We start from the raw sequence: 230,686 nt of genomic DNA, 5'->3' as shown, positions 1-230,686 counted from the left end.
AGCAGCGCTTCGTGCATGTCGGCGTGGTCTGTCACCGAGTACTCGTAGGCCACGGGCTTGGCGGAGAACCCCATGCCGATCATGTCCGGGGCGATCACAGTGAACCGTTGGGACAGCGTGGGCCAAATGCGTGCCCAGTCAAAGGAATTGAACGGATAACCGTGGATCAGCAACAGCGGAGGTCCGCTGCCCGCCACGCGGTAGAAGATGTCGAATCCGAGGTAGTCGAAGTACTCCCCGGAGTCCAGCCAGCGTTTCAGTTCAGCGTCCATGACAGTCATTGTCCTCGGGCCATCGGGGTTCGCGCGATGCTGGCGCTATCCTCGTCCAGGGTCTGGCGCGGTGATCACGCTGATGGCCATGATCCTTCCTCATCTCGAGCTGCACGGGTGGTTTCGGTACCAATGCGAGGAGCGCCGATGCGCGGGAAACGGCTACTTCAACTGATCGCACTCGCCGGTGCAACGGGCTTGGCGGCGTGTGGCAACACGACGACGAACTCCACCGCCGACGGTGGCAATGCATCGACGCCCGCGGGTCCGCCATCAATCACCAGCGAGCCGTTCGGTCAAGTCGGTGGAACCCCGGTGATCCGCTACACGATCACCAGCGGGCACGGCATGCGCGTCCGAATCCTGACCTACGGCGGCATCATTCAGTCGCTCGAGGTCCCCGATCGCATCGGACATGTCGACAATGTGGTGCTGGGCTTTCCGAGCCTGGTCGGCTACCTGAACAACACGGGGTCCGCCAAGACCTATTTCGGCGCGATCATCGGCCGCTACGGCAACCGGATCGCCAAGGGATCTTTCCCGTTGAACGGCAACGAGTATCACTTGCCGACCAACAATAATGGCAACAGCCTGCATGGCGGCACCGCGGGATTCGACACGAAGGTGTGGCAGGCCACGCAACTCAACGGTGGCGACAGCGTGAGCCTCAAGCTCCAATATGTCAGTCCCGCAGGAGAAATGGGCTATCCCGGAATGCTGACGACTACCGTCACCTACACCCTGGACCACAACAACGAACTGCGCATCGACTACCACGCGACCACCGATGCGCCGACCGTGATCAACCTGACCAATCACAGCTACTTCAACCTGGCAGGTGAGGAGACGCTCGACGTCTACGACCAGAAGGTCGCCATCTATGCCGACAACTACCTGCCGACCGACCCCACACAGATCCCGACCGGGCGGATCGCCCCGGTGAAGGGCACACCGTTTGATTTCACATCACCGACCGCGATCGGCGCGCATATCACCGCCGACGACCCGCAGCTGTTGCTGGCCCGGGGTTACGACCACAACTGGGTGATCAACCGTGGCAACAACACCGGACTGGTGGAGGCGGCCAGGGCCGAGGATCCGAAGTCGGGGCGGACCTTGACTGTGTCCACAACCGAGCCCGGTCTGCAGTTCTACACGTCCAACTTCATCGACGGGACGTTCACCGGCACCAGCGGGCATACCTACCGGCAGGGTGCGGGATTCACGATGGAAACCCAGCACTACCCCGATTCTCCGAATCACCCGAGCTTCCCGAGCACCACGCTCAAACCAGACCAGACCTACGACTCGACAACGGTTTTTGCCTTCAGCGCCCGGTGACCGGTTGGCGAGTACTTGCCATGAGGTCGCCGCCCGGACGCTAGGCGGTGCGGCGATGCGTGTCGGTCGACCAGAGATGTCCGCAATCCGAGCACTGCAGGTGCACCAGCGTTCCCCGGTTGCTCAGCAGGTACTGCCAGTGCGTATCGCAGTTCCGCCGGTCGCGGCATTCACCGCAGTGGGCGCGGTGATCGCAGCGCGGGCAGGGCAGCCAGGCGCGGCGGCTACGGTCGGCGGTCGGGTCAATCGGTAACACGATCAGCCGTCCGTGAGGGCAGGACGCCGGCACGGACCAGCTCGTCGTAGACCCGCTGCTGCTCGGCGTCCAAGTTCGAGTACAGCATGTCGTAGGCCGTCTGTTCCTCCGCGAGGACGGCGACCGGGTCCCAGTCATCCCCCATCGCGTCGAGCACCGCGCTGCGTCGACGCGCCTCGTCGAGGGTCAGGTCATAGGCAAAGTTCAGGTCGGCCATCGCTCTCCCAGCCATTAGATACACGAACGAATGGTTAGGATGCCCTAATTGATGCTGGTCAGGCTATGAGGTGCGTCACTTTCGATGTTTGAGGCTCGTCACAATCTGTCTCGCAGGGGGCGTCGCCCGTGAAGATTTGCTACGCCCGTGTCAAAGCCTTGTTAATGACGGGGCACATCCCGCACTGAGCGAGCACCGTATTACTACGGCGCTCATTACTGCCCGGGCGCTGCGAAAGGAAGCATGTGTTCAAGCCCCTTGCCACCGCAGCGATTCTTGCTCTCTGTGCGGTCGGACTGGCCGCACCGGCACAGGCCCAGGGTGGGTACATCGTGATCGCGGGGTCGGATTCCGCCCACGCCGTCGAAGTCACGGTTGGCGGCAACGCGGCCAGTCTGGGTGACGTTGAGGCCTACGCGATCAGTCACTGCGCCGAGCGGCACGGCGCCACCGATTGCCGCGTTCTTGCCGAGGGTCGGGGTGGCTGTGTGGCCCTGTCGGATAACGGTCACGGCCTCGTCGGCGGCTGGGGCCCCACCCGCAACGCCGCCGGTGCCGCGGCGGCGGCCAAGGTGGGGTCGGGGCCGGCAAACGTGGACGGCACCCGCTGCGTCGTCGACCCGGACCTGGTCTCCTCTGCCAGGAACTTCTCGTTCGTGGCCACGCAGTAGCGATCCCACCGGCGCAGTCGCCTTGCGCCGCAAGGCGATAACCGATCTACGGGCACACCACGGGGATCGCGGGCCGGCGGTAAGCTCCCCAGCGTGAACAGGGGGAAGAAGGTCGTGTTTGCGCTGCTGCTCGCGTTCGCCGTCTCGACGACGTCGGTGAGCTGCATCCCGATCACCATACCCAGCTGCCCAGCGGGCGGCGGCCCGGTCGGCTGCTGATCACCAGCGCTGTCGGGGCGGACGCTTCGGTCACAAGTCGCCGGGCGCCTCGTTCAGCGTGTGTTCGGAGCCGCGATGACGACGTCCATGACAAGTCCGCAACGATGCACGCGGGAGTGATGCTCGATGTTCCAGTCGTGTGCCAGCAGGGCGGTCGTGCTGATGGGGCGACACCCGCCCAACACCTGCGGCGCCATGCGCCAGATGGCGCTCCAGCCTCGCGAGACAGCCCGTTCGAGCGGCCGCTCCCCGTACGTGAGGCTGGCCAGGCAGAGCCGGCCGTTGGGCGCGAGGATCCGCCGCAGATCGTCCAGCACGGCCCGTGCGTAGGTTTCGTCGAGCAGGTCGAACACGAAGGTGGACACCACCCGATCGGCGAATCCGTCATCGGCCGGCAGCGGCAGCGAGCCGTCCACCAGCACCACCTTGGCCCGCTCGGTCCAGGCGGCCAGCCGGCGGGTGGCCAAGTCGATCATCACCGGGCTGATATCGACGCCGAAGTAGTTGACACTGGGAGGCAGCGCCCCCAGCAGCTGAGCAGCTAAACGGCCTGTGCCGCAACCGAATTCGAAAATGGTTTGGTCCCCGGCGAGGGCCGCCTGGGCCACCAGGCGGTTTATCGTCGCGTCCTCGTAGAAGGCCTGCCAGTCCTGGACGCGTCCGATCCGGTCGTAGATCCGGCGCGCCTGGTTCAGCGTGAGCGCCACGGGTCCAGGTTACGACGGTGCGGCCGCGGTGCCCTCGTTGCCCGTCAACTCCTTCCGCGCCTCCGCCAGCTGCGCTTTGGCGGCAGCATCGACTTGGGGATACTGCGGGTTGAGCGCCCGCAACGTCTCCAAGAGCACCGCCGACGTCGACACGTGGCTAAACCATTTGTGGTCGGCGGGGATCACGTGCCAGGGTGCCCAGGCGGTGCTGGTGTGGCTGAGCATGTCTTGAAACGCCCGCTGGTAGTCGTCCCAGAACGCGCGCTCGCGTAGATCCGCGACGGAGAACTTCCAGTTCTTCTCGGGTTCATCGATGCGATCGAGGAACCGGCGCGCCTGTTCGTCTTTGGAGAGGTTGAGGAACAGCTTGACGATGACGGTCCCGTTGTCGGTCAGGTAGCGCTCCCAGTCGTTGATGTCGCGATACCGCCGCTGCCAGATGTCCCCGGCATCGAGCACCGTGGTGCGTGGCCACAACGTCTCGGGGTGCACGCGGGTGATCAGTACGTTCTCGTAGTGGGACCGGTTGAACACCGCGATACGGCCCAGTTCCGGCAGCGACCTTTGGTGGCGCCAGAGGTAGTCATGGGCCTGCTCGGTCGCCGATGGCGCCTTGAAGCTGTACACGTCAACGCCTTCGGGGTTGAGGCCGCTCATGACGTGCTTGATCGTGCCGTCCTTACCGGCCGCGTCGATCGCCTGGAGGATGATCAGCAGCGACCGGTCGGCCCGGGCGAAGAAGCGGTCCTGTAAATCCAGTAGCGCCGTCTTCGCGTCAGCCAGCACCGCGGCGCCGTGGTCTTTTCCAAGCTGTTTGTCGTGGCGGTCGGGATCGAAGTCCCTGGCCAGGTTCACCTTGGACCCCGGTGCTACCCGGGTAGCCTCCGCCAGTCGTTTCCAGAGCGCCGACAATTTCGCCTCCTGGTTGTGCGCAACGATCACCATCAGCCTCGCAGAGGGTCGGCCGGGGTTTTCACCACCGTCGGCGTCGGTTAGCCGCGCAATGCGCGTTGCGCCGGGAGTTGCGCGCGTCGTACGCGTCGATGCGCCGCCTAGGCGTGGACGGGCCTGCCGCTGATTTTTCGGAAGGCCGCCTCGATGCCGAAGGACAACGCGACCATCGCGACCAGGACGCTGACGGCCACGAGGCTGCTCTTGGCGATGAGCGCGGCCAATGCCGCGCCACACGCCATGGCCGCTACGACGGAGATCCACGGGGTTGATCCCCGCCTTCGCGCGGTGCGAGCCTCGGCCAGGTTGACGGCGGCGAAGATGATGAGGAACCCGGCGCTTCCCATGGTGGAGATGCTGGCCAGGTCCAGCACGTTGGCGAGCACGACGGTTGCCGCCGCGGTGATCAGCAGCCCTTCCAGGGGCTGGTTCCAGACCGGTCGGTCGAGTTGGGCAGGCAGCTCCCGCGCCTTGGCGATGGTGTACGTCATCCGCGCGGACCCATAGAGGGTGGCGTTGATCGCCGACGCGGTCGACAGCATCGCCGCCACACCGATCATCGCGAAGCCGAAGCCACCGAGCGCGGGCCGGGCGGCTTCGGCGAGCGAATAGTCACGCGCGTTGATCAGCCCCGACAGCGGCAGCGACCCGACCGAGACGATGGCCACGGCGACGTACAGGGCGATCACGAACAGCACCGAGATGTAGTACGCCCTGGTGAGCACCCGGGCGGGGTCGGCAACGTCCTCGGCCGCGTTGGCGATCAGTTCGAAGCCTTCGTAGGCCAGGAAGATGATCATCCCGCCCGCGATCACCGACACCGGAGAACTCCACTGCGCGGGCGCCAGCCGCTCGCCGGACACCCCCGCCACCCCGACGCCCACGAATAACAGAAGAATGGTGATCTTGACCGCGACGATCACCCGTTCGGCGCGGGCCACGGTGGACGCGCCGGCGATGTTGACCGCGGTGATCACCACGATCGCCGCGGTGAGGAACACATGCTTGCCCAGGGTGTGTGCGGACTGAGGCAAGAAACTTGCGGCGTAGCTGCCGAACGCCTGCGAATACAGCGCGAGCATCACGATGTAGCTCAGCCACAACAACACGTTGATCCCGCCGGAGAACAGCCCGGCGCCGAATGTGCGGTTGAGGAAGGTGACGGTCCCGCCGCGGCTGGGGTAGACCTTTGACAACAGCGCATAGGAGCGCGCCGTCAACAACGCCACCAGCCCGGCCAGCAGAAACGCCAGCGGCGCAGCCCCTTTGGTGATCTGCACCGACAGCCCGAGAACGGCGAAGATGCCGCCGCCGACCATGCCACCGATGCCGATCGCGACGGCACCCCACAACCCGACCGGATGCGCGACCGCTTGCCTGGATGCCGCCATGCTCCGAGCTTACGAACAGTTACCGCCGGGGGGCGCGTTGCTGCGTCGACTGGTTTGGTCGGGCTGACGGGATTTGAACCTGCGACCACTTGACCCCAAGGTAAGTAGCGGTAACGCGTCTTCCCATGTCGCGGGGAGTCCTCGGCTCCCTGGTGACCGCGCATGACGTTCGAATACATGCAGGTCGTTCACCAGCGCGCATAACGTGTGGTCCCAAACTGGTCGGGTCTGCTGCACGGATAGGTGACACCGCTAAACCCGGGGCACATCACTCGGGCTATTGGATTTCGACCAAGGCTTGGTCGTTCCGTCGGCATCGGTATGCAAGCGATGTACGACATCACATCCGGCGTCGTTGCCGCCTACACCACATCGGCAGCGCTGAGCCAAGAAAGTGCATTTACCGGAGGGCGAGGACCGGCTGATCGAACGCTTTGAGGCGATCACCTGGTTGGGTCCACGCGGCTCGTATCCGCACGCCATCAACGACTTTCACCACCACAGTTTCGGCGAAGCGGTCACAGCGATAAGGAGCCGATACGCTTCTACAGGCACCAACGTTCCCCATCACCTTGAGTATCACGTGGTACTCGCCAGCAGCGCCGTCGTTCAAGTCAGCTCGGTTCGCTTGCCTGATCCACCTGAACCAGGCGCTGGGCCTCGTCGAAGAGTCCTCGCTCTGCGAGACGGGCGGCAGTGAGCGCGGACAGCGCGGTGGCGGCCAACAGCATGTACATCACCACGATCTGGTAGCGAATCGCGGTGATCGGATTAACCCCGGCGAGGATTAGTCCGGTCATGGCCCCGGGCAGGCTGATCAGCCCGACTACCTTGGTGGAGTCGATGGTCGGTATCAGCGCGGTGCGCAGCGCGGATTGTTGATGTGGCAGGAACGCTTGCCGGCCGGACTGGCCAAGGCTCAATCGGGCTTCGATCTCCGGCCGCGCTTGCTGGGCTTCCTCGCGTAGCCGCCGCAGCGCTACGCCGGCCGCCAGCATGGCGGACGAGACGATCTGGCCGCCGACCGGGACGATGACACGGGCCTCGGCGGCGATAACCCGTCCGGCCAGCAGGGCACCCAGCGTGACAACGGTGCCCGTGACGACGCCGCCGGTGGCGGCTACCTTGGCGCCGGGCAGGCCCGCGCCGCGGCGGCCAGCGACCTGGCCGGCGATCAACATCATCGCGATCACCCAGCCGGCGCCGCCGGGTAGACCGGCTCGTTGGAACAGTAGGAGAAGGACGGCGCCCACCCCGACCAACTGCAACCCCGCGCGGGCCGCGGCGACGACGAGTTCCCGAGTGAGCCCCAGCCGCTGACGGTAGGCCACCGCTGCGGCCAACGCGACCAGCGCCAGAGAAGTGACTACCCCACCCCAGCCGGGCACCAGCAGCGCGGACGTGGCCATCGCGCCGACCGGTCGGCGGATTCGCCCGGACGACAAACCGCGACCAGACGGCCCTGCTCGAGGACTGAGACCAATCAGCCGCCGCATCCATGGGTTAGCACGGAAAACCAAGACCGTTGTCGAGCCAACTACGAGAAGACCCAACGGCCAACCCAGGCGCGCCCACGGCCATGAACTCCTTAGCCCGTCCTGCGTCGGATGGGCCGCCACCGGCGGCTCGAGGTGACAGCCGAAACGATCCAGCGCCTTGCGCAGCCTCTCGATCTCCGGAGCAACATCTGGCCCGTCGCCGCGCGAACGCAACAGAGATCGCGCCATCCCGCGGATGACTTTCTCCACCACGCCGGCGTTGCCGACGGCAGTCGAGTGGCGGACACGTGCGGGCACCGACGCGGCGGGGACGTGCTCCCCGTCGGCGATCGCCGTCAAGACGGCGTCGGTGTCGCAGTGCTCGGGCGAATACCAGATCACCACGGATCCCGTTCGCGGATAGGCGCGCACCGCACGCACGCCGGTCAGGTTGGCAACCGTCTCCTCGATCGCGAGGGCCCGGCCCGCATCGAAGCGAAACCCGTTGGCCTGCACACGCATCCGTCCCGCTGCAGCCGATACGACGGTGAGTTTGGGGCTCAGTGTGACGCCCACGTCAGCGCTTGGCACCTCTAGCCTTGGGGGCAGCCTTGGGGACCGCTTTGGGGACCGCCTTGGGGACAGCCTTACGGGCCGGGACGTCTGCGGAGTTCGCCGGCGGCGGTTGGACTTCCTCCCCCGCGCGCTCTACCGCCTCGGCGACCACGTCGGCGACCGCCAGTCGGGCCCGCTCGGTACCTTCCTCGGCCCTGCGCTCGGCGTCGCGCGCAACGCGCAGCGCCCAGGCCGTAGCGGAAACGGATGCCTCCCGCAACGGAGCCTTCGCAACCGCTTTGCGAAGCGCCTCATATGCGGCAACCCCCACCACGCCGGTCACTACAGTCGGCGCCGCCTTTACTAAAAGTCCATGCCACATAATCGCGGGCACTCCCTTCGCATCGTTCTTCCCATCATCGTCATGTCACAGCCCGGACGCCACATCTAACGCAGTCATGCCGTGTCGTCCGCGACGAGATGGCCGTGCTCAAGGAGCAAGACTCGCTCGGCGACACTTCCGATCAAACCGTGGTCGTGGCTGACGAGCACCACAGTGCCGCCCGTGCTCACATGCTCGCGGACCAGTGCGCCAATGACGGTGGCCGTGGGGCCGTCGAGCGCTGAGGTCGGCTCATCTAGTAGCAAGATCTCCGGTTCGACGGCCAACGACCGGGCCAGACACAATCGTTGCGCCTCGCCCCCGGATAACTCGGCGGTAGTGCGGGTAGCGAATCGTGGCGCCAGCCCCACCCGCGCAAGCAACTCGGCCGCTCGGTCGTCGGGAAGGTCGGGGCGGCCGACACGGATCTCGTCGAGTACCCGGTCGGCAAGCAATACTGGGGCCTGCGCTACCAGAGCGACGCGCCGTCGCAGTGCCAGCACGTCCAGCTCGGCAATGGGCACACCGTCGAGCAAGACGCGCCCGGCCGTGGGTTCGGTGAGCCGGTTCAGTAGCCGCAGCATCGTCGTTTTTCCGGCGCCGCTCGCACCCATCACCGCGGTGCAGCGGCCAGCCGGAATACACGCATTGATCCGCGCAAGGAGGGTGGCCGGTCCGCGAGTCACAGCGACTTCGTCGAGACGGAAGCCATGCACTCTAGGAACGCTACCGGGGGTCCGCAGCCCCGAATGAGTCCATGCACCGGGCGGCCGCGCCAATCTCGCCGTGTCGGCCGTCGCAGGGCCGGTCCCTATCGGCATTTGCTGCACGTTGTCCCACACCTCGATCGCGCCGGCCCTCACATCGCTCATGTAGCCAGCCTGGCCCTTGACCGCTGTGGGGATGCTGAGAGTGGAGCAGTCGCGGCAGCCAGAAACGATTCGACCGCATGAATCCGGTTGGGTCGTGGTCACCATGATCGAGCCCACGGATGTCGTGGTATCGCGATACTCCACCTACCGGCGTGCTCTTTCGCTCGCTTCGAGGTCGGTGTAAAGCCAATCGCGTGGCCCATTCCGATGTCTTGGGACGCCACACTGTCAACCCTCGGTACCCGGCTACAGCCGCGGTCAGCAGGGCTTCAGCGAAAGCTTCGATATGACCTGGTTTTCCGAGACCAGCGCGTATCACGCGCGCATGCGGTGCTCGTGTCCTCGGCCGGCGTCGAAATCCGCGACATCAACAGTCACAACGGCACATTCATCAACGGCGCACGCATCGGCCGAGCACTTCTGCACAACGGGGACTTCGTCAAAATCGGAACCACCGAATTTGCGGTGGCGTTCAGCGGCAATATCCGCCTCGCGAGGGAGGCTCTCGCGATTCTGCAAGCCGGGCGCATCGAGCACCACCCGTCATGGGCAGTCGGCTGCGCGCTGCGCTCGACGCGCTTAGCGCGGAATCAGACTCCGCTGAAGCAGTCCTGACCGGTCTGCGACGACGATGATGACGACGCCGGGATGGTCGCGTTAGTGGTGGAAAACGTAGCCTCCACACCCGTCTCCGTGACCTTGACGTTGTCGGCGTGAATGCCCAGCGGATAGTTCTGGGTCGCTTTGGACGTCAGATTATCCAGATTCGTCTGCACCTTGTCCGTCGACATCTTGGAGCCCAGCGCGGTCAAGTTGACCACCTGAAGTGACAGCCCGTTGTTGACGATCTGCGGCTTGACGTTGGCGCTGTCAAGGAGGCCCTTCAACTGGATGGTTCCGTCGCTGGGGTTGGTGGTGACTTTGCTCGTCACGAAACTGCCCAGCACCGGGATGGCGTCTTGGATCGATTCCTTGATGCCGTCGGAGGACCAGGTGATGGTGCCGTTGAGCGCGCCGATGGTGCCCTTCGAGTTGTTGGTGTCGCTCAGGCGGAGGTCCTTGATGTCGATGTTGACTTTCATACCCTTGACGCTGCGCACCTGATTGCCGGCAGTCTGCACAGAGATGTCGGGATACTGGCCACTGAAGTACTGCCAGAGCATCGGCGGCATGGGCGCAAACGACACCGTGGCGCTGTCTTGCACCTCGCACGCCACCGCGCTTGCCACCTTGCTGCCGACCACGTGGCGGAGCAACAGCTCGGCACCGACCACGGCGGCCAGGATCACCACCAGCACGACGGCCAGGACAAGAGCCATCGACCGCCGGGTGCCGAACAAGCGGCGTCGGCTTCGGGCCGACTCCTCGCTCCGCGGCGGCTGAGCGGTTAGCCGAGTGGTGGCCTGCTCGGGCTGTCTTGGTGGCGGGCCGGACTGATGCTGCCGCGGGGCCGGCGGATACACCGGCGGAGTCGGTGGGCGGCCGGGCGGCTGTGGTCGATTCGGTGAGGGCGCTGGTCGGTATGGCCGACCGGCCTGAGGAATGTGTCGGGTCGGAGATCCCGATGGGGGTGCGGGCTGGGGCCCTGGCGGTACCGATCCCCTACTGCGGCCAGGCGGCCCGGAGGGGCGATTCCATCCCGGGGAATCGCCGCGCGAGGGCCCCTGCGGAGTCGTCATTAGCGCCATTGTGCCTTGCCAACCTGGACACGTCTGCGACAGACGTGGCATTGATCGAATATTGGCACCGGGTTTGCGCGTCGAAGGCCAGCTGGCGCAACGGTTTGCGAGGCATCTCGTGGAGTCGAGCGTCGTGACCGAGTCCTTATGCCCGTTTTCGTGCGTCGATGGCTATCGGACGATGGTCGGACCCGCAGTCTGCACACCACACTCGCAGCCCGAATTTTTGTCCGTCAGCCGATCCGGACAGCGACGACGGCAACGCGGTATTGCTGGTTGGCAGTGCCCAATATTTACTCTCAATTTGAGATTGTGAATTGCATCCTTTGGCTCAGGCAACGAAACAAGCAGTCGCGCAGGGTCTTTCGCAAGCAAACCAACTCACCCCTTCACCGCATTACGGGCATATTAGTTAGATTGGGGTCGAGTCGTGATCTGGCCCCAGCCGATGTTCGGGTCGGCTCGGCGACGTCCTGTTGCCGGGTCGATCATCGCGCGCGGTGAGGCGACGCGGGCCCCATCGGCTGTTTGCGTTGAGGGTGATCGATGAAAGCAATCCGGACAGCGAAGCGCGCTTTGTGAGCGGCCGCATTGTCGGTGGGGCGGTGCGCCGAGACTGGCATAATCGGGACGTGACGTTGCCCGGTGCGGCGATCCCGCCGGAACGGGCTCGATCGCTAGGACCCAGCGAACTGGCGCAGGCATCGGTGATGGGCGCTCTGTGCGCCGCGATCGCGATTATTGCGGTAGTCCTCCCGCACCTTGGGGCAATGGGACTGCTGGGCGCGATACCGATAGCGCTGCTGGCCTATCGCTACCGGATCCGCGTGGTGATCACCGCGACGTTCGCCGCCGGTGTGATCGGGTTCCTGGTAGTTGGTATCAGCGGCTTAGGGGCGGTCGTGCTCTGTGCCTACGTAGGTGGGCTGGCTGGAATCGTGAAACGCCGTGGCCGCGGCACGCCGAGTGTGGTCGCGGGGTCCTTTGGCGCCGGTATTTTGGTCGGTGCCGCGGTGGTCATCGCGCTGACCGTCCTGACGCGGCTGCGGCTGCTGGTGTTCCAGACGATCACCGCCGCAGTCGACGGAATCGTAACGGTCATGGCGCGGGCGGACAGCCTGCAGGGGGCCGCACAGGGGCTCAAGCGGTTCTTCGCCGATGCACTGGGTTACTGGCAATGGCTCGTCCTCGGGTACGCCGTCGTCGCGATCATGGGTGTCTCGGTGATCGGCTGGTGGGCGCTGTCGCGGGTGCTGACGCGGCTGCGCGGCGTTCCCGATGTGCACAAATTGGACGCGCCGGTGGACATCGGCCCGATCCAGCCCGTCCCCGTGCGGCTGGACAAGGTGCGCCTCCGCTACCCGCATACCGATCACGACGCGCTGCGCGCGGTGAGCCTGGACGTGGGAGCCGGCGAGCATATCGCGGTGACCGGCGCCAACGGCTCGGGGAAAACCACGCTGATGCTGATACTTGCCGGCCGCGAACCGACCTCGGGCACTGTCGAACGCCCCGGCGCGGTGGGCCTCGGTCGGCGTGGCGGCACCGCCGTCATCATGCAGCACCCGGAAAGCCAGGTACTGGGCACGCGCATCGCCGACGACGTGGTCTGGGGACTACCGCCCGACGGAACCACCGATATCGACCGATTGCTCCGCGAGGTCGGGCTGGCGGGCCTCGCCGAACGCGACACCGGCCTCCTGTCAGGCGGTGAACTGCAGCGCCTGGCCGTGGCCGCGGCGCTGGCCCGGGAACCGGCTCTGCTCATCGCGGATGAGGTCACCAGCATGGTCGACCAGCAAGGCCGAGACGCACTACTGGCTGTGCTCTCGGGTTTGACCGAGCGTCATCAAACCGCCCTGGTGCACATCACCCACTACACCAACGAAGCCGATTTCGCCGAGCGCACGATCAACCTCAGCGGGTCGCTGGATAACACGGCGATGATCGAGACGGCGCCCGCGCCCGCGCCGACGGTTGCGGTGGGCCACAAATCCCACCTGCCGGTGCTCGAACTCGCAGGTGTCGGTCACGAATACGGCAGTGGCAGCCCCTGGGCGAAGACCGCGCTGCGCGGCATCAGCTTCGTGGTGCATGAGGGCGACGGGCTGCTGATCCATGGTGGCAACGGCTCCGGCAAGTCGACGCTGGCCTGGATCATGGCCGGATTGACGGTACCGACCAGCGGCACCTGTCTGCTTGATAACGGCCCCGTCTCTGGGCAGGTCGGCGCGGTCGCGCTTCAGTTCCAGGCGGCCCGGCTGCAGTTGCTGCGCAGCCGTGTCGACCTGGAAGTAGCCTCGGCAGCGGGCTTTTCGCCCGACGACCATGCCCGGGTGACCGCGGCGCTGGCCGTCGTGGGGCTGGACGCGGCGCTGGCGAAGCGGCGCATCGACCAACTCAGCGGCGGCCAAATGCGTCGCGTGGTCCTGGCCGGATTGCTGGCGCGGTCACCGCGGGTATTGATCCTCGACGAGCCATTGGCAGGGCTGGACGCCGCCAGCCAGCGCGGTCTTGTGCGACTGCTTGCGGATCGGCGCCGTGACACCGGTCTGACCCTGGTGGTCATCTCGCATGACTTCGCCGGGCTGGAGGAGCTGTGCCCGCGCACCCTGCACCTGCGCGACGGTCAGCTGGAACCGGCGGCCCGGGCGAACGACGTGACCGCGACCTCGCCGGCCAGACACCCGACCCGCCGCCCGCGTCGCCCCGTTGTGCTGCTTCGGCCGGTCCCCGGACGCTCCGCCATCCACCGGCTGTGGGCCGGCACCAAACTGCTTGTCGTTTTTGGCCTTTCGGCATTGTTGACGCTCTTCCCGGAATGGCCGGCGATCGGGCTGGTGGCCGCGCTGGTTCTGGCCGGAGCGGGGATGGCACATATCCCCCGAGGTGTGCTGCCGTCAGCGCCACGCTGGCTTCCGATCCTGCTGGCCATCGTCGGTATCACCGCGACATTGGCCGGCGGTCGTCCGCAAATCCACATCGGTACGGTCTGGCTCGGCCTCGGCGGCCTGTTGGACTTCCTGCGCTTCACCGCGCTGTCGGTCGTGCTGCTCGGTCTGAGTGCGCTGGTTTCGTGGACCACAAATGTCGCCGAAATCGCGCCCGCGGTGGCCCGTCTGGGTCGCCCACTGCGACCGTTGCGGATCCCCGTCGACGACTGCGCGGTCGCGTTGGCGCTCGCGCTGCGCACCTTCCCGATGCTCATCGACGAATTCCGGGTGCTCTACGCCGCCCGCCGGTTGCGGCCCAAGCAGGCAGTGCGGACCCGCGGGGCCCAGCTCAGGCGCATGACCGCACACGTGATCGACCTGATCGTCGCGCTCGTCACCGTGACACTGCGGCGCGCGGACGAGATGGGCGACGCGATCACCGCTCGCGGCGGCGCTGGTCAGATCTCGGCGACCCCATCGCGGCCGAAAGTTGCTGACTGGATTGCACTCTCGATCGTGTCGGCGGTATGCGCGGCCGCCGTCGCGGCAGAGCTGGTGTTGGGCGGCTGATCCGGATCGCTCGCAACCGCACCGATGCCGGCCGCTATGCCACCGGTTTCGGCAGGGTGGTGCTCAGCGGTGCCCTGTCCATCGTCGACGGCGCGTCCGACTGCGTCTAGTTCCAGCCGCGACCACTGGTGCAGGCCACTGTCATCTGGCGGCCCATGCCGTGGGTGATGGCGATTCCTGCGACGACGGACTCAAGAAGTTCCTCGACCTCGGCGGGGTCACCGAGCGCCGTCATCGACAGCAGCAGAACTCGAAAGGTCGGGTTTCAGATGGAGGCCCGGCCCAGCGGCGAGGAGCTGAAAATGTTCGCTTAACTCATCGATCCGTTCGGTGTCCGCATCGAAATCGTCGACCGTGCATTATTTTCCAAATGGGCTGACTTCCGAGAGATGATGAAAGCTCCGACACATTGACGATGGCTTGACTCGGTGGGCGAGGTTGTCCGGGCAAGTTTTAGGATCACAGTTCGAGTCCGTAGTCGGCACCGCGGTGTTGGCGTGGGCGAATGGCCCGCTGCTCCGCTTCTTCCATACCGCGTTCGTATACTTGCCGTTCAGTCTTCCAGGCTTGATGACTCTCGCTGCGATGTTGGAAGGCGTTCGCGCGCAAGGCAAGCAGGTCGCGAACGCGGTCGGGTAGCGCCTCGTCAACGGCATGTCGTGCGTAGTCGTGGGCGGTGATGGCGGGTTCGTCGTTCGCCAGGATGGCCCGGAGCCCCAGCCCGCCATTCGCGCGCGCTGCAGATCAGAGCTTGCACACGAAGCCGTTGCAGCGGCGTCGATGTAGTGGTTGATCGACCGACGCAGACGTCAGGCGACAATCCGTATGACCACGGCAGGCAGCACGTATGCTTAACTGCGAGGATACTGTCATACGTTGACGTGCTAAGAGTTATGGTCATACACTTTGGGTGCAGTTGTCCGTGCCTTTAGCCCGCCGGGGCATCAATGGAATGTGAGATATCGCGATGAACGTACGTAGCGCCGCTCCCAACGTCTTCGAAGCTGGCCTGCCCACGTTCAGCTACGACTTCACCGCCACTCCGCAGGACATCCTCGAAGACGTGCGCACTGCGCAATCGTGTGCGCCCATCGCCATCGGCCCCCTCGGTCCGGAAATACTGTCCTACGGTCTGGCGCGGGATCTGCTGCGCGACAGCAGATTCAGGCTGCCACCCGGCCTCACCCTGGCAGCGCAGGGCGTCACCTCAGGCCCGCTATACGACAAGCTGATGAGCAGCCTTCTGGGTCTCGATGGCCCGCCACATACTCGCTTACGCAAACTGGTGTCCAGGGCGTTCACTCCGCGCGCGACATCACCTTTACAGGACACGATTCATGAGGTGGTGAACGCACTGATCGATCAAGTAGTAGAGCTCGGTCGTTGCGACGTCGTGACCGACATCGCGAGGCCCTATCCCACCCCGATCATGTGTGCGCTGATCGGTGCGCCTCGGGGAGACTGGCATCTTTTCGCACAGTGGACCGACGAAATCTTCAAGGCTTTCAACATTCAGCCCGACGCCAACTTCGATGAAGCCGCGATCATGCGGTCGTGGAGCGAACTGGACGCCTACGTCGATGACATGGTCGCCGCACGCCGGAGCCACCTGACTGATGATCTGCTGTCTGAGCTCATTCGCGCCGAAAGCGAGGGCGACCGGCTCAATCTCGATGAACTGCGCATGCTGGTGGCCGGCTTCCTGATGGCGGGGACGGACACCACCCGACACCAACTGGCCGCCTCGGTGCAGGTGCTGTGCGAGCATCCGGATCAATGGGCGAAGCTGGGCAACCAGCCAGAGCTTGCGATGCAGGCGGTCGAGGAGAGCATGCGGCACTCGCCGGCAGTCTGTGTCGCGGTGCGAGCCGCTACCGAGGATGCCGAATTTGGTGGGTACACGTTCCCGGCGGGCACCTTGGTAGTCGTGAACACCTTTGCGGCCAACCGTGATCCAGCAATTTATGAGAATGCAGATCGGTTCGACATCGCGCGCAAGGACGTGCCCGCGATTCTGACTTTCGGTGGTGGCGCGCACTACTGCCTAGGGGCGAACCTCGCACGCCGGGAATTGGCGGAAGCACTCACAATCCTCACCCGACGTCTCACCGCACCCCACCGCATCGCTCCTGCGCCGTGGAAATCTCTGCTCGGTATGACCGGCCCGACGACACTTGAGATCGAGTTCGACAGCGAAATGCTTGTGGCAGCGGATGCGTAGTCGCGGCTGGGCGGGTGTCACTCCCGCCTCGGACGAGGAGGCAATCGCGCGCATTCTGGATGCGGTAGACGACGTGATCGCTGAACACGGGTCGTCGATACGGCTGGCCGACGTCGCCCGAAGGCTCGGAGTCACTCGTCAGACGGTATATCGGTACTTTCCCAACGCCGACGCGCTGCTCATCGCCAGCGCGATGCGCGCGGTCAACGGTTTCATCGACCAAGTTGTAGACCACGTCAGCGGCCTCAATGACCCGGTCACTGCGATCGTCGAAATAATTTCGTTCGCAGTTGAAAACCTTACCGGCGATCCACAGTTGGAGAGCTTGCTTACCCAGACCCCTGAGGGCGAAGCTGCCGTCTCGCTCACCTCCGACACAGCGATCATTTTCTGCTTGTCGGCCTTCCACCGCCTCGATGTCGATTGGAAGCTTCACGGCTTCGACACCACCGCGCTCAATGAGCTTGCCGAAATGACCTTGCGCACAGTGCATTCTCTCCTGACCGATCCCGGGCAGCGGCAGCGCGACGGAATCGCACTGCGCGGCTTTGTTGCGCGATGGCTGGGTCCGGCGATCCTTTATCCACGGATGACGTCGTTGCCGGTCCACGAACGGCACGCATCATCGGACGAGCACATCGAGCCGGACAGGTGCGCTGAATAGTGAACTTCGGACGAGAGGCCGCCGACGGTGCACTATCTGACGGACAGGCTTGCAATCACCCTGCAAGGGCGAGCGATTATCCTTCGTCAAGGGCATCGAGCCTGTCGGGGAAGGTTGCGTTCGTTACCGGCGGGGCGTCCGGCATTGGCGCCGCGTTGGCGACCAAGTTGGTCGATGGGGGCGCCGAGGTCTGGATCGCCGATCGTCAGATCGGCCCCGCGCAGGACCTGGCGCAACGCCTCAACAGGGGTGGCACAAAGGCACACGCGATTGAGCTGGATGTGCGCAGCTATCCATCGTTTGAGCGTGCCGTCGCCGAGGCGGTAGGGCAATCCGGGCGGATCGACTACCTGTTTAACAACGCAGGCATTTTGGTCGACCGTGAGGTCGACTCGTACACGCTCGATGACTGGAACGACGTGTTCGATGTGAACCTGCGCGGTGTGGTGCACGGCATCCAGGCGGTTTATCCGATCATGATCGGGCAGCACTCCGGCCACATCGTGAACACAGCCTCGATCGCCGGTCTCGCCACCGGCGCAGCGCCGGCCAGCTACACCGCCACCAAGCACGCCGTTGTCGGGATCTCCAAGTCGTTGCGCATCGAGGCCGAGCGCCACGGCGTGCAGGTTTCGGTGCTTTGTCCTGGCATGGTCTCGACTCCGATGGTGCTAACGGAGAGACATCGGGGGATGGCACCAGGACCAATAGAACGCTTTCTAGAAACTTCAAAACCCGAACGGTTCGCCGAGCGCGCCCTTCTTGCCGTGTTGCGGGGAGACGCCATCATTGTGTTGCCGACGTGGTGGAAGGCATTCTGGTACCTGGAGCGGTTCTCGCCCGTGTTGTCGATGCTCGTCGCAAAAGCCATGCTTAAGCAAAAACGTCGGATGCAGTCCACCGCCGCCTGATCTGCTGTCTTATGGCTAGGCACACCGGGTTCTAAAACTCGCGTGGGCCGGTACGGTGGGTAATTTTGCCGCAGGGCATGCAGCCATACGTTTCGGCTAGCCACGTTTCGGGCAAAGTCGAAGGTAATTGTCCGCTACGTTCCGGGTACGCAACCGCGCCAGGTTTGCCGGTGCCGATGACTAGACAGCGGGCCGCGCGGCATCGGGTGGACAGCCGCCGGAGTGCTGGTAAGTGCTGGCTGATGCTGGCGAAGCAGCGCACAGAGATCGCACGACTAAGCGGCTAGACCCACCAGAAATGTGCTTTGAACAGGCAATTCATGTGGTCGGGCTGACAGGATTTGAACCTGCGACCACTTGACCCCCAGTCAAGTGCGCTACCAAACTGCGCCACAGCCCGGATGCCGCCCACATCGGCGGCAGCAGGTCGAAAGCCTACCGCAGACGACCCGCCACCTTCCTAATCGACCTTCCCCAACGCGGCGGCCACCCTGTCGACCCAGTCCAACAGGGCCGCCGCGAGTTCGGATTCACGGCCGTAGAACCGCTGCGCCGGGACGGGAACGCTCACCGCCGCCTCCTGCCCGGTCACGCCCTTGAGCACCGCGCCCACCGCGCAGATGCCCTCGGTCTGCTCCTCGCGGTCGTAGGCGACGCCCTCGGTGCGGACACGGTCGAGCTCCTTGCGCAGCGCCGCCGGGCTGGTGATGGTGTTCGCGGTGAGCCGCGCCAGTCGGGTCGGCAGCCGCTCGGGCGGCAGGCCGGCCAGCAGCGCCTTGCCGTTGGCGCAGCAGTGCAGGGGGAACGACTCGCCCACCGCGCTGATCGCCCGCAGCCGGTGCGGCGAGACCACCTGGTCGACGAACGTCGCGCGGTCCCCGTCCAGGATCGACAGGTCGACCGTCTCCCCCAGCTGCCGCGACAGTTCCTCCATGAACGGGTGCACGTCCATGACGACGCCGAGGCGCACGGTACCGGCCATCCGCGCGATCTCGGGGCCCAGCCGGTACCCGCCGCGGCCCCCGCGCGAGGCGACCAGCCCCTCGTCGTCCAGTGCGTTGAGGATCCGGCTGACCGTGGAGCGCGCCATGCCCAACCGGTCGCCGATCTCGGCCTGGCTGAGCCCGCCCGGGTGCGCCTGCAGCAGCCGCAGCATCTCCGCGGCACGCGCGATGACCTGAATCCCGCTGCCGCGCACGTCTTCTGCGGCGACGCCCATCACGCCGCCCGTCCCGTCTCGATGCGGTAATTTCCGGTGGGGTCGACGATCGCCACCAGCCGCACGATGCAGCCGTCGCCGCCCACCCAGCGCCACGGGAACGCCGCGAAGGTGACCCGCTTGCCGGTGACCTGGTCCAGGTCGCCGCCGACGTTCTCGAAGCCGTAAATGCCCTTCGACAGGATCGCCCGGTGGCAGGGCTCCCATTCGGGAAAGTCGTCGAGCACCCGGCGGCGGGTCTCCTCCTCGTATTCCCTTACCGCCCACGGCAATAGCCCACCGGTATGTTCGGCCGGGCCGTGCGGGCCGATGGAGGTGGCCAGCGGGTGGTCCAGCGCCTGGGTGTCGGTGCCGACGGCCTTCACCCCCTTGGCGGCGAACCACTCGCCGGCCTCCTTATAGAAGCCCGGCGAGTAGGCGTAGTACTCGGCGCTGTCGGCGTACCTGTGGTGCCAGCCGGTGTTGACGACGACGATGTCGCCGGGCCGGATCTCCGGCGTCGCGTTCTCCAGGTCCTCGGCGGTGACCACTCCCCACTTCTCCTTGGGAATCGACACCACGACGCCGGTGCCGAAGAAGGCGCTCAGCGGGATCTCGTGCAGGAAGGGCGTGCCCTCGACGACGTGCGCGGGTGCGTCGATGTGGGTGCCGGAATGCATGACGGTAGTGATCTTTTGGGTGAGCACCCGGCTCCGGGCCATGTTGTGCAGCCGCTCGATCTTGACGTCCTCGAAATACGGCCAGGCCGGCACGCCGTGACCCCACGGATGCGACAGGTCGTAGAACTCCAATTTTGATTCCGCCTCGCCGAGCGGCCAGTTGATGCTCATGTCGGTTCCCTTCAGCACGCCGTGTATCCGCCGTCCAGGTACATCACCTGACCGGTGTAGAAACTCGATGCGTCGCTGAGCAAGTAGATCAGCGCGCCGACGAAGTCCTCCGGCTCGGCGAAGCGCCGCAACGGGATTCGGGCGAACATCGCTTCGCGAGTGGCGCGGCCCTTCTCGTCGTCGGCGTACATCCACGCCGTCAGCTCCGAGCGGAAAACCGTTGGAGCGAGCGCGTTTACCCGAATGCCGGCCGGGCCCCATTCGGCCGCCAGGCTTTTGGCCAGCAGGTCGGTCGCGCCCTTCGACGGGCAGTAGGCGCTGTAGCCGGCGGGATGGCCGAGGGAGCCCCGAACCGACGAGACCAGCACGACGCTGCCGCCACTCCCCTGGTCGAGCAGGACCCGGCCGGCCGCCTGGCAGACCAGCCAGGCGCCGCGCGCGTTGGCGTCCATCACCCGGTCGAAGTCCTCGACGGCCATCTCGGTGATCGGCGCGACGTGGTTCATGCCCGAGGCCACCAGGACGCCGTCGAGCCGGCCATGCCGGACGACCGCCGCCTCCACCATGGCCCGGGCGTCGGCCGGGGTGTCGGGGCGGCGGGCTACCACCGCCGCGTCGTCGATACCGAGGCCGTCCAGGCCCGCGGCGTTGCCGCCGGCCAGCGTGAGCCGCGCTCCCGCGTCGGCCAGCGCCCGGGCGGCGACGCTGCCCAGCGCGCCGGTCGCCCCGGTGACCAAGATCGACTTGCCCTCGACGCTGAAGCGCGCGGCGGCGGGCGCCTCCTGTACGACTCTCATGACACTCTCCATATCCCGCTATACGGGTCCAAATGCCCGGTATATGAGAACAGTACGAAGCATGCGCCGCCAACGTCAACGCCATGATCCTGTGATATAGCTTTCATATCCCGTATCGCGGGATAAAGAGACGAGTGATATCGCCGGCGCTATCAAATTCCGGAGTCGTCGATTGGTCCGGAAAAGCCACCCGGGGAACCAGCGCTCAGCGCCGCTTGGCTCCCCGCTTCTCGCGCACCCGCACGTTGATCCGGATCGGCGAACCCTCGAACCCGAACGTCTCCCGCAGCCGCCGCTCCAGGAATCGCCGGTAGCCGGCCTCCAGGAAACCCGTGGTGAACAGCACGAACGTCGGCGGGCGGGCGGTGGCCTGGGTGGCGAACAGGATGCGCGGCTGCTTGCCGCCGCGCACCGGCGGCGGCGTCGCGGCCACCACCTCTTTCAGCCAGGCGTTCAGCGGGCCCGTCGGGATGCGCATGTCCCAGGACGCCAGCGCCGTCTCCATCGCCGGCACCAGCTTCTGCACGGCCCGGCCCGTCCGGGCGGAGATGTTGACCCGTTGCGCCCACCGCAGTTGCACCAGCTCGCGGTCGATTTCGCGCTCAAGCAGCTCGCGCCGGTCCTCGTCGACCAGGTCCCACTTGTTGAAGGCCAGTACCAGCGCCCGGCCGGCCTCGATGACCATGGACAGCACCCGCTGGTCCTGTTCGGTGAGCGGTTGCGAGGCGTCGATCAGCACCACCACCACCTCGGCCGAGTCGATCGCCGAGTGGGTGCGCACCGAGGCGTAGAACTCGTGCCCGCTGGCCTGGCCGACCTTGCGCCGCAGGCCCGCGGTGTCGACGAATCGCCATACCTTGCCGCCGAGTTCGATGAGCGAGTCCACCGGGTCCACGGTGGTCCCGGCGACGTCGTGCACCACCGAGCGCTCGTCCCCGGCCAGCTTGTTGAGCAGCGAACTCTTGCCCACATTCGGCTTGCCGACCAGCGCCACCCGTCGCGGGCCACCCGGCGCGGGTGCGGCTTCGGACACCTCCGGCAGCGCGGCCAGCACCTCGTCGAGCAGGTCGGCGACCCCGCGACCGTGGATCGCGCTGACGGCGTGCGGCTCGCCGAGCCCGAGCGACCACAACGCCGCCGCGTCCGCTTCGCCCTTTTCGCTGTCAACCTTGTTGGCGGCCAGGAAGATCGGCTTGCCCGACCGCAGCAGGATCCGGGCGGCGGCCTCGTCGGCCGCGGTGGCGCCGACGGTGGCGTCGACCACCAGGATCACCGCGTCGGCGGTCCGCATGGCCACCGACGCCTGCTCGGCCACCAGCTGCTGCAGGCCCTTGGCGTCGGGCTCCCACCCCCCGGTGTCCTGCACCACGAACCGGCGCCCCGTCCACAGCGCGTCGTAGGAGACCCGGTCGCGGGTCACGCCGGGAATGTCCTGCACGACGGCCTCGCGCCGGCCCAGGATCCGGTTGACCAGGGTCGACTTGCCGACGTTGGGCCGTCCGACGATCGCGACGACGGGCGCGGGGCCGGCCTCGGCCTGCTCGTCGAGCTCGGATTCGACCGCTTCCCAGTCGCTTTCGTCGGTCCAGGTGCCATCGGTTGTCACCGCACCGCCCCGCTTCGCTGCTCGACCAGTTCCAGCAGGTGGTCGATCACCTGCTCCTCGGTCATCTCGCTGGTGTCGACCACCACCGCGTCGGCGGCGGCGCGCAGCGGCGACACCGCGCGGGTGGAGTCCAGGTGATCGCGCCGCACCACGTCGGCCAGCACCGCGTCGTAGTCGTCGGCCAGCCCGGTCGCGATGTTCTGGTCGTTGCGGCGCCGCGCGCGGGTTTCGGCCGACGCGGTGAGGAAGATCTTCACGGGGGCGTCGGGCAGGACGACGGTGCCGATGTCGCGGCCCTCCACGACGACGCTGCCGGGCCCGTCGGCCATCTCGCGCTGCAGCCCGACCAGGCGGGCGCGCACGGCGGGCACCGACGACACGGCCGAGACCGCGCGGGTCACCTCGTCGCCGCGGATCTCGGCCGAAACATCCTCTCCGGCAAGGAAATAGCGGTCACCGTCGGCGTCGTAGTCCACCGACAGCTGCGCCGCCGACCCGATGCGCGCGACGGCCTCGTCGTCCGTCGGGTCGATGCCCGCGCGCAGCACCGCCAGCGTCACCATCCGGTACATCGCCCCGGTGTCCAGGTAGCGCGCGCCCAGCGCGCGCGCCAAACCCCGTGACACCGAAGACTTTCCGGTCCCGGCCGGCCCGTCGATGGCCACCACCACACGATTCACAGGCCAACCGCCTGGTAGAGCTGCCCGACCTCGCCGTGGCTCAGCGCCCGGAAGGTGCCCGGCCGCTGCTTGCCCAGCGACACGGGACCGATGTCGGTGCGCACCAGCGACTCCACCGGGAAGCCGGCGGCGCCCAGCAGCCGGCGCACGATGCGGTTGCGCCCCTCGTGCAACACGACCCGCACCAGCGTCTTGCCGGGAATCGCGTCCACCACGGCGAATTCGTCGACGCGGGCCGGGCCGTCGTCCAGTTCGATTCCCGCCTTCAGCCTCTTGCCCACCCCCCGCGGCACGGACCCCGTCACCGTGGCCAGGTACGTCTTGGGCACCTCGTGGGAGGGATGCATCAACCGGTGCGCAAGCTCGCCGTCGTTGGTCAGCAGGATCAGCCCTTCGGTGTCGGCGTCCAGCCGCCCGACGTGAAAGAGGTTCTTGTTGCCGCGCACCTTGCGCTCCACCAGGTCGCCAATGCACGGGCGGCCCCGGTCGTCCGACATGGTGGAGTGCATGCCCCGCGGCTTGTTCAGCGCCAGGTACACCAGCGACTCGTCGAGGACCACCCGGGCGCCGTCCACCCGGATCACCGACGCATCGGGGTCCACCCGGGTGCCCAACTCGGTCACCACCTGCCCGTCGACCTCGACGCGGCCGTCGATGATCAACTTCTCGGCGGCGCGCCGCGACGCAATCCCGGCCTGGGACAACACCTTTTGCAGCCGGATCCCCTCGGTCTCGACCATCAATCGTGGTCCACGTCGAAGCTCAGTGCCTGCTCGGACGGCTGGCCGCCCGAGAGCTTGATGAAACGCGGCTCGCTGTCCAGGGATTCGCTCAAGTCCTCGATGGTGTCGACGTCGGGAAGCAACGGGGCGATGTCGGGCAGGTCGGCCAGCGACGTCAGCCCCAACCGCTCCAGGAACAGGTCGGTGGTCGCGAATGTCACTGCGCCCGTGTCGTCGTCCACCCCGGCCTCGGTGATCAGGCCGCGCGCCAACAGCGTGCGCATGACGGCGTCGACGTTGACACCGCGGACCGCGCTGACCCGCGCGCGGGTCACCGGCTGGCGGTAGGCCACCACGGCCAGGGTCTCCAGCGCGGCGCGGGTCAGCTTGGACCGCGCGCCGTCCAGCAGCAGTTTCTCCACATACGGCGCGAACCGTGCCCGGGTGTACATCCGCCAGCCCTCGCTGGTCTGGCGCAGGTCGATGCCGCTGTCGCGTTCGGTGAGCTCGTCGGCCATCTGCTGCAGCCGGGCGGCGACCCGGTAGACGGGTTGCTGCGTGGCCGCGCCCAGCGCCTCGGCGGTGACCGGGGTGTCGACCACCAGCAGCAGCGCCTCCAGCACGGAGCCGAGTTCCTCGGCGTCCATGGGTGCCGCCTCGGCGATGTCCGGGATGCCGACGTCCAGATCGACGTCGGGCTCCGATTCACTCATCTATTCGTCCCGCACTTCTAGCAAGGCTTCGTTGGCCGGACGTTCCCCGGTCCATGAAATCTGGAGCACGCCGAGCGGCTCCGACTGGTCGAATGCTACCGCCCGGCTCCGATACAGCTCGAGCAGCGCCAGGAAGCGCCCGACGACCTCCAGCGGCGCCTCGCAGTCGGAGACCAGCTCGGAGAACGTGGCCCATTCGCCGCTGCCGCGGGACTCGAGGATCGCCAGCAGCTTCTTGGCCTGTTCGGGCACCGAGACCGCCACCTCGTGCAGGTGCCCGATGGACACCGTCGGCACCGGCCGCGGGCTGAACGCGATCGCGGCGATCTGGGCGAACCGGTCGGCGTCGACGCCCAGCATCACCTCCGGCAGCAGCTCGGTGAACCGGTCCTCCAGCGACACCGCGCGCGGGTAGCTGCGCAGCGCGGTGGCCTCCAGCTCGGCGAACATCTCCGCGACGTGCTTGAACGCGCGGTACTGCAGCAGCCGGGCGAACAGCAGGTCGCGCACCTCGAGCAGCGCCAGGTCCTCCTCGTCGTCGATCTGCCCGGCCGGCAGCAGCCGGGCGGCCTTGAGATCGAGCAGCGTCGCGGCGACCACCAGGAACGCGGTGGTCTCCTCCAGGTCCAGCTGCGAGCCGATCTCGCGGGTGTAGGCGATGAAGTCGTCGGTGACCTGGTGCAGCGCCACCTCGGTGACGTCGAGCCGGTGGGCGAAGATCAGCTGCAGCAGCAGATCGAACGGACCCTCGAAGTTGGTCAGGCGAACTTGAAAACCGCTCTTGGCTGGCGCCTCACCGTTTGCGCTGGGCGTCACGCGCCGAATCGGTCGATGAACTCGCGGGCCAGGGCGCGGTAGGCGATGGCGCCCGTCGACTTCGGGGCCCACGTGGTGATCGGTTCGCCGGCCACGCTGGTCTCCGGGAAGCGGACGGTCCGGGTGATCACGGTGTCGAACACCAGGTCGCCGAACCGCTCGACCACGCGGGCCATCACCTCGCGCGCGTTCACGGTGCGCGGGTCGTAGCGGGTGAGCAGGATGCCGCTGATCTCCAGCTTCGGGTTGAGCCGGTCGCGCACCTTGTCGACGGTGTCGGTCAGCAGCGCGAGGCCACGCAGCGAGAAGAACTCGCATTCGGTGGGGATCACCACGCCGTCGGCGCAGGCCAGCCCGTTGACCGTGAGCAGGCCGAGCGACGGCTGGCAGTCGATCAGCACGTAGTCGTAGCGGTCCAGCACCGGATGCAGCGCCCGGCCCAGGGTCTGTTCGCGGCCCACCTCGTTGACCAGCTGGATCTCGGCGGCGGACAGGTCGATGTTGCTGGGCACCAGGTCCATGTACTTGACCCGGGTCTGCAGCAGCACGTCGTCGATGGACACCCGCGGCTCGACCAGCACGTTGTGGATGGTCTTCTCCAGCTCGTAGTGCGGGACGCCGAGCCCGGCGGACAGCGCGCCCTGCGGGTCCATGTCCACCAGCAGCACCCGCCGGCCGTATTCGGCGAGCGCGGCGCCCAGGTTGATGGTCGACGTGGTCTTCCCGACGCCGCCCTTCTGGTTGCACATCGCGACGACCTTCGCCGGGCCGTGCGACGTGCGCGGCTGCGGTTCCGGGATCGCCCGCGGCGGCCGCCCGGTCAGGCCGAGCTCGACGCCGCTATCCGGCTGCTCGGTCATGGCGGGGGTGTTCGGGAGGTGAACATCGACCGAAAGTCTAACGGGTTCGCGCGCGGAAGCCGGGCGACCCGCAGGCAATTTACCAGCCAATATGGGCGGAAATCGCTTGTCGCAGCAAGTTTTCGCACGCCCCGTCACACCAGCCACATCCGCACCACCGGGGCAGCCCCCGGCCCGGCCTAAAGTGGTTTCCTATGGACCTCAAGCGACGGATTCCCCTGCTGCGATGGTCGGTCTGGCGGATGGCGACCGGGGCGCGCAACATCACCACGACGGGCCAGATCGGCGACGGACGCGAGGCCGCCGCGGTGGACTACGTCCTGCGCAACGCCAAGGCCGGCGACATCGACGACGTGCTGGCCACCATCGACGAATTCGCCTACGAGAAGTCGATGCTGATCAACGTCGGCGACGAGAAGGGCCAGATTCTCGACGCCGCGGTGCGCCGGGCCGATCCCGCCCTGGCACTCGAGCTGGGCACCTACGTCGGATACGGCGCGCTGCGCATCGCGCGGGCCGCCCCGAGCGCCAAGGTGTATTCGGTCGAACTCGCCGAGGCCAACGCCGCCAACGCCCGGCGGATCTGGGCCCACGCGGGCGTCGCCGACCGGGTGACCTGCGTCGTCGGCACCATCGGCGACGGCGGACGCACCCTGGACGCGCTGGCCGGCCGGCACGGGTTTGCCCCCGGTGCCCTCGACTTTCTCTTTCTCGACCACGACAAGGACGCCTACCTGGACGACCTGCGCAGCATCGTGGCGCGCGGCTGGCTGCGCCCGGGCGCGATCGTGGTCGCCGACAACGTCCGGGTGCCGGGCGCGCCGAAGTACCGCGAGTACATCCGACAGCAGCAGGGCAAGCAATGGAACACCGTCGAGCACAAGACGCACCTGGAATACCAGTCGCTGGTGTCCGACCTGGTCCTGGAATCCGAGTACCTGGGTTAGATACCGATCCCCACTACTGCGCGCGGGGATGGGCGCCGGCCCACACCTCACGCAGCGCGTGCACGGTGACCATCGTGTAGATCTGCGTCGTCGTCACCGAGGCGTGCCCCAGCAACTCCTGCACCACCCGCACGTCGGCGCCGCCCTCGAGCAGATGCGTCGCGAACGAGTGCCGCAGCATGTGCGGTGACACCCCCGACGTGATGCCGGCGCGCTCGGCGGCGTCCTGCAGCACTTGCCACGCGCTTTGCCGCGACAACCGCCCGCCGCGCACATTGAGGAAGATGGCCGGCGTCCCGCGGCCGCGGCGGGCCAGCTCCGGGCGGCCGCGCACCAGGTAGGCGTCCAGCGCCTGGACGGCCGGCCGCCCGATGGGCACCAGCCGCTGCTTGCCGCCCTTGCCGCGCAGCAGCACCGACCTGGCCCGGGTGTCGATGTCGTCGACGTCGAGGCCGACGGCCTCGGAGATGCGCGCCCCGGTGGAGTACAGGAGCTCCAGCAGCGCCCGGTTGCGCAGCGTGAGCGGCCCGTCGGACGCGCTGTCGCCACCCGCACCTTCCAGCAGCGCCAGCACCTGGTCGACGGTCAGGCTCTTGGGCAGCCGGCGCCCGGGTGTCGGCGGCCGGACCGCGCGCGCCACGTCCAGCTCGGCGAGCCCCTCGGCGGCGGCGAACCGGTGCAGGCCGCGCACCGCGATCAGCGCCCGCGCCGCCGACACCGCGGACAGCGCCGCGGTCCCCGAGTCGGGGTCGCCGCGGCGCAGCGCGACCAGGAACTCGCTGACGTCGTCCTCGCCGACCTTGGCCAGGTCGTGGATTCCCCGGTCCGCCAGGTGCTTGGTGTAGCGGCGCAGGTCGCGGCGATAGGAGCTCAGGGTGTTCGCCGCGACGCCCCGCTCGATGGTGAGGTGGTCCAGATAACCCTGCAGTTGGGTATCCAGGGCCGCCGTCGTCATTGCGCGGCCTTGCGGGCGGCGAACGCCGTCGGCTTGTCGGGCCACGGGCTGTCCACCGGGCGCGGCTCCGCGACGCCCGCGGTCACCGCGTGGGCGGCCAAAATCCCGGCAATGGCAATGGAATTCACGATCTCGCCGCTGAACACCATCCGGACCGCCTCGGCGACGGGAAACCAGCGCATGGTCATGTCGGCTTCCTCGTGGTGGGCCTCGGGCCGCGCCACCTCGGTCAGCTCGGTGGCCAGGTACACCCGCACCGACTCGTCGCTGAAGCCCGGCGCGGAGTTCAGGTCGACCAGCACCTGCCAGGTTCCGGCCCGCAGGCCGACCTCCTCGTGGAGCTCGCGGACCGCCGTCTCCTGCGCCGGCTCCCCCGCCACATCGAGCAAGCCGGCCGGCAGCTCCCACAGCCGCCGGCCGAACGCATGGCGGTATTGGTAGACCATCGCGATATCGTTGTCCTCGTTCAGCGCCACGATGGCGACGGCCCCGTAGTGCTCGACGACCTCACGAATCGCGGTGGCGCCGCCCGGCATCCGCACCTGGTCACTGCGCAGCGCGAAAATCTTTCCGGTGTACAGCGTTTCGGATGACGCCGTCTCGAAGTTGTGCTCAGCCACGGGTCGCGGGCTCGGGTAGCGACTGGGCGACGCCGTCCCGCTGCTGGTTGCCGTTCGAGGCGTGCTCGGGGATCTCCACCGGGAGCAGCTCGCCCGACTGGTAGTCGATGGCCGCCCCGACGAACGCGACGAACAGCGGGTGCGGCCGCGTGGGGCGGCTCTTGAGTTCCGGGTGGGCCTGGGTCCCGACGATGAACGGGTGCACCTCGGGCGGGTACTCGACGAACTCCACCAGATGCCCGTCGGGCGAGGTCCCGGAGAACCGCAGGCCGCTCTCGGCGATCTTGTCACGGTAGGCGTTGTTGACCTCGTAGCGGTGCCGGTGCCGCTCCGACACCTCGGTGGTGCCGTAGGCCTGGGCCACGACCGAATCCGGCTGCAGCACAGCGGGATACGCGCCCAGCCGCATGGTGCCGCCCAGGTCGGCCTGCCCGGTCACCGCGTCGACCTGGTCGGCCATCGTCGAGATGACGGGATGCGGTGTGTCGGGGTCGAATTCGGCCGAGTTGGCCTCGGTGAGCCCGGCCGAGCGCGCGGCCTCGATCACGATGCACTGCAGGCCGAGGCACAGGCCCAGCACCGGCAGCCCCCGCGACCGCGCATACCGGATGGCGCCGATCTTGCCCTCGATGCCGCGGATGCCGAAGCCGCCCGGGATCAGCACGCCGTGCACGTCGCCCAGCGCCGCCGCCGCGCCCGCCGCGGTCTCGCAGTCGTCGGAGGGCACCCATTGCATCTCCACTTTGGCCTGGTGCTTGAACCCGCCGGCGCGCAGCGCCTCGGTGACCGACAGGTAGGCGTCGGAGAGCTCAACATACTTGCCCACCAACGCGATTCGCACGGTCTCGTGCGGCTCGTGCACCCTGCGCAGCAGGTCGTCCCACTCGGTCCAGTCGACATCGCGGAACGGCAGGCTGAGCCGGCGCACCACGTAGGCGTCGAGTTCCTCACGGTGCAGCCGCTTGGGGATGTCGTAGATGGACGGCGCGTCCGGGGTGGAGATCACCCCGTCGATGTCGACGTCACACATCAGCGCGATCTTGTTCTTCAGCGCCTCGGGGACGTCCCGGTCGCAGCGCAGGACCAGCGCGTCCGGGGTGATACCGATGCTGCGCAGCGCGGCCACCGAGTGCTGGGTCGGCTTGGTCTTGAGTTCGCCCGACGGGGCCAGGTACGGCACCAGCGAGACGTGCAGGAAGAAGACGTTCTCCCGCCCCAGGTCGTGGCGGACCTGGCGCGCGGCCTCCAGGAACGGCTGCGACTCGATATCGCCGACCGTTCCGCCGATTTCGGTGATGACCACGTCGGGGCGGTTGCCGTGGGCGTCCGGCGCGGCCATCGCCGTGATCCGGCGCTTGATCTCGTCGGTGATGTGCGGGATCACCTGGACGGTGTCGCCGAGGTATTCGCCGCGCCGCTCCTTGGCGATGACGGTCGAATACACTTGCCCCGTCGTGACATTCGCCGAGCCGGAAAGGTCGCGATCCAGGAACCGTTCGTAGTGGCCGACGTCGAGGTCGGTCTCGGCGCCGTCCTCGGTGACGAACACCTCGCCGTGCTGGAACGGATTCATGGTGCCCGGGTCCACGTTGAGGTACGGGTCGAGCTTTTGCATGGTGACGTACAACCCGCGGGCAGTCAGCAGCTGACCGAGGCTGCTGGCGGTGAGGCCCTTGCCCAGCGAGGATGCGACGCCCCCGCTGACGAAGAGGTGCTTGGTGGCGGATTGCGGGTGCTTTCGCACAGGCGACCTCCGTGAAGACGGGCAGGGCGTCGAATTTTGCTAGCGAATAACTAGTAGGGCCTGCCGACCCACGGAAACCCACCCTAACATCCACCACCGCGGTGGCGTGGGGAACACGCCCGCTACTGGGGCACCGTGATCGATGTCGCGCCGTGACCGGTGCCGTACTGCCCGGCGTGCCCGCCGTTGATCAGGTCGTGCAGGCCGAGCACGGCGGTGATCCGGCCGGGCGCGGTGTCGACGTCGTCGACGGTGCTCACCGCGGAGTTCATCTCCGCGTCGGCGCGTGTCACGGCGACGGCCGCCCCGCCGGTCGCCGAGCCGTCCCGCCCGGCGAGCAGGGCGCCCGATCCGTGCGGCGCCAGCGCGGCGGCGAACCGGGCGACGCTGACGCCCCGGTTGCCGGCGTCCTGGGGTAGCGCACCGCCGGTGACGACGAGTGCGGCGTTCGCCGCGCCCATGTGCTCGGCGGGCTGATAGGTGATGAAACCCGTGTCGCGCAGCGCCGCCAGCACGGTGCCGCGCTGGGCGTCGTCGACCGGCGGGACCGCGGGATTGGTGTTGATCAGCAAGGCGATGCCCATCAGGTCGCCGGCCTGTGAGCCCTGGTCGACGAGCTTGGTGCTCAGCTGCTGTCCGGCCGGCAGGATCGACGAGTTCACCACGGTCTGCAGCTTCTCCGCGGAATTCGCCTCGACGAACTCACTCGTCAACGACACGGTTCCGGTCACCGCACCGCCGGCCTGGCCGATGAACTTCGACACCGCGGCCACGTCGTCGTCCTTGGCGTCGGGCGTGCGGAACAGCACGACCGACTTGCCGCCGAGCGCGTCGTGCACGATCCGGCCTGCCAGTTGGGTATCGAAATTGTTTGCCGCGCTCAGCTTTTCGTTGAGCACGTTCTTCGGGTCGTTGAGCCCGTCGATCTGGGTGTGCAGATCCCGCTTCTCGTCACGCAGGCTGGACAGCAGGGTGTCGGACAGGAAGCCGGATCCGAGCACGACTCCCACGGCCAGCGCCAGGAAGACGGCCGCCAGCGATAACGCGTGTTGGCGCAGCGAGATCATGAGGACCTAGGTCACCAGGTGCTGAATCCAGAGGGAAAAGTGGTTCCAGTACTCGGTGACCCAGTGCATCACCATGCCGTCGGTGCGGGACACCCACAGTGCGACGATGACGGCGATCAACATGGTCAGCGCCAGCAGCGCGATGGCGCCCGCCGAGATGTGATTGCGGTACAGGGTGGCGACGGCCTTCGCGTCCACCACCTTCTCCCCCACCCGAAGCCGGGTCAGGAAGGTCGACGGGTTGCTGTGCGCGCGCGTCCGGTCGAAGAACGTCTCGATGTTGGCGGTGTGGCCCGCGGTCACCAGCAGCGCGGCGCCGTGATGATCGGCCAGCAGCAGGGCCAGGTCGATCGCCGCACCCGCCGCCGGGAACGTCATCGCCCCCACACCCAGGTCCTGGATGCGCTCCAGCCCGGGCGCGTGGCCGTCGGCGTCGGCGGGCAGGACGACCTGGGCGCCGCACTTGAGGGCGTCGGCGCTGATGTGGTCGGGATCGCCCACGATGACCTGCGGACGATAACCGTGCTTACGCAGTACGTCCGCGCCGCTGCCCACGCCGAAGAGCACCGGCTGGTACTCCTTGATGAACGGCTTGAGCGACTTGAGGTCCTCCTCGGCGCTGGGCTCGTCGCCGACGATGACCACGTGCCGGCGCCGCAGGTCGACGTCGATGTCGGGGATGCCGATGCCGTCGATCAACAACGGGCTCTCGCTCTTGATGAACTCAATTGTGTTGCCGGCGAACGCCTCCAGGTGCGCGGACAGGCCGCTCTTGGCCTCGCGCATCAGGTCGGCGATGTCGTGGTCGGTGCGCTCGGTGCCGCGGACCAGCCTGCGGTCGCCGGAGTAGACCCCGCCCTCGTACAGCCGGATCTTGGCGCCGTCCTTGACCTTCTTGAAGATGTCGGGTCCGGTCTCGTCGATCAGGGTGACCCCGTTGTTGACCAGCACCTCGGGCCCCATGTTGGGATAGCGGCCCGACACCGAGGGCGAGGCGTTGACGACCGCGGCGATGTCGGCCTCCACCAGGGCGTCCGCCGTGATGCGGTCCAAGTCCAGGACGTCGAGCACCACGATGTCGCCGGGGCAGACCCTGCGCAGCAGTCGGTCGATGTTCCGGTCCACCCGTGCGGTGCCGACGAGGCCCGGCCGGGCGGTGTTACGAGTAAGCAGGCCTGACATCTTCATGGGGGCGATTCTGTCGGTGATGCCCGGATGAGGGGTGGAGGCGCGCCGTAACACCAGCCTCAGAAGTTATCTAGTGTCCCATTAGTCACAAGCCGCTAACGGGTCGGTCGCGCCAAGGTGCGCAGTCGCCGAGTGGGGCGGCGGGTCAGATCTCGTCCCGCTGGGCCGCGTCCAGCAGTTCCCGGGCGTGCGCGCGCCCGCTGTCGGACTCGCCCAGCCCCGCCATCATCCGCGCCAGTTCGGCGACCCGCTCGTCGCCGGTGACCCGCCGCACCACGCTGGTCCCCTTGGGCCCCGCGCTGTGCACCACCAGGTGCACGTCGGCGTAGGCCGCGACCTGCGGCAGATGCGTCACCACGATCACCTGGTGCGTGCGCGCCAACCGCGCCAACCGCCGCCCGATCTGCACCGCCGCGCGGCCGCCGACGCCGGCGTCGACCTCGTCGAACACCATGGTGGTGCCCGCCGCCGAGGCCGCCAGCACCACCTCCAGCGCCAGCATCACCCGGGACAGCTCGCCGCCGGACGCGCTCTTGGCCAGTGGCAGCTGGTCCATCCCGCGGTGCGCCGCGAAACCGAACTCGACCTGGTCGACGCCGTCGGTGCCGGCGCGGGCCAGCCCGCCGGACGGGAGCGCGAGCGCGGCCGGATCGTCCTTGTCGGCGACGACGTCGTCGCGCACGTCGATGCTGAATTGCGCGTCGGCCATCGCCAGCCCGGACAGCTCGGCGGTGACCTCTTTGGCCAGCCGCTTGGCCGCCTTGCGCCGGATGCCGCTGAGATCGACTGCGGCCTGGGCCAATTCACGAGCGAGCTCGTCGACCCGGGCCGCCAGCGCCGTCAACCCCTCCTCGGAGACGTCGAGTTGGGCCAGCCGTTGCCGCGACTCCTGCGCCCAGCGCAGCACCCCGTCGACGTCGGCGGCGTACTTGCGGGTCAGCGTCCGCAGTTCGGCCTGCCGGGCCAGCTTGGCTTCCAGCGCGCTGGCGTCGACCGGCAGCTCGTCCAGGTATCCGCTCAGTTCGCCCGCCGCGTCGGCGACCACCGTCAGCGCCTCGCCCACCTGCCCGGCCAGCGCCCGCAGCTTCGCGTCATCCGTCGACTCCAAGGCGGCCTTCGCGCGCCCCAGGCTGTCGGCGGCGCAGTGTCCGGAGGCCTCCATGTCGTCGGGCGCCCCGGAGAGCGCCGCGTGCGCGGTGGTCGCGGCCTCGCGCAGCGTGTCCAGTTCGGAGAGCCGCACGATATCGGCGACCAGCGCGTCGTCCTCGCCCGGCTGCGGGTCGACGGTGTCAATCTCGTTGAGCGCGAAGTTCAGTCGGTCGGACTCCAGCGCGAGTTCGCGCATGCGGTTGCGGCGGTCGGCGAGGTCGTGGCGCGCGGTGAGCCAGGCGTCGCGCAGTTTGCGGTAGCGCTCGAGCGCGGTTCCGGCCTTGGCGAACCGGTCCAGGGCGGCGCGTTGCTCCTCGGGCCGCATCAGCCGCAGCTGGTCGTTCTGCCCGTGCAGGGTGAGCAGCTCGGTGGTGAAGTCGCCCAGCGACTTGGCCGGCACGCTGCGACCGCCCAGATAGGCCCGCGACGGCCCCTCGCGGCTGACCGAGCGCAGCGCGATCACGCTGCCGTCCTCGTCGCGTTCGGCGCCCGACGCGTCCAGCATCTCGTCCAGCTGCGCCACCACGGCGTCCTCGAGATCGGTTGTGGTGAAACGGCCTTCGACGACCGCGCGGTCGGCGCCCGACCGCACCCGGGTGGCGTCGGCGCGGGCGCCGCCGAGCAGGTGCAGCCCGGTCACCACCATGGTCTTGCCGGTGCCGGTCTCGCCGGTCAGCACGGTCAGGCCGCGGTCGAACTCCCCGACCGCCGCGCTGATCGCACCGAGCGACTCGATGCGGATTTCGGTCAGCATTCAGTCAGCTCCGAGCCGCGCCGTTACTTCCCACGCCAGCCGGTGACCGGCAACCGGAACTTGCGCACCAACCGGTCGGTGAACGGGGCGCTGTCCAGGCGTGCCCATTTCACCGGCGTGTCACAGCGTCTCACCTCGATCCGGCTGCCGGCCGGGATCAGTATTTCGCGGCGACCGTCGCAGAACACCAAGGCGTCGTGGCCGTCCGCCTCGACCTCGATGGCGATGGTGGCGTCGGGACTGGTGACCATCGGCCGGCCGAACAGCGCGTGAGCGTTGTTGGGCACCACCAGGATTGCCTCGAGGTCCGGCCACAGCACCGGGCCGCCCGCGGAGAAGGCGTAGGCGGTGGACCCGGTCGGCGTCGACACCAGCACCCCGTCGCATCCGAACGCCGATACGGGCCGCCCGTCGATCTCGACGACCACCCCGAGCACGCCCAGCCGCGGGCCCTTCTCCAGGCTGACCTCGTTGAGCGCCCACCCGTGTTCGATCTCGCGACCGCCGGCGTGCACGATCACGTCGAGGGTCAGGCGGTCCTCCACCCGGTAGTCGCGGGCGACCACGTGGTCCAGCACCTTGTCGATGGCCTCCGCCTCGGCCTCGGCCAGGAAACCGATCCGGCCCAGGTTGACGCCCAGCACCGGAATCCCGGCGTTGCGTGCCAGTTCGGCCGCGCGCAGGAACGTGCCGTCCCCACCGAGCACCAGCACCAATTCGCAGCCGTCGGCGGCATGCGGATCCGCGTCGACCACCTGGATTTCGACGCCCATCGCCCGGATGTCGTCGGGAGCCACCTGCAACGAGCCCCGGTCGACCGCCTCGGCGGACAGCACACGCAGGGCAATGTCGTTGTCGCTCAGCACTTTCTGCACGCGAGCCGCCGTCTCGGTGGCCTCCTCGCGGCCGGTGTGCACCACCATCAGTACGGTGCGGTGCTCGGTCGACGCGGTCATTGCGGCCCCTCGCTCACGGCGTTTCGCACCGCCGCCGCCAACTCCTCATCCGCCAACCCCCGATCGGTCTGGGCGCGCAGCCACAGGAAGTACTCGACGTTGCCCGACGGGCCGGGCAGCGGGCTCGCGGTGACGCCGACGGTGTGCCAGCCCAGCTCGCCGGCGCGGCGCGCCACGCCCAGCACGGCGCCGGCGCGCAGGGCGGGGTCGTGCACGACGCCGCCGGCGCCGACCTGGCCCCGGCCCACCTCGAACTGTGGCTTCACCATGGGAACGATATCCGCAGCGGGGGAAGCACATCCAGCCAGCGCGGGCAACACCGTGGCCAGCGAGATGAACGACAGGTCGGCCACCACCAGGTCGACCGGCCCGCCGATCGCCTCCCGGGACAGGTCACGGGCGTTCGTTCGCTCGACGACGACCACCCGCGGGTCGCAGCGCAGCGACCACGCCAGCTGGCCGTAGCCGACGTCCACGGCGACCACTTCCGTGGCGCCCCGATCCAGCAGCACCTCGGTGAAGCCGCCCGTCGACGCCCCGGCGTCCAGGCAGCGGCGGCCCGCCACGTCGATCCCGAAGGTGTCCAGCGCGCCGACGAGCTTGTGCGCGCCGCGCGACACCCAGTCCCGTTCGCCGTCTTCGGTGACGGTCAGCGCCGCGGTGAGGGCGACGGCGGTGCCCGGCTTGCGGGCCGGCAGCCCGTCGATGCTGACCCGCCCGGCGCCGATCAACTCCGCGGCCTGCTGACGCGATCGCGCGAGGCCGCGCCGGACCAGCTCGGCGTCGACGCGGGCGCGGCGGGACATGCGGGCACTCAGCCCTTCTCCGCCGATTCCAGCGCCGCCAGCAGCACGTCGTGCGCCTCGGAGAGGCGGCGCGCTATCTCCTCGAGTTCGGTGAGGGATGGCCCGTTGTCCGGGCTTTGCGGGGCGCCCGGCTCCGGCAGCCGGGCCAGCAGGGCGTCGATTTCCGCGCGGATTTCTTCAGGATTGATAGTCATTGCGCTCTAACGCTAGCCCAGAGACCAGCGCTGCAGCGCCTCGCGGGCGCGCGCGTCGCCGGCCTCGATGCTGATCGGCCGCCCGTCCTGCCGCGCGTCCCACACCGCGCCGGCGACCGCCCGCACGATCTCCAGCCCGTCGCCGTCGTCGGGCCCGTCAGCGCTGACGGTCACCGCCCGCTCGCAGACGTCGACCCGCCAGCCCGGCTGCGGCCCGACCGCCAGCCGCTCGCCGTCGGAGTGCAACGCCCGCAGGTCGTGACCGATATAGGTGGGCCGGTGCACGGGTTCGGCGTACACGGCGTCGCGCGCGGAGTTGACCCCGGTGAGCACCAACAGGCTGGGCAGCCTGGCCGCGTTGGCGCCCTCGATGTCGGTGTCGAGCCGGTCGCCGACCACCAGGGGCGCGCGGAAATCGCCCCTGGCCGCCGCGTCGGTGAGCAATCCGGGCGCCGGTTTGCCCGCGACCTGCGGTTCGGCGCCGGTGGCCGCGCGCAGCGCGGCGACCATGGATCCGTTCCCCGGCAGCAGGCCCCGCTCGGTGGGCAGCGTGGGGTCGACGTTGGCCGCCACCCACAGCGCGCCGGACCGGATGGCCAGCGCGGCCTCGGCCAGGTCCGGCCAGCCGACGCTCATCGACAGGCCCTGGACGACGGCGACCGGGTCGTCGTCGAACCGGCGCACCGGGCGCAGCCCGACGGCCGCGACCTCGTCGGCCAGCGCGTCGGTGCCCACGATCAGCACCGGCGATCGGGCCGGCAGCTGAGCGGCCAGCAGCCGGGCCGCGCTCTGGGCGCTGGTGGCGACATCGTCGGCGGTGGCGGTGAAGCCGAGTTCTCTCAGGTGCGCGGCGACCTCGGCGGCGCTGCGCGACGCGTTGTTGGTGATGAAGAACGCGCGGCTGCGCACCTCGGCCAGGGCTTCCACCGCGCCCTCGGTGGGCCGGCGGCCGCGAAACAACGTCCCATCCAGGTCGAGCAGCAGGCAATCGTATTGGCGCGCAACGCTTGTCATCGGGGTCCCAGCTCGCTGACCCGATCTTCGGCGTCGGTGACGCCTTCGACATCGGCAGCCGCCGAGCGCAGAAACCATTGCAGCGCTTCGTCATCGCGGCCGAGGGCCAAGAGCGTGTCGGCGTAGGCGTAGAACAACCGCGCCGCCGTCGAGCCCCTGCGAGCCGGGTCGAGTTGCGGCGTGGACAAAACGGTCAGCGCCTGCTCCAGCTGCCCGAGGTCCGCGCGCGCCCCGGCGGCGACGATGCGCAGCTCGTCGGCGTCGTCACCGTCGAGCTGGGCCGCCTCCGGACCGCGCGCGAGTTCGATGGCCCGTTCCGGGCGGCCAAGTCCGCGTTCGCAATCCGCGATCAGGGCGAGCAGGCTGGACTTGCTGCCCATCCGGCGGGCGGCGCGCAATTCGGCCAGCGCCTGCGCCCAGTCGCCACAGTGATAGGCGGCGATCCCGACGGCCTCGCGAACAGCGGCGATCCTGCTGGACCGCGCGCGGGCGGCGCGGGCATGACTCAGCGCGGCCTCCGGGTCTTCGTCGAGCAGCTCACCGGCGGCGACCAGGTGGCGCGCCACCGCGTCGGCCGTGGCCCGGTCCAGGGTGCTCAGTTCGCCGCGGATCTCGGGCGCCAGCTGCCGGGCCTCGACGCCCGGGGGTATCGGCGGCCCGGGATCCGGCGTGCGGCGGGCGTCGGGCTGCTGCGGCTGGACCGGCCGGGCGCGGCCCGGGCCCGACCAATTGCCCGCCGGACGCGGGCGCCGTTCGCCCCGCTGCCGCTGCCTGTCGTCGACCACGCAGCCGAGGATACGGGTGGCTCGATCGCTAGTACGCCGTGAGCCGGTTCTGCAGCAGCGGCGCTATCACCGCCGGGCAGTAGTTGGCCACCGCCACGATGGTGAACAGGCCCGCCGACTCGTAGCCCAGGCCGCTGCGGCTGGCCATTTCGTCGGCGACCGAGTCGAACGACTGGCCCGGCATGACCAGCATCGGGCACACCGACTGGCCCAGCGCCAGGGCGCTCTCCGGGTGCGGATAGGTGATGCCGGCGTTGCTGAGCGCCATCAGGAACGCGTTCCCCCGCATGTCGGCGCGGACGGGCGCCGCCAGTGGCGCGGCCATGCCCGCCACGCACGCGCTCACCCCCAGGACGCGCAGCACGGCCCATTCCACACGCCTGAGTGATGTCATCGTGACCACCCTGGCCAACGCGGGTCACAACCGCAACACCGTCCGGTAAAGATTGGCGCACCACCGCGTTTTGCGGGTGCGGTCCTAGACCTTTTCGATCCCGGCGATCGTGCGCTTGCCGCGGCGCAGCACCAGCCACCGGCCGTGCAGGAAGTCGGTGGGTTGCGGCGCCCACTCCTCGCTGTCGATCCGGACGTTGTTGACCGACACCCCGCCCTCGCCAACGGTGCGGCGCGCGGCCTTCCGGCTCTCGGACAGCCCGCTCGCGACCAGCAGGTCGACGATCCCGTCCGGGCCGCCGGGTTTGAGCTCGGCGACCGACGCCTCGCGCAGCGCCGCCGCCAGTGTCGCCTCGTCCAGGCGGTCCAGTTCGCCCTGCCCGAAGAGCGCCCGGCTGGCGTGCTCGACCGCCTCGGTGGCCGCCTCCCCGTGCACCAGCACGGTGAGCTCGCGGGCCAGCCGTCGCTGGGCGGCACGCTGCTGCGGGCGCTCGGCCGTGGCCCGTTCCAGCTCGGCCAGCTCGTCGGCGGGCAGGAAGGTGAACCAGCGCAGGTAGCGGATCACGTCGGCGTCGGCGGTGTTGAAGAAGTACTGGTACCAGGCGTACGGGGTGGTCATCGCGGGGTCGAGCCACAGGCTGCCGCCGCCGGTGGATTTGCCGAACTTGGTGCCGTCGGCCGCGGTCACCAACGGCACCGTCAGCGCGTGCACCGTCGCGCCCAGCTTCTGGCGGGCCAACCGGACCCCGGCGATGATGTTGCCCCACTGGTCGGAGCCGCCGATCTGGAGCGCGCAGCCGTACCGGCGGTGCAGTTCGACGTAGTCGTTGGCCTGCAAGAGCAGGTAGCTGAACTCCGTGTAGGAGATGCCCTCGCCCTCCAGCCGCCGCCGGATGGTGTCGCGGTCCAGCATCACGTTGACCGAGAAGTGCTTGCCGAGGTCGCGCAGGAATTCGATGGCCGACAACGGGGCCGTCCAGTCCAGGTTGTTGACGACGACGGCCCCGGTCGGGGACGTGTCGAAGTCGACGAAGCGCTCCAGCTGCCCGCGAATGCGCTCGGTCCATTCGGCGACGGTGTCGGCCTCGTTCAGGGCGCGCTCCCCGACGTCGCGGGGGTCCCCGATCATGCCGGTGGCCCCGCCGGCGAGCACGATCGGGCGGTGGCCGGCGCGCTGGAACCGGCGCAGCGCCAGCAGCGGCACCAGGTGCCCCGCGTGCAGGCTGGCCGCGGTGGGGTCGAAACCGGCGTACACCGTCATCGGCCCGCGTTGCGCCTCGGCGGCCAGCGCGTCGAGGTCGGTGGACTGCGCAATCAGCCCGCGCCAGCCCAGCTCGTCAAGGATCCCGGAAGACATCGCCGCCGACTTTAGTCGCTCGCGCGGCCGCGATTCGCCCATGCGCTGCGGGATGAGGCAAGCTGACTGCGCGGCGCATCGTCGCGCCATCGCCCTTCCCCCGCTGAGCGCACCAACGTGGAGCGTTATGGACAACCGATACTGGCCGCTGGTCGTCGTGGTGGTGATGCTGGCCCTCGGGCTGACGCTCACGGTCGCCGATTTCAAGCGGGCCGCCACCATGCGCAAACCACTGGCGGTGGCGCTGGTCTGCCAGTCGCTGCTGCTGCCCACCCTGTGCCTGGTGATCGCCGAGGCCTCCCACCTCGAGCCCCATCTGGCGGTCGGGCTCATGCTGATGGCCGCCACCCCCGGCGGGACGATGTCCAGCATCCTCAGCCACCTCTTCAACGGCGACCTCGCCCTCAACCTCACACTCACCGCGATCAACGCCGTGCTGTCGATCGTCGCGCTGCCCGCGATCCTGGCCGTGTCGATGACCTGGTTCCTCGGCGGAGGCCGGTTCCTGCCGCTTCAGGTCGACAAGTTCTTCACGGTGTTCGGCCTGGTGCTCATCCCGATCGCGATCGGGGTGGCCGTCCGCCACCGCTTCCCGGAGCTGGCCGGGCGGCTGCAGAAGCCGGTCCGCATCGTCGCGTTGGCGTTGCTGGTTGTCGCCGTGCTCGGCGCCGTCGCCGGAGGACGAACGACGTTGTGGCATCACTTCGGCGCGCTCAGCGGAGCCGTCGTGGCGTTCTGCGCCGTGAGCCTGACGGTCGGCTACCTGGCGCCGCGCTTGATGCGCCTGGCACCCCGGCAGGCCGTGGCGGTCAGCCTGGAGGTCGGAATGCACAATGCCGTGGTGGCGATGGGCGTCGCGTTGAGCCCGCAGCTGCTGAACAGCGCCGAAATGGCCATGCCGGCCGCGTTATACAGTGCCGTCGCACCCCTGCTGGCCGTCACCTTCGTTTTCCTCGCGCGCCGGGTCGACCCCGCCTTCCGCGCTGTCGCCGCGCCGGCCCCGGCCTAGGCTAGTCGCTCGCGCCGGGTGCCGGCGCGCGTGGGCTGCGCCGGTACGCCGACACCTCCGGGCGGCCCGGAAGCCAGAATCGCCACGGCCGGTCCGCGGCCTGGCTGACCCCGACGCGCGGACCGGACACGGCGCCCAGCGGCTCGTTGAGTTCCAGGGTCACCGGGCTGGCGGGGTCGAAAACGTCGATGCCGTTGTCGTCCATGGTGATTCCCAGGGCCGAACACAGGTTGCCCGGGCCCCGCGCCAGCGCGGCACCGCGGACCAGCTCGCCGCGCCGGGCGCGCGCGGTATCGGTGCCCTCCTCGAGGGCGGCGGCCCGCAGCAACACGGCCGCGGCGGTCCCGTCGGGGCCGCAGGAGACGTTGGCGCACACGTGGATTCCGTGGCTGCGATAGGTGTAGAGCCGGCCGGGGGGCCCGAACATCACCGCGTTGCGCCCGCTGATGCCGCGGTAGGAATGCGCTGCGGCGTCCGGCCAGGGGCCGTCGGGAACGCCGCCGTACGCCTCGACTTCGACGATCAGGGCGCTGACGCCGCGCCCGGTGAGGGTGGCGCCAAGGAGCCGATGAGCGGCCGCGACGGGGTCGACGAGCAGCTGGCGTGCGGCCACCCACCGAACGTACCGGCAGCGCCGTCATGGCAGTATCCCGGTGTCCCGGGACCTGTGAAGGAGCGCACGTCATGCATCCGATCGACCCCGCCGCGACCGCGTGGCTGCTGGCCAGCACCGCGCTGGTGCTGCTGATGACCCCCGGTCTGGCCATCTTCTACGGCGGCATGGTCCGCACCACCGGGGTGCTCAACATGATCATGATGAGCTTCATCTCCATCCCGCTGGTCACGGTGGCGTGGCTGCTGCTCGGCTACACCATCGCGTTCTCCGAGGACGGCGCCCGCGGGTTCCTCGGCAACCTCAGGCATGTCGGGATGCTGGGCATCACCCCCGACACCGCGCACGGCGCGGTTCCCGAGCTGCTGTACGCGACGTTCCAGGTCACGTTCGCGATCATCACGGCCGCCCTGGTCAGCGGCGCGATCGCCGACCGCGCGAAGTTCGCCGCGTGGATGGTGTTCGTCCCGGTCTGGACGGTCGTGGTGTATTCGGTTGTGGCGCACTGGGTGTGGGGGCCCGGCGGCTGGCTGGCCAAGCTCGGGGTGCTCGACTACGCGGGGGGCCTCGTCGTCGAGATCGTGTCCGGTTCCTCGGCCCTGGCCCTGGCGCTGGTGCTCGGGCCCCGCATCGGCTTCAAGAAGGACGCCATGCGGCCGCACAATCTGCCGCTGGTGTTGCTCGGCGTCGGGCTGCTGTGGTTCGGCTGGTTCGGGTTCAACGCCGGTTCCGCCCTGGCCGCCAACGGGACCGCCGCGGCGATCTTCCTCAACACGCTCGTCGCCGGGTGCCTGGGCATGCTGGGCTGGCTGTCGGTCGAACAGATCCGCGACGGCCGGCCCACCACCTTCGGCGCGGCGTCCGGCGTGGTGGCCGGGCTGGTCGCCATCACGCCGTCGTGCGGAACCGTCAACACGCTGGGCGCGGCGGTCGTCGGGCTCGCGGCCGGGATCGTGTGCTCGTTCGCGGTCAGCGCGAAATTCCGCTTCAACTACGACGATTCGCTCGACGTGGTCGGTGTGCACTTCGTCGGCGGCGTTGTCGGGGTGTCGTTGATCGGGCTGTTCGCGACGGCGGTCATGACGTCGGGCCCGCGGGGCGTGTTCTACGGGGGCGGCTTCGCCCAACTGGGCAAGCAGGCGCTCGCGATCGTCGTCGTCGCGCTCTACGCCTTCACGGTGTCGTTCGTGCTCGCGAAGGTGATCGACCGGGTGATCGGCTTCCGCGTCACCGCCGAAGACGAGACCACCGGCGTCGACCTCACCCAGCACGCCGAGACGGCCTACGCCGAGGGCGTGCACGGGCACCTGCCCCAGAGCCGCCCGGGTTCGTCCACCCGCTGAGACGCCGCCACGGCGCCGTCCCATCCATCAGGGGCGAATTCCCCTACGCCAGGGGCGGCGCCCTTCACCTTGGCGACCCCCGCGCCCTTGACAGCCCCTATCCGGAGGACGATTATTCATCGCATGATGACTTCATCGCGTGATGAATTAATCACCGAGCCCGCCGTCCGCATCGATCACCTGCGGGTGATCCGCGGCAAGCGGCCCGCCCTGCACGACTTCTCGGTGCAGATCGCACGCGGCAGCATCACCGGCCTGCTCGGCCCGTCCGGCTGCGGCAAGACCACCCTGATGCGGTGCATCGTCGGCACTCAGATCGTGAACTCGGGATCCGTCGCCGTGCTCGGCCACCCGGCCGGGTCGGCGCCGCTGCACCGCCGGGTCGGCTACCTGCCGCAGGACCCGACCATCTACAACGACCTGCGCGTCGTCGACAACGTCCGGTACTTCGCCTCGCTCTACGGTTTCGACCGCCAGGCCGCCGAAGCCGCGATCGAACGGGTCGGGCTGGCCGATCACCGAACCGCCTTCTGCGGCAACCTTTCCGGCGGTCAGCGCACCCGGGTGTCGCTGGCGTGCGCGCTGGTCTGCCGGCCCGCGCTGCTCGTGCTCGACGAGCCGACGGTGGGCCTGGACCCCGTCCTGCGCGCGGACCTGTGGGAGCAGTTCACCGATCTCGCCAGCGGCGGAACCACGCTGCTGGTGTCCAGCCACGTCATGGACGAGGCCGACCACTGCGGTGACCTGCTGCTGATGCGCGACGGCCATCTGCTCGCGCACACCACCCCGAGCCGACTACGAGAGGACACCGGATGCACGTCACTGGAGGACGCGTTTCTGTCCATCATCAAGCGCAGCATCATGCGCCAGGCCGGTTAGGCCTCAAGGGATATACCGCCACCACGACGCGCATCCTGCGCCAACTGGCGGCCGACCACCGCAGCGTCGCCATGATCCTGTTCGTGCCGATCTTGGTGATCACGTTGATGTACTACATGCTCCCGAACGAGCCGCACCGGCCGGGCATGCCCTCGCCGTTCAACAACGCCTGCCTGATCCTGCTCGGGCTTTTCCCGCTGTTCGTGATGTTCATCATCACGGCGATCACCATGCAGCGGGAACGGGCCTCCGGCACGCTGGAGCGCATTCTGACCACTCCCCTGCGGCGGTTCGATCTGCTGATGGCCTACGGCACCGCCTTCTCGACGGCCGCCGCGGCACAGGCCACCCTGGCGTGCATCGTGTCGTTCTGGCTGCTCGGTTTCGACACCGCGGGCAGCCCGGCGTGGGTGTTCGTGATCGCGATCGTCAACGCCGTCCTCGGCGTGGGCCTGGGCCTGCTGTGTAGTGCCTTCGCCCGCACCGAGTTCCAGGCCGTGCAGTTCATCCCGCTGGTGATGGTGCCGCAGCTGTTGCTGGCCGGCATCATCGTGCCCCGGGCCCTGATGGCGCACTGGCTGCAGTGGGTCAGCAACGTTATGCCGGCCAGCTACGCACTGGAGGCGCTGCAACAGGTGGGTATGCACCCGCAGCTGACCTACGTCGCGGTGCGCGACATCGTCGTCGTGCTGGGTTTCGCGCTCGCGTCGCTGTGCCTGGCCGCCGCGACGCTGCGGCGACGGACGCCTTAACGTGGCGGATAGTTTGACGTGACGGACACCAGGACCGGGCGCAGGCGGCCCGGGCGGCCCGCCGGAAGCTCCGACACCCGCAACCGCATTCTTGCCAGCGCCCGGGAACTGTTCGCCACCAACGGAATTGGCAATACGTCCATCCGCGCGGTGGCGGCGGCCGCGGGCGTCGATTCGGCGCTGGTGCATCACTACTTCGGCACCAAGGAGAAACTGTTCGCCGCGGCCGTCCACATTCCGATCGATCCGATGGACATCATCGGCCCGCTGCGCGACGTGCCGATCGAGGAGATCGGTTACCGGCTGCCTTCGATGTTGTTGCCGCTGTGGGATTCCGACCTGGGCACGGGCTTCATCGCCACGCTGCGGTCCATCCTGGCCGGCTCGGAGGTCAATCTGTTCCGCACGTTCATCGAGGACGTGATCGCGGTGGAAGTCGGCCCGCGAGTTGACAATCCGCCGGGAAGCGGGGTCATCCGCGTTCAGTTCGTCGCGTCGCAGCTGGTCGGCGTGGTGATGGCGCGCTACATCCTGGCGCTGGAGCCGTTCGCGTCACTGCCGGCCCAGCAGGTCGCGCAGACCATAGCGCCGAACCTGCAGCGCTACCTCACCGGGGATCTGCCGGCCGGGCTCGTGCCATGAGCCGGGCGTGCTCGTCGTCGTCGACGTCGCGGGCCTCGTCGACGAGCAGCACCGGGATGCCGTCCTCGATGCGGTAGGCGCGCCGCAGCCGCGGGTTGTACAGCAGCTCGTCATCCACCAGCAGCAACGGGCCCCGGTCGGCCGGGCAGACCAGGATGGCGAGCAGCGCATCGTCAACCATCGGCGCGCCCGCTCAGCTCGGACCGCACGCTCGGGGTCAGCTTGCGGAAGAAGTTGCCCTCGGTGTCGAAGTACCACACCTGGCGGCCCGGCTTGGGAATTCCCGCCGCGCGCAGGGCACTGACGGTCGGGCGGTAGGTCGCGCTCAGTGTCATCTCCGGGCATACCTGAACGATGTCGGGACCGACGCCGATGGGAATCTTGGCCACGGCATCGGTCAGGTCGGCCGCGGTGACGCTGGCCCCCGGCAGCAGCGTCACCGCCGAGACGGCGACCTGGCGGTCACCGACGGGCACGTTGTAGGTCACCGCGAGGTCGACGCCGTTGACGCAGCCGAGCACGTTGTTGACCGGCTCGTCGAACACGGGACCGCGCGCGGTGTGGACCACCGAGCCGCGCCTGCCCGCCAGCCAGTAGTCGCCGTCGTCGTCGCGGTAGAACAGATACTCGGTCGAGATCCAGGTGTCGCCGGCGGCGAACACTCCGCGTTTGACCGACGCCGTCGGGTCGATCGGGCCGTTGGACACCGCGAGCAGCACCCCGACCTGTTTGGGCTCGGCGATTTGGACGAACCCACGGTCGTTCTCGAGGATCAGGTCCTGCTCGACGTCGTAGGCGGCCAGCTCGATGCGCCCGGCGCCGGGCAGCGGACGGCCCTTGCTGCCGATCTTGGCGCCGGACACGTTGGCCAGCACCGCTTGCCCGTCGGTGGTCGCGAAGAACTCGACGACATGAGCCGGCGCGAACGCGTCGACGACCCGGGCCCACAGGCCCGTCGGCATACCGGAACCGATGAACAGCCGCACCGGGTGGTTGCCGTGCAGCACGAACGCGGGATCGTCGACGATCTCGCGGAGCATGGCCCAGGTGTAGGAGACGACCGTGACGCCGTACTGCCGCACCTCTTGAACGAACCGGTCGCGGTCCAGGCCGCGGGAGAGCGCGATGCGCGTGCCGCCGACCACCGCGCCGCCCAGGCTCACCAACAGCGCCGACTCGTGGTGCAACGGCGTCAGGCAGTACACGGTGTCCCGGCGGTCCAGGGCGGCCGTCGATGCGGTCCCGAAGGCCGATACCGCCCAGCGGTAGTTGGTGATCTGCTTGGCCACCAGCTCGCCGCCGGCCGCGCTGAACGCGACGAACGCCAGGTCCCGGGCCAGCCCCGGGTTGGGCCGATACCAGCCGGGCAGCTCCACGGCGTCCGGGTCGATCCGTTCCATGTCGATGACGTCGCTGTCGTCGGGCAGGTGCAGATCCCGCGCCTCGCCACCACCGAGCACCAGCACCTGGCGCAGCCCCTGTCGGTCCGACGCCAGCACCGCCGCCAGGTTGGCGGGGTCGGTCAGCAGCTCCGTCACTCCGCCGAGCCGGACCGACGCCGCCAGGTCGGAGTCCGGTCGCATCACGACGGCGACGGCGCCGAGCCGCGACAGCGCTGCGATGGCGACCAGCGCGCTGGGCCGCGTCTCCATCAGGACGCCGACCCGGTCGCCTTGCCGCACCCCGACCTCGATCAGGCCACGGACGACGTTGTTGATGCGCCGGTTGACGGCCTCGTAGGTGTGCACGCGCCCGTCGAACAGCAGGAATTCGCCCTGCGGGGCGTCGTGCGCCTGTTCGTCGATGATGCGGCCCAACGAGATGCGGGTGTGGTCGTTGATCTGGCCCAGCCGGACCAGGCGGGGCAGCGTACGTGCCGTCTCGACCGCCAGGGTGCGCATCGACTTGTTGGCCGCGACCACCGTGTTGGCCGCGCCGCGGACCACGCCCAGCGCCGCCTCGGAGACCTCGCCGATGCCGTGCGCGAGCCGGGAACTGAGCGCGACGCCGCTGTCGGTGTGCTTCTCGGGCTGGTCGGCCATCAGGTCGATGCCGTCCGGTTTGTCGCCGCCGGTGGAGAGCCATTTCACCCATTCGGCGACGGTCGGCCAGCTCTGCTGCGCCGCTTTGGATCCCACGACCAAGCCGAAATGCCCTGTGCGGATGAGCTTTTCGTAGACCTCGGCGTCGGGCGCCGCCCGCCGGATGCCGCGCACCGACGCCGGCTGCCCGATATCGTCCACCTCGCCGACGAAGGCCAGCACCGGGCAGGTGATGTCGGTGAGCGTGACCATCTGCCCGTTGACGGCGAAGCCGCCGGTCATCATCCGGTTGTGGGCGATGAACTGCTTGAGCAGTTCGGAGATCGCCGGCCCGGACCAGGCGATCCAGCCTTCGCGTTCGAGGAATCGGCGCTGCTGTTCGCGCGGGAGCAGCGCCTCCCGGTCGTGCAGCTGGCGGACGAAGTCGACGCGCGCCTTGGCGGTCTTGAGGGGGTCGAGCATCTGAAATCCGGTGCGCGCCATCCAGCTGGGGATGGCCAGCCGGCTGAAGACGTGGTCGGCCATGAAGCTGGCGGCGGGCGCGGCGAAGTTTGCCGGGATGCCCATCGGCAAGGCGGCCAGGGTGTCGACGGGCGACCCGAAGGTGACGATGCTGGCCAGGCTCTTCGACCGCCGGTAGGCGGCGACCTGGTAGCACCACATGCCGCCTTGGGAATATCCGACCAGGTGGATGTCGCTGCCCGTGACGTCCTTGACGGTGTCGATGGCCTGGCTGAGCGCGACGATGTGGTCGGCCAGGGTGCGTCGCATGCCGCCTTCGACCTTGTCGGGTTCGCCGAAGTCGATGACCCACGGGTCGAGCCCGCTGGCGTGCAGGATGCCGACCGCACCGTCCTCGCGGGTGACGTCCCACATGTCGGCCGACATCATCATCGGGTGCACCATCAGCACCGGGGGGCCCACCGGCGGCTTGTCCGGTCGGCTGTCGGGCGGGAAATAACGCCGGAGCTTGTACATCGTCACGCTCTCGACGATTTGCGACGGCGATGGGACGCTACCCGTTTCCAGGCCCCCCAGCCGGACGACTTCCAGCCCGTTCTGCGCCGTAGCTATCAGGCGCTCCACCGGTCGCGTGACGATCGACAAGTTGAGATCCACGGCCGCTCCCCTATGTCTTGACAGCTCCGACATCATGGCATACCGGCGGGCCCGATGGTTCTGGCCAGGCGATTTGCTCGCGGGCGGTGGGATGGGAACCGGCCGAGGCCCGTGATGAGGGCGGCGGCGTCAGCCGCTCAGCGAGGCGTGCGTCCCGCCGGTCTCGCTACCGGCACCGCGCGAATCGGTTTTCGCAATACATGCCGACGGCATCCGAGCCCGTCGACGGACCGTCCTCGTCGGCCGGATCGGGGTTCAACGCGGGAGTCGACGTGATGAGTTGGTTGATTAAGCCCGGCCCAGGCGGCAGCGCGGGGTCGGAATCCGCGTGCGCCACGCCCGCGCCGCCCGTGAGGGCCAGGGCGGTCACGGCACCGGCCAGCAGTCCGCGAGCGCGCAGATGGGTCTTCATCGTCAGCCCCTCTGTCGTCGGCCGGATCACTGGCCACCAATGCAGCAATCTTACCGGGCGGCAAACGAAGTGAGTACGGCTTGTTCGGGCCGACACCGACGCGCGCGACCTGTCACCTCAGAATTCCGCACCCTTATCCCGTAACGGTCACGAACGCACAACGACTTCGGCTGGGCGACCAGCAAATTTCGGGACCGGAATCGGGCCGCGCATACGGTATCGCTCGTGTGGCCGGTTGCCGTCGTCGTCCGTCGCGTCGCGATCCTCGCGTTGTGCGTGGTCATGTCGGTGATCTCGGCGCCTCCGGCGGCCGCCGATCCCGACGCTGAAAACGTCGCGGCCACCGCGGGGCCCCCGGACGACGCGCTGGTGCCGTCGTCGGACCCGGTGACCTTCACGACGCCCGAAGGCTGGACATTGACCCTCGCGGCCAAGGACGAGTCGCAAGTCCCCATAGCGCCGTTGACCACCGCGGTCTCGTCCCGTGAATACCTCGCCCGGGGAACGTTCTTCGGTTCGCTGGACGGGCTCGAACAGCCTCGCGGCCTCCTCGAGGTGGGTTACGAGATCGGCTGCGGAATCGACATGAGCACGTCCAACGGCGTCACCATCGCCGGCAGCGCCGGCGTCAGCCCGGGCCTTGGACTCGCGGGCCTGGCGGCCGGTGCGCCCGTACTCGTGCCCTTGGTCACTACGCCGCTGAACGGCGTGGTCACCGTGGGCCTCAAGCCCGGCGTCGTACTCGTCGTACCGGTGGCCAGGAAAGACTTCAAGGGCCCGAATCCGCGGGTCATCGTCACCGGCTTCCACGTCAAAATCGACGGGTGCGTGGGGCAGTCGTTCATCCGGTCCTATGCGACGCTGACGCAAATGACCGACGAATCCGACGTGGTGTTGTCCTACGTCGGCGTCACCAAGTCCGTCTGATCAGAACGGCGGGGGTTCGCCGTCCGGTGGTGCGGGGCCGGTTTGGGCGGGTCGGGTCGCCGAGCGGGCCTGGCGGTTGTGGTGGCGTTCGGTGGCGACGCGTCGCGCCCGGTTCTGCGCGCGGGTGCGGGTACGCCGGGGCATCATCGCGGTGCGCTGGGCGCACCGCTCGGGTGTCGCGGGCGCGGGCAGGTCGCCGGTGGGCGCGCACAGGCTGGGAAACAGCAACGCGCTGCCGGGAGTGGTGACGTAGGTGTGCCCGTCGGGCAGCCACCAGATCAGGGTGCCGTCGGGCAGTTGCCGATCGCGCCAACCCCAGCAGGTCTTCAGCAAATGATGCTGGCGGCACAGGCATTTCAGGTTCGACGCATGCGTCAAGCCGCCCTCGGCGTAGGGGATCGTATGGTCGATGTCGCAGTCGACGGCCGGCCGGTCACACCCGGGCGCCCGACACGTCAAATCCCGGCACCGCACGAAATCCGCCAGCTTGGCCGACGGCGTGTACCGGGGTTCGGCCTCGGTGGGCACGCCGAGCGGAACCAGCCTGGCCGAGCGCGCCAGTTCGGCGATCACCTCGGCCGGCAGGAGTCCCTCGCAACCGGGCAGCACACCGGGCGCCGCGCCGCGCCCGGCGACCGTAGCCTGCTCGGCGACGACATGGATCACCACACTGCTCGGCGTGCGCGCCGCGCCGGCGCACCGCGGGGTTCCGCACTGACAGCTCAACCGATCAGCACCGGCGGCCAGCGCGCCCAGCGCATCCGCGCGGCGCTGCCGCCGGGTACGCGGATCGGCGCCACACACGCTGCGCGCCAACTCATCGAGGCGCCGATCCAGCGCATGCCCGTCGGCGCCGAACAGGCTGCCGGTCAGCCACGCCATCCCCGACTCGTCGGCCTGCACATCCACAAAGCGATCGGCGATCGCCTTCTTGGCCCGGCGCACCGCGTCGGCATCCACCAGCGCCACCACCCGATCCACCGCCGCGCTCAGGCCCGCCCGGGTCAGCGACGGACGCCGCGACAGCAGCGCCGCCAGCCGGGCATCCACCCGCGCCATGACGTCTGGGTCGGTGATCAAGTCGGTGCGGAACACGATCGTCTGAAAGGCCCGATAGTCGAGGTCACCGGCCTGAAACGCCTTGCCGACCTGCGGCAGCCGCCCGCGCATCGCCATCGCATGGTGCAGCTGGCCATGCGCGATCGCCAGGCTGCAGCCCAACGCCGCGCCGACCTGCCCGGCGACCGCCGCCCACGCGTCGGCCGCCCAGTCCGCCCGCTCGCCGCTATCGCGGCAGCGCAACACCAGCAGGTCCCCGACCGCCACAAGGCGTTCCGCGGCCGCCCGCGCCTCCGCGCGGCCCGCTTCCCGCACCCGAGCCAGCAACGCCGCCGACTCCGGCGTCGACCGCGACGCCAGCGCATACTCGAACATGGGTTCGATAGTAGGGCGGCCCACTGACAACTGTTGAGAGGCGCTTGGCCGTCAACCCGACACCGGTCGAACTGTTTACACCGGCAGGAATCGGGTACGCACCGGATGCGCTTCGGTCACGACGGGCCGTCGGGACCACCTCGGTTGAAACACGCAGCTGGGCGCATGCCAGTTCTCTGGGCGGTCATCGCGCTGGCTGCCTGAGCGTGTTTTGTGTCGGGAGTGAGGTGACGCATGGGCAAGGCGGCGTCCGACATTCTCGGCGCACGGCGGCCGGAGCGGCAGGCTATCCCGACAGTTCGTGCCTCGCAATACATCCCGTATCTCCGCGTAGATCAGTACGCGTAATCAATCGGCTGACGCACATGGACCAACGAGCCAGGAAGGGAAACCAATGTTGTTGTTAGGCAACGGTGGAAGGCGCAAGCACGAGGCGATGCAGTTGGGCGAGCGGGCGTTGTACGACGTCGCGCACGGACGCTTCGAACGCTCGCTGTCCGGACTGACGGCCATGGCGGCCCTGGTCACCACGGCCGAAATCTATTTCGAGCACTACAAAGCCAGTTTCGGCAACAAATGGATGTGGAGCCCGATCGTGGTCACCCCGCCCGTGGTCGTCGCCGGAATCGGCGGGGTGTTCTCGCGACGCTGGGCCAAGCTGTGGCTGCCGATCACGGCGGGCGTCTACACGGCCAACGGCCTCATGGGCGAGTACCTGCATGCGCGCGGGGTGGCACGCAAACCGGGCGGATGGAAGAACGCGTCCTACAACGTGCCCATGGGCCCACCGATCGCGGCGCCCGGGCTGATGTGCATGGTCGGCGGGATGGGGCTGCTGGCCTCGCTCCTGCGGCGCGAGCGGTTCCGGGACTGAGCGCGATGGCCGACACCACACGCCCCGACCACCTGCCGAACCTGCGACCCGATCGCAAGCCGCCGCACCCGTCCTGGCTCCCCAAACAACGCCGCGGGGTCACCCCCCAAATGATCGGCCGGTACCCGGATTTCGACGTGCTGGACACGACCGACAGCTGGGACGAGGCGACCAAGAAAGTGGTATTGGCGCGGCTGGAGCCGCCCGGCCCGCTGCGGTTCTTCTCCGCGGAAGAGGAACCGTGTCTGCGCGCGTTCTGCGACACGGTGCTGGCGCAGGACACCGAGCCGCGGGTGCCGGTGGCCGAGTCCGTCGACTCCAAGCTCGCCGACGGCCGGCTCGACGGCTACCAGTACGCCGACATGCCCGACGACCGCGACACCTGGCGGCTGGTGCTGCGCGCGCTCGACGAGACCGCGTCAGGCCGCTACGGCAAGGACTCGTTCGCCGACGCCGAGCCCGACACGCGAGAAGCGATCGTCGACCAGTTCTCCGACGGCCACTTGAAGGGCGGAACCTGGGAGCGCCTGAACGTCAAACGCGCGTGGTCGGTCTGCATGCGAATGGTGTTGTCCGGGTTCTACTCCCACCCGTGGGCGTGGAACGAGATCGGGTTCGGCGGCCCAGCCTACCCGCGCGGGTTCATGCGCCTGGGCGGTGCCACGGGAGACGCGGCGGCGCGCGAACCGTTCGAAACAAGGGGCGCCACGGACGAGGACCCCGTCCGCGTGGTGCAGCGCGGTGAGCTGTGATGGGCGACCGACTCCGCGGCCTGCTCAAGGGAGCGGTCGGGCCCAGGGACAACGAATCGCGGTTCCTGCTCGACGTGCATTCGCGCGACCTGCCCGGCGAAAAGACGATGCGGCGCTACCGCGACGACGACGAGGTGGACCTGGTGATCGTCGGCGCGGGCGCCGGCGGATCGGTGCTCGCCCAACGCCTGGCCCGGGCCGGTTGGCGGGTGGTGATCCTCGAGGCGGGCCCGTTCTGGCACCCGGACGAGGACTGGGTATCCGACGAGGCGGGTTCCCATTCCCTGTACTGGACCCAGAAGCGCATCATCGGCGGCGACGACCCAGTCGAGTTGGGCAAGAACAACTCCGGGCGCGGGGTGGGCGGCTCGATGGTCCACTACGCCGGCTACACGCCGCGATTCCATCCCAGCGACTTCCAGACCTACAGCCTCGACGGGGTCGGGGCGGACTGGCCGATCGACTACGAGGACGTGCGACCGCACTACGAGCGCGTCGAGCTCGAACTGCCGGTGGCCGGGCAGAACTGGCCGTGGGGCTATCCCCACCGTTATCCCTTTTCACCACACCCCATTTCGGGCGCAGCAGCCAAGCTCTGGCGGGGCGCGATGCAGCTCGGCATCGAGATGCGGGTCGGGCCCGTCGGCATCGTCAACGGCACCTTCGGTAACCGCCCGCACTGCATCTACCGCGGCTACTGCCTGCAGGGCTGCAAGGTCAACGCCAAGGCCAGCCCGTACGTCACGCACCTGCCCGACGCGCTGGCCCACGCGGTGGAGATCCGGGCCAACTGCATGGCGGCCCGCGTCGAGCTCGACGAGAGCGGCGCCGCGCGCGGGGTGGTCTACTACGACGAGGCCGGAGGCACCGAGCGGTTGCAGCGAGCCAAGGTCGTCGCGATCGCCGGGTATTCCATCGAAACCCCTCGGCTGCTGCTGAACTCGGCGAGCGAACGCTTCCCGGACGGCTTGGGCAACAACGACGATCAGGTCGGCCGCTACGTGATGGTGCAGGGCGCCACGCAGTCCGCGGGCCGGTGGTCGGACGAGCTCCGGATGTACAAGGCCCCTCCCCCGGAGGTGTCCTCGGAACAGTTCTACGAGACGGACCCGTCGCGGGAGTTCGCCCGTGGCTTCTCCATCCAGACGGTGTCACCCTTGCCCATCGGCTGGGCCGAACACGTGCTCGCCGACGGGCATTGGGGCCGCGCGTTGCGGGAGTACATGCGCGACTACAACCACTGGGCGACCATCGGCGTGCTCAACGAGTTGTTGCCGATGCCGGACAACCGGGTCACCCTCGCCGACGAGACCGACCCGTACGGGCTCCCGGTGGCCCGGTTCGACTACACGCTGTGCGACAACGACAAGGCCAACATGGCGTACTCCACCAAGGTGATCGGCGACATCCTGCGCGCCTCCGGGGCCCAGGACGTACTGACCATCCAGCGGTTCGCCCACCTGATCGGCGGTGCCCGAATGGGCACCCGGCCGGACAACTCGGTCGTCGACTCCGACCACCGGGTGTGGGGGGTGCCGAACCTGTTCCTCGCCGACGGCTCGGTGTGCCCCACCCAGGGCTCGGCGAACCCGGCGCTGACGATCATGGCGCTGGCCTCGCGGCTGGCCGAGCGGATGGCGACCGGCAAGATCCGCAGCGACGTCCCGGCGACCCGGCGATCGGAGGCGGGGGTCCGTGGCTGACCGCACGATCGACTACGAGGCGATGTACTCGCCCCGGGTGTTGCGCGAGTATGCGCTGCTCGCCGACGGCGAGCGGGGCGCCCTGATCGGGCCGCAGGGCGACGTCGCGTGGCTGTGCGCGCCGCGGTGGGACTCCGACGCCGTGTTCTCGAATCTCATTGGGGGCGACGGGGTGTACGCGATCACCCCGACCGACGTCCGGCACGTGTGGGGCGGGTTTTACGAGCCGGGCAGCCTGATCTGGCGCGACCGGTGGGTCACCCGCGACGGCATCATCGAATGCCGCGAGGCGCTGGCGTTCCCCGGCGACCCCGACCGGGTGGTGCTGCTGCGCCGCCTCATGGGTTGCCGCGGTACCGCGCGGGTGCGGGTGCTGCTGCAGCCGAGCGCCGCGTTCGGCCGGCACGGCGCGGGCGACCCGAGGCTCGACGACGGGATATGGAGCGGGAAGTCGGGCCGGTTGCGGTGGCGCTGGCTCGGCGGCTGCGAGGCGCGCGTCGTCAAATCGGCGCACGGCCACGGGAACCTGATCACCTGTGAGGTCACCGTCGATGAGGGCGGTCACCACGACTTCGTGCTGGAACTCTCCGAACGCACGCTCCCTGACCACCCGCCCGACCCCCATATCACCTGGGACGCAACGGAAGCCGCGTGGCACCGCAGCATGCCCGAGCTGAACGGCACCATCGCCCCCCGCGATGCGCGGCACTCCTACGCGGTGCTGCGCGGGCTGACCAGCAGCGGCGGCGGCATGGTCGCCGCCGCCACGATGAGCCTGCCCGAGCGCGCGCACACCAACCAGAACTACGACTACCGCTACGCGTGGATCCGCGACCAGGCGTACGCCGGGATCGCCGCCGCCACCGTCGGCGCGAACGAATTGCTGGACCGCGCGGTCGAATTCGTCGGCGCCCGGCTGCTCGAGCACGGCCCCGACCTCAAGCCCGCCTACACCGTCACCGGCGCCAGCGTGCCCAGCGAAGAAACCCTCGACCTGCCCGGCTACCCCGGGGGCGCCGACAAGGTGGGCAACTGGGTCAACCAGCAATTCCAGCTGGACGTCTTCGGCGAGGCGCTGCAGCTGCTGGCGTGGGCCGGCAACGCCGGCCGGCTGGACGTCGAGGGCTGGCGCGCCGCGCAGGCCGCCATCGGTGCGATCGAAAAGCGTTGGCGCGAGCCGGATGCGGGGATATGGGAGATCGACAACGAACACTGGACGCAGTCCCGCCTGGCGTGTGTGGCCGGGCTGCGGGCCATCGCCAAGGTTGCCGGCGGCGGCTCAGAGATCGCCGCCTGCACGTCGCTGGCCGACACCATCCTGGCCGACACCGCCGCCAGCAGCCTGCACCCGCAGGACGGCTATTGGCAGCGCAGCCCGCGGCTGACCGACGTCGACGCGTCGCTGCTGCTGGCGCCCGTGCGCGGGGCCGTCCCCGCCGACGACCCGCGCACCCGGGCCACGCTGGACGCGGTCCGCAATCAGCTCTGCCACGACGGATTCGTCTATCGCTTCCGGCACGACGAGCGCGACCTCGGCGACGCCGAGGGTGCCTTTTTGCTCTGCGGATTCATGATGGCGCTCGCCGAACATCAACTGGGACACGCCCATTGCGCCATGCGCTGGTTCGAACGCAACCGCGCGGCGTGCGGACCCCCCGGATTGTTCTGCGAGGAATACGACATCAGGCAGCGCCAGCTCCGGGGCAACCTCCCGCAGGCCTTCACGCACGCGCTGATGCTGGAATGCACGGCCACCCTCGCCGACGACGCCCATCACTGCTGAACGAAAGGAGAAAACCGCGATGACACCGACCCCGAAAACAGTGGTGATCACCGGGGCCAGCGCCGGCATCGGCCGGGCCACCGCCCGGTTGTTCGGGCAGCGCGGGGCGAACGTCGCCCTGCTGGCCCGCGGGGCCGCCGGCCTGGACGGCGCGGCCCGCGACGTCGAATCCGGCGGCGGCAAGGCGCTGACCATCCCCACCGACGTGGCCGACCACGAGGCCGTCGTCGCCGCCGCGGACGAGACCGAGTCGACCTTCGGACCGATCGACGTCTGGGTGAACGTCGCGTTCACGTCCGTGTTCGCGCCGTTCAGCGAGATCAGCGCCGAGGAGTTCAAACGCGTGACCGAGGTGTCCTACCTCGGGTACGTGCACGGCACCATGGCGGCGCTGGCCAAGATGCGGCCGCGCGACCGCGGCACCATCGTGCAGGTCGGCTCCGCGCTCAGCCAGCGGTCCATCCCGCTGCAGTCGGCCTACTGCGGTGCCAAGCACGCCATCAACGGGTTCACCGAGTCGGTGCGCTGCGAGCTGCTGCACGAGCACTCGAAGGTCCGCATCACCGTGGCCCAGATGCCCGCCGTCAACACCCCGCAGTTCTCCTGGGTGCTGTCGCGGCTACCGCGCCATCCCCAACCGGTGCCGCCGATCTACCAGCCCGAGGTCGCCGCCCGCGGCGTCCTGTATGCCGCCGATCACCCGGAGCGCAAACAATATTGGGTCGGCGACAGCACCGCGGTGACGCTGCTCGCGCAGAAGTTCGTCGCGCCGCTGCTCGACCGCTACCTGGGCCGCACCGGATACGACTCGCAGCAAACCGACGAGCGGGTCAGCCCTGAGCGGCCCCACAACCTGTGGCAGCCGCTCGACCAGGAACCGGGCAGCGACCACGGCGCGCACGGCGGGTTCGACGACAACTCCCACACGCTGAGCCCGCAACTGTGGGCGTCCCAACATCCCGTCGCCAGCGGCACAGGCGCGCTCGGCGCGGCGGGACTCGGCGCGTGGCTCGCGGCGCGCCGGTGGGCCCGATGAGCGTCGACGCGCCCATCGACGAGGTCACCGCGCAGGTCTTCGAAATCCCCACCGACGCACCCGAGGCCGACGGAACGCTGTCCTGGTCGTCGACCACCCTGGTGCTGGCCGGGGTGACCGCGGGCGGGCGGCGCGGGGTCGGCTACACCTACGCCGGCGGCGCGTGCGGCGAGCTGATCACGGGGCCGCTCGCCGGCACGCTCACCGGGCACAGCGCGCTGGACATCACCGGGCGGTGGCAGGCGATGGTCCGGGCGATGCGCAACAACGGCCGGCCCGGATTGGTGTCGTGCGCGATCTCGGCGGTCGACACCGCGCTGTGGGACCTCAAGGGCAAGCTGCTGGGCCTGCCCGTGTGCCGGCTGCTCGGCATGGCGCACGACGCGGTCCCGATCTACGGCAGCGGCGGGTTCACCACCTACGACGAGCGTCAGACTCGCGCCCAGCTCGAACGCTGGGTGGACGAGTGGAAGATCCCGCGCGTCAAGATCAAGATCGGCGAGTCGTGGGGCTCCGACGAACGCCGCGACCTCGACCGAATCGCCCTGTCCCGCAAGGTGATCGGGCCGGACGTCGAACTATATGTCGACGCCAACGGCGGCTACCGCCGCAAGCAGGCGATCCGGGTGGCCCATGCGATGGCCGACCACGACGTCACGTGGTTCGAGGAACCCGTCTCCTCCGACGACCTGGCCGGGTTGCGGGAGGTCCGCGACCAGGTGAGCCCGGACGTCACCGCCGGCGAGTACGGCTACGACCTGGCCTACTTCCACCGGATGCTCGCCGCCGGGGCGGTCGACTGCCTGCAGATCGACGTCACCCGCTGCGGCGGCATCACCGACTGGCTGCGGGCGGCCGCCGTGGCCGCCGCCCACAACGTCGACGTGTCCGGGCACTGCGCCCCCAACCTGCACGCCCACGTGGCGAGCGCGATCCCCAATCTGCGGCACCTGGAGTACTTCCACGATCACCACCGCATCGAACACATGCTGTTCGACGGCGCCCTCGCGCCCGACGGCGGCGCGCTGCGGCCGGACCGGGACCGGCCCGGTCTGGGCCTCGAGTTCAAGCACGCTGACGCGGAGCCCTACCGGACGTCCTGATGCATGGACCCGCGCAAAAGTGGGCATTGATATGCAGAGGACATAGTTACGGATCTGAAGGGCAACGCGCGATGACCGTGAACTTCGAAGAAGAGGCCGTGCACGGGCGCAACGGGGAGTCTGCAGATGAGCGTTCGGCGGACTCGGCGTGTGAGGCGTTCGTATCCGAGGCCGTCGACGAACAAGGCCTCAGCGCGGTCGACCTGGTCCTGGGCCTCGGCGAGCCGCAGAGCGTCGGGCGCTTCCGGTTCTATCTGGACGGCCACCGCTGGGAGTGGTCGGACGCGGTCGCGCGGATGCACGGGTATGAACCGGGGCAGGTGGAGCCCTCCACGGAAGTGCTGCTCAAGCACAAGCATCCCGATGACCGCGAGCGGGTGGCGGCCGTCGTGGGTCAGGTGCTGCGGGGCAAACCGATCAGCAGCCGGCACCGGATCATCGACACCGCCGGCCGCACCCGCTGCGTCGTCGTCGTCGGTGACCGGATGCTCGACGACAGCGGCGCCGTGATCGGGACGTCGGGTTTCTACATCGACGTCACCGACTCGCTGCAGACCGACATCAACGACGTGCTCTCGGGGGTGGCCGACGCCCGCGCCCGGATCGAGCAGGCGAAGGGCGTGCTGATGGCCGCCTACGGCATCTCCGCGAAGCGGGCGTTCGACATCCTGGTGTGGCGCTCCCAGGAAACCAACCTCAAACTGCGCGACCTCGCCGGACGCTTCCTGGAAGCGGTAGCCACCAAGGCGTCCGCGGAGACCCGGGGCGAAGTCGACCGGGCGCTGCTGACCCTGGAGTAGCCGCAGTAGGGTCGGGCCAGTGGCGCACCTATTGGGAGCCGAGGCCATCCGCCTCGAATATCCGACCCAGCTGGTATTCGATTCGGTCACGCTCGGCGTGAACGACGGCGCGCGCATCGGCATCGTCGGGCGCAACGGGGACGGGAAGTCCAGCCTGCTGCGGCTGCTGACCGGCCGGTTGGCGCCCGACTCAGGCCGGGTGACCCGGCGCGGCGGCCTGCGGGTCGGCGCGTTGAGCCAGGCGGACACCCTGGACCCGGACCGCACCGTCGGCTGGACGCTGGTCGGCGAGGCGGCCGAGCACCAATGGGCCGGTGACGCGCGGGTCCGCGACGTGGTCGCCGGCCTGGTGTCCGACATCGGTTGGGACGCAACGATTGCCACGCTCAGCGGCGGTCAGCGCCGGCGGGTCCAGCTGGCGGAGCTGCTGGTCGGCGAGTGGGACGTCATCGCGCTCGACGAGCCCACCAACCACCTCGACATCGAGGGCATCACCTGGCTGGCCGAGCACCTCAAGCAGCGCTGGGCGCGCAACACCGGCGGCCTGCTGCTCGTGACGCACGACCGCTGGTTCCTCGACGAGGTCGCCACCACGACGTGGGAGGTGCACGACGGGATCGTGGAGCCGTTCGAGGGCGGCTACGCCGCCTACGTGCTACAGCGCGTCGAACGGGACCGGATGGCCGCCGCCACCGAGGCCAAGCGGCAGAACCTGATGCGCAAGGAGCTGGCGTGGCTGCGGCGCGGCGCGCCGGCGCGCACCGCCAAGCCCAAGTTCCGCATCGAGGCGGCCAACCAGCTGATCGCCGACGTGCCGCCGCTGCGCAACACCGTCGAGCTGGCCAAGCTTGCCTCGGCACGGCTCGGCAAGGACGTCGTCGACCTGCTCGACGTGTCGGTGGCTTTTGACGGCCACCCGGTGCTGCGCGACGTCGAGTGGCGGATCGCACCCGGCGAACGCACCGGCATCGTCGGCGCGAATGGCGCCGGTAAGTCGACGCTGCTGGGGCTGATCGCCGGCAGCGTCACGGCCGACAGCGGACGGGTCAAGCGCGGCAAGACCGTTCGGCTGGCCGTGCTGGACCAGCAGGGCGACGCCCTGGCCGGGCTGACCGAGGACCGCATCGCCGATGTGCTGGGCCGGCTGCGCGGCGGGTACGAGGTCGAGGGCCGCGAGGTGACGCCCGCCCAGCTGCTGGAGCGGCTCGGCTTCGGCGGCGGCCAGCTCTCCGCCCGGATCGGCGAGCTCTCCGGCGGGCAGCGGCGGCGGCTGCAACTGATGCTCACCCTGCTGTCCGAACCCAACGTGTTGCTCCTCGACGAGCCGACCAACGACGTCGACACCGACATGCTGACCGCCATGGAGGACCTGCTCGACTCGTGGGCGGGCACGCTGATCGTCGTCTCACACGACCGCTACCTGCTCGAGCGGATCACCGACCAGCAGTACGCGATCCTCGACGGCCGGTTGCGGCATCTGCCCGGCGGCATCGACGAGTACCTGCGCCTGTCCGCCCGCCGGGCCGCCCCGCAGGCCCCCGCGCCCGCCCCCGCCCCGGAGCCGGCGCTCTCGGGAGCCGAGCGCCGGGCGGCGGAAAAGGAGCTGGCCGGCACGGACCGCCAGCTTGCGCGACTGGCCGACCGGATCGCGGCCAAACACCACGAACTGGCCGAGCACGACCAGGCCGACCACGTCGGCATCGCGCGGCTCACCCAGGAGCTGCGCGCGCTGGAAGACGAGGTCGCCTCGACGGAGAGCCGCTGGCTGGAGCTGTCGGAGATCCTCGAATAATGCGACTGTGACGTCCGCTTCCGCCGAAACCGTGGCCTGCGTCGGCTCGAGCACGACCGCGGCCAAGGGAACGTATCGGTGGATCGCCGAACTGGAGGGCCGGCCGCGCAACGGGCGATTCCGGTTCCTGAATTTCGGCGTGGGTGGCGACCTGTCGTTCCACACGATTCGCCGGCTGCGCCGCGTGAGCGCCAGCCGGCCCGACCGGGTGATCGTCCTGATCGGCACCAACGACATTCTGGCGAGCGTCTTTCCCAACTTCCGCAGGGTGGTGCGGGTGTGGAAGGGGCTGCCCGCCGAGCCGTCCGCGCCGCGGTTCGAGGAGACCCTGGCGCTCATCACGCGCAGGTTGCGGCACGAGACCGGCGCCCGGATCGCGCTGAGTTCCCTTGCGCCCGTGGGGGAAGACCCGCATTCCCGGCACGTCGTTCAGGCACGGCTGAACGACGAGTTCGCCGCCTACACCGACGCGATCCGGGCCGTGGCGTCGCGCGAGGGCACGGACTACATCGGGTTCTTCGAAGCGTTCCAGGACCAATTGGTCCGCGCCGACACCGCCAAGCCGTTCACCCGGTTCTCTTTCCCGTCGTTCTACCGCGACTATCTGATCCGGGAGGCGGTGCTGCGGCGCAGCTTCGACGAGATCTCCCGGATGAACGGATGGGAGTTTCACATCGACGGCATCCACCTGAACACCCGCGGCGGCCGAATTCTGACCGAGGCCGTGCAAGGCTTCCTGGACTCCCCCGCCGGGGGGAACTGAGCGCCTCAGCGCCAGCGCAGTAGCACCAGCTCGGAGCTGAACCCCGGACCCATCGCGACCATCAGCCCGGGGCTGCCGCTGGGCGGCGGCTTGGCGATGGCGTCGCGCAGGATGTGCAGCACCGACGCCGACGACAGGTTGGCGATCTCGCCCAGCGACCGCCAGGTCAGCTCCAGGGCATCGGGCGGCAGCTCGAGGCTGTTGGCGATCGCGTTGATGACTTTGGGGCCGCCGGGATGCGCCACCCAGGAGCCGATGTCGTCCTTCGTCAGGCCGTGGGCGCCCAGTAACCGGCTGACGTCGTCGGCCAGGTAGCGGTCGATGAGGTTGGTCAGCTCCGGGGACATCACCAGGTGCAGCCCGGCCGGGCTCACGTTCCAGGCCATGATGTGCAGCGAGTCGGGATAGAGGCGGCTGCGGGAATCGACGACGTCGGGCCCGTTCGGGCTCAGCCGGTCGGCGCGCCGGTCACCGACGGCGACCATGGCGGCGGCGCCGTCACCGAACATGGCGGTCCCCACCAGGCCCGAGACGGTCGGCTTGACCGCCGGGAAGGTGAGCGAGCACAGCTCGACCGACACCAGCGCCGCGACGCCGTCCGGCGCGCCGCGCAGGTAGTCGTGCAGCCGGCCCACCCCCGCCGCCCCGCCCGCGCAGCCCAGCCCGAACAGCGGCACCCGGCGCACGTCCGGGCGCAGGCCGAGCCGCCCGGCGATGCGCGCGTCGAGCGACGGCACCGCGACGCCGGTCACCGTGGTGGTGGCGATCATGTCGATGTCCTGCGGCCGCAGGCCCGCCTCGTCGAGCGCACCCAGCAGCGCTTCGCAGCCGAGGTCGACGGCGTGTTCGATGAAGATCTCGTTGGCCTCACCGAAATCGGTCAGCGACGGGTAGCGCTCGAGCGGCAGGACCAGGTGACGGCTGTTGACCTTGGCGGCGGCGTGCAATCGCCGGACGACACCCTCGTGCTCTTTGAGAGCGGGGAATTCGACCAGCTGGTCGGTGATTTCAGCCTGGGTATAACGATGCGGCGGCAACGCTCCGAACAGACCCGCGATGACGCTCATGCCCCACCCTCTTGCTTGCATCCCAGCTCAAACGGGACTTGAGCCAATCCCTGAAGTGTAGGCCGATCTGAGTGCCCCGGCAAAAACTCGGCGTATTCGACATATGCCCAATTGCGTTGGGATTTCGTCATTCGGCGCCCTCGTCGTCCGTCGCCTGGAGGGCCATCGCGACCAAGGCTTCGGGGCTCAGCGAATCGATCTTGTCGATGACCGGTTCGGCGCCAACGCTTTCCGGCGCGCCGGCGAGTAACAAGAGTTTGTCGAGCAATCCGGTCCTGCGGAGCTCCGCGAGCGGGATACTGCGCAGCGAAGACCACACCTTCTCCTCGTCCGATTCGTCGTCATCGCCGCGAAACAGCTGCTGCCGCAGCAGATCGGCCAGCGCCGCGGGAGTGGGGTGGTCGAAGATCAGGGTGCGCGGCAACGCCAGGCCGGTTGCCGTCGTGAGCCGGTTGCGCAGTTCGACGCCGGTCAGCGAATCGAATCCGAGGTCGGCGAAGGCGCGGTCGCGGTCGATGGCGCGGCCGTCCGGGTGCCCCGCGACGGCGGCGGCGTGCCCGCAGACCAGCTCGACCAGCCGCCGCCGTTGCTCCGCGGGGGGCAGGGCGTGCAACTGCTCGGCCAGGTCCGGGGCGCGGGTCGCCTTGGCAGGCAGCGCATCCCGGCCGTCGCCCAGCCAGAATCGTTGCCGCGCAAAGCCATACGTCGGAAGGTCGATCCGGTGCGCTCCCGAGCCCGTGAACGCCGCCGGCCAGCTCATGTCCACCCCGGCGGTGAACAGCCGGCCGGCCGCCTGCAGCGTCGACTCGATCTCGGGACCGCCCCTGGGCATGGTCACCACCGAGATCGGCCGCTCGGTGGTCAGCGACTGGTCCACCGCCGCGCTCAACCCACCGCCCGGGCCCACCTCGAGAAACGTCGTCGCCCCCAGGGCCTCCGCGGTACGCACGCCGTCGAGGAACCGCACCGGCCGGCGCACATGGTCGACCCAATAGCGCGCGGACCCGTACCCGGGGCCGGCGGGCTCGCCGGACAGGTTGGAAATCAAGCAGATTCGGGGCTGGCGCGGTCCGATGTCGGCAACCCGCCGCGAGAAGTCGTCGAGCATCGGTTCCATCAAGGCCGAATGAAAGGCGTGCGAGACCGCCAACCGGTGCGTCCGCCGGCCGGCGCGCGCCAGGCGATCCGCCGTCGCGCCCACCGCGGCGCCCTCACCGGACAACACCACCGCGTTGGGTCCGTTCACCGCCGCGATGCCGACACCCTCGCTCAGCATCGGGGCCACCTCGGCCTCGGCGGCGCTCACCGCCACCATCACCCCGCCCGCCGGCAACCGGGCCATCAATTCCCCACGCGCCGCCACGACGCGCGCCGCATCCGTTAACGACAACACGCCCGCCACGCACGCCGCGGCGATCTCCCCCACCGAATGACCCAGCACCACGTCGGGTGTCACACCCCACGACCGCCACAGCGCAGCCAGCGCGACCTCGAGCACGAACAAGGCCGGCTGCGCAAACTCGGTGTCCTGCAACGATTCCGCGTCGTCGCCCCACATCACCTCACGCAACGGCGCCCGCAGGTGGGCGTCCAGCGCCGCCGCGGCCTCGTCGAAGGCGTGCGCGAAGGCCGGAAACCGGTGATGGAGCTGGCGGCCCATCCCGGGCCATTGCGAGCCTTGGCCGGGGAACACGAAGGCCGTCTTGCCCGCGGGGCCGGCGCGGCCGACCACCGCACCGGTGGCCGGCTCCCCGGCCGCCACGCCGGCCAGGCCGCGGGCCAGCGCCTCGCGATCGCTACCCACCACCACCGCCCTATGGTCGAACATCGAGCGCGTCGTCACCAACGACCACTCGACGTCAGCCACGGTCACCCCGGGGTCGGCCACCCATGCCGCCAGGCGGCTCGCCTGGTTGGCCAGGGCCTGCTCGGATCGGCCCGACAGCACCCACGCCACCGGCCGGTCGCACGCGTCCGTGGCCGTATCCGGTTGTGCGGGAGCCTGTTCCACGACGACGTGCGCGTTGGTGCCGCCCATGCCGAACGACGACACCCCGGCGCGGCGCGGGCGGTCGGCCACCGGCCACGGCAGCGCGGCGGTGTTGACCCGCAGCCCGAGGCGCTCGAGTTCGGAATCGGCGCCGGCGTGGTTGAGGCTCGGCGGGATCACCGGATGCCGCAGCGCGAGCACGGTTTTGAGCAGGCCCGCGATTCCCGCGGCGGCTCCGGCGTGGCCGATGTTGGTCTTCACCGAACCCACGTTCAGCGGGCGCCCGCGCCCACCGAACACCTCGCCCAGCGCCTTGGCTTCCGCCTCGTCGCCGACCTTGGTGCCGGTGCCATGGGCCTCGATGAAGTCGATGTCGCCGCTGCCCAGGCCGGCGGCGGCGAGCGCCCGCCTGATCACGTCGGCCTCCCCGGAAACCGAGGGCACCGTCTGCCCGGCGGCGCTGTGTCCGGCGTTGCCGACGGCGCTGCCCCGGATCACCGCGTGGATGCGGTCCCCGTCCCGCAGGGCCGCCGGCAGCGGCTTGAGCAGCACCAGTCCCCCGCCCTCGCCCCGCACGTAGCCGTCCGCGTGTCGATCGAACGCGTGGGTGTGACCCGATGTCGACAGCGCGCCGAATTCGCGTTCCAGCATTGCCGTTTCGTCGGCCAGGTTGAGGTGGACCCCGCCGGCGATCGCCAGCGCCGACTCGCCCGAACGCAGGCTCTCGCAGCCGAGGTGCACGGCGGTCAGCGAGGACGATTGTCCGGAATCCACGGTCATGCTGGCGCCGTGCAGCCCGAACGCATACGAGACCCTGTTGGCGATCATCCCCCGGCTGATCCCGGCGAACGAGTGGTGGTCGAGGTTGTCGGCGATGTCGCGCAGCGTCAGCACGGCGTAGTCGTCGGCCATCGCACCGACGTACACCGAAATCGCCTCGCCCCGCACCGTTTCCGGTGGCACGAAGGCGTCTTCGAATGCCTCCCAGGCCAGTTCGAGCGCCAGCCGTTGGCGGGGGTCCATCGCGGACGCCTCGCGCGGCGAGATGTGGAAGAAGTCGGCGTCGAACTCCGCGACGTCGCCGGGCAGCCGCGTCGCCTCGCGGCCGTCGCGCAGGACTTCCCAGAATTCGCGCGGATTTTCCGCGCCGGGGAATCGGCAGGCGAGACCGATGATCGCGACGTCCGTCATGCTAGGGGCCGATCTCCTCGTCGAGGATGGCGAAGAGCTGGCTTTCGGTGGCGGTGGCGATGTCGTCGTCGAACGGGTCGTCGGCGGGCTCCGAATGGGCAGCCTGCCCGGGGCCGGTCAGGCTGTTCAGCAGGCCTTCCAGCCGGGTGACGACCTGCGCTTTGTCGCCGGCGCTCCAGTCGGTTTGGCCGAGCAGCGCCTGCAGTTCGCGCGCCACGTCGTTGAAGCGGGCCAACCGGTCGGGCGGCTCGCCGGTGGTGCCGGTGGCCAGCTGCCCGTCGAGATGCTCGGCCAGCGCCGCGGGCGTGGGGTGATCGAAGATCAGCGTGGGCGACAGGGTCAGTCCCGTCGCGATCTTGAGCCTGTTGCGCAGCTCCACGGCGGTCAGCGAGTCGAAGCCGAGATCGGCGAAGGCGTGCTCGGCGTTGACGTCCGCGGTGCTGTGTCCCAACACCGTGGCGGCGTTGTCGCAGACCAGCTCCACCAGCTCGCGGCGCCGCTGCTCGGGTGCCAGGCCCTCCAGCCGGGCCCGCAGACCCGTCAGCGACACCATGTCGGTGGGGTCGAGCACCCGCCGCGCCGGCCGAGATGCCAACTGGCTCAACAGCGGCGGCAGCGCCGCGCCGGCGTGCGCGAGCGCGGCGGTATCGAGCCGGGTGGCCACCACTACGGGGGGCTCGGCCAGCAGCGCGGCGTCGAGCAGGTCGAGCGCCTGCCGGGTGGACAGCGCGGCGAGCCCGGCGCGGCTCATCCGGGCCCTGTCGCGGTCGCCGAGGTGCTCGGTCATGGCCGACGCCTGCTCCCACATCCCCCAGGCGATGGACAAGCCGGGCAACCGGTGGGCCCGGCGGTACGCCGCGAGCGCGTCGAGGAAGCTGTTGGCGGCCGCGTAGTTGCCCTGCCCCGGGGCGCCGACTATCCCCGCCATCGACGAAAACATCACGAATGCCGCGAGATCGTGCTCCCGGGTCAGCTCGTGCAGGTGCCACGCCCCGTCGACCTTGGACCGCAGCACCGTGTCGATGCGCTCCGGCGTCAGCGACGCGATCACCGCGTCGTCCAGCGCACCCGCGGCGTGGAAGACCGCGCGCAGCGGGAGGTGCGCCGGCACCCGCGCCAGCAGCCCCGCCACGGCGTCCCGGTCGCCGACGTCGCAGGCCACCACCGACACCTGGGCCCCGGCATCGCGCAGTTCGGCGACCAGACCGGCCAGCCCGTCGGCCCGGTCACCGCTGCGGCTGACCAACATGACGTGCGGCACCCGGTAGCGCTCGACCAGGTGACGGGCCACCGCCGACCCCGCCATGCCGGTCCCGCCGGTGATCAGCGCGGTGCCGCCGGCCAGCCCGGCGGGCCCGTCGGGCATCCTCAGCACGACCTTGCCGATGTGGCGGGCCTGGCTGACGAAGCGGTACGCGTCTGCGGCGCGCCGCACGTCGAAGGCCTTGACCGGCAGCGGCGTCAGCACTCCGGCGCCGAACAACCGCAGCAGCTCGGCCAGCATCTCGGCGATGCGGTCCGGTCCGGCCTCCATCAGATCGAACGCGCGGTAGCCGACACCGGATGCGGCGAGGGCCGCCGGGTCGCGCAGGTCCGTCTTGCCCATCTCGATGAATCGCCCGCCGGGAGACAACAACCGCAGCGAGGCGTCGGTGAACTCGCCGGCCAGCGAGTTGAGCACGACGTCCATTCCGGCACCGCCCGCGACGACGGAGAACTCGTCCTCGAAGTCCAGCGTTCGCGAATCCGCGATGTGCTTGTCGTCGAAGCCCATGGCGCGCAGGGTGTCCCACTTGCCGCGGCTGGCGGTCGCGAAAACCTCGGCGCCCCAGTGCCGGGCCAACTGCACGGCCGCCATGCCCACCCCGCCCGCGGCGGCGTGTACCAGCACCCGCTCGCCGGCCCGCAAGCCGCCCAGGACCGACAACCCGTAATACGCCGTCAGAAACACCACCGGCACGCCCGCGGCCTCGGCGAACGACCAGCCCGGGGGAATTCGCGTCACCAGCCGCCGATCGACGGCCGCCACGGACCCGGTCAGGCCCAAGATCCCCATGACCGCGTCACCGACGGCCAGATCCGTTACGCCGGGGCCGATCTCGGTCACCAGCCCGGCGCCCTCGGCGCCCAGCTGCGCGGCGCCCGGGTACATGCCCAGCGCGACCAACACGTCGCGGAAGTTCACCCCGGCGGCCGCCACCGCCACCCGCACCTGGCCGTCCGCCAGTTCCGCGGGCGGGCCGGACTGCACCGCCAGGTCTTCCAGCGTCCCGGCCGCACCGGCCGCCAGCCGCCAGACCGAAGGCGCCTCGGGCAGTCGCAACAGCGGGTGCGCCGTGAGCGGCTTCAACCGGGCGCCGTAGGCGACGCCCTCGCGCACCGCCACTTGCTGCTCACCACAGCCGATCACCGAATCGAGGTCGAGGGATCCGTCGGAGTCGACCAGCACCACCCGACCCGGATGCTCGGCCTGCGCCGAGCGCACCAGCCCCCACACCGCCGCGCCGGCCAGGTCCGACACGTCCTCGCCGGGCAGCGCGACGGCGCCGTGGGTCAGGATCACCAACGGGCCGGCCCCGTCACCGCGGGACTGCAACACGCGCAACGCCTCATGGGTGGCGGCGTAAACCGATCCGACCACGCCGGGCGCATGCAGCGGCGGCCGCCACACCTCGGGGGCCGCGCCGGTACCGTTGTCGGGCAACCGAACCGGCGACCAGACCGCTTCCAGCAACTCGCCGCCCCCGGATCGCGCCGCCGCGGCCGCCGACAGCTGCGCGGCCGAGACCGGGCGCGTCGACAACTCGCGCACCGACAGCACCGGCAGGCCCGAGGGATCGGCGAGTTCGACCGACACGCCGCCCTTCCCGACCGGCGCAAGCCGCACCCGGACCCGCGCCGCCCCGGCCGCATGTAAACACACGCCCTGCCAGGAGAACGGCAGGACGGTCTCGCCCCCCCGGTCGGACACCCCCAGGGCATGCAAGGCCGCGTCCAACAGCACCGGATGAATCCCGAAGCCGCCCACCGTCACGCCGGCCTGCTGCGGGGCCTCCACCTCGGCGAAGATCTCGGCACCGCGCCGCCACACCTTGCGCAGCCCCCGGAAGGCGGGGCCGTACCCGTAGCCGCGCGCGGCCAAATCGTCGTAGGCATCGGTCACGTCGACCCCCGTGGCGCCGACCGGCGGCCACACCGAAAGGTCGGCGGCCGGCGCGGGCGAGCCTTCGCCGAGCACACCCTGGGCATGCAACGTCCATTCCGACCCGGCCTGCGAATACACCGCCGCCGAACGGGTTCCGCTCGCGTCGGCGGCATCCACCACCACCTGCACCCGTACCGCGCCGCCCGCAGGCAGCGGCAACGGGGCCGACAGCATCAGCTCCTCGATCACCGGACAGCCCACCTCGTCGGCGGCCCGCAGCATGAGCTCCACGAACCCCGCGCCGGGGAACAACACCGTCTCCGCCACCGCGTGATCGGCCAGCCAGGGCTGGGCCGCCGCCGAGAGTCGGCCCGTCAGCACCATGCCGCCCGAATCGGGGCGCTCGACGACCGCGCCCAACAGCGCATGCCCGGCCGCCGCCAACCCCAGGCCGGCGGTGTCGCGGGCGCCCACCGACTCGGTCGGCAGCCAAAACCTGCGCCGCTGAAAGGCATACGTCGGCAGGTCGACCCGGCGGGCGGGCAGGCCGGCGTACGCCGCGGACCAGTTCACGTCGGCGCCGGCCACGAACAGCTGCCCCGCCGCCAGCAGCAGCGCCTCGACCTCGGGGCGGTCCTTGGGCATCGACACCGCCGCGACGGCCGGCTCGGCCGCCAGGGACTGTTGCACCGCGGCCGTCAGCGCTGCGCCCGGGCCCACCTCCAAAAACGTTCCGGCGCCCAGTGATTCGGCCCAGCGCACACCGTCGACGAACCGCACCGGGCGGCGCACATGCTCTACCCAATAGTCGGCGGACGCATATCCCGGCCCGGCCAGTTGCCCGGTCACGTTGGACACCAGGTCGATTCGCGGCGGGCCGGGTGACACCCCGGCCACCACCGCGGCGAACTCGTCGATGATGGGTTCCATCAGCGGCGAGTGGAACGCGTGCGAGACGGCCAGCTGCCGCACCCGCCTGCCGCGCTCGGCCAGCCGATCCGCCACACCCGTCACCGCGGCCCGTTCGCCGGACAGCACCACCGCGTCGGGGCCGTTGACCGCCGCAATGCTCACGCCGCCGTTCAGCAGCGGCGCGACCTCGGCCTCGGTGGCGGTCACCGCCACCATCACCCCACCGGCCGGCAGTGCGGCCATCAACCGGCCGCGGGCCGCCACCACCCGCGCCGCGTCGGGCAGCGACAGGACGCCGGCCACGCAGGCCGCGGCGATCTCCCCCACCGAATGGCCGATCACCACGTCGGGTGTCATGCCCCAGGACCGCCACAGCGCCGCCAGCGCGATCTCCAGCACGAACAACGCCGGCTGGGCGAATTCCGTGCTCTGCAACAGCTCCGGGTCGCCGCCCCACATCACGTCGCGCAGCGGCAGCCGCGCGTGGGCGTCCACCGCCGCGACGGCCTCGTCGAATGCTTCGGCGAACACCGGGAAGCGCCCGTGCAGGTCCCGCCCCATCCCGAGCCGCTGCGAGCCCTGGCCGGGAAACACGAACGCGCGCTTGCCGACTGCTCGGGTGCGCCCGACCGCCACGCCCGGGCCGGGCCGCCCGGCCGCCACACCCGCCAGCCCGGCCGCCAAGGTGTCACGGTCGGCGCCCACCAGCACCGCGCGGTGTTCCAGCGCCGCCCGGGTGGTGGCCAGCGACCAGCCCACGTCCACGGCCCGCAGACCCGGCTCGGCGTCCAGCCGGGCCGACAGCCGCGCGGCCTGAGCGGCCAGCGCGTCGGACGACCGGGCCGACACCACCCAGGCCACCACCGAATCCGGCGAATCACCTTGCACCGCAACGCTTTCCGGTTCATCCGGGGGCTGCTCGACGATCACGTGGGCGTTGGTGCCGCTGATCCCGAACGACGACACCCCCGCCAGGCGGCGGCCGTCCCGCGCGGGCCACGCCCGCGGTTCGGTCAACACCGACACGGCGCCCGCCGACCAGTCCACGTGCGGTGACGGCACGTCCACGTGCAGCGTCTTGGGCATCACCCCGTGCCGCATGGCCTGCACCATCTTGATCACCCCGGCCACGCCGGCCGCGGCCGAGGTGTGGCCGATGTTGGACTTGATCGACCCCAGCCACAGCGGCCGGTCCGCCGGCCGGTCCTGCCCGTACGTCGCCAACAGCGCCTGGGCCTCGATCGGGTCACCCAAAACCGTTCCCGTGCCGTGGCCTTCGACCACGTCGACATCCGCGGTGGTCAGACCGGCGTTGACCAGCGCGGCGCGGATCACCCGCTGCTGGGATGGCCCGTTGGGCGCGGTCAGGCCGTTGGAGGCGCCGTCCTGGTTCACCGCGGTGGCCCGCAGGACGGCGAGCACCGGATGCCCCAGCCGCCGCGCGTCCGCCAGCCGCTCCAGCACCAGGACGCCGGCACCTTCGGACCACGAGGTGCCGTCCGCCGCACCCGCGTACACCTTGCACCGGCCGTCCGGGGCCAGCGCCCGCTGCCGGCTGAATTCCACGAACGCGGCGGGGGTGGCCATCACGGTCACGCCGCCGGCCAGCGCCAGGTCGCACTCCCCGGAGCGCAGCGACTGTGCCGCCAGATGCATCGCCACCAACGACGACGAACACGCCGTATCCACCGACACCGCGGGGCCCTCCAGGCCCAGCACGTAGGACACCCGGCCCGAGGCCACGCTGAGGGTCGAACCGGTCAGCCCGTAGCCCTCCAGCTCACCCTTCACCTCGCCGCCGTAACCGGCGTGGATGACACCGGCGAACACGCCGGTCGCCGAGCCGCGCAACGCCAGCGGGTCGATCCCCGCCCGCTCCAACGCTTCCCACGAGATCTCCAGCATCAGCCGCTGCTGGGGGTCCATCGCCAGGGCCTCACTGGGCCCCACCCCGAAGAATCCGGCGTCGAAGTCCGCCGCGTCGCGCAGAAAGCTGCCCTGGCGGGTGTACATCTTGCCCGCCGCGTCGGGATCCGGGTCGTAGAGCCCCTCGACATCCCAGCCGCGGTCCGAGGGGAAGTCGGATACCGCGTCGCGGCCGTCCTTCACCAAGTCCCACAGGGCTTCCGGGGAATCCACCCCGCCCGCGTAGCGGCACGCCATGCCGACCACCGCGATCGGTTCGGACAGCCGGCCTTCTAGCTCCGAGACGCGTCGGCGCGCCCGCCTGAGATCGGCCGTCAGGCGTTTCAGGTAGTCGACGTGCTGCGAGGTATCCGGCATCGCGGTCTCAGCGGCCGAGTTCTTCGTCGAGGATGGCAAAGAGTTGGCTTTCGGTGGCGGCATCGAGGTCGGAGTCCAGGCCTTCGGGGTCGGGGTGATCGTCGGGGCCCAACGTGGCGAGCAGGGTGTGCAGGCGGGCCCGCAGCGCCGACCTGTCGGCGGCGTCCCAGTTGGGCCGGCTGAGCAGTGCCTGCAGTTCGCGGGCGATGTCGGTGAAGCGGGCCATCAGGTCCGGCTGGTCGCCCGCCCCGGTTCCGGCCAGTTGGGTGTCCAGGTGCCCGGCCAGCACCGCGGGGGTCGGATAGTCGAAGATCAGCGTGGGCGAAAGCGTCAGCCCGGTAGCGGTTTTCAGCCGGTTGCGCAGCTCGACGGCGGTGAGCGAATCGAAGCCCAGGTCCTGGAATGCGCGGCCGGCGTTGATGTCGGCGGGATTCGGCAGCCCCAGCACGGTGGCCGCATTGCCGCAGACCAGGTCGACCAGTTCACGCTGTCGCGCCTCGGGTGTCAGGCCGTGCAGCCGCGCCGTGAGCCCGCTCATCAGGGCGGTCGTATCGCCGTCGTCGATGACGCGCCGGGTGGTACGGGCGCCCAGCTCGCTCAACAGCGGGGGCAGCCCGGCGGCGTTGTCGGACAGGGCGACCCGGTCCAGGCGGGCGGCCATCAGCACCGGGGCCTCGGCCAGCATGGCGGCGTCGAACGACTCCAGCGCCTGCTCGGTCGACAGCGGCGCGATCCCGATCCGGCTCATCCGGGCCTTGTCACGCTCGCCGAGGTGGGCCGTCATCGCCGAGGCCTGCTCCCACAGGCCCCAGGCCAGCGAAAGACCCGGCAGCCCGTGCGCACGCCGATACGCGGCCAGCCCGTCGAGGAAACTGTTGGCCGCCGCGTAGTTGGCCTGGCCGGGGGTCCCCACGATGCCGGCCATCGACGAAAACACCACGAACGCGGACAGATCCAGCTCGCGCGTCAGCTCGTGCAGGTGCCATGCCCCGTCGACCTTGGCCCGCAACACCGCGTCCAGCCGCTCCGGCGTCAACGACAAGACCAGCCCGTCATCGAGGATGCCGGCCGCGTGCACCACGCCGCGCAGCGGATACTGCCGCGGTATCTGCGCCAGCATCGCCGCGACCGCGTCGCGGTCGGCGACATCGCAGGCCACCACCGACACACGGGCGCCGGCCTCCTGCAGGCTTTCCACCAACTCGGCGACCCCCGCCGCCCCGCCGCCGGCGCGGCTGGCCAGGACCACGTGGGCCACCCGATAGCGCTCGACGAGGTGGCGGGCCAGCGCCGAACCCGCCATGCCGGTGCCGCCGGTGACCACCACGCTGCCGCCGGCCAGCCCACCGCAGCCACTGAGCACCGCGCCGGGCCCGGTCGGGACGGTCAGGGCGACCTTGCCGATGTGGCGGGCCTGGCTGACGAACCGGTAGGCCGCCGAGGCGCAGCGGACGTCAAACGTCTTGAGCGGCAGCGGCTCCAGGGCCCCGTCCCGCAGCAGTTGCACGATCTGGGCCAGCATCGCCGCGGTGCGATCGGCGCCGGCCTCCATCAGGTCGAACGCGCGATACTGCGCGCCCCCATACCGCTCGGCCACGACGTCCGGATCGCGGACGTCCGTCTTGCCCATCTCGATGAAGCGCCCGCCGGGAGCCAGCAGCCGCAGCGACGCGTCGGTGAAGTCACCAGCCAGCGAATTGAGCACCACGTCGACCCCGGCCCCGCCGGTCGCCGACGTGAACTTCTCCTCGAAGTCCAGCGTCCGCGAATCACCGATGTGGTCGTCGTCGAATCCCATCGCGCGCAGGGTTTCCCACTTGCCGCGGCTCGCCGTGGCGAACACCTCCGCGCCCCAATGGCGCGCCAGCTGCACCGCGGCCATGCCCACCCCGCCGGTGGCGGCGTGCACCAGCACCCGCTCGCCGGGGCGCAACCCCGCCAGCACCGACAACCCGTACAGCGCGGTGAGGAACACCACCGGCACCCCCGCGGCCGTCACCAGCGACCAGCCCTCCGGCACCGGTGTCACCAGGCGCTGATCCACCACCGCTTCGGAACCGACGACGCCGAGCAGCCCCATCACCGCGTCGCCGACCGCCAGCCCTCTCACCCCGGGGCCGACCTCGACGACGACACCGGCGCCCTCGGCCCCCAGTTGGCCGCCGCCGGGATACATGCCCAGGGCGACCAGCACGTCGCGGAAATTCACCCCGACCGCGGCCACGGCCACCCGGACCTGACCGGCCTCCAGTTCGGCCCGCGGGCACGGGCTCACCACCAGGTCCTCCAGCGTGCCCCCGCCGCCGGCATCCAGCCGCCAGCCCCCCGGCGGCAGCCGGAGCACCGAACCCCGTCGTAGCGGCCGCATCCGGGCCGCGTAGGCCACGCCGGCGCGGACGGCCAATTGCGGCTCGCCGCAGCCGATCACGGCCCGCGCGTCGAGCGATCCGTCGGAGTCGATCAACACCACCCGGCCGGGATGCTCGGCCTGGGCCGAGCGCACCAGTCCCCACACCGCCGCGCCGGCCAGGTCGGTGACGTCCTCACCGGCGAGCGCGACCGCGCCCCGGGTCTGCACCACCAACACCGGGGACCCGGCATCGCCCAACCAGGTTTGCAGCACGCCCAGCGCCTCGGTGGTCGCCGCGTGCACCGATCGCGCGACCTCGCCGCCGTGCGCGCCCGGCTCCCACACCGTGGCGTCCGCGGTGAAGCCGTTGCCCGTCACCGCGATTGGCGACCACGCCACCTCGAACAGTCCGTCGATGGGCGCGGCCGCGAGGGCCAAGTGCTCGGCCGAAACGGGGCGCATGGCCAGCGAGCGCACCGACAACACCGGTAGGCCGGAGCCGTCGGCCAATTCCACCGAGACCGCCCCGGCGCCCGAGGGCGCTATCCGGACCCGCGCCCGCGACGCGCCCGCCGCGTGCAACGACACCCCCTGCCAGGAGAACGGCAGCACGGTCTGGCCCTGCTCGGCGGCGACACCGATCGCGTGCAGCGCCGCGTCCAGCAACACCGGGTGGATGCCGAACCCGCCGTCCTGCGCGCCGGCGTCGTCCGGCAGGGCGACGTCGGCGAAGATCTCGTCGCCCCGCCGCCACATCGCCCGCAGGCCGCGGAATGCCCGGCCATACTCGTAGCCCCGCTCCGCCAGCCGCGCGTAGGCGTCGCCCACCTCCACCGGCGTCGCGCCCACCGGCGGCCACACCGACATCTCGGCGGCCGGCGCGACCGCCGCCGCGCCCAACAGGCCCTGGGCGTGCAGCACCCACTCCGACTGCGCGCCAGCCGAATACACCGACACGTCGCGCCGGCCCGACTCGGCGGCGCCGCCGACCACCACCTGCACCTGCACACCGTCCGCGGCCGGCAGCACCAACGGGGCCGACAACGTCAGCTCCTCGAGGACGCCGCAGCCGACCTCGTCACCGGCGCGGACGGCCAGCTCGACAAATCCCGCACCGGGGAACAGCACCGCGCCGCCCACCGCGTGGTCGGCCAGCCACGGCTGGGCGGCCGTGGACAGCCGGCCCGTCAGCACCACCCCACCGGAATCGGGCCGCGCCACCACCGCGCCCAGCAGCGCGTGTCGCGCGCCCGCCAGCCCCAGGGTGGCCACGTCGCCCGACCCGGTGGCCCCACCGGGCAGCCAAAACCGCTGCCGCGCAAAGCCATACGTCGGTAAGTCCACGCGCCGCCCGCCCAGCCCGGCGATGGCGGCGCGCCAGTCCACCGGCAGGCCGGCCACGTGGGCCTGGCCGGCCGAAAGCCAAAACCGTTGCAGGGATCCGTCATCGCGGCCCAGGGACGGGACCACGAACGCGTCGTGACCGCAGTCGGCCAGGGTCTCCTCGACGGCGGCGAGCAGGACGGGGTGCGGGCTGGATTCGACGAACACGCCGTACCCGGCACCGCACGCGTTGCGCACCGCCCGTTCGAACTGCACCGTTTGCCGGATGCTGCGATACCAGTAGTCGGCGTCCAGCCCCGCGGTGTCCAGGAGTTCGCCGGTCACCGTGGAGAACAACGCGACCGAGGACGACCGCGGCTCGATCCCGGCCAGCGCCTCGGCCAGCGCCGGCCGGATGGCGTCGACGTGCCGGGAATGGGAGGCGTAGTCGACGTCGATCCGGCGGGCGCGGACGTCGTCGGCCTCGCAGCGCCGCATCAGCCCGTCGAGCGCCTCCACGTCGCCGGACACCACCACCGCCGAGACGCCGTTGACGGCGGCGATGTTCAACCGATCGCCCCACTCGGCGATCAGTTCTTCGGCCCGGGGCTGGCCGCAGGCCAACGACACCATGCCACCCGCACCCGACAGACCCACCAGCAGCCGGCTCCGCAGCGCCACCACCCTGGCGGCGTCCTCCAGGGAGAGGGCCCCGGCCACGTACGCCGCCGCGATCTCGCCCTGCGAATGACCGATCACCGCGTCGGGGACCACGCCGAGCGAGCGCCACAACTCGGCCAGCGACACCATGACCGCCCACAGGGCCGGCTGCACCACGTCCACCCGGTCCAGCCCCGGCGCCCCGGGCGTCCCGCGGATGACGTCGACCAGCGACCAGTCCACGTGTTCGGCGAGCGCCTTTTCGCAGCGCTGCAGGTGTTCGGCGAAAATCACTGAACCGTCCAGCAATTCGGCTCCCATGCCGACCCATTGCGAGCCCTGGCCGGGGAATACGAACACCGTCTTGCCCACCGGTTGCGCCCGGCCCACCACCGCGCCCGCTCCCGGCGCGCCGTCGGCCACTTCGGCCAGCCCCGCCAGCAGGCGCTCGCGGTCACCGCCCACCAGCACGACCCGGTGCTCGAACAGTGAACGCGTCGACACCAGCGACCAGGCCACGTCGACCGTCCGCAGGCCCGGGTCGTCGGTCACCCGCGCCAGCAGCCGGGACGCCTGATTGGCCAGCGCGTCGGCCGACCGGGCCGACAGCACCCACGGCGCCGGCGCGTCATCGCTTGCGGGCGCGGGGCTTTCGGCCTCCAGCGGGGGCTGCTCGACGATGACGTGCGCATTGGTGCCGCTGATCCCGAACGACGACACCCCGGCGCGACGCGGCCGGTCCTGCGTGGGCCATTCCCGCGCCTCGGTCAGCAGCGACACCGCGCCCGCCGACCAATCCACATGTGGCGTGGGCACGTCCACGTGCAACGTCTTCGGCATCACCCCGTGCCGGATCGCCTGCACCATCTTGATCACCCCGCCGGCGCCGGCCGCCGCCGAGGTGTGGCCCATGTTGGACTTGATCGACCCCAGCCACAGCGGCCGGTCGGCCGGCCGGTCCTGCCCGTAGGTCGCCAGAACCGCTTGCGCCTCAATCGGATCCCCGAGGGTGGTGCCGGTCCCGTGACCCTCCACCAGGTCCACGTCCGCGCTGCTCAGCCGCGCGTCGGCCAGCGCGGCCCGGATCACCCGCTGCTGCGAGGGTCCGTTGGGCGTCGCCAGCCCGTTCGAGGCGCCGTCCTGATTGACCGCCGACCCGCGCAGCAGCGCCAGCACGTGATGGCCCAGCCGACGCGCGTCGGACAGCCGTTCCAGCACCAGCACGCCGACGCCCTCGGAGAAGCCGGTGCCGTCGGCGGCACCCGCGTAGGCCTTGCACCGCCCGTCGGCGGCCAGCGCCCGCTGCCGGCTGAACTCGATGAACATCGCCGGGGTGGCCATCACCGTCACGCCGCCGGCCAGCGCCAGGTCGCACTCGCCGGCGCGCAGCGACCGCGCCGCCAGGTGCAGGGCCACCAACGACGAGGAACACGCCGTATCCACCGAGACGGCCGGGCCCTCAAGGCCCAGCGAATAGGCCACCCTGCCCGACGCCACGCTCAACGTCGACCCGCGCAAGCCGTAGCGCTCCAGGTGCCCCGGCACCCGGCCCTGGCCGCCGTACGAGCCGTGGAAGATTCCGGCGAACACGCCCGTCGCCGAACCGCGCAACTCGGCGGGGTCAATCCCGGCCCGCTCCAACGCCTCCCAGGACACCTCCAACAGCAGGCGTTGCTGCGGGTCCATCGCCAGCGCCTCGCTGGGCGCGATGCCGAAGAACGCGGCGTCGAAGTCGGCCACGTCGGCCAGGAAGCCGCCGCAGCGGGCATAGGACTTCCCCACCGCGTCGGGGTCGGGATCGAACAGGCCCGCCAGGTTCCAGCCCCGGTCCGCCGGGAAGTCCGACACCACGTCGCGGCCATCGGCCACCATCTGCCACAGGGCTTCCGGGGAATCCACACCCCCCGGATAGCGGCAAGCCATCCCGACCACCGCGACGGGTTCGGTTGCCGCGGTGAGGTATTCGCGGGCCTCCCGCTTCAGGCGCTCGTTGTCCTTCAGCGCCGCGCGGAGGGCCTTGACGAGTTCTTCGGAGGTGCCGGTCATGAAGCGCGACCTGGGCGGGGACGCGGGATTGTTCGCCGTTCCATCACTGATTCTCTGGGGGGCACAAGAAGCAACGCCTTGAATGTCAGTGCCAGCGCAGCAGTACGAGTTCGGAACAGAATCCCGGACCCATCGCGATCATCAGGCCGGGGCTTCCGCTGGGCGGCGGCTTGGCCAGGGTGTCCCGCAGCACGTGCAGCACCGAGGCCGACGAGAGGTTGCCGATCTCGCCCAGCGACCGCCAGGTCAGCTCCAGCGCGTCGGGCGCCAGGCTCAGGCTCGCGTTGATCGCGTCGATGATCTTCGGGCCGCCGGGATGGCTGACCCAGGCGCCGATGTCGGTCGTCGTGAGCCCGTGCGCCCCGAGGAACCCGGACACGTCCCGCTCGATGTGCTCCTCGACCACCTGAGCCAGGTCCTTGGCCAGCACCAGCTCGAATCCGGCCGCGCCGACGTCGTAGCCCATGGTGCGCAGCGAGTCGGGATACAGCGTGCTGCGCGAGTCCAGGATCGCGGGCCCGCGGGCGGCCACCCGCTCGGCGCGGCGCTCCCCGACGGCCACCACCGCGCCCGCCCCGTCCGCGAACAGCGCGCTGCCGACCAGGCCGGGCAGCGACGGCTTGTACCCCGGGTAGGTGAGTGAGCAGAGCTCGACCGAGATCAGGGCCGCGGCGGCGTCCGGTGCGCCCCGCAGGTAGTCGTTCAGCCGGGCCACGCCGGCGGCCCCGGCCACGCAGCCCAGGCCGAACAGCGGCACCCGGCGCACGTCGTCGCGCAGCCCCAGCCGCCCCGCGATCCAGGCGTCCAGCGAGGGCACCGCGAGACCGGTGACCGTCGTCGTGATCAGCGCGTCCAGGTCCTGCGGGCGCAGGCCCGCCTCGTCCAGCGCGCCCGACAGCGCCTCGCAGCCCAGGTCGACGGCGTTGTCGATGAAGATCCGGTTCGCCACGCCGAAGTCGGTCAGGGTGGGATAGCGCTCCAGCGGCAGCACCAGGTGCCGGCTGTTGACCTTGGCGCTGGCGTGCAGCTGCCGGACGATGTCCTCGTAGCCGTCGAATTCCGGGATGCTGACGAAGAAGTCGGTGAGCTCCCGCTGCGAGTACCGATACGGCGGCAGCGCACCGAATACGCCCGCGACGACGCTCATTGGTCCCACCCCTTGGTGACGAAAATTTGGCCTGACAGGTTCAGCCGCATCGCTAGCCGGAAGTCTAGTCCGCCGGGAATTGACCGGCGCGTAAACGGCGTCATCTCATTCCCCGCCGCCGAGCCGGGCCTGCAGCTCCTCGGCCTCGGCCAGGACGGCTTCGAGCTGCTCAGCGACCCGGGCCGGCGCGGTCCCGCCCCGCCCGTCGCGCGACGACACCGAGCCCTCGATCGTCAACACCTCACGAACCTCCGGCGTCAGCTCGGGGCTGATCGCGGCCAACTCGTCGTCGGTCAGCTCGTCGAGCCCGACGGAGCGGCCCTCGGCGGCGCGCACGGCGGCCCCGGCGGCCTCGTGCGCGGACCGGAACGGCACCCCCCGGCGCACCAGCCATTCGGCGATGTCGGTGGCCAGCGTGTACCCGGCCGGGGCCAGGGCCGCCATCCTCTCGACGTCGAACGTCAGGCTGGCCACCAGGCCGGCCATCGCCGGCAGCACCAGCTCCAGCTGGGCCACCGAGTCGAACACCGGCTCCTTGTCCTCCTGCAGGTCCCGGTTGTAGGCCAGCGGCTGGGCCTTCAGCGTCGCCAGCAGCCCGGCCAGGTTGCCGATCAGCCGCCCGGATTTGCCGCGGGCCAGCTCGGCGATGTCCGGGTTCTTCTTCTGCGGCATGATCGAGCTGCCCGTGGACCACGAATCGTGCAACTTGACGTAGCCGAACTCCGTCGAACTCCACAGGATGATGTCCTCGGCCAGCCGCGAGGTGTCCACGGCGATCATCGCGAAGATGAACGCGGCCTCGGCGGCGAAATCCCGCGCGGCGGTCGCGTCGATGGAGTTGGCGGCGGCCTCCGCGAAGCCCAGCTTGGCGGCGATCGCGTCCGGGTCCAGCCCCAGCGACGAGCCGGCCAGCGCCCCCGAGCCGTAGGGCGACACCGCCGCGCGGCGGTCGAAGTCGACGATGCGGTCGACGTCGCGCAGCAGCGGGTGCGCGTGGGCGAGCAGGTGGTGGGCCAGCAGGACCGGCTGGGCGGACTGCAGGTGCGTCTTGCCCGGCATGATCGCCGTCGGGTGCTCGGCGGCCTGGGCCGCCAGCGCCGCCACCACCTCCAGCGCCCCGGCCGCGACCCGGCGCACGGCGTCGCGCAGCCACATCCGGAACAGGGTGGCGACCTGGTCGTTGCGCGACCGCCCGGCCCGCAACCGGCCGCCCAGGTCGGGCCCGACCCGGTCGATCAACCCGCGTTCCAGCGCGGCGTGCACGTCCTCATCGGTCACCACCGGCGTGAAGCTGCCGTCGGCGACGTCCTCGGCGAGGCTGTCCAGGCCGGCCAGCAGTCCGTCGCGCTGCTCGGAGGTGAGCAGCCCGGCGTGAAACAGGATCACGGTGTGGGCCCGCGAGGCGACGATGTCGTAGGGGGCGAGCACCCAGTCGAAATGGGTGGACTTGCTCAGGGCGATCAGCGCGTCCGACGGGCCGTCGGCGAACCGCCCGCCCCACAGCGACCCCTCACGCGTGCTCACGCTTCGTCGGCCGCCAGGTCCCGGCGCGACGCGATCTTGGACGACAGCCCGTGCACGTAGACGAAGCCCTTCGCGGCCGACTGGTCGAAGCTGTCGCCCTCGTCGTAGGTGGCCAGGTTGAAGTCGTAGAGCGACTGCGCGCTGCGCCGGCCGTTGACGGCGATGTGGCCGCCGTGCAACACCATTCGGATCTCGCCGGTGACGTGTTCCTGCGTCTTCGCGACGAACGCTTCCAGCGCGGTCTTCAGCGGCGAGTACCAGAGCCCGTCGTAGACCAGCTCGGCCCAGCGCTGGTCGGTGTGCCGCTTGAACCGGCCCAATTCGCGCTCCAGCGTGACGTGTTCGAGCTCGGTGTGGGCGGTGATGAGCACCATCGCCCCGGGCGCCTCGTAGATCTCGCGGCTCTTGATGCCCACCAGCCGGTCCTCGACCACGTCGAGCCGCCCCACGCCCTGGCAACCGGCGCGGCGGTTGAGCTCCTCGATGGCGGCCAGCACCGATACTCCCTTGCCGTCGATGGACACCGGGACCCCGCGCTCGAAGCCGACGATCACCTCGTCGGGGGTGTTCCAGTTGATGGTGGGGTCTTCGGTGTAGGCGTAGATGTCCTTGGTGGGCGCGTTCCAAAGGTGTTCCAGGAAGCCGGTTTCCACCGCGCGGCCCCACACGTTCTGGTCGATGGAGAACGGCGAGCGCTTGGTGACGTTGATCGGGATGGCGTTCTCCTCGGCGAACGCGATGGCCTTCTCCCGCGTCCACGCGTAGTCGCGGACCGGTGCCAGCACCTCCAAATCCGGTGCCAGCGAAGCGAATCCGACCTCGAACCGGACCTGGTCGTTGCCCTTGCCGGTGCAGCCGTGCGCGACGATGCTGCCACCGTGCTCGCGGGCGGCCGCCACCAGGTGCTTGGCGATCAGCGGCCTGCTGATGGCCGACACCAGCGGGTAGCGGTCCATGTAGAGGGCGTTGTTCAAGATGGTGGGCAGGCAGTAGCCCTCGGCGAACTCGTCGCGGGCGTCGACGACGACCGCCTCCACGGCGCCGCAGTCCAGGGCCCGCTGGCGGACGACCTCCATGTCCTCGCCGCCCTGGCCGAGGTCAATCGCGACCGCCACCACCTCGCGGCCGGTCTCCTTGCCGATCCAACTGATCGCGACCGAGGTGTCCAGGCCGCCTGAATACGCCAGGATGACGCGATCCGACATGAACCAATCTCCTTAGGTTGTGGTGAGGCTTTCGAGCGTGCGGGCCAGCTCGGCGCCGGTCATCGGGCCTCGGGCCGCGACGAAGACCGTGTCGTCGCCGGCGATGGTGCCGACGACGTACGGTAGCGCCGCGCGGTCGATCGCGCTGGCCAAATAGTTGGCGCCGCCGGGCGGGGTCCGCAGCACGGCGAGGTTGGCGCTGGCGTCGGCCGACACCAGCAGCTCGCTGAGCAGCCGCGACAGCCGGGCGGTGCCGCCCGATACGCCGCGCACCGGGCTGCCGTCCTCGGGGACGATGTAGACGCCGACGCCGCCGTCGGCGCCGCGCAGCTTCACCGCGCCGAGCTCTTCGAGGTCGCGTGACAGGGTGGCCTGGGTGACCTCGATGCCCTCGTCGGCCAGCCGGGCCGCCAGCTCGCTTTGGCTGCTGATGGACGCCGACGACAGGATCGCCACGATGCGGTCCTGCCGGCCGGCGCGGGTGGTCTCGGCGGCAGCCTTCGAGCGAGTCATCGGGAACGCTCCAGCAGCCACACCAGCAACGCCTTCTGGGCGTGCAGCCGGTTCTCGGCCTCGTCCCAAACGACGCTGGCCGGCCCGTCCATCACCTCGTCGGTGATCTCGTCGTTGCGGTGGGCCGGAAGACAGTGCAGCACAATCGCTTCCGACTCCGCGAGGCCCAGCAGCCGCTGGTTGACCTGGAACGCCCGGAACGGCGTGCGGCGGTCCAGCCCGTCGTCCTCCTGCCCCATCGACGTCCAGGTGTCGGTCACCAGGACGTCGGCGCCGGCCGCGGCGGCGTCGGGATCGGCGGTGAGGATGACCGAACCGCCGGTGGCTTCGGCGCGCTCATGGGCCGCCGCGACGAAGGCGGGAGCGGGGGCGAAGCCGTCCGGCGCGGCGATGGTGACGTGGATGCCGGCGGTCACCCCGCCGAGCAGCAGCGAGTGGGCCATGTTGTTGGCGCCGTCGCCGAAGTAGGACATCCGCAGTCCCGCAAGCGATCCCTTGCGTTCGGCGATGGTCTGCAGGTCGGCGAGCACCTGGCAGGGGTGGAACTCGTCGGACAGCGCGTTGACCACCGGCACCGTCGCCGCCTCGGCCATCGCCTCGAGGCGGTCCTGCGCGAAGGTCCGCCACACGATGGCCTCGACGTAGCGGGACAGCACCCGCGCGGTGTCCCCCAGGGTCTCGTCGCGGCCCAGCTGGGTGCTGCGGGCATCGACGACGACGGCGTGCCCCCCGAGCTGCGCGATGCCCACCTCGAAGGAGAACCGGGTGCGGGTGGAGTTCTTGTCGAAGAGGACCGCGACGCCGCGCGGGCCCTCCAGCGGCCGGCAGCTGAACGGGTCCTTCTTCAGCTCGGCGGCCAGCTGCAGCACCTCGGCCTGCTCGGCGGGCGACAGGTCGTCGTCACGCAGGAAGTGCCTAGGCATATGCGCCACTCCTCCTCATCGCTTCGCTCTGCATCGTCGTTGGCGCGGCGTCATGCCGCGGCCTTGTCGAGGATGCCGGGCAGGGCCGCGACGAAGGTGTCGAGCTGGGCTTCGGTGACGATCAGCGGCGGGGCCAGCCGGATGACGTCGGGCGCGGCGGCGTTGACCAGGAATCCGGCGTCGCGCGCGGCCATTTCGGCGTCCTTGGCACGCGGCGCGGTCAGCGCCATGCCCTGCAGCAGCCCGCGTCCGCGCACGTGGTCGACCAGCGGGTGGTTCAACGTCTCGATGCCGTGGCGCAGCGACTTGCCCAGCACCTCGGCGTGCCGGACGAGGTCCTCGTCGGCGATCACCCGCAGCACCGCCCGCGCCGCCGCGGCGCAGATCGGGTTGCCGCCGAAGGTGCTGCCGTGCAGGCCGGGGGTCATCAGCCCGGCCGCCGGCCCGACGGCCAGGCACGCGCCGACGGGCAGCCCGCCGCCGAGTCCCTTGGCCATGGTCACGACGTCCGGGGTGACACCGTCGTGCTGATGGGCGAAAAAGGCGCCGGTGCGGCCCATTCCGGTCTGCACCTCGTCGAGCACCAGCAGCGCACCGTGCCGCGAGGTGATCTCACGTGCGGCCCTCAGGTAGCCCTCGGGTGGGACGACGACGCCGCCCTCCCCCATGATCGGTTCGAGGAACACCGCGGCGGTGGCGTCGTCGACCGCGGCGGCCAGCGCGTCGGCGTCGCCGTAGGGCACGTGCGTGACGTAACCCGGCAGCGGCTCGAACGGCGCCTGCTTACCGGGCTGACCGGTGAGTGCGAGCGAGCCCATGGTGCGGCCGTGGAAACCGCCCTGCGCCGCAACCAGTTTCGTGCGCCCGGTCAGCCGCGACAGCTTGAACGCCACCTCGTTGGCCTCGGTTCCCGAGTTGCAGAAGAACACCCGCGCCGGCGCGTCCGCCCCGAGCAGCGCCACCAGCTCTTCGGCCAGCGCGATACCCGGTTCGCTGGCATACAGGTTGGAGGTGTGGCCCAGCGTGGTCATCTGATGCGTGACGGCCTCGATGACCGCGGGGTGGCGATGGCCGAGGACGTTGACGGCGATGCCGCCCAGCAGGTCCAGGTACGTGCTGCCGTCCACGTCGGTGACCACGGCGCCGTCACCGGTGGCCAGGGCCAGCGGCGGGGTGCCGTAGTTGTTCATCATCACGGCTTCCCAGCGGTGCTTGAGGTCCTCGGTGTTGCTCATGCGCTCACCACCTTGGTGCCGGTGCCCGCGTCGGTGAAAAGCTCGACCAGCACGCAGTGTTCGACCCTGCCGTCGATGACGTGCGCGCTCGGCACGCCCGCCGTCACGGCCCGCAGGCACGCCTCGACCTTGGGGATCATGCCGGCCTCCAGCGTGGGTAGCAGTTGCGAGAGTGTGGCGGTGTCGATTTCGCTGACCAGCGAATCGCGGTCCGGCCAGCTGGTGTAGAGGCCCTCGACATCGGTGAGCATCAACAGCTTTTCGGCCCGCAACGCCTCGGCGAGCGCCGCCGCGGCGGTGTCGGCGTTGATGTTGTGCACCACGCCCTCGGCGTCCGGGGCGAGCGTGGACACCACCGGGATGCGGCCCGCCGCAATCAGATCCAGCACCGCGGCGGTGTTGACCCGCTCGACGTCGCCGACCAGCCCGATGTCGGTGGCCACGCCGTCCACGGTGACGCTGCGCCGCACCGCGGTGAACAGCTGCGCGTCCTCGCCGGTGATCCCGACGGCGTAGGGCCCGTGCGCGTTGATCAGGTTGACCAGTTCGCGGCCCACCTGCCCGAACAGCACCATCCGCGCCACGTCGAGCACTTCCGGCGTGGTGACCCGGAAGCCGCCCTTGAAGTCGCCCGCGATGCCCAGGCGCCGCAGCATGGCGGTGATCTGCGGGCCGCCGCCGTGCACCACGACGGGGTGGATGCCGCAGTTGCGCAGGAAGGCCATGTCGGCGGCGAAGGCGTGCCGCAGCGTGTCGTCGGTCATGGCGTTGCCGCCGTACTTGATGACGACGACCTTGCCGTAGAGCTGCTTGAGCCAGGGCAGCGCCTCGGCCAGCACCTGCGCCTTGACCGCGGTGGGCAGCGCGTGGGTGTCGATGGTCATCTGCGCCGCCTTCCCCCGCCAGCGGGAGATGCCCCCACCTCATCACTGCGTTCTGCATCGTCGCCGGCGCGTGTCATGAGCTGTACGCCGAATTCTCTTCGACGTAGGCGTGGGACAGGTCGGTGGTGCGCACGGCGGCGCGGCCGTCACCCACGCGCAGGTCGACGGTGATGTCGATGTCGGCGCCGGACAGGTCCACCTCGCGCGCGCCGGGCGCGCCGACGCCGTCGACACACACGGCAAAACCGTTGAACGACACCCGGATTCGGTCGGGGTCGAGGGTAACCGGCGCCATGCCGACCGCCGCGAGCACGCGGCCCCAGTTGGGGTCCGACCCGAACACCGCGGTCTTGACCAGGCTGTCGCGGGCGATCACCCGCGCCGCGATCAGCGCGTCGTCGTCGGAGGCCGCCCCGGTCACGGTCACGGTGACGCGCTTGGTGACGCCCTCGGCGTCGGCCTGCAGCTGCGCGCACAGGTCGTCGCACACCGCCAGGACGGCGTCGTCGAGTTCGGCCTGGGACGCGGTGATCTCGCTGGCGCCCGACGCCAGCAGCAGCACCGTGTCGTTGGTCGAGCAGCTGCCGTCGATGTCGAGGCGGTCGAAGGTGCGGGCGGTCGCGCGGCGCAGCGCCCGGTCGAGGGCGGCCTGCTCGACGGCCGCGTCGGTGGTGAGCACGCAGAGCATGGTGGCCAGCGACGGCGCCAGCATGCCCGCGCCCTTGGCCATCCCGCCGATCGTCCAGTTGCCCGGGTGGTGCAGCGCAACCTGTTTCGGCACGGTGTCGGTGGTCATGATCGCGCGGGCGGCCTCGTCGCCGCCGCTCAGCCCCCCGGCCATGTCCTGCACGATCGCGCGGACGCCTTCGAGCACCTTGTCCATCGGCAACCGGTCGCCGATCAGCCCGGTGGAGCAGACCGCGACCTCGATGGCGCCGGTCTCGGTGCCCCAGTCGGACAGCGCGGCCGCGACCGCCTCGGCGGTGGCGTGGGCGTCCTGGAATCCGCCCGGGCCGGTGCAGGCGTTGGCGCCACCGGAGTTGAGGATCACCGCGCGCAGCGCGCCGGTGGTCAGCACCTGCTGGGTCCAGCGCACGGGCGCGGCCTTGACCTTGTTGCGGGTGAACACGCCGGCGGCCGCGTAGTCGGGTCCCTCGTTGAAGACCAGGGCCAGGTCGCGGTTGCCCGACGCCTTGATGCCCGCGGCGATGCCGGCGGCCCGGAACCCCGCCGGGGCGGTGACGCCCTGTTCGCGCACCAGGCGCGCCTCGGCCGCTACGACAGATGGCGCCGCTCCTCCTACCCCGGCTGCGCCGGCGTCATCGTCGCCGGCGCGGGTCACGGCGCGACCCCGACCACCGAGAGGCCTTCCGTCTCCGGCCAGCCCAGCGCCAGGTTCATCGCCTGCACCGCGGCGCCGCCGGTGCCCTTGACCAGGTTGTCGATGGCGGCGATCGCCACGAACACACTTGCGGCCTCGTCCACCGCGACCGCGAGGTGCGCCGCGTTGCTGCCGATCACCGACCCGGTGCGGGGCAACTGTCCCTCGGGCAGCAGGTGGACGAAAGGTTCCGCGTCGTAAGCCTTTTCGTAGGCCGCCCGCAGCTGCGACAGCGGCGAGCGGGTACGCGCGGTGCAGGTGGCCAGGATGCCGCGCGACGTCGGGATCAACACCGGCGTGAACGACACCGTGACGTCGCGGTCGGTGACGGCCCGCAGGCCCTGGGCGATCTCCGGGGTGTGCCGGTGGGCGCCCGCAATGTTGTAGGCCCGCGCGGACCCGATCACCTCGGAGCCCAGCAGGTCGGTCTTGGCGGCGCGGCCGGCCCCGGAGGTGCCGCTGACGGCGACCACCGTGACCGCCGGCTCGATGAGGTCCTCGGCCACGGCGGGCAGCAACGCCAGCAGCGCGGCGGTCGGGTAGCAGCCCGGCACCGCGACGCGGCGCGCACCGCGCAGCCGCTCCCGCGCGCCCGGCAGTTCCGGCAGCCCGTACGGCCAGCTGCCGGCGTGCGCGGAGCCGTAGAACCGCTCCCAGTCGGCGGCGTCGGTCAGCCGGAAGTCGGCGCCGCAGTCGACGATCAGCGTCTCGGGGCCGAGTTGATCGGCCAGCGCCGCCGAATGCCCGTGCGGCAGGGCCACAAACACCACGTCGTGGTCGGCGAGCACGGCGAGGTCGGTGGGCTCGACCACCCGCTGAGCCAGCGGCGTCAGGTGCGGATGGTGTTCGCCGAGCGCGCTGCCGGCGCTGGTGGCGGCGGTCAGCGACCCGATGGCGAGGCGGCCGTCCGCGTGCGCGGGATGCCCGAGCAGCAGGCGCAGGATTTCCCCGCCCGCATAGCCGCTGGCCCCGGCAACCGCCACCTTCAGTGCATCGGCCATTCCGCCGATTCTGCATGGTTATGCAGTGCTTTGCAAATCCATTCCCGACGGTGTCAGGCGCGCAGTTCCGCCCCGACCGCCCCGGCGGCGCGGCGGACCGCGGCGTCGCGGGCCGCGCTGGCGTCGTCCTCGGTCAGCGTGCGGTCCGGCGCGCGGAAGCGCAGCGCGAACGTCAGCGACTTGCGGCCCTCGCCGACCTGCGGGCCGGTGAAGACGTCGAACAGTTGCAGGTCTTCGAGCAGCTCGCCGGCGCCCTCCCGGACGGCATCGGCCACCGCCTTTGCCGGCACGTGCGCGGGCACCACCAGGCTGAGGTCCTGGAAGACGGCCGGGAACGGCGACACCTTGGGTGCCGGCAACGCCACCGCGATCGGGATCGCGTCGAGGTTGAGTTCGACGGCGCAGGTGTCCTTCGGCAGGCCGGAGCGCTCGATCACGGCCGGGTGCAGCTGCCCGGCGTGGCCGACGACGGTCTCCCCGACGAGCACCTCGGCGCACCGGCCGGGGTGCCAGGGCAGGTGCTGGGCCGCCCGCAGGCTCACCTCGACCCCGCTGGCGCGGGCGATGATGCGCGCCGCTTCGAACGCGTCGGCGGCCTCGGCGCGGCGGCCGGGACCCCACGGGCCGCGGCGTTCGCGCAGGCCCGCCAGGACGGCCGCGACGTGCTGCGGCTGGCGCGGCAACGATGCGTTCAGCTGCGCGATCTCGGTGTCGGTCGGCCGGCGGTGCACGGGGATGGGCTGCACGCCGCGGGTCTCCTCGGTCGGCTGCACCACCTGCGCCAGGGCGTACAGCGCGACGTCCACCAGCCCGCGGGACACGTTGCGCACCAGGGCTTCCAGCAGCGCGGGCAGCAACGTGGTGGCCAAATGCGGGCGGTCGGCCTCCAGCGGATTGAGCACCTGGGCGGTGGTGCGCCGCGGGTCGTCGTCCGGCAACCCCCACAGGTCGAACACGCCCGCGGGCAGGAACGGCGTCGGCAGGATCTCGACGTATCCGGATTGGGCGAGCGATCTGCCGATGGCGCGGCGACGCTTCTGCCCCGCGGTGAGGCCCCGGCCCGCGGGCGCCGCGGGCAGCACCGACGGAATGGCCTCCAGCCCCTCCAGCCGCAGCACCTCCTCGACGAGGTCGGCGGGCTGCAGCAGGTCGGGCCGCCAGCTCGGCGGCGTCACCGTCAATGCCGCGCCGTCCTCGCTCACCACAGCCCCGATCTGCGCCAGGCGCCGCGCGGTGGTCCCCGGGGGATAGGCCACCCCGGCGACGCGGTCGGGCAGGTCGGCGGGGATCCGGATCGGCGGCAGCGACCAGTCGGCGGCCGAGTTGCCGACTGGCGGGTCGCCCCGCCAATCGGTCAGCTTCTCCGACACCGCTCCCCCGGCGATGTCGACGAGCAGCGCGGCGCACCGGTCCAGCGCGGCCACCGAGATCGCCGGGTCCACCCCGCGCTCGTAGCGCCGGGCGGCCTCGCTGGGCAGGTGCAGCCGGCGCTGGGTGCGCGAGACGGCGGCGGGGTCCCAGACGGCGGCCTCCAGCAGCACGTCGGTGGAGTCTGCGCGCACCTCGGTGCTCGCCGCGCCCATCACCCCGCCGATCGCCGCGGTCGCGCGGTCGTCGACGATGAGGACGTCGGCCGGATCGAGCCGGCGCTCGACGTCGTCGAGGGTGACGACGGTCTCGCCGGGGCGGGCGAACCGCACGGCGAGGCCCCCGCAGATGCGGTCGCAGTCGTGTGCGTGCATGGGGTGGCCGAGTTCGAGCATCACGTAGTTGGTGACGTCCACCGCCGGGGAGGTCGCGCGGATGCCGGCCAGCAGCAGCCGGCGTTGCAGCCACCACGGCGACACCGCGGCGGGGTCGATGCCGGTCACGGGGCGCAGGGCGAACCGCCGTACCCCGGTTTCGGGCTGGACGGTCAGGGGCCAGGCCTCGCCGGCGGCGGGCAGCGGCTTGACGTCCGCCGGGTCGACGAAGTCGAGGCCGTAGGCGCAGGCGACCTCCCGGGCCAGTCCGCGCACCGACATGCAGTAGCCGCGGTCGGGGGTGATCGCCAGGTGAAAGACCACGTCGTCGAGTCCCAGCACCGCGGCGCCGGCGGCGCCCGGTTCGGCGGTGCCGGGCGGCAGCACCAGGATCCCGGAATGGTCGGCGCCCAAACCGAGCTCGGCCGCCGAGCAGATCATGCCGTCGGAGTCGCGGCCGTAGGTCTTGCGTGCCGTGATGGCGAATCCGCCGGGCAGCGTGGTGCCGGGCAGCGCCACGATAACCAGCTCACCGACGGCGAAATTGGTTGCGCCGCAGACGATATCGCGGTCCCTGCCGTCGCCGACGTCGACCCGGCAGGCGCGGATCGGCTTCTTGAAGCCGGTGAGCTCCTCGATGGCGGTCACCCGCCCCACCGTCAGCGGGCCGTCGACCGGGCCGAGGGTGACGACCTCCTCCACCTCGTGGCCGATCCGCACCAGCGTCTGCTCGAGATCGCCGGGCGCGACATCCCAGCCCGGCGCGCCGGCGTTCACGACCTCCCGCAGCCAGCTGTAGGGGACCCGCATCAGTCACCCACCCCGAACGGCAGCGAGAACCGGACGTCGCCCTCGACCATGTCGCGCATGTCGGGGATGCCGTTGCGGAACTGCAGGGTGCGTTCCAGGCCCATCCCGAACGCGAAGCCGGAGTACTCCTCGGGGTCGATCCCCGCGGCGCGCAACACGTTGGGGTGGACCATGCCGCAGCCGCCCCACTCCACCCAGCCCGGGCCGCCCTTCTTGCCGACGAACCACACGTCGACCTCGGCGGAGGGTTCGGTGAAGGGGAAGAAGTGTGGCCGGATCCGGGTGCGCGCCTCCGGGCCGAACTCGGCGCGGGCGAACGCGTCGAGGGTGCCCCGCAGGTGCGCCATGGACAGGCCACGGTCCACCGCCAGCCCCTCGACCTGGTGGAAGACCGGGGTGTGGGTGGCGTCGAGCTCGTCGGTGCGGAAGGTGCGGCCGATCGAGACGATGTAGACGGGCAGCTCGTGAGCGAGCAGGGTGCGCACCTGCACCGGCGACGTGTGGGTGCGCAGCAGCTGCCGGGAATCGTCCGGCGCGATGTAGAAGGTGTCCTGCTCGCTGCGCGCCGGGTGGTCGGCGGGGAAGTTGAGGGCGTCGAAGTTGAACTGCTCGGTCTCGACTTCCGGCCCCTCCGCCAGCTCCCAGCCCATCGCGACGAAGGTGTCGGCGACGTGCTCCGCCAGCATGGTGATCGGGTGCCTGGCGCCGGGTGGCTGACGCGTCGACGGCAGCGTGACGTCGACGCTCTCGGCGACCAGCACCGCCGCGTCACGTTCGGCGCGCAGCGCGGCCAGTCGCTCGTCGTAGCTGCGCTGGACCTCGGTCCGCGCGGAGTTGACCCGCTTGCCCGCGTCGGCGCGCTCCTCCTTGGGGACGCCGGCCAGCGCTTGGCGCGCCAGCGCGAGCGGCGAGCGGTCACCGAGGTGCTCGGTCTTCACGCGCGCAAGCGTGTCCAGATCGCCGGCGAGCGCGATCGCCTCCTGGGCGGCGCCGATCGCCTCGGCCAAGGCATTAGGCGACAGGTCGACGGGCTGAGCACCCACGCGGCGACACTCTCCTTGCTGATGAGGGGCTGGGAGGAAGTTGCCCAGCGGCAAGTGCCGATCATAGTGATGCGGTGCGTGCGCCCCGGCGGGCGCTTCGGAGTAAGGGCGGCCCGGTGTCTAGCCCGCCGTGGCCGGCTGCGCACCGGTCAGAGCGGCGTCGCCCAGCGCGGCGCGCCCGGCGACGAATTGCACGGCCTTGTGCGCCGCCAGCGCGCCCAGGATCCCGAACGCGGGCGCCGCGGCCATCGTTCCCCAGTGGTGGGCGAGGACCAGGAAGCCGAAGCCCGACGAGGCCACCAGCATCAGGGAGCGCACCGGGGTCCAATGGATGGGCTGGCGGAATCGGGCGGACACCAGCACACCCAACACCACGGCGACGGTGTGGCCGGCGTCGGTGAAATCGCCGCCGATGATCGCCGACGCCAGGCCCGCCGCCACCCACCAGCCGACCCAGGGGGCCCGCCAGCGCTGGGGAATGACCGCCGTCATCGCGCCGAGCACCGCCAGGGCGCCGTAGCTCATCCCGACGTCGCTGGCGCGGGTGATCGACAGCGGCAGCCAGCCGAACTCGACCGCGGCGGCCAGGGCGGCGGCCACGACCAGCGTCGCGCCGATGTGGCCGACGACGAAGGCCACTACCAGCCGGATGGTGCGCAGGTGCAGCTCGCCGAGCGCGAGCAGGCAGGTGAGAAAGGGCAGCCAGAAGTAGAGCGGGCCGGCGTCGACGACCAGCGCGCTGCCCAGCAGGGTGCCCACGTGGCCATGCGCCAGGTTGTGCAGGTTGGTGCTGGCCCGCTCGACCAGCACGTCATGGGCGTGCGGGCCGAGGACCAGGATGGCGCAGCTGACGGCAAGCAGCACCGCCACGTAACCCAACGTGAACTGGACCCGGGCGAGCCGGGCAAGGATGCCCCCAAACATTGCATCCATTATGTCGGCTAGTTTGTCTCGGCGTCGTGATCGGGCGCTGTCAACTCCCTATGAGTTCGCAAACGATATATCGCCAAGTCGGGCGGCATGCCCGGGGTCTTGCCCGCAAACAGTGGTTTACGTGCGCGTTTGGCGACGACACCCATCGCGTCGAGTTCGCTCTGGGCGATCAGGTCGAGTGTCGAACTCGACACCATCACCCCACCCTTGCTGGCGCGTTCCATCACCCGCGCGGCGATGTTCACGTCGACGCCGAGCCAATCGGACGCCAGCCGCTGGGGCCGCCCGGTGTGGATGCCGGCCCGCATCCGCGGCGTGTGACCGGCCACCTCGACCGACTTCAACGCCTCCTTGGCGGCCAGCACGGCGCGCACCGCGACCGTCGGATCGCCGAAGACGGCCATCAGGCCGTCGCCCATCCGCTTGACGATGTGGCCGCCCGCGTCCAGCAGCGGCGGCTCGACGGCCCGGGCCACGTGTCGCAGCAGGGTCAGGGCCGCCTCGTCGCCGGCCTGCAGCGACCACGACGAGAAACCGACCAGATCGGTGAAGACCAGCGTCACCTCGGGATTCGCCGGCCGACGGGCCACCGACTCGGTCAGCGCCTGCCACAGCTGCAGCACACCCAGGCTGACTTCCCGCGACACCGCGTCGCGGTCCCCGAGCAGCCGGTCGGCGGCTCGCGCGGCGGCGCGTGGACCACCCTCGCCGGCCGTCGAGAGCGGGTCACCGAACTCGGGGTCGCCGGGGAGCAGCCGTCGCGCCCGGCGGATGAAGGCCACCGCGCCGGGGCTGTGGTTCCGGCCGTGCAGCCACTGCGTTGCGCTGTGCACCGAGACGGGAGACCGCGGCGGATCGGATGGCGTAACGGTCGGCTCGTCGGGCCCGCCCGAATCCGATTCTCGACCCGCGAGTTCCACCCGGCCAGGTTATTTCCTCCCGACGGACGCGGGCAATCAACGCCGCGCGGTTTGTGTCACAGCTCGCACGATATCGCCTGATCACAGCGGCGCCACGCGACTATGGAAGCTCGATAACACCCGCGGGCGCGCAGGGCCGAAATCGTAGACAACGCACGTTGTCAAAGTTATCGTGAGCGCAGGAGGCCGAGATGACTGCCATTCCCGCGAAGTCCGACGATCCGCTCGGACCAGATTCCCTGACCTGGAAGTACTTTGGCGATCTGCGCACCGGAATGATGGGCGTGTGGATCGGAGCGATCCAGAACATGTATCCGGAGCTGGGGGCGGGCGTCGAGGAGCATTCGATCCTGCTGCGCGAGCCCCTGCAGCGGGTGGCCCGCTCGGTGTACCCGATCATGGGCGTCGTCTACGACGGCGACCGGGCCGCGGCGACCGGGCGGCAGATCAAGAGCTACCACCACACCATCAAGGGCGTCGACGCGTCCGGGCGCCGCTATCACGCGCTGAATCCGGAAACGTTCTACTGGGCGCACGCCACCTTCTTCATGCTGGTGATCAAGGTGGCCGAGTACTTCTGCGGCGGCCTGACGGAGGCCGAGAAGCGCCAGCTGTTCGACGAGCACGTGCGGTGGTACCGGATGTACGGGATGAGCATGCGACCGGTGCCCGGCTCCTGGGAGGAGTTTCAGGAGTACTGGGACCGGGTGTGCCGCGAGGAGCTGGAAATCAACCGCGCGACGCTGGACATCTTCCAAATCCGGATCCCCAAACCGAAATTCGTGTTGATGCCCACGCCGATCTGGGACCAGATGTTCAAGCCGCTGGTGGCCGGCCAGCGCTGGATCGCCGCGGGCCTGTTCGAGCCCGCGGTCCGCGAGAAGGCCGGCATGCGCTGGACGCCGGGCGACGAGGTGCTGCTGCGGCTGTTCGGCAAGCTCGTCGAACTCGCCTTCCTGGCGGTTCCGGACGAGATCCGGCTGCACCCGCGCGCGCTGGCCGCCTACCGCCGCGCCGAGGGCCGGTTGCCCAGCGATGCGCCGCTGGTGGAGGCGCCGACGTTCATGGCGCCGCCCCGCGACCGCCGCGGGCTGCCGATGCATTATTTCCCTCCCCGTCCCCGCCTCGCTCCCCGTTCGCCGCTCGACCCCGCGAAGGCGCTCATGGAGCGGGCGGGCTCGCTGGTGCACGGGACGCTGTCGCTGGCGGGGCTGCGGCCCGCCCGGGCGCGCGTCAGGGCCGCTTGAACGTGCCCAGCGCCTGGGCGCTCTGGTAGAGGCAGATGGCCGCGGCGGAGGCCACGTTCAGGCTTTCCGCACCGCCGGACATCGGGATGCGCACGCGGTGGTCCGCCGCCCCCGCGATGTCGGTTGGCAGGCCGTGTGATTCGGGCCCGAACAGCCAGGCCGTCGGCCTGGCGAGCAGCGGGCCGGCCTCGTCGAGGCGGGTCTCGCCGTCCACCGTGCCGGCCAGCACCTGCAGCCCGGCGTCGCGCACCGCATCCAGCGCGGCGGCCGTGTCGGTCGCGGCGACCACCGGAATGGAGAAGATGCTGCCGGTCGAGGCGCGCAGGCACTTGCCGTTGTACGGGTCGACGCTGTGGCCCCCGAGGATCACGCCGTGCGCGCCCATCGCGTCGGCGATGCGGATGAGCGTGCCGGCATTGCCCGGCTCGCTGATCTCGACGGCGACCGCGATCAGCCGGGGTGAGCCGGCCAGCACGTCCGCCAGCCGGGTCGCCGGCATTTCGCAGACCGCCACCAGCCCGGTGGGGGTGACGGTGTCGGACAGCGCCTTCGCGGCCCGCTCGTTGACCAGATGCACCGGAACTGCTTGCGCACCAAGCAAAGACGCATACCGCTCGCCGGCGGCTTCGGTGACGAAGACGTCGCGGACGAGGCCGCGCGCGGCGGCCGCCTCGACCAGGTTGGGACCTTCGGCGAGGAATCGCCCCGCCCGGCGTCGACCGACGTGGCGATGCAGTTTGACCGCCGCGGCAACCCGGGCCGATCGTTCGGTCAGCAGGGGCTAGGCGGCCTCTCCGGAATCCGACGGCGCGTTGACGTCCTCGGGCAGCGCGGCCCGCGCGACGTCGACCAGCGCCGTGAACGCCGCGGGGTCGGTGATCGCGATGTCGGCGAGGTTCTTGCGGTCCACCTCGACGCCCGCGGCCTTGAGGCCCTGGATCAGCCGGTTGTAGGTGATGTCGTTGGCGCGCGCGGCCGCGTTGATCCGCGAGATCCACAGTTTCCGGAACTCGCCCTTACGCGCGCGGCGATCGCGGTAGGCGTAGTTGAGCGAATGCAGCTGCTGCTCTTTGGCTTTGCGGTAGAGCCGCGATCGCTGGCCGCGATAGCCCTTCGAGGCCTTGAGAATGCTGCGCCTCTTCTTGTGGGCGTTGACCGCCCGCTTCACGCGTGCCATGGGTGTTCCTACTCTCGTTGAAAAGTCAATGATGGGGCGCCGGCACCGGGTCCGGCGCGATGGTCAGCCGTTCAGCAGCTTGTTGATCCGCTTGGTGTCGTTGGCCGCCACCGTGGTGCGGCCTTCCAGACGCCGGGTCCGGGTCGACGGCTTGTGCTCCAACAGGTGCCGGCGGTTGGCTTTCTGGCGGACGATCTTGCCGGTTCCGGTGCGCCGGAACCGCTTCGAAGCCCCGCTGTGGGTCTTGGCCTTGGGCATGTTTCCTCTACTTCTGCTCTCGAGTTCTTCCGTGTCGTGCCGGGTCAGTTGGGCGAAGGGTTGGTGTCGACGGCCGCATCGGCGTCCGGCGCCGCCCCCTCGCCGGGGCCTTCGGGGTGCCGCGCCCTGGCACGGGTCTTCGCGCCGCGGTGCGGGGCCAGCACCATCGTCATGTTGCGGCCGTCCTGCTTGGCGGACGTTTCCACGAAGCCGTATTCGGCGACGTCCGCGCCCAGCCGCTGTAACAGGCGGTAGCCCAGCTCGGGCCGCGACTGCTCACGTCCGCGGAACATGATGGTGACCTTCACCTTCGAACCCGCCTCCAGAAAGCGGATCACGTGACCCTTCTTGGTCTCGTAATCGTGATCGTCGATCTTCGGTCGCAGCTTTTGCTCTTTGACGACGGTCTGCTGCTGGTTGCGGCGGGATTCGCGCGCCTTTTGCGCCGCCTCGTATTTGAACTTGCCGTAGTCCATGATCTTGCAGACGGGGGGTCTGGCATTGGGGGCGACTTCGACAAGGTCGAGATCGGCGTCCGCAGCGACGCGCAGTGCGTCTTCGATGCGCACTATGCCTACCTGCTCTCCCCCAGGTCCGATCAATCTGACTTCAGGTACGCGGATGCGCTCGTTGACGCGGGTCTCAGTGCTGATGGGGCCTCCCTTGTTGGGCTTGTATGTATCTCGCATCGGCGGCCGGGGCCTGGGTCCGAGTCGGATTCAGCGGCGGAAACACCACACCACCAGCAGAAAAGCCCTGCAATAGCAGGGCCCAATGCCGACCGATCGCGGCTTGCCAGTGGTCAAGCCGCCCGCGTCGCTCGCGGAACAGACATGCGCGATGCCTGTGACCGGACCGCAAAGCCTTGAAGAATCTCGTGGCTCGCGGTGGGAGTGGGGCTCCACTTAACTGTTCCTGGCCTTCGCCGGGATGGTCGCGAACGCTAGTTTAGCAGCCACGGGGCGGCAGTTCGTACTTCGCCTCCGGCCTCGCGCCCGGCGAGCATCGGCACCCGTCCGCAACCGGACGAATCTTGCCGGCCGCTCTTAGCGCTTCGTCAAGCTTTTCACGGACTGAGGGCATATCCTCGCGGTCTGTGACACTCGCTTCATCACGGTCGGGGTCCCGTTCGGGACCCCGCGGCCGGTCGCATTCCCGGTATCGCTGGGTGCCGGCGGCGGCCGGGTGGATCGTGGGCGTCATCGCCACGGTGTCGCTGCTGGCCAGCGTGTCCCCCGCGATCCGGTGGATGATCAAGGTCCCGCGCGAGTTCATCAACGACTACCTGTTCAACTTCCCCGACACGAGCATCGCCTGGTCCTTCGTGCTGGCGTTGCTGGCGGGGGCCCTGAGCGCCCGGAAACGGATTGCCTGGCTGGTGTTACTGGGCCAGATGATCCTCGCCGCGGGGTTGAACGTCGCCGACATGGCCGCGGGCGACAACACAGCGGCCGAAACCTTCGGGGAAAACCTCGGGTTCGCGGTGCACATCGTCGCGATCGTCCTGCTGGTGCTGTCCTACCGGGAGTTCTGGGCGAAGGTCCGCAAGGGCGCCCTGGTCAAGGCGGCCGCGGTGCTGGTCGCCGGGGACGTGGTCGGAATCCTGTTGTCCTGGGGAATGGTGGAGTTGTGGCCCGGAACGCTGGCCCGCCCGGACCGCCTGCCCTACGTGGCCAACCGGGTCGTCGGGTTCGCCCTGGCCGACCCGGACCTGTTCACCGGCAAGCCGCACGTCTTCCTCAACGCGATCTTCGGCCTCTTCGGCGCGCTGGCGCTGATCCTGGCGACCATCGTGCTCTTCCAGTCCCAGCGCGCGGAGAACGCGCTGACCGGTGAGGACGAGTCCGCCATCCGTGGGCTCCTCGAGCTGTACGGCAAGAACGACTCGCTCGGTTACTTCGCGACCCGCCGCGACAAGTCGGTGGTGTTCGCACAGAGCGGTCGCGCCGCCATCACCTACCGCGTCGAAGTCGGGGTCTGCCTGGCCAGCGGCGACCCGATCGGCGACCCGCGGGCCTGGCCCCAGGCCATCGACGCCTGGCTGGGGTTGTGCCAGAGCTACGGCTGGGCGCCGGGCGTCATGGGCGCCAGCACACAGGGGGCGCGGGTATACCGGGAAGCCGGGCTCAACGCGCTCGAGCTTGGCGACGAGGCGATTCTGCGAACCGCCGACTTCCGCCTGTCCGGCCCCGACATGCGCGGGGTGCGCCAGGCCGTGACGCGGGCCCGCCGGGCCGGGCTGACCGTACGCATCCGGCGGCACCGCGACATCTCGGCCGAGGAGATGGCCGAGACCATCACCCGCGCCGACGCCTGGCGCGACACCCAGACCGAGCGCGGCTTCTCGATGGCGCTGGGCCGGCTCGGCGACCCGGCGGACGGCGATTGCCTGCTGGTCGAGGCGTTGGACCGCGACGGCGCGGTCGCGGCGATGCTGTCGCTGGTTCCGTGGGGAACCACCGGCGTTTCCCTGGATTTGATGCGCCGCTCCCCGCAGTCCCCCAACGGCACCATCGAGCTCATGGTCAGCGAGCTCGCCCTGACCGCCGAAACCCTTGGCATCAGCCGCATTTCGCTGAACTTCGCGATGTTCCGCTCGGCGTTCGAACAGGGCGCCCAGCTGGGCGCCGGACCGGTCGCCCGGTTGTGGCGAGGGCTGTTGCTGTTCTTCTCGCGGTGGTGGCAGCTGGAGACGCTGTACCGCTCGAACATGAAGTACCAACCCGAATGGGTTCCGCGCTACGCCTGCTACGAGGATGCGCGCCTGATTCCCCGGGTCGGCGTCGCCTCGGTGATCGCGGAGGGCTTCCTGGTGCTGCCGTTCACCCGGCGCGACCGGGTGCACACCGGTCATCACCCCGCGGTGCCGTCCAGGCTGGTGGAGTCGGGCCTGCTGCACCACGACGGCTCGGCGCCCGACGTCAGCGAGTTGCAGCAGCGACGCGACGACGCGGAGCTGGAAGAGTCCAGAGCCCGCCTGCCCGAGCAGGTGCGGGTGCGCCTGGCCAAGCTGAAGGTACTGCGCCGCAAGGGCATTGACGCCTACCCGGTGGGGTCTCCGCCCAGCCACACCGTCGCCCGCGCGCTGGAAGCCGACGATCAGGAAACCGTCTCCGTGTCGGGCCGGATCCTGCGGATACGCGACTACGGCGGGGTGTTGTTCGCCCAGCTGCGGGACTGGTCGGGCGAATTGCAGGCGCTGCTGGACAATTCGCGCCTGGAGCGTGGGCGCACCGCGGATTTCACCGCGGCGATCGACCTCGGCGACCTCGTCGAAATGACCGGGCACATGGGATTTTCCAAGAACGGCACCCGCTCATTGATCGTGCACGACTGGCGGATGATCGGTAAGTGCCTGCGGCCGATGCCGAACAAGTGGAAGGGCCTCACCGACCCGGAGGCGCGGGTGCGGACCCGTTACGTCGACCTGGCGGTCAACCCCGAGTCGCGCGAGCTGATCACGGCGCGCAGCAGCGTCCTGCGCTCCGTGCGGGAGACCTTGTTCGCCAAGGGTTTCATCGAGGTCGAGACGCCGATCCTGCAGCAGATCCACGGTGGTGCCACCGCCCGGCCGTTCGTCACCCACATCAACACCTACGACATGGACCTGTTCCTGCGCATCGCGCCCGAGCTGTACCTGAAGCGGTTGTGCGTCGGCGGCGTCGAGCGGGTGTTCGAGCTGGGCCGGGCCTTCCGCAACGAGGGTGTCGACTTCAGCCACAACCCGGAGTTCACCCTGCTGGAGGCCTACCAGGCGCACGCCGACTACACGGTCTGGATCGACGGCTGCCGGGAGCTCATCCAAAACGCCGCGCAGGCCGCCCACGGGGAGCAGAGCGTGCTGCGGCCCGCTGACGGCGCCGGCGGCCGCCTGCAACCGGTCGACATCTCCGGCGACTGGCCGGTCAAGACCGTGCACGACGCGGTGTCCGAAGCCCTCGGGGAACACGTCGATCCGGACACCCCGTTGTCCGTCTTGCGCAAACTGGCCGACGCCGCACACATTCCGTATCGGGCGCAGTGGGACGCCGGCGCCGTGGTGCTGGAGCTCTACGAGCACCTGGTCGAGGACCGGACCGACCGGCCGACCTTCTACATCGACTTCCCCACCTCCGTCTCGCCGCTGACCCGGCCGCACCGCAGCAGGCACGGCGTCGCCGAGCGGTGGGACCTGGTGGCGTGGGGAATCGAGCTGGGCACCGCGTACAGCGAGCTGACCGACCCGGTGGAGCAGCGGCGCCGACTGCAGGAGCAGTCCCTGTTGGCCGCCGGCGGGGATCCCGAGGCGATGGAGCTCGACGAGGATTTCCTGCAAGCCATGGAATATGCGATGCCGCCCACCGGCGGGCTCGGCATGGGCATCGATCGGCTCGTCATGCTCATAACCGGCCGCAGCATCCGCGAAACCCTGCCGTTTCCGCTGGCCAAGCCGCACTAGCCGGCCGCGGGACAGGCGGCCGGTCCCATTGCGAACATTCGGTGAATATGTTCCAGGCCGGTTAACAATGGATCACAATGAATGCCGTGATTGCGCCGACGACCACAGCCATGACGCAGTTGCTGGCAAGTAGTCACACGTCGCTGATGCACGGCTGGGTGCCCACCACGATCCAGGTGGTGACCGCGGTGGTCCTGACGCTGGCCGTCGGCTGGCGGTCGCGCCGGTGGCGGACGGTGTGGTTGCCGACGGCCGCGCTGGCCGGTGCCGCCGCCGCCTACCTGACGCACTGGTACATCGTCGACCGCGGCCTGTCCGACGATCCCGCGCCGGCCGCGCTGTGGGTGTGGATCACGCTGACCGGCATGGCGGCCGCGGTCCTGATCCTGGGGTGGCGCGGCGCCCGCGGCTGGCGCCGCGGGGCCGGGCTGCTGGCCGTGCCGCTGTGCGCCCTGTGCGCCGCGCTGGTGCTCAACCTGTGGGTGGGCTACTTCCCCACCGTGCAGGCGGCGTGGAACCAGCTCACCTCCGGTCCCCTGCCGGATCAAACCGACCCGGCCACCGTCACCGCCCTGGCCGCCAAACGGGCGCGACCGGCGCACGGCAGCGTGGTTCCCGTCGTGATCCCTTCCGACGCATCGCACTTCAAACACCGCGGCGAACTGGTTTACCTGCCGCCCGAATGGTTCACCAGCAGCCCGCCGCCGGCGCTGCCCACAGTGATGATGATCGGCGGCCAGTTCAACACCCCCGCCGACTGGACGCGGGCGGGCAACGCCGTCAAGACGATTGACGACTTCGCCGCCACCCACGGCGGCAAGGCGCCGGTGCTGGTGTTCGTCGACTCCGGCGGGGCCTTCAACAACGACACCGAATGCGTCAACGGCGTCCGCGGTAACGCCGCGGACCATCTGACCAAGGACGTGGTGCCTTACATGGTGTCCAAGTTCGGCGTCAGCCCCGATCGGACCCACTGGGGCGTCGCCGGCTGGTCGATGGGGGGAACCTGCGCCGTCGACCTGACCGTCATGCACCCCGACATGTTCAGCGCGTTCGTCGACGTCGCCGGCGACTTCTACCCGAACGCCGGCAACAAGGCCCAAACCATCGCCCGGCTGTTCGGCGGAAACGCCGACGCATGGGCGGCATTCGACCCGACCACGGTGATCGGCCGGCACGGCCCCTACGGCGACGTGGCCGGCTGGTTCGCGATCTCCTCCGACGGCTCGCCGGCGGCACGCCGCGAGGTGGGCGGCACCGACATCGGGGCGATCCACCTCGCCAGCCGGGAGGCGGCCGCCGATCCCGGTAACCAGACGGCGGCCGCCTATTCGCTGTGTGCGGTGGGGCGCGCCAACGGGATCGACTGCGCGGTGCTGGCGCAGCCCGGCAGGCACGATTGGCAGTTCGCGGACCGCGTCTTCGCCACAGCGTTGCCATGGCTGGCGGGCCGGCTGGGCACGCCGGGAATTCCGCGGACTTCGTTGCCCGGCGCCGCACCGCCCGCGCCCCCCACCCCGGTCGTCGTACCGGCCGACCATTCCCCCGCCAGGCGGTAGGCGCGGGTGCCGTCGGTTGCACGGCTTCGGCGTGCGATCTTTGCGCGGCACTGCAATCCGTGGAGCGCCTGGACCCGCTGGGCGAGCACCCCGCTGATCCTGGTGCCCCCCTGGACGCGGCGCTGGAGCCATGCGGCGTGGATTGCGTCGTGGATGGCGGTCAACCCGTTCGTCTTCGGCAAGCCGGCGCACGAGCGGGCCTGGTCGACCCGGGCGATGCTGGGCGAGGAGATGTGGATCAGCCGCCGGCCCCGGGACGGGGCCCTGGTGGTCAGCGCGCTGACGTCGGTGGCCGCGCTGGGGGCCGTCGTCGCCGCCGGGCGGCGTCGTGCGCTGCCCGCCGCGGCCGCCGTCGCGGTGCAGATGGCGCTGACACTGGTGTACTGGGAACAGATGGTCCGGTATCGGGAACGGGAGCGGCGGGACCACGCCGGGGTTCAGTAGCGTAACGACCATGCCCGACGAACCGGAAACGCCCGGCAGCACCCCGCCCGACCCCGGGTATGACAGCGCCGGCGTACCGACCTTCGAGTCCGTGCGCGAGAAGATCGAAAATCGCTACGCGACGTCTCTGGGCGACGCGGAGCTGGACGCCGAGTCCCCCGAGGGCCGTTCCGTCGCCGAGCAATACGACGAGCGCGAGCGCGCCGCCGCCGAGCGGTTGGCCCAGATTCGCGCGTCGATGCGTACGGACGAGGGCTAGGGAAGTCGCGCAGCGCCGGGGGGACGTCGATGAGTGAAACGCAGCCGAATTCGCGGATAGGGAGCCAGTTTGGGCCCTACCGGCTGCGGCGACTGCTGGGCCGCGGCGGAATGGGCGAGGTCTACGAGGCCTACGACACCGTCAAGGATCGCGTGGTGGCGCTCAAGCTGGTGTCCGAACAGGTCAGCTCCGACGACGTCTTCCGCCGGCGCATGCAACGCGAAGCGCGGACCGCGGGCCGACTGCAGGAACCGCACATCGTCCCGATCCACGATTTCGGCGAGCTCGACGGTCAGGTGTTCATCGACATGCGCCTCATCGAGGGGCGCGACGTGGGCACCGTGCTCGGCCGATCCGGGCCGCTGCCACCCCCGCGCGCGGTCGCGATTGTCGAACAGGTTGCTTCCGCCCTGGACGCCGCGCACCGCGCCGGCGTCATTCACCGTGACATCAAGCCCGAGAACATCCTGCTCACCGAGGGCGACTTCGCCTATCTGGTGGACTTCGGCATCGCCGCCGCGGCCACCGACCAGCGGCTGACCAAGACCGGCGCCGCCATCGGCAGCTGGAACTACATGGCCCCGGAGCGATTCGGCGACGACGAGACCACCTACCGCGTCGACATCTACGCTCTGGCCTGCCTTCTTTTCGAATGCCTCACGGGCACAAGACCTTTTCAGACCACCAGCCTGAGCGCGCTGATGGCCGCCCACCTGGTCGAGCCCATCCCGCGCCCCAGCCAACGCAATCCCGCCGTCCCGGCGGCGTTCGACGAGGTCATCGCGCGCGGCATGGCCAAGGATCCCAACGACCGCTACGTCACGGCGGGCGATCTCGCGAAAGCGGCCCTGCGCGCGCTGAGCACGCCCGACCAACGCCAGGCGACCGAATTGATCCAGCACAGCCGGTATTTCGCGCCGCCGGCGCGCGTGGAGCAGTTTCGGCCCGAGCCGGCACCGCCCCATCCGACGTGGTTCGCCGCTCCGCCCGCCGCGCCGTGGGCGCCCCCGGTGGTGCCGCCCAAGCGCAGGCTGGGGCTGGTCATCGGCGCGCTCGCGGTCGTCGTCGCGGTCATCGCGGGCACCGGGGTGTGGTTGGCCGTCGACAAGTCGGGGGCCACGCAGCCCGGGGGCCCCACCACCAGCACGACAATCGCGGCACCCACCTCGAGCGCAGTGACCAGCAGCGCCGCCCCCACAGTGGCTCCCGCACAACTGAATTCGCTGCTGCTTCCGGTCGACCAGGTCAACACGCTGGTCGGCACCACCGGCATCATCGTCGACGGCAGCACGACCGAGATGACGGACCCCGACCCCAACAGCACGCTGTCCGACGACAAATGCGTCGGAGCGTTCATCGGTTTCCAAACCCGCACGTACAAGAGCAGCGGCTACACCGCAATGCTCGCCCAGCTGATGAAGAAGCCGCAGAGCAACCCCGGCTACGTCGTGGTCCAGGGCGCGGTGATCTTCGCGTCCGCCGACCAGGCCCGGGGGTTCGTGAACGGTCAGTGGCCGCAGTGGCGGGACTGCGGCGGGAAAACCGTGACGCAGACCGGCGACAAAGCACCAATCCAATGGACCTTCGGGCAGATCAGCGGCAATCCGCCCGATATCGCCCTGCAGCACACGCTGGCCAACAGCCCGGTGGTGTGCCAGCACGTCCTGTTGGCGGTGTCCAACGTGGTCCTCGACGTCAACGTCTGCGGACCCAGGATCATCAACGAGGCCAGGCTGATCGCAAACCAGATGGCGACCAAGATCCCCGGCTGACGACCGGTCAGGCGGTGACTTTGCGCCGCCGGTTGGACCGCTGCGGCGGGGCGGCGCGGCCGATGACCTCGGCGAGGAATTTCCCGGTGTAGCTCTCCGGCACCGCGGCGATGTCCTCCGGGGTGCCCTCGGCGACAACGGTTCCGCCCTCGGCGCCACCCTCGGGCCCCATGTCGACGATCCAGTCCGACGTCTTGATGACGTCCAGGTTGTGCTCGATCACGATCACCGTATTGCCCTTGTCGACAAGGCCGTTGATGACGCTCAGCAGCTTGCGGATGTCGTCGAAATGCAGTCCGGTGGTGGGCTCGTCGAGGATGTAGATGGTCCGCCCCGTCGACCGCTTCTGCAACTCCGCGGCCAGCTTGACGCGCTGCGCCTCACCCCCGGACAGCGTCGGGGCGGGCTGGCCCAGCCGGACGTAACCCAGGCCGACGTCGACGAGCGTGCGCAGATAGCGGTGAATGCCGGTGATCGGCTCGAAGAACCCCGCCGCCTCCTCGATCGACATGTCCAGCACTTCGGAGATGGTCTTGCCCTTGTAGTGCACCTCGAGGGTTTCGCGGTTGTAGCGCGCGCCGTGGCAGACCTCGCACGGCACGTACACGTCGGGCAGGAAGTTCATCTCGATCTTGATGGTGCCGTCACCCGTGCACGCCTCGCAGCGGCCGCCCTTGACGTTGAACGAGAACCGGCCCGGTTGGTAGCCACGGACTTTCGCCTCCGTGGTGGCCGCGAACAGGGTGCGGATCTTGTCGAACACCCCGGTGTAGGTGGCCGGGTTGGACCGCGGCGTGCGACCGATCGGCGACTGGTCCACCCGCACCAGCTTGTCCAGGTGGTCCAGACCCGTCACCCGGGTGTGCCGCCCCGGGACCAGCCGGGCTCCGTTGAGCCGGTTGGCCAGCACCGTGGCCAGGATGTCGTTGACCAGCGTCGACTTCCCGGAGCCGGACACCCCGGTGACCGAGGTGAGCACACCGAGCGGGAACGAGACGTCGATGCCGCGCAGGTTGTGCTCGCGGGCGCCGACGACGGTGAGCTGGCGCTTGCGGTCTATCGCACGCCGGATCGCGGGCATCGCGATGGATTCCTTGCCCGACAGGAAGGCGCCGGTGATCGAGTCCTTGTTGGCCAGCAGCTCGCTGTAGGTCCCGCTGTGCACGATCTCGCCGCCGTGTTCACCGGCCCGCGGACCGATGTCGACGATCCAGTCGGCATGGGCGATGGTGTCCTCGTCGTGTTCGACGACGATCAGCGTGTTACCCAAATCCCTTAGCCGCGTAAGGGTTTCGATGAGCCGCCGGTTGTCGCGCTGGTGCAGCCCGATCGACGGCTCGTCGAGCACATAGAGCACGCCCACCAGGCCGGACCCGATCTGGGTGGCCAGCCGGATGCGTTGGGCCTCACCGCCGGACAGCGTCGCCGCCGCGCGCGACAACGACAGATAGTCCAGCCCCACGTCGAGCAGAAAGCCCAGCCGCGACTGGATCTCCTTGAGCACCTGCCCGGCGATCGCCTGCTCGCGCGGCCCCAGGGTGAGCGCGTTGAGGAAGTCCGAGCAGTCCGAGATCGACAGCTCGGACACCTCGGCGATCGACTTGGCGCCCCTGCCCCCGGCGGCCAGCGTCACGGCCAGGATCTCCGGCCTGAGCCGGGTCCCCTCGCACTCCGGGCAGGGCACGTCGCGCATGAAGCCCTCGTAGCGTTCCTTCATCTGCTCGGACTCGGTCTGGGCCATCTTGCGCTGCAGGAACGCCAGCACGCCCTCGAAATCGGCGTAGTACGAACGGGTTCGGCCATAGCGGTTGCGGTAGCGCACGTGCACCTGGTGGTCGGATCCCTCGAGGATCGCCTTGCGGGCCTTGGCCGGCAGCTTGCGCCACGGCGTGTCGACGTCGAAGCCCAGCTCGTCGCCGAGCCCGGCCATCATCCGGGTGAAGTACTCCGCGGTGTGGCCCGTCGACCACGGCGCCACCGCGCCCTCGGCCAGCGTGCGCTCGGGATCGGGCACCACCAGGTCGGGGTCGACCTCCTTGCGGATGCCCAGGCCGGTGCACTCGGGGCAGGCGCCGTAGGGCGAGTTGAACGAGAACGAGCGCGGCTCCAGGTCGTCGACCGCCAGCGCGTGCCCGTTGGGGCAGGCCAGCTTCTCGGAGAACCGCTGCTCGCGGTTGTGGGCGTCGTGTTCGTGGTCGACGAATTCCAGCACGACGATGCCGTCGGCCAGGTTCAGCGCGGTCTCGACCGAATCCGTGAGCCGCTGCTTGGCGCTGGCCTTGACGGTGAGGCGGTCCACCACCACCTCGATGTCGTGCTTCTCCTGCTTCTTCAGCTTGGGCGGGTCGGTCAGCGGGTGCACCACGCCGTCGACCCGCACCCGGCTGTAGCCCTGCGCGTTCAGCTTCTCGAACAGGTCCGCGAACTCGCCCTTGCGGGTGCGCACCACCGGGGCGAGCACCAGGAATCGGGTGCCTTCGGGCATGGCCAGCACCTGGTCGACGATTTGCTGCGGCGTCTGGCGGGCGATCCGCTCGCCGCAGACGGGGCAGTGCGGCGTTCCGGCGCGCGCGTAGAGCAGCCGGAGGTAGTCGTACACCTCGGTGATGGTCCCGACGGTCGAGCGCGGGTTGCGGTTGGTCGACTTCTGGTCGATGGACACCGCCGGGGACAGGCCCTCGATGAAGTCGACGTCCGGCTTGTCCATCTGGCCCAGGAACTGGCGGGCGTAGGCCGACAGCGACTCCACGTAACGGCGCTGCCCCTCGGCGAAAATCGTGTCGAACGCCAGCGACGATTTACCCGACCCCGACAGGCCGGTGAAGACGATCAGCGCGTCACGCGGCAGGTCGAGGTCGACGCCCCGCAGGTTGTGTTCGCGGGCGCCCTTGACGATCAGGCGGTCAGCCACGCTGCCCTCTCTCAGTGGATCTTTTGCGTATTGCAGCCGTTGATGCGCACGGCGCATTCCATGCTATGTGCCCATACCGACAAGCAACGTTCGACCAGTAACGTGGCCGCTATGACCGCCTCAGGCCAGTCCGCTGTCGAGCCGAGCGACGACTACACCGGACACGTCGACCCCGGCACCGCGGCCCGCCGGACCCTACCCGGCGCCACGATCCTAAAGGCGTCGGTGGGCCCCATGGACAACAACGCGTATCTGGTGACGTGTTCCGCCACCGGCGAAACGTTGTTGATCGACGCCGCCAACGACGCGGACACCCTCATCGGCCTGATCCGGCGGAACGCGCCCAAGGTGTCGCTGATCGTGACCAGCCATCAGCACTTCGACCACTGGCAGGCGCTCGAGGCCGTGGCCGCGGCCACCGGGGCGCCGACCGCCGCCCACGAGATCGACGCCGAGCCGCTGCCGGTCAAACCGGACCGTTTGCTGGCGCACGGTGACACCGTCCAGATCGGCGAGCTGCAGTTCAAGGTGATCCACCTGCGCGGACACACGCCCGGCTCGGTCGCGCTCGCCCTCGACGGCCCGGCGACGGGCGGGGTCACCCAGCTGTTCACCGGCGACTGCCTGTTCCCGGGCGGCGTCGGGAAGACGTGGCAGAAGGGCGATTTCACCCGGCTACTCGATGACGTCACGACCCGCGTGTTCGACGTGTACGACGACTCCACGGTCGTCTATCCCGGCCACGGCGATGACACGGTTCTCGGCGCCGAACGCCCTCACCTGGCGGAATGGCGCGAGCGGGGCTGGTAGGACCCCTGCCGCCGGCGACGCTACGACGTGGTGTGGACGATCAGCACGTCGACCTTCGCCCGGCGCGACACGTTGGCCGGCACCGATCCCAGCAGGCGGCCGGCGATCGTGCTCAGTCCGACGTTCCCGACGACCAGCAGGTCGGCCTTCTCGTCCTCGGCCAGCTTGACCAGCGCGTCGACCGGAGCGCCTTCGATCGGGCGCTCCTCGACGTTCTTGGCCCCGGCCTTGTGCGCCCGCTCCTTGGCGTCCTGCAGGATCGCGTAAATGGGCGCGGTGCCGGACACCTTGTAGCTCTCGTCCCGCAGCACGTCGGCGGCCCGGGTGTCCTCATGCTGGGGCAGGTACGCCGAGGCGACGATCAGCTTGGCGTCCTGCCCGGCGATCTGCGCCGCCCTGTCTACCGCGCGCATTGACGAGTCCGAGCCGTCGGTTCCCACCACCACAGTCCGATAGGCGCCCATCTACCCTCCCAGTTTCGGTTGGTCAGCCAACCCAAGACAGTATCGCGTTTGCCCGCTGTAGAGGGAACAGATTAGCGACACCGCGTGGCGCGGCGTGTCCACAATTTGCGGGGCCACCCTGCGTCAACGGACAATATCGCCGGTGACTAAACATTCAAATGCCCGGGCCCGAGGCGGAAAGCGTTGCATAACGCCGCTTTTCGCGGAATGCGGACGCCGGGCGGTGAATTGGCCCGGGGCATTTGTGACGCGGCTCGCGGATTCAGCTTTACAGTGACAAGCATCATGTCCATGCCCACCGTCGAGCAGCCCGTCGCGGACCGGATCGAGCAGCCCGCGCCCGCCCGTTCGCCCGGCCGGTTGCTCGATCCGTGGGCGATCGCCGCGTTCGCAGCGGTCCTCAGCGGCGCCTGGGCCTGTCGACCATCCCTGTGGTTCGACGAGGGCGCGACCATATCGGCGGCGGGGAGCCGCACGCTGGCGGAGCTGTGGCGGCTGCTGGGCCACATCGACGCGGTGCACGGGCTGTACTACCTGCTGATGCACGGGTGGTTCGCGCTGTTTCCGCCGACCGAATTCTGGTCACGGGCGCCCAGCGCCCTGGCGGTGGGCGCCGCGGCCGCGGGTGTCACGGTCTTCACCAGGCAGTTCTCGACCCGGCCGGTCGCGGTGTGCGCGGGCGTCATGTTCGCCATCCTGCCGCGCACCACCTGGGCGGGCATCGAGGCGCGCCCGTATGCCTTCGCCGCCGCCGCGGCGGCCTGGCTCACGGTATTGCTCGTCGCCGCCGTCCGGCGCGACAAGCCCCGATTGTGGGTTTGCTACGCGCTGGCATTGATGGTCTCGATCCTGCTGAATCTGAACCTGGTGCTGTTGGTGCCGGTTTACGCCGTAATGGTGCCGCTGTTGGCGCCCCCGAAAGCGCGGAAATCTCCGGTGATTCGGTGGGCGGTCAGTTCTGCCGCCGCGGTCGCCGCCATGACGCCCTTCATGGTGTTCGCCCACGCCCAGGTGTGGCAGGTCAACTGGATTTATCCGGTCAGCTGGCATTACGCGTTCGACATCATCCTGCGCCAGTATTTCGACCACAGCGTCCCGTTCGCCATTGCGTCCGCCGTGCTCATCGTGGCGGCGGTCGCCGCCCGGCTGGCCGGCGTCCGGCCCCCGTCCGGCGACCTGCGCCGGCTGTTGATCGCCTGCGCGGCATGGCTCGTCATCCCCACCGCGCTCGTGGTCATCTACTCGGCCGTCAACGAACCGATCTACTACCCGCGCTATCTGATCTTCACCGCGCCCGCGATGGCGGTCGTGCTGGCCGTCTGCATCGCCACCGTCGCCCGCAAACCGTGGCCCATCGCCGGTGTGGTGCTGGTCTGCGCCGTCGCCGCGGTGCCGAACTACCTGTTCATCCAGCGCTGGCCGTACGCCAAAGAGGGTTGGGACTACAGCCAGGTCGCCGATCTGATCAGCTCGCACGCGGCGCCCGGTGACTGTCTGATGGTGGACAACACCGTGCCGTGGCGGCCCGGTCCGATCCGCGCCCTGCTGGCCACCCGGCCCGCGGCCTTCCGGTCACTGATCGACGTCGAGCGCGGGGCGTACGGACCGAAGGTGGGGGCGCTGTGGGACGGCCACGTCGCCGTGTGGCTGACGACGGCGAAAATCAACAAATGTCCGGCGATCTGGACCATTACCAATAAAGAAACATCGCTGCCCGACCATCAAGTCGGACGGTCATTGCCGCCGGGACCCGCATTCGGGCGCGCCCCGGCATATCGATTCCCGAGTTACCTCGGGTTTCGCATTGTCGAACGTTGGCAGTTCCATTACTCGCAGGTGGTGAAGTCGACGCGCTGATTCGCGTTTTGCCGGCGGCGTGAACCACCATTTGTTGGGCAGTGACTAGCCGACCGGCTGCACCTCGCGGGCGCCGCGGGTCGCGGCGTAGGACACCGCCACACCGGCGGCGCTCAGGACGGTGAACACCGTGAACAACCAGTGCGCCGCCATCCCGTCGCCGCCCTTGGCGGTGTTGACCACCACCCCGGCCAGGCCGGCGGCGATCGCCGCGGAGATCAGCTGGACGGTGTTGATCGCGGCCGAGGCGGCTCCGCCTTCGGCCGGGTCGTCGACCGAGGCCATCGCGCGCGCGGACAGGTGTGGCCAGGCCATCCCGATCCCGGTCCCCGCCACCAGCAGCGCCACCGCCCACAGCGCGGCCGTCCACGACGAGGTGTCCCCTCGGCGGGCGACGGCGGCCAGGGCGAGGCCGGAGGCGGCGACGATCGGGGCCGCTACGATTACCCGCCCGATCGTGCGCGGGTTCTCCAACGACGCGCTGAGGATTTCGCTGACCGTCCAGCCGAGCGCGAGCGCCGCGCCCAGGAAACCGGCCGCGATCGGGGTCAGGTGTGCCAGCCGCTGCCCGAACAACGGCACGTAGGTGTTGACCATGGCGGCGCCCATCAGCACGCCCATCGTCAGATAGATCCACTTCAGGGGCCCGGGGCGGAACACGCTGGGCGGCAGGATCGCCGCGTGCATCCGCCAGTCGACGAGCACGAACAGGCCCACCAGCGCGATGCCCGCGGCGAGCAGGGCGAACGTCGCCAGCGTGTTGCGCGGAATCTGGGCGACGCTGACCGCGAGCGCGGCGGCGCCGATCAGCAGCAGCGACCGCACCGGCACCTTCATCGGCGACGTGCCGGCGCTGGGTGTGGCGCGGGCCAGCGCGACCGGAACCAGCATGGCCATCAAGCCGGTCAGCACCGCCATCGCCACGAAGGCCCACCGCCACAGGCCGAGCTCGGCGAACAGGCCGCCCGTCGTGGGGCCGACCACCGTGGCCACGCCCCACATCGCCGACACCAGCCCCGATCCGCGCGTCCACAGCTCCCGCGGCAGGGCGGAATTGATGACCGCATAGCCGAGGCCGGCCAACAGGCCCCCTGCGACGCCCTGCAGGGCGCGCCCAGCTATCAAGACCTGCATGGTCGGCGCGGCCGCGCAAACCAGGCTGGAGACACCGAACACGGCGAGCCCGGTCAGGTACGACGAGCGCGCCCCGGCGCGCAGCAGCATCGGATTGACCATCGCCGCCGCCACCACCGACCCGACCAGGTACAGGGTCGTCACCCAGGCGTAGAGCCGGCTGCCGCCGATTTCGGCGATGGTGTTGGGCAACAAGCTGGTGGTCAGGAACTCATTGGTGGCGTACAGCGCCACCCCGCCGGCCAACAGGATGGAGGTCCTCAAATACCTCGGCCCCAGCAGCTCGTTCCAGCCGCCGGTGACGGTCACGGTGTCGGTCACCCTTCTACCGTATGGGGCGTCTTCGGGGTGCCAATCCGAGATGCGCTGCCAGCAAACTCATTTCAGGCCGGCCGCGTCCATCCCCCGCAGTTCCTTCTTCAGGTCGGCGATCTCGTCGCGGAAGCGCGCGGCCAGCTCGAACTGCAAGTCACGCGCGGCCGCCATCATCTGCTCGGTCAGGTCCTTGATCAGGTCGGCCAGTTCGGCGCGCGGCATGCTGGTCGTGTCGCGGCCCTCGAAGACGCCGGCGCTGACGGCGCGGCCCGGCTCGCCCTGGGCCCGCCGGCCCCGGGAGGAGTTGCGCCCGGACCCGCCGACTCCCACCGTTTCCGTATCGTCGGCCTCGCGATAGACCTGGTCGAGGATGTCGGCGATCTTCTTGCGCAGCGGCTGGGGGTCGATGCCGTGCGCCTCGTTGTAGGCGATCTGCTTGGCCCGCCGCCGTTCGGTCTCGTCGATCGCCTCCTTCATCGAGTCGGTGATCGAGTCGGCGTACATGTGCACTTCGCCGGACACGTTGCGGGCGGCGCGGCCGATGGTCTGGATCAGGCTGCGCGACGACCGCAGGAAGCCCTCCTTGTCGGCGTCCAGGATCGCCACCAGCGACACCTCGGGAAGGTCGAGCCCCTCGCGCAGCAGGTTGATGCCGACGAGCACGTCGTACTCGCCCAGGCGCAGCTGGCGCAGGAGTTCCACGCGGCGCAGCGTGTCGACCTCCGAGTGCAGGTAGCGCACCCGGATACCCATCTCCAGCAGGTAGTCGGTGAGGTCCTCGGCCATCTTTTTGGTCAACGTCGTGACCAGCACCCGCTCGTCGGCGTCGGTGCGCTTGCGGATCTCGCCGATCAGGTCGTCGATCTGCCCCTTGGTCGGCTTGACCACCACTTTCGGGTCCACCAGGCCGGTCGGCCGGATCACCTGCTCGACGAACTCTCCGCCGGCCTGGCTGAGTTCGTAGGGGCCCGGGGTGGCCGACAGGTACACCGTCTGGCCGATCCGATTGGCGAACTCCTCCCAGGTCAGCGGGCGGTTGTCGCACGCCGACGGCAGCCGGAACCCGTATTCGACCAGGTTGCGCTTGCGGGACATGTCGCCCTCATACATGCCGCCGATCTGGGGCACCGTGACGTGGGACTCGTCGATGACGAGCAGGAAGTCCTCGGGGAAGTAGTCGAGCAGGGTGGCCGGCGGTGAGCCCGGGCCGCGGCCGTCGATGTGGCGCGAATAGTTCTCGATGCCCGAACAGAAGCCGACCTGGCGCATCATCTCGATGTCGTAGTTGGTACGCATCCGCAGCCGCTGCGCCTCCAGCAGCTTGCCCTGGCCCTCCAGCTCGGCCAGCCGCTCCGCCAGCTCCGCCTCGATCGTCGAGATGGCGTGGGCCATCCGCTCCGGACCCGCGACGTAGTGGGTGGCCGGGAAGATGCGCAGCGAGTCGACCTGGCGGATCACGTCGCCGGTCAGCGGGTGCAGGTAGTACAGCGCCTCGATCTCGTCGCCGAAGAACTCGATGCGCACCGCCAGCTCTTCGTAGGACGGGATGATCTCGACCGTGTCCCCGCGTACCCGGAACGAGCCGCGGGTGAAGGACAGGTCGTTGCGGGTGTACTGCACGTCGACCAGCAGGCGCAGCAGCGCATCGCGGGGCACCTCGGTGCCGACGCTGAGTTCCACCGAGCGGTCCAGGTACGACTGCGGCGTGCCCAGGCCGTAGATGCACGACACCGAGGCCACCACGACCACGTCGCGCCGCGAGAGCAGCGACGACGTCGCCGAATGCCGCAGCCGCTCCACGTCGTCGTTGATCGAGCTGTCCTTCTCGATGTAGGTGTCGGTCTGGGCGATGTACGCCTCCGGCTGGTAATAGTCGTAGTACGACACGAAGTACTCGACGGCGTTGTGCGGCAACATTTCTCGCAGTTCGTTGGCGAGCTGGGCGGCCAGCGTCTTGTTCGGCGCCATGACCAGCGTGGGCCGCTGCAGCCGCTCGATGAGCCAGGCGGTGGTCGCCGACTTACCCGTGCCGGTGGCGCCGAGCAGCACCACGTCGCGCTCCCCCGCCCTGATGCGGCGTTCCAGCTCGTCGATGGCGGCCGGCTGGTCGCCGGCGGGCTCGTGCGGGCTGACCACCTCGAAGTGGCCGCCGACGCGCACGACCTCATCGACCGCGCGGTATTCCGAATGTGCGACTACCGGATGTTCCGTGGCGAAAGCCATGCCACCAGGGTAGTTCCGCGCACCGACAAGTGTTGTGGCGCCGCGGCTCGGCCAGCGCACCCACAGCCCCATCCGTCACATCAGTACCGGGTTGGAGGGACCCGACGATCCGCCAATTTGATAGCGCCGGCGATATCAAATTCGGGGGTCGCCCAGTGGCGCCGGAAACCACTATCCCCCGGGCCGCGTCCAGGTCCGGGTGACGGGATCGCACTGCAGCAGATAACCGTCGTTCGAGGTGGTCATGGCGAACACCGAGGTGCCCGGCCGGTCGCAGGAGCTGCCGGAGGCGTGCACGCCCATCGTGATCGGGGCCTTGGCCCAGCTGTTGCCCTCGCAGACGATCTGCTCGCTGTTGGTGGGGTCGTAGGCCAGCTTGCCGACGTCGCCGCAGACCGCGCCGAGGACGGGCGGCGCCGGGGCCGCCGACGTCTTCGACGCGCTGATGGCCTGGGCGGGGTCGCCCAGGTGCACGCCGGCCGGCACGCCGCCGACCCGGGTGGCCACCACCGGCACCCGCACCACCGCGCCCTGCGCGCCGCACTCGTTGCTGAGCACGGTCTCGGTCACGGTGCCGCGCAGGCTGCCGTCGGCCTGGGGCGCCAGCGACCAGGCCAGGGTCTCCTGCTGGGTGGCCGGGGGCTGCCCGTGGGGCGAGGCACAGCCCAGCCGGTCCTGCTGCGGGGCGCCCTGCCAGTAGCCGCCGACGAAGCGCAAGGTGTCCGTCTGTCCGGCGGCCGTCTGATGGGCGGCGTTGTCCAGCCGTGCCGCGGTGGCCGCACACCCGTTCGTGGTGCACACCGAACGGAACGCCCACCACCCGGTGGCGGGGCCGTCGTGGCGGATCGCGACGCCGTTGGTGGTGCGCTTGCTCTGGTCGTAGTCGAGTTTGTAGGTCCCGTTGAGCACCGGACCGCCGGAGCCGACCGGCGCGGCGGTGGGCGCGGGGACGGACGGCTTGGACGCGAGCGCGGGGGTGCTCGGCGGCGTGTCCGGCTCGAACGAGTACAGCACCGACCAGGTGGCCGCCACGGCGATCAGCATCGCGCACACCAACCCGACCGCCCACCGCGTCCGCGAGGGGAACCGGTGGTTCATCGCCGAGACAACGCCGCGCCGCGCCGCCATCGACGCGGCTTCGGGCCGGACGTGCGGACCGGGTGTGGCGACGGCGTCGCGCGACTCGCTGACGGCGGCGGCGAACGCGCGACACCGCTCGAACCTGTCCTCGCGTTGTTTGGCCAGGGCCTTGCCGAACACCTCATCGAGGTGGGCCAGCTCCGGGCGGTGATCGCTGAGCCTGGGCGGCTCCTCGTGCAGGTGCTGGCTGATCACCGCGATCGGATTCGAGTGCTGAAACGGCGGTGCACCGGTGAGCAGGTGGAAAGCCGTTGCGGCCAAAGCGTATTGGTCCGCCCGCCCGTCGATGTTGGATCCCGTCAACTGTTCGGGAGCGGCGTAGGCCACCGTTCCGACGGCGACGTTGGTCTCGGTGATTCCACTGATGTCACCGAGGTGGCGTGCGACACCGAAGTCCGCCAACAGGATTCGGCGTTCCTCGTCATCGGGATGGGTGAGCAGGATGTTGGCCGGTTTGACGTCGCGGTGCAGCAGCCCGCGGTCGTGGGCGTAGTCGAGCGCGCCCGCAACAGCGTGCACGATGGCGCACACCTCATCGATCGGCATCCCGTCCGGGTAGCACTCTTTCACCAGCCGGGAGGCGTCGGTGCCCTCGACGTAGTCCATGGAGATCCACAGGTGGCCATTGAATTCGCCTCGGTCGTGCACGCCGACGATGTGGGGATGCCACAGCGTCGCGGCGAGATCGGCCTCGCGGTTGAACCTTTCGCGGAACTCGGGATCGGCCGTGACCGCCTCCGCCAAGACCTTGATGACGTCGCGGCGCGGCAACCGGGGATGCAGCGCCAGATACACCTCGGCCATGCCCCCGGCGCCCAGCTGCCGCAAGATCGTGTACCCCGCGAACGGCGCCCCGCCGTTGACCGACGGGCGGGAGACGTCGACCTCGCCGGACCGCGGCGCCGCCTCGGCCTGCGCGCTCGGGGTCGAGCTGATCGGCTGGATGCGACGGAAGAGGTGGGAGACGGTTACCGCGGGCACCGAGTGAAATCCCGCGCGCAGCGCCGCGCGGGCCCGATGCGGGTTGCTCAACAGCCGGCGCCCGGCGCCGATGCGACGCGTGGTCCCCTTGTCCTCGTCCATCGATCACTTCACCCCCCTCGTAGCCGCCCCGGCGCGCCGGCAATCTCCCCTTATCTTCAAGATCATGCCGGATGCCGGTGGGGGGTTCGCCTCACCAAGCTATGAAACGGTTATGAGTGCCCGCGCCGAAACATAGCGAAATCACAGGCGATCCCAATAAGAGCACCCGCGGCGCGCACCGATACTTGAGTAGTGACTCGACCCGCCCCGCCCCTCCTGACGATTCGGCTCGACGGGTACCAACGATCCTTCGCGGCCGGACACGAAGTGGTCGTCGGCCGCGACATGCGGGCCGATATGCGCATCGCCGATCCACGCATCTCGCGTGCCCACCTGATCCTGCGTTTCGACCAGGGCCGCTGGTTGGCCATCGACAACGGCTCGCTGAACGGCACCTACCTCAACGGCTATCGGATGCCGGTCATCGACATCCACGACGGTCAGAGCATTCACGTCGGCAATCCGCGGGGACCGCGCCTGACCTTCGCCATCGGGCCGCAGCAGGGCTACACCGACCGGCCGGGCCGGACCCGGCCGAGCCCGGAGCCCGGGCCGCCGACGCTTGCGTGGGCCGCGCCACCGAATTCACCGCCCCGTCAGCCGGTTTCGCCGCCCCCACAAGCACCACCGCCCCGCAGGCCGGTGCCCACATCGGGCATCCGCGCCGCACCGGCCGATGAGCGGACCGTCGTGCACGCCGGGGCGCCGGCCCAGCCGGGCTCGACGCCGCCGACCGAACTCACCGTCGTCGATGCCAAGACGGCCGACGTGTCCAACCTCGCGACGCGCTTTGTGAAGTTGCTCTCGCCGCGCTCGTCGGCGGCCGCGGGCACCCCGGGCGCCATGACGATCGGCCGCGCCGCGGAGAACGACGTCGTCGTCTCGGACGTGTTGGCCTCGCGTCAGCACGCGACGTTGGTGCAGACGCCGCTGGGCACGGAAATCCGGGACAACAGCATCAACGGAACCTTCGTCAACGGCACCCGCGTCGGGTCGGCGATCCTGACCGACGACGACGTCGTCACCATCGGCAACGTCGATCTCGTCTTTCGCGACGGCACCCTGACGAAACGCAGCGAGGCCGCGGCGCGCAGCGGCGGCCTGGAGGTGCGCAACGTCAAGTACGTCGTCGACAACGGCAAACAACTGTTGGACGACATCTCGCTGATCGCCCGTCCCGGCACGCTGACCGCCGTGATCGGCGGGTCGGGTGCCGGCAAGAGCACGCTGGCCAGGCTCGTCGCCGGCTACAGCACCCCCAGCTCGGGCTCGGTTACGTTCGAGGGCCACGACATTCACACCGAATACGCGTCGCTGCGCAGCCGCATCGGCATGGTCCCGCAGGACGACGTGGTGCACCGGCAGCTGACGATCAACCAGGCGCTTGGCTACGCCGCCGAACTGCGTTTGCCCCCCGACACCAGTAAGGCCGACCGGGCCAACGTCGTCGCGCAGGTCCTCGACGAGCTCGACCTGACCAAACACGCCGACACCCGGGTGGACAAGTTGTCCGGCGGTCAGCGCAAACGGGCCTCGGTGGCGCTCGAGCTGCTCACCGGCCCATCGCTGCTGATCCTCGACGAGCCGACCTCGGGCCTCGACCCGGCGCTCGACTACCAGGTCATGACGATGCTGCGGCAGCTCGCGGACGCGGGTCGCGTGGTGATCGTGGTGACGCACATGCTGTCCTACCTCGACACCTGCGACCAGCTGCTGTTGGTGGCCCCGGGCGGCAAGACGGCCTACTGCGGCCCGCCCGACCAGATCGGCGCCGCGATGGGCACCACCAACTGGGCGAAGATCTTCACCAAGGTGGGCGCCGACCCCGAGGAGGCCAACCGGCGATTCCTGGAACAGCGTGAGGCCCAGAAGCGGCCGCAGAAGCTGTTGCCGGACAGGGCGGACGAGCCGGGCGCGCTCGGCGAGCCGGTACATACCAGTGTGCGGCGCCAGGTTTCGACGGTCGCTCGCCGGCAGATCCGCCTGGTCGTCGCCGACCGCGCCTACTTCGTCTTCCTGGCGCTCTTGCCGTTCATCCTGGGTTCCCTGTCGCTGACGGTCCCGGGCAGCAACGGATTCCATCTGCCCGGCGCCAACGCCGGAACACCCGACGAAGCGGCGCAGATCCTGGCGCTGCTGATGCCGGCCGCGGCGTTCATGGGCACCGCGCTGACCATCCGCGACCTGGTCGGCGAGCGCCCGATCTTCCAGCGCGAACAGGCGGTCGGGCTGTCGACCACCGCCTACCTGCTCGCGAAGGCCGCGGTGTTCTGTGGGTTCGCGATCCTGCAGTCGGCGATCATCACCGCGATCGTGGTGATCGGCAAGAGCGCGCCGACGCATGGCGCCGTCCTGCTCGGCCATTCGACCGTAGGGGCAGGCGTCGAATTGTTCGCCACCGTCGCGGCCACCTGCGTCGCCTCGGCGATTCTCGGCCTGGCGATTTCATCGCTGGTCCGCTCCAGTGAGCAGATCATGCCGCTGTTCGTGGTGACGGTGATGGCACAGCTGGTGTTGTGCGGCGGCATGGTGCCCGTGACCGGCCGGCTCGGACTGGACCAGCTGTCCTTCGGGATGCCGGCGCGCTGGGGCTACGCCGCGGCGGCGTCGACGGTCGACCTGCGGCGCCTGGTGCCCGATTCGCTGCTGTCTCAGGACCGGTTCTGGCAACACACGTCGATGGTCTGGCTGCTGGACATGGGCATGCTGGCGGCGTTGTCGCTGTTCTACGCCGGTTTCGTGCGCTGGAGAATCCGGCTTCGGCGTTAGAGTTACATCATCCATCCACCGAAACACGAGACGTTCGACCTGATCGCCCGCACCAACACCGATCCCAAGGGCATCGTGCGGGACGTGGATCGCTATGCGGTGCACCCGTGGGGCCTCTACGTGGCGCGGCCCACCCCCGGCCGCGCCCAGTTCCACTACCTCGAGTCGTGGCTGCTGCCGTCGCTCGGCTTGCGCGCCACGGTCTTTCACTTCAATCCGGGCCATGAACGCGATCACGACTACTACCTCGACGTGGGCGAATACACGCCGGGACCCGAGGTGTGGCGTTCGGAGGATCACTACCTCGACATCGAGGTCCGCACCGGCGACGGCGCGGACCTGGCCGACGTCGACGAGTTGCTGGATGCGGTCCGGCACGGCTTGTTGACCCCCGAGGTCGCCGAGCGGGCGGTGCGGCGGGCCGTGGACGCCGTGGCGGGGTTGGCCCGCAACGGCTATGACCTCTCCCGCTGGCTGGCCGGCAATGGGATGGAGCTGACGTGGCGCCAGATGTAGCCGCAAGTCTGCCCGAGGCCGTGCGCCAGGCGCTGCGCGAGGAGGCGGTGCCAGACTGGCGATCCCCCACGCTGGCCACCCTGACCGACAAGCGGTTCTCCGATCCCCGGTGGATCTTCGAGCGCAAGTTCGACGGGATGCGCTGCCTGGCGTTCCGTGACGGCGACCGGGTGCGGCTGCTGTCGCGAAACCGCCAGCCGCTCAACGGAACCTACCCGGAACTGGTGGACGCGGTTGCCGCCCAGCAGACCACGCGCTTCGTGCTGGACGGCGAGGTGGTGGCGTTCGACGGGCGCCGCACCAGCTTCGCCCGGCTGCAGGGCCGCCTGGGCATCACCGACCCCGAGGTGGCCCGCGCATCGCCGGTGCGCGTCTTCTACTACGTCTTCGACCTGCTGCACCTGGACGGCAAGTCCACCGTCGACGCGCCGCTGATCTGGCGTAAGCGGCTGCTACGCAAGGCGATTGATTTCGGTGACCCCCTGCGCTACACCCCGCACCGGGTCTCCGACGGCCTGGCCGCCTACCGCGCGGCCTGCGAGCGCGGCGACGAAGGGGTGATCGCGAAGCTGGCCGAGTCGCGATATGAGGGCGGACGCTCGAAGAATTGGCTGAAGTTCAAGTGCGTGCGCGATCAGGAGTTTGTGGTCGGCGGCTACACCAGCCCCAAGGGCAGCCGCGTCGAGTTGGGCGCGCTGCTCCTGGGCTATTACGACGGTCGCGACCTGGTGTACGCCGGCAAGGTGGGCACCGGCTTCGACGAAGCCACGCTGCACCGCCTGCGCGAGCGGCTCTCCCCACTCGCGCGGGATACCCCGCCCTTCGGCCGAGGTCTGGTGCGGGAGGCCGGCGCCCACTGGGCCCGCCCGGAAGTGGTGGTCCAGATCGGTTTCACCGAGTGGACCCGCGACGGAAAACTGCGCCACCCGCGTTACCTCGGCATCCGCACCGATAAGGACCCCACCGACGTCGTCCGGGAGACCCCTGATGTCCCGCATTGACGTCGAGGTCACCCATCCGGACCGGATCATGTTTCCGGCCGACGGAATCACCAAAGCCGACCTCGTCGCCTACTACGGTCAGGTGGCCGACGCGATGTTGCCCCATGTGCGGGGCCGGGCGCTCAACGTCCAGCGATTTCCGCGCGGCATCGGGGAGAACGGCTTCATCCAACAGGATTTCGCCGATTCGATGCCGGAGTGGATGAGCCGCGTCGAGGTCGCCAAAGAGGGCGGCACCGTGGTGCATCCGGTCGCCGAACGGCGGGAGGCGTTGCAATGGCTGGCCAACCAGAACGGGATCACCTTGCACGCGTGGCAATCGCGGCGGGGCCGGCCGCATAATCCCGACCGGCTGGTCTTCGATCTCGACCCGTCCGACGAAGACTTCGGGGCGGTGCGGGCCGCCGCGCATGCGGTGGCCGGTGTGCTGCAAGACCTCGGCCTGGCGCGTTATGTGCAGACCACCGGTTCGCGCGGCCTGCACGTCGTGGTGCCGGTGCGGGCGGATACCGACTTCGACACCGCACGGCAGTTCGCCCGCGACGTCGCCGAGGTTGCGGTCGCCGACGACCCCGCCCACCGCACCGTGGAAGTCCGCAAGGAAAAGCGAGGCGGCCGGGTATATCTCGACATCATGCGAAACGCCTACGCGCAGACCGCGGTTGCGCCCTATTCGGTCCGGGCCCGCAACGGCGCCCCGGTCGCCACGCCGCTGGAGTGGGACGAATTGGATGCACGCGGCTTGCGGGCGGACCGATTCACGCTTCGCGATGTTCCCGAACGGCTGGCGGGCCAAGCCGATCCGTGGGTCAACATGTCCCGGCACGCCCGCTCGCTGCCCGGCCCGATGCGGCGTTTGGCGACGCTCCGTGCCTGAACTCCCTGACGTGGAAGGGTTTCGGCGGGAGTTGGCCGAGACGCTGCCGGGGCGCCGGATTCGGCGCGTGCAGGTCCGCGATGCGGGCATTCTGCGTAACACCACCGCGGGTACCCTCGCGCGCCGATTGACCGGTCGCCATTTCGGTGCCCCGCGCCGGCATGGGAAGTGGCTGATCCTGCCGACGGAGGGACCCACGCTGCTGGTCCATAGCGGAATGACGGGCCGCCCCTACTTTGCCGCCACGGGTGCGGCAAAGATCGGGCATGAGCGGCTGGTGGTGTCGCTCGACCAGGGTGAACTGCGCTACGCCGATCTTCGCAAATTGCGCGGGGTTTGGCTGGCCGACGACGAACACGACATCGCGCGCGTCACCGGTCCGCAGGGCCCGGATGCGCTGGGCCTCGGGCTGCCCGCCTTTCGCCGGGCGCTGGCGGGACGTCGGGGGCGGCTCAAGACGGCGTTGACGGACCAGTCCGTGATCGCCGGGCTCGGCAACCTGCTCGCCGACGAAATCTGCTGGCGCGCCCGAATACGGCCCACCCGCCCGGTCGCCGATTTGAGCCACGACGATCTGAAGGGCATACACAGCGCCATGACCCAGGTGCTGCGCACCGCGGTGCGACACGGCCGGGTGCCCGGCCTGCCCCGCTGGCTCACCGAGTCCGCGACGAGCCGGACCCGCACTGCCCACGCTGCGGCACCCGCCTGGACCGAGGTCGGGCGGGCGGACGGACGACGTTCTGGTGCCCCCGCTGCCAGCCTTGACCGCTTGGTCCTCGGAACCCGCTGAGCGTAATGTCAGCAATCATGAGCTGGACCGGCCACAGGCTGCTGCCGATCACCGCGGTGACGATCGTCGCCGTTGGCTCCCAGTTGAGTCCGGCGACCGCGCGGGCGGACCTGCACAACATCACCTACCGGGCCCGGATCGACGCGCTGACAACGGGCAGCCGGGCGACCTTCATCATCAACGGCGGCCAGACGAACACCACCAACCTGCCGTCCATGCCCGGCAACGCATTCGAGGCCAACACGGTGTTGCCCGACCCGCAGGAAGCCGGCATGCGGATAGTGCTTCATTTCCCTTACGCGGCGAACGTGCACTGCGAGATCGACGTCGACGACAACGTTTTCACCCAGACCGATCAGATGGTCAGACCTGTGCCCGGAAACGCCGACCCCGACAACGGTGCGCTGCAATGCGGCGCACCCCTGCCCAGTTAGGGCCGCCAGCCGGTGGAATCCGCCCAGGCCCACGCGCGGCGGTAGGCGTCGGGATACCACCGCTCCTTGGCCGCGACGTAGGCGGAGATGTCGCCGCCGGCCCCCCGCTCGGCCTCGCGCTTGACGGCCAGGCAGCCGGCGCGCGCGTCGGGGTTGTTCCGCAGCCAGTCGACGAACAGCAGGGCGAACTGCTGTCCCGGCCAGCCGTCCACCCGGACGTGCACGTTGGTGGGGCGGCCGGGATCCGCCGAGGCGTGAATTCGCTTCTGCCACAGCGATTCGTCGTCCTGATGGTCGAAGCGGTCGACGGTGCTGCGGGCGTCGGCCCTGGCGGTGTCCTCGCTGATGTGCTCCCAGCGGGGATACCCCGCGGCCAGCAGGGGCTCGGCGAGTTCGTCGGCGATCGCCAAGGATTCGACGGTGATCTGGATGTCGATGACGTCCTTGGCGGGAAGGTCCGGCACGGCGGTCGAACCGATGTGGTCCACCCGCAACGCGCGGTGGCCGCACGCGGTCCGCAGGCGGTTGACGATGCGGCGCGCCTGGTCCGGCCACGTCGGATCGGGTGCCACCAGACGCACCGGGGCGCGGGCGATCTCACGCTTGCTGAGGTTGTGCGCGAAGGGCAGGATCCGGTTGTCCCACAACTCCCGGGCCCGTCGCTCCAGCTCCTCCGGGCTGCCGGAGTTGTCCACCCAGATGTCGGCGACCGCACGGCGCTGTTCGTCGCTGGCCTGGGCGGCGATCCGGGCGCGGGCGTCCTCTTCGGGCATGCCGCGCTGCTCGACCAGCCGCCGCACCCGCACCTCGACGTCGGCATGCACCACGACGACGAGCGGGAACAGCGGCGCCATCCCGGACTCCACCAGCAGCGGAATGTCTTCGACGACAACCGAATCCTCGGGCACCGAGGCGATGATCTCGGCGCGGCGCTTGCCGACCAGTGGGTGCACGATGCCGTTCAGCCGCTGACGCGCCTCGTCATCGGCAAAGGCCTTGGCGGCCAAGGCGGGACGATCCAGCGAGCCGTCGGGAAGCAGGATATCGGCGCCGAACGCCTCGACCAGCGCCGCCAGCCCCGCGGTGCCCGGCTGGACCACCTCGCGCGCGATGACGTCGCCGTCGACGATGACGGCACCGCATTTCGCGAAGGTGGTCGACAGCGCCGACTTGCCGGCACCGATGCCACCGGTCAGCCCGATACGCAGCATGCGTGAACGGAGTCAGGCGTTGCCGGCGAGTTTCTCCCGCAGAGCCGCCAATTGGGCGTCGCTGGCCAGCGACCCGCCGGCCGCCTTCTCCGCGGGCGCTCCGTTGGCCGACGACTGCTCGGGGTGCCCGGCCGCCTCGGCCGCGGCAAACTTCTCCATCTGCGCGGTGTGCATCTTGTGCCGGCGCTCGGCCTCGGCGTAGCGGGCCTCCCACTCGGTGCGCTGCTTCTCGAAGCCCTCGAGCCATTCGTTGGTCTCGGCGTCGAAGCCCTCGGGGAAGATGTAGTTGCCCTGCTCGTCGTAGCTGTCGGCCATGCCGTACTTCGCCGGGTCGAACTCCTCGGTGTAGTCCTCGTTGGCCTGCTTGAGCGACAACGAGATCCGGCGGCGCTCCAGGTCGATGTCGATGACCTTGACCATCGCGTCGTCGCCGACGGCGACCACCTGGTCGGGCACCTCGACGTGGCGCTCGGCCAGCTCCGAGATGTGCACCAGGCCCTCGATGCCCTCTTCGACGCGGACGAACGCGCCGAACGGAACCAGCTTGGTGACCTTGCCGGGCACGATCTGGCCGATGGCGTGCGTGCGGGCGAAGTGCCGCCACGGGTCTTCCTGGGTCGCCTTGAGCGACAACGAAACCCGCTCACGGTCCATGTCGACGTCGAGCACCTCGACGGTGACCTCGTCGCCGACCTGGACGACCTCGGACGGGTGGTCGATGTGCTTCCAGGACAGCTCGGAGACGTGCACCAGGCCGTCCACACCGCCGAGGTCGACGAACGCGCCGAAGTTGACGATGGAGGAGACGACACCCTTGCGGATGGCGCCCTTCTGCAGCTGGTTGAGGAATTCGCTGCGCACCTCGGACTGGGTCTGCTCCAGCCAGGCGCGGCGCGACAGCACCACGTTGTTGCGGTTCTTGTCCAGCTCGATGATCTTGGCTTCGATCTCCTTGCCGATGTACGGCTGCAGATCGCGGACCCGACGCATCTCGACCAGCGACGCGGGCAGGAAGCCACGCAGGCCGATGTCGAGGATCAGGCCACCCTTGACGACCTCGATGACGGTGCCCTTGACGGCCTCGTCCTTCTCCTTGAGCGCCTCGATGGTGCCCCAGGCGCGCTCGTACTGCGCGCGCTTCTTGGACAGGATCAGGCGACCCTCTTTGTCCTCCTTGGTGAGAACCAGGGCTTCGACCTCATCGCCGACGGAAACGACCTCGCTGGGGTCGACGTCGTGCTTGATGGAGAGCTCGCGGGCGGGGATGACGCCCTCGGTCTTGTAGCCGATGTCGAGGAGCACCTCGTCCCGGTCCACTTTGACGATCGTCCCCTCGACGATGTCGCCATCGTTGAAGTACTTGATCGTTTTGTCTATTGCGGCAAGAAAATCCTCGCTGGAGCCAATGTCGTTGACGGCTACTTGGGGCGAGGTGACGGTGGGACTCGGCATGTGGTGGGTTGCTCCGGACAGGTTGGGTCGTAGGGATAAAACTGGGATTTACCTATTGAGGCTACTCGACTGCGTACACGCTGGCCAAACCCGGGCGGCGCGTCATCCGCGCCGTACCGGGTGTTCGGCCAGGGCGAAAGTGTCGCCAGCGCGAATTTCGGGCCAATTTTTTCACTATGAGATCACAGTCGGGGACTGCCGCGCCGGTAAATGCACTGCCGAGCCGCGTGCCGCGCTAGTGCGCGGCGGCGTCCCATGAGCGGCCGTACCCCACCGACACCTCCAGCGGGACGTCGAGCGGATAGGCGCCGCCCATCTTCTCGCGGGCGAGCGCCTCGAGCTGGTCCCGTTCGCCGGGCGCGACTTCGAACAGGAGTTCGTCGTGCACCTGCAGCAGCATGCGGGATTTGAGCCCGGCCTCGTCGATCGCCTTGTCGACTTCGATCATCGCCACCTTGATGATGTCGGCGGCGCTGCCCTGGATGGGGGCGTTGAGCGCCGCCCGCTCGGCGGCCTCCCGCACCTGGCGGTTGCTGCTGTCCAGTTCGGGGAGGTATCGGCGGCGGCCCAGCACCGTCGAGGTGTAGCCGTCCTTGCGGGCCTGCTCGACGATGTTCATCAGGTAGTCGCGCACCCCGCCGAAACGGGCGAAGTAGGCCTCCATCTGTTCCTTCGCCTCTTCGGTGGAGATCTTCAGCTGTTGCGACAGCCCGTAGGCGCTCAGCCCGTAGGCCAGGCCGTACGACATCGCCTTGACCCGGCGGCGCAGTTCGGCGGTGACCTCGTCGATCGGCACGCCGAACGCCCGGGAGGCGACGAACGAATGCAGGTCCTCCCCCGTGTTGAAGGCCTCGATGAGGCCCTCGTCCCGGGACAGATGCGCCATGATCCGCATCTCGATCTGGCTGTAGTCGGCGGTCATCAGCTCGCTGTAGCCGCCGCCGACCACGAACGCGTCGCGGATCCGCCGGCCGGCCTCGGTGCGGATGGGAATGTTCTGCAGGTTCGGCTCGGTCGACGACAGCCGGCCCGTCGCCGCGATGGTCTGGTTGAACGTGGTGTGGATGCGCCCGTCGGAGGCCACCGAATTGAGCAACCCGTCCACCGTCACCTTGAGCCGGGTGGCGTCGCGGTGGGTGAGCAGGTGCTGCAGGAAGGGATGGCCGGTCTTGTCGAACAGCGACTGCAGGGCGTCGGCGTCGGTGGTGTAGCCGGTCTTGGTGCGCTTGGTCTTCGGCATCTCCAGCTCGTCGAAGAGCACCGCCTGCAACTGCTTTGGCGAACCCAGGTTGATCTGCTTGCCGATCACCGCGTAGGCCGCTTCGGCGGCGTCGCGGATCTGGTGGGCGAAATCGCTCTGCAGCTCGCCGAGCAGATCCAAATCGACTGCGATGCCGGTGTGTTCCATCCCGGCCAGCACCCGCTGCACGGGCAGTTCCATGCCGCCCAGCAGCGACGTGGAGTTGATGCGGGCCAGCTCCTCGTCGAGCGCGTCGGCCAGGTCCAGCACCGCCACGGCCCGCAGGATCAGGGTCTGCACCGCCTGGTCGTCGGTGCCCTCGGGATCGTCGAGCAGCGAAAGCTGTTGCTGCTCAGCTGTTTCCGCGCGCAGCTCGCGGCGCAGGTAGCGCAGGGACAGGTCCTCGAGGGAGAAGCTGCGCTGCCCGGGACGCACCAGGTAGGCGGCCAGCGCGGTATCGGAGGTCACGCCGGCCAGCGTCCAGCCCCGGCCGGCGAGGTCGTGCATCGCCAGCTTGGCCTCGTGCAGCGCCTTGGGCGGACCCGGATCGGCCAGCCAGGACGCCAGCGCCGCCTCGTCGTCGGGATCCAGGGCCGAGGTGTCGATGTAGCGGCCCTCGCCGTCGGCGGACACGATGGCCAGCGCGGTGGCGTCGGCGTCGTAGGCCAAGTGGGTGCCGACGACCGCCAGGCCGAACCTCTTGCCCGAGCTGTGCTCGGCCAGCCACACGGCCAGCTCGCCGGGCTGCAGCGCCCCGCCGCGCACGTCGAATCCCGCGTCGACCTCGGGCTCGACGGCGGCCAGCGTGTCGAACAGCCGGTCGCGCAATACCCGGAACTCCAGGTCGTCGAACAGGCGGTGGATTTGGTCGCGATCCCACGGCAGCATGCGCAGCGTGTCCGGGGTCTGCGCCAGCGGCACGTCCTTGACCAGGTCGGTGAGCTCGCGGTTGCGGATCACGCCGGCGAGGTTGGCTCGCAGCGCGTCGCCGACCTTGCCGCGCACCGAGTCGACGTTGTCCACCAGCCCCTGCAGCGAGCCGTATTCGACGATCCACTTGGACGCGGTCTTCTCCCCCACGCCCGGGATGCCGGGCAGGTTGTCGCTCGGATCGCCACGCAGGGCCGCGAAGTCCGGGTATTGCGTGGGGGTCAGCCCGTATTTTTCGACGACCGCCTCCGGAGTGAACCGGGTGAGCTCGCTGACGCCCTTGCGCGGGTAGAGCACGGTCACGTCGTCGCTGACCAGCTGCAGGGAGTCCCGGTCCCCGGTCACCACCAGCACGCGGAAGCCCTCGTTTTCGGCCTGGGTGGCCAAGGTCGCGATGAGGTCGTCGGCTTCGAAACCGGGCTCGGCGAGCACCGTGATGCCCAGCGCGTTCAGCACTTCCTTGGTGATGTCGATCTGGCCGTGAAACTCGTCGGGCGTCGACGAGCGGTTCGCCTTGTACTCCGGGTACCGCTCCGAACGGAAGGTCTGCCGCGACACGTCGAACGCCGCGGCCACATGCGTGGGTGCCTCGTCGCGCAGCAGGTTGATCAGCATCGCGGTGAAGCCGTAGACCGCGTTGGTGGTCAGCCCGCCGCGGGTCTTGAAATTCTCGGCGGGCAGCGCGTAGAACGCGCGGAAGGCCAGCGAATTGCCGTCCAGCAGCATCAGCGTCGGCTTGGTCTGCTCCCCGCTGGCGATACTCACGGCTCACACTCTAGGCACCCGGTACGACGAAGCACGCGCCCCAACCGCCCCGAGCCAGAACTGCAACACGTTTCAGTTTCGTATCGGGGCTGGGTAGTCTGGCCGGGTGCCCGAGGTCACCAGCCAACAACCCGCGATCGACGGATGGTTCGCCACCGACTCGACTACTGACGGGGCCGCCCGCCCCCACTTGATCGGCAGCAAGTGCCCCGTGTGCGGCACCTACGTCTTCCCGCCGCGCGAGAACAATTGCCCCAATCCGGGCTGCGCCAGCGACACCCTGGAGTCCGTCGCGTTGTCGACCCGGGGAAAGCTGTGGAGCTACACCGAGAATCGGTATCCACCGCCCCCGCCCTACCCCGCGGCGGATCCCTTCGAGCCGTTCGCCATCGCCGCGGTCGAACTGGCCGACGAGGGAATCATCGTGCTGGGCAAGGTGGTCGGGGGCACGCTGGCCGCCGACCTGAAGGTCGGCATGGAGATGGAGTTGACCACCATGCCGCTGTTCACCGACGACGACGGCGTGCAGCGCATCGTGCACGCGTGGAAGGTGGCCTGAACATGAGCACACCCGAACCGCTGTACATCCTGGGCGCGGGCATGCACCCGTGGGGCAAGTGGGGCCGCGACTTCACCGAATACGGGGTGGTCGCCGCGCGCGCCGCGCTGGCCGAGGCGGGCCTGGACTGGCGGCAGATCCAATTGGTCGCGGGCGCGGACACCATCCGCAACGGCTACCCGGGCTTCATCGCCGGGTCGACGTTCGCCCAGAAGCTGGGCTGGAACGGCGTGCCGGTCAGCTCGAGCTACGCGGCGTGCGCCAGCGGTTCGCAGGCGTTGCAGAGCGCACGGGCGCAGATCCTGGCGGGCTTCTGCGACGTCGCGCTGGTGATCGGCGCCGACACCACCCCGAAGGGGGCGTTCGCCCCGGTGGGCGGGGAACGCAAGAACGACCCCGACTGGCAGCGGTTCCACCTGATCGGCGCGATGAATCCGGTGTATTTCGCGCTGCTGGCACGGCGCCGGATGGACCTCTACGGCGCGACGTCCGAGGACTTCGCGCAGGTGAAGGTGAAGAACTCACGGCACGGCCTGCAGAACCCGAATGCCCGCTACCGCAAGGAATCCTCGGTCGAGGACGTGCTGGCCAGCCCGGTGGTCAGCGACCCGTTGCGGCAGCTCGACATCTGCGCCACCTCCGACGGCGCCGCGGCGCTGATCGTGGCCAGTGCCGAGTTCGCCCGCAAACACCTCGGCTCGCTCGACGGCGTGCCGTCGGTGCGCGCGGTCAGCACCGTGACCCCGCGCTACCCGCAGCACCTACCCGAATTGCCCGATATCGCAACGGATTCCACCGCCGTCGTGGCCGCCCCCGAGCGGGTGTTCAAGGACCAGATCCTGGATGCGGCCTACGCCGAGGCGGGCATCGGGCCCGAGGACGTCAGCCTGGCCGAGGTTTACGACCTGTCCACCGCGCTCGAGCTCGACTGGTACGAGCACCTCGGGTTATGCCCCAAGGGTGAGGCCGAGGCGCTGTTGCGCAGCGGCGCGACCACCATCGGCGGCAAGGTCCCGGTCAACCCCTCGGGCGGGCTGGCCTGCTTCGGCGAGGCCATTCCCGCGCAGGCCATCGCCCAGGTCTGCGAGCTGACCTGGCAGCTGCGCGGTCAGGCGACCGGCCGGCAGGTGGAGAACGCCACGGTCGGCGTCACCGCCAACCAGGGCCTGTTCGGACACGGCTCGTCGGTGATCGTGACGCGCTGAGCCCCGCCGGGCCCGGTACCCGCGAGCGTGCGCAGTTGTACGCCCCCAACGGCGTGTCGATGTACAGACACGCACGCTCGCGCTGGGGCGCTATCCGGAAGCGGAGCTATTCGTCGGGGGTGTCCAGGGTTTCCAGGACGACTTCGGCGACCCGCTTCATAGTCGTGCGCCGGTCCATGGCGGCGCGCTGAATCCACTTGAACGCCTCGGGCTCGGTCATGCCCTGTTTGGTCTGCAGCAAGCCCTTGGCGCGCTCGACGAGCTTGCGGGTCTCCAGCCGCTCGGACAGCGTCGCCACTTCGCGCTCCAGCTCGGTGATCTCGCTGAAACGGCTGACCGCCAACTCGATCGCCGGGATCAGGTCGCTGATCGTGAAGGGCTTCACCAGGTAGGCCATCGCACCGGCGTCACGGGCGCGCTCGACCAAGTCCCGCTGGCTGAACGCGGTCAGCACGACGATCGGCGCGATGCGCTTGGCGGCGATCTCGGACGCCGCGTCGATCCCGTCCCGGCGCGGCATCTTGACGTCCATGATCACCAGGTCGGGTCGATGTTGTTCGGCCAACTCGACGGCTTCCTGTCCGTCGCCGGCCTCCCCGACGATCTCGTAACCCTCCTCTCGCAGCATCTCGGCGAGGTCCAGTCGGATGAGCGCTTCGTCTTCCGCGATCAGGACCCGGCGCGGCACAGCGGCGTCGGTGTCGGTCGTGGGGCCTGTCATGACGGACATTGTCTCGTGAACGCGTCAGACCAGCGACCGCGGGGGCGGTGACACGGTGGGCGCCAGCAGATCCTCTATGGTGGGAGGCTGCCTCTAAGGTAGGAGGCCGAGTTAGCCCTCGTATCCCAACTGGCAGAGGAAACGGACTCAAAACCCGTCCAGTGTGGGTTCGAATCCCACCGAGGGCACCACACACCGATTGGCAGACAGCCCCCGTCACGCCCTACCGGTCGCCCCGGTCGCGTCGCCTCTCACACGGATGTCGCCTGCGCGATCCCGGCCCGGCATCGCGGGGCCAGATGGCAGACCGGCCGGCCTGCTAACGGATTTCCGATACCGATGTAGCGGCGATGTGACCCGTGCCAACCCTCCGGCTTGGGAAATGCGCAAAACCCGTTCCAAAAGTATGGACTCGCCCGAATTTAGGTACCACGCGCATTTATTGTCCCGCGTTGCATTCAACGGAAGCGTGACGCTCACACGATGAATTCATATTATTTCCGGTACCGCCGACTCACGGTGCAAAACATAATTCGTGGCGGATCCAGTACTCCTTGCGAGCGCGCCATTCCGCGACCGAGACGGGCTACGGGCCGGCAGGGTGTCGTCGCCGCGTCAGTGGCTGATGCACACCTGTTCTTCCGAGTGCACCACGTTGACCTGCATCGGATCGTTCTGCATGGAGTCGGTGGCCACCCGCAACAAGGAGGCCGCTCCGCCGCACCCCACCCCACAGGCGGGCGTTGCGGCCGCGGTGCACGCCAGCATTAGCGCGATTCCGATCCTGCTGCGCAGACTTGCCATACCGCACCCCCGCAATTAGAGGAACACGTGACCCGCATCACAGCCCTACATATGTTTAATAACATGTCGGAAAATTTTGTAAAACCCCTTCAGCGGAAAATCTTTTTTTCAATTTCTCGCGGCCCGGTGCGGTCCAAACATGCGACGGGCATCCGGCACGGGCCCAGGACCCCGATTCGTCGTTGACCGGGCCGACAAATCCGAGCTCAGCGGGTTACGCTTTGAACGTGGCGGCTAAGAAGTGCGGCGCCCCACCCGTGCCAGCTGGCTCGTCGAGAAGCCCGGACTGCGTAGCCGCGGTGCGGGCGCAGACGCGCGACCGCAATCAGCACTACGCCGCCAGCGCCGCGCGCCGCGCCCGAATCCTCACCATCACCGCGTGGTTGGCCGTCACGGTGAGCGTGAGCTTCGTCCTCGTGCAGATCCTCGGCGGATCGTGGGTGTGGCAGTACAGCTCGATCAACGTCCTCGGCGCAATGGTCTTCGCGATGGTCCCGTGGTTGCAGCGCTTCGGCGAGCTGGTCGCCCCACTGACCTTCCTGGGCGCGGCCTACGTGTCGGTCTTCGCGGGCTGCGTGGACGTCGGCACCGGGTCGGGGGCCCAGTACTTCTTCCTGGTGGGCGCCTGCATCGTCGTGCTCCTGCTGGGAATCGAACGCATCGTGTTGGCGTCGGCGCTGGCCGCCGTCGCCGCCGGCCTGATTATCGCCGTCGAATTCCTGGTCCCCCGCGACACCGGGCTGCAGCCGGCCTGGGCCCAGTCGGCGGGCTTTGTCATCACGGTGGTTTCCAGCGTCGTGATGGTGGTCGTGACGGTGTGGTTCGCCCTGCGCGACACCGCGCGCGCCGAGAGCGTGATGGAAGCGCAGTACGAGCGCTCGGAGGCGCTGCTGTCCAACATGTTGCCGGCCAGCATCGCCGAGCGGCTCAAGGAACCCGGGCGCGGCATCATCGCCGACAAGTACGACGTCGCCTCCGTGCTGTTCGCCGACATCGTCGGTTTCACCGAGCGGGCCAGCAGCACCGCCCCCGCCGATCTCGTTCGCTTCCTCGACCGGTTATACGGCGCCTTCGACGCACTGGTGGACAAGCACGGGCTGGAGAAGATCAAGGTCAGCGGCGACTCCTACATGGTGGTCAGCGGGGTTCCGCGCCCGCGGCCGGACCACGCGCAGGCGCTGGCGGACTTCGCGCTCGACATGGCCAATGTGGCGGGCGGACTGCGGGATCCGCACGGCAACGCGGTTCCGCTGCGGGTCGGCATGGCGTGCGGACCGGTGGTTGCGGGTGTCGTCGGTTCCCGGCGCTTCTTCTACGACGTCTGGGGCGACGCGGTCAATGTCGCCTCCCGGATGGAGTCCACCGACTCGGTGGGCCGAATTCAGGTGCCGGAGGCCATGTACGAGCGCCTCAAGGACGAATTCGTGCTGCAGGAGCGCGGCCACATCGACGTCAAAGGCAAGGGCCTCATGCGCACCTGGTACCTGATCGGGCGCAAGGCGCTCGACGAGGCGAGTGACCTGCCGGCCGACGATTCACGCACAGCCCGCGTGTAGCCGAAATGCCCTATCACATGTAGCCAAAGTGCCCTGTACCGAGGGCGGCGTTTGTGTCAGACTGCGGCCATGCAAACCACAACTGGATCTCCCCCCGTTCCAAGTTTGTTGCCGCATCTATGGAAATCGACATTGCTGTCGGGATTTCTCTCGCTTGCCCTCGGCGTGGTGGTGCTGGCGTGGCCCGGAATATCGATCGTCGTCGCCGCGGTCGCCTTCGGCGTCTACCTGCTGATCACCGGTGCCGCACAGGTGTTCTTCGCATTCAGCCTGCACGTCTCGGCGGGAAGCCGGATCCTGCTGTTCATCAGCGGCGCGGCCTCACTCATCTTGGCGTTGTTGGCATTTCGCCATTTCGGTCAGGGCTACGCAATCCTGTTGCTGGCCATCTGGATTGGCATCGGATTCATTTTCCGCGGTGTCGGGACGACGGTTTCGGCGATTCAGGACCCGTATCTGCCGGGGCGCGGATGGGCGATCTTCATCGGCGTGATCAGCCTGCTCGCCGGCATCGTCGTGCTCGCGTCGCCGCTTGAGTCGATCGTCACGCTGGCGCTGGTGGTCGGGATCTGGTTCGTGGTCCTCGGCGTCTTCGAGATCGTGTCGTCCTTCGGCATCCGGAAAGCTTCGAAGACCCTGACCGGCTAAGGCGGCTGGTGGTAGCGCCGCCCCCAACCCTTCTACTACACTCCGTAGTAGCGGACCCCGCTGCTACGCAGTCCCGGGAGTGACAGATGAATGTCGTCGATATTTCGCGGTGGCAGTTCGGTATCACCACCGTCTACCACTTCATCTTCGTGCCGCTCACCATCGGTCTGGCACCCCTGCTCGCCGTCATGCAGACGGTGTGGGTGGCCACAGGCAACACCGCGTGGTACCGCCTCACCAAATTCTTCGGCAAGTTGTTCTTGATCAACTTCGCCATCGGCGTGGCGACCGGCATCGTCCAGGAATTCCAGTTCGGCATGAACTGGAGCGAGTATTCGCGGTTCGTCGGCGACATCTTCGGCGCGCCCCTGGCCATGGAAGGCCTGTTCGCCTTCTTCTTCGAGTCCACCTTCATCGGGTTGTGGATATTCGGCTGGGATCGGCTGCCGAAGCTGATCCACCTGGCCTGCATCTGGATCGTCGCGATCGGTGTCAACGTATCCGCGTTCTTCATCATCGTGGCGAACTCCTTCATGCAGCATCCGGTCGGCGCGCACTACAACCCGACGACGCATCGCGCCGAGCTGGACAGCATCACCGCGCTGCTGGGCAATAACACTGCGCGGTGGGCGTTTACCCACACGGTCACCGGCGCGTTGCTGACCGCTGCCACGTTCGTCGCGGCCGTCAGCGCCTGGTTCCTGGTCCGCTCGCGCCGCGCGACGACCGCCACCCCGGCCGCCGAATCGGACGCCCGCACCATGTTTCGCCCGGCGGCCATCCTGGGCTGCTGGGTGGTGCTGCTCGCGGCCGTCGGCCTGTTCTTCACCGGCGACCGCCAGGGCAAGCTGATGTTCGTTCAGCAACCGATGAAGATGGCGTCGGCCGAGACGCTGTGCGACACCCAAACAGACCCGGACTTCTCCATCCTGACGGTAGGCCGGCACAACAACTGTGACGGGGTCAAAGGTGTCCTACAGGTGCCATACGTGCTGCCGTTCCTCGCCGAGGGCCGCATCAGCGACGTCACGTTGCAGGGCGTGCGCGATATCCAGCGGGACTTCGAGTATCGGTTCGGGCCGAACGACTATCGGCCGAACCTGTTCGTCACCTACTGGTCGTTCCGCGCGATGATCGGGTTCCTGGCCGTTCCGATCCTGTTCGCGCTCGCGGCGCTCTGGCTCACCCGCGGCGGGCGGGTGCCCAACCAGCGGTGGTTTTCCTGGCTGGCGCTGCTGACGATTCCCACCCCGTTCCTGGCCAACATCTCCGGGTGGGTGTTCACCGAGATGGGCCGGCAACCCTGGATCGTCGCGCCGAATCCCACGGGCGACCAACAGGTTCGGTTCACCGTCCACGAGGCCGTCTCGCAGCACGCGCCGGGCATGGTCATCACCTCGCTGGTGACCTTCACCCTCGTCTACGCGGTGCTGGCGGTCATCTGGTTCTGGTTGCTCAAGCGGTACGTCGCCGAAGGGCCGCGGGAACACGACGCCGAGCCGGCTCCCCCGCCGGCACCCGGCGAGGACGAAGTGGCGCCACTTTCGTTCGCCTATTAACCCCGGCCCACCAACTGCAGAAAAGGAGCTGACCGATGGGACTGCAGCAGTTGTGGTTCGGCATTATCGGATTGCTGTTCCTGGGTTTCTTCGTCCTGGAGGGCTTCGACTTCGGCGTCGGCATGTTGATGGAGCCGCTCGCCCGCGTCGGTATCGGTGAGCCCGAGCCCATCCGGCGGGCGGCGCTGAACACCATCGGCCCCGTCTGGGACGGCAACGAAGTGTGGCTGATCGTGGGCGGCGCCGCCATGTTCGCCGCGTTCCCCGGCTGGTACGCCACCGTGTTCTCCACGCTGTATCTGCCGCTGCTGGCCATCCTGTTCGGCATGATCCTGCGCGCCGTTGCCATCGAGTGGCGCGGCAAGGTCGACGACACAAAGTGGCGGGCCTGGGCCGATTTCGGCATCGCCGCCGGTTCCTGGCTGCCGGCCGTGTTGTGGGGCGTGGCGTTTGCCATCCTGGTGCGCGGGCTCCCCGTGGGCGGCGACGGCCAGGTCCACCTGTCGATCACCGACGTGCTCAACGCCTACACCCTGCTGGGCGGGTTGGCCACGGCCGGACTGTTTCTGCTCTACGGCGCGGTGTTCATCTCCTTGAAGACCTCCGGCGCCATCCGCGACGACGCCCACCGGCTGGCGGTGTGGCTGTCGCTTCCGGTGACCGGACTGGTTGCGGGCTTCGGGATCTGGACGCAACTGGCCCACGGAAAGGACTGGACCTGGCTGGTCCTTGCGGTGGCGGTGGTGGCGCAGCTCGCGGCCGTCCTGCTGGTGTGGCGGCGTGGGTCCGACGGCTGGGCGTTCGCGTGCGCGGCGACCGTCGTTCTGTCGGTGGTGATCCTGTTGTTCGGCGCGCTGTACCCGAACCTGTTGCCCTCGACGCTGAACGAGCAGTGGAGCCTGACGATCTACAACGCCTCGTCGACGCCCTACACCCTCAAGGTCATGACGTGGGTGACCGCATTCATGGCTCCGCTGACGGTGGTGTACCAAGCGTGGACGTACTGGGTTTTCCGGCAACGGATCTCAGCTGAGCGGATACCGCCGTCCATCGGCCTGGCGAGGCGGGTGTCCTGAGCGCAACGGACTCGCAGGCCGGATCACAAGCGCGGGGACCCCTGGACCCGCGACTGTGGCGGGCATCGAGCGCGTTGCGCCGCTACCTGACCGCGACGGTTTGCTGCGGCGTGGTGGTCGCCGGCTGCGCGATCGGCTCGGCGATCGTGCTGGCCGGCGTGGTCGCCCGCGCCGTGAACGATCGCTCGTCGCACAGCGTGCGGGCGTGGCTCGGGCCACTGTCGATCCTGTTGGCGCTGTGGACCATTCGCACGCTGGCCCAGTGGCTTCAGGGTCGCCTGGGCCAACGGGGCGCCAGCGCAGTCATCGCCGATCTGTCCGGTCAGGTGCTGACGGCGGTCACGGCCCGCCAGCCCGGTGAACTCGCGGCCCAACGCGATGACGCCGCGGTGGTGGTCACCCGAGGCCTCGACGGCCTGCGGCCCTACTTCACCGGGTACCTGCCCACATTGCTGCTCGCCGCGATCCTGACGCCGGCGACCGTCGCCGTGATCGCGGTCTACGACCTGAAATCGGCGGCAATCGTGGCCATCACCCTGCCGCTCATACCGATCTTCATGGTGCTCGTCGGGCTGGCAACCGCCGACCGGTCCGCGGCGGCCCTGGCCGCCATGACGACGTTGCAGGGACGGTTGCTCGATCTCATCGCCGGCATCCCCACGCTGCGGGCGTTGGGACGCGGCCGGGGACCGGAACGCCGCATCGCCGAACTCGCTGCCGCGCATCGCCGCTCGGCCATGGCGACGCTGCGGATCGCCTTCCTGTCGGCGCTGGTGCTGGAATTACTGGCGACACTGGGCGTGGCTCTGATCGCGGTGGGGATCGGCCTCCGCCTGGTGTTCGGCGAAATGACGCTGGCGACCGGCCTCACGGTGCTGTTGCTGGCACCGGATGTCTACTGGCCGTTGCGCCGCATCGGAGTGGAATTCCATGCCGCCCAAGACGGACGGACCGCCGCCGACAGGGCCTTCGCCCTCATCGGCGGGCCTACCCCCCGGGAGATCCGGGAGCGGACGGTCACCGCCCGCGGGGCCCAGATCCGCCTCGATCGACTCAGCGTCGCCGGCCGCGACGGCGACGCGCCCCGCGACCTCACCGCGGTCGTCGAACCCGGCTCGGTGACGGTGCTCACCGGACGCAACGGCGCGGGCAAGACCACCACGCTGCAGGCAATCGCCGGGGTCACCGTGCCGTCTTCCGGCCGAGTCACGGTGGCCGGCGTCGATGTGGCCGACCTGGAGCCCGGCGCATGGTGGCGGCAGTTGTCCTGGCTTCCGCAGCGCCCGGCGCTGGTCCCGGGCACGGTCCGGGACAACCTGCTGCTGTTCGGTGAGCTCGACGACCTCGAAATAGCATGCGCGGCATCCGGTTTCGACGTGGTGCTGGCCGAGCTGCCCGACGGACTGGACACCGTGCTCGGCCGCGGCGGCGTCGGCCTGTCACTGGGGCAGCGCCAGCGGCTGGGCCTCGCCCGGGCGCTCGGATCCGCGGCGGCCGTGCTGTTGCTCGACGAGCCCACCGCACACCTGGACGGCCGCGCCGAGGACCGCGTGTTGCGGGCGATCGCGGAGCGCGCCCGGGCCGGTGCGACCGTGGTCGTCGTCGGGCACCGCGAGCCGGTCCTCGCCATCGGCGACCGGGTGGTCGAAGTGGCCGCCGACAGTGGAGCGCGTTATGCCCCAGTCTGATCCGCTGTTGGCAGCCGCGGCGCTGCTGCGGCCGCGGCTCCCCCGCATCGTGGCGGCCGTCGCGCTGGGCGTCGCATCGCTGGGCAGCGCCCTCGCGCTGGCGGGTGTGTCGGCCTGGCTCATCACCCGGGCCTGGCAGATGCCGCCGGTGCTGGACCTGTCGGTCGCGGCCGTCGCCGTGCGCGCGTTCGCGATCTCGCGGGGCGTCTTGCACTACTGCGAGCGGCTGGTCACCCACGACACCGCGCTGCGCGCGGCCGGAACCGCCCGCGCGGCGATCTATCAGCGGCTGGCCCACGGTCCCGCGGCGGCCGTCGTTCGGCTGCACAGCGGCGAGCTCGTCGCGCGCGTGGGCTCGGACGTCGAAGAACTGGCCAACGTGTTGGTGCGTGCCGTGGTGCCGATCGGGGTCGCGGCGGTGCTGGGGCTGGCGGCGACCGCGGTGGTCGCGGCCATCTCGCTGCCGGCCGCGGCGGTGCTGGCGATCTGCCTGCTGGTCGCGGGGTTCGTCGCACCACGGCTCGCAAGCAGGGCCGCGGCGAGCCAGGAAACCCTTGCGCGGCAGCATCATTCCCAGCGTGACACGGCGGCGATGATCGCACTGGAACACGCGCCCGAGCTCCGCGTCGCCGGCCTGCTTCCGCGCGTCATCGCCGAATCGCAACGCCGCCAACGCGCCTGGGGCGCCGCCCTGGACGCCGCCGCCAGGCCGGCCGCCGTCGCCGAAGCCGTGCCGACCGCCGCGATCGGGGCCAGCGTGCTCGGCGCGGTCGTGGCGGGCATCGGGTTGGCGCCCTCTGTCGCACCCACCACGCTCGCGGTCCTGATGTTGTTGCCGCTGTCGGCGTTCGAGGCGATGACCCCGCTGCCGGCCGCCGCGGTCCAGCTGACGCGGTCGCGCATCGCCGCGCGCCGGCTGCTCGATCTGACGACCGACGACGCAGACCGGCCCGAGCAGCCGGCGGCCCCGCCGAGAGCGGCCGGCGCCGCCGCGTTGTCCGCCGACATCCGGTCCGGGCACGCGGCGGCGACCCGCTCGAACCGCGTCACCCTGGACCTGCCCCCGGGCGCCCGGCTGGCCGTCACCGGTTCCAGCGGTTCCGGCAAGACCACGCTGTTGATGACGCTCGCGGGGCTGCTGCCCCCGCTGGAGGGACGGGTGACGCTCGACGGCATCGACGTGATCGACTTGCGGGAAGAGGACTTGCGTGCCGCCGTCGGCTTTTTCGCCGAGGACGCGCACGTCTTCGCCACCACCGTCCGGGACAACCTGCTGGTCGCCCGCGGGGACTGCCGCGACGCCGAACTGGAGGTCGTGCTGGACGCGGTGGGGCTCGGCGACTGGCTCGCCGGTTTGCCCGCGGGCCTGTCGACGGTGCTGACCGGTGGCGCGCAAGCGCTTTCGGGCGGTCAGCGCAGGAGGCTGCTGCTGGCGCGGGCGGTGCTCTCACCCGCACGGATCGTGCTGCTCGACGAGCCGACCGAACACCTGGACGCCGCGGACGCCGACCCGATCCTGCGCGACCTGTTGGCGCCGAATTCCGTTCTGATGTCGCCCGATCGGACCGTGGTGGTGGCCACCCACCACCTGCCCGCCGACATCGGCTGTCGCGAACTACGCATCGATGCGCTCAGAGGTGTCGCCGGCGCGGCATGAATTCGAGCGAGAGCAACACGATCAACAACGGGACTAGCTGCGTCAGCGAGATCAGCGCGTAGCGCCGGGCGTCCAGCGCGTGGAACTTGCGCACGTACCGGTACAGCGACTCGAGCGCGATCAACGGGTCGAGGACATGGATCAACCGATAGAAGACGCGCTGGGCGCGGCTGCGATTCTTCTCGTCGAAGATCTCCGGGAAGGCCGCGAAGGCGAGCGAAAGCCGTTGGGCGCCTTTCTCTTTTCCGTCCATGATCATGTCGACGCTGAGCCGTTCGTCGATTCCGTTGGGCGCACCGCGCCGGCGCCACGGCACGTCGAGGGTGATGTCGCTGCCGCCGCCGGCCGTCGCGTACCGGTGGAACCCCTGCACCTTGCCCGAGGCGTCCCTGGCGACGATCAGCTGGATGCCGGGGAACCGGCCCTCCAGCACACCGTCGAGGTTCATGTGGAACCCGCGATCGGTGTGGGCCCCCTTGCTCGACGCCCGCACCACGTCGGTCAGCTCGGCCAGTTGCTCGGGGCTGAGTGCCTGCTCCGCGACGATCTCGGTGGTGATGCCGCAGTTGTGGGAGCGCTGCACCGCCTGGCGCAGGTTGCGGAACTTGCGCCCCACCATGTCGAAACCGGTGACGTCGACCACGACGTCGCGCCCGATCGGCACGGCGCGCAACGACTGCCCGATCACCGCGGCGTCGTTCCACAGGTCGAGCCGCCGCTCGCCGCAGCCCACCACCGCGATGCGCCAGCCGTGGGTGTGACACATGGCGGCGAAGTCGGCGACCAGCCCGGGGAATCGGGTCTCGTCGCCGATCGGGTCGCCGCCGACCACGGCGATGCCCAGGCGCGTCCGATACGCCAGCGCCGCGCTGCCGTCCACGGTGAAGTGGTAGCTCTTGCCGGTCTGCATCGCGAACGGCGCCAGCGGGTCGTCCGCGGTGGCCTGGATCAGCTTCCAGACCCGGGGCAGATCCTCGGGACGCGGATGTGACGACGTCGGCCACATCAGCACCATGCCGGAGCTGGCGATCACCACGTCGCCGAGCAGGTCGAAGGCCAGCACGTGCAGGCCCAGCCCGGCGAGCACGAACAAGCCGGCGGCGGCGGCGTGCATGGCCGTGACCGGACGGCCCAAGAAGATGCCGCGCGCGATCCACGCCACCGCGACCAGAACCGTCAGCGACCAGGCCAATCGGTCGGTGTAGTACCAGGCCGGCTGGTCGTGGTGGCGAACAAGGATCTCCGCCAACCAGCAGGTGGCGCTGAGCAGGGCCAGCGCACCGATCAACCGGGCCGCCCGAGAATCGACGGAGACCACGACGCGTTCGCGGGCGCGGGGCTTCGCCGAGACGTCGACCAAGGGGCCGCTCACTACTCACCTCCCGATGCGCTGACGTTCCAGCTGGGCGGCTGGTCGCCACCTCCGCACCGAATACCCGGCAGCTAAAAACTTACGCGCCATCCCGGCCAGGCCGGGCCGGATTGGGCGCGATGTCCTGCGGGTATTCCGCCCTGTCTATCGGCGGGCGGGCGGAAAGTATTTCAGCACCCCTTCCTGCACCACCGTGGCGACGACCTGCCCGGAGCGATCGAAGAAGTGGCCGGTGCCGAGCCCCCGCGAATCCGCGGCCACCGGCGACGACGTCGAATACAGCACCCAGTCGGCGAAGTTGACCTGCCGGTGAAACCACACGGAATGGTTGGCGGAGGCCGCGAAGATGCGGTCGAAACCCCAGGACAGGCCGTGAGTGGTGATCACCGAGTCCAACACGGTGGTGTCCGAGGAGTACACCATGGCGGCGGTGTGCAGGACCGGGTCGTCGGGCATGATGCCGCCGGCCTTCATCCAGACCCGGTTGTGCGGCAGCCGGTCGCCCTTCTCCCGCATCACCCAGGCCGGGTCGTTGGTGTAGCGCCACTCGATCGGCTGCAGGGCGTTGACGAAGTGCGGGACGGTCTCCTCGTAACCGCGGAGCAGCTCACCGAGCGGCGGCTGGGCTTCGGGCTCGCCCACCTGCGGCGGGTCGACGGCGTGTTCGAGGCCGCGGCCGCCGGACATGTAGGAGATCATCGCGGAGGACACCAGCACGCCGTCCTGCACGGCGTCCACCCGCCGGTTGGCGAAGCGCCGCTCGTCCCGCAGCCTGGTGACGTGGAACTCGATGTCCTTGGCGGTGTCACCCCCGTTGACGAAGTGCACGGACAGCGCGCTGGGCGGCAGGTCGTCGCGGACCAGCGTGCGGCTGCCCGCGACGAACGACTGGGACATGAGCTGCCCGCCGAAGGTTCGCATCGGGTTCTTGCTGGGATGTGACCCGACGAAGAGCTCATCGGTGACGCGGTTGAGGTCGAGAACCGCCAGCAGTTCCTCGAAATCAGAATTGGTGCTGATCGCGGCGTCTCCTACTGGTCCCATGGGTCTTAGCGCTAAACGTCGTCCTCGCCGATCCGGTGCACATGGATCAGGTTGGTCGAACCCACTGTGCCAGGTGGCGCGCCGGCGACGATGACCACCAGGTCACCGCGCTTGTAGCGGCCGAGTTCGAGCAGCGACTTGTCGACCTGGCGGATCATGCCGTCGGTCGAGGTCATCATCGGCACGATGAACGTCTCGGTGCCCCAGGTCATGGCGAGTTGGCTGCGCACCTCGGGCCACGCGGTGAAGGCCAGCAGCGGCAGCGGGGTGTGCAGGCGCGCCAGCCGCTTGACGGTGTCGCCGGACTGGGTGAACGCGACCAGCGCCTTGGCGTCCAGGCGCTCGCCGATGTCGCGGGCGGCATACGAGATCACGCCTCGCTTGGTGCGCGGCACGTGCGTCAACGGCGGGGCGGCGGTCGAGTTGTCCTCGACCGCGCAGATGATCCGCGACATGGTGCGGACCGCCGCCAGCGGATACTTCCCGACCGACGTTTCGCCGGACAACATCACCGCGTCGGCGCCGTCGAGCACCGCGTTGGCGACGTCGGAGGCCTCGGCGCGCGTGGGCCGCGAGTTCTCGATCATGGAGTCGAGCATCTGGGTCGCCACGATGACGGGTTTGGCGTTCTCCCGGGCCATCTGGATGGCCCGCTTCTGCACCAGCGGCACCTCTTCGAGCGGCAGCTCGACGCCGAGATCCCCGCGGGCCACCATGATGGCGTCGAAGGCCAGCACGATCGCTTCCAGATTGTCGACGGCCTCCGGCTTTTCCAGCTTGGCGATCACCGGCACCCGCCGCCCGATCCGGTCCATCACCTCGTGCACCAACTCGACGTCGGACGGCGAGCGCACGAATGACAGCGCGACCAGGTCGACACCGAGATCCAATGCGAAGGTGAGGTCCTCGATGTCCTTCTCCGACAAGGCCGGTGCGGACACGTTCATGCCGGGCAGCGAGATGCCCTTGTTGTTGCTGACGGGGCCGCCCTCTTCGACGGTGCAGATGACGTCGTCGCCGTCGATGCGCTCGACGACGAGCCCGACCTTGCCGTCGTCGACGAGCACCCGGTCCCCGACCGTCGCGTCCGCGGAAAGCTTCTTGTAGGTGGTCGACACGCGGTCGTGGGTGCCCTCGCAGTCCGCGACGGTGATACACACGGTTTCGCCGTCGGCCCAGTACGTGGACCCGGTGGCGAAACGCCCCAGCCGGATCTTCGGGCCCTGCAGGTCGGCGAGCACACCGACCGCGCGGCCGGTGGTGTCGGAAGCGGCCCGCACCCGCTCGTAGGCGGCTTTGTGGTCGGAGTAATCGCCGTGACTGAAGTTCAGCCGGGCGACGTCCATTCCGGCCTCGACCAGCGCCAGAATCAGTTCGTCCGAATTCGTCGCAGGGCCAAGGGTGCAGACGATCTTTCCGCGTCTACTCACGCCGACACAGCATAGTCGCGTGGGGACAGCCCGGTCCGACCGAACGGGGTTCGCGCTCTGGGCGCCTAACCACTGTTAATCGCCGGAAAAAGCGGGAAGCCGGGCAGGTTACGCAGCACCGTCCATGCGATGACGGCCACCACCATCGCCAGCCAAACCGGCGTCGACGGCGCCGGTTTGCCGCGGCGGCGGCGCATCAGCAACCATCCGGCCAGCATCGGGAGGCCGACGAGCAGGAGAACGTTGTCGTTGATGGCGGCGAGTAGGTCGCCGTGCAGCAGGTCGTTCGTCATGCGCAGACCACCGCAGAACGGGCAGTTCCAGCCGGTGAGCCACTTGAAGGGGCACTGCGGATACAGCGAATTCGTGTCGTGCGGGTCGACCAGGCCTACGTAGCCGAGTGCGCCGCCCAGCGCCAACGCGGTTCCGGCCGCGGCGTACCGGCGCTGACGCCGCGGTCCGTGACACTGGTCTGCCGCTCGTCCGGCGGGATTGGGCTGCGTCACGTGTTCAGCATGCCAGACCGCGCGGCCATCAGGGGTTCGACGACCGGTTCCTTCGCAGCCTCCACCGACCGCGGGTTCGCGTCTGCGCCTCGGTGGCGGAAGCGTTTTCGCCTGGCTCCTGCACCGGTTCGGAGTCATCGCCCGGCTCTTCGCCTTCGGTCGCCGACTCCTCGGCCGCTTCCGCGTCCGGCTCTTCTTCGGCTTCGGGCTCGGCCTCTTCCGGCTCCTCGGCCTCGGATTCGGCTTCGGGCTCGGCCTCTTCCGCGTCCGGCTCTTCTTCGGCTTCGGGCTCGGCCTCTTCCGGCTCCTCGGCTTCGGATTCGGCTTCGGGCTCGGCCCCTTCCGCGTCCGGCTCTTCTTCGGCTTCGGGCTCGGCCTCTTCCGGCTCCTCGGCTTCGGATTCGGCTTCGGGCTCGGCCCCTTCCGCGTCCGGCTCTTCTTCGGCTTCGGATTCGGGCTCGGCCCCGTCCGGCTCCTCGGCTTCGGATTCGGGCTCGGCCCCTTCCGGCTCCTCGGCTTCGGATTCGGCGTCGGGCTCGTCCGCAGCGGCCGCTGTGACCGTCTCGGGCTCGTCTACGTGGGGAGCCCCATCCTCTTCAGCCGACTCGGCGGGCTCATCGTCGTCTCCCCCGCTACCCGCCGCGGCCACCGCAGTCGCCGCCTCAGCCGCGACGGTCGGTGACTCGTCCGCCGGCACCGCCTCCGCGGGTTCCTCCTCGGCGTGCTGCTCGGTGCCGCGCAGGCTCTCGGGGTCCTCGCGCCCCTTCGGCGCCACCATGAGGTACACCACGGCGCCGATGAACACGAAAGTCGATGTGAACGAATTGATCCGGATGCCCGCGATGTGGGTGGCGGTGTCGTCGCGCAGCAGCTCGACGCCGAAGCGCCCGACGCAGTAGGCGGCCACATACAGCGCGAACAGCCGCCCGTGGCCCAGCGTGAACCGTCGGTCCGCGTAGATCAAGAGGGCGAAAACCAGGACGTTCCAAATCAATTCGTAGAGGAACGTCGGCTGGACGACGAGCGCCACCTGGCCCGTCGAGACACCGTCCAGCGAATGCGGGTCGATGTATCCCGACGGGTCGCGCCGGTAGAAGATTTCCAGACCCCACGGCAGCGTGGTCTCCCGGCCGTAGAGCTCCTGGTTGAAGTAGTTGCCGAGCCGGCCGATGGCCTGCGCCAGAATGATTCCCGGCGCGATCGCGTCGGCGAAGGCGGGCAGTGGAATGCCGTGACGCCGGCAACCGATCCAAGCGCCGACGCCACCGAGGGCCACCGCGCCCCAGATGCCCAGGCCGCCGTCCCAAATGCGCACCGCCGCGCTCAGCCCGGCGCCGCCCGGCCCCCAATAGGTCCGCCAGTCGGTGGCCAGGTGATAAAGCCGGCCGCCGACCAGCCCGAACGGCACCACCCACAGCGCGATGTCATAGATGACCCCGCGCTGCCCGCCGCGGGCCTCCCAACGCCGGTCGCCGAGCAACAGCGCCACCACGATGCCGGTGATGATGAACAACGCGTAGGCGCGAATCGGCAGCGGTCCGAGGTGCCAGACACCCTGGGACGGGCTGGGAAAGTATGTCGGCAACATCGTCATCAGGCGGACGCCCTCTGCCGAACCCCGGCGGCCAGTTCCTCGGTCAGCGCCCGCAACGCGGGCAACCCGCCGTCGCCGAGCGCCGACACCAGCGCCGAACCGACGATGACGCCGTCGGCGTAACTGCCGATCTGCGCCGCCTGCTCGCGTGAGCGCACGCCGAGGCCGACGCCGACGGGTATGTCCGACACCGCCTTCACCCGTTGCACCAGTTCGGGCGCCGCCTGCGACACCGCGTCACGCGCTCCGGTTACCCCCATCGTGGAAGCAGCGTAGACGAATCCCCGCGATGCCTCGACCGTCATCGCCAACCGTTGCGGCGTCGATGACGGCGCGACCAGGAAAATGCGATCCAACCGATGCTCCTCCGCTGCCGCCAGCCACTGCCCGGCCTCGTCGGGGATGAGGTCCGGAGTGATGAGGCCGTGCCCGCCGGCCGACGCGAGATCCCGCGCGAACGCGTCGACCCCGTAGCGCAGCACCGGGTTCCAGTACGTCATCACCACCGCGCGCCCCCCGGCCGCGCCGATCGCCTCGACGGCGGCGAGCGTGTCCCGGACCCGCACTCCCCCTCGCAGCGCGACCTCGGTGGCCCGGGCGATGGTCGGCCCGTCCATGCCTGGATCCGAATAGGGCACACCGACTTCGATGATGTCACAACCGGATTCGACCAGGGCGAGCATTCCGTCGACCGATGCCGGCACGTCGGGATACCCGGTGGGCAGGTAGCCGATCAGCGCCGCGCGATTGTCCTTGCGGCACGCGTCGAAGACCGGCCCGAGCCTGCTGGCCTGCCTCTGTTCCACGGTCATCGCTCGCCGGGCCCCATCAGGCCGAACCATTTCGCGGCCGTCTCGACGTCCTTGTCACCCCGGCCCGACAGGTTCACCACGATGACGGCGCCCTGCCCCATCTCGTGGCCCAGCTTGACCGCGCCCGCGACGGCGTGCGCCGATTCGATGGCCGGGATGATGCCCTCGGTGCGGCAGAGCAGCGCGAACGCATCCATCGCCTCGGCGTCGGTGATCGGCCGGTATTCGGCACGCCCGATCTCCTTCAGATACGCGTGCTCGGGGCCCACCCCCGGGTAGTCCAAACCCGCTGAGATCGAATGTGATTCGATGGTCTGGCCGTCCTCGTCCTGCAGCAGGTAGGAGAACGACCCCTGAAAGGCGCCTGGTGAGCCGCCGGCGAATGTCGCGGCGTGCCTTCCGGTTTCGACGCCGTCGCCGGCCGCCTCGAAGCCGACCAGTCGCACCCCCGGATCGTCGATGAACGGATGGAAGATGCCGATGGCGTTGGATCCCCCACCGACACAGGCCACGACCGCGTCGGGTAACCGGCCCGCCTGGGCCTGGATCTGCACGCGCGCCTCCAACCCGATGATCCGCTGAAAATCGCGCACCATCGCCGGAAAGGGATGCGGGCCCGCCGCGGTGCCGAAGCAGTAGTAGGTGCGCTCGGCGTTGGTAACCCAGTCGCGAAACGCCTCGTTGATGGCGTCTTTGAGTGTTTTCGAGCCGCTCTGGACGGACACCACCTCGGCGCCCAGCAGCCGCATCCGCGCCACGTTGAGCGCCTGGCGCGCGGTGTCCACGGCGCCCATGTAGATGACACACTCCAGCCCGAGCAGGGCGCACGCGGTGGCGGTGGCGACGCCGTGCTGACCGGCGCCCGTCTCGGCGATGACCCGGGTCTTGCCCATTCTCTTCGCCAGCAACGCCTGACCGAGGACGTTGTTGATCTTGTGAGAACCGGTGTGGTTCAGGTCCTCTCGCTTGAGAAAGATCCGCGCCGAGCCCGCATGCCCGGACAGCCGGGTGGCCTCGTACAGCGGCGACGGCCGGCCGGCGTAGTTGGCCTGCAGGTCGTCCAGGGTGTCCAGGAAATCGGGGTTGATGCGTTCCTTCTCGTAGGCGGCGGTGACCTCTTCGATCACCGCCATCAACGCCTCCGCGACGTAGCGCCCGCCGTACACACCGAAATGGCCACCCGCATCGGGTTCGTGGCGGGTGGGTTCGGCGACGGCTGCACTCGGAAGGGGAAGGTCCGGGCGGGACAGGTTGACCATCACCAAGGCTCTACGCGGGGATGGCTCATGAGGTTCAACGTTTCAGCGCCGGGGCTCTTCAAGTGGCGTCACGACTAGCGAGACGGTTTCGGACAGGACGGGTGGGTACCGGCGGTGACCAGGTCCGCGACCGCGGCGCGCGGGTCACCGCTTTTGACCAGACCCTCACCGACCAACACGGCGTCCGCACCGGCGCCGGCATACGCCAACAGATCCCCGGTGCCACGGACACCGGACTCGGCGATCCTGATCACCTTGCTGGGCAGCCCGGGGGCGATGCGCGCGAAGCAATCCCGGTCGACCTCCAGCGTGGCGAGATCGCGTGCGTTGACCCCGATTACGTTGGCCCCCGCCTTCAGCGCCCGGTCGGCCTCCTGCTCGGTGTGCACCTCGACCAGGGCCGTCATCCCCAGTGATTCGGTGCGGTCCAGCATCGACACCAGGGCCGACTGGTCCAGCGCGGCGACGATGAGCAGCAGCATGTCGGCGCCGTGCGCGCGGGCTTCGTGGATCTGATACGGCTGCACGACAAAGTCTTTGCGCAACACCGGTATCGAGACCGCGGCCCGGACCGCGTCGAGGTCGTCGAGCGACCCGTGAAACCGTCGCTCCTCGGTCAAAACGCTGATGATCCGGGCCCCGCCATCCTCGTACGCCCGGGCCAGTTTTGCCGGATCCGCAATGGTGGCCAGGGAACCCGCCGACGGGCTGGCGCGCTTGACCTCGGCGATGACGCCGATGCCGGGCTCGCGCAGGGCGGCCATCACGTCACGCGGTGGCGGCGCGGCGGCGGCGGCGGCCTTGATTTCGGACAAGCTGATGAGGGCTTCGCGCGCGGCAACGTCGGCCCGGACTCCCTCGAGGATGGAGTCAAGCACGGTAGCCGGACTCATGCCTGTTGCTTCCCTTCGCGCTGTCACACATCGTCATCCCACGGCCAACCTGACAAATCCGAGCCGATCGCGACGACGTGAATGAAGGGTAGCGGCCCTCGGCTCGCGGCCCGTCACCGACCCTCGGTGTCCGAGTCGCGGGGCCGATCGGTCGGGTCCCGCGTTGGGTCGCAGCCCTCGTCAAGCGCGTCCCAGATCATCCGCTCCGACATTTCCGGCGTCTCCGGCTTCTCCAGCATCGCGCCATCGGCGTCGTCGCGTAGCGCATTCGAGCGGCGCGTCGCCGGCGCCGCATACTTTTCCGCGCTCAGCCGCGCCGACCCCGAATCGCCGGCCGACCGCAGCAACAGGACGGCCGCGATCAGGGTGCACGCCGCCGCGCCGACCGCGATGCCGGCGCCGACGTAGCGCCGTTCGCTGCCGACCAGCGTCATCACCGCGACGTGCGCCAGGTCGGCCCCGCGTACGGCGACGTCCGGGAGCACCCACAGGCTGACGCCGAGGTATCCGACGGCCAGGCTGGCCACCGCCAGCAACCCCGCCAGCACCCGCAACGGCCAGCCGCGCACCGCGATCGCCGCCACGGCCGTCGCCAGCATGAGCACCGCCAACGGCAACAGGGCCGTGGACCACGACGCGCCGGACAGCGTCACCTCGCGGGGCGGACCCAACCCGTCGAACGACCGGATCACCACCCACGGCAGCCGGGACGCCGCCCACAGCGCCGCCGCGGATGCCACCAGCAACACCTGGGCCACCCCGACGACCAGCCGGTTGGGCCGGGCCTCAGACACGGCGGTCGGCCTCGGGGGCGGTCAGGGTCTCGGCGGCGGCGATCGCGTTGAGCACCGCGCGCGCCTTGTTGGAAGCCTCGGTGTACTCGTAGGGACCGTTCGAGTCGGCCACCACCCCGCCACCGGCCTGCACATAGGCGGTGCCGTCGCGCATCAGCGCGGTCCGGATGGCGATCGCGAAATCGGCGTTGCCGGCGAAGTCGAGGTAGCCGACGACGCCGCCGTAGAGTCCGCGCCGCGTCTTCTCCACCTCCTCGATGAGCTCCATCGCCCGCACCTTCGGCGCGCCCGACAGCGTCCCGGCCGGGAAGCAGGCCGTCACCGCGTCCAGGGCGGTCCGGCCCTCGGCGAGCATCCCGGTCACCGTCGACACCAGGTGCATGACGTGGCTGTAGCGCTCGATGTGGCTGTAATCCTCGACGCGCACCGTGCCCGGCGCGCAGACCCGGCCCAGGTCGTTGCGACCCAGGTCGACGAGCATCAGGTGCTCGGCGCGCTCCTTCTCGTCGGCCAGCAGTTCCTTTTCCAGCAGCTGATCCTCTTCGTCGGTCTGCCCACGCCACCGGGTGCCAGCGATCGGGTGCGTCGTCGCCCAGCCGTCGTGGACGGTGACCAGCGCCTCGGGGCTGGATCCGACGACCGAAAAGTCGGTTCCCCCAGTGCCGTTCGGGACATGCAGCAGATACATGTAGGGGCTCGGGTTGGTGACCCGCAGCATCCGGTACACGTCGATCGGATCGACAGCGGTGTCCATCTCGAAGCGCTGGGACGGCACGACCTGGAAGGCCTCACCGGCGGCGATCTGGTCCACGAGGTAGTCGACGATCTTGCCGTACTCCTCGACGGTGCGCTGCGCGCGGTACCGCGGCTCGGGCCGGTCGAACGTGGCGACCGCCGACGGCAGCGGCTGGCCGAGCGCCGAGGTCATCACGTCGAGGCGGGCGACCGCGTCGTCGTAGGCCTCGTCGACCCTCTCGTCGGTGCCGTTCCAGTTCACCGCGTTGGCGATCAGCGTGATGGTGCCCTCGTGGTGGTCGACCGCCGCCACGTCGGTGGCCAGCAGCAGCAGCATGTCCGGCAGGTGCAGGTCGTCGACGGCCAGTTCGGGCAGGCGTTCCAGGCGCCGCACCATGTCGTAGGCGAACAGGCCGACCATGCCGCCGGACAGCGGCGGCAGGCCGGGCAGGGTGCCGGTGGCCAGCAGCTCGAGGGTGGCCCGCAGGGCGTGCAGCGGGTCGCCCCCGGTGGGCGCGTCCTGCGGCACGGTCCCCAGCCAGACCGCTTCGCCGTCGCGGACGGTCAGGGCCGAGGGTGCGCCCGCGCCGATGAACGACCACCGCGACCAGGACCGCCCGTGCTCGGCGGATTCCAGCAGGAAGGTACCCGGGCGGTTGGCGGCGAGCTTGCGGTAGGCCGACAGCGGCGTCTCGCTGTCGGCCAGCACCTTACGGGTCACCGGAACCACGCGGTGCTCGGCTGCGAGCTGGCGGAAGTCCTCTCGTGAGGTCGTCGCGGCGAGGTGGGCGTGCACCGAACCATCCTCGCAGACGGGCTGATCAGCCCGGGCGTAGCGTGTCGACCATGAAACCCGGTGACACCGTCGCGGACTTCGAACTTCCCGATCAGACGGGCACGCCACGCAGACTCAGCGAGCTGCTCTCGGGCGGCCCCGTGGTGCTGTTCTTCTACCCCGCCGCGATGACGCCGGGCTGCACCAAGGAGGCCTGCCACTTCCGGGACCTGGCCGCGGAATTCGCGGCCGCCGGCGCCAACCGGGTCGGTATCAGCGCCGATCCCGTGCAGAAGCAGGCCAAGTTCGCCGACATGCAGAAGTTCGACTATCCCCTGCTGTCGGACACCGACGGCGCCGTCGCCGCGCAGTTCGGCGTCAAGCGCGGCCTGCTCGGCAAGCTGATGCCGGTCAAGCGCACCACGTTCGTCATCGACACCGATCGCACGGTGCTCAACGTGATTTCCAGCGAATTCAACATGGACACCCACGCGGACAAGGCGCTGGAGACGCTGCGCGCCCGCTGAGCGTCAGGGGCTGATCGCCAGAAACACGTAGGCGGCGAGCAGCACCAGGTGCAGCTCGCCCTGCAGCCGGGTGGCCCGGCCGGGCACCACCGTCAGCATGCTGATCACGACGGTCAGCGCCAGTAACACCAATTGGATGGCGCCCAGGCCGAGCGCCAGCGGGCCCTTCAGCCAGATCGACGCCAGCGCGATCGCGGGGATGGTCAGCCCGATGCTCGCCAGCGCCGAGCCGTAGGCCAGGTTCAGGCTGATCTGGATGCGGCCCTGCCGCGACGCACGGACCGCGGCAAGGGTCTCCGGCAGCAGCACCAACGAGGCGATGACGACGCCGACGAAGGACTGCGGGAATCCCGCCGCCGTCACCGCGCTCTCGACGGCCGGCGACTCCTCCTCGGCCAGCCCCACCACCGCGAGCAGGGCGACCAGCAGCAGTCCCAGGCTGCCCAGCGCCGCGCCGCGACTCGGCGGCTCCGCGTGGCTCTCGTCCTCGAACAGCCGCTTCTGGCCCTTCTGCGCGACCGGCAGGAAGAAGTCGCGGTGCCGCACCGTCTGCGTGAAGACGAAGACCAGGTAGAGCAGCAGCGAGGCGACCGCCGCGAACGCGAGCTGTCCGGGCGAGAACTCCTTGCCCAGGCCGCTGGTCGTGAACGCGGGCAGCACCAGGCTCAGCGTCGCCAGGGTGGTGAGGGTCGCCAGCGCGGCGCCCGTGCCCTCGGCGTTGAACAGCGTGACGCCGTAGCGCCGGGAACCCAGCAGCAGCGACAGACCGGCTATGCCGTTGGTGGTGATCATCACCGCGGCGAAAACGGTGTCCCGGGCCAGTGTCGCGGCCTCGTTGCCTCCCGACGCCATCAGCTCGACGATCAGGGCCACCTCGATCACCGTCACCGCGGCCGCCAGTACCAGCGACCCGAATGGCTCGCCGACCCGGGCCGCGACCACCTCCGCGTGATGCACCGCGGCCAGCACGGCGCCGATGAGAAATGCCGCCGCCAGCGCGGCCAATGCCGGCCCGAGCGGCTCGCCCCAGATCACCGCCAGCACGCCGACGGCAAGCAACGGCACGACCGCGGTCCACGACACCCGTCTCAACATCGACCGCCATTGTCATCGACGGCGCCCGATCGGGCGACTTCTCCCCGATCGACCGCGATCCCGAAGCGCGGGCCCGCGCCGGCACCGATGCTGCGAGGTCCATGAACCAAAGTCCCCGGATGCTTGCGACCAAAGCCCCTACGTTTGCCCGGCGGCGTTTCATACCGTCGCAACATTGGCCTCGGGTTTGTACGGGCTCAGCCGGAGGGAAGTCACGGAAAATATCGAAACCGGTCCTCAGCGGCCGGAGTGAAGGGGGGAGCGGTGTTAGCTACCCGAATCACCGCACAAAGTGGCGCCGAGAGCCCACTGCACAACCATCTCCGCAGTGTCAAGCACGAGGATCGCGCTGACTGGGTTTCTCAAGCCCTCTGTCGGACCGGCGACCCGGACGGATTGTTCGTCCGCGGCGCCGCTCAGCGGAAAGCCGCAACCATCTGCCGGCACTGCCCGGTGATCCTGGAGTGCGGCGCCGATGCCCTCGACAACCGGGTCGAGTGGGGCGTCTGGGGCGGGATGACCGAACGCCAGCGGCGTGCCCTGCTCAGGCAGCACTCCGAGGTGGTGTCCTGGGTCGACTTCCTGGCCGCGACCCAGCGCCAGCGTCGCACCGCGAATTAGTGCCGCGGGGCCCGCAACGCACCTAGCACTCCGGTGGCAGCAGCACGTCGGCGTCGAAGCAACTGTGGTCGCCGGTGTGGCACGCACCGCCCACCTGGTCGACCGTCAACAGCACGGCATCGCCGTCGCAGTCCAGCCGCACCGAGTGCACGAATTGGGTGTGCCCCGATGTCGCGCCCTTGACCCACTGTTGGCCGCGGGAGCGCGAAAAGTACGTTGCCTCACGGGTTTCGAGCGTGCGGGCCAGCGCCGCGTCGTCCATCCAGGCGACCATCAGCACGTCGCCGGTTCCGCGCTCCTGCACGACGGCGGTGAACAGGCCGTCGGAGTTGCGCTTCAGGCGCGCGGCGATCCGCGGGTCGAGCGTCATCTCACGGTGATCCCTTCGGCCGCCATGGCCGCCTTCACCTGGCCGATGGTCAGCTCCCGGAAGTGAAAGACGCTGGCCGCCAGAACCGCATCGGCGCCGGCGGCGACAGCGGGCGCGAAGTGCTCGGCCGCGCCGGCGCCGCCGCTGGCGATCACCGGCACCGTGACCGCCGAGCGCACCGCCCGCAGCATCGGCAAGTCGAAGCCGGCCTTGGTGCCGTCGGCGTCCATCGAGTTCAGCAGGATCTCCCCCACCCCCAGATCGGCCCCGCGGGAGGCCCATTCGACCGCGTCGATCCCCGTGCCGCGGCGGCCTCCGTGGGTGGTGACCTCCCAGCCCGACGGCGTGGGCACCGAACCCGGCGGCACCGTGCGGGCGTCGACCGACAGCACGATGCATTGCGAGCCGAACTGCCGCGCCATTTCCTCCAGCAGGTCGGGCCGGGCGATCGCCGCGGTGTTGATCGACACCTTGTCGGCGCCCGCACGCAGCAAGACGTCGACGTCGGACACCGTGCGCACCCCGCCGCCGACGGTCAGCGGGATGAACACCTGTTCGGCCGTGCGGCGCACCACGTCCAGCATGGTGGCCCGTCCCGACGACGAGGCGGTGACGTCGAGGAAGGTGAGTTCGTCGGCGCCCTCGGCGTCGTAGGCGGCGGCGAGCTCGACGGGATCGCCCGCATCGCGCAGGTTTTCGAAGTTGACGCCCTTGACCACCCGCCCCGCGTCGACGTCCAGGCAGGGAATCACCCGCACCGCAAGGTCATTGCCCGACGACATCTCAGAAGTCCTCCGGTCGGCCGGTGCTGCGCAGGATCTCGAGAAGCGCCGCGTGCGCGTGTGGCCCCGCGGCCAGCACGGAATCCGACGCGGGGGTCCACGGTTCACCGTGGACGTCGGTGACGACGCCGCCCGCCGCCCGCACCAGCGCCACGCCGGCCGCGTGGTCCCACACGTGGCCCCCGAAACTGATGGAGCCACCGAGGACCCCGTCGGCGACGTAGGCGAGGTCGAGCCCGGTGGAGCCGTGCATCCGCAGCCGCGACGACACCCGGCTGAGGTTCTCTAGCACCGCGATCCGGTAGCGCCCCGGGAACCGGCCCCGCGCGTCGGCGCTGAACGAGCCGGCACCGATCAGGGCGTCGGCCAGGTCGACGGCGGCCAGCGGCGGCTGGGCGACACCGTTTTTCATCAACGGGCCGTCCACCACCGCGGTGTAGCGCTGGTCGACGAAGGGCAGCCAGGTCAGCCCGGCCACCGGGTCACCGTGATGCAGCAGCCCCAGCAGGATTCCCGCCATCGGCGATCCCGCCGCGTAGTTGAACGTGCCGTCGACGGGGTCGAGCACCCACACCCATTCGGAGTCGACGTCGGTGCCGCCGAATTCCTCGCCGTGCACGCCGATTCCGGTGGCCTCGGTCAGCGCGTCGACCACCTGCCGCTCGATCGCGAGGTCCACGTCGGTGGCGAAGTCGTTGCCCTTCTTCTGGACCGCCGAATCGGCGCGGTGGCCGGCGAGGAAGGGTTCGGTGGCGTCGTCGAGGATCGCCGACGCCTTCTTGACCAACGCGTCCAGGTCCATCGCCGCCCTATCCCGCGACCGCGGCGAGCGCCTGCGGCAGGGTGAACCGCCCGGCGTAGAGGGCTTTCCCGACGATGGCGCCCTCGACCCCGCGGTCGGTGAGGGTGGCGATCGCGCGGAGGTCTTCCAGGCTCGACACGCCGCCGGAGGCGATCACCGGGGCGTCGGTACGGTCGGCGACGGCCGCCAGCAGGTCGAGGTTGGGACCGCCCAGCGTGCCGTCCTTGGTGACGTCGGTGACAACGAAACGCGAGCACCCTTCGCCGTCAAGGCGTTCCAACACTTCCCACAGGTCCCCGCCGTCGGTTTCCCAGCCGCGGCCGCGCAACCGGTGCTGCCCATCGACGATCTGGACGTCCAGCCCGACGGCGACTTTCTCGCCGTGCTCGCTGATCGCGCGCGCACACCACTGCGGGTTCTCCAGGGCCGCCGTGCCCAGGTTGACCCGGGCACAGCCGGTGGCCAGCGCCGCGGCCAGGGAGTCGTCGTCCCGAATCCCGCCGGACAGCTCCACCTGCACGTCGAGCTTGCCGACCACCTCGGCGAGCAGCTCGCGGTTCGACCCGCGCCCGAACGCCGCGTCCAAGTCGACCAGGTGGAGCCACTCCGCGCCGTCACGCTGCCAGCCCAGCGCCGCGTCCAGCGCCGAGCCGTACTCGGTTTCGCTGCCCGCCTTGCCCTGGACCAGCCGCACGGCGCGCCCGTCGACCACGTCGACCGCGGGCAACAAGATCAACACATTCCCTCCCAAGCCGTTCGTCACAGCGCCTCGATCCAATTGCGCAACACCGCCGCGCCGGCATCCCCGCTCTTCTCGGGGTGGAACTGGGTGGCCGACAGCGGGCCTTGCTCGACGGCGGCCAGAAACGGCACCCGGTGGGTGGCCCAGGTGAGCACGGCCTCGGGCGAACCCTCCCATTGCTGCGCGGCGTAGGAGTGCACGAAGTAGAACCGGGTGTCGGCGTCCAGCCCTTTGAACAGGGTGGTGCCGGCCCCGGCTTCGACGACGTTCCAGCCCATGTGCGGGATCACCGGGGCGTCCAGCCGGGTGACCTCCCCGGGCCACTGCCCGCAACCCGTTGTCCGCACGCCGAATTCGACACCGCTGGCGAACAGGATCTGCATCCCGACGCAGACCCCCAGCACGGGCCGGCCGGCGGCGACCCGGTCGGCGATGATGCGGTCGCCGCGGACTTTGCGCAGGCCGGTCATGCACGCCTCGAAGGCCCCGACGCCGGGGACCACCAGCCCGTCGGCGGCGGCGGCCGCATCGGGGTCGGCGGTCACCTCGACCGACGCACCGGCCCGCTGCAGGGCGCGCTGGGCCGACCGTAGGTTGCCCGAGCCGTAATCCAGGACGACGACGGATGGTGTCACAGAACGCCTTTGGTGGACGGCACGTCAGACACCCGGGGGTCGGGCTCGACGGCCTGACGCAACGCGCGGGCCACCGCCTTGTACTGCGCTTCGGTGATGTGGTGCGGGTCGCGCCCGTAGAGGACGCGCACGTGCAGCGCGATGCGGGCGTTCATGGCCAGCGACTCGAACACGTGCCGGTTGATGACGGTGTGGTAGGGCACCGAACTCCCGGCGATGGTGGTGTGCCGCAAGTGATCCGGTTCCCCGGTGTGCACGCAATAGGGCCGGCCGGACACGTCGACGACCGCGTGGGCCAGCGTCTCGTCCATCGGGATGAAGGCGTCACCGAACCGGCGGATGCCCCGCTTGTCGCCCAGGGCCTGCCCGAGTGCCTGGCCCAGGACGATCGCGGTGTCCTCGATGGTGTGATGGCCCTCGATCTCGACGTCGCCCTCGGTGCGGACGGTCAGGTCGAAGCTCGCATGGGTGCCCAGCGACGTCAGCATGTGGTCGTAGAACGGCACACCGGTGTCGACGTGCACCTGGCCGGTGCCGTCGAGGTCCAGCTCGACGACGATGTCGGATTCCTTGGTGCGGCGTTCGATACGCGCGCGCCGGGTCGCTTGTCCTGCTTCGGTGGCGGTCACGGGGCTCCTACTGGGGTGGCTGGTGCCAGTTCGGTGGCGGCGATCTGGGCGCTGGCCCGCAAGAACGCGTCGTTCTCTTCGGCGAGTCCCGTCGTCGCCCGCAGGTAACCGGGAATCCCGACGTCGCGGATCAAGACGCCGGCATCCAGGTAGCGGCGCCAGGTGGCCGGGGCGTCGGTGAACCGACCGAACAGCACGAAGTTCGCGTCGCTCGGGACGACCCGGAAACCCATGGCGCTCAACGACTTCGCGACACGCTCGCGTTCGGTGATCAGGGTGGCGACACTGCCCAGAGTGTCGTCGGCGTGCCGCAGCGCGGCCCGGGCAGCGGCCTGGGTGACCGACGACAGGTGGTACGGCAGCCGCACCAGCAGCATCGCGTCGATCACCGCGGGCGTGGCGATCAGGTATCCGAGCCGTCCACCGGCGAAGGCGAACGCCTTGCTCATGGTGCGGGTGACGACCAGCTTGGTCGGGTATTCGCGCACCAGCCCCACCGCGCTGGGCTCGGAGGAGAACTCGCCGTAGGCCTCGTCGACGATCAGGATGCCGGGCACGGCGTCGAGCAGCCGCCGCAGGGCGGGCCGCGAGACGCTTTGCCCGGACGGGTTGTTCGGGCTGGCGACGAAGACCACGTCGGGCCGGCGGTCCGCGATTGCGGCAACCGCGGCCTCGATGTCGAGGCTGAAGTCGTCGGCGCGGACGCCCTCGAGCCATTCGGTGCGCGTGGCGTCGGAGATGATCGGGTGCATCGAGTAGGACGGGACGAAGCCGAGCGCGGTACGCCCGGGGCCGCCGAACGCCTGCAGCAGCTGCTGCAGGATCTCGTTGGAACCGTTTGCCGCCCAGACGTTTTCCACCCCAAGCGGCACCCCGGTCTGCGCGGTGAGGTAGGCCGCCAGATCGCGGCGCAGGTCCACCGCGTCCCGGTCGGGATAACGGTGCAGGTCGGCGGCCGCCTCGGCCACCGACCGGACGACGTCGTCCACCAGCGCGCGGCTGGGCGGGTGCGGGTTCTCGTTGGTGTTCAGCCGCACCGGGACCGCCAATTGCGGTGCGCCGTAAGGCGATTTTCCGCGCAGGTCGTCACGCAGGGGCAGGTCGTCCAACGTGGGGTTCTCCGGACCGGTCATCGCTCGAACCTCCGCCGGATCGCCTCGCCGTGCGCCGGCAGGTCTTCGGCCTTGGCCAGGGTGACCACGTGTCCCGAGACGTCCTTGAGGGCGGCCTCGGTGTAGTCGACGACGTGGATGCCGCGCAGGAAGGTCTGCACCGACAGGCCGCTGGAATGGCGGGCGGAACCCGCGGTCGGCAGGACGTGGTTGGATCCGGCGCAGTAGTCGCCGAGGCTCACCGGCGAGTACGGCCCGACGAAAATGGCCCCGGCCGAACGGATTCGCGCGGCGACCCGCGGGGCGTCGGCGGTCTGGATCTCCAGGTGTTCGGCGGCGTAGGCGTTGACCACCTTGATCCCCGCGTCCAGGTCGTCGACCAGGATGACGGCCGACTGGCGGCCGGACAGCGCGGCGGCCACCCGGTCGCGGTGCACCGTCGTGCGCAACTGGGCGGCCACCTCGGCGTCGGTGGCGGCGGCCAGCTCCTCGCTCGCAGTCACCAGCACGCTGCCGGCCATCTCGTCGTGTTCGGCCTGGCTGATCAGGTCGGCGGCCACGTGCGCCGGGTCGGCGGTGTGGTCGGCGAGGATGGCGATCTCGGTGGGCCCGGCTTCGGCGTCGATGCCGACCCGGGAGCGGCACAGCCGCTTGGCGGCGGTGACGTAGATGTTGCCGGGCCCGGTGATCAGGTCGACGGGCACGAGTTCGCGACCATCGGTGTCGGTGCCGCCGTAGGCCAGCAGCGCCACCGCCTGCGCACCGCCGACGGCCCACACCTCGGCGACCCCGAGCAACCGGGCCGCGGCCAGGATCGTCGGATGCGGCAGGCCGTCAAAGCGAGCCTGCGGCGGGCTGGCCACCACCAACGAGTCGACGCCCGCGGCCTGCGCCGGCACCACGTTCATCACCACGCTCGACGGGTACACGGCGTTGCCGCCGGGCACGTAGAGGCCCACCCGCTCGACGGGCACCCACCGCTCGGTGACCGTGGCGCCCGGGCCCAGCGTGGTGGTGACGTCGGCACGCCGCTGGTCGGCGTGCACGGCGCGGGCGCGTTCGATCATCACCCGCAGGGCGTCGACGACGTCGGGATCCAGCCCGGCCAGCGCCGCCTCGAGGGCGGCCGCGGGCACCCGGACGGCCGCGGGACGCACACCGTCGAACGACTCCCCGTACTGCAGCGCCGCCTCGGCGCCGCGCTCGGCGACGGCGTCCACGATCGGGCGCACCGTGGGCAGCACGCTCTCCACGTCGGCGCCCCCCCGCGGCAGCGCCGCCCGCAACCGGGCAGCCGTCAGCTCAGCGCCCCGCAGGTCGATGCGGGCCATCACAGGTGCTGAAGCGGTACTCATTGCCTCCATTGTCCCAGAGCAACTCAAGTTGATATTCGGCCGGTACAGTGCCGATGAGGAGGAGCCGACATGTCTGCAAAGGAACACCCCAACAACGCGCCGGGCGTCCCCATGCTGTTCCCGGTCTGGTTCGAGCGCTTCCAGATCAAGTACTTCAACCCGGCGATCAAGCCGATCGCGCGGTTCATGCCCGGGACCGCGACGATCAAGCACCGCGGCCGCAAGTCCGGCACGCCCTACGAGACGATCGTCACCCCGTACCGCAAGGGCAACACGCTGGCGATCGCGCTGGCCCACGGCAAGACCAACTGGGTGAAGAACGTGCTGGCCGCCGGCGAGGCCGACGTGCAGTTCAGCCGCAATCGCGTGGTGCATCTGACGAATACGCGGATCCTGCCGGCGGGTTACGACGGCCCCGACGTGGAGAGCCTTCCGCGAATGGCGCGCATGCAGCTGCGCCGCGTCGGCGTTTTCGTCGGCGACATCGCCTGACTGCGCCCCTTGCGGGTGCGCCGGCGGCTTCGCGTGTGCGCCGGCGGCGGCCTTTTCGCCATTTTTCCGCCCTAGACGCACACCGAAGGCCGTAGACGCACACCAAGCGCGGGGTCGAGGGCGCGACGGCCCTACATGTCCAGGCCGACGTCGAGCGCGCGCACCGAGTGCGTCAACGCGCCGACGGCCAGGTAGTCCACCCCGGTCGCCGCGTAGGTGGCGGCGTTGTCCAGGCTGAGCCCGCCGGAGGATTCGAGCAGGACGGCGGGCGCGCGCGCGTCCCGGCGCTGCACGGCCATCTGCGTCTGCCACACCGGGAAGTTGTCGAGCAGCACCAGCTCGGGCTTTTCGGCCAGTACCTCGTCGAGCTGCTCGAGGGAGTCCACCTCCACCTCGCAGGGCAGATCGGGCGCCGCGTCGCGCACCGCCCGCAGCGCGTCCAGCACCGATCCGGCGGCCACCACGTGGTTGTCCTTGATCAGCGCCGCGTCCCCCAGGCCCATCCGGTGGTTGACGCCCCCGCCGACCCGCACCGCGTATTTCTGCAGCGCACGCAGCCCGGGCAGGGTTTTGCGGGTGTCGCGGACCCTGGCCTTGGTGCCGTGCACGGCGTCGACCCAGGCCGCCGTCGTGGTGGCGATGCCCGACAGGTGGCAGACCAGGTTGAGCATCGTCCGCTCGGCGGTCAGCAGGCCCCGGGTGTCCGCGCGCACGGTCAGCACCGGCTCGCCGGGCTGCAGCCGGGCGCCGTCCTCGACGCTGTGCACCACGTCGTAGCCCCCGGCGAGGACGGCGTCGAGGACCAGCAGCGCGACCTCGACGCCGGCGATGACGCCGGCCTCCCGGGGCACCATCGATGCCGTGGCCACCGTGCCGGCGGGCACCGTCGCGAGCGTGGTGACATCGGGCCCGTACCGCAGGTCCTCTTCCAGAGCGCGCCGGATGGTGTCCTGCGCGGCGCTGCGTTCGTCGGGCAGCATCAACATCCCACCGCCGCCAGCGCCTCCACCGCCACCGAGTTGCGGTCGTCGGCCAGCCGCAGCACGCTGCTGCGCGCCTGTTCCGGCGCGGGGCCGGGATATTCCGCCCGGTGGTGGCAGCCCCGGCTCTCGTCGCGGGCCAGGGCCGCGGCCGTCACGGCGCGGGCGGCCATGGCCAACGCGACGTCCTCGAAATCGCGGCGGCCGGCGATGGCCCGCACCGGCGCCTCCGACAGCGTGTCGGACAACCGGTTGAGCCCGGCGGTGTCGCGCACCACCGAGGCGTCGCGGCTCATCGCCGCCTGCAATTGGCCGCGCTCCGGTGCGGTGTGCACGGACGGCTCGCACTCCGACGCCACGACGCGGCCCGCCGCCGCCGCGTGCGCGGCCGCGGCCTTACCGGCGCGGCCCCCGACCACCAGGCCCTCCAGCAGGCTGTTGGACGCCAGCCGGTTGGCACCGTGCATCCCGGTGCGCGCCACCTCGCCGGCGGCGAAGAGCCCGGGCAGTTCGGTCTGCCCGTGCACGTCGGTGACGACGCCCCCGCAGCTGTAGTGCGCCCCCGGCACGACCGGGATGGGTTGGCGGACGGGGTCGATGCCGGCGGCCCGGCAGGCGGCGGTCACCGTCGGGAACCGGGTGGCGAAGCCCTCGATGCCGCGCGCGTCGAGGAAGACGCACGGGTCGCCGGTCGCCTTCAGCCGCGTGTCGATGGCGGCGGCGACGACGTCACGCGGCGCCAGGTCACCCATTGGGTGAACGCCGGCGGTGACCGAATTTCCTTGCCGGTCAAGCAGTATCGCGCCCTCACCGCGGATGGCCTCGGTGATCAGCGGGCGCCGGCCGCCGCCGCCACCGAAGAGCATCGTCGGGTGGAACTGGATGAACTCGAGGTCGCTGACCGCGACACCGGCCCACAGCGCCAACGCGATGCCGTCGCCCGTGGAGCCCTCGGGATTGGTGGTCGCGCCGTAGAGGTGACCGAGCCCGCCGGAGGCCAGGATCACCGCGGGCGCGCTGACGATCCCATAGCCGTCCGGGTTGCCGACGGACACACCGGTGACGGCCGTGCCGTCGTGCAGCACGCGCAGCGCGACGTGGCTGGTGCGAATGTCCAGCAGCCGGGCGGCGTGGTCGAGCGCGCGCTGCACCTCGGCGCCGGTGGCGTCGCCGCCGGCGTGCACGATCCGCCGCCGCGAATGTCCGCCTTCGCGCGTCACGTCCCAGCGTCCCGGAGCGGCCTCGTCGAATCGCGCCCCGGCACCGACCAATTCGGATACCGCGGGATAGCCGTCGGCGACGATCGATGCCACCGCGTCGGGATCACACAGCCCGGCGCCCGCGGCCACGGTGTCGGCCACATGGGCCTCCACGGAGTCGTCGCCGTCGGGCAAGACCACCGCGATGCCGCCCTGGGCGTAGTGGGTCGCCGTCACGCGCGCCTGGTCGGCCTTGCTCAGCACGACGACGCTGCGCCCGGCGCGGTGGGCGGCCAGGGCCGCGGCCAGACCAGCGACGCCGGTACCGATGACGACGACGTCGGCGCTGTGCCTCCAGGCCGGCCGGACGATCATTCGCCACCGCCCGGCTGGCCGATCCCGATCATTCGCTGCACGCTGCGCCGGCCCGCCGCCGCGATCTCGGGGTCGACGTCGACTTCGTCAGCCCCGTCCACCAGGCAGCGCAGCAGGGCCGCGGGCGTGATCATCTTCATGTACTTGCAGGACGCCCGGTCGTTGACGGGGCGGAAGTCGACCTGCGGGGCCGCCCGGCGCAGCTGATGCAGCATGCCGACCTCGGTGGCCACCAGCACCTTGCGGGCCCGGGTCTCGTGCGCGGCGTCGAGCATGCCGCCCGTGGACAGGATCTTCACCCGGTCCGCCGGGAAGGCGCCCTCGCCGGCGAGGTACAAGGCCGAAGTGGCGCAACCACATTCGGGATGCACATACAGCTCGGCGTCGGGGTTCGCGCGGGCCTGCTCGGACAGCTCGTCGCCGTTGATCCCGGCGTGGACGTGGCATTCACCGGCCCACACGTGCATGTTCGTGCGGCCGGTCACCCGGCGCACGTGGGCCCCGAGGAATTGGTCCGGGCAGAACAGGACCTCGCGGTCGGGGTCGATGGAGTTCACCACGTCGACCGCATTGGACGACGTGCAGCAGATGTCGGTGAGCGCCTTCACCGCGGCGGTGGTGTTGACGTAGGAGACGACGACGGCGCCCGGGTGCTCGTCCTTCCAGGCACGCAGCTCGTCGGCGGTGATCGAGTCGGCCAGCGAACAGCCGGCCCGCTGATCCGGGATGAGGACCGTCTTGTCGGGGCTGAGGATCTTGGCGGTCTCGGCCATGAAGTGCACCCCGCAGAACACGATGGTGTCCTCGGGCGCCTCGGCGGCGATCCGCGACAGGGCCAGCGAATCCCCCACGTGGTCGGCAACGTCCTGGATCGCGGGCAGCTGGTAGTTGTGCGCGAGGACGGTGGCGCCGCGCAGTTCGGCCAGACGGCGGATCTCGGCGGCCCACCGCCCGTCGCCGTCCACACCGGCGTAACCGGTGGGCGAGTTGGTGACGTCGGCCATCATGTCTTCGGCGAGCGTGTCCATGCGATTCATAACCGTCACGGCGGCTCCTTTCAGCCCACGAGGTTTTCGACTTATAATCGAAAACATGGGCCATACTAGCACTGAACACGAGGTGCTCGCGGTGGTGTTTCAGGTTCAGCAGGTAACGGCCGGCCCGCGAACACAGAAACCGCAGCTGAACGTGCTGTTATGGCAGCGCGCCAAGGAACCGCAGCGCGGCGCCTGGTCGCTGCCCGGCGGGCGGCTGCGCACCGACGAGGACATGACCACGTCGGTCCGCCGCCAACTCGCCGAGAAGGTGGACCTCAAAGAGGTCGCCCACCTCGAACAGCTGGCGGTGTTCTCCGACCCGGACCGGGTGCCGGGCGCCCGGGTCATCGCTTCGACCTTCCTGGGGCTGGTGCCCTCCCCCGCCACCCCCGAGCTGCCGCCGGACACCCGCTGGCATCCCGTGAGCTGCCTGCCGCCGATGGCCTTCGATCACGGCCCGATGGTGACGCACGCCCACGCCCGGCTGGTCGCCAAGCTGTCCTACACCAACCTCGGCTTCGCCTTGGCGCCAAGGGAATTCGCGCTTTCCACGCTGCGAGACATCTACGGCGCCGCGCTGGGCTACCAGGTCGACGCGACCAACCTGCAGCGGGTGCTGGTCCGCCGCGGCGTGATCAGCCAGACCGGCACCATCGCGCAGTCCGGTCGCAGCGGCGGCCGGCCGGCGGCCCTCTACCACTTCACCGACTCCCGGCTGCGGGTCACCGACGAATTCGCCGCGCTGCGGCCCCCCGGCCAGCCGGTTCAGGTCTGACCTTCGGCCCGGACCGCGCGGCCCGTCACGTTTGCCCCACCCGCCGTCGGGGGACAGTTATGGAATCGACAACTGTGGCGCGTCTGACCCGCATCCCGTACCGAGAAGTCGCCCACAACGCGGCGATTGCGTTTTGGTTACCTGCCGTTCATGGGCGAGAATGCCGGGTGGCCTAGAAGGGAGCCTCAATGGCTGAGCTCGGCAATCTGGCAGGCACACGTGGCGCGGAGTGGATCGCCCGGCCACCGCATGAGGAACTGCAGCGCAAAGTGCGCCCGCTGCTGCCCTCCGACGATCCGTTCTACCAGCCACCACTCGGCTTCCAGCACGCCGAGCCCGGCACGGTGCTGCGCTCGCGCGACGTCGAGCTGGCGTTCCTTGGCCTGATCCCGCAGCCGGTCAAGGCCGTCCAGTTGCTCTACCGGACCATGGACATGAACGGCGAGCCCGAGGCCACCGCGACGACGGTGATCGTCCCGGCCGAGCTCGCGCCGGAGCGTCCCTACCCGCTGCTGTCCTACCAGTGCGCGATCGACGCGGTGTCGTCCCGCTGCTTCCCGTCCTATGCGCTGCGGCGCCGGGCGAAGGCCCTGGGGTCCATCGGTCAGTTCGAATACTTCCTCATCGCCGCCGCCGTCGCTGAGGGCTGGGCCGTCTCGGTGCCCGACCACGAGGGCCTGCACGGGCTGTGGGGCGCGCCCTACGAGCCCGGCTATCGCGTCCTCGACGGCATCCGGGCGGCCCTCGGTTCGGAACGGCTCGGACTGTCCCCGTCGGCGCCCATCGGCCTGTGGGGGTACTCCGGCGGCGGCCTGGCCAGCGCCTGGGCGGCCGAGGTATGCGCCGATTACGCACCCGAACTCGACATCGTCGGGGCGGTGCTGGGATCACCCGTCGGGGACCTGGGCAACACCTTCCGCAGGCTCAACGGCAGCTTCCTGTCGGGCCTGCCCGCCCTGGTGGTGGCCGCGCTCGCCCACATCTACCCCGAGCTGGACAGGGTGATCAAAGAGCACAGCAACGAGGAGGGGCGCGCCCTGCTCGAGTCGCTCGAGAAGATGACGACCGTGGAGGCGGTCATCCGGATGGCCGGCAAGAACATGGGCGACTACCTCGACGAGCCGCTCGAGAGCATCCTGTCGACGCCCGAGGTCACCCACGTCTTCGAGAACATCAAGCTGGGCGTGGCCGTGCCGACTCCGCCGGTGCTGATCGTGCAGGCCGTCCACGACTACCTGATCGACGTCAAAGACATCGACGTCCTCGCCGACGCCTATTCGGCCGGCGGCGCCCAGGTCACCTACCACCGGGATGCATTCAACGAGCACATGCTGCTACACCCGTTGTCGGCTCCGATGACGCTGCGCTGGCTCACGGACCGGTTCGACCGCCGGCCGCTGACCGAGCACCTGATCCGGACCACCTGGCCGACGATGTTTCACCCGATGACCTACGTCGGGATGGCCCGGCTGGCCAAGATCGCGGCCAAGGTCATCTTCGGCCGGAGGATTCACCGCCGTCCGCTATGAGACGGGCGCTTCCGATGCGCCCCCGGCTCGCACCGGCAGCGCGTCGGAAGGCCGGTCGCCCGGCGGCAGCGCGCCCAGGTCGTCGCGCGCGTCGGCGGCCGCAAGCACCGCATACACCAGCGCGGCGATGGCGGCGGGCCACAGCAGCGTCAGCGCCGCCCGCAGCGGGTGGTGTGCAAAGAACACCGGGGGCGCCTGGATGACGTACGCCACCGACGGGGCTTTGGACAGCGGCACCGCGTCGAAGTTCAACGCGCCGTACCGGATCCGGACCAACGCCGCAGCAATTGCCGTCGCGGCCGCCGCAGCGGTCAGCATGCCCGACGAGAGCGCGACGACCATCCCCGGCCCGCGGTGCTCACGCCACTGCCACGCCAGCACCGGCGCCACCACGGCGAGCACGGTCAGCAGGCCCAACATCAGGCATGGCGCGTCGAAGAAGTGCTCGGACTCGGTACCCAGATAGTCGTGCACCCGTTCACCCGCTCGGGTGAGCGCCACCACGGCGTGGATGGGCGGGGCGATCCACGCCCACAACCCGCCGATCAGCACCCCGGTCACAGACGATCCCAGACCGGCGACGGCGAGGGCGCGGGCCCGCGACCTGCGCGGGACGGTTGCGGCCGGCGGACCTTCCGGACCCGGCATGGACCCGGTCACCTTTGCGCCTCCAGGTCGACGGAGTCGACGTGACCGTGCCGCGAGCACTGCGCCCGCCAGCCGTCGGGACGAACCTGCACCACCATCCGGCGTCCGCATTCCGCGCAGAACCGGGGCGGTTCCAGACCCAACTGCGCCGCTGTCGGCACTGCGGTGCCCCCCAATTCGCCGGTGTAGACGTTGTAGACGCCCGCGCTCACCGGAGCGCCCAGATCCCGAACCACAGTGTCCAAGTCTCTTACAAAGTGGCGTTGAGCGCCTTGATCGGCATCTGCAGGTCCTCGAGCAGCTCCAGATCGGCCTCGGCCGGGCGGCCGAGCGTGGTCAGGTAGTTGCCGACGATCACGGCGTTGATGCCGCCCAGGATGCCCCGCTTGGCGCCCAGGTCACCGAGGGTGATCTCCCGGCCCCCGGCGAACCGCAGCATCGCGCGCGGCAGGGCCAGGCGGAAGGCGGCCACCGACTTCAGCGCCTCGGTCACCGGCAGCACCTCCAGGTCGCCGAACGGCGTGCCCGGCCGCGGGTTCAGGAAGTTCAGCGGGACCTCGTCGGGACCCAGTTCGGCCAGTTCGGCGGCGAACTCCGCGCGCTGCTCGAGCGTCTCGCCCATGCCCAGGATGCCGCCGCAGCACACCTCCATGCCGGCGTCGCGCACCATCGACAGCGTCTGCCAGCGCTCCTCCCAGGTGTGGGTGGTCACCACGTTGGTGAAGTACGAGCGCGCGGTCTCGAGGTTGTGGTTGTAGCGGTGCACACCCATCGCCGAGAGCCGCTCGACCTGCTCGGCGGTCAGCATCCCCAGCGAGCAGGCGATGTTGATCTCGACCTCGTCGCGGATCGCCTCGATGCCCGCGGCGACCTGGGCCATCAGCCGCTCGTCGGGACCGCGCACCGCGGCCACGATGCAGAACTCGGTGGCACCCGACTTGGCGGTCTGTTTGGCGGCCTCGACCAGGCTGGGAATGTCGAGGCGGGCGCTGCGCACCGGCGAGGCGAACAAGCCCGACTGCGAGCAGAAATGGCAGTCCTCCGGGCAGCCGCCGGTTTTGAGGCTGATGATGCCCTCGACCTCGACGTCGGGCCCGCACCAGCGCATCCGCACCTCGTGGGCCAGCGCCAGCAGGTCGTCGAGCCGGTCGTCGGGCAGTTGCAGCACCCGCAACACCTGCTCCCGGCCCAGTCCCTCACCGCGTTCGAGCACCTGGTCGCGGGCAACCGCCAGAATGTCTGCGGCGTGGGCGCCGGTCGCCGGTCGAGTGGCCGCTTGAGTCACCAGTACTCCCCTGCATCGTCGTTGGCCGAGCATGCGGCCACCCCTGCCACCTGGTGGCAGCTGCGAATAAAAGTGTTCAAAGTAGGGTAACGGCCGCGGCAGATGACCTCCGCCGGGGTATCTCACCGCCATGGCCGATCCGCACGGGGCCACACGCCCACCGGCGTGGAGCTGCTGTTCGGCGGTTAGCCGATCAGGTAGTCCACCTTCTTCTCGCCGTTCCAGTGCCGCAGGCCGGCGAAGGCGCCCTCGACGAGCGTGGGCCGCCCCGCGATGCGCAGCGCCCGGCCCAGCGCCGGTCCACTCACGCGGCGGGCGAGCGTGACGTGCGGCGTCCACTGACCGGGCAGGCAGGTGGGGGCCGGCGCGGGGGCCAGGTGCTCGCCGCACAGCCGGTGCACCTCCGAGTGAAAATCGATCAACGCCGCCGTGGGCACGATGAGCCGGGCCAGGATCGCATTGGACCGCCCGAGCAGCAGCGACGCGCCGACGGCACAGCCCAGCGGCAGCCGCTCGGTCAGCGGCCGCAGCGCGGCGTCGGCGTCCTCGGCGATGCGGTCGGCCACCGCGAGCGTGACGTGGGGCCGCCCGGCGGGCGCCTGGCTGGGGATCCCGGCGCCCGCCAGCGCTTCCCAGAGCCCACGGATCGTCGACTCGGTCTCGCCGTCGAAGAGCAGCTCGATGGAATGGACCATCAGCGGACCTGCGCGGTGACCCACTCGCGGTCGAACGCGGCCGCGCTCATGTCCGCGAAGTCCGCGGCGTCCATCGATCCGGCCCCGGCCGGCAGCGCCGCCCGCACGGGAGCCAGCCGGCCCAGGGCGGATCGATTCGAGCTCTCCACCGGCCCGGGCCGTGCCGGCCAGCTGCCGATCACCAGGCCGACGCACGTAACCCGATGCGCGGCAAGCGCTTCCAGAGTCAGCGCGGTGTGATTGAGGGTGCCCAGCCCGGCGGTGACCGCGACCAGCGCCGCGGCCCCCAACTCGACGGCCAGGTCGCGCAGGGTGACGCCCGCGGCGGCGAGCTCGACCAGCAGCCCACCCGCCCCCTCGACCAGAGTCAACCGCCCCGGACGGTCCAGGCCGGCGATCAGCCGCAGCACGTCGTCGCCGGTGGGCAGCGCCGCGGCGGCGAGCTCGGCCGCGGCGGCCGGCGCCAGGGGTTGCGGGTAGCGGGCCAGCCCGGCCAGCTCGGTCACGCCGGACAGCCGGGCGACCTCGGCGAGGTCGTCGTCACCGGAATCGGTGCCGGTCTGGACGGGTTTGCACACGGCCACGTCGATGCCGGCCTGCCGCGCGTGACAGGCCAGCGCCGCGGTGACAACGGTCTTGCCGACGCCGGTGCCCGTTCCCGTGACGACCAGGACGGTCAACGGCGCGTCACAGCAAGGACGTCGGTGAGTACCCGCCGGGCGAGCTCGAGCTCGTCCGCGTCCAGCGACGCGCGCGCGGTCAGGCGCAGGCGGGACGTCCCGGCCGGCACGGTCGGGGGCCGGAAGCAGCCCACCTTCACGCCGGCGTCCAGGCAGGCGGTCGCGGCGGCCAGGGCCACCTCCGGGTCGCCCAGGATCACCGACACCACCGCCGACTGCGGGACGTCGGGAACGTCGCACGCCTCGGCCAGGGCGCGGGCGTGCCGCACCACCGCCGCGGGTCGCCACGGTTCGGCCCGCAGCACGCTCAGCGCGGCCCGCGCGGCGCCCACCGCCGCCGGCGCCAGGCCGGTGTCGAAGATGAACGTCCGCGCGGCATCGATCAGGTGGGCCCGCACCGCCGCCGGTCCGAGCACCACGCCGCCCTGACTGCCCAGCGCCTTGGACAGCGTCGTGGTCATCACCACGTCGGCGGCGCCCGCCAGCCCGAGCTCGTACAGGAGCCCCCGCCCGTCACCGCGCACACCCAGGCCGTGGGCCTCGTCGACGATCAGCAACGCGCCGTGGCGGCGACAGACCTCGTGCAGCTCCCGCAGCGGCGCCAAGGCGCCGTCGGGGCTGAACACCGACTCCGTGATGACGACGGCGCGCTGCTCGTCGCGGTCCGCCAGGGCGGCCTCCACGGCCTCGACGTCGCGATGGGGCGTGACCACCACCCGGGCCCGCGACAACCGGCAGGCGTCGACCAGGGAGGCGTGCGAGAGGGCGTCGGAGACCAGCAGCGCGCCCCGGCCCGACAGGCCGACGACCGCGCCCAGGTTGGCCGCGTATCCCGACGAGAACAGCAGGCCCGCCGCCGCGCCGACGTACTCGGCGAGCTCGGACTCGAACTGCTGGTGCAGTTCGGTGTCGCCGGTGACCAGGCGGGAGCCGGTGGCCCCGGCGCCCCACATGCGCAGCGCCGCGACGCCGCCCTCGATCACGTCGGGGTGCTGGGATAGCCCGAGGTAGTCGTTGGACGCCAGGTCCAGCTCGGTGGCGACCGGGGGCCGGGGCCGCAGCGACCGGCGTAGCCCGGCCTCGCGGCGCTGGCTTTCCACCGCCTCCAGCCAGGCCAGGGGTGACGTCTCGATCGGTGCCCTCATCGCCCTAAAGACTACGAGAGCCAACGAGCCGGGCGACCTCGACCATCGCCGAGGTGATCTGGGCGATCTCGCCCGGTGTGCAGATGTAGGGCGGCATCGCGTAGACGAGGTTGCGGAAGGGGCGCAGCCAGACGCCGCGATCCATCGCCGCCGGGGTGGCGACGGCCAGGTCGACCGGGCCGGCGCACTCGATCACGCCGATCGCGCCGCACACCCGCACGTCGGTCACACCGGGCAGCGGGCGGGCGGGTTCGAGGCCGGCCGTCAGCCCGGCGGATATCTCGGCGACCCGCGCCCGCCAGTCCTGCTCGAGCAGCAGCTCGACGCTGGCCGCCGACACGGCGCAGGCCAGCGGATTGGCCATGAAGGTGGGGCCGTGCATCAGCGCGCCGGCCTCGCCGGAGCTGATGGTGTGCGCGATGTCGGTGCTGCACAGTGTGGCCGCCAGGGTGACGTATCCACCGGTCAGCGCCTTGCCGACGCACATGATGTCCGGGCTGACCCCGGCGTGGTCGGCCGCGAACAGCTCGCCGGTGCGGCCGAAGCCGGTGGCGATCTCGTCGAAGATCAGCAGCACGTCGTGGCGGCGGCACAGCGCGCGCAGGTCGCGCAGGTAGCGGGGGTCGTGAAAGCGCATCCCGCCCGCGCCCTGCACCACGGGCTCGACGACGACGGCCGCGAGTTCGCCGTCGTGCTGCGCGAGTTGCCGCTCGAACGCCGCGGTGTAGGCGGCGTCGTAGGCGCGGGGCACCTGCGGGGCGAACACCTGGCGGGCCAGGATGTCGGTCCACAGCGAGTGCATGCCGCCGTCGGGATCGCACACGCTCATCGGCGTGAAGGTGTCCCCGTGGTAGCCGCCCCGCCACGTCATCAGCCGGTGCTTGCCGGGCCGACCGCGGCCGCGCCAGTACTGCAGCGCCATCTTGACGGCGACCTCGACCGACACCGACCCGGAGTCGCTGAAGAAGACGGTGTCCAGGCCCGCGGGGGTGATGTCCACCAGCAGCTGTGCCAGCCGTGCGGCCGGCTCGTGGGTGAGGCCGCCGAACATGACGTGGTTCATCACGCCCAGCTGCGTGGTCAGCGCCGCGTCCAACGCCGGGTGGCCGTGCCCGTGGATGGCGGTCCACCAGGAGCTCATCGCGTCCAGCGCCTCGATCGGCCTGCCGTCACGGATCAGGGTCAGCCAGGCGCCCCGGGCGGCGACGGCCACCACCGGCGCGACGGACTCGCCGCCGATGGTGCTGTACGGGTGCCACAGGTGCGCGGCGTCGATCGCGCTGATCTGCTCGGGCGTCAACCCGGCCCTCGCCGCAGGCATAGTGATCGAGGGTAAAGCAGCCGAGTCGCACAAAGTCCGCCCATCGGGGAGCATGGGACGCGATGGCTACCTCGCATCCGCCCGGTAACCCCGCCACGGGCCCCCACCCGGCCGCGGGCGCCGATTCCCCGCTGGCCGATTACGACGACGAGGCGCCACGGGTCATCCGGGTGCGGCTGGCCGCGTGGGACGTCATCTCCACCGTCGCGCTGTTGGCCGTGCTCATCGTCCTGGCCACCGCGACGACGTGGCCGACCCGCCTGTTCGGCTTCCTCGAGCACGTGTGCGCGGACGAGACGTGCGGGCCGGTGCCGTTCGGCGTCGACTACTACATCCGGCCGCTGGTATGGGGCGGTATCGGTGCGGCGATCGCGGCCGCCGTGGTCGGTCCGCTCGTTTCCATCCTGAAGGGCTGGTACATGTCCTTCTGGCCGGTGCTGGCGCTCACGCTGATCATGGTCAGCTCCGTCGCCGGCTCCATCCTGACCACCTTCAGCGAACGCTACTGGGTGTAGGCGCCGGGCCGCCCCGGGGTCGGCCGCCGGCGCGCTGCGGCGTCCGACTGAGACCGAAATCACAACTGCGCATACGGGATTCGGCCGCCCAGTCACCTTCCGGTCACGGTACGACAAAAAATCCGCTGGAACCTGGCGGCTAACAACATTTGTTGTCAAAGTGGCTACAGTGACTGATGTGAAAGCGGCCGGAGCCGCTGCTCACATCCGCAGATGTCATGCACCGGTGTCGGAGGACGTGGAGGTCCTCGCCCAGGTCATGGAACCGCGGCGGACGCGCGAAGTCACCGCGCCGAGGCCAGAGAGCCCCTGAGAGGCCAAGGAAATGAAACGCATCTACGCCCTCGCGATCGGTTTGGCGATGCTGGCGGCCCCCGTGGTCGCCCCGGTGGTGGCGTCCGCCGATCCGGGCACCCGGCCCATGGACTATCAGCAGGCCGCCGACGTGGTGATCGCGCGCGGGCTGTCGCAGCGCGGTGTGCCGTTCTCCTGGGCCGGCGGCGGCATCAACGGGCCCACCCGCGGCACGGGCACGGGCATCAACACCGTCGGTTTCGACGCCTCGGGCCTGATGCAGTACGCCTACGCCGGCGCGGGCATCAAGCTGCCCCGTTCGTCCGGGGCGATCTACAAGGTCGGCCAGAAGGTGCTGCCCCAACAAGCGCACAAGGGCGACATGATCTTCTACGGGCCGGAAGGCACCCAGAGCGTCGCGATGTACCTGGGTAACAACCAGATGCTCGAGGTCGGCGACGTCGTCCAGGTTTCGCCGGTGCGCGCCAACGGCATGGCTCCCTATCTGGTCCGGGTCCTCGGGGTCCCGTCGGCGCCGGTCCAGCAGCTGCCCCAGCAGGTACCGGCGCAGCAAGCCCCGCTGCAACAGCCGCCGGTGCAGCAGCTGCCCACGCAGCAAGCGCCGTTGCAGCAGGCGCCCGCGCAGCAGGCGCCCGCGCAGCAGGCGCCGTTGCAGCAGGCCCCCGTGCAGCAACTGCCCACGCAGCAGGCCCCGGTGCAGCAGGCGCCGGTGCAGCAGGCGCCGGTGCAGCAGGCGCCGCTTCAGCAGCAGTCGGCGCAGGCCCCGTTGCAGCCGGCCCCGTTGCAGCCGGCGCCGTTGCAGCGGGCCCCGGTTCAGCAGGCCCCGGTTCAGCAACTGCCGACGCAGCAAGCTTCGCCGCAGCAGGCCCCGGTGCAGCTGGTGCCGCCCCAGCAATCTCCGTTCCTGCCCCCGGGGACCGGCGCCGCCCGGTAGTTCACCGGCGCTTTCCGGGCCTTCCCAACACCGCCACCTGCTCCTGACCGGGAGCGGGTGGCGGTTTTCGGTAAATTAGCGGTCGATCATGCCGACCCTGTCCCTGCCTCGCCGACCGGCCGCGACCGCGGAACCGGTCGCTGCGGGAGCGCGGAATGCCGGGTCCTACCGCTACGACCTGGACGGCCTGCGCGGCATCGCGATCGCCCTCGTCGCGGTGTTCCACATCTGGTTCGGACGCGTCTCCGGCGGCGTCGACGTGTTCTTGGCGCTGTCAGGATTCTTCTTCGGCGGCAAGATCATTCGCGCGGCGCTCAACCCGGCTGTCACCCTCTCTCCGGTAGCGGAGGTGATCCGGCTCGTCCGCCGCCTGGTCCCCGCCCTGGTCGTGGTGCTGGCCGGGTGCGCGGTGCTGACGATCCTCGTGCAGCCGGAGACCCGCTGGGAGACTTTCGCCGACCAAAGCCTGGCCAGCCTCGGCTACTACCAGAACTGGGAGCTGGCCAACACCGTCTCGGACTACCTGCGCGCGGGCGAAGCCGTCAGCCCGCTGCAGCACATCTGGTCCATGTCGGTGCAGGGCCAGTTCTACGTCGGCTTCCTGCTGTTGATCGCCGGCTGCGCGTACCTGTTCCGGCGTCCGCTGGGCGCGCGCCTGCGCACCCTGTTCCTGGTGCTGCTGACGGCGCTGACCGTGGCGTCGTTCGTCTACGCGATCGTGGCGCATCAGGGCAACCAGGCGGCCGCCTACTACAACAGCTTCGCGCGCGGGTGGGAGCTGTTGCTCGGCGCGCTGGTCGGTGCGCTGGTGCCGTCCATCCGGTGGCCGATGTGGTTGCGAACGCTGTCGGCCACGGTCGCGCTGGCCGCGATCGTGTCGTGCGGCGCCCTGATCGACGGCGTGAAGGAGTTTCCCGGGCCGTGGGCCCTGGTGCCCGTGGGGGCCACCATGCTGATGATCCTGGCGGGGGCCAACCTGCGGGGCGATCCCGCCACCGGCGACCGGCCGCCGCTGCCGAACCGAGTGCTGGCGTCCGGGCCGCTGGTCGCGCTGGGTGCGATGGCGTATTCGCTCTATCTGTGGCACTGGCCGCTGCTGATCTTCTGGCTGTCCTTCACCGGACACCGGCACGCCGGCTTCGTCGAAGGCATGGCGGTGTTGCTGGTCTCCGGGCTGCTGGCATACCTGACCACCCGGATCGTCGAGGATCCCCTGCGCTACCGCACCGCCGGTCGGGCGCCGGCGCCGACACCGGCCTGGCTGGCGCGCCTGCCCCGGCCCACGATGGCGGTGGGGGCGGCGATCGTGCTGCTCGGCGTGACGCTGACCGCGACGTCGTTCACGTGGCGCCAGCACGTCACCGTCCTGCGGGCCGCGGGCAAGGAGCTCAGCGTGCTCAACCCGCAGGACTACCCCGGCGCGCGCGCCCTGACCGAACGCGTGCGGGTGCCCGCACTGCCGATGCGGCCCAGCGTGCTGGAGGTCAAGGACGACCTACCGGCCTCCACCCGCGACGGTTGCATCAGTGACTTCGTCAATCCGGCGGTGGTGATCTGCACCTACGGCGACGTGGCCGCCGAGCGCACGATCGCGCTGGCGGGTGGCTCCCACGCCGAGCACTGGCTGCCCGCGCTCAGCCTGCTCGGCACGATGCACCACTTCAAGGTCGTGACCTACCTCAAGATGGGCTGCCCGCTGTCCACCGAGGAAGTCCCGTTGATCATGGGCAACAACGCCGCCTACCCGCAGTGCCGGGACTGGGTGGAGCAGACCATGGCCAAGGTCATCGCCGACCGTCCCGACTACGTGTTCACCACGACGACCCGGCCATGGAACATCAAGCCCGGCGACGTGATGCCGGCGACGTACATCGGCATCTGGCAGAGGTTCTCCGACAACAACATTCCGATCCTGGGCATGCGCGACACCCCCTGGCTGGTGAAGAACGGCCAGCCGTTCGACCCGGCGGACTGCCTGGCCAAGAAGGGCGGCAGCCCGCAGTCATGCGCCATCAAGCGCTCCGACGTGTTGTCCGACCGCAACCAAACCCTCGACTTCGTGACCCAGTTCCCGCTACTCAAGGTGCTCGACATGTCCGACGCGATCTGCCGCGCCGACGTGTGCCGGCCGGTCGAGGGGAACGTGCTGATCTACCACGGCGCCCACCACCTCACCCCCACCTACGTTCGGACCATGGCGGGCGAATTGGGCCGCCAGATCGCCGCCAACACCGGTTGGTGGTGAACGCGCCCCACGCCCCTGGCCCCGACTAAAGTCGAGAGGTGCCGACCGACAATCACGCTTCAGCAACAGGCGTTACAAGTAATCAACAGCCGAAGCTCGCCACGGTGTGGCCGGGGAACCCGTACCCACTCGGCGCTTCCTATGACGGCGCGGGAACCAACTTCTCGGTGTTCTCCGAGATCGCCGAGAGGGTCGAGTTGTGCCTGATCGACGACGCGGGAGCGGAGACGCGTATCCCGCTCGACGAGGTCGACGGCTTTGTCTGGCATGCCTATCTGCCCAACATCACCCCGGGCCAGCGCTACGGCTTCCGGGTGTACGGGTCCTTCGATCCGGCGGCCGGTCATCGTTGCGATCCGAGCAAGCTTCTGCTCGACCCGTACGGGAAGGCCTTCCACGGCGACTTCACCTTCGGCCAGGCGCTGTTCTCCTACGACATGAAGGCCGTCGACCCCGGCGGTGACGACGCCGACCCCGGGACGCCCCCGATGGTCGACTCGCTGGGCCACACCATGACCAGCGTGGTGAGCAACCCCTTCTTCGACTGGGGGTCGGATCGTTCGCCGCTCACCCCGTACCACGAGACGGTGATCTACGAGGCCCACGTGAAGGGCATGACCCAGACCCACCCGGGCATCCCCGCCGAGCTTCGGGGCACCTATGCCGGACTGGCCCACCCGGTGATCATCGACTACCTCAAGTCGCTGAATGTCACCGCGCTGGAGCTGATGCCGGTGCACCAGTTCATGCACGACTCGCGGCTACTGGACCTGGGCTTGCGAAACTACTGGGGCTACAACACGTTCGGGTTCTTCGCGCCGCACAACCAATACGCGGCCAACCGCAACGCCAGCGTCGCCGAGTTCAAATCCATGGTGCGCGCCCTCCACGAAGCGGGCATCGAGGTCATCCTCGACGTGGTGTACAACCACACCGCCGAGGGCAACCACCTTGGGCCGACGATCAACTTCCGCGGCATCGACAACGCCGCCTACTACCGCCTCGTCGACGAGGATCTTCGTCTGTACAAGGACTACACCGGCACGGGCAACAGCCTCAACGCCCGCCACCCGCACGTGCTGCAGCTGATCATGGACTCGCTGCGCTACTGGGTGACCGAGATGCACGTCGACGGGTTCCGCTTCGACCTGGCCGCTACGCTCGCCCGCGAGCTGCACGACGTCGATCGATTGAGCGCGTTCTTCGATCTGGTGCAGCAAGATCCGATCGTCAGCCAGGTCAAATTGATCGCCGAACCGTGGGACGTCGGCGAGGGCGGCTACCAGGTCGGAAATTTCCCGGGTTTGTGGACGGAGTGGAACGGGAAGTATCGCGATACTGTGCGTGACTACTGGCGGGGCGAGCCCGCAACCCTGGGCGAGTTCGCGTCCCGGCTGACCGGGTCGTCGGACCTGTACGAGGCGACCGGGCGACGCCCGAGCGCCAGCATCAACTTCGTCACCGCCCACGACGGGTTCACGCTCAACGACTTGGTCTCCTACAACGAAAAGCACAACCTGGCCAACGGCGAAGACAACCGGGACGGCGAAAGCCATAACCGCTCGTGGAACTGCGGCGTCGAGGGCCCCACCGACGATCCGGAGATCATGGCGCTGCGCGGTCGCCAGATGCGCAACTTCTGGGCGACCCTGATGCTCAGTCAGGGCACGCCGATGATCGCGCACGGCGACGAGCTGGGCCGCACCCAGAACGGCAACAACAACGTGTACTGCCAGGACTCCGAATTGTCTTGGATGGATTGGTCATTGGTCGACAAGAATTCTGACCTGCTGGCGTTCGCGCGCAAGGCGACCTCGCTGCGCAAGAACCATCCGGTGTTCCGCCGGCGCCGGTTCTTCGAGGGTGAGCCGATCCGGAGCGGAGACGAAGCGCGCGATATCGCCTGGCTGAATCCAAGCAGCCGCGAGATGACGCACGAGGACTGGGGCGAGAGCATTCACAAGTGTGTGGCGGTGTTCCTCAACGGCGAAGCCATCACCGCACCCAATGCACGCGGTGAACGGGTGGTCGATGACTCATTCCTGTTGTGCTTCAACGCCGGTGAAGAACCGGTGGAGTTCGTGCTGCCGAACAACGAATACGCGCAGGAGTGGACCGTGGAACTGGACACCAACGATCCGGTGGGCGCCAGGGACGATGCCGACCAGGTGATGAACGCCGAGGAGCAGATCGTGGTGCCGTCACGCTCACTCCTGGTATTACGTAAGACCATGTGACGCATGGCTTTTCCCATACTGTCGACCTACCGGCTGCAGCTGCGTGGTGAGGCCAGCGGGTTCGCGTTCACCTTCGCCGACGCGGAAAACCTGCTGGACTACCTGGACGAACTCGGGGTGTCGCACCTGTACTTGTCCCCGATCATGACCGCGGCCACCGGGTCCAACCACGGCTACGACGTCACCGACCCGACTACGGTCTCCCCCGAGCTCGGCGGCCCCGCGGGGCTGGCGCGGCTGTCGGCGGCGGCGCGGGAGCGCGGCATCGGCCTGATCGTCGACATCGTGCCAAATCACGTGGGGATCGACCAGCCCCAGCAGAACGCGTGGTGGTGGGACGTGCTGACGCACGGCCGGTCCTCGGACTACGCAACGTATTTCGATATCGACTGGGATCTCGACGACGACGGCCGCATCGTGCTGCCCATTCTGGGTTCCGACGACGACGCCGCCGACCTCAAGGTGGACGGGGAGCTGCTGCGGCTGGGTGACCTGGCCCTGCCCATCGCACCCGGTACCGCCGGGGGCTCCGGACCCGAGGTTCACGACCGCCAGCACTACCGGCTGGTGGGCTGGCGCAACGGCCTGTGCGGCTACCGCCGCTTCTTCTCCATCACCTCCCTGGCCGGGCTGCGCCAGGAAGACCGCGCGGTATTCGACACCACCCACGCCGAGGTCGCCCGCTGGGCCGCCGAGGGACTCGTCGACGGCGTGCGCATCGACCACCCCGACGGGTTGTCCGACCCGTGCGGCTACCTGGCGTGGCTGCGCGAATCGGTTGGGCCGCAAACCTGGATCGTGATCGAGAAGATTCTCGCGGTCGACGAGGCACTCGAACCCACCCTGCCCATCGGCGGCACGACCGGCTACGACGTACTGCGCGAGATCGGCGGCGTCTTCGTCGACCCGAGCGGCGCGCCCGCGCTCACCGAGCTCGTGAGGTCGGCGGGGCTGGACTACGGCGCGACACCGGAGATGTTGGCGGAACTCAAGGTCCGCGCGGCCACCGACACGTTGGCAAGCGAACTGCGCCGGCTGCGCCGCAGCATCGTGGCGGCGGCCGGCGCCGATCACCCACAGGTGCCCGACGCGGTGGCCGCGCTGCTCACCCATATCGGCGTCTACCGCTGCGACTATCCGGGCCTGTCGGCGATCATGCCGACCGCGATGGCCGAAACCCAGGCACAGTCACCGGAATTGGGACCCGCCCTGCAGGTGATCGCCGCGGCGCTGGCCCGGGGCGGCGAGCCGGCCACCCGGCTGCAGCAGCTCTGCGGCGCCGTCACCGCCAAATCCGTCGAGGACTGCTACTTCTACCGTGATGCCCGGCTGGTGTCGCTCAACGAGGTGGGCGGTGAACCGCACCGTTTCGGTGTCGGAGCGGCGGAGTTCCATCACAGCGCCGCCGCGCGTGCCCGGCTGTGGCCGCAGACCATGACGACGCTGACCACGCACGACACCAAGCGCGGCGAGGACGTGCGGGCCCGGATCGGGGTGCTCTCGCAGGTCCCGTCGCTGTGGGCCGAGTTCGTCGGCCGCTGGGAGGTCGACGCGGCTTCGCCCGACCCGGCGACCGGACAGTTTTTGTGGCAGAACATCTTCGGCGTGTGGCCGGTCAGCGGCGAGGTCAGCGCCGAGCTGCGCGAACGGCTGCACGGCTACGCCGAGAAAGCCATCCGGGAAGCGGCCTGGCATACCTCGTGGAACGATCCGGACGCCGAATTCGAGGACGCGGTACATCGGTGGCTGGACAAGGTGTGCGACGGCCCGGTGGCGGGCCAGCTGACCGAACTCGTCGCCCAGCTCAACCCGCACGCCGCCAGCGACGCGCTCGGCCAGAAGCTGCTGGCCCTGACGGTGCCCGGGATACCGGACGTCTACCAAGGCACGGAACTGTGGGACGACAGCCTCGTCGATCCGGACAACCGCAGGCCCGTCGACTATGCGGCCCGGCGCGACGCGCTGAAAGCGTTGCAGCACCCCAAGATTCGGGTCGTCACGACGGCGCTCCGGGTGCGTCGCGCCCACCCGGACAGCTTCCTGCACGGGGACTACCTTCCCGTGCTGGCCAACGGCGACGCGAGCGATCACGTCCTGGCCTTCCGCCGCGGCGACGACATCGTGGTCGCGGTGACCCGCTGGACGGTGCGGCTTGCCGAAACCGGTTGGGGCAACACGGTGCTGGCGCTGCCGGAGGGCACCTGGAAAGACGCCCTCACCGGGGCCGTCGCCGACGGGCCAACCTCGACGGCCCAGTTGTTCGCCGAACTGCCCGTCGTGCTGCTGGAGCGCCACCATGACTGAATTCCGGGTGTGGGCACCCAAGCCGGAGTCGGTCCGGCTCGACGTCGAGGGCAACGTGCACGCGCTGACGCGGTCCGAAGACGGCTGGTGGCACGCGAGGATCGACGCGGCGCCGGACGCCCGGTACGGGTTCTTGCTCGACGACGATCCCACGGTGCTGCCCGACCCGCGCTCACCCCGGCAGCCCGACGGCGTGCACGCTCGCTCGCAGCTGTGGGACCCGGCCGGCGCGACGTGGACCGACGGCGACTGGCAGGGCCGGCCGGTCGAGGGCGCGGTGATCTACGAGATGCACCTGGGCACTTTCACCGACGCCGGCACCTTCGATTCCGCGATCGACAAGCTGGACTACCTGGTGGACCTCGGCGTCGACTTCGTCGAGCTGATGCCGGTGAATTCCTTTGCGGGAATACATGGTTGGGGATACGACGGCGTGCTCTGGTATAGCGTCCACGAACCCTACGGCGGCCCCGACGGCTTGGTCCGGTTCGTCGACGCCTGCCACGCGCGGGGGCTGGGCGTGCTGGTCGACGCGGTGTTCAACCACCTCGGCCCGTCGGGCAATTACCTGCCGAAGTTCGGTCCCTACCTGTCGTCGGCGAGCAACCCGTGGGGGGAGGGCATCAACATCGCCGACGCCGACTCCGACGAGGTGCGCCGCTACATCATCGGGTGCGCGCTGCGCTGGATGCGCGACTTCCACGCCGACGGGCTGCGCCTGGACGCCGTCCACGCCCTGGTCGACACCACCGCCATCCACATCCTCGAGGAGCTCGCGACCGAAACGGATTGGCTCTCAGAGCGGTTGGGCCGTCCACTGTCGCTGATCGCCGAGAGCGATCTCAACGACCCGCGGCTCATCACCCCGCGCGAGCGGGGCGGCTACGGGCTCACGGCGCAGTGGGCCGACGACATTCACCACGCCATCCACACCGCGGTGTCCGGCGAGCGCCAGGGTTACTACGCGGACTTCGGTTCGCTGGCTGCGCTGGCGCAGACGCTGCGCCACGGCTACTTTCACGCGGCCACGTATTCGTCGTTTCGGCGCCGCCGCCACGGGCGGCCGTTGGACACCAGGGCGGGGTCGGGGGTTCCCGGCACCCGCCTGGTCGCATACACCTGCACCCACGACCAGGTCGGCAACCGCGCTCTCGGGGACCGCCCCTCGCAGAACCTGACCGGCGGCCAGCTGGCGATCAAGGCCGCGCTCGCGCTCGCGACGCCCTTCACCGCGATGCTTTTCATGGGTGAGGAGTATGCGGCCTCGACCCCGTTCCAGTTCTTCAGCTCGCATCCCGAGCCGGAGCTGGCCAGGGCCACCGCGGAGGGACGCAAGGCCGAGTTCGCCGAACACGGCTGGGATGCCGACGAGATCCCCGACCCCCAGGACCCGCAGACCTTCCAGCGCTCGAAGCTCAAGTGGGACGAGGTCGACTCCGGCGAACACGGCCGGGTACACCGGCTCTACCGCGACCTGATCGCGCTGCGGCACGGCGACCCCGACCTGGCTGACCCGTGGCTGCAGCACCTCGCCGTCGACTACGACGAGGAGCAACACTGGATCAGCGTGTCGCGCGGCCGGTTGCGCATCGTGTGCAACCTCGACACCGAGCCGGTGAAGGTGCCGATCGCCGGCGACGTGGTCCTGGCCTGGGGTGAGCCCGCGGTCGACGTCGACCACACGGTGCTTCAGGGCCATTCGTTCGCCATCCTGTCGGTGCGCGAGCAGACGTAACCTCGCGCCGCATCAGGGGCTGTGGATAACGGTGAGCGGCCGCGCGGGCAACCGCCGATGATTCGCCCATGAATCGATCCGCATTCGGCCGGTGTATCGGCTTGCTGAGGAAGAGGGAGCCGCTGGCGGCTCCGCCCGCCGAACCCGAGGAGACGCCTCCGGACCGCAGCGTGGTGCTGTTGTGGACGGGCCCCGGCCTGGGAAACGATCGCACCGAAGGCGGTTAGACGCTGAGGCGGCCCGGGCCGTGCACCGCCTCGGCGATCGCGTCGGCCAGGGGGTCGATTTCGTCGGCCGTCACGTCGGCGACGGTGACGCGGATGCCGGGCGGGGTGCCGATCCGGTACCGCGTGCCGGGCGCCGCGGCCCAGCCCGCGCGCAGCAACCGGGTGATCGCGACCGTCTCGTCCGGCACCGGAATCCATACGTTGAGCCCGGAGCGCGCGTGCGCGGCGACGGCACGATCCGCCAGGGCGGCGGACAGCCCGCGGCGGGTTTCGGCGTACTGGCGCTCGGCCGTCCCGACCAGCCGCACGGCCGCATGGTCCGACCACAGGCTGACGGCCAGGTCCTGCAGCAGGTGGCTCACCCAGCCCGGGCCGAGCCGCAGGCGGCCGCGCACGCGCTCGATGGTGCGATGGTCGCCGGCGAGCACGGCCACGCGCAGGTCGGGGCCGTAAGCCTTCGACGCCGACCGCACGAACGCCCAATGCCGGGTCGCGCCGGCCAGGGTGTGCAGCGGCGCGCCGGAAATGCCCGCGCAGTGATCGTCTTCGATGAGCAGCAGGTCCTCGGCGCGGGGCGCCAGCAGCCGCTGAAGCGCATCGGCGCGCTCAGCCGATAGTGCCGCGCCCGTTGGGTTTTGGGCACGATTGGTGACGATGAGCCCGCGCACCCCGCGCCCCAACGCCCGCGCCAGGTCGGTAGGCAGCGGCCCGTCGTCGTCGACCCGGACGGGCTCGACCGAAAGGCCAAGGGCGGCAAGCAAATCGAGCAGGTTGGCCCAGCCCGGGTCCTCGACGGCAATCCGGTCGCCGGGCCGAAGATGCGCGTTCAGGACGCGCTCGATGCCATCGAGCGCTCCGCTGGTCACCGCGAGATGATCGGCCGGGATCCCGTCACCGGATAACGCCGTCCGGGCGAACTCGGCCAAGACCGACGACATGGCCGGTTCCCCGTACAGCACCGGGCGACCCCGCACCGGACCGGGCAGGGTGGCACCCGCGAGGGGCAGCAGGGCCGGGTCCGGATTGCCGGTCGACAGGTCGCGCACCCCGGCGGGGATGTCGAGCGCGAGGAGGGACCGGGGCGTGGTCGCCGGGCGGTGCCGCACGCGGGTGCCTCGGCGGCCCGCGGTTTCCACGGCGCCGCGCTGGCGCAGCAGGCGGTAGGCCGCGGCGGCGGTGTTGGCGTTCACGCCGAGCTGCGCGGCCAGCTCCCGGACGGGCGGCAGCGCGTCCCCCGGCGCCAGTGAGCCGGCCGAAATGGCCTCTTCGATGCTGGCGGCTATGGACTCCGCGCCCTTCCCGGTTATGCTGCTTTGTACTGGCACGTCATACATTATGTACTAGAACGAGAGATAACGCCATGGATACCGAATACCGGCGGACTGCGCGCACGACGCCCACGCGCTACCGGGAGCGCGCACGCTACGACCGCGAGACCGTCCACCAGATCCTGGACGAATCGACGATCTGCCACCTGGGCTACCTCAGCGCCGGCCGCCCGGTCGTGCTGCCGACCACCCATGCCCGCCTCGGCGAGACGCTCTATCTGCACGGTTCCACCGGCAGCGGCCCCCTGCTCGCGGCCGCGGCGGCGCCGTCGGGCCTGCCGGTGTGTGTCACCGTCACCCTGGTCGACGGGCTGGTACTGGCGCGCGCCGCGATGCACCATTCGGTGAACTTTCGCTCGGTGGTCGTGCTGGGCGACGCGCGCGTGGTCGACGACGGGGCGGAGAAACTGCGGGCCCTCGCCGGCCTGCTCGATCACCTGGCGCCCGGCCGGGCCGCGGACTGCCGGCCCCCGAACCCGCGCGAGCTGGCCGCCACCGGCGTTCTCGCGCTCGACCTTGTGGAAGTGTCGGCGAAGGTGCGCACCGGCGACCCGGTGGACGATCCGGAGGATTGCGCGCTGCCGCACTGGGCGGGCGTGGTGCCGGTCAGCGTGACGGCAGGGGCGCCGGTGCCGGCCGGAGATCTGGCTTCCGGTACTCCTATGCCGACCTACCTTCGCGAGCGCCGACGCTGAACCGCGGGGTGCTCATGGTTGTCGGGCGCCCGGCCGGCCACCTGCGCGCCGGGCGTTGTCCCACCAGGTTCCGACGAGCATGACGGTGCCCGCCCAGGCCAGTCCCAGCAACCAGCCAGAGAGCACATCGCTGACGTAATGGACTCCCAGATAGACGCGGGAGAAGCCGACCAGGAACGCCGAGCCGATCGCGATGGTCCAGACCAGCACCCGCCCGGTCCACCAGGGGATCAGCCAGCGGGTCAGCATCCACGCAGAGATGACCATGACCGCCGCGGTGCCGGTCGCGTGTCCGGACGGAAACGAATACCCGTCGGCGTCGACGAGGGCGAACGGCAGGGGCGGTCGTTTTCGGCCTACCAACGCTTTGGCGGTGAAGAGCACGAGCGGAACCGCACCGCCACCAATCAGAGCCAGCACCATGGGCCGCCATGACCTGCACCGGTAGCCGGCGGCAACGGCAATCGGGACGGCGAGAGCAGCCAGAAAAACGGGTCCGCCCGCGGCAGTGACCGCCCGCAGGGCCGCGGTCAGCCACAGCTCACGGTGGGCCGCAAGCCACCGAGTCACCGGCTGGTCGATGCCGGCGATGCCGTCGCCCTCGAGCACGTCGTCGAGCACTTCGGTGAAGCCGACCGCCAGCGCGGCTACCACGACCAGCCCGAGAAGCAATGCGACGCCGGCGGCCTCGTTGTCGGGCCACCGACGCGCCAGCGGCCACCCCCTGTCGCTGATCCGGTCACGCAACCATGTCAGCGTTTTGCCGATCACGGCCGAGTTGGACACCCTCTTTCGGAGCATCCCGAACGCGGGTCCACGCCCAGCAACCCAGATCGCCGCGCACACAAGCAGTGCGAGCGAACCGATGATGCCGACGCTGACCAGGCCAAACGCCCCAGACCCGGGCCCATACTGCTGGTCCATGCCTCGCGGCCGGGGCTAGAACAGCAGGTAGCGGTAGGCCGGTGAGCCGGGCTCGAGGCGTTCGACGTGCAGCTCGGTCGCCCGCATCCGCGCGAGCAGGCCGTCCAAGTCGGCCGACGACGCCAACTGGATGCCCACCAGCGCCTCGCCGGTCTCGCGGTTGTTGCGCTTGATGTACTCGAACAAGGTGATGTCGTCGTCGGGGCCCAGCACCTCGTCGAGGAACCGGCGCAGCGCACCGGGTTCCTGCGGGAAGTCCACCAGGAAGTAGTGCTTGAGTCCGAGGTGGACCAGCGAGCGCTCCAGCACCTCGCCGTAGCGCGAGACGTCGTTGTTGCCGCCCGAGATGAGGCACACCACGGTGGAGCCGGGCTCGATGTCGGCCTCCAGGAGCCCCGCGACCGACAGCGCGCCCGCGGGCTCGGCAATGATGCCCTCGTTCTGGTAGAGGTCCAGCATCGCGGTGCACACCGCTCCCTCGTCGGTCGCGGTGATCGACACCATGTCACCCGCGGCCGCCAGCGCGGCGTAGGTCAGCGTGCCCGCGCGGCGCACCGCGGCGCCGTCGACGAACTGGTCGACGTGGTCCAGCGTCACCGGCTTGCCGGCGGCCAGCGCGGCCATCATCGCCGCGGCCCCGGCCGGTTCGACGCCCAGCACCGACGTGTTCGTCGTCCGCTCGGCCAGGTAGGTGGTGATGCCGGCGATGCACCCACCGCCCCCCACGGGGACCACCACCAGGTCCGGCTCGTTGTCCAGTTGGTCCAGCACCTCGACGGCGATGGTGCCCTGACCGGCGATGGTGCGCAGATCGTCATACGGCGGCACGAGCGTGGCGCCGGTGCGCTCGACATCGGCCAGCGCGGCCTCGGCGGCCAGGTCATATGTCGTTCCGCCCACGATCAGTTCGATGAACTCCCCGCCGTGGTAGCGGATGCGGTCCCGCTTTTGCTGCGGGGTCTTGGCGGGCACGTACACGCGGCCGTGCACCCCGAGCGTCCGGCACGCGTAGGCAAAGCCCTGAGCGTGGTTGCCCGCCGACGAGCACACCACGCCCGCGGCCAACTCCTCATCGGACAACTGGACCAGCAGGTTGTAGGCCCCGCGCAGCTTGTAGGAGCGCACCACCTGCAGGTCTTCCCGCTTGAGGTAGACGTTCGCGCCGGTGATCTCCGACAGCCGGTCACACAACTGCAGCGGGGTCGGCGTGACCACCGCGGCGATCCGCGCGGCCGCGGCGTCGATGTCAGCCCCGGAAAGGGGCGAGACGCTCGGGTGATGGCTCAGTTCGGCGGACACTGGTCAATGGTGCCATGCCCGCCCGCCAACTCCGGAATTCAGCGGACCGGGGTCAGCACGAACACCGGGATCTGCCGGTCCGTCTTCTTCTGGTATTCGGCGTAGTCCGGCCAGGCCTCGACCGCACGCTCCCACCACACCGCCTTCTCGTCGCCGACCACCTCGCGGGCGTCATATTCGCGGGTGGTGGCGCCGTCCTGCAGCTCGACCCGGGGGTTCTTGACCACGTTGTGGTACCAGACGGGGTGCTTCGGGGCCCCACCGAGGGAGGCGACGATCGCGTACTCGCCGTCGTGCTCGACCCTCATCAGCGGCGTCTTGCGGAGCTTGCCCGTCTTCGCCCCGACCGTCGTCAGCACGATGATGGGCTTGCCCTTCATGTCCGTGGCTTCGGTCCCGCCCGACTGCTCGTACTTCTCCGCCTGCTCGCGGGCCCAATCCCATGGACTCGGCGCGTATTCCCCTGAAAGTGGCATGCCACCAACTCTATGTCGCGGGCCCCGGGGGCGATGGGCCCGGCGGGTGGCGCGAGCACCGTACGCAACGCGGGCGGGGCGATCGCTACCGGTGCGGCTCCCGCTGCCATGCGGCAAAGGGGCGAAGGTGGATGCGCGTCTGGTGATCGGGCGCGCCGGCCTCGCCGTCGGCATGCCGGCCCCGCGTGTAGTCGCCTTGCCACGGCACCCGCTCGCCCACGGCGGGGTTGGTCGCGGCCTGCGCCCGGCCCAGCTCGTCGCGTGAACGGAGGAAGAACTCGTGTTTGCGGCGCACTTCCTCGTCGGAGTCGATGGGCCTGAGTTCCGGGGCGAACTCCTCAAGCTCACCCCGGCGCTGGGGGACGATCATGCAGATCGGCTCGTCGACCTCGAATCGCACCGGCATCATCTTCCGAGTGATCTGCCAGCTCATACTGAAACTGGATGTGGCCCAGTCGGTTTCGACGACGCCCTCCAGCGGCGATACGGCGTCCTTCGGATAATTCGCCGGCCCGCGGACCAACAGGTTGTAGCCGGGCGGGGTGCGAAACAGCATCGGCAGATGCCAGGTCAGGATGCCGTGACCGAAGTGGCTGAAGGGCAGCAGCTGCCCTTCGTCGCGCCGGTCGGGCGCGACGATCACCCCCGCGCTGTCGTCCCCGCCCATCCAGGTGGCGGTGAATGCGCACGGATTGCGCAGTTCCCAGCCGCTCTGGTTGGCGATCAGCATCGGCAAACACCGATTCGGCCAACCGTTCCGCATCTCCGACATCCACTTCCGGCTGATCGGCGCCGGCGTTACCGGTGGTGCGTTGTCCTGGCTGGTGAACGCGATCAGCGGGCGGGTCGGCCCGCCGGACTTGGCACTCATCGACTCCCCTCGATTCGCCGCTTGCCGCGGACGGTTACCCATCAAGTCATAGCGCACGTCCAGCGGTGCCGCCTGCGTCAACGCTCATCGGTCGTGCTCTTAGCGCAGCCTCAATTGTCCGGGTCGGTAGCTGCGACCAGGGCAGCGGGTCGCTGGGCCGCCCGGGCCGCTCGGCCAGGCGGCAGCGCCACCAGCCGATGTCCCACCATGCCCCGTTCTTGAAGCCCACCCCATCGAACACGCCGACACAGGCGAAACCCATCGACTCGTGCAGACCGACGCTTGCGGGATTAGGCAGCGCAATGGCGGCGAATGCATTGATATACCCCTGCGCGGCAAGCAGATTGAGCAATGCGGAGTATGTCCGGCGGCCGTTTCCCTTCCGGCGAGACGACCCGTCGAGGTAGATGGACACGTCGACGGACCATCGGTAGGCGGCCCGCTCGCCGTGCGGACTTGCGTAGGCGTAGCCCCTGACGACGTCGGCATGGGTGATGACCAGCCAGGGCAGGTCGGTCAAAGTGGCGGACAGCCTCGACCGCATCTCCTGGGCCTTCGGCGGCGCCGCCTCGAAGGAGATCGCGGAGTCGCGCACGTATGGCGCATAAATGTCTGCGATAGCGTCCGCATCATCCGGCGTTGCCATTCGGATCATGAGAAGAGCTTGCCCATCACCTTCTCGGTGTGTCGGAGGTGGGTGGTGTTCCACGTCGCGGCGAAGTGCTACCGGCCGTTGGTTCGCAAACCGACCTAGTTGTTGCTTGGCGGTGGTTGGGGTTGGAAGGGTTCGTACCACCACCAGTCGGCGCGCTCGCCGGCGGGCCCGGGGCATGGCGGGACGTCGGGCGGGGCTTGGTTGGGCGCACGCGCAAGCGATCCCGCGCTGAGCGGTCGGCCCGAGCTGTCGGTGACCACGAGATCGTTGGCGGGTCCGGTGATCGTGACGACGCCCCGGTGGTGCAACCGGTGGTGATATGGGCACACCAGCACCAGGTTGGCCAACTCGGTGGGGCCGCCGTCTTCCCAATGCCGGAGGTGGTGGGCGTGCAGACCCCGGGTAGCGCCGCAGCCGGGAACCGCGCAAGTGGGGTGGCGATGCTCGAGTGCGCGGCGAAGCCGCCGGCTGATCTGGCGCGTCGCCCGCCCGGCGCCGATGACCTCACCGTCGCGTTCGAACCACACCTCGCAGGTGGCATCGCAGGTCAGGTAGCGGCGTTCGGCGTCGGTGAGCAGCGGACCCAGATGCAGTGCGGCCGCAGGCTGCTCGACATCGACGTGCACCACCACCGTGGTGTGCTGCCCGTGCGGCCGGCGGGCCGCCTCGGCATCCCATCCGGCCTCGACCAGGCGCATGAACGCCTCGATGGTGCCCGGCAACGGCGGCAGGGCATCGGACGCGGCGCCTCGATCGCCGCGATCGCGCTTCCACTCGGCGATCAGCGCGTCACGATGAGAGGCCAACGCCGCGTCGAACTTCGCCGCATCCAGGTGCGGAAGTTTGATCCGCCACCAGGTGAACTCGTCGCTGGACGTCTTGGTGATCGAGGGGTGCCGTTGCGGCCCGGAATCGGGTTCGGGTCGCGGTTCCAGCTTGACCGCGGTGCGCAGCTGGTTGACCGTGGCGACCCGGGCCAACTCCGCGTAGTGCTCATCAGAGCCCTCACCCGCCCGCGCCGCGATGACCCCGACCTGATCCAGCGACAACCGACCCTCAAGCATGCCTTGGGCGCAGCGCGGGAACGCGTGAAGCCGGCGCGCGACATCGGTGATCGTGTGCGCGTTCGCCGGCGAGCAGCCCAGCTTCCAGGCCACCAACGCCGCAGCCGACCGCGCACCGGTGGCACCGCAGAGCTCGTCGCGATCGAGCTCCGCGACGATTTCCACGATACGCCCGTCGATCGCGTTGCGCTGACCGGCCAACTCCGCCAACTCATCGAACAACACCTCAAGCCGCTCAGCAGGATTCGCCTCCACGGGAGGCGATGCGATCGACGACATGACTTCATCATCGCAGGGGGGTACGACAAGCTTCTGTTGCCAACTTGCGTCGGGCGTGACTATCTCACTATTCGCACATTGGCCACCAGGGCACCACCGCCTAGCGTGCCCCGGCCAGTCCCGCGATGGTGTTGACCCGCCGGACGGCCGTGGCGATCTCGTCGGCGAACTCGCGGCGTCGCCGCGCGACATCCAGGTCTTCGAAGCCGTCCACCAGCTCGCGGTGCCGGGCCAGCCGCAGCGCGGTCTTGAACAACTCCATCGACCTGGACTCGGCGCTGGCCATCCTGCGCTGCAGCTCCCACTGCTTGCCGACCTCGAGGCATTCGGCGAGAAACGCGTCCTCGTCGAATGATTCGTCGTCGTAGGCGGCCAACCGGTCGGCGACGATGTGGTAGGCGTCCAGGAACGGGCGCAGGACCAAGTGCGCCAGCAGCAGATCGGCCTTCTCCAGCAGGCCGCGGACGTCGGCCGCCCTGGCCGCCTTGCTGGTGTCCTCCACGCGCCCGATCAGGCGCACCTCGTCGGCGAGGTCCTTCTCGAATTGCGCACGCGCCGAGAACAGGAACTCGAACTTCAGCAACTCGCGCAGGCTCAGCGCCTCGTCGCGCACCGTCGCCGGCAACACCAAGCCGTCGACGGAGTTTTCGGCGTCTTCCGTGGCGGCCAGCAGGGCCGTCTCGGCAATGGCGCGATCGACCACGATGTGGATGGCGGTGTTGCGGTAGAACGCGGCGACCAGGTGCTGGTCCGCACCGATCCCCCAGACCGGTTCGGTGCCGGCGTCATACACGCTGACCACCCCCGAGGCGACGAGCTGATGCAGCGTCCAGCGGATGGTCGACCGATTCGTCAGGTCGGCCGCGCCGGCCACAGTCCAGTTCCGCGCCGCGATGTAGCTGGCCAGCGGCCGCACGGTGGCCAGCACCTCGCTGATGGACAGCGAGCGGTCGGCACCCAGCAGCGCGAGGCTCACCACCGCGGTGGGGGTGACCGGGGTGGCGCGGTTGATCCGGTGCTCGACGTCCAGCGCGATGCGTTCGATCTCGGTGCCCGTTCCGGTCTCCTCGGCGCGCAGCTCTTCCAGGCGCTTGCGCAGCGGGAGCGGTTCGCCGAAGTCCAGGTAGGCGCGGCCCAGCCGCTCCCCCTGCTGGCGCGCCAGCCGAACCAGGAAACGGAAGTCCTCGGGGCGCTTGGTCGCACCGTAGGCCTCGGTGGTCATCGCCTCGACCTCGTGCAGCTGGTCGTAGACGATCGACGTGGGCACCAAATACACTTCGGGGCCGTCGATTTCGTCGACGGCGTCGCTGATGTAGCGCAGGATCCCGTACACCGGGGGCCGCAGCTTGCCGGTCCGGGTGCGGCCGCCTTCGATCGACCAGGTGAGGTTGGCGTGGTTTTGCACCAGCTGCGCCGCGTACGCGCGCAATACGAAGCGGTAGACGGGGATGTCTTTGGTCTGGCGCCGGATGAAGATCGTGCCGGTGCGCTTGGCCCAGATCCCCATCGGGAAGAAGTTCAAATTGGCGCCGCCGAAGGTGAGGGCGGGCGAGAGCCGGTTGGCCTGAATCACCTCCGGCAGCAGCAGGCCGTCCAGGTAGGAGCGATGCGAGAAGGCAAACGCCAGCGTCGCTTTGCGATCCAGCTTGCGCAGCTGCGCGATCTGATCCTCGTCGACCAGCACGTCGTAGGCCCGCATCAGCCAGCGGCTGAAGCCGCGCCAGGCCTCCACCGCGCGCTCGTCCAGCGAGGGCGCCATCTCCCTCAGGTAGCAGGCGGCCTCGGCGCGCACGCCGGGCAAGTCCCGCCCGAGCTCGTCGGCCAGCGCGCTAAGCCGCTCGTCATACCACGGGGCGGCGAGCAGCTGGACAACCTCCGCCGGGTCGGTGGTCAGCGGTGTCGTCGATTCCTCGACAATGCCGGTGCGCTGCAGCAGCTTTCGCACTCCCACCCGGCCGAGCTCACGGGCCGTCGCCCCCGGTCCGGTGCTCATGCCGGCTGCACCGTCGCGGCCGCCGAAGGCTCGTGCACATCCGGGTGCAACTCGGGCGCGTAGAGCTCCTCGATCTCACTCGCGTACTTCGTCATGATCGGCTTGCGCTTGAGCTTCATGGTCAACGTGATCTCGTCTCCCCCCGGCTCCCACAGCGACGGCAATATCCGGAAGCGCTTGATCTGTTCCACCCGCGACAATTTGGCGTTGCCCTCGGCCACACCCGCGGAGACCCGGGCGATGACCTCCGGGTGGGTCGCCAGGGCCGCGGGCGACGTCTCGGCCAGTCCCAGTTGGGCCGCGTATGGACCGACCGACTCGGCGTCGAAGACCATCAGCGCGGCGTTGTACGGCCGCCCGTCACCGATCGTAATCATCACGCCGATCATCGGGCACGCGGCCAGCACGGTGTTCTCGATGTTGGCCGGCGACATGTTCTTTCCGGCGGCGTTGATGATCAACTCCTTCTTGCGGTCGACGATCCTCAGGTGGCCCTCGTCGTCGACGTCGATGATGTCGCCGGTGTGCAGCCACCCGTCTGCGTCGATGGCGTCGGCGGTCTTGGCGGGTTCCTTGCGGTAGCCCTTCATCACCAGCGGGCCCCGGACGAGGAATTCGCCGTCGTCGGCGACCTTGCCCTCCATTCCGGGAAGCAGCTTGCCGACGGTGCCCAGGCGCGCGTCGTGAGGATGGCAGACGCTGGCGACGCAGCTCAGTTCCGACATCCCCCACACTTCGGCGATCGGAACGCCGATGCCGAGGAAGAACGCCAGCGTCTCCCTGGGGATCGGGGCCGCGCCCGACACCGCCCACCGCAGTTCGCCGAAGCCGAGCCGCTCGCGCAGCCTGGACAGCACCAACTCGTCGGCCCGGGCCCATTCGGCGGCCAGCTCGCCGGACATCGGCTCGCCGGCCAGCAGGGCGGCGGCGCGCTTGCCGGCCACCGACATCGCCCACTGCAACGCCTGACGCTTGATTTCGTCCGTCTCACTGCTGACGGCGAATTCGATTCCGGCCTTGAGCTTTTCCCACACGCGCGGCACCCCGCCCCACACCGTGGGCCGCACGTCGGGCAGCGCCGCGGCAATGGCGCGGATATCGGAGACGACGGTGACCTGGGCACCGAACACTTCCAGGCCGTACAGGCCCATCACCCGGTCGGCGATGTGCGCCGTCGGCAGGTACGACGTGACCCGGTCACCGAACTCCGACGGCAGGACGCTGTTGAGGGCATACGCCTCGAACAGCAGATGGGCGTGGGTCATCTCCACGCCCTTGGGATTTCCGGTGGTCCCCGAGGTGTAGATGAGCGTGACGACGTCGTCGGGCAGCACCGCCCGCCACGTCGCCTCGAAGTCGAAATCGGCCGGCGCGGCGGCGTACACGTCGTCGACCGACATGGTGCCGGGCGGTGAACCGTCGATGCAGACGATGTGTTCGATGGGGGCGCCGCTGGCGCGGATGCGGTCCACGTACTGCTCCTCGCAGATCGCGACCCTGGTGCCGGCGTTGTCGAACAGGTAGCTCAGCTGCTCGGCGGGCAGCGTGTTGTACACCGAAAACGAAGTGGCGCCGAGGTGTTGGGCGCCGATCTCGAAGGGGTAGAACTCGATGCGGTTGGCCATCATCAACGACACCGTGTCGCCGCGTCCGACGCCCAGGCCTGCCAGGCCCGCGGTGACCTTTCGCACCCGCGCCGCAAGCTCGCTCCACGTCATCGTCTGCGTGTCGCCCGGAGTCCGAAGGGCGACGGCATCCGGATCGATCGACGCGGTGCGCTGGAACGCCTCACACAGGGTGGCCGGGCGCTCGGCTGTCGTCATCTGCGTCCTCCTTGGCGCCGGTCGGCAGTGCCCTTCGTGAGCGTACGTCCGTGGTTGCGGACGCGGAACACATCAGCCCGGATCAGGGCGCCAGAGCTGCACCGTGCTGGTTATGCCCGAGGGCAGCTCCAGGAGCTCGATCGGCGTGCCGTCGGGGTCGTAGATGAAGAACATCCGCACACCGCCGATATCGACGGGCGGTTGGGCCCGGACGTCGGGGTGTTCGCGCCGGACCGCGTCGTAGGTCGCGTCGAGGTCGTCAACCCGGAACGAGACGTTGGTGTAGCCCAGGTGCGGGCCGCTCGGGCACTCGGGCACCGCGCCCAGCGACAGCAGCTCGACCATGACGGCGCCGATCAGCCCGCCGACCATCCGGCCGCGCTGCGCCGCCCCGCCGGTCACCGAGTCCAGCCCGGCGCCGTCGAGTTCGACGTCGAAGACCACGTCCATGCCCAGCACCGCGGTGTAGAAGGCCAGGGACGCCTCGATGTCGGAGACGCCGACGCAAACGTGGGAGAAGTTCTGCACGGCGATGGGGTGCGGCTGGGTCATGGCGCTCCTTTGCTCAGGCGGGCAACGCAGTATGAATCCCGCACGTACACGAGTCAATTGACGGGCACGTGCAACGCATGCCCCATTCGATGACGGCGCGCGCCCGGGCCAGCGACTCCATTTGCGCGTCGATTTCGGCGAGCTTGGCCTCGGCCAGCGCGCGGCTGGCCGGGCGCCCCGGCGCGTCATCGGCGAACAGCAGCTGGATCTCCTCCAGCGCGAAGCCGGCCGATTTGCAGAGCCGGATCACTTCGAGCCGGGCCAGCACCGAATCGTCGTAGCGGCGCTGCCCGCCCAGCCGCCCCGGCGGCGGCACCAACCCGATCTGCTCGTAATACCGCAGCGTGGTCGCCGCGACCCCGGCCTGGCGCGCCACCTCGCCGATCGTCAGCCGTGCACCCATCGGGCCTCCTCCAGCGCTTGACTTAGAGCCAACTCTAAGTCGTTGACTGGGGCCATGCACACACATTCCCTCGACAGGCTGGCCGCGGCGCGCTACGCGCTGCTGCGATCGTTCCGCCGCGACGGCACCGCCGTGGACACCCCGATCTGGTTCGGGCTGGACGGCGACGCGCTGGTGTTCCGCACCAAGGTGGGGCCGAAGACCAGGCGCCTGACCGTGCGGCCCGACGTCGCGCTCACCGCGTGCGACTATCGCGGCCGGGTCCGGCCGGGCCGGGAGGCGCCGTCCTGGGTTCCCGGCCGGGCCAGCATCCTGTCCGGCGCCGAGGCCGAGCGGGCCAACCGCATCCTGCGCCGCCGGTACGGCTGGCAGTGGAACATCGTGCCGCTGATCAAGGTCCCGGGCGTCACCAACGTCCACCAAGACCTGTGCCTGCGCGAGAGGCTCAGCCGCGCTCGTGACCGCGGCGTGTGGGCCGACAGCGTCATCGTCCGGGTCGACGTGCCATGACGCACGACCCCGTCCGCTCCCCCACACTGCGCCAATGCTGCGCCGCCGCAACCGGATTGGTCTGGGGTGCGATACGCCCGAAGCGGGCCGATCAGCGGTTCCTCCGCAGCGTCGCCGACGCGGGACTGCCCGAACCCGGTCGCGCCGTCACGGTGACCGCGCTGCCCCAGGTCGCGCGCTCGGTGCCCACCGCGGCGATCGTCGAGGGCACGTTCTCGCCCGCCCGCGTCGAGAACGCCATGACTTCTTTCGTGGTCAGCCACCCGGAAGCCACGTTCATCGTCGATCCGGCCGTGTGCCGCGACGTCGAGCACCGGGCGATCGCCCAACTGCCCGCGGTGCTGCGGGTCGCCGTCCGTCCGCCCGCCGACACCGTTCCCACGATCGCCGCCCTGGGCCGGGTGCCCGATGTGCCGCCGTTGGATTTCGCCCTGCCGACCCACGCGCACTGGGACCACGTGTCTGGCCTGCTGGACTTGCCGGATCTCCCCGTTCACCTGCACCGCACCGAACGGGACTGGATCGGTTCGGGTTTGGTGGCGCCGGTCGGCGGTGTCCGCGACTCGCTGCGCGGCAGGGCGGTCGTCGACTACGAGCTGGACGGGCCGCCCGTGCTCACCTTCACCCGAAGCCACGACCTGTTCGGGGACGGCACCGTGCTCCTCGTCGACCTCGCCGGACACACCCCGGGCAGCGTCGGGGTGCTCGCCCACACCGGGCACGGGTGGGTCCTGATCGCCGGAGACGCCGCCTGGCACACGTTGCAGATCGAGAACATCCGCCAAAAATCAAGCTATCCAGGCGTTTTGGTGGATGAGGATCGCAACGAAGCATTCCGGACGCTGCAGCGGCTGCACCTGGCGCGGCATGCGGCGACGATCGTCCCCACCCACGACCATCACGCGGCGCTGGGTTTGTCGGCCTAGCGCGCGTCGAGATCCGGACGAGCTAGCTGCCCAGGCACCCCGGGCCGAGCAGCTCCTTGAGGTCGCCCATCAGCGCGGGCGAGGGCGTCACCCGCAGCGAGGCGTCCAGCTCCAGGGTGGTGATCCGGTCCCCGCTGACAAGCCGCAGATGCACCTGGGAGGTGCCGGGGTGGCGCGCCAGCACCTGCTTGAGCGCGCTGACCTTGTCGATGGTGCACTGCCGGGTGGGCAGGCTGACCGCGATCGGCCGGTTCGGCTGGGCGTTAGAGAAGTCCGGCACCACAAGCTCGTTGGCGATCAGGCTGATCCGGTCGTCGCGGATGGCGACCTTGGCGTTGATCAGCACCACCGCGTCGTCGGCGATGTCGGCGCCGTAGGCGGAATAGGCGTGCGGGAAGAACATCACCTCGATGCCGCCGGTGAGGTCTTCCAGTTGGGCTGAGGCCCAGGGCATTCCGTTCTTGTTGACGCGTCGGTTGACCGACGCCAGGATGCCGCCCACCCGCACCTGGGCTTCGTTGGGGACATCGCCGTCCAGGATGGCGGGAATCTGGGTGTCCACCTGGGCGGCCAGCAGGTGCGCCACGCCGTTGAGCGGATGTCCCGACACGTAGAGGCCGAGCATCTCCCGCTCCAGGGCCAGCTTGTGTTTGTCCTCCCACTCGTCTTCGGGCACCTTGATGGTGAACACCGACTCGGTGCACCCGTCATCTCCGCCGAACAGGTCGAATTGCCCCATGGCTTCGGCCTTTTTGGTGCCCAGCACCGAATCGACGGCGTCGGTGTGCACCAGGAAGAGGCCCTTGCGGGCATGGCTGAGCGAGTCGAACGCGCCCGCCTTGATCAGCGACTCGGTGACCTTCTTGTTGCAGGCCGAGACGTCGATCTTGTTGAGGTAGTCCGAGAAGTCGGTGAACTTCCCCTTCTCGTTGCGGGTCTTGATCAACGAACCGACCACGTTGGCGCCGACGTTGCGCACCGCGCCCAGCCCGAACCGGATGTCCTGGCCGACCGAGGCGAAGTTCACCAGGGACTCGTTGACGTCGGGCGGCAGCACGGTGATGCCCAGCTTGCGGCAGTCGGCCAGGTAGACCGCGGCCTTGTCCTTGTCATCGCCCACCGAGGTCAACAGGCCCGCCATGTATTCGGCCGGGTAGTTGGCCTTCAGGTAGGCGGTCCAGTAGGAGACCAGGCCGTAGCCGGCGGCGTGCGACTTGTTGAACGCATACCCGGCGAACGGAAGGATGGTGTCCCACAACGCTTTCACCGCGCGCTCGGAGAAGCCGTTGGCCGTCATGCCCTCGTAGAAGCCCTTGTACTCGGCCTCGAGCACCTCGAGCTTCTTCTTGCCCATCGCCTTGCGCAGCGCGTCGGCCTTACCCATCGTGTAGGAGGCGACCTTCTGGGCGATGGTCATGATCTGCTCCTGGTAGACGATCAGACCGTAAGTCTCCGAGAGGATCTCGCGCAGCGGCTCCTCGAGTTCGGGGTGGATCGGCTTGATCGCCTGGCGCCCGTTCTTGCGGTCGGCGTAGTCGTTGTGGGCGTTCATGCCCATCGGACCCGGACGGTACAGCGCCAGCACGGCGACGATGTCGTTGAACTCCGTGGGCTGCATGCGGCGCAGCAGGTCACGCATCGGCCCGCCGTCGAGCTGGAACACCCCCAGCGTGTCGCCGCGGCCCAACAGCTCGTAGGTGGGCTTGTCGTCGAGCGGGACCGATTCCAGGTCGAGGTCGATGCCCCTGTTCGCCTTGATGTTCTCCAGCGCGTCGCCGATGATCGTCAGGTTGCGCAGGCCCAGGAAGTCCATCTTCAGCAGGCCGATGGCCTCACACGACGGGTAGTCCCAGCCGGTGATGATCGCGCCGTCCTGCGGCCGCTTCCACAGCGGGATGGCCTCGGTGAGCGGCTCGCTGCTCATGATCACCGCGCACGCGTGCACGCCCGCGTTGCGGATCAGACCCTCCAGGCCGCGGGCGGTCTGGTAGATGGTGCGGACGTCGGGGTCGGTCTCGATCAGGCCGCGCACCTCGGCGGCCTCCTTGTACCGCTCGTGCGCCGGATCGGTGATGCCCGAAAGCGGGATGTCCTTGGCCATGATCGGCGGCGGCAGCGCCTTGGTGATCCGGTCGGCGATCGCGAAGCCCGGCTGGCCGTAGTGGATTCGCGCCGAATCCTTCAGCGCCGCTTTCGTTTTGATGGTACCGAAGGTGATGACCTGGGCGACGCGGTCCTGGCCCCACTTGTCGGCGGCGTAACGCACCATCTCGCCGCGACGACGATCGTCGAAGTCGATGTCGATGTCCGGCGCCGACGGCCGCTCGGGGTTGAGGAACCGCTCGAACAGCAGACCGTGTGGGATCGGGTCGATGTTGGTGATGCCCAGCGCGTAGGCCACCAGCGACCCGGCCGCCGAGCCACGACCCGGCCCCACCCGGATGTCGACCGAGCGCGCGTAGTTGATCAGGTCGGCGACGATGAGGAAGTACGACGGGAAGCCCTTGTCGCAGATGACCTTGATCTCGTACTCGGCCCGGTCGATGTAGTCCTGGCCGACGCCGGATCCGAAACGCCGCCGCAGTCCCGCCATCACCTCGTGCTGCAGCCAGGAGGCCTGGTCGTGTCCCTCGGGCACCGGGAAGACCGGCATCCGGTCGCGCGGCGCCCACACGTCGTCGTAGGGCTGCACCCGCTCGGCGATCAGCAGCGTCGAGTCGCACGCGCCGGGCACCTCGCCGTCCCAGATCTGGCGCATCTCGGCGGCCGACTTCAGGTAGTAGCCGTCGCCGTCGAACTTGAAGCGGTTGGGATCCGACAGCGTCTTGCCGGTCTGCACGCACAACAGCGCCTCGTGGTTGTGGGCGGCGTCGCGGGTGACGTAGTGGCAGTCGTTGGTGGCCAGCGGCGGGATGCCGAGTTTTCGGCCGATCTCGAGCAATCCCTCGCGGACGCGCTGCTCGATGGACAGCCCGTGGTCCATCAGCTCGAGAAAGTAGTTGTCGGCGCCGAAGATTTCGCGCCACTTCGCGGCCGACTCCAGCGCCTCGCGGTCGTGCCCCAGCCGCAGGCGGGTCTGCACCTCCCCCGACGGGCACCCCGTGGTGGCGATGATGCCCTCGGCGTGCTCGGCGATGAGCTCGGCGTCCATCCGCGACCACTTGCCCAGCTGGCCCTCGAACGAGGCCAACGAGGACAGCTTGAACAGGTTGCGCAGGCCGGCGGCGTTCTCGGCCACCATCGTCAGGTGGGTGTAGGACCCGCTGCCGGACACGTCGTCGGACTTCTGGCCGGGGTCACCCCACTGGATGCGCCGGGTGTCGAAGCGCGAGCCCGGCGCGATGTACGCCTCGACCCCGATGATCGGCTTGATCCCCGCCTTGGTCGACGCGTTGTAGAACTCGCTGGCGCCGAACATGTTTCCGTGGTCGGTCATGCCGACCGCGGGCATTCCCAGCCGCGCGACCTCGGCCAGCATCGGGGTGATCTTCGCGGCCCCATCCAGCATCGAGTACTCGGTGTGGTTATGCAGGTGCACGAAGGAGGACTGGTTCATAGGGGAGCCAGTCTATGACTGCGAACCGACACGAGTTGGGCGTGTCGCCGCGTGTGTCTGGCGTTTCTTGGACCCGGCTATCCGTACAACTCGACGAAGTTCTTCAACGACTTCTGCACGTCCCCTTTGACGGCCCGCGCGGCCGCCGACCCGACCGGCCCGAACAACGCCCGCCCCCCCAGCTCAAGGCGCAGGCCCAGCGTCGATCCCTCTCGGGCGGCCCGCACGGTGAGCGTGACGGCGTACTTGGCGCCGCCCTTGCCGGATCCCGAGAGCGCCACCTCGTGCGGCGGATCCCACGTCGTCACCGTCCACGTCACCCGGTTGCGGAAACCCTTCGCCCGGGCCACGCCCACCACCTGGACACCCTCGCCGAGCTCCTCGGGCAGATCGCTGCGCCATCCCTCGTGCATCACCAGCCAATCGCCCAGGTCCGACAGGTCGGAGACGTGATCCCACATCTCTTCCGGGCTCATCGGCATATCGGCGGTCAGGTCAACGGCGGCCATGAACGGAGCCTAGCGCGGCCGATTCGTCACATCCGCCACTCCCGTCCCCACTCCGGGGGGATGCGGCGTGGTGCCCGCCTCATAGCGACAATCCACGACACCGTCCACCCGGTGGACGATTTGTCGCTATGAGGCGGGCAGATCGTCGGTCGTCCGGCGCAGGGGCGCGAGTGACGCGAGTGGCCGAAAACCGGCGTCGGTCAGCGGTTGGGTCCCCCGCGGAAGCGGTTACCGATCCGGATCCCGGGCAGCAGCAGGCTGCGCGGTGCGAATCTGCCGGCGGTGCTGACGACCTTGGGCACGACGCCGGGCACCACGGAGCGGCTGCCGGCCAGCATCCCGCCGATCGCCGCCTCGGCGACGTCGCGCGGCGAGACCTGCGCGAGGGGAATGCTGTACCGCTCGGCGTTGGCGATCTCGGCCCACTCGGTCGGCACCGGGCCGGGGCACAGACACGTCACCGATACCCCGGTGCCGTGCAGCTCCTCGTGCACGGCCTCGGAGAACGTCTGCACGAACGCCTTGGTCGCCGAATAGACCGCCATGTAGGGCACCGGCTGAAACCCGGCGATCGACGCGATGTTCATCACCGCACCGGCGCCGCGCTCGACCATGCCGGGCAGGGCCGCGTGGGTGAGTTCCATCAACGCCAGCGCGTTGAGGGTGACTTCCTCGCTCTCGCGCTCTACCGGCAGCTCGTGGAAGACGCCGCTGGTGCCGAAACCCGCGCTGTTGCACAGGCCGGCGATCGGCTCGGCGCGCAACCGGTCCGCCAACTTCGCGCGGCCCTTGGGATCGCCGAGGTCCAGCGGCAGCACCTCGACCGCCACCGAGTATTCCTGGCCCACCTCGTTGGCGAGATCGTCGAGGCGTTCCCGGCGCCGCGCGACCAGCAGCAGCGGGAAGCCGCGGCGGGCCAGCCCGCGCGCCAGTTCGGAGCCGATGCCGGACGAGGCGCCGGTGATGACGACGGTGGTGTCAAGGTCGGGTTTCGGAAGGCTCATGATGTCACCAATGTATCCCGCGGGTGGCCCGCACAAACGTCTCGCTGCGCTTATCGAATTGCGGTGAATCGCTTGGTGATTCGTCGCCTCTGGCGGCGTCCGAGTCGCCGAACATGACGAACGCCCGGTTGCGCACCCGGTCCATCACCGCCGGGTTCACGGCGTCGGCGACGGCGGCGAATTGCCCGAACGGCGAGCTGGCCCGCCGCGGCCGGTGCACGATGGCGTCGGTGATCACCCCCGCCGCCTGATCCGGCGTCAGCGCCGGGAACTTGTTGTAGAGCGTGGTCGGGCTGATCATCGGGGTGCGCACCAGGGCCATGTGCACGGTGGTGAACTTCACCCCGTCGTTGACGGTCTCGGCCTGCAGCGAATCGCACAGGCTGTCCAGCGCGGCCTTGCTCGCGATGTAGGCACCGAAGCGCGGCGCGCGGGTCTGCACGCCGACCGAGGACACGTTGACGATGTGGCCGAAGCCGCGTTCCCGCATGCCGGGGATGAATTTGAGGATGAGCTGGACCGCGCCCAGGTAGTTCAGCTGCATGGTGCGCTGATAGTCGTGAATCCGGTCGTAGGACAGCTCCAGCGATCGCCGGATCGACCGCCCCGCGTTGTTGATCAGGATGTCGACTCCCCCGAGGTCGCTCAGCACCTGATCGGCCATCGCGGCGATCGCGTCCATGTCCGACAGATCGCACGGATAGACATGGGCGGTGCCGCCGTCACCGCGGATCTCGTCGGCCACCTTCTCCAGGTTTTCCCGGGTCCGCGCGACGAGCACGACCGTGCCGCCCGCCTCGGCGATCTTCTTCGCGGCGGCCTCGCCGATGCCCGACGAGCCGCCGGTGATCAGGACGGTCTTGCCGCCGACGGCCTCGTCGATCGTGCGGCCCTGCACCGCATCGAGCAGATTTCTCAGATAGAACGGCCGGTAGCGCCCCGCGGAGTTGGGGGTGTTGACGATGTGGGACACCGCCGCGATCGGCTTTTCGACCAAGTTCGCGAGCGGCTTCTCGACCAAGCTCGTTAAGTCACCAAGGTTCATCGGCTTGCGCTCCTGATGATGTCGGCCCCCCGACCGCAACTGGCCCGCCCGCTGGCCACGACCGCTTGGTGGGGCTGTGTGAATGATGTGACGTGAGTCATTAAGCCAACCTATGGCATCAGCCCCCCGGGTCGATGCAGATTTCGCGCATGTAAAGCAGCCCGCGCGCCTCACGCGCGGACGGGCGCAACCGTCAAAAGGGGGCAATCCGCTTGTTACGCAAAGACATCCGCGCGTGATCGCGAACTAACTGACGGGCAACGCCGAAATGTTCCAATCGAACTTATGAAAATTCTGGCACGCTTCCGCAAACCCCCGCCGGACGCGATCTACGACCGGATCGGCGGACACGAGGCGATCGAAGTCGTGGTCGAGGACTTTTACGTTCGTGTGCTTGCCGACGACCAACTCGCAGGCTTTTTCACCGGCACCAACATGAACCGCCTCAAAGGCAAGCAGGTGGAGTTCTTCGCCGCCGCCCTCGGTGGCCCCGTGCCCTACACCGGCGCGCCGATGAAGCAGGTGCATCGGGGGCGGGGCATCACGATGCATCATTTCAACCTGGTGGCTCGGCACCTGTCCGACGCGCTCGCCGCCGCCGGGGTCCCCTCCGGCACGGTCACCGAGATCATCGGCGCGATCGCGCCGCTGGCCCCCGAGATCGCGACCGGCGAGGCGAACACGGCCACGGTCTAGCCCGTTCGCCGAGGTTGCCGCCAGGGCTGTGGTCGCGCCCGCAAGCACGACCGTGGCGGCAATCTCGGCGCTGGAATTGAACGGCACCGGATTCGTCTGCCGCGCGCCGTCAACCATGCCTAGCATGCTCGGCATGGGCCGCACGTTCGACGAGCTGGTGGCGGAGGCCGACGCGGCCCCCGTCGACGGGTGGGATTTCTCCTGGCTGGACGGGCGCGCCACCGAGGAACGCCCGTCGTGGGGCTACCAGCGCCAGATGAGCCACCGGCTGGCGGGCGCGTCGGCCGCCTGCGACATCGACACCGGCGGCGGCGAGGTCCTCGCGGGCGCCGAAAGGTTCCCGCCCACGATGGCCGCGACGGAGTCCTGGCCGCCCAACGCGGCCCTGGCGACCCAACGCCTACACCCCCGCGGCGTGGTGGTCGTGGTCACGGCGGACGAGCCGCGGCTGCCGTTCGCCGACGCGGCGTTCGACCTGGTGACCAGCCGCCACCCCGTCGCGGTGCGGTGGCCTGAGATCGCCCGGGTGCTGCGGCCCGGCGGCACCTACTTCGCCCAGCAGATCGGGCCCGCGACCATGGCCGAGCTGGTCGAATACTTCATCGGGCCGCAGCCGGAGAAATGGGCCGAGCTGCACCCCGACATCCAGAGCGCCCAGGCCCGGGCCGCCGGGATGGACGTCCTCGACATGCGCATGGAGCGGATGCGGGCCGAGTTCTTCGACATCGGGGCCGTTATCTACTTCCTGCGCAAGGTGATTTGGACGGTGCCGGACTTCACTGTCGACGCCTACCGGGAGCGGCTGCGCGAACTGCACGAGCGCATCGAGGCCGACGGGCCGTTCGTCGCGCACTCCACGCGGCTGCTCGTCGAGGCGCGCAAGCCCGGGTGATCAGCCCTCGGCGCGCAGCACGTCCAGCGCGTGCTGCAGGTCCGCCGGGTAGGGGCTGACGATCTCCATCCGCCTGCCGTCCGCCGGGTGGGCGAACGACAGCTCGCGAGCGTGCAGCCATTGCCGTTCCAGCCCAAGCCTTTTCGCGAGTTTCGGATCCGCTCCGTAGACCAGGTCACCGCAGCACGGGTGGTGCAGCGCGGAGAAGTGCACCCGAATCTGGTGCGTGCGACCGGTTTCCAGGTGCACGTCGAGCAGGCTGGCGGCGGTGAAGGCTTCGATGGTGTCGTAGTGGGTGAGGCTGTGCCGGCCGTTCGTCGTGACCGCGAATTTCCACTCGCCGCCGCGGTGCCGTCCGATGGGCGCGTCGATGGTCCCGCTCGACGGGTCCGGATGCCCCTGCACCAGCGCGTGGTAGCGCTTGTCGACCGTGCGCTGTTTGAACGCCCGCTTGAGCACCATGTAGGCGCGCTCGGAGAGCGCCACCACCATCACCCCGGAGGTGCCCACGTCGAGGCGGTGCACGATGCCCTGCCGCTCGGGCACCCCCGACGTGGTGATCCGGTAGCCCGCGGCGGCCAGCCCGCCGAGCACCGTCGGCCCCGTCCAGCCCACCGACGCGTGCGCGGCCACCGCCGCCGGCTTGTCGACCGCGACGATGTCGTCGTCGGAGTACAGGATCGTCATGCCCTCGATGTCGACGGGCGTGTTCTGAACCGGCGGCGGGGCGTCGGGCAGGCGCACCTGCAGCCACGCCCCGCCCGTCAGCCGGTCGGATTTTCCGGCCTGCACACCGTCCAGTTCCACCCCGCCGCCCTCGGCCAGGGCGGCCGCGGCGCTGCGGGAAACCCCCAGCAGGCGCGCCAGACCCGCATCCACCCGCATGCCCGCCAGGCCCTCGGGCACGGGCATGGAGCGGTCAGTCATTGGCGCTGGTCGGCCTGCGCCTGCCCACGGTGTCGAAGTCGTAGCCGAAGACCGACAGCACCACCAGCAGGATGGCCCCGCCGACCACGGAGGGATCGGCGACGTTGAACACCGGCCACCAGCCCACCGACAGGAAGTCCACGACGTGGCCGCGCAGCGGCCCGGGCGCCCGGAAGAAGCGGTCGACCAGGTTGCCCATGGCGCCGCCGAGGATCATGCCCAGCCCGACCGCCCACCAGGGTGACACCAGCCTGCGTCCCATCCAGAAGATCCCGACCACCACACCGGTCGCGATCAGCGTGAGCACCCAGGTGTACCCGGTGGCCATCGAGAACGCGGCACCGGAATTGCGCACCAGCGTCCAGGTCACCGTGTCGCCGATGATCGGCACGGGCTGACCGGGTGGCAGCAGTTTGACGGCGAGCACCTTGGTGACGATGTCCAGGGCCAAGACGATCGCCGCGACCGACAGCAGCAGGCGCAGCCGCCTCGGCGGCCGCGCCGGGGGGGTGGCCGCGGTGTCCCCGGCCTTCTCGGTCGAGGTCACGGGCTCAGTGGATCCTGTGGGTTCCTCGGGCACTCTCACATCATCCCCCAATGCGCACGCGGGCCGGCCGGTGTTCGCGGTTGGCGTGCGCGATGATCTCACCATGGGCCGGCTCACCGTCATCGCCACCGGGGGCACGATATCGACCGGCACCGACGCGGACGGCGTGCACCGGCCCTCCTACGGCGCGGCCGACCTGGCGGCGGGTCTCGACGTCGACGTCGTCGACGTGCTGGCGTTGGACAGCTCGCAGCTGGTGCCGGCCGATTGGGACCGGATGCGCGGCGCGGTGCGGACGGCGATCGACAACGGCGCCGACGGGGTGGTGGTCACCCACGGCACCGACACCATGGAGGAGAGCGCGCTGTGGCTCGAGCTGACCCACGCCGGGGACGTCCCGGTGGTGCTCACCGGGGCCATGCGCAGCGCCGACGCCCCCGACGCCGACGGCCCGGCCAACCTGCGCGCCGCCCTCGCCGTGGCGGGCAGCCCCGCCGCCCGTGGCCTGGGCGTTCTGGTCTGCTTGGCCGGCCGGGTGCTGCAGCCGCTGGGCCTGAGCAAGGTGGCGACCGACGACCTGAGCGGCTTCGCCGGTGAGCTGATCGCCACGGTGGACGGCGGCGTCACGCTGGCCGGCCCCAAGACGCGGCCCCAGCTCGGCGATCTCAGCGCGGCGCAGGCGCCCCGGGTCGACATCGTCGCCGCGTACCTGGGCAGCGACGGCGTGGCCATGGACGCGTGTGTGGCCGCCGGGGCGCGGGGCCTGGTGCTCGAGGCGCTGGGTTCGGGCAACGCCGGCGACGCGGTGGTCGACGCGGTGGCCCGGCATTGCCGGGCCGGGATCGCCGTCGCGGTGTCCACCCGCGTCCCGGGCGGCCGCGTCGGTGCGAGCTATGGGCCGGGGCACGAGATGGCGGCCGCCGGCGCGGTGATGGTGCCCCGGCTGCGGCCGCCCCAGGCCCGGGTGCTGGTGATGGCCGCGCTGGCCGCGAAGCTACCGGTCGGCGACGTCATCGCCCGCTGGGGCTGACGGCGGATTCGCGTCCGGGGCCTGCAGCGCGCCCAGGTAGTCCGGCCAGTCCAGGGAATCCACCGGGTTGGCTTTGGCGAGCTCGGCGGTGTCGGCAGGGAACGTGCGGGCCGGGCCGGGCCCCGAGCCGCGGGTCTCGAACCGTACGGTGACGACGCCGTGGCCGGCGCCCTGGACCCAGCCGTGACCGAGGTCGGGATGCGTGACGTCGTCCCCCACCCGCCACCCCGGGACCGCCTCGGGCCCCGGCGAGAACATGGCCTCGGCCGCGGTCGCCACAGTTTCCAGGGGATGGTCCTCCGTCTCGCCCACCAGATCGAGGTCCGGGAACAACGACTCCTGGCGCACGTCGCTGAGCCCCGAAAACCCCACGCCCAGAAGGCGGATCGGCCCGATCTCGCGGGGGTCCAGCAGCAGCCGGCGGGCCACGGCGACGAGCGCGCCGGGCTCGGTCGTCGCATACGGCAAGGTGGCCGAACGGGTCAGCGTGCTCATGTCGGATTTCTTCAGTTTCACCGTGACGGTGCGGGCGCCCCGGCCGTCACGCAGCAGACGTTGGTGCGCGTGCTCCGCGATCGGGTCGATCGCCTCACGCAGCTGCTCCAGGCTGGTCAGGTCGACGGCGAAGGTGGACTCGGAGCTGATCTGCTTGGCTTCGGCCCGCTCGGCGACCGGGCGGTCGTCGATGCCGAGCGCCAGCCGGTGCAGCGCCGGACCGATCGTCGCGCCCAGGATGTTGGCGGCCTCGGCGTCGGTCAGCGCGGCCAGCTCGCCGATCGTCTCGATGCCGAGCCGATTCAGCTTCTCCTCGGCGACCGGCCCGATGCCCCACAGCCGCCGCACCGGCAACCCGCCCACTAGCGACCGCTCTTCGGCGCGCCGGACCACCCGCACACCGTCCGGCTTCGCCAGGCCGGAGGCGATCTTGGCGATCTGCTTTCCCGAGCCGGCCCCGACCGAGGCGATCAGGCCCGTCTCGTCGCGCACCCGTCGGCGCAGATCCTCGCAGAACGCCTCGACGTCCTCGGCGGACGCGCCCGCGAGGTGGGGCGGTTCGCCGAAGCCCTCGTCGAACGACAGCTGCTCGACGACCGGCACCGCCGCGCGCACCGTGTCGAAGACCCGCCGGCTGGCCACCCCGTACACCACGCCGCGCGGGGGCAGCACCACCGCGGTCACCCCGATCAGGCGGCGGGCCTGGTGCATCGGCATGGCCGACCGGGCCCCGTACACCCGGGCCTCGTAGCTGGCCCCGGCGACCACGCCCCGCCCGCCCAGGCCGCCGACCAGCACCGGCCGCCCCCGCAGGGTCGGCCGGGTGAGTTGTTCGACCGAGGCGAAGAACGCATCCATGTCCAGGTGCAGCACCCAACGGGACTCCACAACTGAAAATGGTATTGGTCTAGCGTCCTACTGTATGGACGCCGACGGCGCCGTGGCGGGCGGTCACACGCGGGGAACCGAGCAGGGCGACCCACCGACGTCACGGTTGGAGCGGCTGCGTCACCAGTGGGACCAACGGTTGCAGCCCGGTGAACAGGCCACGGTGCTGGCCTGGGCGTCGTTCACCCTCACCTTCGCCGGACTGCGGGGACTCACACACTGGATCCGCGCCGGCCATGGCCCGTCGGGTGGTGGTGTGTCAATGGGCGGGAAGCACTTTCACCACTACAACATCGGCATCGGGCTGCTGGCGGCGGTGGGCGGCGTGGGCCTGCGCGGGACGGACAAGCAGCGCAGGCACCCCGCGGCGGCCGTCGCGTACGGCGCCGCCAATGCCATGATCGTTGACGAGCTCGCCCTGCTCTTGGACCTCAAAGACGTCTATTGGGCAAGCGATGGCCGCGAGAGCGTCGACGTCGCGGTCGGACTCATCGCCACCGGTGCGACCGTCGTGGCGGGCATGCCGTTCTGGCCGCATGCCCACCGCGCGCTGCGATCGCGCACGTAACAGCGGCTAGGGATGCTGCAGCGGCTGCGGGTGGATCGGCTCCGGGTGGATCGGCTGCGGGTGGATCGGTTGTTGCGGCACCGGCGGGTGGCAGGCGAAACACTGGATCGGCCCGTGGCCGCCTCCGCTCGGCGCGGGCTGGCCGCCCTGCTGACCGCCACCTTGCTGGGGCGGCACAGGCACCGGGACGGGCACGGGCACGATCACCGGCGGGAGGTTGACGGTCACGTTGGGAGGGGGCGGCGAGGCGCCGGGATCGGCCGGGGCGGGGGCCGCGGGCACCGGCGCGGGCGCGATCACGGCGGGCGCATGCCCACCGCTGACGGGTCCCGGCGAGACCTGCGCGGCGTCGGGAGGGCTGCCCGCCGGCGGCGGGGCCGGCGAAAGGGGCGGCGGCGCAACCGCGCTGGGGGCCTGGGGCGTCACCGAACCGACGCTGGAATTCGGAACCACGACGGCAGGCTTGTGCGCCTTGGAGCCCGGCCCGTCGATGAGGATCAGGCCGAGCCCGGCAACCGCTCCGAGCGCCGCGACCACGGCCCCGGCCACCAATGCGTTCGTTCCCCTCGAGCGCGGCTTCCCGGTCACGGTCGTGGCCGGGGAGTCCTCACGTTTGGCGGGCCGGACCAGGGAGCCGTCCTCGATCGTGGGGTCACCCAGCGGGCTCGACGCCCACGCCTCGGCGACCGTCGGATCGTCGTGCGGGAGCGCGACGAAGGACGTCGACTGAAAGTCTTCGATGGTGCTCATGGCGTGTTCCTCAACTGTGGTCGCGACCCCCGGTGGGCCGCCGTCACAGCTACGAGCAGCCAACCCGGACGGGTCGGACACTTTTTTCGGAACTTTTTTTCGCAAACCCCCGACCGGGGCTCTGCGCCGCTACGCCTTGGCGATGCTCACCCGCACGCCGTCGCCGATGTCGGCGCCGTCGGCCGGTTCGCCCAATTCGAAGCTGGTGGCCAGGATTTCACCCGCGATCAGGTCGCGGTGGGTGCGCGCCCAGTCGGCCCGCTCGGCGGGCACCGACATCACGACGGAGATCCGGTCGGACACGTCCAGCCCGCTCGACTTCCGCAGCTCCTGCAGTTCGCGGATGCGGTCCTTGGCCCAGCCCTCGGCCTCCAGCTCCGGGGTGACGGTGCCGTCGAGCACCACCAGCCCGGCCCCGTCGGGCAGGGCGGCGGTGAACTCGGGGTCGGCGGCGACCAGCCGCGAGGTGTACTCCTCGGGCTGCAGCACCGCGGGACCCGCCGTCAGGGTGCCGTCGGGATTGACGACGCCCTCCCCCGCCTTGACCGCCTTGATGGCGGCCTGCACGTCCTTGCCCAGCCGCGGCCCGGCGACCCAGGCGTTGACGGTGAGCTCGAAGCGGCCGTAGGTGTCGATCGCGTCGGTCAGTTCGACGCTCTTGACGTTGAGCTCGTCGGCGATCAGGTCGGCGAACGGCTGCAGCCGCTGCGGATCGTGCACCGCCACGGTCAGTTTCGGTAGCGGCAGGCGCACCCGCAGCTTCTTGGCCTTGCGCAGGGACGACGCCGCCGAGCACACCTCGCGGACCTGGTCCATCGCGGCGACCAGAGCGGGGTCCGCCGGCAGCGATTCGGCGTCGGGCCAATCGGTGAGGTGCACCGACCGCCCCCCGGTCAGACCGCGCCAGATGATCTCGGTGGCCGACGGCAGCAGCGGCGCGGACAGCCGCGAGGTCACCTCGAGCACAGTGTGCAGGGTGTCGATGGCGTCGGGGTCCTCCTCCCAGAACCGCGAACGCGACCGTCGCACATACCAATTCGTCAACGCCTCGGTGAACTGGCGCAGGTGCTCGCAGGCGCGCGAGATGTCGCAGGTGTCCATCTCGCGGGTGAGGCTGTCGCGCAGTTCGGCGAGCTTGGCCAGGATGTAGCGGTCCAGCACCTGCCGCGAATCGGTGCGCCAGGAGCCGACTTTGGGCGCGTAGAGGGCCAGGAAGCTGTACGCGTTCCACAACGGCAACAGGACCTGGCGCACGCCCTCGCGGATGCCCTGCTCGGTGACAATCAGGTTCCCACCACGCAGGATCGGCGAGGCCATCAAAAACCACCGCATGGCGTCGGAACCGTCACGGTCGAACACCTCGGACACGTCCGGGTAGTTGCGCAGCGACTTGCTCATCTTCTGGCCGTCGGAACCCAGCACAATCCCGTGCGCCACACAGGTTTTGAATGCCGGACGGTCGAACAGCGCGGTGGCCAGCACGTGCAGGGTGTAGAACCAGCCGCGGGTCTGGCCGATGTACTCGACGATGAAGTCGCCGGGATAATGGGTGTCGAACCACTCACCATTCTCGAACGGGTAATGCACCTGGGCGTAGGGCATCGACCCGGAATCGAACCACACGTCGAGCACGTCGGGGATGCGCCGCATGGTGCTGCGGCCGGTCGGGTCGTCGGGATTGGGGCGGGTCAGCTCGTCGATGTAGGGCCGGTGCAGGTTGGTCGGCCGCACCCCGAAGTCGCGCTCCAGCTCGTCGAGGCTGCCGTAAACGTCGATGCGCGGGTAGGCCGGGTCGTCGGATTTCCACACCGGAATGGGACTGCCCCAGTAGCGGTTTCGCGAGATCGACCAGTCGCGGGCGCCCTGCAGCCACTTGCCGAACTGGCCGTCCTTGACGTGTTCGGGGTACCAGGTGATCTGCTGGTTGAGCTCCACCATGCGGTCGCGGAACGCGGTGACCGCGACGAACCAGGACGACACCGCCCGGTAGATCAGTGGGTTGCGGCACCTCCAGCAGTGCGGGTAGGGGTGCTCGTAGGTCTCGTGGCGCAGCAGCACCGCGCCGTTGGCCGCCGCCGGGCCGCTGCCGTTCTTCAGGTCGCGGATGATGTGCGGGTTGGCGTCGAACACGTGCTGCCCCTGGTAATCCGGGACGGTGGCGTCGAAGCGGCCCTTGGAATCGACCGGGGTGACCGGCACGATGCCCACCTTGTCGGTGGTGGCCATGTCGTCCTCGCCGTAGGCCGGCGCCATGTGCACGATGCCGGTGCCGTCCTCGGTGGTGACGAACTCCCCCGGCAGCACCTGAAAAGCCTTGGGGGTGTCCATGAAATACGGGAAGGGCGGCAGGTAGCGCGTGCCGAGCAGGTCGGCCCCGCGGTAGGTGCCCAGCACTTCTGGTTCGTCACCCAACTCGCGGGCGTAGGCGGCCAACCTGGGCTGCGCCAGCACGAAGCGGTGCTCGCCGGCCCGGACCTCGACGTAGGTGACCTCGGGGTTGACCGCGACGGCCAGGTTCGACGGCAGCGTCCACGGCGTCGTCGTCCACACCAGCAGGTGCGCGCCGTCCAGCGCGCCCCCCACCACCTTGAATCCCACTGTCAGCGCGGGGTCTTGGCGGCTCTGGTAGACGTCGTCGTCCATCCGCAATTCGTGGTTGGACAGCGGGGTTTCGTCGCGCCAGCAGTACGGCAGGACGCGGTAGCCCTCGTAGGCCAGACCCTTGTCCCAGAGCTGCTTGAACGCCCAGATCACCGACTCCATGTAGGACAGGTCGAGCGTCTTGTAGTCGTTCTCGAAATCGACCCAGCGGGCCTGACGGGTGACGTACGCCTGCCACTCGTCGGTGTAGCGCAGCACCGAGGCGCGGCACGCGTCGTTGAACGCGGCGATCCCCATGTCGTCGATCTGCGACTTGTCGTTGATGCCCAACTGCCGCTCGACCTCGAGTTCAGCGGGCAACCCGTGCGTGTCCCAGCCGAAACGCCGCTCCACCTTGTAGCCGCGCATGGTCCGGTAGCGCGGGACGATGTCCTTCACGTAGCCGGTCAGCAGGTGCCCGTAGTGCGGCAGCCCGTTGGCGAACGGCGGTCCGTCGTAGAAGACGAATTCTTCGGCGCCGTCGCGGCGGTTGATGCTGGCCCGAAAGGTGTCGTCACGGGCCCAGTAGTCCAGGACCTCGAGTTCGAGGGCCGGAAAATCGGGTGCTCCGCTCGCCAGTTTGGGATAAGCCCTGGCGTCAGCGTTTTCGGTCACGGTGCGCGTCGTCTCCTGCGTGCCTATGGTCAGGCCGGGGACGACGACGCGCTGCCTGCGCGAGCGCCGCGGTACCACCCCGCTTGCCACGCTGTCGCGTGACCGCTCCTTGGAGGCTGTGACGGGCCCACCCGTTCGGTTCTACTGAGCTGGCCAGAGAAAGAAGCCGGCTGTTCTTCCGAAAGCTCCCCGGTGATGCCGGATCAACGCCAGTGGCTCGATTCTACTCAGGCGAAGCACCCCAAGGGGCCACCTGGCCTCAGGTCACACCTGCGGCCGGGTAGCCCCTTGGAGCCCTGGTTGGTCGCTGCCCATCGGATCAGGCCAGAACTTCGAGCACACCAACCCGCAGCAGCGCGGCGTACAGGTGGCGCAGCGGAATGCTCAGCAAGCGGGTGGCGCCCTCCACCAGCGGGTCGCCCGCGAAGACGGGCTGCTTGCCGGCCGGGCGGGCGGCCTTCTTGGCCACCGGGGCCGCAGTGGTCTCGACGTCGCGCACCACCGTCAACTTGCGTGCGGGCGCTACGGTCACCACTTCGTCGTACAGAGCTGTGGTCATGATCATCTCCTACGCGGGGTTCCTACCGGGACTAACTGGACTGACGTGTCGAAGTCCCGTCGCGGTTCCGATCCGGAGAACGCCTGGCCGATAAGCCACTTGGCGTTGCGACGACTCAGCTGAGAACGTCGTGCCGGAGACGGGATCGGGACGAGACGGAGCTCGGACTTCGGTCCGGACTGTCGCTGGAACTCATGTGTCCCTCACCTCCTCGCGGTCACGACACGTGCGGGGACCCGCACGCGATCTGCGCAGCATGAGGAGCAGAAACCCGACGACCGTCGGAGATCCGCACCCCTCTCGTCAGAGCTTCGGCACCACACGACGTGTCCGGAATTCCGGAAGCCACCTGGGCTCAACCCTTAAGCCGGGAGGAGCTGTCCTGACCCGGGGCGTCTTTCGACGTTCGGGGTCAGTGGCCTGTATTCGTGTAGACGCCTCACCTAACGAGGTGCATACCCGACCGATAATGCACGACGGGTCCGACGGGGTCAAACTCCTCGATGCGATGTTGGTGAATCTTTACGGTTTCCCGGGGCGGGCACACAGGATTCGGCCAGGTAAGGGGCTATGAGCTGGGCGTATGGCCGCGCACGGGCTTGCGTGGATTGTTCATCTCGTGTTTGCCGAACCGCCGCGGGGGCCGTTCAGCCGCCGTGGGGAACACCGGTTACCTCTCGACGAGGCCGTCGAGCCGCCCGATGGTGTCGATGAATTCCTCCACCATGTCGAGCACCACCGTGCGCGCGGGGCGAACCCGGTCGAGCGACCCGACCACCTGGCCGACGAAGTAGGTGGCCAGCTCTCGCGCCTTGGCGCCGGGGTGCGCGGCCGCCTGGTTTATGCGCACCTGCGGTTCGGTGACCAGCGCGGTCTGCAACGGCATGCCGAGCGGGTCGGGTTTTTCCGGGCGCTCCCATTCCTCGGTCCAGGCCGTCCGCAGCATCCGTGCCGGCTTGCCCGTCATCGACCGCGACCGCACCGTGTCCGAGGAGGTGGCGGCCAGGAACTTGTCCTTGACCACCGGTGGCGTCTCGGCCTCCTCGGTGGTCAGCCACACCGACCCGCACCACACGCCTTCAGCGCCGAGGGCCAGCGCCGCCGCGATCTGGCGGCCGCGGGCGATGCCGCCGGCGGCGAGAACGGGGACCGGCGACACGGCATCGACGACCTCGGGAACCAGGACCATGGTGGCGACCTCCCCGGTGTGTCCCCCGGCCTCGGTGCCCTGCGCGACGATCAGGTCGACACCGGCGGCCGCGTGCCGCTGCGCATGGCGCGTGGTGCCGGCCAACGCGGCCACCAGCACGCCGCGGTCGTGGGCGCGTTCGACGAGGTCTTCGGGGGGCGGCCCGAGCGCGCTGGCGATCAGCCGAATGTCATGGGCGAAGGCCACTTCGAGCAGCGGTTCGTAGCCCTTGGGCGAGATGTTGAGGCCACCCGCGGAGGGACGATCCTGGGCAGGCGCGGTGATCCCGTAGCGGGCGAGGATGTCGTCGACGAAGGCGCGGTGCTCCTCGGGCAGCCGCGCCCGCGCCTGGGTGGCGTCGATGCCGCCTTCGTCCGCGCCGACATACTTGGGCGGCAACAACAGGTCGACCCCGTAGGGCTTGCCGCCCGTCTGCTCCTCGATCCAGGTGAGTTCGCTTTCCAGCCGTTGGGGGCTGTGCGCCACGGCGCCGAGGATGCCGAACCCGCCCGCGTTGGTCACCGCGGCCACCACGTCGCGGCAGTGGCTGAACGCGCAGATGGGGAACTCGACACCGAGCATGTCGGCGACTCTGGTACGCATTGCCCGACGCTAAAGAGCCACCGATCGATATGTCAATCGATGACGGCTTCCGACGGCGACCGGCCGTCGGGCGGCCAGCTGGACACGCCCTCTTCGAGCGGGACCCGGAGGCTGTGCAGGATGGACGCGACCATCCGCCACGCACCGATCGCGGTGACCAGCTCGATGAGAACCGTTGTGTCGCCGTTCAATTCGCGTTCACAGGCCGCCCAGCTGGCGTCGCTCACCGCGCCGTCGCGCACCACGTCGTCGGTGGCGGCCAGCACCGCCCGCTCGGTCGGGCCGAACCCGTGGTGCGCCTGCCAGTCACGCACGCCGAGCAGGTCGTCGGGCGCCACGCCCAGCCTCGACGCGACGCGCCAATGCTGTGTCCACTCGTAGTCGCATGCGGTGAGCCAGCCGATCCGCATGATGACCAACTCACGCAACCGCGCGTCGAGCGCACCATGCCAGAGCATGGTGGCGAGCAGATCGTTGATGGCGCGCGCCAGCGGCGGGTGGTTGAGCAGCACCTGGAAGATGCTCAGTTCGGCCATGTAGTTGGGCACCGCCGCCTCGTCGGCGGCCGCGGTGGCTTCCTCGAGCGGCAACTTGGGCACGCGGGCTGTGGTCATGGTGAGCGCTTTCGTGTGCTGGCGGGACACCGTCACGATCACCGGCCATGTTAGTCAGGCTTTGCTGCGACGTGGCACGAATGCCGGGTATTTCGGCCCTTCCACGTGAAATCCGTTGCCGCTCAAACGTTTACAGCAGCCCGAGCAGCCGCAGGTCGGTGACGTACTTGACGATCACCGGCGGCGAGATGTGCGGGATGTCCGGATCGTCGCTGTCGGGGCCGATCTTGGCTTCCCGCACCGCCGCACGGAACCGGTCGGTCGGGGCGAGCGAACCGCGGCCGGGCTCACCGGGTTCGACCTGCTGGGTGCTCGGCAACTGCAACAGCGGCAGCACCGAGTGTTGCCGCTGGCGCTCCGGGAGATCACGCAGGGCGGCCTCGAAGCGTTGCAGCCACTCGCCGAAGTCGTCGACCCGCTCGATCGGGTAGCCGGCCTCGATCAGCCAGTCGACGTACTCGTCGATGCCGACGCCGTCGTCGTGGGGGTTCATCACGTGATACGTCTCGAACCCCTCCACCACCTGGGTGCCCAGCGTGGTGATCGCCTCGGCCACGAACTCCACCGGCAGCGCATCGAAGTGCGCACGTTGCCGGTCGCCCTCGGCGTCGAGTCGATAGAACGAGCGCGGCGCGATGCCGGTGGCCACCAGGCTCAGCACCATCCGGGTGAACATGTCCGACAGGTTCAGCTGCCCCGAGTAGCTGGTGTCGGACAGGATCATGTCGCAGCGGAACACCGAGACCGGCAGCCCGCACAGGTCATGGGCCTCCCGCAGCAGCACCTCGCCGGCCCACTTGCTGTTGCCGTAGCCGTTGGCGTAGCCGCCGTCGACGATGCGAATGGGGCTGATGACCCGGATGTCGGCGTCCTCGGTGAACGCCTCCGCGTCGACCCCGTCCCCGACGTTCGCGGTCGAGACGTACGAGTAGGCCTTGTGTTTGGTGGTCAACGCCAACCTGATGAGTTCGGCGGTGCCGGCGACGTTCGGACCGAACAGCTCGCTGTAGGGCAGCACGCCGTTGACCAGAGCCGCCGAGTCCACGATCAGATCCACGGTGTCGGCCAACCGCTGCCACGTCGGCTCGTCCAGGCCGAGGTTCGCCGCGCCCTTGTCACCGGCGACAACCTCGAGGTGGTCGGCGGCCAGCTCCTGGAAGTACCGCAACAACTTCGGGTCACCGCTATCGAAGGTCTTCTCCAGCCGCTGGCGCGCCTCCTCGTCAGAGCCGGCCCGCACCAGACAGATCAACTTGCCGTCGACCAGCTCCAGCTGCTCGAGCCACTGCAGCAGAAGATAACGCCCCAAAAAGCCCGTCGCCCCGGTCAACAGGACCGTCCGCACCTGCGGACCCGGGCCCGGCAACGACGGCGCAGCGCTCAGCGTCGCGGCATCGATGAACTTGTCCAACGTCAGATCACTCGCATACACCTCGGTGGCGTCGCGGCCGTGCACCGAGGCGAAGCTGGGACCGGTCCGCGATGCGGACTCGAAATCGCCATTCTGCCAATCCAATTGCTGGCTCAAGTTCCGCACGGCCGGCGCGTCGAACACGGCGCGCACCGGCAGATGGATGCCGAGGGTGGTGTGGATCGCGGCAACCAGGCGCATCGCCGACAGCGAGTCACCGCCCAGGTCGAAGAACGACTCCTCCACTCCGACCCGCTCCACCCCCAGCACCTGGGCGTAGATGTCGGCCAGGGTCTCCTCGACCGGCGTGGCCGGCGGGCGGTAGCGGTCAACGTCGCTGTACTCCGGTGCCGGCAAGGCCCGGGTGTCGAGTTTGCCGTTGACCGTCAACGGCAGCGCGTCCACGGTCACCACCGCCGCCGGGACCATATAGGAGGGCAACCGATCGCCCAGGGCCACGCGCAGGGCGGCCGGGCCGGCGGTGCCCGTGACGTACCCCACCAGCCGCCTGTCGCCGGGCCGGTCCTCGCGCGCGATCACCGCCGCCTGCTCAACGCCGTCCAGGGCGGCCAGGGCGGCGCGGACCTCGCCGAGTTCGACGCGGTGCCCGCGGATCTTCACCTGTTCGTCGGCGCGGCCCAGATACCGCAGTTGCCCGTCCGGGCCCCAACACACCACATCCCCGGTGCGATACATCCGTTGTCCGGGCGCACCGAACGGGCAGGCAACGAACCGCGACGCGGTCAGGCCCGCGCGGCGCACGTACCCGTACGTCAGGCCGGCTCCGGCCACATACAGCTCGCCGATGACCCCGGCGGGCACCGGCCGCAGCCACCCGTCGAGCACGAACAGCGCCGCCCCCGGCACCGGTGCTCCGATCGGCGGTGTTCCCGACTCGGGCACCAGCGGCGCGCTGATCGCCACGCACATCGTGGTCTCGGTCGGACCGTAGACGTTGAGCATGGTCCGCCCGGGCGCCCACCGGTCCACCACCTCTTGCGGGCACGCCTCGCCGGCGACCACCAGGGCGGCCGAGTCCAAGCCCGCCACCGCGAGCATCGCGGCCTCGGACGGCGTCTGGGTCAGCACGCTGACGTCTTCGGCGCTCAGCAGGGCATGCAGGTCTTCCGGGGAACGGGCCGTCGCGTCGGGCACCACCAGCACCCGCCCGCCGTGCAGCAGCGCGCCGAAGATCTCCCACACCGACACGTCGAACACCAGCGAATGGCTCTGCGACCACACGCCGGCTACCGGCACGGGCGCCTCGAGGGGGGCGAACAGCTGCGTGACGTTGCGGTGAGTGACCGCAACGCCTTTGGGCGTCCCGGTGGTGCCGGACGTATAGGTGATGTAGGCGATGTCCTCGGCCGTCGGCATCGCCGGGGGCGGACCGCCGGACTGGGCGTCGAGGGCGGGATCGTCGACATCGACGACCGCACCTTGGAAGCCGTCCAGCCGTGATCGGTGGTCGGCGGTCGTCAGCGCCGCGACGGGCGCGGCGTCGGTGAGGATGAACGCGATCCGCGCCGCGGGCAGCCCGGGGTCGATCGGCAGGTACGCCGCCCCGGTCTTGAGCACCGCCAGGATCGACACGACCGCCTCCGCCGAGCGGTCCACGAGCAGACCCACGCATTCGCCCGGGCCGGCCCCGTGGCCGATCAACAAGTGCGCCAACCGGTTCGCGGCGCGGTTGAGTTCCCGATAGGTGATCGAGCGGTCACCGCAGCGGACAGCCACCGCTTCCGGGGCGCGGTCCACCTGCGTGTCGAACACTTCCAGGATCGACGGCCAGGTCATCGGCCGGTCTGACACCGCGCGGTTACCCCAGTCGTCGAGGCGGGCGCGCTCGTCGTCGTCGAGCACGTCGATCGACGACAACGGCCGGCCTGGGTCGGCGGTGATGGCCACCAGCACCTGGTGCAGGCGTTTGATCAGCGCTTCGATGGTGCGGGCGTCGAACACGTCGGTGCGGAACTCGACCTGCCCGCCGATCCCGGCGGGTTCACCGGCGTCGCCCCAGTGTTCGGCCAGCGAGAAGGTCAGGTCCATGCGGGCGGTGTGGCTGTCCACCGGCAGCGGGGTGACGTGCAGATCGCCCAGGATCACGTCGCCGGGATCGTTGTTCTGCCAGGCCAACATCACCTGCACCAGCGGATGATGGCTGAGGCTGCGGGCGGGGCGGAGCCGCTCCACCAGCACCTCGAAGGGGACGTCCTGGTGTTCGTAGGCGGCCAGGCTGCGCCCGCGGACCCGCTCCAGCACCTGGGCGACCGTCGGGTCCCCGCCCAGGTCCGTCCGCAGCACCAGGGTGTTGACGAAGAAGCCCACCACGTCGTCGAGCAGTGGATCGCGGCGGCCGGCGATCGGGAAGCCGACGGCGACCTCGCTGCTTCCGCTCAGCGTCGACAGCAGCACCGCCAGGGCGGCCTGGACGACCATGAAGCTGGTCGCGTTGTGCGCGCGCGCCAGTTCGCGCACCCGCTGCTGCAACTCGGCCGACCACCGCACGCCGACGGTCGCCCCGCGGTGATCGGCCACCAGCGGGTAGGGCCGATCGGTGGGCAGCACCAGTCGCTCGGGCATTCCGGCCAGGGTGTGTTCCCAGAATCGCAGCTGTCCGGCGATGGGGCTGTCCGGGTCGTCCGGGTCCCCGAAATGCGTGCGCTGCCAGAGCGCGTAATCGGCGTACTGCACCGGCAACGGCGCCCACGCCGGGGCCTCGCCCGCGCACCGGCCGGCGTAGGCCACGCCGAGGTCACGCACCAGCGGGGTCAGCGACAGCCCGTCGGCGGCGATGTGGTGCAGCACCGCCACCAACACGTGTTCATCCACCGCGGTGCGGAAAAGCCATGCGCGCAAGGGGATCTCGTTGCACAGGTCGAACGCGTAATGCGCCACCGACTCGACGGCCTCCGCCAGCTGGTCCGGCGACCAGGCGGAGGCGTCGACCAGGTCGCACCGGACGTCGGCCTGTTCGGGCGCGAGCACGAGCTGTTGCGGGGTCCCCTCCGCCGCGACGAAGACCGTGCGCAGGCTTTCGTGGCGGGCCACCACGTCGCCCAGCGCGGCAGCGAACGCGTCGGCGTCCAGGCGCCCGTCCAGCCGCAGCGCCGCCGCCATGTTGTACACCGCCGACGGCCCCTGCAACTGGTCGAGGAACCATAACCGGGATTGGGCGAAGGACAACGGGATCACCGCGGGCCGCTCGATCGCCACCAACGGTGTGCGCCCCGCCCCGTCGCTGCCGAGCCGCGGCGCCAACCGGTGAATCGTGGGCGCCTCGAACAGTGATCGCACGCCGAGGTGGACGTTCAGGCCGGCGTTGACGGCCGCGATCAGCCGCATGGCCGCGAGCGAATCGCCGCCCAGATCGAAGAACGAGTCGTCGACGCCGACCCGGTCGACGCCCAGGACCTGGGCGTAGATGCCGGCCAGGATCTCTTCGGTGGGGGTCGTGGGGGCGCGGTACCGGCCGGTGTCGCGGTAGGCGGGCGCCGGCAGGGCGCGCGTGTCCAGTTTGCCGTTGACCGTCAACGGGATTGCCTCCAGGGCGACGATCGCGGCCGGCACCATGTAGGCGGGCAGCCGCTCGGCGAGTGCGGCGCGGAGCACGGCCGGGTCGGCGTCGCCGGTCACGTAGCCCACCAGCCGCCTGTCCCCCGGACGGTCCTCGCGGACGATCACCGCGGCCTGCCGCACACCGGCCAACTCGGTGAGGGCCGTGCGGATCTCGCCGGGCTCGATGCGATAGCCACGGATCTTGACCTGCTCGTCGGCGCGGCCGACGTATCGCAGCCCGTCTGCGCTCCAGCGCACCACATCCCCGGTGCGATACATGCGTTCTCCCGGCGCTCCGGATGGGCATGGCACGAACCGCGACGCCGTGAGGCCGGGCCGGCCCAAATACCCGCACGCCACCCCGCGGCCGGCGACGTACAGCTCGCCCACCACACCGGCCGGCACCGGCCGCAACCAGTTATCCAGCACGAAAAAGGCGAGGTGCGCCAAGGGAATTCCGATGGGGCTGGCGTCGCCGTCGGCGTCGCCGTCGACGATCTCGCGGAACGACGCGTGCACCGTGGTCTCGGTGGTGCCGTACATGTTGATGATGCGCGGGCGTCCCGGGTGGCTGTCCAGCCACGTGCCCAGCCGCCGGGGCTCGAGCGTTTCACCACCGAACACCAGCGTCTGCAGCTTGAGTCGTTGAGCGACATCGGGTGCGAGCGCGTCGGCGGTTTGCAGCCCGTAAAAGGCCGACGGTGTCTGGCTCAGGACGTCGACCTGTTCACGAACCAGCAAGGCGTGCAGGTCTTCTGGGGAGCGGACCACCGCGTCGGGCACCACCACCAGACGACCCCCGTGCAGCAGCGCGCCGAACATCTCCCACACCGAGTAGTCGAAGGCCAGGGAGTGGCACAGCGTCCACACCTGGCCCAGCTCCATCTCGGCGTCCAGCGCCTCCAGCAGCTGGATGACGTTTCGGTGGGTGACGCCGACGCCCTTGGGCGTACCGGTCGTGCCCGACGTGTAGATCACGTATGCGATGTCCTCGGGCGACGGGGCCGGTAGCGGCGCGCCGGGGCGGCCGTGCAGCTCGGGGTCGTCGACGTCGATGACGGGTACACCGCACCCGCCGAGCCTCGACCGCAGGCCTTCGACGGTGATCACGGCGGCCGGGGCGGCGTCGGTGAGCACGAAGCCGATCCGCGCGGCCGGCAGCCCCGGATCGATCGGCAGGTAGGCCGCCCCGGTTTTGAGCACCGCCAGGATCGCCACGACGGCCTCCGCCGACCGGGGCATCAGCAGCGCGACCCGCTCCCCCGGGCCCGCGCCGTGCTCGACGAGCCGGTGCGCCAGGCGATCCGCCGAGTCGTCGACCTCGCGGTACGTCAGGCAGCGCCCCTCGCAGCTGATGGCCACCGCCTCCGGCGCGCGGTGCACCTGCGCGGCGAACGCGTCCGAAATGGACCTCGCCGGGGGGGCGGGCCGGGTCAGCGCGGCGTGGTTGCCGATCACCTCGAGGCGGGTATGTTCTGCCTCGTCGAGCACATCGATCGTCGACAGGCGGCGGGCGGGGTCGGTGGTCATGGCCGCCACCACCCGTTGAAGCCGCGCGACGAGCGTTGCGACGGTGGCCGTGTCGAACACGTCGGTGCGGAACTCGACGGCCCCGGCAATCCCGGCGGGCCGGCCGTCACCGGTCCAGCGTTCGGCCAGCGAGAACAACAGATCGGTGCGGGCCGTTCGGGTGTCGACCGGCAGCGGGGACACCTGCAGATCGCCCAGAACCAGGTCGGCCGGCTCGTTGTTCTGCCAGGCCAGAATCACCTGAACCAGCGGGTGGTGCCCCAGGCTGCGGGTGGGGTTGAGCCGCTCCACGAGCACCTCGAACGGCACGTCCTGGTGCTCGTAGGCGGCCAGGCTACGCCGCCGCACCTGGTCCAGCAGCTCCGCGACGGTGGGATCCCCGGCCAGCTCGACCCGCAACACCAGGGTGTTGACGAAGAAGCCGACCACCTCGTCGAGGGCGGGATCGCGGCGCCCCGCGATCGGAAAGCCTACGGCCACATCCGAACTCGCGGCCAGCTTGGCGAGCAGCACCGCCAGGGCGGCCTGGATCACCATGAAACTGGTGGCGTTGTGCGCCCGCGCCACCTCGCGCACCCGGTCCTGCAGCTCGGCCGGCCACTCGACGCCCACACTGGCCCCGCGGTAATCGGCGACCGCGGGGTAGGGCCGGTCGGTGGGCAGGTCGAGACGCTCGGGCATCCCGGCCAGCGCCTCGTGCCAGTAGCGCAGCTGGCCGGCGATCGGGCTGTCCGGATCGTCCAGATCGCCGAGCTGGGCCCGCTGCCACAGGGTGTAGTCGGCGTATTGCACCGGCAGCGGCGCCCATCCCGGCGGCCGGCCCGCGCACCGGCTGGCGTAGGCCAGGCCGAGATCGCGCACCAGCGGGGTGAGCGACCAGCCGTCGGCGGCGATGTGGTGCACCACGGCCACCAGCACATGATCGTCCGGGGCGATCCTGAAAAGCCGTGCCCGCAGCGGGATCTCGGTGGCCAGGTCAAAGGGATGTGCGGCCACGGCCTCGACGGCCTCGCTCAACCGGGCCGGTGACCATCCGGTCGCGTCGACCGCGTCAATCTCGGCGCGCTCCGGCGGCAGCACGACCTGTTGGGGAGTCCCCTCGGCGGCGACGAACACCGTGCGCAGGCTTTCGTGGCGCGCGGCGACATCGGCCAGCGCGGCGCCCAACGCGTCGGTGTCCAGGTCCCCGCGCAGGCGCAGCGCCGCGGCCATGTTGTAGACCGGCGACGGCCCGTGCAGCTGGTCGATGAACCACAGCCGGGACTGTGCGAAGGACAACGGCAGTGTCTCGGGTCGCGCGCCGGCCACCACGCGCGTCGGTCCACCGCCGCCCGAACCCAGGTTCGGCGCGAGCCCGCGAACGGTGGGCGCCTCGAACACCGCACGCACTGACAGCTGCGCGTCCAGGCCCGCGTTGACGGCGGCGACCAGGCGCATGGCCGCCAGTGAATCGCCACCCAGGTCGAAGAACGATTCCTCGACCCCCACCCGGGCCAATCCCAGCACGCGGGCGTAGATCTCGGCCAGGATCGCCTCGACCGGGGTCGCCGGGGCGCGGTAGGAGTCGGCGTCGTGGTATTTCGGCGCCGGTAGGGCCCGCTTGTCCAGTTTGCCGTTGAGCGTCAACGGGATCGCGTCCAATCGGATCACCGCGGCGGGCACCATGTAGGCCGGCAACCGCTCGGCGAGCGCGGCGCGTATCGCGTCGGGGTCGACGGCCCCCGTCACGTAGCCGACCAACCGGCCCTCCCGGGCGATCACCGCCGCCTGTTCCACGCCCTCGAAACCGGTGAGCGCGGCGCGAATTTCGCCGAGTTCGATGCGATGCCCGCGGACCTTGACCTGATCGTCGGCGCGGCGCACGTACCGCAGCTGCCCGTCGGGGTTCCAGCACACCAGGTCGCCGGTGCGGTACATGCGCGTCGCGGTCCCGCCGAACGGGCACGCCACGAACCGCGACGCCGTCAAGCCGGGCCTGCCCAGGTACCCGCACGCGACACCGCGACCGGCCACATACAACTCCCCGACCACCCCGGCCGGCACCGGCCGTAACCACCTGTCCAGCACCATGAACGCGGCGCCGGACACCGGTGGCCCGATCGGCGCTCCGGCTCCCGCGGTCAGCGGCGCGCTGATCGCCGCGTCCACGGTGGTCTCGGTCGGTCCGTAGGCGTTGACCATCACCCGGCCCGGCGCCCACCGATCGACCAGTTCGGGCGGGCACGCTTCGCCGCCGATCACCATCGCCACCGCGTCCAGGCCCTCCGGCGACAGCGCGCCCGCCTCGGACGGGGTTTGGCTCAGGACACCGACCCCTTCCCGAATCAGCAAGGCGCGCAGGTCTTCCGGTGCGTGGACCACCGGCTCGGGCACCACGACCAGCCGGCCCCCGCCGAGCAGCGCGCCGAAGATTTCCTGGACCGAGACGTCGAAGGCCAGCGAGTGGCACTGCGACCAGACGCCGGCCGCGGGCAGGGGCGCATGCAGCGACGTCATCAGCTGAGTCACGTTGTGGTGGGTGACCGCGACGCCCTTCGGGACGCCCGTGGTGCCCGACGTGTAGATCAGGTACGCGATGTCGTCGGGGGCCGGTGCGGTCAACGCGATGACGGGGTGGGTGTGCACCGCCGGATCGGTGACATCGATGACCGGCACGTCGCACCCGTCCAGAAGCGGCCGAAGCCCCGCCGTGGTGACGGCCAAGATCGGGGTGGCGTCGGCGATCATGAACCCCATCCGCGCCGCCGGCAGGCCGGGGTCGATCGGCAGGTAAGCCGCCCCCGTCTTGAGCACGGCCAGGATCGCGACGATCGCCTCCGCGGACCGCGAAAACAACAGTCCCACAAAGTGTCCGGGCCCGGCGCCGCGTGACGCCAGCAGGTAAGCCAGGCGGTCCGCGGCCTCGTCCAGCTCCCGATACGTCATGGAGCGGCCTTCGACGGTCACCGCCACCGCCTCCGGCGTGCGGGCCACCTGGGTGGCGAACGCCTCCGGAATCGACGGCCCGGTCACCGGCTCGGTCAGTACCGCCCGGTTCCCCCACGCGGCCAGGTGGGCGTGTTCCGACTCGTCGAGGGCGTCGATTGTCGACAGCGGGCGGGCGGGGTCGGCGGCCATGGCCGCCAACACCCGGCGCAACCGGTCGGTCAGCGCCCGGATGCCGGCCTCATCGAATACGTGGGTGTCGAATTCGACACGCAGGCCCAGCTCGTCGCCCGGCACGGCCTGCACCGAGAGCGGATAGTGGTTGAACTCGCGGCTGCTGAAGTCGGTGACGCTGACTTCGTGAGCGCCCGCCAACGCGGCGGTGTCGATCGGGTAGTTCTCGTACACGAACAACGTGTCGAACAACTGGTCGTGGCCGGTGGCGCGGTGGATTTCGGGCAGCGCCAGGTGCTCGTGTTCGAGGGTCTGGTTGTGGGCCCGGCGCAGCTGGTCGAGCAGCCCGGTGACGGTGGTGGTCGGGGTGATGGTCGCCCGCACCGGAACGGTGTTGATCAGCAGGCCCACCATCGATTCGGCGCCGCTCACCTCGGGCGGACGGCCGGACACGACGGTGCCGAAGACCACGTCGCCCTGGCCGGTCAGCCATGTCAGCAGCTGCGCCCAGGCCGCCTGCAGGACGGTGCTGACCGTGGTGTGCGACGAACGGGCCAGCCCGCCGAGGGCCCGGGTGGTGTCCGCGGGCAATGCGACGGTGGCGACGCCCCGACGCCCCGCCGGGCCCGCCGGGCGCACCAACGTCGGGCTGTCGAAGCCGTCGAGCACCTGGCGCCAGGCCGCTTGCGCGGCCGCCCCGTCGCGGTCCGCCAGCCAGGTGAGGTAGTTGCGATACGGCGCCGCCGGCGGCAGTCGCTCTCGGTAATAACCGGCGAAGATCTCCTGCAGCACGATCGGGAGCGACCAGCCATCCATCACGATGTGGTGGACGGTCAGCACGAAGCGGTGCCGCTGGTTCGCGGTGCGCACCAGCGCGGCCCGGAACGCCGGGCGGGCGGCCACGTCGCACACCGCGGACCGTTCGGCGGCGCACAGCCGCTCGATCTGCTCGTCCGGGTCGGGGTCATCGGCGTCGAGTTGGAGGTAGCGCCACGTCATGGCCGGGTCGGCCGGGATGATCTGCACCGGCTCGTCGAACTCGTCGCAGAACCGGGCCATCAGGTTGGGATGCCGGGTGAGCATGGCGCGAACCGACTCGCCCAGGCGCTGCGGGTCGAGGGGGCCGCAGACGGTGATGTCGAGCTGCACCGCGTACACGTCGTCCCCGGTGTCCACGCCGGTGCTGGTGTGGAAGAGCAGTCCTCGCTGCAGCGGCGTCAGCGGCAATATGTCGGCGATCGCGTGCTGTCGGCAGAGGTCGTCGATCTGGCGCTGGCCCAGCCGGGCGGGGGCGATGTCCGACGGGGTCAGGCCGCCCCCGCCGTTGCGTACATGCGCGCAGATGCCGGCCAGGGCCTCACACCACAATCGGCTGAGCCGGCCGACTTGGTCGCGCCGCAGCGCCGACGGCGCCCACGTCCAATTGGCGTGCAGGCGGGGGCCATTCGTCGTGTCCATCGTGCCGGCGTTCAGTTCCAGCGGGTGCCCCAGCGGGATCGGCAGCGCGGCCATCGCGCCGGTCAACGCCAGGCCGTCCTGATCGAGCCGCCACAGCTCGTCCGGCAGCTCGCCCGCCCCGCCGAGCCGTCCCAGGTAGTTGAACCCGATCGCCGGGTCCGAATCGCCCAGGCCCACTTCCGGATTCAGGTACCGCAGGAGCCCGTACGTCAGCCCGTCCGGGACGGCGCGCAACTGTTCCTTGGCGTCCTTGACGAGCGCACCCAGCTCGGCCGCGCCCGCCTCGACCTTCGGCCAGCGCGGCCTGCCGAGGCTCAGTGCGACCGGGTATTTGGCGGTGAACCACCCGACGGTGCGCGACAGGTCGACGTGCGGGCCCACGTGCTCGTCGCGACCGTGGCCCTCGACGTCGATGCAGAGCGGCGCGCCGGTGCCCAGGAATTCGTTGATCGCCAACCCGAGGGCGACCACCAAAATGTCCTGGACACCGGCGTGAAACGCCGCCGGCACTGCCCCCAGCAACATGCGAGTGGTTTCGGCATCCAGTGACACCGACAGGTGTTCGGCCGACTCGTACGTGTCGGCACACGGGCGCACCGCAGGCAACGCGGCGGGCGTCGCCGCCACCCGCCGCCAGACCTCCGCCTTCTCGACGACCTCCGGCCGGCGGGCGTGCTCCGCCAGCAGCGCCGACCACCGGGCGAACGACGTCCCGCCTGGGGGCAGCGCCACGGGCTGGCCACTGCGCTGCTGAGCCCATGCGATATTGAGATCTTCCAACAGGATTCGCCAGGACACCCCGTCGACGGCGAGGTGGTGGACGATCAACGCCAGTCGGCCGGTGGACTCCGCCCAGACCGCCCGCAGCATCACCCCCGCGGCGGGGTTCAACCACGACCGCGCCGCCACCAGCGCCGCTTCGGACAACGCGTCGACGGTGTGCACGCACCCGCGGGCGTCGACCGTGCCGGGGTCGGGCGCATGCAGCGACCAGCCGCCGGCACCGTCGTCGTCGACACGCAGCCGCAGCATCGGGTGCCTATCGATCAAGGCCTGCAGCAGCACCACCACGTCGTCGCGGGTGACCCCGTCCGGCGCCCGCACCACCATGGTCTGGTTGAACTCGTCGACCGGCCCGTCGACCTGCTGCAGCCAGCGCATGATCGGCGTCGCGGTGACGGGGCCGATGCCCTCGTCGACCACGTCGTCCTCGGTGGCCACGCCGGCCACCCGGGCCAGCCGGGCCACCGTCTGCTCGACGAAGACGTCGCGCGGGCGGAACAGGACGCCGGCCGCCCTGGCCCGGGCGACCACCTGCATCGACAGGATGCTGTCTCCGCCGAGGTCGAAGAAGGAGTCGTCGGCGCCGACGCGCTCGACGCCGAGCACCTGGGCGTAAATGCCGGCCAGGATCTGTTCGACGGCGTCGCCGGGAGCGCGATACTGTTCGGCGCTTTGGTAGTCGGGTGGGGGCAGGGCGCGGGTGTCGAGTTTGCCGTTGAGGGTCAACGGCAGTTCCTCGAGCGCGACGACCGCGGCCGGGACCATGTAGGGCGGCAACCGATCGGCCAACTGCGCACGAACGGCGGCCGGGTCGGCGGCCCCGGTGACATAAGCGACCAAACGCTTTTCGCCGGGGCGATCCTCACGCACGACCACCACCGCCTGCCCCACCCCCCGCACACCGCTAAGCGCCGCCCGGATCTCGCCCAACTCGATGCGATACCCCCGAACCTTGACCTGCTCATCGGCCCGCCCCACATACCGCAGCTGCCCATCGGCACCCCAACGCACCAAATCCCCCGTGCGATACATCCGCGACCCGACCCCACCAAACGGACACGCCACAAACCGCGACGCCGTCAACCCCGATCGGCCCACATACCCACACGCCACCCCACGCCCGGCCACATACAACTCACCAACCACACCCACCGGCACCGGATTAAGCCACGCATCCAACACGACCAACGCCGCGCCGGGCACCGGGGACCCGATCGGGGGCGCTCCGGTTCCGGCGGCGAGCGGCGGGGTCATCGCCGCGTACATCGTGGTCTCGGTCGGACCGTATTGGTTGACCATCACGCGTCCGGTAGCCCATCGGTCGACCACCTCGGGTGGACAGGGTTCGCCGCCCATCACCAGCGTCGCGACCGACTCCAGACCCTGCGGCGACAGCGCCGCCACCGCGGACGGGGTGTGGCTGAGCACGCTGACCTGTTCGCGAATCAGCATGGCGTGCAGTTCTTCTGGTGAACGGACCACGGCGTCGGGCACGATCACCAGCCGGGCACCGCGCAGCAGCGACCCGAAGATCTCCCACACCGAGAAGTCGAACGCCAACGAGTGGCACTGCGACCAGACGTATCCGAGTTCGAGCTCGCCGTCCACCGATTCGAGCAGTTGGGTGACGTTGTGGTGGGTGACCGCCACGCCCTTGGGAACCCCGGTCGTGCCCGAGGTGTAGATGATGTAGGCAATGTTCTCGGGGTCGGGGACCGGTGGCGCGCTGCGGGGTTGGATTGCGATTTCGGGGTCGTCGAAGTCGATGACGGCCAGGTCGGTTCCGTCGAGCCGTGGGCGCAGTTCGGGGGTGGCGATCGCGGCGACCGGTATGGCGTCGGCGAGCATGAAGTCGATTCGCGCCGTGGGCAGGCCCGGATCGACGGGCAGGTAGGCCGCCCCGGTCTTGAGCACCGCCAGGATCGCCACCACCGCCTCGGCACAGCGCTCGGCCACCAGCGCCACACACTCCCCCGGACCGGCACCGTACTCAACGAGCAGGCGCGCCAACCGATTCGACGACTCATCGACCTCCCCATACGTCCACGAACGCTCCCCGAAGCTGATCGCCACCGCCTCGGCGTCGCGAACCACCTGAGCGGCGAACAACTCCGGAATCGACACCCCCACCGGCACCGGCCCACCCAACACCGCCCGATTACCGACCACCCCAAGACGGGCACGCTCAACGTCATCGAGCACCTCAATCGACGACAACCGCCGCGCCGGATCACCGGTCATCGCCACCAACACCCGACGCAACTGCTCGACCAACCCCTCCACCCGGGCGGTGTTGAACACATCGGTACGAAACTCCACCGCCCCACCGATCCCCGCCGGCCGAC

The 230,686-nt window shown here is 69.7% G+C and carries 181 protein-coding genes, 2 tRNA genes, 5 pseudogenes and 1 riboswitch (2 of these 189 running past the window's edge); of the genes and pseudogenes, 66 read left to right on the top strand and 122 right to left on the bottom strand.

Annotated features, from left to right (window positions below; genetic code table 11):
* A protein-coding gene (locus G6N51_RS02470) for an alpha/beta fold hydrolase (protein ID WP_083173879.1) crosses the window boundary here: on the bottom strand, positions 1-272 show its 5' end (the start). It extends 631 nt beyond the left edge of the window; 272 of the gene's 903 nt are visible here — the first part of the coding sequence; the start codon lies at positions 270-272; the stop codon falls past the left edge of the window.
* A gap of 147 nt (positions 273-419) precedes the next feature.
* Here G6N51_RS02470 and G6N51_RS02465 point away from each other — a divergent pair, with 147 nt between their 5' ends.
* Complete coding sequence (locus G6N51_RS02465; protein ID WP_083173878.1) at positions 420-1,613, top strand: aldose epimerase family protein; 1,194 nt, start codon at positions 420-422, stop codon at positions 1,611-1,613.
* Positions 1,614-1,855: 242 nt separating this feature from the next.
* Here G6N51_RS02465 and G6N51_RS02460 read toward each other — a convergent pair whose 3' ends face one another.
* Positions 1,856-2,086, bottom strand: coding sequence for a DUF6400 family protein (locus G6N51_RS02460; RefSeq protein ID WP_232078164.1), 231 nt, complete (start codon positions 2,084-2,086; stop codon positions 1,856-1,858).
* Between the two features lie 245 nt (positions 2,087-2,331).
* Between G6N51_RS02460 and G6N51_RS02455 the strand changes: the two genes are divergently transcribed.
* Together G6N51_RS02455 and G6N51_RS29355 are read left to right on the top strand one after the other, a co-directional pair.
* A complete protein-coding gene (locus tag G6N51_RS02455) occupies positions 2,332-2,757 on the top strand; it encodes a DUF4189 domain-containing protein (RefSeq protein WP_083173875.1) in 426 nt (141 codons plus the stop codon).
* 93 nt (positions 2,758-2,850) lie between these two features.
* The gene (locus G6N51_RS29355; RefSeq protein WP_264055146.1) at positions 2,851-2,976 is read left to right on the top strand and encodes a hypothetical protein; all 126 of its coding nucleotides are present in this window, start codon (positions 2,851-2,853) and stop codon (positions 2,974-2,976) included.
* Positions 2,977-3,029: 53 nt separating this feature from the next.
* On the opposite strand, the gene G6N51_RS02450 is transcribed toward G6N51_RS29355, so the two are convergent.
* The 6 genes from G6N51_RS02450 to G6N51_RS02425 form a co-directional block, all read right to left on the bottom strand.
* On the bottom strand, positions 3,030-3,683 hold the full coding sequence (locus G6N51_RS02450) for a class I SAM-dependent methyltransferase (RefSeq protein ID WP_083173874.1): 654 nt from the start codon (positions 3,681-3,683) through the stop codon (positions 3,030-3,032).
* Positions 3,684-3,692: 9 nt separating this feature from the next.
* Entirely contained in the window at positions 3,693-4,628 is a 936-nt protein-coding gene (locus G6N51_RS02445) for a polyphosphate kinase 2 family protein (protein WP_142275130.1), read from the bottom strand.
* Between the two features lie 107 nt (positions 4,629-4,735).
* Positions 4,736-6,025 carry an APC family permease gene (locus G6N51_RS02440; protein WP_083173873.1) on the bottom strand — a complete coding sequence of 430 codons (1,290 nt, stop codon included), beginning with the start codon at positions 6,023-6,025 and terminating at the stop codon, positions 4,736-4,738.
* Positions 6,026-6,639: 614 nt separating this feature from the next.
* A complete protein-coding gene (locus tag G6N51_RS02435; protein WP_083173900.1) occupies positions 6,640-7,434 on the bottom strand; it encodes an ABC transporter permease in 795 nt (264 codons plus the stop codon).
* Between the two features lie 646 nt (positions 7,435-8,080).
* Entirely contained in the window at positions 8,081-8,443 is a 363-nt protein-coding gene (locus G6N51_RS02430) for a DUF1490 family protein (protein ID WP_083173899.1), read from the bottom strand.
* A 71-nt stretch (positions 8,444-8,514) separates the two neighbouring features.
* Entirely contained in the window at positions 8,515-9,456 is a 942-nt protein-coding gene (locus G6N51_RS02425) for an ABC transporter ATP-binding protein (RefSeq protein ID WP_232078163.1), read from the bottom strand.
* A gap of 171 nt (positions 9,457-9,627) precedes the next feature.
* Here G6N51_RS02425 and G6N51_RS29595 point away from each other — a divergent pair.
* Positions 9,628-9,763: pseudogene (locus tag G6N51_RS29595) on the top strand (FHA domain-containing protein); the annotation flags it as partial.
* A gap of 139 nt (positions 9,764-9,902) precedes the next feature.
* On the opposite strand, the gene G6N51_RS02415 reads toward G6N51_RS29595, so the two are convergent.
* Positions 9,903-10,631 carry an LmeA family phospholipid-binding protein gene (locus G6N51_RS02415; RefSeq protein WP_083173897.1) on the bottom strand — a complete coding sequence of 243 codons (729 nt, stop codon included), beginning with the start codon at positions 10,629-10,631 and terminating at the stop codon, positions 9,903-9,905.
* Between the two features lie 992 nt (positions 10,632-11,623).
* Here G6N51_RS02415 and G6N51_RS29525 point away from each other — a divergent pair.
* Entirely contained in the window at positions 11,624-14,494 is a 2,871-nt protein-coding gene (locus G6N51_RS29525) for an ATP-binding cassette domain-containing protein (protein ID WP_142275129.1), read from the top strand.
* A 106-nt stretch (positions 14,495-14,600) separates the two neighbouring features.
* Here the strand turns inward: G6N51_RS29525 and G6N51_RS29350 are convergent, their stop codons facing one another.
* The gene (locus G6N51_RS29350) at positions 14,601-14,729 is read right to left on the bottom strand and encodes a hypothetical protein (RefSeq protein ID WP_264055152.1); all 129 of its coding nucleotides are present in this window, start codon (positions 14,727-14,729) and stop codon (positions 14,601-14,603) included.
* Positions 14,730-15,461: 732 nt separating this feature from the next.
* Here G6N51_RS29350 and G6N51_RS02405 point away from each other — a divergent pair.
* From G6N51_RS02405 to G6N51_RS02395, 3 genes are all read left to right on the top strand, one after another.
* Positions 15,462-16,715, top strand: a complete 1,254-nt coding sequence (locus G6N51_RS02405; RefSeq protein ID WP_083173869.1) for a cytochrome P450 — start codon at positions 15,462-15,464, stop codon at positions 16,713-16,715.
* A complete protein-coding gene (locus G6N51_RS02400) occupies positions 16,708-17,379 on the top strand; it encodes a TetR/AcrR family transcriptional regulator (RefSeq protein WP_083173868.1) in 672 nt (223 codons plus the stop codon). Before G6N51_RS02405 ends, G6N51_RS02400 begins: the two co-directional genes overlap by 8 nt.
* A 101-nt stretch (positions 17,380-17,480) precedes the next feature.
* A complete protein-coding gene (locus tag G6N51_RS02395; RefSeq protein WP_232078511.1) occupies positions 17,481-18,290 on the top strand; it encodes an SDR family NAD(P)-dependent oxidoreductase in 810 nt (269 codons plus the stop codon).
* A gap of 323 nt (positions 18,291-18,613) precedes the next feature.
* Here the strand turns inward: G6N51_RS02395 and G6N51_RS02390 are convergent.
* From G6N51_RS02390 to G6N51_RS02345, 10 genes are all read right to left on the bottom strand, one after another.
* Positions 18,614-18,690 (bottom strand) — tRNA-Pro (locus G6N51_RS02390).
* A 60-nt stretch (positions 18,691-18,750) separates the two neighbouring features.
* Positions 18,751-19,509 carry an IclR family transcriptional regulator gene (locus tag G6N51_RS02385; protein WP_083173866.1) on the bottom strand — a complete coding sequence of 253 codons (759 nt, stop codon included), beginning with the start codon at positions 19,507-19,509 and terminating at the stop codon, positions 18,751-18,753.
* Entirely contained in the window at positions 19,509-20,339 is an 831-nt protein-coding gene (locus tag G6N51_RS02380; protein WP_083173895.1) for a cyclase family protein, read from the bottom strand. The genes G6N51_RS02385 and G6N51_RS02380 overlap by 1 nt, the downstream gene beginning before the upstream one ends.
* Positions 20,340-20,350: 11 nt before the next feature.
* Entirely contained in the window at positions 20,351-21,148 is a 798-nt protein-coding gene (locus G6N51_RS02375) for an SDR family NAD(P)-dependent oxidoreductase (RefSeq protein WP_083173865.1), read from the bottom strand.
* A 193-nt stretch (positions 21,149-21,341) separates the two neighbouring features.
* Positions 21,342-22,742, bottom strand: a complete 1,401-nt coding sequence (der, locus tag G6N51_RS02370; RefSeq protein ID WP_083173864.1) for a ribosome biogenesis GTPase Der — start codon at positions 22,740-22,742, stop codon at positions 21,342-21,344.
* Positions 22,739-23,422 (bottom strand): (d)CMP kinase, encoded by a 684-nt coding sequence (gene cmk / locus G6N51_RS02365; RefSeq protein WP_142275128.1) that lies wholly within the window; start codon positions 23,420-23,422, stop codon positions 22,739-22,741. Before cmk ends, der begins: the two co-directional genes overlap by 4 nt.
* Positions 23,419-24,162: a pseudouridine synthase gene (locus G6N51_RS02360; RefSeq protein WP_083173863.1), complete on the bottom strand. Its 744-nt coding sequence runs from the start codon at positions 24,160-24,162 to the stop codon at positions 23,419-23,421. The genes cmk and G6N51_RS02360 overlap by 4 nt, the downstream gene beginning before the upstream one ends.
* Complete coding sequence (gene scpB / locus G6N51_RS02355; protein ID WP_083173862.1) at positions 24,162-24,857, bottom strand: SMC-Scp complex subunit ScpB; 696 nt, start codon at positions 24,855-24,857, stop codon at positions 24,162-24,164. Before scpB ends, G6N51_RS02360 begins: the two co-directional genes overlap by 1 nt.
* The gene (locus G6N51_RS02350) at positions 24,858-25,673 is read right to left on the bottom strand and encodes a segregation/condensation protein A (RefSeq protein WP_083173861.1); all 816 of its coding nucleotides are present in this window, start codon (positions 25,671-25,673) and stop codon (positions 24,858-24,860) included. It abuts the gene before it with no gap.
* Positions 25,670-26,533: a ParA family protein gene (locus G6N51_RS02345; protein ID WP_083173860.1), complete on the bottom strand. Its 864-nt coding sequence runs from the start codon at positions 26,531-26,533 to the stop codon at positions 25,670-25,672. The genes G6N51_RS02350 and G6N51_RS02345 overlap by 4 nt, the downstream gene beginning before the upstream one ends.
* Positions 26,534-26,727: 194 nt before the next feature.
* Between G6N51_RS02345 and G6N51_RS02340 the strand changes: the two genes are divergently transcribed.
* A complete protein-coding gene (locus tag G6N51_RS02340) occupies positions 26,728-27,480 on the top strand; it encodes an O-methyltransferase (protein ID WP_083173859.1) in 753 nt (250 codons plus the stop codon).
* 13 nt (positions 27,481-27,493) lie between these two features.
* Here G6N51_RS02340 and xerD read toward each other — a convergent pair whose 3' ends face one another.
* The 13 genes from xerD to tyrS all read right to left on the bottom strand — a co-directional run bounded on the left by xerD (position 27,494) and on the right by tyrS (position 40,462).
* Entirely contained in the window at positions 27,494-28,435 is a 942-nt protein-coding gene (gene xerD, locus G6N51_RS02335) for a site-specific tyrosine recombinase XerD (RefSeq protein ID WP_083173858.1), read from the bottom strand.
* Positions 28,432-29,055 carry an NUDIX domain-containing protein gene (locus tag G6N51_RS02330; protein WP_083173857.1) on the bottom strand — a complete coding sequence of 208 codons (624 nt, stop codon included), beginning with the start codon at positions 29,053-29,055 and terminating at the stop codon, positions 28,432-28,434. The genes xerD and G6N51_RS02330 overlap by 4 nt, the downstream gene beginning before the upstream one ends.
* The gene (locus G6N51_RS02325; protein ID WP_083173856.1) at positions 29,048-30,799 is read right to left on the bottom strand and encodes a CTP synthase; all 1,752 of its coding nucleotides are present in this window, start codon (positions 30,797-30,799) and stop codon (positions 29,048-29,050) included. The genes G6N51_RS02330 and G6N51_RS02325 overlap by 8 nt, the downstream gene beginning before the upstream one ends.
* A 122-nt stretch (positions 30,800-30,921) precedes the next feature.
* Positions 30,922-31,866 (bottom strand): copper transporter, encoded by a 945-nt coding sequence (locus G6N51_RS02320; protein WP_083173855.1) that lies wholly within the window; start codon positions 31,864-31,866, stop codon positions 30,922-30,924.
* A gap of 6 nt (positions 31,867-31,872) precedes the next feature.
* Entirely contained in the window at positions 31,873-33,054 is a 1,182-nt protein-coding gene (gene steA / locus G6N51_RS02315) for a putative cytokinetic ring protein SteA (RefSeq protein WP_083173854.1), read from the bottom strand.
* Positions 33,055-33,199: 145 nt separating this feature from the next.
* The gene (recN, locus tag G6N51_RS02310; protein WP_083173853.1) at positions 33,200-34,957 is read right to left on the bottom strand and encodes a DNA repair protein RecN; all 1,758 of its coding nucleotides are present in this window, start codon (positions 34,955-34,957) and stop codon (positions 33,200-33,202) included.
* Between the two features lie 23 nt (positions 34,958-34,980).
* Positions 34,981-35,913 carry an NAD kinase gene (locus tag G6N51_RS02305; RefSeq protein WP_083173852.1) on the bottom strand — a complete coding sequence of 311 codons (933 nt, stop codon included), beginning with the start codon at positions 35,911-35,913 and terminating at the stop codon, positions 34,981-34,983.
* Complete coding sequence (locus tag G6N51_RS02300; protein WP_083173851.1) at positions 35,910-36,719, bottom strand: TlyA family RNA methyltransferase; 810 nt, start codon at positions 36,717-36,719, stop codon at positions 35,910-35,912. Before G6N51_RS02300 ends, G6N51_RS02305 begins: the two co-directional genes overlap by 4 nt.
* An 8-nt stretch (positions 36,720-36,727) precedes the next feature.
* Positions 36,728-36,913 carry a hypothetical protein gene (locus tag G6N51_RS02295; RefSeq protein WP_083173850.1) on the bottom strand — a complete coding sequence of 62 codons (186 nt, stop codon included), beginning with the start codon at positions 36,911-36,913 and terminating at the stop codon, positions 36,728-36,730.
* A gap of 12 nt (positions 36,914-36,925) precedes the next feature.
* Positions 36,926-37,927, bottom strand: a complete 1,002-nt coding sequence (locus tag G6N51_RS02290; protein ID WP_083173849.1) for an HAD-IIA family hydrolase — start codon at positions 37,925-37,927, stop codon at positions 36,926-36,928.
* Positions 37,924-38,712, bottom strand: a complete 789-nt coding sequence (locus tag G6N51_RS02285) for a tetratricopeptide repeat protein (protein WP_083173848.1) — start codon at positions 38,710-38,712, stop codon at positions 37,924-37,926. Before G6N51_RS02285 ends, G6N51_RS02290 begins: the two co-directional genes overlap by 4 nt.
* Positions 38,713-38,740: 28 nt before the next feature.
* On the bottom strand, positions 38,741-39,115 hold the full coding sequence (locus G6N51_RS02280; protein ID WP_269475048.1) for a DUF732 domain-containing protein: 375 nt from the start codon (positions 39,113-39,115) through the stop codon (positions 38,741-38,743).
* Positions 39,116-39,190: 75 nt separating this feature from the next.
* Positions 39,191-40,462 (bottom strand): tyrosine--tRNA ligase, encoded by a 1,272-nt coding sequence (gene tyrS, locus G6N51_RS02275; RefSeq protein WP_083173847.1) that lies wholly within the window; start codon positions 40,460-40,462, stop codon positions 39,191-39,193.
* Between the two features lie 40 nt (positions 40,463-40,502).
* On the opposite strand from tyrS, the gene G6N51_RS02270 reads away from it, so the two are divergent.
* The gene (locus G6N51_RS02270) at positions 40,503-41,471 is read left to right on the top strand and encodes a bile acid:sodium symporter family protein (protein WP_306460846.1); all 969 of its coding nucleotides are present in this window, start codon (positions 40,503-40,505) and stop codon (positions 41,469-41,471) included.
* A 1-nt stretch (position 41,472) separates the two neighbouring features.
* Here G6N51_RS02270 and G6N51_RS02265 read toward each other — a convergent pair whose 3' ends face one another.
* Complete coding sequence (locus G6N51_RS02265) at positions 41,473-42,084, bottom strand: DNA-3-methyladenine glycosylase (protein ID WP_083173845.1); 612 nt, start codon at positions 42,082-42,084, stop codon at positions 41,473-41,475.
* Between the two features lie 71 nt (positions 42,085-42,155).
* Here G6N51_RS02265 and G6N51_RS02260 point away from each other — a divergent pair, with 71 nt between their 5' ends.
* From G6N51_RS02260 to G6N51_RS02245, 4 genes are all read left to right on the top strand, one after another.
* A complete protein-coding gene (locus tag G6N51_RS02260; protein ID WP_083173844.1) occupies positions 42,156-43,427 on the top strand; it encodes an ammonium transporter in 1,272 nt (423 codons plus the stop codon).
* Between the two features lie 123 nt (positions 43,428-43,550).
* Positions 43,551-44,306: an ABC transporter ATP-binding protein gene (locus G6N51_RS02255; RefSeq protein WP_083173843.1), complete on the top strand. Its 756-nt coding sequence runs from the start codon at positions 43,551-43,553 to the stop codon at positions 44,304-44,306.
* A complete protein-coding gene (locus G6N51_RS02250; RefSeq protein ID WP_142275125.1) occupies positions 44,240-45,058 on the top strand; it encodes an ABC transporter permease in 819 nt (272 codons plus the stop codon). The genes G6N51_RS02255 and G6N51_RS02250 overlap by 67 nt, the downstream gene beginning before the upstream one ends.
* An 18-nt stretch (positions 45,059-45,076) precedes the next feature.
* Positions 45,077-45,700 carry a TetR/AcrR family transcriptional regulator gene (locus tag G6N51_RS02245; protein WP_083173842.1) on the top strand — a complete coding sequence of 208 codons (624 nt, stop codon included), beginning with the start codon at positions 45,077-45,079 and terminating at the stop codon, positions 45,698-45,700.
* On the opposite strand, the gene G6N51_RS02240 is transcribed toward G6N51_RS02245, so the two are convergent.
* The 3 genes from G6N51_RS02240 to G6N51_RS02230 form a co-directional block, all read right to left on the bottom strand.
* Positions 45,666-45,881, bottom strand: coding sequence for a Trm112 family protein (locus G6N51_RS02240; protein ID WP_083173841.1), 216 nt, complete (start codon positions 45,879-45,881; stop codon positions 45,666-45,668). The two genes, G6N51_RS02245 and G6N51_RS02240, sit on opposite strands and share 35 nt — an antisense overlap.
* Entirely contained in the window at positions 45,874-48,861 is a 2,988-nt protein-coding gene (locus tag G6N51_RS02235) for an acyl-CoA synthetase (RefSeq protein WP_083173840.1), read from the bottom strand. The genes G6N51_RS02240 and G6N51_RS02235 overlap by 8 nt, the downstream gene beginning before the upstream one ends.
* A 166-nt stretch (positions 48,862-49,027) precedes the next feature.
* A complete protein-coding gene (locus G6N51_RS02230; protein ID WP_142275123.1) occupies positions 49,028-49,273 on the bottom strand; it encodes a hypothetical protein in 246 nt (81 codons plus the stop codon).
* A gap of 282 nt (positions 49,274-49,555) precedes the next feature.
* On the opposite strand from G6N51_RS02230, the gene G6N51_RS02225 reads away from it, so the two are divergent.
* Positions 49,556-50,200, top strand: coding sequence for an MspA family porin (locus tag G6N51_RS02225; RefSeq protein ID WP_083173891.1), 645 nt, complete (start codon positions 49,556-49,558; stop codon positions 50,198-50,200).
* Here G6N51_RS02225 and G6N51_RS02220 read toward each other — a convergent pair whose 3' ends face one another.
* On the bottom strand, positions 50,201-51,634 hold the full coding sequence (locus G6N51_RS02220) for an HNH endonuclease signature motif containing protein (RefSeq protein WP_163750624.1): 1,434 nt from the start codon (positions 51,632-51,634) through the stop codon (positions 50,201-50,203). It abuts the gene before it with no gap.
* 394 nt (positions 51,635-52,028) lie between these two features.
* Between G6N51_RS02220 and G6N51_RS02215 the strand changes: the two genes are divergently transcribed.
* The 9 genes from G6N51_RS02215 to G6N51_RS02175 all read left to right on the top strand — a co-directional run bounded on the left by G6N51_RS02215 (position 52,029) and on the right by G6N51_RS02175 (position 62,240).
* Positions 52,029-52,508, top strand: a complete 480-nt coding sequence (locus G6N51_RS02215; RefSeq protein WP_083176572.1) for a hypothetical protein — start codon at positions 52,029-52,031, stop codon at positions 52,506-52,508.
* 5 nt (positions 52,509-52,513) lie between these two features.
* Positions 52,514-53,260: a gluconate 2-dehydrogenase subunit 3 family protein gene (locus G6N51_RS02210; RefSeq protein ID WP_083176574.1), complete on the top strand. Its 747-nt coding sequence runs from the start codon at positions 52,514-52,516 to the stop codon at positions 53,258-53,260.
* Entirely contained in the window at positions 53,260-54,963 is a 1,704-nt protein-coding gene (locus G6N51_RS02205) for a GMC family oxidoreductase (RefSeq protein WP_083176585.1), read from the top strand. Before G6N51_RS02210 ends, G6N51_RS02205 begins: the two co-directional genes overlap by 1 nt.
* 22 nt (positions 54,964-54,985) lie before the next feature.
* On the top strand, positions 54,986-56,746 hold the full coding sequence (locus G6N51_RS02200; RefSeq protein ID WP_142275282.1) for a glycoside hydrolase family 15 protein: 1,761 nt from the start codon (positions 54,986-54,988) through the stop codon (positions 56,744-56,746).
* A 19-nt stretch (positions 56,747-56,765) separates the two neighbouring features.
* Positions 56,766-57,782 carry an SDR family oxidoreductase gene (locus tag G6N51_RS02195; protein ID WP_174814283.1) on the top strand — a complete coding sequence of 339 codons (1,017 nt, stop codon included), beginning with the start codon at positions 56,766-56,768 and terminating at the stop codon, positions 57,780-57,782.
* On the top strand, positions 57,779-58,885 hold the full coding sequence (locus tag G6N51_RS02190; protein WP_083176587.1) for an enolase C-terminal domain-like protein: 1,107 nt from the start codon (positions 57,779-57,781) through the stop codon (positions 58,883-58,885). The genes G6N51_RS02195 and G6N51_RS02190 overlap by 4 nt, the downstream gene beginning before the upstream one ends.
* A gap of 71 nt (positions 58,886-58,956) precedes the next feature.
* A complete protein-coding gene (locus G6N51_RS02185; RefSeq protein ID WP_083176580.1) occupies positions 58,957-59,685 on the top strand; it encodes a PAS and ANTAR domain-containing protein in 729 nt (242 codons plus the stop codon).
* 19 nt (positions 59,686-59,704) lie between these two features.
* Positions 59,705-61,477, top strand: coding sequence for an ABC-F family ATP-binding cassette domain-containing protein (locus G6N51_RS02180; RefSeq protein ID WP_163750622.1), 1,773 nt, complete (start codon positions 59,705-59,707; stop codon positions 61,475-61,477).
* A 7-nt stretch (positions 61,478-61,484) separates the two neighbouring features.
* Positions 61,485-62,240, top strand: coding sequence for an SGNH/GDSL hydrolase family protein (locus G6N51_RS02175; RefSeq protein WP_083176799.1), 756 nt, complete (start codon positions 61,485-61,487; stop codon positions 62,238-62,240).
* A gap of 5 nt (positions 62,241-62,245) precedes the next feature.
* Here the strand turns inward: G6N51_RS02175 and G6N51_RS02170 are convergent, their stop codons facing one another.
* From G6N51_RS02170 to G6N51_RS02090, 17 genes and pseudogenes are all read right to left on the bottom strand, one after another.
* Complete coding sequence (locus G6N51_RS02170) at positions 62,246-63,307, bottom strand: type III polyketide synthase (RefSeq protein ID WP_163750620.1); 1,062 nt, start codon at positions 63,305-63,307, stop codon at positions 62,246-62,248.
* 127 nt (positions 63,308-63,434) lie between these two features.
* On the bottom strand, positions 63,435-66,488 hold the full coding sequence (locus G6N51_RS02165; protein WP_083171959.1) for a type I polyketide synthase: 3,054 nt from the start codon (positions 66,486-66,488) through the stop codon (positions 63,435-63,437).
* Between the two features lies 1 nt (position 66,489).
* Entirely contained in the window at positions 66,490-72,891 is a 6,402-nt protein-coding gene (locus G6N51_RS02160; protein WP_372510361.1) for an SDR family NAD(P)-dependent oxidoreductase, read from the bottom strand.
* Positions 72,836-79,207: a type I polyketide synthase gene (locus G6N51_RS02155; RefSeq protein WP_083171957.1), complete on the bottom strand. Its 6,372-nt coding sequence runs from the start codon at positions 79,205-79,207 to the stop codon at positions 72,836-72,838. The genes G6N51_RS02160 and G6N51_RS02155 overlap by 56 nt, the downstream gene beginning before the upstream one ends.
* A gap of 85 nt (positions 79,208-79,292) precedes the next feature.
* The gene (locus tag G6N51_RS02150; protein WP_083171956.1) at positions 79,293-80,354 is read right to left on the bottom strand and encodes a type III polyketide synthase; all 1,062 of its coding nucleotides are present in this window, start codon (positions 80,352-80,354) and stop codon (positions 79,293-79,295) included.
* A 105-nt stretch (positions 80,355-80,459) separates the two neighbouring features.
* Positions 80,460-81,878, bottom strand: a complete 1,419-nt coding sequence (gene argH, locus G6N51_RS02145; RefSeq protein ID WP_083171955.1) for an argininosuccinate lyase — start codon at positions 81,876-81,878, stop codon at positions 80,460-80,462.
* The gene (locus G6N51_RS02140; protein ID WP_083171954.1) at positions 81,875-83,083 is read right to left on the bottom strand and encodes an argininosuccinate synthase; all 1,209 of its coding nucleotides are present in this window, start codon (positions 83,081-83,083) and stop codon (positions 81,875-81,877) included. Before G6N51_RS02140 ends, argH begins: the two co-directional genes overlap by 4 nt.
* A gap of 12 nt (positions 83,084-83,095) precedes the next feature.
* Positions 83,096-83,596 carry an arginine repressor gene (locus G6N51_RS02135; RefSeq protein WP_083171953.1) on the bottom strand — a complete coding sequence of 167 codons (501 nt, stop codon included), beginning with the start codon at positions 83,594-83,596 and terminating at the stop codon, positions 83,096-83,098.
* Positions 83,593-84,519 (bottom strand): ornithine carbamoyltransferase, encoded by a 927-nt coding sequence (gene argF / locus G6N51_RS02130; protein WP_083171952.1) that lies wholly within the window; start codon positions 84,517-84,519, stop codon positions 83,593-83,595. The genes G6N51_RS02135 and argF overlap by 4 nt, the downstream gene beginning before the upstream one ends.
* 50 nt (positions 84,520-84,569) lie before the next feature.
* Positions 84,570-85,754 (bottom strand): acetylornithine transaminase, encoded by a 1,185-nt coding sequence (locus G6N51_RS02125; protein ID WP_083171951.1) that lies wholly within the window; start codon positions 85,752-85,754, stop codon positions 84,570-84,572.
* Entirely contained in the window at positions 85,751-86,638 is an 888-nt protein-coding gene (gene argB, locus G6N51_RS02120) for an acetylglutamate kinase (protein ID WP_083171950.1), read from the bottom strand. Before argB ends, G6N51_RS02125 begins: the two co-directional genes overlap by 4 nt.
* A 73-nt stretch (positions 86,639-86,711) precedes the next feature.
* The gene (gene argJ / locus G6N51_RS02115; protein ID WP_083171972.1) at positions 86,712-87,899 is read right to left on the bottom strand and encodes a bifunctional glutamate N-acetyltransferase/amino-acid acetyltransferase ArgJ; all 1,188 of its coding nucleotides are present in this window, start codon (positions 87,897-87,899) and stop codon (positions 86,712-86,714) included.
* Positions 87,900-87,976: 77 nt separating this feature from the next.
* A pseudogene (argC, locus tag G6N51_RS02110) lies at positions 87,977-89,036 on the bottom strand (N-acetyl-gamma-glutamyl-phosphate reductase).
* A gap of 37 nt (positions 89,037-89,073) precedes the next feature.
* Positions 89,074-91,572, bottom strand: a complete 2,499-nt coding sequence (pheT, locus tag G6N51_RS02105) for a phenylalanine--tRNA ligase subunit beta (RefSeq protein ID WP_083171948.1) — start codon at positions 91,570-91,572, stop codon at positions 89,074-89,076.
* On the bottom strand, positions 91,572-92,615 hold the full coding sequence (pheS, locus tag G6N51_RS02100; RefSeq protein WP_083171947.1) for a phenylalanine--tRNA ligase subunit alpha: 1,044 nt from the start codon (positions 92,613-92,615) through the stop codon (positions 91,572-91,574). Before pheS ends, pheT begins: the two co-directional genes overlap by 1 nt.
* A gap of 120 nt (positions 92,616-92,735) precedes the next feature.
* Entirely contained in the window at positions 92,736-93,539 is an 804-nt protein-coding gene (locus G6N51_RS02095) for a rhomboid-like protein (protein WP_083171946.1), read from the bottom strand.
* Positions 93,540-93,556: 17 nt separating this feature from the next.
* Positions 93,557-94,468 (bottom strand): adenylate/guanylate cyclase domain-containing protein, encoded by a 912-nt coding sequence (locus tag G6N51_RS02090; protein ID WP_083171945.1) that lies wholly within the window; start codon positions 94,466-94,468, stop codon positions 93,557-93,559.
* 191 nt (positions 94,469-94,659) lie between these two features.
* Here G6N51_RS02090 and G6N51_RS02085 point away from each other — a divergent pair, with 191 nt between their 5' ends.
* The gene (locus tag G6N51_RS02085) at positions 94,660-95,715 is read left to right on the top strand and encodes an oxygenase MpaB family protein (protein WP_083171944.1); all 1,056 of its coding nucleotides are present in this window, start codon (positions 94,660-94,662) and stop codon (positions 95,713-95,715) included.
* On the opposite strand, the gene G6N51_RS02080 is transcribed toward G6N51_RS02085, so the two are convergent.
* The 4 genes from G6N51_RS02080 to infC form a co-directional block, all read right to left on the bottom strand.
* Positions 95,702-96,493: a TrmH family RNA methyltransferase gene (locus G6N51_RS02080; RefSeq protein ID WP_083171943.1), complete on the bottom strand. Its 792-nt coding sequence runs from the start codon at positions 96,491-96,493 to the stop codon at positions 95,702-95,704. The genes G6N51_RS02085 and G6N51_RS02080 overlap by 14 nt on opposite strands.
* A gap of 3 nt (positions 96,494-96,496) precedes the next feature.
* Complete coding sequence (gene rplT, locus G6N51_RS02075) at positions 96,497-96,892, bottom strand: 50S ribosomal protein L20 (RefSeq protein WP_046184507.1); 396 nt, start codon at positions 96,890-96,892, stop codon at positions 96,497-96,499.
* Positions 96,893-96,955: 63 nt separating this feature from the next.
* Positions 96,956-97,150: a 50S ribosomal protein L35 gene (gene rpmI / locus G6N51_RS02070; RefSeq protein WP_083171942.1), complete on the bottom strand. Its 195-nt coding sequence runs from the start codon at positions 97,148-97,150 to the stop codon at positions 96,956-96,958.
* A 44-nt stretch (positions 97,151-97,194) separates the two neighbouring features.
* Positions 97,195-97,803, bottom strand: coding sequence for a translation initiation factor IF-3 (gene infC, locus G6N51_RS02065; RefSeq protein ID WP_232078510.1), 609 nt, complete (start codon positions 97,801-97,803; stop codon positions 97,195-97,197).
* Between the two features lie 428 nt (positions 97,804-98,231).
* Between infC and lysX the strand changes: the two genes are divergently transcribed.
* The 5 genes from lysX to G6N51_RS02040 all read left to right on the top strand — a co-directional run bounded on the left by lysX (position 98,232) and on the right by G6N51_RS02040 (position 105,622).
* The gene (gene lysX / locus G6N51_RS02060; protein WP_372510386.1) at positions 98,232-101,588 is read left to right on the top strand and encodes a bifunctional lysylphosphatidylglycerol synthetase/lysine--tRNA ligase LysX; all 3,357 of its coding nucleotides are present in this window, start codon (positions 98,232-98,234) and stop codon (positions 101,586-101,588) included.
* A gap of 77 nt (positions 101,589-101,665) precedes the next feature.
* Positions 101,666-103,147, top strand: a complete 1,482-nt coding sequence (locus G6N51_RS02055; protein ID WP_180134400.1) for an alpha/beta hydrolase — start codon at positions 101,666-101,668, stop codon at positions 103,145-103,147.
* A gap of 6 nt (positions 103,148-103,153) precedes the next feature.
* Complete coding sequence (locus G6N51_RS02050; protein ID WP_174814282.1) at positions 103,154-103,591, top strand: DUF6653 family protein; 438 nt, start codon at positions 103,154-103,156, stop codon at positions 103,589-103,591.
* 10 nt (positions 103,592-103,601) lie between these two features.
* Positions 103,602-103,850 carry a PspA/IM30 family protein gene (locus tag G6N51_RS02045; RefSeq protein WP_083171939.1) on the top strand — a complete coding sequence of 83 codons (249 nt, stop codon included), beginning with the start codon at positions 103,602-103,604 and terminating at the stop codon, positions 103,848-103,850.
* Positions 103,851-103,879: 29 nt separating this feature from the next.
* A complete protein-coding gene (locus G6N51_RS02040) occupies positions 103,880-105,622 on the top strand; it encodes a serine/threonine-protein kinase PknH/PknJ (RefSeq protein ID WP_083171938.1) in 1,743 nt (580 codons plus the stop codon).
* A 7-nt stretch (positions 105,623-105,629) separates the two neighbouring features.
* On the opposite strand, the gene uvrA is transcribed toward G6N51_RS02040, so the two are convergent.
* On the bottom strand, positions 105,630-108,533 hold the full coding sequence (gene uvrA, locus G6N51_RS02035; protein WP_083171969.1) for an excinuclease ABC subunit UvrA: 2,904 nt from the start codon (positions 108,531-108,533) through the stop codon (positions 105,630-105,632).
* A gap of 111 nt (positions 108,534-108,644) precedes the next feature.
* Here uvrA and G6N51_RS02030 point away from each other — a divergent pair, with 111 nt between their 5' ends.
* A complete protein-coding gene (locus tag G6N51_RS02030; RefSeq protein WP_083171937.1) occupies positions 108,645-109,343 on the top strand; it encodes an MBL fold metallo-hydrolase in 699 nt (232 codons plus the stop codon).
* Positions 109,344-109,363: 20 nt separating this feature from the next.
* Here the strand turns inward: G6N51_RS02030 and G6N51_RS02025 are convergent, their stop codons facing one another.
* Positions 109,364-109,807, bottom strand: coding sequence for a universal stress protein (locus tag G6N51_RS02025; RefSeq protein WP_083171936.1), 444 nt, complete (start codon positions 109,805-109,807; stop codon positions 109,364-109,366).
* A 285-nt stretch (positions 109,808-110,092) separates the two neighbouring features.
* Here G6N51_RS02025 and G6N51_RS02020 point away from each other — a divergent pair, with 285 nt between their 5' ends.
* A complete protein-coding gene (locus G6N51_RS02020) occupies positions 110,093-111,664 on the top strand; it encodes a mannosyltransferase (protein ID WP_083171935.1) in 1,572 nt (523 codons plus the stop codon).
* A gap of 45 nt (positions 111,665-111,709) precedes the next feature.
* Here the strand turns inward: G6N51_RS02020 and G6N51_RS02015 are convergent, their stop codons facing one another.
* From G6N51_RS02015 to G6N51_RS02005, 3 genes are all read right to left on the bottom strand, one after another.
* On the bottom strand, positions 111,710-113,119 hold the full coding sequence (locus G6N51_RS02015; protein ID WP_083171934.1) for an MFS transporter: 1,410 nt from the start codon (positions 113,117-113,119) through the stop codon (positions 111,710-111,712).
* 57 nt (positions 113,120-113,176) lie between these two features.
* Positions 113,177-115,336 (bottom strand): excinuclease ABC subunit UvrB, encoded by a 2,160-nt coding sequence (uvrB, locus tag G6N51_RS02010; RefSeq protein WP_083171933.1) that lies wholly within the window; start codon positions 115,334-115,336, stop codon positions 113,177-113,179.
* 171 nt (positions 115,337-115,507) lie between these two features.
* Positions 115,508-117,559 (bottom strand): serine/threonine-protein kinase, encoded by a 2,052-nt coding sequence (locus G6N51_RS02005; RefSeq protein ID WP_083171932.1) that lies wholly within the window; start codon positions 117,557-117,559, stop codon positions 115,508-115,510.
* Between the two features lie 192 nt (positions 117,560-117,751).
* Between G6N51_RS02005 and G6N51_RS02000 the strand changes: the two genes are divergently transcribed.
* The 6 genes and pseudogenes from G6N51_RS02000 (at position 117,752) to G6N51_RS01975 (ending at position 123,949) form a co-directional block, all read left to right on the top strand.
* Positions 117,752-120,328 carry an FHA domain-containing protein gene (locus tag G6N51_RS02000; protein ID WP_180134399.1) on the top strand — a complete coding sequence of 859 codons (2,577 nt, stop codon included), beginning with the start codon at positions 117,752-117,754 and terminating at the stop codon, positions 120,326-120,328.
* A 75-nt stretch (positions 120,329-120,403) separates the two neighbouring features.
* On the top strand, positions 120,404-120,844 hold the full coding sequence (locus tag G6N51_RS01995) for a DUF402 domain-containing protein (protein WP_083171930.1): 441 nt from the start codon (positions 120,404-120,406) through the stop codon (positions 120,842-120,844).
* On the top strand, positions 120,829-121,845 hold the full coding sequence (ligD, locus tag G6N51_RS01990) for a non-homologous end-joining DNA ligase (protein ID WP_083171929.1): 1,017 nt from the start codon (positions 120,829-120,831) through the stop codon (positions 121,843-121,845). Before G6N51_RS01995 ends, ligD (G6N51_RS01990) begins: the two co-directional genes overlap by 16 nt.
* On the top strand, positions 121,832-122,722 hold the full coding sequence (ligD, locus tag G6N51_RS01985; protein ID WP_083171928.1) for a non-homologous end-joining DNA ligase: 891 nt from the start codon (positions 121,832-121,834) through the stop codon (positions 122,720-122,722). The genes ligD (G6N51_RS01990) and ligD (G6N51_RS01985) overlap by 14 nt, the downstream gene beginning before the upstream one ends.
* A pseudogene (locus G6N51_RS01980) lies at positions 122,715-123,490 on the top strand (Fpg/Nei family DNA glycosylase). The gene ligD (G6N51_RS01985) and the pseudogene G6N51_RS01980 overlap by 8 nt, the downstream one beginning before the upstream one ends.
* A 42-nt stretch (positions 123,491-123,532) precedes the next feature.
* Positions 123,533-123,949 (top strand): hypothetical protein, encoded by a 417-nt coding sequence (locus G6N51_RS01975; protein WP_083171927.1) that lies wholly within the window; start codon positions 123,533-123,535, stop codon positions 123,947-123,949.
* Here the strand turns inward: G6N51_RS01975 and coaE are convergent.
* From coaE to polA, 3 genes are all read right to left on the bottom strand, one after another.
* The gene (coaE, locus tag G6N51_RS01970; RefSeq protein ID WP_083171926.1) at positions 123,946-125,160 is read right to left on the bottom strand and encodes a dephospho-CoA kinase; all 1,215 of its coding nucleotides are present in this window, start codon (positions 125,158-125,160) and stop codon (positions 123,946-123,948) included. The genes G6N51_RS01975 and coaE overlap by 4 nt on opposite strands.
* A 12-nt stretch (positions 125,161-125,172) precedes the next feature.
* Positions 125,173-126,612, bottom strand: a complete 1,440-nt coding sequence (rpsA, locus tag G6N51_RS01965; protein WP_083171925.1) for a 30S ribosomal protein S1 — start codon at positions 126,610-126,612, stop codon at positions 125,173-125,175.
* 235 nt (positions 126,613-126,847) lie between these two features.
* A complete protein-coding gene (gene polA, locus G6N51_RS01960; RefSeq protein WP_163750870.1) occupies positions 126,848-129,508 on the bottom strand; it encodes a DNA polymerase I in 2,661 nt (886 codons plus the stop codon).
* 145 nt (positions 129,509-129,653) lie between these two features.
* Between polA and G6N51_RS01955 the strand changes: the two genes are divergently transcribed.
* Together G6N51_RS01955 and G6N51_RS01950 are read left to right on the top strand one after the other, a co-directional pair.
* The gene (locus G6N51_RS01955; RefSeq protein WP_083171923.1) at positions 129,654-130,106 is read left to right on the top strand and encodes a Zn-ribbon domain-containing OB-fold protein; all 453 of its coding nucleotides are present in this window, start codon (positions 129,654-129,656) and stop codon (positions 130,104-130,106) included.
* Positions 130,103-131,311 carry a lipid-transfer protein gene (locus tag G6N51_RS01950; RefSeq protein WP_174814360.1) on the top strand — a complete coding sequence of 403 codons (1,209 nt, stop codon included), beginning with the start codon at positions 130,103-130,105 and terminating at the stop codon, positions 131,309-131,311. The genes G6N51_RS01955 and G6N51_RS01950 overlap by 4 nt, the downstream gene beginning before the upstream one ends.
* 106 nt (positions 131,312-131,417) lie before the next feature.
* Here the strand turns inward: G6N51_RS01950 and G6N51_RS01945 are convergent, their stop codons facing one another.
* Positions 131,418-132,032, bottom strand: a complete 615-nt coding sequence (locus G6N51_RS01945) for an ANTAR domain-containing response regulator (RefSeq protein WP_163750618.1) — start codon at positions 132,030-132,032, stop codon at positions 131,418-131,420.
* A 114-nt stretch (positions 132,033-132,146) separates the two neighbouring features.
* On the opposite strand from G6N51_RS01945, the gene G6N51_RS01940 reads away from it, so the two are divergent.
* A tRNA-Leu gene (locus G6N51_RS01940) sits at positions 132,147-132,223 on the top strand.
* A gap of 424 nt (positions 132,224-132,647) precedes the next feature.
* Here G6N51_RS01940 and G6N51_RS01935 read toward each other — a convergent pair.
* Positions 132,648-132,836 carry a hypothetical protein gene (locus tag G6N51_RS01935; protein ID WP_142274951.1) on the bottom strand — a complete coding sequence of 63 codons (189 nt, stop codon included), beginning with the start codon at positions 132,834-132,836 and terminating at the stop codon, positions 132,648-132,650.
* A gap of 227 nt (positions 132,837-133,063) precedes the next feature.
* Here G6N51_RS01935 and G6N51_RS01930 point away from each other — a divergent pair, with 227 nt between their 5' ends.
* The 6 genes and pseudogenes from G6N51_RS01930 to cydC all read left to right on the top strand — a co-directional run bounded on the left by G6N51_RS01930 (position 133,064) and on the right by cydC (position 141,082).
* On the top strand, positions 133,064-134,392 hold the full coding sequence (locus G6N51_RS01930; protein WP_083171967.1) for an adenylate/guanylate cyclase domain-containing protein: 1,329 nt from the start codon (positions 133,064-133,066) through the stop codon (positions 134,390-134,392).
* Between the two features lie 51 nt (positions 134,393-134,443).
* Positions 134,444-135,040, top strand: a complete 597-nt coding sequence (locus G6N51_RS01925) for an HdeD family acid-resistance protein (RefSeq protein ID WP_372510371.1) — start codon at positions 134,444-134,446, stop codon at positions 135,038-135,040.
* Between the two features lie 86 nt (positions 135,041-135,126).
* Positions 135,127-136,599: a cytochrome ubiquinol oxidase subunit I gene (locus G6N51_RS01920; RefSeq protein ID WP_083171920.1), complete on the top strand. Its 1,473-nt coding sequence runs from the start codon at positions 135,127-135,129 to the stop codon at positions 136,597-136,599.
* Between the two features lie 35 nt (positions 136,600-136,634).
* Positions 136,635-137,675: a cytochrome d ubiquinol oxidase subunit II gene (gene cydB, locus G6N51_RS01915; protein ID WP_083171919.1), complete on the top strand. Its 1,041-nt coding sequence runs from the start codon at positions 136,635-136,637 to the stop codon at positions 137,673-137,675.
* A gap of 74 nt (positions 137,676-137,749) precedes the next feature.
* Complete coding sequence (gene cydD / locus G6N51_RS01910) at positions 137,750-139,363, top strand: thiol reductant ABC exporter subunit CydD (protein WP_083171918.1); 1,614 nt, start codon at positions 137,750-137,752, stop codon at positions 139,361-139,363.
* Positions 139,350-141,082: pseudogene (cydC, locus tag G6N51_RS01905) on the top strand (thiol reductant ABC exporter subunit CydC). Before cydD ends, cydC begins: the two are co-directional and overlap by 14 nt.
* On the opposite strand, the gene G6N51_RS01900 reads toward cydC, so the two are convergent.
* The 10 genes from G6N51_RS01900 to G6N51_RS01855 all read right to left on the bottom strand — a co-directional run bounded on the left by G6N51_RS01900 (position 140,995) and on the right by G6N51_RS01855 (position 152,255).
* The gene (locus tag G6N51_RS01900) at positions 140,995-142,392 is read right to left on the bottom strand and encodes a bifunctional lysylphosphatidylglycerol flippase/synthetase MprF (protein ID WP_083171916.1); all 1,398 of its coding nucleotides are present in this window, start codon (positions 142,390-142,392) and stop codon (positions 140,995-140,997) included. The pseudogene cydC and the gene G6N51_RS01900 sit on opposite strands and share 88 nt — an antisense overlap.
* A 144-nt stretch (positions 142,393-142,536) precedes the next feature.
* Entirely contained in the window at positions 142,537-143,436 is a 900-nt protein-coding gene (locus tag G6N51_RS01895; RefSeq protein WP_083171915.1) for an acyl-CoA thioesterase II, read from the bottom strand.
* Positions 143,437-143,447: 11 nt separating this feature from the next.
* Positions 143,448-144,866 carry a pyruvate kinase gene (gene pyk, locus G6N51_RS01890; RefSeq protein ID WP_083171914.1) on the bottom strand — a complete coding sequence of 473 codons (1,419 nt, stop codon included), beginning with the start codon at positions 144,864-144,866 and terminating at the stop codon, positions 143,448-143,450.
* A 65-nt stretch (positions 144,867-144,931) separates the two neighbouring features.
* Positions 144,932-145,372 (bottom strand): DUF2752 domain-containing protein, encoded by a 441-nt coding sequence (locus tag G6N51_RS01885; protein ID WP_232078156.1) that lies wholly within the window; start codon positions 145,370-145,372, stop codon positions 144,932-144,934.
* 28 nt (positions 145,373-145,400) lie between these two features.
* Positions 145,401-146,966 (bottom strand): prolipoprotein diacylglyceryl transferase, encoded by a 1,566-nt coding sequence (locus G6N51_RS01880; RefSeq protein ID WP_163750616.1) that lies wholly within the window; start codon positions 146,964-146,966, stop codon positions 145,401-145,403.
* Positions 146,966-147,778 carry a tryptophan synthase subunit alpha gene (gene trpA, locus G6N51_RS01875; protein WP_083171911.1) on the bottom strand — a complete coding sequence of 271 codons (813 nt, stop codon included), beginning with the start codon at positions 147,776-147,778 and terminating at the stop codon, positions 146,966-146,968. The genes G6N51_RS01880 and trpA overlap by 1 nt, the downstream gene beginning before the upstream one ends.
* The gene (trpB, locus tag G6N51_RS01870; RefSeq protein ID WP_083171910.1) at positions 147,775-149,037 is read right to left on the bottom strand and encodes a tryptophan synthase subunit beta; all 1,263 of its coding nucleotides are present in this window, start codon (positions 149,035-149,037) and stop codon (positions 147,775-147,777) included. Before trpB ends, trpA begins: the two co-directional genes overlap by 4 nt.
* Positions 149,038-149,111: 74 nt before the next feature.
* Positions 149,112-149,930, bottom strand: coding sequence for an indole-3-glycerol phosphate synthase TrpC (gene trpC / locus G6N51_RS01865; RefSeq protein WP_083171909.1), 819 nt, complete (start codon positions 149,928-149,930; stop codon positions 149,112-149,114).
* 113 nt (positions 149,931-150,043) lie between these two features.
* Positions 150,044-150,724, bottom strand: a complete 681-nt coding sequence (locus G6N51_RS01860; RefSeq protein ID WP_083171908.1) for a TIGR02234 family membrane protein — start codon at positions 150,722-150,724, stop codon at positions 150,044-150,046.
* On the bottom strand, positions 150,717-152,255 hold the full coding sequence (locus G6N51_RS01855; protein ID WP_083171907.1) for an anthranilate synthase component I: 1,539 nt from the start codon (positions 152,253-152,255) through the stop codon (positions 150,717-150,719). Before G6N51_RS01855 ends, G6N51_RS01860 begins: the two co-directional genes overlap by 8 nt.
* A gap of 50 nt (positions 152,256-152,305) precedes the next feature.
* Here G6N51_RS01855 and G6N51_RS01850 point away from each other — a divergent pair, with 50 nt between their 5' ends.
* Positions 152,306-152,761 (top strand): peroxiredoxin, encoded by a 456-nt coding sequence (locus tag G6N51_RS01850; protein WP_083171906.1) that lies wholly within the window; start codon positions 152,306-152,308, stop codon positions 152,759-152,761.
* 3 nt (positions 152,762-152,764) lie between these two features.
* Here the strand turns inward: G6N51_RS01850 and G6N51_RS01845 are convergent, their stop codons facing one another.
* On the bottom strand, positions 152,765-153,856 hold the full coding sequence (locus tag G6N51_RS01845; RefSeq protein ID WP_083171905.1) for a calcium:proton antiporter: 1,092 nt from the start codon (positions 153,854-153,856) through the stop codon (positions 152,765-152,767).
* Positions 153,857-154,165: 309 nt separating this feature from the next.
* On the opposite strand from G6N51_RS01845, the gene G6N51_RS01840 reads away from it, so the two are divergent.
* Positions 154,166-154,477, top strand: coding sequence for a WhiB family transcriptional regulator (locus G6N51_RS01840; RefSeq protein ID WP_232075475.1), 312 nt, complete (start codon positions 154,166-154,168; stop codon positions 154,475-154,477).
* Between the two features lie 22 nt (positions 154,478-154,499).
* On the opposite strand, the gene hisI is transcribed toward G6N51_RS01840, so the two are convergent.
* Genes hisI through hisD form a run of 8 tightly spaced genes read right to left on the bottom strand, consistent with a single transcriptional unit; the run spans position 154,500 to position 160,883 of the window.
* Positions 154,500-154,847: a phosphoribosyl-AMP cyclohydrolase gene (hisI, locus tag G6N51_RS01835; protein ID WP_083171904.1), complete on the bottom strand. Its 348-nt coding sequence runs from the start codon at positions 154,845-154,847 to the stop codon at positions 154,500-154,502.
* On the bottom strand, positions 154,844-155,629 hold the full coding sequence (gene hisF / locus G6N51_RS01830) for an imidazole glycerol phosphate synthase subunit HisF (RefSeq protein WP_083171903.1): 786 nt from the start codon (positions 155,627-155,629) through the stop codon (positions 154,844-154,846). The genes hisI and hisF overlap by 4 nt, the downstream gene beginning before the upstream one ends.
* A 1-nt stretch (position 155,630) precedes the next feature.
* Positions 155,631-156,431, bottom strand: a complete 801-nt coding sequence (locus G6N51_RS01825) for an inositol monophosphatase family protein (RefSeq protein ID WP_083171902.1) — start codon at positions 156,429-156,431, stop codon at positions 155,631-155,633.
* 7 nt (positions 156,432-156,438) lie between these two features.
* Positions 156,439-157,170: a bifunctional 1-(5-phosphoribosyl)-5-((5-phosphoribosylamino)methylideneamino)imidazole-4-carboxamide isomerase/phosphoribosylanthranilate isomerase PriA gene (gene priA / locus G6N51_RS01820; RefSeq protein WP_083171901.1), complete on the bottom strand. Its 732-nt coding sequence runs from the start codon at positions 157,168-157,170 to the stop codon at positions 156,439-156,441.
* A 20-nt stretch (positions 157,171-157,190) separates the two neighbouring features.
* A complete protein-coding gene (gene hisH / locus G6N51_RS01815) occupies positions 157,191-157,808 on the bottom strand; it encodes an imidazole glycerol phosphate synthase subunit HisH (RefSeq protein WP_083171900.1) in 618 nt (205 codons plus the stop codon).
* Complete coding sequence (gene hisB / locus G6N51_RS01810) at positions 157,805-158,437, bottom strand: imidazoleglycerol-phosphate dehydratase HisB (protein ID WP_083171899.1); 633 nt, start codon at positions 158,435-158,437, stop codon at positions 157,805-157,807. Before hisB ends, hisH begins: the two co-directional genes overlap by 4 nt.
* Complete coding sequence (locus G6N51_RS01805; RefSeq protein WP_083171898.1) at positions 158,434-159,570, bottom strand: histidinol-phosphate transaminase; 1,137 nt, start codon at positions 159,568-159,570, stop codon at positions 158,434-158,436. The genes hisB and G6N51_RS01805 overlap by 4 nt, the downstream gene beginning before the upstream one ends.
* A complete protein-coding gene (hisD, locus tag G6N51_RS01800; RefSeq protein ID WP_142274954.1) occupies positions 159,567-160,883 on the bottom strand; it encodes a histidinol dehydrogenase in 1,317 nt (438 codons plus the stop codon). Before hisD ends, G6N51_RS01805 begins: the two co-directional genes overlap by 4 nt.
* A gap of 90 nt (positions 160,884-160,973) precedes the next feature.
* On the opposite strand from hisD, the gene G6N51_RS01795 reads away from it, so the two are divergent.
* On the top strand, positions 160,974-161,396 hold the full coding sequence (locus tag G6N51_RS01795) for a nitroreductase family deazaflavin-dependent oxidoreductase (RefSeq protein ID WP_083171896.1): 423 nt from the start codon (positions 160,974-160,976) through the stop codon (positions 161,394-161,396).
* Between the two features lie 131 nt (positions 161,397-161,527).
* Here G6N51_RS01795 and nadC read toward each other — a convergent pair whose 3' ends face one another.
* From nadC to nadA, 3 genes are read right to left on the bottom strand one after another with little or no spacing between them, the layout of a single operon-like run.
* Positions 161,528-162,379, bottom strand: coding sequence for a carboxylating nicotinate-nucleotide diphosphorylase (nadC, locus tag G6N51_RS01790; RefSeq protein ID WP_174814359.1), 852 nt, complete (start codon positions 162,377-162,379; stop codon positions 161,528-161,530).
* Positions 162,376-163,950, bottom strand: coding sequence for an L-aspartate oxidase (locus tag G6N51_RS01785; RefSeq protein ID WP_083171894.1), 1,575 nt, complete (start codon positions 163,948-163,950; stop codon positions 162,376-162,378). Before G6N51_RS01785 ends, nadC begins: the two co-directional genes overlap by 4 nt.
* Positions 163,947-164,996 (bottom strand): quinolinate synthase NadA, encoded by a 1,050-nt coding sequence (nadA, locus tag G6N51_RS01780; RefSeq protein ID WP_083171893.1) that lies wholly within the window; start codon positions 164,994-164,996, stop codon positions 163,947-163,949. The genes G6N51_RS01785 and nadA overlap by 4 nt, the downstream gene beginning before the upstream one ends.
* A gap of 46 nt (positions 164,997-165,042) precedes the next feature.
* Between nadA and G6N51_RS01775 the strand changes: the two genes are divergently transcribed.
* Together G6N51_RS01775 and G6N51_RS01770 are read left to right on the top strand one after the other, a co-directional pair.
* A complete protein-coding gene (locus G6N51_RS01775; protein WP_083171892.1) occupies positions 165,043-165,762 on the top strand; it encodes an NUDIX hydrolase in 720 nt (239 codons plus the stop codon).
* 188 nt (positions 165,763-165,950) lie between these two features.
* Complete coding sequence (locus tag G6N51_RS01770) at positions 165,951-167,291, top strand: lipase family protein (RefSeq protein WP_083171891.1); 1,341 nt, start codon at positions 165,951-165,953, stop codon at positions 167,289-167,291.
* Here G6N51_RS01770 and G6N51_RS01765 read toward each other — a convergent pair.
* The 7 genes from G6N51_RS01765 to G6N51_RS01735 form a co-directional block, all read right to left on the bottom strand.
* A complete protein-coding gene (locus G6N51_RS01765; RefSeq protein WP_083171964.1) occupies positions 167,286-167,939 on the bottom strand; it encodes a DUF2567 domain-containing protein in 654 nt (217 codons plus the stop codon). The two genes, G6N51_RS01770 and G6N51_RS01765, sit on opposite strands and share 6 nt — an antisense overlap.
* Before the next feature lie 8 nt (positions 167,940-167,947).
* A complete protein-coding gene (gene bsaP, locus G6N51_RS01760) occupies positions 167,948-168,175 on the bottom strand; it encodes a biotin synthase auxiliary protein BsaP (RefSeq protein ID WP_083171965.1) in 228 nt (75 codons plus the stop codon).
* Between the two features lie 14 nt (positions 168,176-168,189).
* On the bottom strand, positions 168,190-169,224 hold the full coding sequence (bioB, locus tag G6N51_RS01755) for a biotin synthase BioB (RefSeq protein WP_083171890.1): 1,035 nt from the start codon (positions 169,222-169,224) through the stop codon (positions 168,190-168,192).
* Between the two features lie 185 nt (positions 169,225-169,409).
* Entirely contained in the window at positions 169,410-169,919 is a 510-nt protein-coding gene (locus G6N51_RS01750) for a 2'-5' RNA ligase family protein (protein WP_083171889.1), read from the bottom strand.
* Positions 169,919-170,599, bottom strand: coding sequence for a dethiobiotin synthase (gene bioD, locus G6N51_RS01745; RefSeq protein WP_083171888.1), 681 nt, complete (start codon positions 170,597-170,599; stop codon positions 169,919-169,921). Before bioD ends, G6N51_RS01750 begins: the two co-directional genes overlap by 1 nt.
* A complete protein-coding gene (locus G6N51_RS01740; RefSeq protein WP_083171887.1) occupies positions 170,596-171,744 on the bottom strand; it encodes an 8-amino-7-oxononanoate synthase in 1,149 nt (382 codons plus the stop codon). Before G6N51_RS01740 ends, bioD begins: the two co-directional genes overlap by 4 nt.
* Positions 171,745-171,748: 4 nt before the next feature.
* The gene (locus tag G6N51_RS01735; protein WP_083171886.1) at positions 171,749-173,065 is read right to left on the bottom strand and encodes an adenosylmethionine--8-amino-7-oxononanoate transaminase; all 1,317 of its coding nucleotides are present in this window, start codon (positions 173,063-173,065) and stop codon (positions 171,749-171,751) included.
* 62 nt (positions 173,066-173,127) lie between these two features.
* Between G6N51_RS01735 and G6N51_RS01730 the strand changes: the two genes are divergently transcribed.
* The 7 genes and pseudogenes from G6N51_RS01730 (at position 173,128) to G6N51_RS01700 (ending at position 183,577) form a co-directional block, all read left to right on the top strand.
* Positions 173,128-173,580, top strand: coding sequence for a hypothetical protein (locus G6N51_RS01730; protein ID WP_083171885.1), 453 nt, complete (start codon positions 173,128-173,130; stop codon positions 173,578-173,580).
* 325 nt (positions 173,581-173,905) lie between these two features.
* Positions 173,906-174,559: pseudogene (gene ripD, locus G6N51_RS01725) on the top strand (NlpC/P60 family peptidoglycan-binding protein RipD); the annotation flags it as partial.
* 358 nt (positions 174,560-174,917) lie between these two features.
* Positions 174,918-177,074, top strand: a complete 2,157-nt coding sequence (locus G6N51_RS01720; RefSeq protein WP_083171883.1) for an acyltransferase family protein — start codon at positions 174,918-174,920, stop codon at positions 177,072-177,074.
* A 38-nt stretch (positions 177,075-177,112) separates the two neighbouring features.
* Positions 177,113-179,311 (top strand): glycogen debranching protein GlgX, encoded by a 2,199-nt coding sequence (gene glgX, locus G6N51_RS01715; RefSeq protein WP_083171882.1) that lies wholly within the window; start codon positions 177,113-177,115, stop codon positions 179,309-179,311.
* A gap of 3 nt (positions 179,312-179,314) precedes the next feature.
* Complete coding sequence (treY, locus tag G6N51_RS01710; protein ID WP_083171881.1) at positions 179,315-181,615, top strand: malto-oligosyltrehalose synthase; 2,301 nt, start codon at positions 179,315-179,317, stop codon at positions 181,613-181,615.
* The gene (gene treZ / locus G6N51_RS01705) at positions 181,608-183,350 is read left to right on the top strand and encodes a malto-oligosyltrehalose trehalohydrolase (protein ID WP_083171880.1); all 1,743 of its coding nucleotides are present in this window, start codon (positions 181,608-181,610) and stop codon (positions 183,348-183,350) included. The genes treY and treZ overlap by 8 nt, the downstream gene beginning before the upstream one ends.
* A gap of 68 nt (positions 183,351-183,418) precedes the next feature.
* Positions 183,419-183,577: a hypothetical protein gene (locus G6N51_RS01700; RefSeq protein WP_158086217.1), complete on the top strand. Its 159-nt coding sequence runs from the start codon at positions 183,419-183,421 to the stop codon at positions 183,575-183,577.
* Here G6N51_RS01700 and G6N51_RS01695 read toward each other — a convergent pair.
* Entirely contained in the window at positions 183,574-184,902 is a 1,329-nt protein-coding gene (locus tag G6N51_RS01695; RefSeq protein ID WP_083171963.1) for an aminotransferase class I/II-fold pyridoxal phosphate-dependent enzyme, read from the bottom strand. The two genes, G6N51_RS01700 and G6N51_RS01695, sit on opposite strands and share 4 nt — an antisense overlap.
* A 35-nt stretch (positions 184,903-184,937) precedes the next feature.
* Here G6N51_RS01695 and G6N51_RS01690 point away from each other — a divergent pair, with 35 nt between their 5' ends.
* Positions 184,938-185,600 (top strand): pyridoxamine 5'-phosphate oxidase family protein, encoded by a 663-nt coding sequence (locus G6N51_RS01690; protein WP_083171879.1) that lies wholly within the window; start codon positions 184,938-184,940, stop codon positions 185,598-185,600.
* A gap of 12 nt (positions 185,601-185,612) precedes the next feature.
* On the opposite strand, the gene G6N51_RS01685 is transcribed toward G6N51_RS01690, so the two are convergent.
* The 10 genes from G6N51_RS01685 to G6N51_RS01640 form a co-directional block, all read right to left on the bottom strand.
* A complete protein-coding gene (locus tag G6N51_RS01685) occupies positions 185,613-186,524 on the bottom strand; it encodes a phosphatase PAP2 family protein (protein WP_083171878.1) in 912 nt (303 codons plus the stop codon).
* 15 nt (positions 186,525-186,539) lie between these two features.
* A complete protein-coding gene (gene ilvA, locus G6N51_RS01680; protein ID WP_083171877.1) occupies positions 186,540-187,823 on the bottom strand; it encodes a threonine ammonia-lyase in 1,284 nt (427 codons plus the stop codon).
* Between the two features lie 38 nt (positions 187,824-187,861).
* Entirely contained in the window at positions 187,862-188,299 is a 438-nt protein-coding gene (locus G6N51_RS01675; RefSeq protein ID WP_083171876.1) for a nitroreductase family deazaflavin-dependent oxidoreductase, read from the bottom strand.
* 85 nt (positions 188,300-188,384) lie between these two features.
* Positions 188,385-189,170: a DUF6065 family protein gene (locus tag G6N51_RS01670; RefSeq protein ID WP_083171875.1), complete on the bottom strand. Its 786-nt coding sequence runs from the start codon at positions 189,168-189,170 to the stop codon at positions 188,385-188,387.
* A gap of 46 nt (positions 189,171-189,216) precedes the next feature.
* The gene (locus G6N51_RS01665) at positions 189,217-189,816 is read right to left on the bottom strand and encodes an arsinothricin resistance N-acetyltransferase ArsN1 family B (protein ID WP_083171962.1); all 600 of its coding nucleotides are present in this window, start codon (positions 189,814-189,816) and stop codon (positions 189,217-189,219) included.
* A gap of 104 nt (positions 189,817-189,920) precedes the next feature.
* Positions 189,921-191,168 carry an HNH endonuclease signature motif containing protein gene (locus G6N51_RS01660; RefSeq protein WP_083171874.1) on the bottom strand — a complete coding sequence of 416 codons (1,248 nt, stop codon included), beginning with the start codon at positions 191,166-191,168 and terminating at the stop codon, positions 189,921-189,923.
* Between the two features lie 100 nt (positions 191,169-191,268).
* Positions 191,269-193,161 (bottom strand): lysophospholipid acyltransferase, encoded by a 1,893-nt coding sequence (locus G6N51_RS01655; RefSeq protein ID WP_083171873.1) that lies wholly within the window; start codon positions 193,159-193,161, stop codon positions 191,269-191,271.
* A complete protein-coding gene (fadD11, locus tag G6N51_RS01650; RefSeq protein ID WP_083171872.1) occupies positions 193,158-194,984 on the bottom strand; it encodes a fatty acid--CoA ligase FadD11 in 1,827 nt (608 codons plus the stop codon). Before fadD11 ends, G6N51_RS01655 begins: the two co-directional genes overlap by 4 nt.
* A 72-nt stretch (positions 194,985-195,056) precedes the next feature.
* On the bottom strand, positions 195,057-195,536 hold the full coding sequence (locus G6N51_RS01645; RefSeq protein ID WP_083171871.1) for a VOC family protein: 480 nt from the start codon (positions 195,534-195,536) through the stop codon (positions 195,057-195,059).
* Between the two features lie 13 nt (positions 195,537-195,549).
* On the bottom strand, positions 195,550-195,939 hold the full coding sequence (locus tag G6N51_RS01640) for a helix-turn-helix domain-containing protein (RefSeq protein WP_083171870.1): 390 nt from the start codon (positions 195,937-195,939) through the stop codon (positions 195,550-195,552).
* Between the two features lie 54 nt (positions 195,940-195,993).
* Between G6N51_RS01640 and G6N51_RS01635 the strand changes: the two genes are divergently transcribed.
* Together G6N51_RS01635 and G6N51_RS01630 are read left to right on the top strand one after the other, a co-directional pair.
* The gene (locus tag G6N51_RS01635; protein ID WP_083171869.1) at positions 195,994-196,449 is read left to right on the top strand and encodes a PPOX class F420-dependent oxidoreductase; all 456 of its coding nucleotides are present in this window, start codon (positions 195,994-195,996) and stop codon (positions 196,447-196,449) included.
* Positions 196,446-197,375: an MBL fold metallo-hydrolase gene (locus tag G6N51_RS01630; protein WP_083171868.1), complete on the top strand. Its 930-nt coding sequence runs from the start codon at positions 196,446-196,448 to the stop codon at positions 197,373-197,375. The genes G6N51_RS01635 and G6N51_RS01630 overlap by 4 nt, the downstream gene beginning before the upstream one ends.
* A gap of 22 nt (positions 197,376-197,397) precedes the next feature.
* Here the strand turns inward: G6N51_RS01630 and dnaE are convergent, their stop codons facing one another.
* From dnaE to G6N51_RS01610, 4 genes are all read right to left on the bottom strand, one after another.
* Entirely contained in the window at positions 197,398-200,931 is a 3,534-nt protein-coding gene (gene dnaE, locus G6N51_RS01625) for a DNA polymerase III subunit alpha (RefSeq protein WP_083171867.1), read from the bottom strand.
* Positions 200,932-201,008: 77 nt separating this feature from the next.
* Entirely contained in the window at positions 201,009-201,440 is a 432-nt protein-coding gene (locus tag G6N51_RS01620; protein ID WP_083171866.1) for a type II toxin-antitoxin system Rv0910 family toxin, read from the bottom strand.
* A 200-nt stretch (positions 201,441-201,640) separates the two neighbouring features.
* The gene (locus G6N51_RS01615; RefSeq protein WP_083171865.1) at positions 201,641-202,444 is read right to left on the bottom strand and encodes an SDR family NAD(P)-dependent oxidoreductase; all 804 of its coding nucleotides are present in this window, start codon (positions 202,442-202,444) and stop codon (positions 201,641-201,643) included.
* A gap of 4 nt (positions 202,445-202,448) precedes the next feature.
* A complete protein-coding gene (locus G6N51_RS01610) occupies positions 202,449-203,489 on the bottom strand; it encodes an SDR family NAD(P)-dependent oxidoreductase (RefSeq protein ID WP_083171864.1) in 1,041 nt (346 codons plus the stop codon).
* Between the two features lie 285 nt (positions 203,490-203,774).
* Here G6N51_RS01610 and G6N51_RS01605 point away from each other — a divergent pair, with 285 nt between their 5' ends.
* Positions 203,775-204,185 (top strand): group I truncated hemoglobin, encoded by a 411-nt coding sequence (locus G6N51_RS01605; RefSeq protein WP_083171863.1) that lies wholly within the window; start codon positions 203,775-203,777, stop codon positions 204,183-204,185.
* Positions 204,186-204,318: 133 nt separating this feature from the next.
* Positions 204,319-205,077, top strand: coding sequence for a class I SAM-dependent methyltransferase (locus G6N51_RS01600; RefSeq protein WP_083171961.1), 759 nt, complete (start codon positions 204,319-204,321; stop codon positions 205,075-205,077).
* Here the strand turns inward: G6N51_RS01600 and G6N51_RS01595 are convergent, their stop codons facing one another.
* On the bottom strand, positions 205,078-206,004 hold the full coding sequence (locus tag G6N51_RS01595; RefSeq protein WP_083171862.1) for an RluA family pseudouridine synthase: 927 nt from the start codon (positions 206,002-206,004) through the stop codon (positions 205,078-205,080).
* Entirely contained in the window at positions 205,997-206,584 is a 588-nt protein-coding gene (lspA, locus tag G6N51_RS01590; protein WP_083171861.1) for a signal peptidase II, read from the bottom strand. Before lspA ends, G6N51_RS01595 begins: the two co-directional genes overlap by 8 nt.
* A gap of 70 nt (positions 206,585-206,654) precedes the next feature.
* Between lspA and G6N51_RS01585 the strand changes: the two genes are divergently transcribed.
* A complete protein-coding gene (locus tag G6N51_RS01585) occupies positions 206,655-207,581 on the top strand; it encodes an asparaginase (protein WP_083171960.1) in 927 nt (308 codons plus the stop codon).
* On the opposite strand, the gene G6N51_RS01580 is transcribed toward G6N51_RS01585, so the two are convergent.
* Positions 207,546-208,964, bottom strand: a complete 1,419-nt coding sequence (locus G6N51_RS01580) for a DNA polymerase IV (RefSeq protein WP_443677808.1) — start codon at positions 208,962-208,964, stop codon at positions 207,546-207,548. The genes G6N51_RS01585 and G6N51_RS01580 overlap by 36 nt on opposite strands.
* Positions 208,965-208,998: 34 nt before the next feature.
* Here G6N51_RS01580 and G6N51_RS01575 point away from each other — a divergent pair, with 34 nt between their 5' ends.
* Positions 208,999-209,532 (top strand): hypothetical protein, encoded by a 534-nt coding sequence (locus tag G6N51_RS01575; protein ID WP_174814280.1) that lies wholly within the window; start codon positions 208,999-209,001, stop codon positions 209,530-209,532.
* Positions 209,533-209,538: 6 nt separating this feature from the next.
* Here G6N51_RS01575 and G6N51_RS01570 read toward each other — a convergent pair whose 3' ends face one another.
* From G6N51_RS01570 to G6N51_RS01545, 6 genes are all read right to left on the bottom strand, one after another.
* Positions 209,539-210,282, bottom strand: a complete 744-nt coding sequence (locus G6N51_RS01570; protein WP_163750614.1) for a hypothetical protein — start codon at positions 210,280-210,282, stop codon at positions 209,539-209,541.
* A gap of 129 nt (positions 210,283-210,411) precedes the next feature.
* On the bottom strand, positions 210,412-213,537 hold the full coding sequence (gene ileS, locus G6N51_RS01565) for an isoleucine--tRNA ligase (protein ID WP_083176168.1): 3,126 nt from the start codon (positions 213,535-213,537) through the stop codon (positions 210,412-210,414).
* Between the two features lie 319 nt (positions 213,538-213,856).
* Complete coding sequence (locus tag G6N51_RS01560) at positions 213,857-214,096, bottom strand: Rv1535 family protein (protein WP_083176170.1); 240 nt, start codon at positions 214,094-214,096, stop codon at positions 213,857-213,859.
* A gap of 288 nt (positions 214,097-214,384) precedes the next feature.
* A riboswitch (M-box (ykoK) riboswitch) is annotated at positions 214,385-214,554 on the bottom strand.
* A 212-nt stretch (positions 214,555-214,766) separates the two neighbouring features.
* On the bottom strand, positions 214,767-215,888 hold the full coding sequence (locus tag G6N51_RS01555; RefSeq protein WP_083176166.1) for an NAD(P)H-dependent flavin oxidoreductase: 1,122 nt from the start codon (positions 215,886-215,888) through the stop codon (positions 214,767-214,769).
* A 32-nt stretch (positions 215,889-215,920) separates the two neighbouring features.
* Positions 215,921-216,502, bottom strand: coding sequence for a carboxymuconolactone decarboxylase family protein (locus G6N51_RS01550; protein WP_083176172.1), 582 nt, complete (start codon positions 216,500-216,502; stop codon positions 215,921-215,923).
* A gap of 130 nt (positions 216,503-216,632) precedes the next feature.
* Positions 216,633-230,686 carry the 3' portion of a non-ribosomal peptide synthase/polyketide synthase gene (locus G6N51_RS01545; RefSeq protein ID WP_163750612.1) on the bottom strand. It continues 10,624 nt past the right edge of the window, so only the last 14,054 of its 24,678 coding nucleotides appear in the window; the start codon falls outside the window, past its right edge; the stop codon is at positions 216,633-216,635.

Origin of the sequence: Mycobacterium paraseoulense (assembly GCF_010731655.1) — a bacterium.
Classification (GTDB): domain Bacteria; phylum Actinomycetota; class Actinomycetes; order Mycobacteriales; family Mycobacteriaceae; genus Mycobacterium; species Mycobacterium paraseoulense.
The sequence above is the reverse complement of the archived record's forward strand: the minus strand, read 5'-3'. Positions and strand labels throughout refer to the sequence as shown.

Coding starts and splice junctions, on each gene's coding strand:
- G6N51_RS02465 (WP_083173878.1), top strand. CDS start 420: ATGCGCGGGAAACGGCTACTTCAACTGATCGCACTCGCCGGTGCAACG.
- G6N51_RS02460 (WP_232078164.1), bottom strand. CDS start 2,086: ATGGCCGACCTGAACTTTGCCTATGACCTGACCCTCGACGAGGCGCGT.
- G6N51_RS02445 (WP_142275130.1), bottom strand. CDS start 4,628: ATGGTGATCGTTGCGCACAACCAGGAGGCGAAATTGTCGGCGCTCTGG.
- G6N51_RS02440 (WP_083173873.1), bottom strand. CDS start 6,025: ATGGCGGCATCCAGGCAAGCGGTCGCGCATCCGGTCGGGTTGTGGGGT.
- G6N51_RS02435 (WP_083173900.1), bottom strand. CDS start 7,434: ATGGCCACGTCCGCGCTGCTGGTGCCCGGCTGGGGTGGGGTAGTCACT.
- G6N51_RS02415 (WP_083173897.1), bottom strand. CDS start 10,631: ATGGCTCTTGTCCTGGCCGTCGTGCTGGTGGTGATCCTGGCCGCCGTG.
- G6N51_RS29350 (WP_264055152.1), bottom strand. CDS start 14,729: ATGACGGCGCTCGGTGACCCCGCCGAGGTCGAGGAACTTCTTGAGTCC.
- G6N51_RS02405 (WP_083173869.1), top strand. CDS start 15,462: ATGAACGTACGTAGCGCCGCTCCCAACGTCTTCGAAGCTGGCCTGCCC.
- G6N51_RS02400 (WP_083173868.1), top strand. CDS start 16,708: ATGCGTAGTCGCGGCTGGGCGGGTGTCACTCCCGCCTCGGACGAGGAG.
- G6N51_RS02385 (WP_083173866.1), bottom strand. CDS start 19,509: ATGGGCGTCGCCGCAGAAGACGTGCGCGGCAGCGGGATTCAGGTCATC.
- G6N51_RS02380 (WP_083173895.1), bottom strand. CDS start 20,339: ATGAGCATCAACTGGCCGCTCGGCGAGGCGGAATCAAAATTGGAGTTC.
- G6N51_RS02375 (WP_083173865.1), bottom strand. CDS start 21,148: ATGGAGAGTGTCATGAGAGTCGTACAGGAGGCGCCCGCCGCCGCGCGC.
- G6N51_RS02360 (WP_083173863.1), bottom strand. CDS start 24,162: ATGGTCGAGACCGAGGGGATCCGGCTGCAAAAGGTGTTGTCCCAGGCC.
- scpB (WP_083173862.1), bottom strand. CDS start 24,857: ATGAGTGAATCGGAGCCCGACGTCGATCTGGACGTCGGCATCCCGGAC.
- G6N51_RS02345 (WP_083173860.1), bottom strand. CDS start 26,533: ATGACCGAGCAGCCGGATAGCGGCGTCGAGCTCGGCCTGACCGGGCGG.
- G6N51_RS02340 (WP_083173859.1), top strand. CDS start 26,728: ATGGACCTCAAGCGACGGATTCCCCTGCTGCGATGGTCGGTCTGGCGG.
- xerD (WP_083173858.1), bottom strand. CDS start 28,435: ATGACGACGGCGGCCCTGGATACCCAACTGCAGGGTTATCTGGACCAC.
- G6N51_RS02320 (WP_083173855.1), bottom strand. CDS start 31,866: ATGATCTCGCTGCGCCAACACGCGTTATCGCTGGCGGCCGTCTTCCTG.
- steA (WP_083173854.1), bottom strand. CDS start 33,054: ATGAAGATGTCAGGCCTGCTTACTCGTAACACCGCCCGGCCGGGCCTC.
- recN (WP_083173853.1), bottom strand. CDS start 34,957: ATGCTGACCGAAATCCGCATCGAGTCGCTCGGTGCGATCAGCGCGGCG.
- G6N51_RS02305 (WP_083173852.1), bottom strand. CDS start 35,913: ATGACCGCGTCGACCGAGCACCGCACCGTACTGATGGTGGTGCACACC.
- G6N51_RS02300 (WP_083173851.1), bottom strand. CDS start 36,719: ATGTCCCGCCGCGCCCGCGTCGACGCCGAGCTGGTCCGGCGCGGCCTC.
- G6N51_RS02295 (WP_083173850.1), bottom strand. CDS start 36,913: ATGACTATCAATCCTGAAGAAATCCGCGCGGAAATCGACGCCCTGCTG.
- G6N51_RS02290 (WP_083173849.1), bottom strand. CDS start 37,927: ATGACAAGCGTTGCGCGCCAATACGATTGCCTGCTGCTCGACCTGGAT.
- tyrS (WP_083173847.1), bottom strand. CDS start 40,462: ATGTCTTCCGGGATCCTTGACGAGCTGGGCTGGCGCGGGCTGATTGCG.
- G6N51_RS02270 (WP_306460846.1), top strand. CDS start 40,503: ATGCGCTGCGGGATGAGGCAAGCTGACTGCGCGGCGCATCGTCGCGCC.
- G6N51_RS02260 (WP_083173844.1), top strand. CDS start 42,156: ATGCATCCGATCGACCCCGCCGCGACCGCGTGGCTGCTGGCCAGCACC.
- G6N51_RS02255 (WP_083173843.1), top strand. CDS start 43,551: ATGATGACTTCATCGCGTGATGAATTAATCACCGAGCCCGCCGTCCGC.
- G6N51_RS02250 (WP_142275125.1), top strand. CDS start 44,240: ATGCACGTCACTGGAGGACGCGTTTCTGTCCATCATCAAGCGCAGCAT.
- G6N51_RS02240 (WP_083173841.1), bottom strand. CDS start 45,881: ATGGTTGACGATGCGCTGCTCGCCATCCTGGTCTGCCCGGCCGACCGG.
- G6N51_RS02230 (WP_142275123.1), bottom strand. CDS start 49,273: ATGAAGACCCATCTGCGCGCTCGCGGACTGCTGGCCGGTGCCGTGACC.
- G6N51_RS02225 (WP_083173891.1), top strand. CDS start 49,556: ATGTCGGTGATCTCGGCGCCTCCGGCGGCCGCCGATCCCGACGCTGAA.
- G6N51_RS02220 (WP_163750624.1), bottom strand. CDS start 51,634: ATGTTCGAGTATGCGCTGGCGTCGCGGTCGACGCCGGAGTCGGCGGCG.
- G6N51_RS02215 (WP_083176572.1), top strand. CDS start 52,029: ATGTTGTTGTTAGGCAACGGTGGAAGGCGCAAGCACGAGGCGATGCAG.
- G6N51_RS02210 (WP_083176574.1), top strand. CDS start 52,514: ATGGCCGACACCACACGCCCCGACCACCTGCCGAACCTGCGACCCGAT.
- G6N51_RS02205 (WP_083176585.1), top strand. CDS start 53,260: ATGGGCGACCGACTCCGCGGCCTGCTCAAGGGAGCGGTCGGGCCCAGG.
- G6N51_RS02200 (WP_142275282.1), top strand. CDS start 54,986: ATGTACTCGCCCCGGGTGTTGCGCGAGTATGCGCTGCTCGCCGACGGC.
- G6N51_RS02195 (WP_174814283.1), top strand. CDS start 56,766: ATGACACCGACCCCGAAAACAGTGGTGATCACCGGGGCCAGCGCCGGC.
- G6N51_RS02190 (WP_083176587.1), top strand. CDS start 57,779: ATGAGCGTCGACGCGCCCATCGACGAGGTCACCGCGCAGGTCTTCGAA.
- G6N51_RS02185 (WP_083176580.1), top strand. CDS start 58,957: ATGACCGTGAACTTCGAAGAAGAGGCCGTGCACGGGCGCAACGGGGAG.
- G6N51_RS02170 (WP_163750620.1), bottom strand. CDS start 63,307: ATGAGCGTCATCGCGGGTCTGTTCGGAGCGTTGCCGCCGCATCGTTAT.
- G6N51_RS02165 (WP_083171959.1), bottom strand. CDS start 66,488: ATGACGGACGTCGCGATCATCGGTCTCGCCTGCCGATTCCCCGGCGCG.
- G6N51_RS02160 (WP_372510361.1), bottom strand. CDS start 72,891: ATGCCGCCACCGAAAGCCAACTCTTTGCCATCCTCGACGAAGAACTCG.
- G6N51_RS02155 (WP_083171957.1), bottom strand. CDS start 79,207: ATGACCGGCACCTCCGAAGAACTCGTCAAGGCCCTCCGCGCGGCGCTG.
- G6N51_RS02150 (WP_083171956.1), bottom strand. CDS start 80,354: ATGAGCGTCGTCGCGGGCGTATTCGGTGCGCTGCCGCCGTATCGGTAC.
- G6N51_RS02140 (WP_083171954.1), bottom strand. CDS start 83,083: ATGTCGGATCGCGTCATCCTGGCGTATTCAGGCGGCCTGGACACCTCG.
- G6N51_RS02135 (WP_083171953.1), bottom strand. CDS start 83,596: ATGACTCGCTCGAAGGCTGCCGCCGAGACCACCCGCGCCGGCCGGCAG.
- argF (WP_083171952.1), bottom strand. CDS start 84,519: ATGCCTAGGCACTTCCTGCGTGACGACGACCTGTCGCCCGCCGAGCAG.
- G6N51_RS02125 (WP_083171951.1), bottom strand. CDS start 85,754: ATGAGCAACACCGAGGACCTCAAGCACCGCTGGGAAGCCGTGATGATG.
- argB (WP_083171950.1), bottom strand. CDS start 86,638: ATGACCATCGACACCCACGCGCTGCCCACCGCGGTCAAGGCGCAGGTG.
- pheT (WP_083171948.1), bottom strand. CDS start 91,572: ATGCGGGTCCCCTACAGCTGGCTGCGGGAGGTCGTGAACGCCGGCGCG.
- G6N51_RS02095 (WP_083171946.1), bottom strand. CDS start 93,539: ATGTTTGGGGGCATCCTTGCCCGGCTCGCCCGGGTCCAGTTCACGTTG.
- G6N51_RS02085 (WP_083171944.1), top strand. CDS start 94,660: ATGACTGCCATTCCCGCGAAGTCCGACGATCCGCTCGGACCAGATTCC.
- rplT (WP_046184507.1), bottom strand. CDS start 96,892: ATGGCACGCGTGAAGCGGGCGGTCAACGCCCACAAGAAGAGGCGCAGC.
- rpmI (WP_083171942.1), bottom strand. CDS start 97,150: ATGCCCAAGGCCAAGACCCACAGCGGGGCTTCGAAGCGGTTCCGGCGC.
- G6N51_RS02055 (WP_180134400.1), top strand. CDS start 101,666: ATGAATGCCGTGATTGCGCCGACGACCACAGCCATGACGCAGTTGCTG.
- G6N51_RS02045 (WP_083171939.1), top strand. CDS start 103,602: ATGCCCGACGAACCGGAAACGCCCGGCAGCACCCCGCCCGACCCCGGG.
- G6N51_RS02040 (WP_083171938.1), top strand. CDS start 103,880: ATGAGTGAAACGCAGCCGAATTCGCGGATAGGGAGCCAGTTTGGGCCC.
- G6N51_RS02030 (WP_083171937.1), top strand. CDS start 108,645: ATGACCGCCTCAGGCCAGTCCGCTGTCGAGCCGAGCGACGACTACACC.
- G6N51_RS02025 (WP_083171936.1), bottom strand. CDS start 109,807: ATGGGCGCCTATCGGACTGTGGTGGTGGGAACCGACGGCTCGGACTCG.
- G6N51_RS02020 (WP_083171935.1), top strand. CDS start 110,093: ATGTCCATGCCCACCGTCGAGCAGCCCGTCGCGGACCGGATCGAGCAG.
- uvrB (WP_083171933.1), bottom strand. CDS start 115,336: ATGGCTTTCGCCACGGAACATCCGGTAGTCGCACATTCGGAATACCGC.
- G6N51_RS02005 (WP_083171932.1), bottom strand. CDS start 117,559: ATGGACGAGGACAAGGGGACCACGCGTCGCATCGGCGCCGGGCGCCGG.
- ligD (WP_083171928.1), top strand. CDS start 121,832: ATGTCCCGCATTGACGTCGAGGTCACCCATCCGGACCGGATCATGTTT.
- G6N51_RS01975 (WP_083171927.1), top strand. CDS start 123,533: ATGAGCTGGACCGGCCACAGGCTGCTGCCGATCACCGCGGTGACGATC.
- coaE (WP_083171926.1), bottom strand. CDS start 125,160: ATGCTGCGTATCGGGCTGACCGGTGGCATCGGTGCCGGCAAGTCGGCG.
- rpsA (WP_083171925.1), bottom strand. CDS start 126,612: ATGCCGAGTCCCACCGTCACCTCGCCCCAAGTAGCCGTCAACGACATT.
- polA (WP_163750870.1), bottom strand. CDS start 129,508: ATGCTGCTGGACGGCAATTCGCTGGCCTTCCGCGCGTTCTACGCGCTG.
- G6N51_RS01945 (WP_163750618.1), bottom strand. CDS start 132,032: ATGACAGGCCCCACGACCGACACCGACGCCGCTGTGCCGCGCCGGGTC.
- G6N51_RS01935 (WP_142274951.1), bottom strand. CDS start 132,836: ATGGCAAGTCTGCGCAGCAGGATCGGAATCGCGCTAATGCTGGCGTGC.
- G6N51_RS01920 (WP_083171920.1), top strand. CDS start 135,127: ATGAATGTCGTCGATATTTCGCGGTGGCAGTTCGGTATCACCACCGTC.
- cydB (WP_083171919.1), top strand. CDS start 136,635: ATGGGACTGCAGCAGTTGTGGTTCGGCATTATCGGATTGCTGTTCCTG.
- G6N51_RS01895 (WP_083171915.1), bottom strand. CDS start 143,436: ATGGGACCAGTAGGAGACGCCGCGATCAGCACCAATTCTGATTTCGAG.
- G6N51_RS01880 (WP_163750616.1), bottom strand. CDS start 146,966: ATGACGATGTTGCCGACATACTTTCCCAGCCCGTCCCAGGGTGTCTGG.
- trpA (WP_083171911.1), bottom strand. CDS start 147,778: ATGACCGTGGAACAGAGGCAGGCCAGCAGGCTCGGGCCGGTCTTCGAC.
- trpB (WP_083171910.1), bottom strand. CDS start 149,037: ATGGTCAACCTGTCCCGCCCGGACCTTCCCCTTCCGAGTGCAGCCGTC.
- trpC (WP_083171909.1), bottom strand. CDS start 149,930: ATGAGTCCGGCTACCGTGCTTGACTCCATCCTCGAGGGAGTCCGGGCC.
- G6N51_RS01850 (WP_083171906.1), top strand. CDS start 152,306: ATGAAACCCGGTGACACCGTCGCGGACTTCGAACTTCCCGATCAGACG.
- G6N51_RS01845 (WP_083171905.1), bottom strand. CDS start 153,856: ATGTTGAGACGGGTGTCGTGGACCGCGGTCGTGCCGTTGCTTGCCGTC.
- hisI (WP_083171904.1), bottom strand. CDS start 154,847: ATGACGCTCGACCCGCGGATCGCCGCGCGCCTGAAGCGCAACTCCGAC.
- hisF (WP_083171903.1), bottom strand. CDS start 155,629: ATGTCGTCGGGCAATGACCTTGCGGTGCGGGTGATTCCCTGCCTGGAC.
- G6N51_RS01825 (WP_083171902.1), bottom strand. CDS start 156,431: ATGGACCTGGACGCGTTGGTCAAGAAGGCGTCGGCGATCCTCGACGAC.
- G6N51_RS01805 (WP_083171898.1), bottom strand. CDS start 159,570: ATGACCGGTCCGGAGAACCCCACGTTGGACGACCTGCCCCTGCGTGAC.
- G6N51_RS01795 (WP_083171896.1), top strand. CDS start 160,974: ATGTCTGCAAAGGAACACCCCAACAACGCGCCGGGCGTCCCCATGCTG.
- G6N51_RS01785 (WP_083171894.1), bottom strand. CDS start 163,950: ATGATCGTCCGGCCGGCCTGGAGGCACAGCGCCGACGTCGTCGTCATC.
- G6N51_RS01775 (WP_083171892.1), top strand. CDS start 165,043: ATGGGCCATACTAGCACTGAACACGAGGTGCTCGCGGTGGTGTTTCAG.
- G6N51_RS01770 (WP_083171891.1), top strand. CDS start 165,951: ATGGCTGAGCTCGGCAATCTGGCAGGCACACGTGGCGCGGAGTGGATC.
- G6N51_RS01765 (WP_083171964.1), bottom strand. CDS start 167,939: ATGCCGGGTCCGGAAGGTCCGCCGGCCGCAACCGTCCCGCGCAGGTCG.
- G6N51_RS01750 (WP_083171889.1), bottom strand. CDS start 169,919: ATGGTCCATTCCATCGAGCTGCTCTTCGACGGCGAGACCGAGTCGACG.
- G6N51_RS01740 (WP_083171887.1), bottom strand. CDS start 171,744: ATGAGGGCACCGATCGAGACGTCACCCCTGGCCTGGCTGGAGGCGGTG.
- G6N51_RS01735 (WP_083171886.1), bottom strand. CDS start 173,065: ATGCCTGCGGCGAGGGCCGGGTTGACGCCCGAGCAGATCAGCGCGATC.
- G6N51_RS01730 (WP_083171885.1), top strand. CDS start 173,128: ATGGCTACCTCGCATCCGCCCGGTAACCCCGCCACGGGCCCCCACCCG.
- G6N51_RS01720 (WP_083171883.1), top strand. CDS start 174,918: ATGCCGACCCTGTCCCTGCCTCGCCGACCGGCCGCGACCGCGGAACCG.
- treY (WP_083171881.1), top strand. CDS start 179,315: ATGGCTTTTCCCATACTGTCGACCTACCGGCTGCAGCTGCGTGGTGAG.
- treZ (WP_083171880.1), top strand. CDS start 181,608: ATGACTGAATTCCGGGTGTGGGCACCCAAGCCGGAGTCGGTCCGGCTC.
- G6N51_RS01700 (WP_158086217.1), top strand. CDS start 183,419: ATGAATCGATCCGCATTCGGCCGGTGTATCGGCTTGCTGAGGAAGAGG.
- G6N51_RS01690 (WP_083171879.1), top strand. CDS start 184,938: ATGGATACCGAATACCGGCGGACTGCGCGCACGACGCCCACGCGCTAC.
- G6N51_RS01685 (WP_083171878.1), bottom strand. CDS start 186,524: ATGGACCAGCAGTATGGGCCCGGGTCTGGGGCGTTTGGCCTGGTCAGC.
- G6N51_RS01675 (WP_083171876.1), bottom strand. CDS start 188,299: ATGCCACTTTCAGGGGAATACGCGCCGAGTCCATGGGATTGGGCCCGC.
- G6N51_RS01670 (WP_083171875.1), bottom strand. CDS start 189,170: ATGAGTGCCAAGTCCGGCGGGCCGACCCGCCCGCTGATCGCGTTCACC.
- G6N51_RS01665 (WP_083171962.1), bottom strand. CDS start 189,816: ATGGCAACGCCGGATGATGCGGACGCTATCGCAGACATTTATGCGCCA.
- G6N51_RS01660 (WP_083171874.1), bottom strand. CDS start 191,168: ATGTCGTCGATCGCATCGCCTCCCGTGGAGGCGAATCCTGCTGAGCGG.
- G6N51_RS01655 (WP_083171873.1), bottom strand. CDS start 193,161: ATGAGCACCGGACCGGGGGCGACGGCCCGTGAGCTCGGCCGGGTGGGA.
- fadD11 (WP_083171872.1), bottom strand. CDS start 194,984: ATGACGACAGCCGAGCGCCCGGCCACCCTGTGTGAGGCGTTCCAGCGC.
- G6N51_RS01645 (WP_083171871.1), bottom strand. CDS start 195,536: ATGACCCAGCCGCACCCCATCGCCGTGCAGAACTTCTCCCACGTTTGC.
- G6N51_RS01640 (WP_083171870.1), bottom strand. CDS start 195,939: ATGGGTGCACGGCTGACGATCGGCGAGGTGGCGCGCCAGGCCGGGGTC.
- G6N51_RS01635 (WP_083171869.1), top strand. CDS start 195,994: ATGCACACACATTCCCTCGACAGGCTGGCCGCGGCGCGCTACGCGCTG.
- G6N51_RS01630 (WP_083171868.1), top strand. CDS start 196,446: ATGACGCACGACCCCGTCCGCTCCCCCACACTGCGCCAATGCTGCGCC.
- dnaE (WP_083171867.1), bottom strand. CDS start 200,931: ATGAACCAGTCCTCCTTCGTGCACCTGCATAACCACACCGAGTACTCG.
- G6N51_RS01620 (WP_083171866.1), bottom strand. CDS start 201,440: ATGGCCGCCGTTGACCTGACCGCCGATATGCCGATGAGCCCGGAAGAG.
- G6N51_RS01615 (WP_083171865.1), bottom strand. CDS start 202,444: ATGAGCCTTCCGAAACCCGACCTTGACACCACCGTCGTCATCACCGGC.
- G6N51_RS01610 (WP_083171864.1), bottom strand. CDS start 203,489: ATGAACCTTGGTGACTTAACGAGCTTGGTCGAGAAGCCGCTCGCGAAC.
- G6N51_RS01605 (WP_083171863.1), top strand. CDS start 203,775: ATGAAAATTCTGGCACGCTTCCGCAAACCCCCGCCGGACGCGATCTAC.
- G6N51_RS01600 (WP_083171961.1), top strand. CDS start 204,319: ATGGGCCGCACGTTCGACGAGCTGGTGGCGGAGGCCGACGCGGCCCCC.
- G6N51_RS01595 (WP_083171862.1), bottom strand. CDS start 206,004: ATGACTGACCGCTCCATGCCCGTGCCCGAGGGCCTGGCGGGCATGCGG.
- G6N51_RS01585 (WP_083171960.1), top strand. CDS start 206,655: ATGGGCCGGCTCACCGTCATCGCCACCGGGGGCACGATATCGACCGGC.
- G6N51_RS01575 (WP_174814280.1), top strand. CDS start 208,999: ATGGACGCCGACGGCGCCGTGGCGGGCGGTCACACGCGGGGAACCGAG.
- G6N51_RS01570 (WP_163750614.1), bottom strand. CDS start 210,282: ATGAGCACCATCGAAGACTTTCAGTCGACGTCCTTCGTCGCGCTCCCG.
- G6N51_RS01560 (WP_083176170.1), bottom strand. CDS start 214,096: ATGACCACAGCTCTGTACGACGAAGTGGTGACCGTAGCGCCCGCACGC.
- G6N51_RS01555 (WP_083176166.1), bottom strand. CDS start 215,888: ATGCGTACCAGAGTCGCCGACATGCTCGGTGTCGAGTTCCCCATCTGC.
- G6N51_RS01550 (WP_083176172.1), bottom strand. CDS start 216,502: ATGACCACAGCCCGCGTGCCCAAGTTGCCGCTCGAGGAAGCCACCGCG.